The 226,318-nt window shown below is 68.1% G+C and carries 231 protein-coding genes, 3 tRNA genes and 1 other RNA gene (1 of these 235 running past the window's edge); 98 read left to right on the forward strand and 137 right to left on the reverse strand.

Going from position 1 to position 226,318, the window contains the following annotated elements; translation table 11 throughout:
- Positions 1-77: 77 nt before the first annotated feature.
- From rsmD to K883_RS01530, 4 genes are all read right to left on the reverse strand, one after another.
- On the reverse strand, positions 78-632 hold the full coding sequence (rsmD, locus tag K883_RS01515) for a 16S rRNA (guanine(966)-N(2))-methyltransferase RsmD (RefSeq protein ID WP_036453491.1): 555 nt from the start codon (positions 630-632) through the stop codon (positions 78-80).
- A gap of 10 nt (positions 633-642) precedes the next feature.
- Positions 643-1,275 (reverse strand): vitamin K epoxide reductase family protein, encoded by a 633-nt coding sequence (locus tag K883_RS01520; protein ID WP_036453492.1) that lies wholly within the window; start codon positions 1,273-1,275, stop codon positions 643-645.
- The gene (locus K883_RS01525; RefSeq protein WP_008258965.1) at positions 1,272-2,039 is read right to left on the reverse strand and encodes a DsbA family protein; all 768 of its coding nucleotides are present in this window, start codon (positions 2,037-2,039) and stop codon (positions 1,272-1,274) included. Before K883_RS01525 ends, K883_RS01520 begins: the two co-directional genes overlap by 4 nt.
- Before the next feature lie 95 nt (positions 2,040-2,134).
- A complete protein-coding gene (locus K883_RS01530) occupies positions 2,135-3,253 on the reverse strand; it encodes an alpha/beta hydrolase (RefSeq protein WP_036453495.1) in 1,119 nt (372 codons plus the stop codon).
- 356 nt (positions 3,254-3,609) lie between these two features.
- Between K883_RS01530 and K883_RS01535 the strand changes: the two genes are divergently transcribed.
- A complete protein-coding gene (locus K883_RS01535; RefSeq protein ID WP_161807802.1) occupies positions 3,610-4,455 on the forward strand; it encodes an aldo/keto reductase in 846 nt (281 codons plus the stop codon).
- A gap of 7 nt (positions 4,456-4,462) precedes the next feature.
- Here the strand turns inward: K883_RS01535 and K883_RS01540 are convergent, their stop codons facing one another.
- The 4 genes from K883_RS01540 to K883_RS01555 form a co-directional block, all read right to left on the reverse strand.
- A complete protein-coding gene (locus K883_RS01540) occupies positions 4,463-5,176 on the reverse strand; it encodes an HNH endonuclease family protein (protein ID WP_036453497.1) in 714 nt (237 codons plus the stop codon).
- Positions 5,173-7,392 carry an ATP-dependent DNA helicase RecG gene (gene recG / locus K883_RS01545; RefSeq protein ID WP_036453499.1) on the reverse strand — a complete coding sequence of 740 codons (2,220 nt, stop codon included), beginning with the start codon at positions 7,390-7,392 and terminating at the stop codon, positions 5,173-5,175. The genes K883_RS01540 and recG overlap by 4 nt, the downstream gene beginning before the upstream one ends.
- Positions 7,393-7,394: 2 nt before the next feature.
- The gene (locus tag K883_RS01550; protein WP_051701135.1) at positions 7,395-9,044 is read right to left on the reverse strand and encodes a DAK2 domain-containing protein; all 1,650 of its coding nucleotides are present in this window, start codon (positions 9,042-9,044) and stop codon (positions 7,395-7,397) included.
- 165 nt (positions 9,045-9,209) lie between these two features.
- Positions 9,210-9,893: a transglycosylase SLT domain-containing protein gene (locus tag K883_RS01555; protein ID WP_308192967.1), complete on the reverse strand. Its 684-nt coding sequence runs from the start codon at positions 9,891-9,893 to the stop codon at positions 9,210-9,212.
- Positions 9,894-10,352: 459 nt separating this feature from the next.
- Here K883_RS01555 and rpmB point away from each other — a divergent pair, with 459 nt between their 5' ends.
- The gene (rpmB, locus tag K883_RS01560; protein WP_008258973.1) at positions 10,353-10,544 is read left to right on the forward strand and encodes a 50S ribosomal protein L28; all 192 of its coding nucleotides are present in this window, start codon (positions 10,353-10,355) and stop codon (positions 10,542-10,544) included.
- A gap of 6 nt (positions 10,545-10,550) precedes the next feature.
- Here the strand turns inward: rpmB and K883_RS01565 are convergent, their stop codons facing one another.
- Positions 10,551-11,372 (reverse strand): mycofactocin-coupled SDR family oxidoreductase, encoded by an 822-nt coding sequence (locus K883_RS01565; protein ID WP_036453501.1) that lies wholly within the window; start codon positions 11,370-11,372, stop codon positions 10,551-10,553.
- 2 nt (positions 11,373-11,374) lie between these two features.
- Entirely contained in the window at positions 11,375-12,277 is a 903-nt protein-coding gene (locus K883_RS01570; protein ID WP_036453503.1) for an SDR family NAD(P)-dependent oxidoreductase, read from the reverse strand.
- A 67-nt stretch (positions 12,278-12,344) separates the two neighbouring features.
- On the opposite strand from K883_RS01570, the gene K883_RS01575 reads away from it, so the two are divergent.
- Genes K883_RS01575 through K883_RS01590 form a run of 4 tightly spaced genes read left to right on the forward strand, consistent with a single transcriptional unit; the run spans position 12,345 to position 16,054 of the window.
- On the forward strand, positions 12,345-12,788 hold the full coding sequence (locus K883_RS01575) for a nuclear transport factor 2 family protein (RefSeq protein ID WP_036453505.1): 444 nt from the start codon (positions 12,345-12,347) through the stop codon (positions 12,786-12,788).
- Between the two features lie 5 nt (positions 12,789-12,793).
- On the forward strand, positions 12,794-13,984 hold the full coding sequence (locus K883_RS01580) for a sulfotransferase family protein (RefSeq protein WP_036453506.1): 1,191 nt from the start codon (positions 12,794-12,796) through the stop codon (positions 13,982-13,984).
- On the forward strand, positions 13,977-15,221 hold the full coding sequence (locus tag K883_RS01585) for a hypothetical protein (RefSeq protein ID WP_036453508.1): 1,245 nt from the start codon (positions 13,977-13,979) through the stop codon (positions 15,219-15,221). Before K883_RS01580 ends, K883_RS01585 begins: the two co-directional genes overlap by 8 nt.
- A 2-nt stretch (positions 15,222-15,223) precedes the next feature.
- Positions 15,224-16,054, forward strand: a complete 831-nt coding sequence (locus tag K883_RS01590) for an oxidoreductase (protein WP_020823232.1) — start codon at positions 15,224-15,226, stop codon at positions 16,052-16,054.
- Between the two features lie 87 nt (positions 16,055-16,141).
- On the opposite strand, the gene K883_RS01595 is transcribed toward K883_RS01590, so the two are convergent.
- Genes K883_RS01595 through K883_RS01605 form a run of 3 tightly spaced genes read right to left on the reverse strand, consistent with a single transcriptional unit; the run spans position 16,142 to position 18,749 of the window.
- Entirely contained in the window at positions 16,142-17,071 is a 930-nt protein-coding gene (locus K883_RS01595; protein ID WP_036453510.1) for an NADP-dependent oxidoreductase, read from the reverse strand.
- Positions 17,072-17,076: 5 nt separating this feature from the next.
- A complete protein-coding gene (locus K883_RS01600; protein WP_008258983.1) occupies positions 17,077-17,760 on the reverse strand; it encodes a uracil-DNA glycosylase in 684 nt (227 codons plus the stop codon).
- 41 nt (positions 17,761-17,801) lie between these two features.
- Positions 17,802-18,749, reverse strand: a complete 948-nt coding sequence (locus K883_RS01605) for a thiamine-phosphate kinase (RefSeq protein WP_179945041.1) — start codon at positions 18,747-18,749, stop codon at positions 17,802-17,804.
- 45 nt (positions 18,750-18,794) lie between these two features.
- Between K883_RS01605 and K883_RS01610 the strand changes: the two genes are divergently transcribed.
- Positions 18,795-19,379 (forward strand): DUF3515 domain-containing protein, encoded by a 585-nt coding sequence (locus K883_RS01610; RefSeq protein WP_008258986.1) that lies wholly within the window; start codon positions 18,795-18,797, stop codon positions 19,377-19,379.
- On the opposite strand, the gene K883_RS01615 is transcribed toward K883_RS01610, so the two are convergent.
- Positions 19,380-20,525, reverse strand: a complete 1,146-nt coding sequence (locus tag K883_RS01615; protein ID WP_036453514.1) for a D-alanine--D-alanine ligase family protein — start codon at positions 20,523-20,525, stop codon at positions 19,380-19,382.
- Positions 20,526-20,556: 31 nt separating this feature from the next.
- Positions 20,557-21,600, reverse strand: coding sequence for an NAD(P)H-dependent glycerol-3-phosphate dehydrogenase (locus tag K883_RS01620; RefSeq protein WP_008258992.1), 1,044 nt, complete (start codon positions 21,598-21,600; stop codon positions 20,557-20,559).
- A gap of 155 nt (positions 21,601-21,755) precedes the next feature.
- Here K883_RS01620 and cofC point away from each other — a divergent pair, with 155 nt between their 5' ends.
- The 3 genes from cofC (at position 21,756) to K883_RS01635 (ending at position 25,809) form a co-directional block, all read left to right on the forward strand.
- Entirely contained in the window at positions 21,756-22,406 is a 651-nt protein-coding gene (gene cofC / locus K883_RS01625; protein WP_036453516.1) for a 2-phospho-L-lactate guanylyltransferase, read from the forward strand.
- A gap of 168 nt (positions 22,407-22,574) precedes the next feature.
- Positions 22,575-24,776 carry an RNA degradosome polyphosphate kinase gene (locus K883_RS01630; RefSeq protein WP_008259001.1) on the forward strand — a complete coding sequence of 734 codons (2,202 nt, stop codon included), beginning with the start codon at positions 22,575-22,577 and terminating at the stop codon, positions 24,774-24,776.
- A gap of 85 nt (positions 24,777-24,861) precedes the next feature.
- A complete protein-coding gene (locus K883_RS01635; protein ID WP_020823238.1) occupies positions 24,862-25,809 on the forward strand; it encodes an 8-oxo-(d)GTP phosphatase MutT1 in 948 nt (315 codons plus the stop codon).
- Between the two features lie 113 nt (positions 25,810-25,922).
- On the opposite strand, the gene K883_RS01640 is transcribed toward K883_RS01635, so the two are convergent.
- From K883_RS01640 to leuC, 3 genes are all read right to left on the reverse strand, one after another.
- Complete coding sequence (locus tag K883_RS01640; RefSeq protein WP_008259006.1) at positions 25,923-26,570, reverse strand: HU family DNA-binding protein; 648 nt, start codon at positions 26,568-26,570, stop codon at positions 25,923-25,925.
- Positions 26,571-26,781: 211 nt separating this feature from the next.
- Positions 26,782-27,378 (reverse strand): 3-isopropylmalate dehydratase small subunit, encoded by a 597-nt coding sequence (gene leuD / locus K883_RS01645; protein WP_008259008.1) that lies wholly within the window; start codon positions 27,376-27,378, stop codon positions 26,782-26,784.
- Between the two features lie 26 nt (positions 27,379-27,404).
- Positions 27,405-28,844 carry a 3-isopropylmalate dehydratase large subunit gene (gene leuC, locus K883_RS01650; RefSeq protein WP_036453517.1) on the reverse strand — a complete coding sequence of 480 codons (1,440 nt, stop codon included), beginning with the start codon at positions 28,842-28,844 and terminating at the stop codon, positions 27,405-27,407.
- A gap of 85 nt (positions 28,845-28,929) precedes the next feature.
- On the opposite strand from leuC, the gene K883_RS01655 reads away from it, so the two are divergent.
- Together K883_RS01655 and K883_RS01660 are read left to right on the forward strand one after the other, a co-directional pair.
- Positions 28,930-29,631 carry an IclR family transcriptional regulator gene (locus K883_RS01655; protein WP_020823240.1) on the forward strand — a complete coding sequence of 234 codons (702 nt, stop codon included), beginning with the start codon at positions 28,930-28,932 and terminating at the stop codon, positions 29,629-29,631.
- Between the two features lie 50 nt (positions 29,632-29,681).
- Positions 29,682-30,194 carry a pyridoxamine 5'-phosphate oxidase family protein gene (locus tag K883_RS01660; protein WP_014942664.1) on the forward strand — a complete coding sequence of 171 codons (513 nt, stop codon included), beginning with the start codon at positions 29,682-29,684 and terminating at the stop codon, positions 30,192-30,194.
- Between the two features lie 15 nt (positions 30,195-30,209).
- Here K883_RS01660 and K883_RS01665 read toward each other — a convergent pair.
- The 4 genes from K883_RS01665 to K883_RS01680 form a co-directional block, all read right to left on the reverse strand.
- Positions 30,210-30,282, reverse strand: a tRNA-Glu gene (locus K883_RS01665).
- A 73-nt stretch (positions 30,283-30,355) separates the two neighbouring features.
- Positions 30,356-30,427 (reverse strand) — tRNA-Gln (locus K883_RS01670).
- A 151-nt stretch (positions 30,428-30,578) separates the two neighbouring features.
- Positions 30,579-32,045: a glutamate--tRNA ligase gene (gene gltX / locus K883_RS01675; protein WP_081914340.1), complete on the reverse strand. Its 1,467-nt coding sequence runs from the start codon at positions 32,043-32,045 to the stop codon at positions 30,579-30,581.
- Positions 32,042-32,848 carry a fumarylacetoacetate hydrolase family protein gene (locus tag K883_RS01680; RefSeq protein ID WP_009952784.1) on the reverse strand — a complete coding sequence of 269 codons (807 nt, stop codon included), beginning with the start codon at positions 32,846-32,848 and terminating at the stop codon, positions 32,042-32,044. Before K883_RS01680 ends, gltX begins: the two co-directional genes overlap by 4 nt.
- Positions 32,849-33,022: 174 nt before the next feature.
- Between K883_RS01680 and K883_RS01685 the strand changes: the two genes are divergently transcribed.
- Positions 33,023-34,339 (forward strand): MFS transporter, encoded by a 1,317-nt coding sequence (locus tag K883_RS01685; protein ID WP_008259020.1) that lies wholly within the window; start codon positions 33,023-33,025, stop codon positions 34,337-34,339.
- A 3-nt stretch (positions 34,340-34,342) separates the two neighbouring features.
- Complete coding sequence (locus tag K883_RS01690) at positions 34,343-35,533, forward strand: MFS transporter (protein ID WP_193375009.1); 1,191 nt, start codon at positions 34,343-34,345, stop codon at positions 35,531-35,533.
- Here the strand turns inward: K883_RS01690 and K883_RS01695 are convergent.
- The gene (locus K883_RS01695; RefSeq protein WP_008259024.1) at positions 35,530-36,540 is read right to left on the reverse strand and encodes a 3-isopropylmalate dehydrogenase; all 1,011 of its coding nucleotides are present in this window, start codon (positions 36,538-36,540) and stop codon (positions 35,530-35,532) included. The two genes, K883_RS01690 and K883_RS01695, sit on opposite strands and share 4 nt — an antisense overlap.
- Before the next feature lie 61 nt (positions 36,541-36,601).
- Positions 36,602-38,188 (reverse strand): phosphoglycerate dehydrogenase, encoded by a 1,587-nt coding sequence (gene serA, locus K883_RS01700; RefSeq protein ID WP_008259026.1) that lies wholly within the window; start codon positions 38,186-38,188, stop codon positions 36,602-36,604.
- Positions 38,189-38,217: 29 nt separating this feature from the next.
- Here serA and K883_RS01705 point away from each other — a divergent pair, with 29 nt between their 5' ends.
- Both K883_RS01705 and wrbA read left to right on the forward strand, forming a co-directional pair.
- Positions 38,218-39,645 carry a phytoene desaturase family protein gene (locus K883_RS01705; RefSeq protein WP_008259028.1) on the forward strand — a complete coding sequence of 476 codons (1,428 nt, stop codon included), beginning with the start codon at positions 38,218-38,220 and terminating at the stop codon, positions 39,643-39,645.
- Positions 39,642-40,244 carry an NAD(P)H:quinone oxidoreductase gene (wrbA, locus tag K883_RS01710; RefSeq protein ID WP_008259031.1) on the forward strand — a complete coding sequence of 201 codons (603 nt, stop codon included), beginning with the start codon at positions 39,642-39,644 and terminating at the stop codon, positions 40,242-40,244. Before K883_RS01705 ends, wrbA begins: the two co-directional genes overlap by 4 nt.
- 68 nt (positions 40,245-40,312) lie before the next feature.
- Here wrbA and ilvC read toward each other — a convergent pair whose 3' ends face one another.
- From ilvC to K883_RS01725, 3 genes are read right to left on the reverse strand one after another with little or no spacing between them, the layout of a single operon-like run.
- Positions 40,313-41,314: a ketol-acid reductoisomerase gene (gene ilvC, locus K883_RS01715; protein WP_009952794.1), complete on the reverse strand. Its 1,002-nt coding sequence runs from the start codon at positions 41,312-41,314 to the stop codon at positions 40,313-40,315.
- Between the two features lie 33 nt (positions 41,315-41,347).
- Entirely contained in the window at positions 41,348-41,854 is a 507-nt protein-coding gene (gene ilvN / locus K883_RS01720) for an acetolactate synthase small subunit (protein ID WP_008259035.1), read from the reverse strand.
- Positions 41,854-43,656 (reverse strand): acetolactate synthase large subunit, encoded by a 1,803-nt coding sequence (locus K883_RS01725; RefSeq protein WP_225324875.1) that lies wholly within the window; start codon positions 43,654-43,656, stop codon positions 41,854-41,856. Before K883_RS01725 ends, ilvN begins: the two co-directional genes overlap by 1 nt.
- A gap of 405 nt (positions 43,657-44,061) precedes the next feature.
- Here K883_RS01725 and K883_RS01730 point away from each other — a divergent pair, with 405 nt between their 5' ends.
- Positions 44,062-44,418: a PH domain-containing protein gene (locus K883_RS01730; protein ID WP_008259037.1), complete on the forward strand. Its 357-nt coding sequence runs from the start codon at positions 44,062-44,064 to the stop codon at positions 44,416-44,418.
- A gap of 12 nt (positions 44,419-44,430) precedes the next feature.
- On the opposite strand, the gene K883_RS01735 is transcribed toward K883_RS01730, so the two are convergent.
- On the reverse strand, positions 44,431-45,291 hold the full coding sequence (locus K883_RS01735) for a DoxX family protein (RefSeq protein ID WP_036453522.1): 861 nt from the start codon (positions 45,289-45,291) through the stop codon (positions 44,431-44,433).
- A gap of 253 nt (positions 45,292-45,544) precedes the next feature.
- Between K883_RS01735 and K883_RS01740 the strand changes: the two genes are divergently transcribed.
- Positions 45,545-46,675, forward strand: a complete 1,131-nt coding sequence (locus K883_RS01740; protein WP_080552487.1) for a PQQ-dependent sugar dehydrogenase — start codon at positions 45,545-45,547, stop codon at positions 46,673-46,675.
- A 90-nt stretch (positions 46,676-46,765) separates the two neighbouring features.
- On the opposite strand, the gene gatB is transcribed toward K883_RS01740, so the two are convergent.
- The 5 genes from gatB to gatC are packed head-to-tail and all read right to left on the reverse strand — an operon-like array spanning position 46,766 to position 52,317.
- Entirely contained in the window at positions 46,766-48,277 is a 1,512-nt protein-coding gene (gene gatB, locus K883_RS01745) for an Asp-tRNA(Asn)/Glu-tRNA(Gln) amidotransferase subunit GatB (RefSeq protein WP_014383014.1), read from the reverse strand.
- A 10-nt stretch (positions 48,278-48,287) separates the two neighbouring features.
- The gene (locus K883_RS01750) at positions 48,288-49,394 is read right to left on the reverse strand and encodes a MinD/ParA family ATP-binding protein (RefSeq protein ID WP_231504795.1); all 1,107 of its coding nucleotides are present in this window, start codon (positions 49,392-49,394) and stop codon (positions 48,288-48,290) included.
- Between the two features lie 58 nt (positions 49,395-49,452).
- Positions 49,453-50,484, reverse strand: coding sequence for an ATP-dependent 6-phosphofructokinase (locus K883_RS01755; RefSeq protein WP_008259042.1), 1,032 nt, complete (start codon positions 50,482-50,484; stop codon positions 49,453-49,455).
- Between the two features lie 43 nt (positions 50,485-50,527).
- A complete protein-coding gene (gene gatA / locus K883_RS01760) occupies positions 50,528-52,021 on the reverse strand; it encodes an Asp-tRNA(Asn)/Glu-tRNA(Gln) amidotransferase subunit GatA (RefSeq protein ID WP_008259043.1) in 1,494 nt (497 codons plus the stop codon).
- Entirely contained in the window at positions 52,018-52,317 is a 300-nt protein-coding gene (gene gatC / locus K883_RS01765; protein ID WP_009952003.1) for an Asp-tRNA(Asn)/Glu-tRNA(Gln) amidotransferase subunit GatC, read from the reverse strand. The genes gatA and gatC overlap by 4 nt, the downstream gene beginning before the upstream one ends.
- 99 nt (positions 52,318-52,416) lie before the next feature.
- On the opposite strand from gatC, the gene K883_RS01770 reads away from it, so the two are divergent.
- The 3 genes from K883_RS01770 to K883_RS01780 all read left to right on the forward strand — a co-directional run bounded on the left by K883_RS01770 (position 52,417) and on the right by K883_RS01780 (position 53,737).
- Positions 52,417-53,073 (forward strand): ACT domain-containing protein, encoded by a 657-nt coding sequence (locus K883_RS01770; RefSeq protein WP_085977602.1) that lies wholly within the window; start codon positions 52,417-52,419, stop codon positions 53,071-53,073.
- Between the two features lie 137 nt (positions 53,074-53,210).
- Positions 53,211-53,438: a ribbon-helix-helix protein, CopG family gene (locus K883_RS01775; protein WP_008259047.1), complete on the forward strand. Its 228-nt coding sequence runs from the start codon at positions 53,211-53,213 to the stop codon at positions 53,436-53,438.
- Positions 53,435-53,737 carry a hypothetical protein gene (locus K883_RS01780; protein ID WP_008259048.1) on the forward strand — a complete coding sequence of 101 codons (303 nt, stop codon included), beginning with the start codon at positions 53,435-53,437 and terminating at the stop codon, positions 53,735-53,737. Before K883_RS01775 ends, K883_RS01780 begins: the two co-directional genes overlap by 4 nt.
- Positions 53,738-53,852: 115 nt before the next feature.
- On the opposite strand, the gene K883_RS01785 is transcribed toward K883_RS01780, so the two are convergent.
- The 3 genes from K883_RS01785 to K883_RS01795 are packed head-to-tail and all read right to left on the reverse strand — an operon-like array spanning position 53,853 to position 57,542.
- Complete coding sequence (locus K883_RS01785) at positions 53,853-54,161, reverse strand: hypothetical protein (protein WP_008259049.1); 309 nt, start codon at positions 54,159-54,161, stop codon at positions 53,853-53,855.
- Positions 54,162-54,219: 58 nt separating this feature from the next.
- Positions 54,220-57,141 (reverse strand): MMPL/RND family transporter, encoded by a 2,922-nt coding sequence (locus K883_RS01790; protein ID WP_036453523.1) that lies wholly within the window; start codon positions 57,139-57,141, stop codon positions 54,220-54,222.
- Complete coding sequence (locus K883_RS01795; RefSeq protein WP_009954349.1) at positions 57,138-57,542, reverse strand: MmpS family transport accessory protein; 405 nt, start codon at positions 57,540-57,542, stop codon at positions 57,138-57,140. The genes K883_RS01790 and K883_RS01795 overlap by 4 nt, the downstream gene beginning before the upstream one ends.
- A gap of 246 nt (positions 57,543-57,788) precedes the next feature.
- Between K883_RS01795 and K883_RS01800 the strand changes: the two genes are divergently transcribed.
- Positions 57,789-58,307: a pyridoxamine 5'-phosphate oxidase family protein gene (locus tag K883_RS01800; protein WP_020823253.1), complete on the forward strand. Its 519-nt coding sequence runs from the start codon at positions 57,789-57,791 to the stop codon at positions 58,305-58,307.
- On the opposite strand, the gene K883_RS01805 is transcribed toward K883_RS01800, so the two are convergent.
- The 6 genes from K883_RS01805 to K883_RS01830 all read right to left on the reverse strand — a co-directional run bounded on the left by K883_RS01805 (position 58,304) and on the right by K883_RS01830 (position 64,085).
- Positions 58,304-58,915 carry a TetR/AcrR family transcriptional regulator gene (locus tag K883_RS01805; protein WP_085976513.1) on the reverse strand — a complete coding sequence of 204 codons (612 nt, stop codon included), beginning with the start codon at positions 58,913-58,915 and terminating at the stop codon, positions 58,304-58,306. The genes K883_RS01800 and K883_RS01805 overlap by 4 nt on opposite strands.
- Positions 58,916-58,949: 34 nt before the next feature.
- Positions 58,950-60,056 carry a cystathionine gamma-lyase gene (locus K883_RS01810; RefSeq protein WP_014712103.1) on the reverse strand — a complete coding sequence of 369 codons (1,107 nt, stop codon included), beginning with the start codon at positions 60,054-60,056 and terminating at the stop codon, positions 58,950-58,952.
- Positions 60,057-60,059: 3 nt separating this feature from the next.
- A complete protein-coding gene (gene ligA / locus K883_RS01815) occupies positions 60,060-62,141 on the reverse strand; it encodes an NAD-dependent DNA ligase LigA (RefSeq protein ID WP_014712104.1) in 2,082 nt (693 codons plus the stop codon).
- Positions 62,142-62,189: 48 nt separating this feature from the next.
- On the reverse strand, positions 62,190-62,525 hold the full coding sequence (locus K883_RS01820) for an ArsR/SmtB family transcription factor (protein WP_008259061.1): 336 nt from the start codon (positions 62,523-62,525) through the stop codon (positions 62,190-62,192).
- Entirely contained in the window at positions 62,522-63,004 is a 483-nt protein-coding gene (locus K883_RS01825) for an SRPBCC family protein (RefSeq protein WP_014712105.1), read from the reverse strand. The genes K883_RS01820 and K883_RS01825 overlap by 4 nt, the downstream gene beginning before the upstream one ends.
- 64 nt (positions 63,005-63,068) lie before the next feature.
- Positions 63,069-64,085, reverse strand: coding sequence for a uroporphyrinogen decarboxylase/cobalamine-independent methonine synthase family protein (locus tag K883_RS01830; protein ID WP_014712106.1), 1,017 nt, complete (start codon positions 64,083-64,085; stop codon positions 63,069-63,071).
- Between the two features lie 152 nt (positions 64,086-64,237).
- On the opposite strand from K883_RS01830, the gene K883_RS01835 reads away from it, so the two are divergent.
- The gene (locus K883_RS01835) at positions 64,238-64,828 is read left to right on the forward strand and encodes a sensor domain-containing protein (RefSeq protein WP_176476860.1); all 591 of its coding nucleotides are present in this window, start codon (positions 64,238-64,240) and stop codon (positions 64,826-64,828) included.
- Between the two features lie 7 nt (positions 64,829-64,835).
- Here K883_RS01835 and mnmA read toward each other — a convergent pair whose 3' ends face one another.
- From mnmA to K883_RS01865, 6 genes are all read right to left on the reverse strand, one after another.
- Complete coding sequence (gene mnmA, locus K883_RS01840; RefSeq protein ID WP_014712108.1) at positions 64,836-65,912, reverse strand: tRNA 2-thiouridine(34) synthase MnmA; 1,077 nt, start codon at positions 65,910-65,912, stop codon at positions 64,836-64,838.
- On the reverse strand, positions 65,913-67,100 hold the full coding sequence (locus tag K883_RS01845) for a cysteine desulfurase family protein (RefSeq protein WP_014712109.1): 1,188 nt from the start codon (positions 67,098-67,100) through the stop codon (positions 65,913-65,915).
- Between the two features lie 33 nt (positions 67,101-67,133).
- Positions 67,134-67,970 carry a lysophospholipid acyltransferase family protein gene (locus K883_RS01850; RefSeq protein ID WP_036453525.1) on the reverse strand — a complete coding sequence of 279 codons (837 nt, stop codon included), beginning with the start codon at positions 67,968-67,970 and terminating at the stop codon, positions 67,134-67,136.
- Positions 67,967-68,809 carry a GNAT family N-acetyltransferase gene (locus K883_RS01855; protein WP_008259080.1) on the reverse strand — a complete coding sequence of 281 codons (843 nt, stop codon included), beginning with the start codon at positions 68,807-68,809 and terminating at the stop codon, positions 67,967-67,969. The genes K883_RS01850 and K883_RS01855 overlap by 4 nt, the downstream gene beginning before the upstream one ends.
- 270 nt (positions 68,810-69,079) lie before the next feature.
- Positions 69,080-70,036, reverse strand: coding sequence for an electron transfer flavoprotein subunit alpha/FixB family protein (locus K883_RS01860; RefSeq protein WP_008259086.1), 957 nt, complete (start codon positions 70,034-70,036; stop codon positions 69,080-69,082).
- A gap of 50 nt (positions 70,037-70,086) precedes the next feature.
- Positions 70,087-70,887, reverse strand: a complete 801-nt coding sequence (locus K883_RS01865) for an electron transfer flavoprotein subunit beta/FixA family protein (RefSeq protein ID WP_008259088.1) — start codon at positions 70,885-70,887, stop codon at positions 70,087-70,089.
- Positions 70,888-71,116: 229 nt separating this feature from the next.
- Here K883_RS01865 and K883_RS01870 point away from each other — a divergent pair, with 229 nt between their 5' ends.
- The 4 genes from K883_RS01870 to K883_RS01885 are packed head-to-tail and all read left to right on the forward strand — an operon-like array spanning position 71,117 to position 76,181.
- A complete protein-coding gene (locus K883_RS01870) occupies positions 71,117-71,941 on the forward strand; it encodes a class I SAM-dependent methyltransferase (RefSeq protein WP_036453527.1) in 825 nt (274 codons plus the stop codon).
- Positions 71,938-73,518 carry a 1,4-alpha-glucan branching protein domain-containing protein gene (locus tag K883_RS01875; RefSeq protein ID WP_036453530.1) on the forward strand — a complete coding sequence of 527 codons (1,581 nt, stop codon included), beginning with the start codon at positions 71,938-71,940 and terminating at the stop codon, positions 73,516-73,518. The genes K883_RS01870 and K883_RS01875 overlap by 4 nt, the downstream gene beginning before the upstream one ends.
- 13 nt (positions 73,519-73,531) lie before the next feature.
- Complete coding sequence (locus K883_RS01880) at positions 73,532-74,776, forward strand: glycosyltransferase family 4 protein (protein ID WP_008259093.1); 1,245 nt, start codon at positions 73,532-73,534, stop codon at positions 74,774-74,776.
- 22 nt (positions 74,777-74,798) lie between these two features.
- Positions 74,799-76,181 (forward strand): TIGR01777 family oxidoreductase, encoded by a 1,383-nt coding sequence (locus K883_RS01885; protein ID WP_036453536.1) that lies wholly within the window; start codon positions 74,799-74,801, stop codon positions 76,179-76,181.
- Here K883_RS01885 and K883_RS01890 read toward each other — a convergent pair.
- The 3 genes from K883_RS01890 to K883_RS01900 all read right to left on the reverse strand — a co-directional run bounded on the left by K883_RS01890 (position 76,159) and on the right by K883_RS01900 (position 78,745).
- Complete coding sequence (locus K883_RS01890; protein WP_036453546.1) at positions 76,159-77,238, reverse strand: NAD-dependent epimerase/dehydratase family protein; 1,080 nt, start codon at positions 77,236-77,238, stop codon at positions 76,159-76,161. The genes K883_RS01885 and K883_RS01890 overlap by 23 nt on opposite strands.
- 13 nt (positions 77,239-77,251) lie before the next feature.
- On the reverse strand, positions 77,252-77,935 hold the full coding sequence (locus K883_RS01895; protein ID WP_036455240.1) for a hypothetical protein: 684 nt from the start codon (positions 77,933-77,935) through the stop codon (positions 77,252-77,254).
- A 69-nt stretch (positions 77,936-78,004) separates the two neighbouring features.
- Positions 78,005-78,745 (reverse strand): Rv1815 family serine proteinase, encoded by a 741-nt coding sequence (locus tag K883_RS01900; RefSeq protein WP_036453547.1) that lies wholly within the window; start codon positions 78,743-78,745, stop codon positions 78,005-78,007.
- A 329-nt stretch (positions 78,746-79,074) separates the two neighbouring features.
- On the opposite strand from K883_RS01900, the gene K883_RS01905 reads away from it, so the two are divergent.
- The 9 genes from K883_RS01905 (at position 79,075) to K883_RS01945 (ending at position 87,268) form a co-directional block, all read left to right on the forward strand.
- Positions 79,075-79,506, forward strand: a complete 432-nt coding sequence (locus K883_RS01905; protein ID WP_008259101.1) for an STAS domain-containing protein — start codon at positions 79,075-79,077, stop codon at positions 79,504-79,506.
- A 268-nt stretch (positions 79,507-79,774) separates the two neighbouring features.
- On the forward strand, positions 79,775-80,896 hold the full coding sequence (locus tag K883_RS01910; protein ID WP_170320605.1) for a polyprenyl synthetase family protein: 1,122 nt from the start codon (positions 79,775-79,777) through the stop codon (positions 80,894-80,896).
- 28 nt (positions 80,897-80,924) lie between these two features.
- On the forward strand, positions 80,925-82,445 hold the full coding sequence (crtI, locus tag K883_RS01915; RefSeq protein ID WP_036453548.1) for a phytoene desaturase family protein: 1,521 nt from the start codon (positions 80,925-80,927) through the stop codon (positions 82,443-82,445).
- A complete protein-coding gene (locus K883_RS01920; protein WP_036453550.1) occupies positions 82,442-83,395 on the forward strand; it encodes a phytoene/squalene synthase family protein in 954 nt (317 codons plus the stop codon). The genes crtI and K883_RS01920 overlap by 4 nt, the downstream gene beginning before the upstream one ends.
- Positions 83,392-83,715, forward strand: a complete 324-nt coding sequence (locus K883_RS01925) for a lycopene cyclase domain-containing protein (RefSeq protein WP_008259109.1) — start codon at positions 83,392-83,394, stop codon at positions 83,713-83,715. Before K883_RS01920 ends, K883_RS01925 begins: the two co-directional genes overlap by 4 nt.
- Positions 83,712-84,023: a lycopene cyclase domain-containing protein gene (locus K883_RS01930; protein WP_008259111.1), complete on the forward strand. Its 312-nt coding sequence runs from the start codon at positions 83,712-83,714 to the stop codon at positions 84,021-84,023. Before K883_RS01925 ends, K883_RS01930 begins: the two co-directional genes overlap by 4 nt.
- Entirely contained in the window at positions 84,010-84,735 is a 726-nt protein-coding gene (locus K883_RS01935; RefSeq protein WP_008259112.1) for a class I SAM-dependent methyltransferase, read from the forward strand. The genes K883_RS01930 and K883_RS01935 overlap by 14 nt, the downstream gene beginning before the upstream one ends.
- On the forward strand, positions 84,732-86,267 hold the full coding sequence (locus tag K883_RS01940; protein WP_036453552.1) for an FAD-dependent oxidoreductase: 1,536 nt from the start codon (positions 84,732-84,734) through the stop codon (positions 86,265-86,267). The genes K883_RS01935 and K883_RS01940 overlap by 4 nt, the downstream gene beginning before the upstream one ends.
- The gene (locus K883_RS01945; RefSeq protein ID WP_036453553.1) at positions 86,264-87,268 is read left to right on the forward strand and encodes a DUF5914 domain-containing protein; all 1,005 of its coding nucleotides are present in this window, start codon (positions 86,264-86,266) and stop codon (positions 87,266-87,268) included. Before K883_RS01940 ends, K883_RS01945 begins: the two co-directional genes overlap by 4 nt.
- 52 nt (positions 87,269-87,320) lie before the next feature.
- Here K883_RS01945 and K883_RS01950 read toward each other — a convergent pair whose 3' ends face one another.
- Complete coding sequence (locus tag K883_RS01950; RefSeq protein WP_036453559.1) at positions 87,321-87,542, reverse strand: hypothetical protein; 222 nt, start codon at positions 87,540-87,542, stop codon at positions 87,321-87,323.
- A gap of 142 nt (positions 87,543-87,684) precedes the next feature.
- Here K883_RS01950 and K883_RS01955 point away from each other — a divergent pair, with 142 nt between their 5' ends.
- Both K883_RS01955 and K883_RS01960 read left to right on the forward strand, forming a co-directional pair.
- Entirely contained in the window at positions 87,685-88,116 is a 432-nt protein-coding gene (locus tag K883_RS01955) for a hypothetical protein (protein WP_020823265.1), read from the forward strand.
- 158 nt (positions 88,117-88,274) lie between these two features.
- Positions 88,275-88,838, forward strand: a complete 564-nt coding sequence (locus K883_RS01960) for a MarR family winged helix-turn-helix transcriptional regulator (RefSeq protein ID WP_020823266.1) — start codon at positions 88,275-88,277, stop codon at positions 88,836-88,838.
- Between the two features lie 16 nt (positions 88,839-88,854).
- On the opposite strand, the gene fni is transcribed toward K883_RS01960, so the two are convergent.
- The gene (gene fni / locus K883_RS01965) at positions 88,855-89,901 is read right to left on the reverse strand and encodes a type 2 isopentenyl-diphosphate Delta-isomerase (RefSeq protein WP_036453561.1); all 1,047 of its coding nucleotides are present in this window, start codon (positions 89,899-89,901) and stop codon (positions 88,855-88,857) included.
- Between the two features lie 144 nt (positions 89,902-90,045).
- Here fni and K883_RS01970 point away from each other — a divergent pair, with 144 nt between their 5' ends.
- The 4 genes from K883_RS01970 to K883_RS01985 all read left to right on the forward strand — a co-directional run bounded on the left by K883_RS01970 (position 90,046) and on the right by K883_RS01985 (position 94,605).
- A complete protein-coding gene (locus K883_RS01970; RefSeq protein ID WP_255358914.1) occupies positions 90,046-92,151 on the forward strand; it encodes an MMPL family transporter in 2,106 nt (701 codons plus the stop codon).
- Positions 92,148-92,627: a TspO/MBR family protein gene (locus K883_RS01975; protein WP_036453565.1), complete on the forward strand. Its 480-nt coding sequence runs from the start codon at positions 92,148-92,150 to the stop codon at positions 92,625-92,627. The genes K883_RS01970 and K883_RS01975 overlap by 4 nt, the downstream gene beginning before the upstream one ends.
- A gap of 11 nt (positions 92,628-92,638) precedes the next feature.
- Positions 92,639-93,967 (forward strand): cryptochrome/photolyase family protein, encoded by a 1,329-nt coding sequence (locus tag K883_RS01980; protein WP_036453567.1) that lies wholly within the window; start codon positions 92,639-92,641, stop codon positions 93,965-93,967.
- Positions 93,968-94,059: 92 nt separating this feature from the next.
- The gene (locus K883_RS01985) at positions 94,060-94,605 is read left to right on the forward strand and encodes an anti-apoptotic protein (protein WP_036455241.1); all 546 of its coding nucleotides are present in this window, start codon (positions 94,060-94,062) and stop codon (positions 94,603-94,605) included.
- Here K883_RS01985 and K883_RS01990 read toward each other — a convergent pair.
- A complete protein-coding gene (locus tag K883_RS01990) occupies positions 94,602-95,339 on the reverse strand; it encodes an acyltransferase (RefSeq protein WP_008259129.1) in 738 nt (245 codons plus the stop codon). The two genes, K883_RS01985 and K883_RS01990, sit on opposite strands and share 4 nt — an antisense overlap.
- A gap of 82 nt (positions 95,340-95,421) precedes the next feature.
- Between K883_RS01990 and K883_RS01995 the strand changes: the two genes are divergently transcribed.
- Both K883_RS01995 and K883_RS02000 read left to right on the forward strand, forming a co-directional pair.
- On the forward strand, positions 95,422-96,756 hold the full coding sequence (locus K883_RS01995) for an outer membrane protein assembly factor BamB family protein (protein ID WP_036455242.1): 1,335 nt from the start codon (positions 95,422-95,424) through the stop codon (positions 96,754-96,756).
- An 18-nt stretch (positions 96,757-96,774) separates the two neighbouring features.
- Positions 96,775-97,161, forward strand: a complete 387-nt coding sequence (locus tag K883_RS02000; RefSeq protein WP_014380767.1) for a DUF6264 family protein — start codon at positions 96,775-96,777, stop codon at positions 97,159-97,161.
- Positions 97,162-97,168: 7 nt separating this feature from the next.
- On the opposite strand, the gene K883_RS02005 is transcribed toward K883_RS02000, so the two are convergent.
- The 8 genes from K883_RS02005 to ctaD form a co-directional block, all read right to left on the reverse strand.
- Positions 97,169-97,852 (reverse strand): esterase, encoded by a 684-nt coding sequence (locus K883_RS02005; RefSeq protein WP_036453573.1) that lies wholly within the window; start codon positions 97,850-97,852, stop codon positions 97,169-97,171.
- Between the two features lie 73 nt (positions 97,853-97,925).
- Complete coding sequence (locus K883_RS02010; RefSeq protein WP_179945080.1) at positions 97,926-99,113, reverse strand: THUMP-like domain-containing protein; 1,188 nt, start codon at positions 99,111-99,113, stop codon at positions 97,926-97,928.
- A 16-nt stretch (positions 99,114-99,129) separates the two neighbouring features.
- A complete protein-coding gene (locus tag K883_RS02015; protein ID WP_036453576.1) occupies positions 99,130-100,101 on the reverse strand; it encodes a class I SAM-dependent methyltransferase in 972 nt (323 codons plus the stop codon).
- A 10-nt stretch (positions 100,102-100,111) separates the two neighbouring features.
- A complete protein-coding gene (locus K883_RS02020; RefSeq protein WP_051701169.1) occupies positions 100,112-100,876 on the reverse strand; it encodes an enoyl-CoA hydratase in 765 nt (254 codons plus the stop codon).
- A complete protein-coding gene (locus K883_RS02025) occupies positions 100,873-101,703 on the reverse strand; it encodes an NUDIX hydrolase (RefSeq protein WP_036453582.1) in 831 nt (276 codons plus the stop codon). The genes K883_RS02020 and K883_RS02025 overlap by 4 nt, the downstream gene beginning before the upstream one ends.
- Entirely contained in the window at positions 101,700-102,560 is an 861-nt protein-coding gene (locus tag K883_RS02030; RefSeq protein ID WP_086427207.1) for an ABC transporter ATP-binding protein, read from the reverse strand. The genes K883_RS02025 and K883_RS02030 overlap by 4 nt, the downstream gene beginning before the upstream one ends.
- Positions 102,561-102,584: 24 nt before the next feature.
- Complete coding sequence (gene serB, locus K883_RS02035) at positions 102,585-103,820, reverse strand: phosphoserine phosphatase SerB (RefSeq protein WP_036453585.1); 1,236 nt, start codon at positions 103,818-103,820, stop codon at positions 102,585-102,587.
- 24 nt (positions 103,821-103,844) lie between these two features.
- Complete coding sequence (gene ctaD, locus K883_RS02040) at positions 103,845-105,590, reverse strand: aa3-type cytochrome oxidase subunit I (protein WP_008259158.1); 1,746 nt, start codon at positions 105,588-105,590, stop codon at positions 103,845-103,847.
- A 229-nt stretch (positions 105,591-105,819) separates the two neighbouring features.
- Between ctaD and K883_RS02045 the strand changes: the two genes are divergently transcribed.
- A complete protein-coding gene (locus tag K883_RS02045; protein ID WP_036453586.1) occupies positions 105,820-106,938 on the forward strand; it encodes an iron-siderophore ABC transporter substrate-binding protein in 1,119 nt (372 codons plus the stop codon).
- A gap of 107 nt (positions 106,939-107,045) precedes the next feature.
- A complete protein-coding gene (locus tag K883_RS02050; RefSeq protein WP_014385512.1) occupies positions 107,046-108,086 on the forward strand; it encodes an NAD(P)-dependent alcohol dehydrogenase in 1,041 nt (346 codons plus the stop codon).
- Positions 108,087-108,090: 4 nt separating this feature from the next.
- Here K883_RS02050 and K883_RS02055 read toward each other — a convergent pair whose 3' ends face one another.
- Together K883_RS02055 and nrdF are read right to left on the reverse strand one after the other, a co-directional pair.
- A complete protein-coding gene (locus K883_RS02055) occupies positions 108,091-108,441 on the reverse strand; it encodes a DUF3349 domain-containing protein (protein ID WP_036453588.1) in 351 nt (116 codons plus the stop codon).
- Between the two features lie 143 nt (positions 108,442-108,584).
- The gene (gene nrdF / locus K883_RS02060; RefSeq protein WP_009954743.1) at positions 108,585-109,559 is read right to left on the reverse strand and encodes a class 1b ribonucleoside-diphosphate reductase subunit beta; all 975 of its coding nucleotides are present in this window, start codon (positions 109,557-109,559) and stop codon (positions 108,585-108,587) included.
- A 209-nt stretch (positions 109,560-109,768) separates the two neighbouring features.
- Between nrdF and K883_RS02065 the strand changes: the two genes are divergently transcribed.
- Both K883_RS02065 and K883_RS02070 read left to right on the forward strand, forming a co-directional pair.
- On the forward strand, positions 109,769-110,215 hold the full coding sequence (locus K883_RS02065; protein ID WP_009954742.1) for an SRPBCC family protein: 447 nt from the start codon (positions 109,769-109,771) through the stop codon (positions 110,213-110,215).
- A complete protein-coding gene (locus K883_RS02070; RefSeq protein ID WP_036453590.1) occupies positions 110,199-110,735 on the forward strand; it encodes a TetR/AcrR family transcriptional regulator in 537 nt (178 codons plus the stop codon). Before K883_RS02065 ends, K883_RS02070 begins: the two co-directional genes overlap by 17 nt.
- Positions 110,736-110,749: 14 nt before the next feature.
- Here the strand turns inward: K883_RS02070 and K883_RS02075 are convergent, their stop codons facing one another.
- The 7 genes from K883_RS02075 to K883_RS02105 all read right to left on the reverse strand — a co-directional run bounded on the left by K883_RS02075 (position 110,750) and on the right by K883_RS02105 (position 117,859).
- On the reverse strand, positions 110,750-111,208 hold the full coding sequence (locus K883_RS02075) for a universal stress protein (protein ID WP_036453592.1): 459 nt from the start codon (positions 111,206-111,208) through the stop codon (positions 110,750-110,752).
- A 51-nt stretch (positions 111,209-111,259) separates the two neighbouring features.
- Complete coding sequence (locus K883_RS02080) at positions 111,260-112,813, reverse strand: flavin-containing monooxygenase (protein ID WP_036453594.1); 1,554 nt, start codon at positions 112,811-112,813, stop codon at positions 111,260-111,262.
- 156 nt (positions 112,814-112,969) lie between these two features.
- Complete coding sequence (locus K883_RS02085; protein ID WP_026071260.1) at positions 112,970-113,698, reverse strand: TetR/AcrR family transcriptional regulator; 729 nt, start codon at positions 113,696-113,698, stop codon at positions 112,970-112,972.
- Between the two features lie 219 nt (positions 113,699-113,917).
- Positions 113,918-116,035, reverse strand: a complete 2,118-nt coding sequence (gene nrdE, locus K883_RS02090) for a class 1b ribonucleoside-diphosphate reductase subunit alpha (RefSeq protein ID WP_020823271.1) — start codon at positions 116,033-116,035, stop codon at positions 113,918-113,920.
- A 17-nt stretch (positions 116,036-116,052) separates the two neighbouring features.
- Positions 116,053-116,505 (reverse strand): class Ib ribonucleoside-diphosphate reductase assembly flavoprotein NrdI, encoded by a 453-nt coding sequence (gene nrdI, locus K883_RS02095; protein WP_008259183.1) that lies wholly within the window; start codon positions 116,503-116,505, stop codon positions 116,053-116,055.
- Between the two features lie 31 nt (positions 116,506-116,536).
- Positions 116,537-116,776: a redoxin NrdH gene (locus K883_RS02100; RefSeq protein WP_008259184.1), complete on the reverse strand. Its 240-nt coding sequence runs from the start codon at positions 116,774-116,776 to the stop codon at positions 116,537-116,539.
- Positions 116,777-117,304: 528 nt separating this feature from the next.
- Positions 117,305-117,859 (reverse strand): NAD(P)H-dependent oxidoreductase, encoded by a 555-nt coding sequence (locus K883_RS02105; RefSeq protein ID WP_036453598.1) that lies wholly within the window; start codon positions 117,857-117,859, stop codon positions 117,305-117,307.
- 91 nt (positions 117,860-117,950) lie between these two features.
- On the opposite strand from K883_RS02105, the gene K883_RS02110 reads away from it, so the two are divergent.
- Both K883_RS02110 and K883_RS02115 read left to right on the forward strand, forming a co-directional pair.
- Positions 117,951-118,565, forward strand: coding sequence for a TetR/AcrR family transcriptional regulator (locus tag K883_RS02110; protein WP_020823273.1), 615 nt, complete (start codon positions 117,951-117,953; stop codon positions 118,563-118,565).
- An 8-nt stretch (positions 118,566-118,573) separates the two neighbouring features.
- Positions 118,574-119,617, forward strand: a complete 1,044-nt coding sequence (locus tag K883_RS02115; RefSeq protein WP_036455243.1) for a DNA polymerase IV — start codon at positions 118,574-118,576, stop codon at positions 119,615-119,617.
- On the opposite strand, the gene K883_RS02120 is transcribed toward K883_RS02115, so the two are convergent.
- Positions 119,552-120,493 (reverse strand): SDR family oxidoreductase, encoded by a 942-nt coding sequence (locus K883_RS02120; protein ID WP_036453601.1) that lies wholly within the window; start codon positions 120,491-120,493, stop codon positions 119,552-119,554. The genes K883_RS02115 and K883_RS02120 overlap by 66 nt on opposite strands.
- 37 nt (positions 120,494-120,530) lie before the next feature.
- Positions 120,531-121,166 carry a TetR/AcrR family transcriptional regulator gene (locus K883_RS02125; RefSeq protein WP_008259189.1) on the reverse strand — a complete coding sequence of 212 codons (636 nt, stop codon included), beginning with the start codon at positions 121,164-121,166 and terminating at the stop codon, positions 120,531-120,533.
- Between the two features lie 113 nt (positions 121,167-121,279).
- Here K883_RS02125 and K883_RS02130 point away from each other — a divergent pair, with 113 nt between their 5' ends.
- Positions 121,280-122,758 carry a cytochrome P450 gene (locus K883_RS02130; RefSeq protein WP_020823275.1) on the forward strand — a complete coding sequence of 493 codons (1,479 nt, stop codon included), beginning with the start codon at positions 121,280-121,282 and terminating at the stop codon, positions 122,756-122,758.
- 112 nt (positions 122,759-122,870) lie between these two features.
- On the opposite strand, the gene K883_RS02135 is transcribed toward K883_RS02130, so the two are convergent.
- The gene (locus K883_RS02135) at positions 122,871-123,365 is read right to left on the reverse strand and encodes a 2-isopropylmalate synthase (RefSeq protein ID WP_020823276.1); all 495 of its coding nucleotides are present in this window, start codon (positions 123,363-123,365) and stop codon (positions 122,871-122,873) included.
- Between the two features lie 303 nt (positions 123,366-123,668).
- Between K883_RS02135 and K883_RS28120 the strand changes: the two genes are divergently transcribed.
- On the forward strand, positions 123,669-123,797 hold the full coding sequence (locus K883_RS28120) for a hypothetical protein (RefSeq protein ID WP_020823277.1): 129 nt from the start codon (positions 123,669-123,671) through the stop codon (positions 123,795-123,797).
- A gap of 594 nt (positions 123,798-124,391) precedes the next feature.
- Here K883_RS28120 and K883_RS02140 read toward each other — a convergent pair.
- The 3 genes from K883_RS02140 to K883_RS02150 form a co-directional block, all read right to left on the reverse strand.
- On the reverse strand, positions 124,392-125,384 hold the full coding sequence (locus K883_RS02140; protein ID WP_020823278.1) for a sensor histidine kinase: 993 nt from the start codon (positions 125,382-125,384) through the stop codon (positions 124,392-124,394).
- 130 nt (positions 125,385-125,514) lie between these two features.
- The gene (locus tag K883_RS02145) at positions 125,515-126,972 is read right to left on the reverse strand and encodes a FadR/GntR family transcriptional regulator (RefSeq protein ID WP_020823279.1); all 1,458 of its coding nucleotides are present in this window, start codon (positions 126,970-126,972) and stop codon (positions 125,515-125,517) included.
- Between the two features lie 18 nt (positions 126,973-126,990).
- Positions 126,991-128,184, reverse strand: a complete 1,194-nt coding sequence (locus tag K883_RS02150) for a thiolase family protein (RefSeq protein ID WP_036455244.1) — start codon at positions 128,182-128,184, stop codon at positions 126,991-126,993.
- 62 nt (positions 128,185-128,246) lie between these two features.
- Here K883_RS02150 and K883_RS02155 point away from each other — a divergent pair, with 62 nt between their 5' ends.
- Complete coding sequence (locus K883_RS02155; protein ID WP_020823281.1) at positions 128,247-128,582, forward strand: Zn-ribbon domain-containing OB-fold protein; 336 nt, start codon at positions 128,247-128,249, stop codon at positions 128,580-128,582.
- 9 nt (positions 128,583-128,591) lie between these two features.
- Here the strand turns inward: K883_RS02155 and K883_RS02160 are convergent, their stop codons facing one another.
- Together K883_RS02160 and K883_RS02165 are read right to left on the reverse strand one after the other, a co-directional pair.
- The gene (locus K883_RS02160) at positions 128,592-130,769 is read right to left on the reverse strand and encodes an acyl-CoA dehydrogenase (protein ID WP_036453602.1); all 2,178 of its coding nucleotides are present in this window, start codon (positions 130,767-130,769) and stop codon (positions 128,592-128,594) included.
- 128 nt (positions 130,770-130,897) lie between these two features.
- On the reverse strand, positions 130,898-131,665 hold the full coding sequence (locus K883_RS02165) for an SDR family NAD(P)-dependent oxidoreductase (protein WP_008259206.1): 768 nt from the start codon (positions 131,663-131,665) through the stop codon (positions 130,898-130,900).
- 112 nt (positions 131,666-131,777) lie between these two features.
- On the opposite strand from K883_RS02165, the gene K883_RS02170 reads away from it, so the two are divergent.
- From K883_RS02170 to K883_RS02180, 3 genes are all read left to right on the forward strand, one after another.
- Positions 131,778-133,307, forward strand: coding sequence for an ATP-dependent DNA ligase (locus K883_RS02170; RefSeq protein ID WP_036455245.1), 1,530 nt, complete (start codon positions 131,778-131,780; stop codon positions 133,305-133,307).
- Positions 133,308-133,389: 82 nt separating this feature from the next.
- Positions 133,390-134,916 (forward strand): Hsp70 family protein, encoded by a 1,527-nt coding sequence (locus tag K883_RS02175; protein WP_036453604.1) that lies wholly within the window; start codon positions 133,390-133,392, stop codon positions 134,914-134,916.
- A gap of 14 nt (positions 134,917-134,930) precedes the next feature.
- On the forward strand, positions 134,931-135,593 hold the full coding sequence (locus tag K883_RS02180) for a nitroreductase family protein (protein ID WP_179945081.1): 663 nt from the start codon (positions 134,931-134,933) through the stop codon (positions 135,591-135,593).
- Between the two features lie 3 nt (positions 135,594-135,596).
- Here K883_RS02180 and K883_RS02185 read toward each other — a convergent pair whose 3' ends face one another.
- Entirely contained in the window at positions 135,597-136,562 is a 966-nt protein-coding gene (locus K883_RS02185; RefSeq protein ID WP_036453606.1) for an LLM class F420-dependent oxidoreductase, read from the reverse strand.
- Positions 136,563-137,090: 528 nt separating this feature from the next.
- Here K883_RS02185 and K883_RS02190 point away from each other — a divergent pair.
- From K883_RS02190 to K883_RS02205, 4 genes are read left to right on the forward strand one after another with little or no spacing between them, the layout of a single operon-like run.
- Entirely contained in the window at positions 137,091-138,299 is a 1,209-nt protein-coding gene (locus K883_RS02190) for an acetyl-CoA C-acetyltransferase (RefSeq protein ID WP_231504901.1), read from the forward strand.
- The gene (locus K883_RS02195) at positions 138,296-139,078 is read left to right on the forward strand and encodes an enoyl-CoA hydratase/isomerase family protein (protein WP_036453608.1); all 783 of its coding nucleotides are present in this window, start codon (positions 138,296-138,298) and stop codon (positions 139,076-139,078) included. The genes K883_RS02190 and K883_RS02195 overlap by 4 nt, the downstream gene beginning before the upstream one ends.
- Entirely contained in the window at positions 139,075-140,220 is a 1,146-nt protein-coding gene (locus K883_RS02200) for a CaiB/BaiF CoA transferase family protein (RefSeq protein WP_020823289.1), read from the forward strand. The genes K883_RS02195 and K883_RS02200 overlap by 4 nt, the downstream gene beginning before the upstream one ends.
- Positions 140,221-141,516, forward strand: a complete 1,296-nt coding sequence (locus K883_RS02205) for an acyl-CoA dehydrogenase family protein (protein ID WP_020823290.1) — start codon at positions 140,221-140,223, stop codon at positions 141,514-141,516.
- Here K883_RS02205 and K883_RS02210 read toward each other — a convergent pair.
- Positions 141,513-142,184, reverse strand: a complete 672-nt coding sequence (locus K883_RS02210) for an MspA family porin (protein WP_036453610.1) — start codon at positions 142,182-142,184, stop codon at positions 141,513-141,515. The two genes, K883_RS02205 and K883_RS02210, sit on opposite strands and share 4 nt — an antisense overlap.
- A 107-nt stretch (positions 142,185-142,291) precedes the next feature.
- Between K883_RS02210 and K883_RS02215 the strand changes: the two genes are divergently transcribed.
- Entirely contained in the window at positions 142,292-142,621 is a 330-nt protein-coding gene (locus K883_RS02215; protein ID WP_225331023.1) for a hypothetical protein, read from the forward strand.
- Between the two features lie 6 nt (positions 142,622-142,627).
- On the opposite strand, the gene K883_RS02220 is transcribed toward K883_RS02215, so the two are convergent.
- From K883_RS02220 to K883_RS02235, 4 genes are all read right to left on the reverse strand, one after another.
- Positions 142,628-143,593, reverse strand: a complete 966-nt coding sequence (locus tag K883_RS02220) for a phosphotransferase family protein (protein WP_020823292.1) — start codon at positions 143,591-143,593, stop codon at positions 142,628-142,630.
- Entirely contained in the window at positions 143,590-144,396 is an 807-nt protein-coding gene (locus K883_RS02225) for an SDR family NAD(P)-dependent oxidoreductase (RefSeq protein ID WP_036453612.1), read from the reverse strand. Before K883_RS02225 ends, K883_RS02220 begins: the two co-directional genes overlap by 4 nt.
- A 61-nt stretch (positions 144,397-144,457) precedes the next feature.
- Entirely contained in the window at positions 144,458-144,898 is a 441-nt protein-coding gene (locus K883_RS02230; protein ID WP_014712133.1) for a DoxX family protein, read from the reverse strand.
- Complete coding sequence (locus K883_RS02235; RefSeq protein WP_008259238.1) at positions 144,895-145,905, reverse strand: alpha/beta fold hydrolase; 1,011 nt, start codon at positions 145,903-145,905, stop codon at positions 144,895-144,897. Before K883_RS02235 ends, K883_RS02230 begins: the two co-directional genes overlap by 4 nt.
- A gap of 1 nt (position 145,906) precedes the next feature.
- Between K883_RS02235 and K883_RS02240 the strand changes: the two genes are divergently transcribed.
- From K883_RS02240 to K883_RS02270, 7 genes are all read left to right on the forward strand, one after another.
- Entirely contained in the window at positions 145,907-146,230 is a 324-nt protein-coding gene (locus K883_RS02240) for a DMT family transporter (RefSeq protein ID WP_036455246.1), read from the forward strand.
- 44 nt (positions 146,231-146,274) lie between these two features.
- The gene (locus K883_RS02245) at positions 146,275-146,934 is read left to right on the forward strand and encodes a hypothetical protein (protein ID WP_036453614.1); all 660 of its coding nucleotides are present in this window, start codon (positions 146,275-146,277) and stop codon (positions 146,932-146,934) included.
- A gap of 10 nt (positions 146,935-146,944) precedes the next feature.
- The gene (locus K883_RS02250) at positions 146,945-147,130 is read left to right on the forward strand and encodes a hypothetical protein (protein ID WP_008259242.1); all 186 of its coding nucleotides are present in this window, start codon (positions 146,945-146,947) and stop codon (positions 147,128-147,130) included.
- A gap of 76 nt (positions 147,131-147,206) precedes the next feature.
- Positions 147,207-147,632 carry a hypothetical protein gene (locus K883_RS02255; RefSeq protein ID WP_036453616.1) on the forward strand — a complete coding sequence of 142 codons (426 nt, stop codon included), beginning with the start codon at positions 147,207-147,209 and terminating at the stop codon, positions 147,630-147,632.
- Between the two features lie 147 nt (positions 147,633-147,779).
- Positions 147,780-148,178 carry an MmpS family transport accessory protein gene (locus K883_RS02260; protein ID WP_014380803.1) on the forward strand — a complete coding sequence of 133 codons (399 nt, stop codon included), beginning with the start codon at positions 147,780-147,782 and terminating at the stop codon, positions 148,176-148,178.
- A complete protein-coding gene (locus tag K883_RS02265; RefSeq protein ID WP_036453617.1) occupies positions 148,175-151,003 on the forward strand; it encodes an MMPL/RND family transporter in 2,829 nt (942 codons plus the stop codon). Before K883_RS02260 ends, K883_RS02265 begins: the two co-directional genes overlap by 4 nt.
- 44 nt (positions 151,004-151,047) lie before the next feature.
- Positions 151,048-151,875, forward strand: coding sequence for a mycofactocin-coupled SDR family oxidoreductase (locus K883_RS02270; protein ID WP_020823293.1), 828 nt, complete (start codon positions 151,048-151,050; stop codon positions 151,873-151,875).
- Between the two features lie 2 nt (positions 151,876-151,877).
- Here K883_RS02270 and K883_RS02275 read toward each other — a convergent pair whose 3' ends face one another.
- Genes K883_RS02275 through K883_RS02320 form a run of 10 tightly spaced genes read right to left on the reverse strand, consistent with a single transcriptional unit; the run spans position 151,878 to position 160,139 of the window.
- The gene (locus tag K883_RS02275) at positions 151,878-152,432 is read right to left on the reverse strand and encodes a carboxymuconolactone decarboxylase family protein (protein ID WP_008259255.1); all 555 of its coding nucleotides are present in this window, start codon (positions 152,430-152,432) and stop codon (positions 151,878-151,880) included.
- Complete coding sequence (locus K883_RS02280; protein ID WP_036453619.1) at positions 152,429-153,271, reverse strand: TauD/TfdA dioxygenase family protein; 843 nt, start codon at positions 153,269-153,271, stop codon at positions 152,429-152,431. Before K883_RS02280 ends, K883_RS02275 begins: the two co-directional genes overlap by 4 nt.
- 27 nt (positions 153,272-153,298) lie before the next feature.
- Positions 153,299-153,637 (reverse strand): hypothetical protein, encoded by a 339-nt coding sequence (locus tag K883_RS02285; protein WP_009954699.1) that lies wholly within the window; start codon positions 153,635-153,637, stop codon positions 153,299-153,301.
- Positions 153,634-154,896 (reverse strand): aromatic ring-hydroxylating oxygenase subunit alpha, encoded by a 1,263-nt coding sequence (locus K883_RS02290; protein ID WP_009954698.1) that lies wholly within the window; start codon positions 154,894-154,896, stop codon positions 153,634-153,636. The genes K883_RS02285 and K883_RS02290 overlap by 4 nt, the downstream gene beginning before the upstream one ends.
- 13 nt (positions 154,897-154,909) lie before the next feature.
- On the reverse strand, positions 154,910-155,653 hold the full coding sequence (locus K883_RS02295; RefSeq protein ID WP_036453621.1) for an SDR family NAD(P)-dependent oxidoreductase: 744 nt from the start codon (positions 155,651-155,653) through the stop codon (positions 154,910-154,912).
- Between the two features lie 20 nt (positions 155,654-155,673).
- Positions 155,674-156,768 (reverse strand): ferredoxin--NADP reductase, encoded by a 1,095-nt coding sequence (locus tag K883_RS02300; protein ID WP_036453622.1) that lies wholly within the window; start codon positions 156,766-156,768, stop codon positions 155,674-155,676.
- Positions 156,769-156,824: 56 nt separating this feature from the next.
- On the reverse strand, positions 156,825-157,277 hold the full coding sequence (locus K883_RS02305) for a MarR family winged helix-turn-helix transcriptional regulator (RefSeq protein WP_008259268.1): 453 nt from the start codon (positions 157,275-157,277) through the stop codon (positions 156,825-156,827).
- Between the two features lie 11 nt (positions 157,278-157,288).
- Positions 157,289-158,542: a metal-dependent hydrolase family protein gene (locus K883_RS02310; protein WP_008259270.1), complete on the reverse strand. Its 1,254-nt coding sequence runs from the start codon at positions 158,540-158,542 to the stop codon at positions 157,289-157,291.
- Positions 158,539-158,874, reverse strand: a complete 336-nt coding sequence (locus K883_RS02315) for a hypothetical protein (RefSeq protein ID WP_008259272.1) — start codon at positions 158,872-158,874, stop codon at positions 158,539-158,541. The genes K883_RS02310 and K883_RS02315 overlap by 4 nt, the downstream gene beginning before the upstream one ends.
- Positions 158,871-160,139, reverse strand: a complete 1,269-nt coding sequence (locus K883_RS02320; protein ID WP_008259274.1) for an aromatic ring-hydroxylating oxygenase subunit alpha — start codon at positions 160,137-160,139, stop codon at positions 158,871-158,873. The genes K883_RS02315 and K883_RS02320 overlap by 4 nt, the downstream gene beginning before the upstream one ends.
- 164 nt (positions 160,140-160,303) lie before the next feature.
- Between K883_RS02320 and K883_RS02325 the strand changes: the two genes are divergently transcribed.
- Positions 160,304-161,749, forward strand: coding sequence for an aldehyde dehydrogenase (locus K883_RS02325; protein ID WP_051701136.1), 1,446 nt, complete (start codon positions 160,304-160,306; stop codon positions 161,747-161,749).
- A gap of 27 nt (positions 161,750-161,776) precedes the next feature.
- Here the strand turns inward: K883_RS02325 and K883_RS02330 are convergent, their stop codons facing one another.
- Entirely contained in the window at positions 161,777-162,007 is a 231-nt protein-coding gene (locus K883_RS02330) for a hypothetical protein (protein WP_036453624.1), read from the reverse strand.
- Between the two features lie 245 nt (positions 162,008-162,252).
- On the opposite strand from K883_RS02330, the gene K883_RS02335 reads away from it, so the two are divergent.
- A complete protein-coding gene (locus K883_RS02335) occupies positions 162,253-162,693 on the forward strand; it encodes a DUF5994 family protein (RefSeq protein WP_036453626.1) in 441 nt (146 codons plus the stop codon).
- On the opposite strand, the gene K883_RS02340 is transcribed toward K883_RS02335, so the two are convergent.
- From K883_RS02340 to K883_RS02350, 3 genes are all read right to left on the reverse strand, one after another.
- Positions 162,690-162,884, reverse strand: coding sequence for a hypothetical protein (locus K883_RS02340; protein ID WP_036453629.1), 195 nt, complete (start codon positions 162,882-162,884; stop codon positions 162,690-162,692). The two genes, K883_RS02335 and K883_RS02340, sit on opposite strands and share 4 nt — an antisense overlap.
- A gap of 204 nt (positions 162,885-163,088) precedes the next feature.
- Positions 163,089-163,466: a type II toxin-antitoxin system death-on-curing family toxin gene (locus K883_RS02345; RefSeq protein ID WP_036453630.1), complete on the reverse strand. Its 378-nt coding sequence runs from the start codon at positions 163,464-163,466 to the stop codon at positions 163,089-163,091.
- Complete coding sequence (locus K883_RS02350) at positions 163,463-163,669, reverse strand: hypothetical protein (RefSeq protein ID WP_026071253.1); 207 nt, start codon at positions 163,667-163,669, stop codon at positions 163,463-163,465. The genes K883_RS02345 and K883_RS02350 overlap by 4 nt, the downstream gene beginning before the upstream one ends.
- A 102-nt stretch (positions 163,670-163,771) precedes the next feature.
- Between K883_RS02350 and K883_RS02355 the strand changes: the two genes are divergently transcribed.
- Positions 163,772-163,987 carry a hypothetical protein gene (locus tag K883_RS02355; protein ID WP_009954684.1) on the forward strand — a complete coding sequence of 72 codons (216 nt, stop codon included), beginning with the start codon at positions 163,772-163,774 and terminating at the stop codon, positions 163,985-163,987.
- A gap of 41 nt (positions 163,988-164,028) precedes the next feature.
- On the opposite strand, the gene K883_RS02360 is transcribed toward K883_RS02355, so the two are convergent.
- The 3 genes from K883_RS02360 to pgm form a co-directional block, all read right to left on the reverse strand.
- A tRNA-Ala gene (locus K883_RS02360) sits at positions 164,029-164,101 on the reverse strand.
- Between the two features lie 40 nt (positions 164,102-164,141).
- A complete protein-coding gene (locus tag K883_RS02365; protein ID WP_255348951.1) occupies positions 164,142-165,344 on the reverse strand; it encodes an MFS transporter in 1,203 nt (400 codons plus the stop codon).
- Positions 165,345-165,415: 71 nt separating this feature from the next.
- Positions 165,416-167,059, reverse strand: coding sequence for a phosphoglucomutase (alpha-D-glucose-1,6-bisphosphate-dependent) (gene pgm, locus K883_RS02370; RefSeq protein WP_036453633.1), 1,644 nt, complete (start codon positions 167,057-167,059; stop codon positions 165,416-165,418).
- A 102-nt stretch (positions 167,060-167,161) separates the two neighbouring features.
- Between pgm and crcB (K883_RS02375) the strand changes: the two genes are divergently transcribed.
- The gene (gene crcB / locus K883_RS02375; RefSeq protein WP_008259297.1) at positions 167,162-167,560 is read left to right on the forward strand and encodes a fluoride efflux transporter CrcB; all 399 of its coding nucleotides are present in this window, start codon (positions 167,162-167,164) and stop codon (positions 167,558-167,560) included.
- Entirely contained in the window at positions 167,557-167,934 is a 378-nt protein-coding gene (gene crcB, locus K883_RS02380; protein WP_036453635.1) for a fluoride efflux transporter CrcB, read from the forward strand. Before crcB (K883_RS02375) ends, crcB (K883_RS02380) begins: the two co-directional genes overlap by 4 nt.
- 1 nt (position 167,935) lies before the next feature.
- Here crcB (K883_RS02380) and K883_RS02385 read toward each other — a convergent pair whose 3' ends face one another.
- Together K883_RS02385 and K883_RS02390 are read right to left on the reverse strand one after the other, a co-directional pair.
- Entirely contained in the window at positions 167,936-168,562 is a 627-nt protein-coding gene (locus K883_RS02385) for a GNAT family N-acetyltransferase (protein WP_036453637.1), read from the reverse strand.
- A gap of 1 nt (position 168,563) precedes the next feature.
- Positions 168,564-168,920 (reverse strand): DUF488 domain-containing protein, encoded by a 357-nt coding sequence (locus tag K883_RS02390; protein WP_036453639.1) that lies wholly within the window; start codon positions 168,918-168,920, stop codon positions 168,564-168,566.
- A 55-nt stretch (positions 168,921-168,975) separates the two neighbouring features.
- On the opposite strand from K883_RS02390, the gene K883_RS02395 reads away from it, so the two are divergent.
- A complete protein-coding gene (locus K883_RS02395) occupies positions 168,976-170,250 on the forward strand; it encodes an HNH endonuclease (RefSeq protein WP_036453641.1) in 1,275 nt (424 codons plus the stop codon).
- 3 nt (positions 170,251-170,253) lie between these two features.
- Here the strand turns inward: K883_RS02395 and K883_RS02400 are convergent, their stop codons facing one another.
- The gene (locus K883_RS02400; RefSeq protein WP_036453644.1) at positions 170,254-171,174 is read right to left on the reverse strand and encodes an HpcH/HpaI aldolase/citrate lyase family protein; all 921 of its coding nucleotides are present in this window, start codon (positions 171,172-171,174) and stop codon (positions 170,254-170,256) included.
- A gap of 339 nt (positions 171,175-171,513) precedes the next feature.
- Here K883_RS02400 and K883_RS02405 point away from each other — a divergent pair, with 339 nt between their 5' ends.
- Both K883_RS02405 and K883_RS02410 read left to right on the forward strand, forming a co-directional pair.
- Positions 171,514-172,080, forward strand: a complete 567-nt coding sequence (locus K883_RS02405) for a hemerythrin domain-containing protein (protein ID WP_036453646.1) — start codon at positions 171,514-171,516, stop codon at positions 172,078-172,080.
- 20 nt (positions 172,081-172,100) lie between these two features.
- Positions 172,101-173,564: a protein adenylyltransferase SelO gene (locus K883_RS02410; protein ID WP_036453649.1), complete on the forward strand. Its 1,464-nt coding sequence runs from the start codon at positions 172,101-172,103 to the stop codon at positions 173,562-173,564.
- A gap of 2 nt (positions 173,565-173,566) precedes the next feature.
- Here K883_RS02410 and K883_RS02415 read toward each other — a convergent pair whose 3' ends face one another.
- From K883_RS02415 to K883_RS02435, 5 genes are read right to left on the reverse strand one after another with little or no spacing between them, the layout of a single operon-like run.
- The gene (locus tag K883_RS02415; RefSeq protein WP_036453651.1) at positions 173,567-174,394 is read right to left on the reverse strand and encodes an LLM class F420-dependent oxidoreductase; all 828 of its coding nucleotides are present in this window, start codon (positions 174,392-174,394) and stop codon (positions 173,567-173,569) included.
- A 32-nt stretch (positions 174,395-174,426) separates the two neighbouring features.
- A complete protein-coding gene (locus tag K883_RS02420; protein WP_036453653.1) occupies positions 174,427-175,998 on the reverse strand; it encodes an adenylate/guanylate cyclase domain-containing protein in 1,572 nt (523 codons plus the stop codon).
- A gap of 56 nt (positions 175,999-176,054) precedes the next feature.
- Positions 176,055-176,453, reverse strand: a complete 399-nt coding sequence (locus K883_RS02425) for a DUF4267 domain-containing protein (RefSeq protein WP_036453656.1) — start codon at positions 176,451-176,453, stop codon at positions 176,055-176,057.
- 58 nt (positions 176,454-176,511) lie between these two features.
- Complete coding sequence (locus K883_RS02430) at positions 176,512-176,784, reverse strand: hypothetical protein (RefSeq protein WP_036453657.1); 273 nt, start codon at positions 176,782-176,784, stop codon at positions 176,512-176,514.
- A 14-nt stretch (positions 176,785-176,798) separates the two neighbouring features.
- Positions 176,799-177,395: a TetR/AcrR family transcriptional regulator gene (locus K883_RS02435; RefSeq protein ID WP_009955143.1), complete on the reverse strand. Its 597-nt coding sequence runs from the start codon at positions 177,393-177,395 to the stop codon at positions 176,799-176,801.
- 98 nt (positions 177,396-177,493) lie between these two features.
- On the opposite strand from K883_RS02435, the gene K883_RS02440 reads away from it, so the two are divergent.
- Positions 177,494-178,498, forward strand: coding sequence for an oxygenase MpaB family protein (locus tag K883_RS02440; RefSeq protein WP_036453658.1), 1,005 nt, complete (start codon positions 177,494-177,496; stop codon positions 178,496-178,498).
- On the opposite strand, the gene K883_RS02445 is transcribed toward K883_RS02440, so the two are convergent.
- Entirely contained in the window at positions 178,479-178,817 is a 339-nt protein-coding gene (locus tag K883_RS02445; protein WP_014942721.1) for a DUF732 domain-containing protein, read from the reverse strand. The two genes, K883_RS02440 and K883_RS02445, sit on opposite strands and share 20 nt — an antisense overlap.
- A gap of 126 nt (positions 178,818-178,943) precedes the next feature.
- Between K883_RS02445 and K883_RS02450 the strand changes: the two genes are divergently transcribed.
- The 4 genes from K883_RS02450 to K883_RS02465 all read left to right on the forward strand — a co-directional run bounded on the left by K883_RS02450 (position 178,944) and on the right by K883_RS02465 (position 182,309).
- The gene (locus tag K883_RS02450; RefSeq protein WP_036453659.1) at positions 178,944-180,398 is read left to right on the forward strand and encodes a phospholipase D-like domain-containing protein; all 1,455 of its coding nucleotides are present in this window, start codon (positions 178,944-178,946) and stop codon (positions 180,396-180,398) included.
- A gap of 81 nt (positions 180,399-180,479) precedes the next feature.
- The gene (locus K883_RS02455; RefSeq protein ID WP_008259328.1) at positions 180,480-181,343 is read left to right on the forward strand and encodes a phytanoyl-CoA dioxygenase family protein; all 864 of its coding nucleotides are present in this window, start codon (positions 180,480-180,482) and stop codon (positions 181,341-181,343) included.
- Between the two features lie 54 nt (positions 181,344-181,397).
- Positions 181,398-181,904 (forward strand): DUF2505 domain-containing protein, encoded by a 507-nt coding sequence (locus K883_RS02460; RefSeq protein ID WP_014385546.1) that lies wholly within the window; start codon positions 181,398-181,400, stop codon positions 181,902-181,904.
- A 45-nt stretch (positions 181,905-181,949) separates the two neighbouring features.
- Positions 181,950-182,309, forward strand: coding sequence for a DUF732 domain-containing protein (locus K883_RS02465; RefSeq protein ID WP_036453661.1), 360 nt, complete (start codon positions 181,950-181,952; stop codon positions 182,307-182,309).
- Positions 182,310-182,324: 15 nt separating this feature from the next.
- On the opposite strand, the gene K883_RS02470 is transcribed toward K883_RS02465, so the two are convergent.
- The 9 genes from K883_RS02470 to K883_RS02515 form a co-directional block, all read right to left on the reverse strand.
- Entirely contained in the window at positions 182,325-182,657 is a 333-nt protein-coding gene (locus K883_RS02470) for a hypothetical protein (RefSeq protein WP_036453662.1), read from the reverse strand.
- A 171-nt stretch (positions 182,658-182,828) separates the two neighbouring features.
- On the reverse strand, positions 182,829-183,119 hold the full coding sequence (locus tag K883_RS02475) for a hypothetical protein (protein ID WP_083212179.1): 291 nt from the start codon (positions 183,117-183,119) through the stop codon (positions 182,829-182,831).
- Positions 183,120-183,127: 8 nt separating this feature from the next.
- Positions 183,128-185,083, reverse strand: a complete 1,956-nt coding sequence (locus tag K883_RS27840; RefSeq protein ID WP_165606208.1) for a hypothetical protein — start codon at positions 185,081-185,083, stop codon at positions 183,128-183,130.
- 9 nt (positions 185,084-185,092) lie between these two features.
- Positions 185,093-185,395: a hypothetical protein gene (locus K883_RS02490; protein WP_020823299.1), complete on the reverse strand. Its 303-nt coding sequence runs from the start codon at positions 185,393-185,395 to the stop codon at positions 185,093-185,095.
- Positions 185,396-185,475: 80 nt separating this feature from the next.
- On the reverse strand, positions 185,476-186,999 hold the full coding sequence (locus K883_RS02495; protein ID WP_036453670.1) for an adenylate/guanylate cyclase domain-containing protein: 1,524 nt from the start codon (positions 186,997-186,999) through the stop codon (positions 185,476-185,478).
- Between the two features lie 54 nt (positions 187,000-187,053).
- Positions 187,054-187,911 carry a TIGR03619 family F420-dependent LLM class oxidoreductase gene (locus K883_RS02500; RefSeq protein ID WP_036453671.1) on the reverse strand — a complete coding sequence of 286 codons (858 nt, stop codon included), beginning with the start codon at positions 187,909-187,911 and terminating at the stop codon, positions 187,054-187,056.
- Positions 187,908-188,738, reverse strand: a complete 831-nt coding sequence (locus K883_RS02505) for a TauD/TfdA dioxygenase family protein (RefSeq protein ID WP_036453673.1) — start codon at positions 188,736-188,738, stop codon at positions 187,908-187,910. The genes K883_RS02500 and K883_RS02505 overlap by 4 nt, the downstream gene beginning before the upstream one ends.
- 3 nt (positions 188,739-188,741) lie before the next feature.
- Positions 188,742-189,065, reverse strand: coding sequence for a hypothetical protein (locus tag K883_RS02510; RefSeq protein ID WP_036453675.1), 324 nt, complete (start codon positions 189,063-189,065; stop codon positions 188,742-188,744).
- Entirely contained in the window at positions 189,062-190,345 is a 1,284-nt protein-coding gene (locus K883_RS02515) for an aromatic ring-hydroxylating oxygenase subunit alpha (RefSeq protein ID WP_036453677.1), read from the reverse strand. Before K883_RS02515 ends, K883_RS02510 begins: the two co-directional genes overlap by 4 nt.
- 95 nt (positions 190,346-190,440) lie before the next feature.
- On the opposite strand from K883_RS02515, the gene K883_RS02520 reads away from it, so the two are divergent.
- Positions 190,441-191,391, forward strand: coding sequence for a LysR family transcriptional regulator (locus K883_RS02520; protein ID WP_008259343.1), 951 nt, complete (start codon positions 190,441-190,443; stop codon positions 191,389-191,391).
- Between the two features lie 46 nt (positions 191,392-191,437).
- Entirely contained in the window at positions 191,438-193,975 is a 2,538-nt protein-coding gene (locus K883_RS02525) for an ATP-binding cassette domain-containing protein (RefSeq protein ID WP_036453680.1), read from the forward strand.
- A 7-nt stretch (positions 193,976-193,982) separates the two neighbouring features.
- Here the strand turns inward: K883_RS02525 and K883_RS02530 are convergent, their stop codons facing one another.
- Both K883_RS02530 and K883_RS02535 read right to left on the reverse strand, forming a co-directional pair.
- On the reverse strand, positions 193,983-197,108 hold the full coding sequence (locus K883_RS02530; protein WP_014712147.1) for a Kelch repeat-containing protein: 3,126 nt from the start codon (positions 197,106-197,108) through the stop codon (positions 193,983-193,985).
- 97 nt (positions 197,109-197,205) lie between these two features.
- On the reverse strand, positions 197,206-199,407 hold the full coding sequence (locus K883_RS02535; protein ID WP_008259350.1) for an acyltransferase family protein: 2,202 nt from the start codon (positions 199,405-199,407) through the stop codon (positions 197,206-197,208).
- 216 nt (positions 199,408-199,623) lie between these two features.
- Between K883_RS02535 and K883_RS02540 the strand changes: the two genes are divergently transcribed.
- The 3 genes from K883_RS02540 (at position 199,624) to K883_RS02550 (ending at position 201,200) form a co-directional block, all read left to right on the forward strand.
- Complete coding sequence (locus K883_RS02540) at positions 199,624-200,064, forward strand: nitroreductase family deazaflavin-dependent oxidoreductase (protein WP_008259352.1); 441 nt, start codon at positions 199,624-199,626, stop codon at positions 200,062-200,064.
- A gap of 122 nt (positions 200,065-200,186) precedes the next feature.
- On the forward strand, positions 200,187-200,648 hold the full coding sequence (locus tag K883_RS02545; protein WP_008259353.1) for a DUF1942 domain-containing protein: 462 nt from the start codon (positions 200,187-200,189) through the stop codon (positions 200,646-200,648).
- Positions 200,649-200,714: 66 nt separating this feature from the next.
- Positions 200,715-201,200, forward strand: coding sequence for a hypothetical protein (locus K883_RS02550; protein WP_036453682.1), 486 nt, complete (start codon positions 200,715-200,717; stop codon positions 201,198-201,200).
- Between the two features lie 111 nt (positions 201,201-201,311).
- On the opposite strand, the gene K883_RS26425 is transcribed toward K883_RS02550, so the two are convergent.
- Positions 201,312-201,914 (reverse strand): TetR/AcrR family transcriptional regulator, encoded by a 603-nt coding sequence (locus K883_RS26425; protein ID WP_065502867.1) that lies wholly within the window; start codon positions 201,912-201,914, stop codon positions 201,312-201,314.
- 124 nt (positions 201,915-202,038) lie between these two features.
- On the opposite strand from K883_RS26425, the gene K883_RS02560 reads away from it, so the two are divergent.
- The gene (locus K883_RS02560; protein ID WP_036453684.1) at positions 202,039-202,803 is read left to right on the forward strand and encodes a membrane protein; all 765 of its coding nucleotides are present in this window, start codon (positions 202,039-202,041) and stop codon (positions 202,801-202,803) included.
- A 134-nt stretch (positions 202,804-202,937) separates the two neighbouring features.
- Here K883_RS02560 and ssrA read toward each other — a convergent pair.
- From ssrA to prfB, 9 genes are all read right to left on the reverse strand, one after another.
- Positions 202,938-203,305, reverse strand: a transfer-messenger RNA (tmRNA) gene (gene ssrA, locus K883_RS26430).
- A gap of 166 nt (positions 203,306-203,471) precedes the next feature.
- On the reverse strand, positions 203,472-204,317 hold the full coding sequence (locus tag K883_RS02565; RefSeq protein WP_036453685.1) for a maleylpyruvate isomerase family mycothiol-dependent enzyme: 846 nt from the start codon (positions 204,315-204,317) through the stop codon (positions 203,472-203,474).
- Between the two features lie 19 nt (positions 204,318-204,336).
- On the reverse strand, positions 204,337-205,179 hold the full coding sequence (locus K883_RS02570; RefSeq protein ID WP_072501403.1) for a DMT family transporter: 843 nt from the start codon (positions 205,177-205,179) through the stop codon (positions 204,337-204,339).
- Positions 205,176-205,685 (reverse strand): SsrA-binding protein SmpB, encoded by a 510-nt coding sequence (gene smpB, locus K883_RS02575; RefSeq protein ID WP_009954261.1) that lies wholly within the window; start codon positions 205,683-205,685, stop codon positions 205,176-205,178. Before smpB ends, K883_RS02570 begins: the two co-directional genes overlap by 4 nt.
- A 2-nt stretch (positions 205,686-205,687) precedes the next feature.
- Complete coding sequence (ftsX, locus tag K883_RS02580) at positions 205,688-206,581, reverse strand: permease-like cell division protein FtsX (RefSeq protein ID WP_008259364.1); 894 nt, start codon at positions 206,579-206,581, stop codon at positions 205,688-205,690.
- Positions 206,582-207,271 carry a cell division ATP-binding protein FtsE gene (gene ftsE / locus K883_RS02585; protein ID WP_008259365.1) on the reverse strand — a complete coding sequence of 230 codons (690 nt, stop codon included), beginning with the start codon at positions 207,269-207,271 and terminating at the stop codon, positions 206,582-206,584.
- Between the two features lie 43 nt (positions 207,272-207,314).
- On the reverse strand, positions 207,315-207,809 hold the full coding sequence (locus K883_RS02590; RefSeq protein ID WP_008259367.1) for a hypothetical protein: 495 nt from the start codon (positions 207,807-207,809) through the stop codon (positions 207,315-207,317).
- Positions 207,806-208,783 carry a mechanosensitive ion channel family protein gene (locus K883_RS02595; protein WP_051070691.1) on the reverse strand — a complete coding sequence of 326 codons (978 nt, stop codon included), beginning with the start codon at positions 208,781-208,783 and terminating at the stop codon, positions 207,806-207,808. The genes K883_RS02590 and K883_RS02595 overlap by 4 nt, the downstream gene beginning before the upstream one ends.
- Positions 208,773-209,885, reverse strand: a complete 1,113-nt coding sequence (prfB, locus tag K883_RS02600) for a peptide chain release factor 2 (RefSeq protein ID WP_008259372.1) — start codon at positions 209,883-209,885, stop codon at positions 208,773-208,775. The genes K883_RS02595 and prfB overlap by 11 nt, the downstream gene beginning before the upstream one ends.
- A gap of 171 nt (positions 209,886-210,056) precedes the next feature.
- Between prfB and K883_RS02605 the strand changes: the two genes are divergently transcribed.
- Together K883_RS02605 and K883_RS02610 are read left to right on the forward strand one after the other, a co-directional pair.
- Entirely contained in the window at positions 210,057-211,433 is a 1,377-nt protein-coding gene (locus K883_RS02605; protein WP_008259373.1) for an FAD-dependent oxidoreductase, read from the forward strand.
- Positions 211,434-211,442: 9 nt separating this feature from the next.
- Positions 211,443-211,874, forward strand: a complete 432-nt coding sequence (locus K883_RS02610) for a pyridoxamine 5'-phosphate oxidase family protein (RefSeq protein WP_036429418.1) — start codon at positions 211,443-211,445, stop codon at positions 211,872-211,874.
- A gap of 5 nt (positions 211,875-211,879) precedes the next feature.
- Here the strand turns inward: K883_RS02610 and K883_RS02615 are convergent, their stop codons facing one another.
- Positions 211,880-212,281: a group III truncated hemoglobin gene (locus K883_RS02615; protein WP_008259375.1), complete on the reverse strand. Its 402-nt coding sequence runs from the start codon at positions 212,279-212,281 to the stop codon at positions 211,880-211,882.
- A gap of 147 nt (positions 212,282-212,428) precedes the next feature.
- On the opposite strand from K883_RS02615, the gene K883_RS02620 reads away from it, so the two are divergent.
- Complete coding sequence (locus K883_RS02620) at positions 212,429-213,421, forward strand: Acg family FMN-binding oxidoreductase (RefSeq protein ID WP_014712152.1); 993 nt, start codon at positions 212,429-212,431, stop codon at positions 213,419-213,421.
- On the opposite strand, the gene K883_RS02625 is transcribed toward K883_RS02620, so the two are convergent.
- From K883_RS02625 to K883_RS02635, 3 genes are read right to left on the reverse strand one after another with little or no spacing between them, the layout of a single operon-like run.
- Positions 213,401-215,074 carry a GAF domain-containing sensor histidine kinase gene (locus K883_RS02625; protein WP_081490168.1) on the reverse strand — a complete coding sequence of 558 codons (1,674 nt, stop codon included), beginning with the start codon at positions 215,072-215,074 and terminating at the stop codon, positions 213,401-213,403. The two genes, K883_RS02620 and K883_RS02625, sit on opposite strands and share 21 nt — an antisense overlap.
- 31 nt (positions 215,075-215,105) lie before the next feature.
- The gene (locus K883_RS02630; RefSeq protein WP_008259378.1) at positions 215,106-215,756 is read right to left on the reverse strand and encodes a hypoxia response regulator transcription factor DosR/DevR; all 651 of its coding nucleotides are present in this window, start codon (positions 215,754-215,756) and stop codon (positions 215,106-215,108) included.
- 24 nt (positions 215,757-215,780) lie between these two features.
- Complete coding sequence (locus tag K883_RS02635; protein ID WP_014712154.1) at positions 215,781-216,587, reverse strand: universal stress protein; 807 nt, start codon at positions 216,585-216,587, stop codon at positions 215,781-215,783.
- A 191-nt stretch (positions 216,588-216,778) separates the two neighbouring features.
- Between K883_RS02635 and K883_RS02640 the strand changes: the two genes are divergently transcribed.
- The 5 genes from K883_RS02640 to K883_RS02660 all read left to right on the forward strand — a co-directional run bounded on the left by K883_RS02640 (position 216,779) and on the right by K883_RS02660 (position 223,279).
- The gene (locus K883_RS02640) at positions 216,779-219,109 is read left to right on the forward strand and encodes a nitric-oxide reductase large subunit (protein WP_014712155.1); all 2,331 of its coding nucleotides are present in this window, start codon (positions 216,779-216,781) and stop codon (positions 219,107-219,109) included.
- Positions 219,110-219,111: 2 nt separating this feature from the next.
- Complete coding sequence (locus K883_RS02645; protein ID WP_014712156.1) at positions 219,112-219,738, forward strand: hypothetical protein; 627 nt, start codon at positions 219,112-219,114, stop codon at positions 219,736-219,738.
- Complete coding sequence (locus K883_RS02650) at positions 219,735-220,532, forward strand: slipin family protein (protein ID WP_008259382.1); 798 nt, start codon at positions 219,735-219,737, stop codon at positions 220,530-220,532. The genes K883_RS02645 and K883_RS02650 overlap by 4 nt, the downstream gene beginning before the upstream one ends.
- 446 nt (positions 220,533-220,978) lie before the next feature.
- A complete protein-coding gene (locus K883_RS02655) occupies positions 220,979-222,148 on the forward strand; it encodes a PPE family protein (protein ID WP_020823310.1) in 1,170 nt (389 codons plus the stop codon).
- Positions 222,149-222,196: 48 nt separating this feature from the next.
- A complete protein-coding gene (locus K883_RS02660) occupies positions 222,197-223,279 on the forward strand; it encodes a PPE family protein (RefSeq protein WP_020823311.1) in 1,083 nt (360 codons plus the stop codon).
- Between the two features lie 7 nt (positions 223,280-223,286).
- On the opposite strand, the gene K883_RS02665 is transcribed toward K883_RS02660, so the two are convergent.
- On the reverse strand, positions 223,287-223,631 hold the full coding sequence (locus K883_RS02665) for a hypothetical protein (protein ID WP_008259393.1): 345 nt from the start codon (positions 223,629-223,631) through the stop codon (positions 223,287-223,289).
- A 33-nt stretch (positions 223,632-223,664) separates the two neighbouring features.
- Between K883_RS02665 and hisN the strand changes: the two genes are divergently transcribed.
- From hisN to K883_RS02680, 3 genes are all read left to right on the forward strand, one after another.
- Positions 223,665-224,450 carry a histidinol-phosphatase gene (hisN, locus tag K883_RS02670; protein WP_008259395.1) on the forward strand — a complete coding sequence of 262 codons (786 nt, stop codon included), beginning with the start codon at positions 223,665-223,667 and terminating at the stop codon, positions 224,448-224,450.
- A gap of 80 nt (positions 224,451-224,530) precedes the next feature.
- On the forward strand, positions 224,531-225,928 hold the full coding sequence (locus K883_RS02675; protein ID WP_008259397.1) for an acyl-CoA dehydrogenase family protein: 1,398 nt from the start codon (positions 224,531-224,533) through the stop codon (positions 225,926-225,928).
- A gap of 43 nt (positions 225,929-225,971) precedes the next feature.
- On the forward strand, positions 225,972-226,318 hold the 5' portion of the coding sequence (locus K883_RS02680; RefSeq protein WP_008259399.1) for an acyl-CoA dehydrogenase family protein. Its footprint extends 859 nt past the window's final position; the window shows 347 of its 1,206 coding nt (coding positions 1-347); the start codon lies at positions 225,972-225,974; the stop codon falls past the right edge of the window.

Consider the following 226,318-nt stretch of genomic DNA (forward strand, 5'->3'; position numbering starts at 1 on the left):
CATGGCACGCGCCGGCGACGATGCAGAGCAAGCGATGAGGAGGAGCGGCGCCATGGCAATTGACGGTACACGCCCGCTCATACCCGCTCGGCGAGCTCCAAACGGGTGTCGCCGTAAGCGCGTTGCGGCCACAACGACCAGCCGGCGGGCCAGCTCAGCGGCGCGCCGCCGGCCGCGCGCTCGACGACCGCGACCGCGCCCTCGCGCACCCACCCGTGCGCGATCAGCGCCGCCAGCACGGCCTCGACCTCGGCGGCGGCGACGTCGTACGGCGGGTCGGCCAGGACGAGGTCGACGGGCGAGGCGGTCCCGGCCGACAGCACGGCCGCCACCGCGCCCCGGCGCAGCGTCGCGCCCGGCAGCCCCAGTGTGTCGATGTTGCGCGCGATGACCGACGCGGTGCGCGGGTCGGACTCCACGAAGAGCGCACTGGCGGCGCCGCGGGAGAGCGCCTCCAATCCCAGGGCACCCGAACCCGCGTAGAGGTCCAAAACCGCCAGGCCGCGCAGCTCGCGGCGCGCGGTCAGGATGTTGAACAGCGACTCGCGGACCCGGTCGGTGGTGGGCCGCGTGCCCCGCGGCGGGACCGCGATGCGCCGGCCCCCGGCCACGCCGCCGATGATCCGGGTCACGTCCCGATTCCTACAGCAGCGTCGACCAATAGTCCCAGAACCGCGCCATGCACAGCAGAAACACGGCGGTGAACCACAGCGCGGCGATCGACCATCGCCATTGGTACACCACCCACGCCGGGCCGGCTTGGCGCGCCTGCAGCGCAGGGCGATACGCGATCGAGGCGACCACCACCAGCAGCGACATGGTGACCGCCCACACCACCATGCAGTACGGGCACAACGCGCCGATGCGATACAGACTCTGGAAGATCAGCCAGTGCACGAACACCGCACCGGCCAGCACCCCGGCCGTCAGTCCCAGCCAATACCATTGGGGCAGAACAACTTTCGTCAACGCCAGCAGCCCGGTGACGATCACCACGGTGAAGGCCACCAGGCCGAGCAACGGATTGGGGAACCCCAGCAGCGACGCCTGCGGCGTCATCATCACCGAGCCGCACGACAGGATCGGGTTGATGTTGCAGGACGGCACGTACGACGGGTCGAGCAAGATGTCGATCTTCTCGACCGTCAGCGTCATCGACGCGACGAGGCCGATCGCCCCGGCGATCAGCAGCCACCACGCGCTGGGCGCCGGCACCCGGGCCGGGGTCGGATCCGCGCTGGGATCGGCCGATTCGGTCGACACCGCGCCGGTCACATGGCGGCCGGCGCGACCGCGCCGTCGATGCCCGGGATGTTGCCCACGATCTCTTTGATCTTGCTGACCAGCGCGTCGGGCGTCGACGGGTCGTAGTCCTCGCCGTTGATCTTGATCGTCGGCGTGGCCTTGATCTGTGCGGCCGCCGCCTCGCCGGTGACCTTGTCGAGGTACTTGCCGCTGTTGATGCAGTCGGGCACCTTGCCCACGACGCCGGCCTCACGGGCGAGTTCGATCAACCGCGCGTTGTCCGGGAAACTCTTGCCGGTTTCGCTGGGCTGAATGTCGGTGGTGAACAGCGCGGTATGGAAGCGGCGGAAGGCGTCGAGGGATTCGTCGGCGACGCAGCGGGCCGCGTTGGCCGCGCGCGACGAATAGTTGTGGTTCCGCGAGCTGTCCAGGATCGACACCATGGAGTAATCGGCCGCGATGGCCCCGACGTCGATGAGCCGCGACACCGTCGGCCCGAAGGTGCGTTCGAAGTTGCCGCAGGCCGGGCACAGGAAGTCCTCGTAGAACGTCACCACGGCCTTTGGGTTGTTGGTGCCGGGCTGGGTGACCAGCTTGCTCGACGTCACCCGCACCGTGTCGCCCGCGCCGGTGGCGGCGGGCTTCTTGTGGTTCGACGTCACGATGTAGAAGACGAGGACGACCGCGAAGATCACGACGAACGCGGTACCGCCGATCTGGACGAGCCGGCCGGACTTACCGCCGGAGGCCGACTTCATGTCGAATCGTGGGGGGCGTTTGGGTTTGTCGGCCACAGGTTCCCTGATCTTTCGGTAGGCGAGTTGTCGGTCTGCCGACAAAGCGATCGGACAAGGCGCCTCTAGATTACCGGCGCGGGCCGCCGAGCGACTCAGACCCGGCTGAGGTGTGCGCGCAGCGCCGAGATCAGCTCGCTGGTCGCGACCATGCTGTCGCCGCCCAGCTGGAACATGTTGACGAAGCCGTGGGTCAGCGAGCCCAGGTAACGCAGGTCGACCGCCGTCCCGGCGGCCCGCAGCGCCTCGGCGTAGGCCTCGCCCTCGTCGCGCAGCGGGTCGAAGCCCGCAACCGCGATCAGCGCCGGCGCCAGTCCGGCCAGCGATTCGGCCAGGGCCGGCGAGACGCGCGGGTCCGTGCGGTCCAGCTCCGAACGGCGCAGGTATTGGGACTCGAACCAGTCGATGTCGCGTTTGGTCAGCAGGAAGCCGCGCGAGAAAAGGCTCAGAGACCGGGTCTTCGCGGTGAAGTCGGTCCGCGGATAGATCAGCCACTGCAACACCGGCGCGGGGCCGCCCTCGTCGCGCGCCAGTTGGCTGACGACGGCGGCGAGGTTGCCCCCGGCACTGTCGCCGCCGACCGCGATACGGCCGGGGGCGGCACCCAGCTCGCCGGCGTGCTCGTATGCCCACGTGAATGCCGCGTACGCGTCCTCGATCGCGGCCGGCGCCGGGTGCTCGGGGGCCAGCCGGTAGTCGATCGACAACACGTGGACGCCGGCGTCACGGCAGGTCAGCCGGCACAGCGCGTCGTGGGTGTCCAGGTCACCGATCGACCAGCCGCCGCCGTGGTAGAAGACCAGCAACGGGGCCGCCGCACCGTCGGCCGGGCGGTAGTGCCGCGCGCCGATGTCCCCGGCCGGGCCGGGCAGCGACAACTCGGTGACCTCGACGTGGATCTGCGGACCGGGAAAGCCCACGGTCGAGTCGTGCATCTGCGCCCGGGACGCTGCCGGGTCGTCGCCGACGACCAGCCCGTCGATGCCGACGGCGCGCAGGCCCGACAACATCAGCTGCAAGGTGGGATCGAGGGTGTTGCCGTCGATGATGACCGATCGGCCGCGAACCAGCCCTCGTCGCACCGCGGTCGGGATCCACGGGATGACCTTGACCCCGGCGCTGGTGACGGCGCCCTGGATGCGACTGGCCAAGGGCACCGACGCGCGCTGCGCTGCGGTGTGCACGGCTGGCGCGGCAGACAGAGGCTTGGTCATGGGCAACCCCCTTTTTCAAACAACGTGGCACCGCTTGACGACGAAAGTGAATTCACCCCTGAGCGGCCGCCGATTCCGGTGTGCCGCGCGACCAACTGTACGTGGTGGCGCACCGGGTACCGGAGGCCGCGGATGGACACCTGCCCAGGTGTTGATTAGGTTGCATTTGCTCCCTCGGTAATATCGTGATCCCCAAGCCGATGAAGCCTTCACGGATTGCGAGCAACTTCGACGTGTTCGATTTCGAACGCAGCGCCTCGAACTCGGCGCCGAACGCCGTTGATCTTCTCGCGCGATGGCGGAACCCGGCTCGGTGCACAATCTCGGACCATTAATTTCACAGGCAGGTGAATGAATTGACTGGCGAGTCGGGCTCCGCCGCACCCTCAATTGCTCTCAACGACGAAAACACGATGCCGGCCCTGGGTCTGGGCGTCGCGGAATTGTCGGACGACGAGACCGAACGCGCGGTATCGGCGGCGCTGGAAATCGGTTGCCGGCTCATCGACACCGCCGCGGCCTACGGCAACGAGGCCGCCGTCGGGCGCGCCATCGCCGCCTCCGGGATTCCGCGCGCCGAGCTGTTCGTGACCACCAAGCTGGCCACCTCCGATCAGGGTTTCAAGGGGGCGATGGACGCCTGCACCGCCAGCCTGGAACGGCTGGGCCTCGATTACGTCGACCTGTACCTGATTCACTGGCCGGCCCCGTCGCTGGGCAACTACGTGAACTCCTTCGGCGGAATGATCCAGTCCCGCGGGGACGGGCAGGCCCGCTCGATCGGCGTCTCCAACTTCACCGAGGAACACCTGACGACGGTCATCGACCTCACGTTCGTCACCCCCGCGGTCAACCAGATCGAGCTGCACCCGCTGCTCAATCAGGAGGCGTTGCGCAAGACCAACGCCGAGCACAACGTCGTCACCCAGTCCTACACGCCGCTGGCGCTGGGCAAGCTGATCGACAACCCGACCGTGAGCTCGATCGCCGGCGAATACGGCAAGACCGCCTCGCAGGTGCTGCTGCGGTGGAACCTGCAGCTGGGCAACGCGGTCGTCTTCCGCTCGGCCAAGGAAGAGCACATCGCGACCAACATGGACGTGTTCGATTTCGAGTTGGCCGCCGAGCACATGGATGCGATCAACGGGCTCAACGACGGCACCCGGCTGCGCCCGGACCCCGACACCTACGAGGGTTCATAAGCGACGGCTACCCCGCGGGGCAGCTCGCGGCGGCCTGACGCAAAACACCGGTCGACGCCGCATCCACCGGCAGCGCATAGCCGCGCAGCACGGCGATGAATTGCATGGCGTACTGGCAGGCGAACGCCCCGTTGGGCGGCATCCATTGGCCCGGCGGCGAATCGCCCTTGTCCTGATTGGCCGGCCCGTCGACGGCCAGCAGGTTGGCCGGATCGTTGGCGAAGCGCAGCCGCTCGGGCGCCGGCCAGCCGTACGCGCCCATGTCCCAGGCGTACGCGAGCGGGACGATGTGGTCGATCTGCACCGATTCGCCGACCTTCGGGCCGCGCGCAAAGGCGATCGTCTTGTTGGTGTACGGGTCGTGCAGCGTGCCGGTGGCCACGGCGTCCGGGCACCGCTTGATCGACACGTACGTCTTGTCGACGAGATCGCGGTTGAGGATGTCGTCGCGGGTGTCGCACCCGTTGTGCCCCAACGGCGCGTCGTTGTCGTCATCCCAGGCGTCGCCGAACGCCGCCCGCAGGTAGTCGTAGCGGTGCAGCCGCACCGGCACGACCGGGATGCCCGCGAGCACGTCGACGCCGGGCAGCACCGTCGGAACGTCCGCGCGCGCAGCGTATTCCGCGGAGTGCCGGGAGGCCGAGGTCCCGACGGTCTGGTAGGCCACCACCACCGCGAGCGCGGCCGCCGCGGCCAGCCACAACAGCACCCTGCGGTTCAACTTTTGTCCAGGTATTCGATGCGGTCGGTGTCGGTGAATCGCGCTGCCAGCACGGCCAATCCGGGATCGGAGGGGTCCTCGGTATAGGTTCGGACGCAGAATTCCCGCGCCGCCTCGATGTACTCCAGGTGGTCGGCCAGGGACAGCAGCCGCAGCGTGATCGCCCGGCCGGACTGGTTGCGGCCCAAGACATCTCCTTCGCGGCGCTCCTTGAGGTCCAGGTCGGCCAGGGCGAAGCCGTCCAGCGTCCCGGCCACCGCGCGCAGCCGCCGGCCGGCCGGCGAGTCCGGTGCGGACCAGCTGGCGAACAGGCACAGGCTCGGGTGCCGGCCGCGGCCGATCCGGCCGCGCAGCTGATGCAACTGGCTGATCCCGAACCGGTCGGCGTCCATCACCAGCATGACGGTGGCGTTGGGGACGTCGACGCCGACCTCGATGACGGTGGTGCACACCAGCACGTCGATCTCGCCGGCGCGGAAGGCCGCCATCACCGCGTCCTTCTCGTCGCCGGACAGCCGCCCATGCATCAGCCCCAGCCGCAGGTGCGCCAGCTCGCCGGAACGCAGTCGGGCGTAGAGGCCTTCGGCGGTCTCGGGGGCCTTGGCGTTCTGCTCCTGCGTGCCCGGATCGTCGTCCTCGTCGATGCGGGGCGCCACCACGTAGGCCTGCCGGCCGGCGGCGACCTCTTCGCTGATGCGCTGCCAGGCGCGGCCGAGCCAGGTGGGCTTGTCCTTGACGAAGATGACGTTGCTGGTGATCGGCTGGCGTCCGCGCGGAAGTTCGCGCAGCGTCGACGTTTCCAGGTCCCCGTAGACGGTGAGCGCGACGGTGCGCGGGATCGGCGTCGCCGTCATCACCAGCAGGTGCGGGGTGACACCGGGACGGGCCTTGGCCCGCAACTGATCTCGCTGTTCGACCCCGAAGCGGTGCTGCTCGTCGACCACCACCATGCCCAGGTTGTCGAACTCCACCGCGTCCTGCAGCAGCGCGTGGGTGCCGACGACGATGCCCACCTCACCGCCGGCGATCTCGGCCCGGATCTGCTTCTTCTGCGCGGCGGTCATGGAACCGCTGAGCAGCGCCACCCGGGTGGCCCGATCGGCACCACCCAGCTGGCCCGCCATCGCCAGCGGGCCGAGCACGTCGCGGATGGATCGAAGGTGTTGCGCGGCAAGCACTTCCGTCGGGGCCAGCAGCGCGCACTGATAACCGGCGTCCACCATCTGCAGCATCGCCAGCACCGACACGATCGTCTTACCCGAGCCCACCTCCCCCTGCAGCAGGCGGTTCAGCGGGCGGTTGGACGCCAGCCCCTCGGACAGCATGCCGAGCACGTCACGCTGGCCCGCGGTCAGCTCGAAAGGCAACCGCCCCAACAGTTCCGCGGCCAAACCGTCCGAACGTGGCGGCGCCGGGGGCCCCGATTCCGAAAGCTCGCCGTGCCGGCGGGCCACCAGCGCCCACTGCAGCCCGACGGCCTCGTCGAAGGTCAGCCGCTCGCGTGCCCGCTGACGGCGGGCCTCGCTTTCGGCGAGGTGGATGTCGCGCAACGCCTGATCCTCGGAGACCAGGCCGAATTTCGCGCGCAGGTCCTCGGGCAGGGGATCGGGCACCGGGTCGAGGACGTCGAGCACTTGACGCACGGTGGCGAAGATGGTCCAGCTCTGCAGCTTGGCGCTGGCCGCATAGATCGGGAAGAAGTGGCGCTGATACGCGTCCGCGATGTCTTCGCCGGTGGTGGCGTGCGAGGCGTTGGCGATGCTCTTGAGGGACACGGTGCCGCGGTTCTTCCCGTCCGGCGTGTCGAGGAGGAGAAACGCGGGATGGGTGAGCTGCATGACGTTCCTGAAGAACCCGACCTCGCCGGAGAGCATCACCTTGGTGCCGGTGGTGAGGTCCTTTTTGATGTAGTTCGCGTTGAAGAAGGTGGCGGTCACCTTGTTGCGCCCGGAGCCGAGCGTGATGCGGTGGCAGACCTTCTTCGGCGTCTTCTTCATCGGGAACGTCTCGGTGTCGGTGATCGTGTCGACGATGGTGATGTGTTCACCGGCGGGCGGCCGTTCGTCGTCGGCGTCCCAGCGGCTGGCGCCCTCGGTGTAGCTGCGGGGGTAGTGGCGCAGCAGGTCGTTGACGGTCCGGATGCCGAACACCTCGTCGAGGAGCTCGACGACCTTCCCGCCGACGGCGTAGTCCAGCCGGTCGGACAGCGACACCATCGCTACTCGACCCCGATCAGCAGCGCGTCACCGTGGTGGCCGGTGCGGTAGGTGACCAGTTCGGTCCCCGGGTGGTGGTCGTGCATGTGCTCTTCCAGGATGTCGCCGACGGCGCCGACGTCCCCATCGGTCTCGATGCCGGCGCCCAGCAGCACGGTCACCAGGTCGCCGCCGGAGGCCAGCAGGAGGTCGAGCAGGCCGATCGCCGCCCCGACGGCGTCGGCGGCCACGATCAGCACCTCGTCGCCCGCGATGCCCAGGCCGTCGCCGGGATGGCAGCGGCCCGCCCAGGTCAACGCGCTCTCGGTGGCGATGCGCACCGATCCGTGCCGCGCGGCGCCGGCCGCGCGGGCCATGGTGTACCCGTCGTCGACGGCCTGCCTGCCGGTCTCGTGCACGGCCAGCGCGGCCAGCCCCTGCACCATCGACCCGGTCGGGATCGGCACCACGTCGATCCCCCAGCCGATGGCCGCCGTGCACCCGGCGACCAGCTCCTCGGCGGGCACGTAGCCGTTGGGCAGCACCATCACCTGCGCGGCGCCGGTGTCGACGACGGCGCGCATCAGCTGGTGCGCGCTGATGTTGGTCGTGGGATCGTGCGCCGCGGGGTCGCGTTGCAGCACGCAGGCGCCTTCCCCGGCGAACAGCTCGGCGGCGCCGTCGCCGTCGACGACGGCCAGCACCGCCCGTTCCCGCGTCCAGCCGCCCGCGGGCAACCCGGGGGCCCCGGAGCTCAGGGCCGAGATGACGATGCGGCTGAGTCGTCCGGCCGCCAGTCCCGCCTCGACGGCGGCGCCGGCGTCGTCGGTGTGCACGTGCACGGAATAGGTGCGTTGCTCCGACGACGGCGCCGACGCGATGCCCACCGAATCGCCCAGGTCCTCCAGCCGGTCCCGCAGCGCGTCCGCCGCCGCGGGCTCGCAGCCGTCCAGCCGGTACATCACCTCGAATTGGGGCGCCGGGCGCGGGGCGGGGGCTTCGGGGCGCTGCGCCCGCGGCGCGAGCTCGTAGACCGCCCGGGCGGGCGCCTGCCCCGTGATGGTGGTCCGCAACGCGTCCAGCAGGACCAGCAGGCCCCGCCCGCCGGCGTCCACGGCTCCGGCGTCGGCGAGCACATCGAGCTGCTCGGGCGTCTTTTCCAGGGCGACCACCGCCGCGTCCCCGGCGGCGATGACCGCCGGCGCGAGCCCGTCCCCGGCGCGCGCGCACTGCTGGACGGCGGTCGCGGCGGCCCGTAGCACCGAGACGATGGTCCCCGGGACTTCCTCGCCGCCCATCGAGGTGATGACCAGCTCCACGCCGCGCTGCAGCGCATCGCCCAGCACGGCGGCGTCGATGTGGGGCAGGTCGCCGCCGGCGTCGCTCGCGGCGGTGGCGGTGACGTCGGCGAGGCCGCGCAGGATCTGCGACAGGATCACCCCGGAATTGCCGCGGGCGCCGTTCAGCGCGCCGGCCGACAGCGCGGCCGCGGCCCGGGCGGCGCACCCCGAGCCGCCCTGCGCGTTCAGTTCCGCCAGGGCCGAGCGCATGGTGAACAGCATGTTCGCGCCGGTGTCGGAGTCGGCGACGGGAAAAACGTTGAGTCGATTGATCTCGTCGATGTGGGTGATCAGGTCGCTGACGGCGGTGTGCGCCCAGTCTCGCAGGGTCATCGCGTCCAGGAGACGTAGCTGCGACGTATCAGCAGTGCCCAGTTGACCCACCTCCTCCGCACCTGTCTCCCGGTGGGCGCCAGCGTAGCCCGGCGACGCAGCCGCCGCGCTCAGTTGCTCCGCGCCGTTGAGGAAGATCGAGCGGCCGGCCGGCAGCGGCAGAGCTTAATAGCCCTGCCGGATACCGGGATTGGCCTGCCCCACCAGCGCGCGCTGATTGCTGCCGTCGCGGCTGACGCCGTAGCGGCTCATCTGATAGTTCATCGACGCGCATGCGGCCGCCACCGGATCCCACGCCGAGTTCGACGTCCCGGGCTGGTGGAAGGCCGCGAAGGTATCCGGCATTACCTGCCACGGGCCGCGCGTGGCGTGCAGCGGGCCACCGTCGAGCTGAGAAGGCCCGTAGGCGTTGCTGTCTGACAGGTTGATCGCACCCGAATGGAATTGCGATTCGTGGTCGGCGATGGTCATCATGCCCTCGATCCAGTGACCACGGGCCGACGCCTCGGTGACGCCGATCCGGGTCAGTGCCTCCTCGAGATAGCCGCGGATCGCGTCGGGTCCGTCCGGCCACACTCCCCGACCGTCGAAAGCGACCTGGCGCAGCTGGATTCCGCCGCGCACCGCGGCCGCCTCTTGCACCGCGGGACGGGGCGGACGGGGCTGCCACCACCACGTCGCATCGGCTGGAGCGGGGCCCGATACTCTCGGGCCCGGTCCGCCCTTCCCGATGCCGTCCTGCCCGCCCACAGCGGTCGGGCAGTTGACCGACGTACTCCCTATGGCGACGCTGCCCAGCGCCGCCACCACCAGATAGGCCGCCGCCACCCGGCGCAACCTCAACACCAACCGTCGTACGCGCGCCGGTGAGCCCCGCCCGCTTTCGGCGTCGGCTGGACCGGCGGCGTTTTCGGCGCGCGCAACCACCCCGCGCACTCCCCTCACGCCTGCCGATATTCGCTTCCCAGCCTCATCCGCAGCTCCGCGCGGGCCGGCACCACCGGGAAGAAGACTTCAGCCAATCAGCGCGCCGTCCGCACCCGATACAGGCAGCGACCGCACCGACCATCGGCGGCGACGCCATCCTAGCGGCGCCGCGTCCGAGCAGCCCGGATTCGCGCCGGTACTGTGATCGACTCGGTGTTTACCGCCCAAGGGGTCGCGGCGCACACCTGACCCCGGCATGGCCCGGGGCGCCCGTCGACGTTTTGGTGGTTATCACGACAATCGGTATTCTGATTGGGCCCGGTGAGGCCGGGCTGTCCCGGCCGGATTGCCGGACCCCCGAGATTTTGAGGAGCTTGAACAATGGCCGCTGTGTGCGACATCTGCGGGAAAGGCCCCGGCTTCGGCAAGTCGGTGTCGCACTCCCACCGCCGCACCAGCCGCCGGTGGGACCCCAACGTCCAGACCGTGCACGTCGCCCGTCCGGGCGGCAACAAGCAGCGCCTCAATGTCTGCACGTCCTGCATCAAGGCCGGCAAGGTCGTCAGGGGCTAGTTCCCCCTACATGACGACGTGGCCGGCGTCGACCGGGATCGACACCCCGGTCACGTAGCGCGACCGCGGGCCGGCCAGCCACAGCACCGCCTCGGTGACGTCCCGCGCCTCGACCAACGGCACGCCGGGCAGCAGCATCTGCGAGACGGCCGGGTTCGGGTTCTCCGTCATCCGGTTCACCACGAAGTCGTTGAGAATCATCGGCGTCGCGACACCGCTGGGGTGCACCGAGTTGACCCGAATCTTGTGCGGCGCATACGCATTGGCCGCCGAGCGCATCAGACCCACGACACCGTGCTTGGACGCCGCGTAGGCGAACATCGCGGCGCTGCCGTCACCGCCACGTCCGGTCAGGCCCTGCGACGAACTGACCAGCACGACCGAGCCGCCGACGCCCTTGCGCACGATCGAGGGGACCGTCGCCAGCATGGTGTGCCACACACCCTTGAGGTTGGTGTCGACGATCGTGTTGAACACCGGTTCGGCGTCGGGCTCGGTGAGGCCGATCGCCACCACCCCGGCGTTGGCGATGACGACGTCGACCTCGCCGAGCTCGTCGATGCCCGTCTGCACGCCGGCCCGCAGACCCGCAAGGTCGCGCACGTCGGCGATCACCGGAACCGCTTTGCGGCCCGCCGACCCGACCAGCTGGACCGTTTCGGCCAGCTCTGCCTCGGTGCCCAACGCGTAGGGAATGGCCTCGAGGTCGGCGCAGATGTCGACGGCGATGATGTCGGCGCCCTGCTCAGCCAGCGCGACGGCGTGGCTGCGGCCCTGGCCGCGCGCGGCGCCGGTCACGACGGCGACGACGTTGTCGAATTCACCCATGCTCAGATCTCCAGTTTCGTGCCGGTCTCGCGCTCGGCGAAGGCCACCAGCCGCGCGGCCGTGTCGTAGTCGCACGCCAGCGGCGTGCGGCCGATGAGCACCGGCCCACCGCGCAGCCCGAACCTGCCGCTGACCCCGACGTAGCTGCCGGGCGGAATCGGCTCGCTGATGCAGTACAGCGTCGGCGCCGCGCCCTCGTCGATGTCGTTGGCCAACCGGTCGGCCACCGCCTTGACCCCCTTGTGGGCCAGCGACATCAGCCGTGAGTCGCCCAGGTTGGACAGGTTCGAGGCCACCCAACCGGGGTGGGTGAGCTGCGTGACGAGCGGCGATGCGGCCGCGCGCAGCCTGCGGTCCAGCTCGAGACCCCACAGCATGACCGCGAGCTTGGACTGCGCGTAGGCGCCCAACCTCGTCCACTTGTGGCGGCGCAGGTGCAGGTCGTCGAGGTGCAGCGTCGCCGACCGGTGGGCGTCAGAGCCGACGTTGATGATCTGCGAACGCACCTTTCCCAGCAGCAGGTTGGTCAGCGCGAAGGGCCCGAGCAGGTTGGTGCCCAGTGTCATCTCGAATCCGTCGACCGTCTCGGTGCGGCGGTCGGTGAGCGCGCCGGCGTTGTTGATGAGGATGTCCACCGGCTCCTCGATCAGGCCGGCGAAGGCCCGCACCGACGACAGGTCGGCGAGGTCGAGCTTGAGCACCGACGTCGCACCGCCGCCGTTCGCGGAGATTTCGGCAGCGCGTTGCTCGCCGAGTTCGGTGTTGCGCACGGCCAGGATCACGTGCGCGCCGGCGTGGGCGAGCGCGCGCGAGGTGCCCAGCCCCACCCCGTTGGTCGCTCCGGTCACGATCACGCGCTTGCCGGTCAGGGTGCCGAGCCTGCCCGGCGTCCACGGTAAGGTCACGGCGACTAAGAGTAATCGTCGGTTCTATGTAAGTTGGACCGGACGGACTTTCCCGAGGCGGTTCGACATGAGTGACAGCGCCACCGAGATCACCAATCTCATCTACACCTATGCGCAGCTGCTCGACGGCGGCGACCTGGACGGGGTGGCCCGCCTCTTCGAGCACGGCCGCATCTGCGGCGTCGAGGACGGCCCGCCGGAAACGGTGTTCGCCGGCTCGGCGCGGGTCCGCGAGATGTACGAAATGGCCACGCGCATCTACGAAGACGGCACCCCGAAGACCAAACACAACACCACCAACGTCCAGCTGTACATCGACGAGGCCCGGGGCACCGCGACGAGCACGTCCTACTACTGCGTCACCCAGGCCACCCCCGACCTGCCGCTGCAGGTCATCGTGACCGGGCATTACAAGGACACCTTTCACCGGGTGGACGGCGCCTGGTGTTTCGACAGCCGCACCATGTTCGTCGACCAGGTCGGCGACGTCAGCCACCACCTGAAGTTCTGAGCCTCGTGCCATCCCCCAGCGTCTTCGAGCCGGCCGCCGTCCTGGCCGACGCGCAACGCAAGGAAGGGCTCACCGACTGGGCCCCGGGCGAATTCGAAGAGCCGCTGACCGTCCTGCTGCGCGACTATGCGCGCGCCGACCTCAACGCGATCGGTGCCCACATCCTGCGCTCGGGCATCGTGCACAGCCTGCGGATGCGGCTGCGCACCCAGGAGTGGATCCGCCGCCATCCGGAGATTCTCGACGAGCGGGTGGCCGCGCCGATCGTCGTCGTCGGGATGATGCGCAGCGGGACCACGCTGTTGCAGCGCCTGCTGGCGGCCGATCCGCGCTTCGTCTGCGCGTACGGGTGGGAGGTCGTCGAGGTTGCGCCGCGGTTGGACCATCAGTTCACCGGGGTGGATCCGCGCATCGCCATCAGCCAAGCGCGCGAGGCGAAATCGCGCGAGCTGGCGCCCGAGTTGTTCTCCATCCACCCGATGTACGCCACCGAAGCCGAGGAGGAGATCGTCTTTTTGGCGGACGCCTTCTTGTCACACGTCCCCGAGTCGGGCGCCCACCTGCCCCACTACCGAACCTGGCTCGACGACCAGGACTTCTCGCCCGCCTATGGCTACCTGCACCGCATGCTGCAGTTCCTGCAATGGCAAAAACGCCAACGCGGGCTGGCCGGTCAGCGTTGGGTGCTCAAATCACCGGCGCACCTGGGGTATTTGGGCCTGCTGCGCGCGCACTTTCCCGACCTGCACGTCGTGCACATGCACCGCGATCCCCGCACCACGATCGCGTCGGGGGCCAGTCTGAACGCCACGCTGCACGCGATGCACGCCGACGTCGTCGACGCCCACCGGGTCGGCGCGCAATGGCTGGCACGGATGGGCTGGACCAACGACCGTGCGATGACGACCCGCGACGGCTGGTCCGACGACGGTGAGCGCGTCACCGACATCGGGTTCGACGATGCGGTGGCCGACCCGATCGGGCAGGTGGCCCGCGTCTACGACGCGATCGGGCTGCCGCTGACGGCCGAGGCCGAGGACGCGATGCGGCGCTGGCTGCGTGAGCGTCCGCGCGAGGCGGCGCGCCCGCCCTACGGCCTGGAGAACTACGGCCTGCTTCCCGAGCAGGTCGACGAGCGATTCACGTTGTACAACAAGCGATTTGCACAATATATCGGAGGAACAGCGCATGCCTGAAGACCCGGTCGCGACGGCATCCCAGCACGAACAGGAATTGGCGGCGCTCGAGCTGATCGAGCATCCCACCGTCAAGGCCGCGTACCGGACCGTTGCAGAAACCTGGCTGGGCCGCGCCAAAGCGTCCGACGCGATGCGCGAACGGTTCGACGACGCGTTTGCCGAGGTGATGTTCTCGGCGGCGATGTGGTCGTCCAACCAGGACAAGCTGCGACCCAAGGTCAGCTGCATCACCCGGCTGGCCCACCCCGTAAACGGCCGACGGATCCCCGGATCGCGGTGGGGCATCGACAATCCCGACAGCGTGTACCGGGTGATCCCCATCTCCGGTGACGAGCGCTACGAGATCCACGGCCGGGTCGGCGAACACCGGATGACCGAGAACTACTTCACCCTCTGGGATGCGAACATGGGCACCGTCGACGTGCTCAACGGCCGCACCATGCGGGTCGACTCCGACGGCAGCTTCACCATCACCGTCGACTCCGAACCCGCCGACGGTCGGCCCAATCACGTGCGGAGCACCCCGGCGGCACACGAGTTCTACATTCGCGACGTGCTGCTGGACTGGGGCCGCGACGACCCCAATCACCTTGAGGTGCAACGGCTTGGCGCCCCGGCGTCAACACCGGCACGCACCCTTGACGAGCAGGCCGAGGCCACCGCCGCGATGATGGATTACTTCGCGAACTTCACCGGCAAGCTCAGCCACGGCGTGTACAAGATGCCCGCCAACCATTTCAACCTGGCCTGGTCGGCCGACAAGATCGGCGCCATGCGCAACCAGGTGTACGTGATGGGCCGTTTCGATCTCGGCCCCGACGAGGCGTTCGTCGTCGACCTGAATGACGGTGGCGCCGAATACTTCACCGTCCCGCTCAGCAACGTCTGGGGCACCACGCTCGAGCTCGTCGACCGCACCGGCAGCCTCAACAAGGCGCAGTCGGTCCCCAACGAGGACGGCACCTACACCTACGTGATCTCCCCCGTCGATCCCGGCGTGGCCAACTGGATCGACTCCGACGGCCTGCGCGAGGCCATCCTGACCCTGCGCATGGCGGAGTTCGGGGAGGCCGGTCCGCGCGAAGACCTCGGTGCGCGGGGCCGCGTCGTCAAGCTGGACCGGCTCGACGCGGAAGTGCCGCACCTGGAGCGGGTGAGCCCGCAGCAGCGGGCCGCCCAGCTCGCCGAGCGCCGCAAGGGATATCTGCGCCGCCTACCGGAAGGGACGATTTAGCGATGGCTCGCTGGCTGATCACGGGATGCTCTACCGGCTTCGGACGCGAAATCGCCCGCGCCGCACTGGAAGCCGGCCACAGCGTGGTGGTGACGGCGCGGCGCACCGAGGCAGTACAGGACCTCGCCGACGAGTTCGGCGACCGGGCGCTGGCCGTCGCGCTCGACGTGACCGACACCGGCCAGGTCGCGGCCGCGGTGGCCGCGGCCGACGAGGCCTTCGGCGGAATCGATGTGCTGGTCAACAACGCCGGACACGGCTACCTGTCCGCGGTGGAAGAGGGTGAGGACGCCGAGGTCCGAAAGCTGTTCGACGTGAACTACTTCGGCGCCGTCGCCATGATCAAGGCGGTGCTGCCGGCCATGCGCGCCCGCGGATCGGGCCACATCATCAACATCTCCTCGATGACCGGCCTGGTGGCCAACCCGCCCAACGCCTACTATTCGTCGACCAAGTTCGCGCTGGAGGCGGTCACCGAGGCGCTCGCCACCGAGGTCCGCCCCCTGGGCATCAAGGTGACCGCCGTCGAACCCGGCGCGTTCCGCACCGATTGGGCGACAAGGTCGATGAAGGAATCCGGCGCCCCGATCACCGATTACGCCGACGTGGCGGCGCGCAAGGACCTGATCAAGCAGTTCGCCGATCACCTGCCCGGCGACCCGCGCAAGGTGGCCGAGGCGGTGCTGATGCTCGCCAAGCTCGACGACCCGCCGCTGCGGTTGCTGCTGGGCCGCGACGTGCTCAAGGCCATGCGGGACAAGATCGCCGCGTTGTCGGCGTCGATCGACGAATGGGAGGCCGTCACCAAGGACGTCAACTTCCCGGCCTCGTGACGCCCAGCACCGCGACACATCACGCACGCACACGACACGCCCCGGGGGATGTGCCAGGTTTATATCTCGAGGAGCCGCGCGCGGTCGTCAGTCCCGCACGACCAGGACCGTCTTGCCGGCGCGTCCGCCCCGCTCCCGGCTTTCGAACGCCTCCCGGCCCTCGTCGAGCGGGAACGTCTGGGCGATCGCGACGTGCAACCGGTCGCTGTCGACGAGCGCGGCGAGCTCGGCGAGCTGATCCCGATTCGGTGTGACGATGAAGAAGGTTGCGCTGACACCGAATTCGTCGGCCCGGCCGTCCGGCGGCGGTGCCGACAACGTCACCAGCCGGCCGCCGCGGCGCAGCACGCCGTAGGACCTTTCCAGCGTCTGCCCGCCGACGGTGTCGACGACGACGTCGTAGGCGGCGCCGGCCTCGTCGAATGCCTCGGTGCGCGTGTCGATCACCCGATGCGCGCCGCAGCCGCGAAGAAGATTCGCGGTGTCGCTGCGCACGGTCGCGGTGACCTGCGCACCCAGCAGGGCGGCCAACTGAACGGTCAACAGCCCCACCCCGCCGGCGCCTCCGTGCACCAGCACGCTCTCCTTTGGCCGCACCGCGGCGTGATCGACCAGTGCCTGCAGCGCGGTCAGGCCAGCCAGCGGGAGCGCGGCGGCGACGACGTGGGAGACCGTCGACGGTTTGGCGGCCAGATCGGCCGCGGGCACGGCGACGAAATCGGCGGCCGCGCCGTCGCGGTCGAACGCGATCAGTCCGTAGACCTCGTCGCCGGGCACGAAATCCGTGACGTCGTCGGCCACCGCGGACACCACACCGGAGACCTCGTGGGACGGGATGACGGGGGTTCGGCTGACGCCGTCGCGGGTCCACGTCTCCTCCCATGTCAGCTCGTCGAAGGTGATGGCGGCCGCGTGCACGGCCACCAAGGCTTCCCCGGCGGCCGCCACCGGCACGGGCGCCCGCTCGATCACCAGCTGCTCCGGTCCGCCGCGCCGGTTCGCCCGTAGCGCGGTCATCTCGTTCAGGGCAGCCGCCAATCGATCGCGTCCGCGCCCATTCCGGCCAGCAGTTCGTTGGCACGGCTGAACGGGCGGGAGCCGAAGAACCCCCGCGACGCCGACAGCGGCGAGGGATGCGGTGACTCGATGGCCACGCAATTGCCTTGGGCGAGAATCGGTTTGAGCGTCGAGGCGTCGCGGCCCCACAGGATCGCCACCAGCGGCAGCGAGCGCGCGGTCAGCGCCCGGATGGCGCATTCGGTCACCGCTTCCCAGCCCTTGCCCCGATGCGACGCCGGATTGCTGGGTCGCACGGTGAGCACCCTGTTCAACAGCAGCACACCGCGCTGCGCCCAGGGCGTCAGGTCACCGCACGAGGGCGGGGGGTGACCCAGGTCGGTCGTGTACTCCTGAAAGATGTTGGCCAGGCTGCGCGGCAGCGGCCGCACCTCGGGGGCCACCGAAAAGCTCAGCCCCACAGCGTGTCCGGGCGTCGGGTAGGGGTCCTGCCCGACGATCAGCACCCGGACCTGGTCGAACGGATAAGTGAAGGCGCGCAACACATTCGGGCCGGCGGGCAGATACCTGCGCCCGGCCGCGATCTCGTCCCGCAGGAACTGCCCCATCTGGGCGACCTGCCCGGCCACGGGTTGCAGCGCGTTCGCCCAGCCCGGCTCGACCAATTCGCTCAACGGGCGCGCCGTCATCGTCGGCCCTTCGCGATCGGGTAAACGGTCACCGCGTCACCCTAGTACGACTGCCAGCCGGCGTGGCCGCTCCACTCCTGATCGTCGACGAGCACCCGGGCCGGCCCGTCGAGCACCCGCCCGATGATGCGCCATCCGGCCGGCGCGGGTCCGGCGAAACATGCCACCAGGGCGTGGTCTTCGCCGCCCCCCAGCACCCACGGCCAGGGATCGGCGCCTGCGGCGGCGGCCGCCGCGGCGAGCGCGTCGCGGTCGGCGGTCAGCGCCGCCGTGGACAGGTCGATGCCCACCCCCGACGCGACGGCCACATGCCGCAGGTCGGCGATCAGGCCGTCGGAGACGTCGATCATCGCCTGCGCCCCCCCGGCGGCGGCGACCGCACCCTGACCGTACGGCGGCTCGGGCACCACATGCCGGCGCCGCAGCTCCTCGAAGCCGCCGATACCGGTGTGCCACAAGGCGAATCCCGCGGCCGAACGGCCCAGGTCGCCGGCGACGGCGACCAGCGAACCCGGCGTTGCGCCCGATCGCCGCACCGGCTCGCGGCCGCCGAGATCGCCGAGCACCGTCACCGAGATCACCCACCGCGGGCAGCTGACCAGGTCGCCGCCGGCGATGCCGGCCCCGACCCGTTGCGCCTCGTCCCACATCCCGTCGACGAGCGCGTCCACCGCGGCCGCCGGCGTCTCACCGGGCGCGCCGAAGGCGACGACGAACGCCGTGGGCCGCGCGCCCATCGCCTCGATGTCCGCGGCGTTCTGGGCGATCGCCTTGCGGCCGATGTCGTGCGGCGTCGACCAGTCCAGCCGGAAATGCCGGTCCTGCACCAGCATGTCGGTCGACACCACGACGCGGCCATCGCCGGCCGCCACCAGCGCCGCGTCGTCACCCGGCCCGAGCACCACAGCGGCGGGTTGGCGGCGACCGGCCACCAGGCGGTCGATCACGGCGAATTCGCCGAGTTGCCGCAGCGTCGATTCGTCCCGCACGCCACCCACGATAATTGGCCATCGGGATGAGCTGAGGCGATAGTGATGTGGGGACAGGAGGTGGCCGCGGTGGCAACCGAATCGGACGCCGACGGCGGGCCGCCGCGCGCGGTGATCATCGTCGCGGTAGCGCTGGCCGTCACGACCATCGGGGTGATCCTGGCGATCGCGGCCACCCGTGAGGCGCCCCCGCAGCCGGTCGCCGTCGCGGGCGTCCCGGCGCCGCAGGCCGACAGCCCCGCGTGCCGGGCGCTGATGGACGCGCTGCCGCAGCGCCTGGGTGACTACCAGCGGGCGGCGCTCGAGCAGCCGGCACCGGTGGGCGCGGCGGCATGGCGCTCCGGGCGGGGCGCCGACCCCGTCGTGCTGCGCTGCGGCCTGGACCGCCCGGGCGAGTTCGTCGTCGGCTCCCCGATCCAGGTGGTCGACCGGGTGCAGTGGTTCCAGGTGCGCTCCGACCAGCAATCCGCCGGTGACGCCGGCAGATCCACCTGGTACGCGGTGGATCGCGGTGTCTACGTGGCGCTCACGCTGCCCACCGGGTCGGGCCCGGCGCCGATCCAGCGCCTGTCGGAGGTGATCGCGCAGCGCATCCCGGCCGGGCCCATCAGCCCCGGGCCGGCGCGCTAGCTAGCGCAGGCCCACCCCGCGGGCCAGCGCCGTCTCGACCATCGTCGCCAGCAGCGTCGGGTAGTCCACGCCGCTGGCCGCCCACATGCGCGGGTACATCGAGATCGTGGTGAACCCCGGCATCGTGTTGATCTCATTGAGCACCGGCCCGTCCTCGGTGAGGAAGAAATCCACCCGCGCCAGCCCCTGACAGTCGATGGCCCTGAAGGCGCGGATCGCCAATTGGCGTACCGTGTCGGCGATTTCGTCGTCGACCTTTGCGGGCACGTCCAATTCGGCCGCGTCGTCAAGGTATTTGGTGGCGAAGTCGTAGAACGAATCCTCGCGGCCCCGCACGCCGGCCACCCGGATCTCGCCCAGCGCGCTGGCTTCGACTGTGCCGTCCGGCATTTCGAGCACACCGCACTCCAGCTCGCGGCCGACGATCGCGGCCTCGACGATGACTTTGGGATCGTGGCGGCGCGCCGCGGCAACAGCGGCGTCCAGCTGGTCCCAGCTCGCTACCCGGCTCACACCGATCGAGGAACCTCCCCGGGCGGGTTTGACGAACACCGGCAACCCCAGCCGTTGGCACTCCTCGGGCCGCAGCCGCGCGCGCGAGGGGCGCAGCACCGCGTAGTCGCCAACCGGCAATCCCTCGGCGGCGAACAGCTTCTTGGTGAACTCCTTGTCCATGCCGGCGGCGCTGGCCAGCACACCGGCCCCCACATACGGCACGCCGGCGAGTTCGAGCAGACCCTGGATGGTGCCGTCCTCGCCGTAGGGGCCGTGCAGCACGGGGAACACCACGTCAACCGACGCCAACACCTCACCGGCGCCGGGCGGCAGGGCGACCAATTGGCCGCCGCGCCGCGGATCGGCCGGCAGCGCCAGTTCGGTCCCCGACTCGGCGGTGACTTCGGGCAGCCGCCGGTCGGTGATCGCCAACGCGGCCGGGTCGCCGTCGGTGAGCACCCAGGAACCTTCCGGGGTGATGCCGATCGCGACCACCGCGAAACGCTCGGGGTCGAGGTTGCGCAGAATGCTGCCCGCCGAGACGCACGAGATGGCGTGCTCGTTGCTGCGCCCCCCGAAGACGACGGCCACGCGCGCCCGCTCGCCGCCCCCCGAGCCGGGGTGCGGCGTCGACCGATCGCTGGCATTCACAATCTCAAGAGGCTACCGGGTAGGTGGGTTCTCACTCGGGCTTGGTGCGACGGCCCAGCAGCAGCGCCATCGCCTCGTCGACCGACAGCCCCTTGTGGCAGACCCGGTGCACGGCGTCGGTGAGCGGCATTTCGACGTCGTAACTGGCCGCCAGCGCCAGCACCGACTCGCAGGACGTCACACCCTCGACGACGTGCCCGTCGCCGCCGTCGGGCGTGCCGGAAAGAATCGACTCGACGGTTGCTCCGCGGCCGAGCCGTTCACCGAACGACCGGTTGCGCGAATGCGGGGAGCTGCACGTGGCCACCAGGTCGCCCACGCCGGCGAGCCCGGCCAGCGTCGCGCCCTTGGCGCCCAGCGCGATCCCCAGCCGCATGATCTCGGCCAGGCCCCGGGTGATGATCGCCGCCGCGGTGTTTTCGCCGAGCCCCACGCCGGCCGCCATCCCGCAGGCGAGCGCGATCACGTTCTTGCACGCCCCGCCGATCTCGGTGCCCACCACATCACTGTTGGTGTAAGGGCGAAAGTATCCGCTGTTCAGCATGCGCTGCAGGGCGACGGCCCGGCCCGAGTCGCCGCAGGCGACCACGGTCGCGGCCGGCTGGCATCCGGCGATCTCGCTGGCCAGGTTCGGCCCCGAGATCACCGCGACGTGAGCGGGGTCGACGCCGGTCACCGCGACGATCACCTGGCTCATCCGCATCAGCGTGCCCAGCTCGATGCCCTTGGCCAGGCTGACCAGGGTCGCGCCGTCGCGCAGCAGCGGGGTCCAGCGCTCGAGGTTGCTCCGCATCGTCTGCGCCGGCACGCCGAGCAGCACCGTGGACGCGTTTTGGAGCGCCTCGGCGGCGTCGGCGGTGGCGCGGATGCCCGGCGGCAGCGACGTGCCGGGCAGATAGTCCGGGTTCGATCGGGTGGCGTTGATCCGCTCGGCGAGCTCGGGCCTGCGGGCCCACAACGTGACCTGTGTTTCCGGCCCGCCCGCCTCGACGAGCACCTTCGCCAGCGCCGTGCCCCACGCCCCGGCGCCCATGACCGTGACGGCGCCGGTCGAACCGGCATGCGTGCTGGTCATGTGTCACCCCCTGTCGTGGTCGGCGTTGCTCATGCGGCACGTGCAGCCGCTACACCCTAGATCAGCGCCGGACCGGGCGTCACGCGCGCCAGCGTGTCCCGCGCGCCGGGGCCATGACGCCGGCGCGCGGGGCCGCGCTGGCAGGATGACATCTCATGAGCGGCATACGAGCCGACGGCGCGGGCGATGTCGCGTTGATCATCGCCGTCAAGAGGCTGGCCGCGGCCAAGACCAGACTGGCGCCGGTTTTCTCGGCGCGCACCCGCGAGAGCGTGGTGCTGGCGATGTTGATGGACACCCTGACCGCCGCGGGACGCGTGGAATCGCTGGGCTCGATCACCGTCATCACCCCCGACGACGCGGCGGCCGCGGCGGCCGCCGAGCTGGGTGCCGACGTGCTTTTCGACCCGACGCCCGAGGGCCACCCCGATCCCCTGAACAACGCGATCGCCACCGCGGCGCGCGCGGTGGCAACTTCGTTCTCCAATGTCGTTGCGCTGCAAGGCGATTTGCCGGCGCTGCAGACCCAGGAGCTGGCCGAGGCCCTCGGCGCCGCGCGCCAGCACCGGCGCAGCTTCGTCGCCGACCGGTTGGCGACCGGAACCGCGGCGCTCTTCGCGTTCGGGGGTCCGCTCGATCCCCGGTTCGGTTCCGATTCCTCGGCGCGGCACCGCAGTTCGGGTGCGATCGAGCTGACCGGCGCGTGGCCCGGCCTGCGCTGTGACGTCGACACTCCGACCGACCTCGCTGCCGCCCGCCGCCTGGGGGTGGGCGCCGCGACTGCCCGCGCCATCGCCGCGCACTGATTTGCCTCACGAGCGGTCGATGTCCGGAAAGCGAACGTCGGCCCAACGGCGAATGGATTCCGGTGACCCGCCACGGCCGCGCTCGCGATCACCACTGGTGTCGATGAGTGGTGACCCGCTTCGCCCGGCCACGGCCGCGCTCGCGATCACCACTGGCAGCACCCGCGCGTGATGAGCGATGATCGCAGGGTGACTGAAATCGAAGCTGAGGCGCGACCCGACGAGAATTTGTGGCATTCAGGCGACTCGGCCGTGGCGGCGCCCCCGGCTGCGACGCCCACCGCGATGACCGATCTGCCCGACGAGCGTTACCTCAACCGGGAACTGAGCTGGCTGGACTTCAACGCCCGCGTGCTGGCGCTGGCCGACGACAATTCGTTGCCGCTGCTGGAACGGGCGAAATTCCTGGCGATCTTCGCCTCCAACCTCGACGAGTTCTACATGGTGCGGGTCGCCGGCCTCAAGCGCCGCGACGAGATGGGCCTGTCGGTGCGCTCCGCCGACGGTCTGACGCCGCGCAAGCAGCTGGCCCTCATCGGGGAGCAAACCCAGCGGATCGCCACCCGGCACGCGCGGGTGTTCCTCGATTCGGTGCGGCCGGCGCTGGCCGAGGAAGGCATCCACATCGTGACGTGGGCCGACCTCGATCAGGCCGAACGCGACGAACTCTCGGCCTATTTCACCGAACAAGTCTTTCCCGTCCTGACGCCGCTGGCCGTCGACCCCGCGCACCCGTTCCCGTTCGTCAGCGGGCTGAGCCTGAATCTGGCGGTCATGGTCCGCCAGCCCGAGGATGGTGGCCAGCACTTCGCGCGAGTCAAGGTGCCCAACAACGTCGATCGCTTCGTCGAACTCGCCGCCCCCGCCTCGGGCCGGGACAGCGCCGCGGGCGAAGCCCGCTCCATCGTGCGCTATCTGCCGCTGGAGGAACTGATCGCGGCCTTCCTTCCTCTTCTCTTCCCCGGCATGGAAATCGTGGAGCACCACGCCTTCCGCATCACACGCAACGCCGACATGGAGGTCGAAGAAGACCGCGACGAAGACCTGCTGCAGGCCCTCGAACGCGAACTGGCGCGCCGGCGGTTCGGCCCGCCGGTGCGACTCGAGATCGCCGACGACATGACCGAGGGCATGCTGGAATTGCTGCTGCGCGAACTCGATGTGCATCCCGGTGACGTCATCGAAGTCCCCGGCCTTTTGGATCTTTCGTCGCTGTGGCAGATCTACGACCTGGACCGCCCGGCGCTCAAGGACCCCGCGTTCGTCCCCGACACGCATCCGGCCTTCGCCGACCGCGAATCCCCCAAGAGCATCTTCGCGACGCTGCGCGAGGGCGACGTGCTGGTGCACCACCCGTATGACTCGTTCTCCACCAGCGTGCAGCGATTCATCCAGCAGGCCGCCGCCGACCCCAATGTGCTGGCGATCAAACAGACGTTGTACCGCACCTCCGGTGATTCGCCGATCGTTCGCGCGCTGATCGAAGCGGCCGAGGCCGGAAAGCAGGCGGTGGCACTGGTCGAGATCAAGGCGCGCTTCGACGAACAGGCCAACATTCGCTGGGCGCGCGCACTCGAACAGGCGGGCGTGCACGTGGTTTACGGACTCGTCGGGCTCAAGACGCACTGCAAGACCTGCTTGGTGGTGCGTCGCGAAGGCTCGGCGATCCGGCGGTATTGCCACATCGGAACGGGCAACTACAACAGCAAGACCGCCCGTCTCTATGAGGATGTCGGCCTGCTGACCGCGGCTCCCGACATCGGCGCCGACCTCACCGACTTGTTCAATTCGCTTACCGGGTATTCGCGTAAGGTCTCCTACCGCAATCTGCTGGTGGCGCCGCACGGAATTCGCACCGGGATCATCGAGCGCGTCGAGCGTGAGATCGCGGCGCACCGCGAACGCGGGGACGGGCGAATCCGTCTCAAGATGAATGCGCTGGTGGACGAACAGGTCATCGATGCGCTGTACCGGGCGTCGCAGGCCGGCGTGCGGGTCGAGGTGGTGGTGCGTGGCATCTGCGCGCTGCGCCCGGGTGCACAGGGCTACTCCGAAAACATTGTTGTGCGCTCCATTCTCGGGCGTTTCCTCGAGCACTCGCGGATCATCCATTTCCGCAACATCAACGAATTCTGGATCGGCAGCGCCGATATGATGCACCGCAACCTCGATCGCCGGGTGGAGGTGCTGGCTCAAGTCAAGGACCCCAAGCTCACCGCGCAGCTGGATGAATTGTTCGAGTCCGCACTGGATCCGTCCACGCGCTGCTGGGAACTCGGGTCCGACGGGCAGTGGACCGCGTCGCCGCAAGAGGGCCATACGGTGCGCGACCACCAAGTATCGTTGATGGAGCGGCATCGCAGTCCCTAGACCTGTGCGGTGATTTCGGAGTTGTTCCCGGGCCGCAGCGTGATTGAACGTGCGACTCTGACCGAATTGACCTGCAGGAGTTGAGGTGCCGCCTTCGAGCTCGTCTAGCGACCGGCGCTCTGGAAGCCGAATCGTCCAAGCCGCCGGCGCGGTCCTGTGGCGACCGGGCGATGCCGACACCGCCGACCACGATGTCGAGATCGCCGTCATCCACCGCCCCCGCTATGACGATTGGTCACTGCCCAAAGGCAAAGTGGACCCCGGCGAGACCGCGCCCGTGGCGGCGGTGCGGGAGGTGTACGAGGAGACCGGCCAACACGCCGTCCTGGGCAGGCGGCTCAACGCGGTCAGCTATCCGATCGACGCGGGCGTCAAAAAAGTCTCCTACTGGTCGGCGCGCGCCGTGGGCGGCGAGTTCGTTCCCGGCGACGAGGTCGACCGGTTGCTCTGGTTGCCGGTGGCCGAAGCCATGCGGAAACTCGATTACGCCCAGGACCGAAAAGTCTTGCGCCACTTCAACAAAAAGCCGGCGGACACCCACACCGTGTTGGTGGTCCGGCACGCGACCGCGGGACGCAAGTCGCGTTTCTCCGGCGATGACACCAAGCGGCCGCTGGACAAACGGGGGCGCGCGCAGGCCAAGGCGCTGGTTCCCCAGCTGATGGCCTTCGGTGCGTCGCGGGTGTATGCGGCCGACCGGGTCCGCTGCCATCAGACCGTGGAACCACTCGCCGAGGAGCTCGGCTCGACCGTGCACAACGAGCCCACCCTCACCGAAGAGGCCTACGCCAAGAACGCCAAACGCGGCCGCCACCGGATGCTGGACATCGCCGGCGAGCACGGCACACCGGTTGTCTGCACGCAGGGCAAGGTGATTCCGGACCTGATCGCGTGGTGGTGTGCCCGCGACGGGGTGCGGCCGGACAAATCGCGCAATCACAAGGGCAGCACCTGGGTGCTGTCGTTGTCGGGCGGCCGACTGGTCGCCGCCGATCACCTCGGCGGTGCGCTGGCCGCCAATGTGCGCGCCTAGCGACAGAGCGACGGCCGACCGCAGCTCGAAGGCGGCGGCCCGCCGCTAGCACACGAATACCCTCCGGGGCACCGCTGCCGCCGAAGGGTATTCGTGTCTAGAACGTGCTCTGCCTACCGGCGGCCGCGACGCGCGGTCGTCTTCTTGGCGGGAGCCTTGCGGGCGGTCGACTTGCTCGCGGCCTTCTTGGCCGGAGCCTTGGTCGCGGCCTTGCGGGCCGGCGCCTTCTTGGCCGCAGTCTTCTTGGCCGGAGCCTTGGTCGCGGCCTTGCGGGCCGGAGCCTTCTTCACTGCGGCTTTTTTGGCCGGAGCCTTCTTCACTGCGGCCTTCTTGGCGGGAGCCTTCTTGGCCGCGGCCTTCTTGGCGGGAGCCTTCTTGGCCGCAGCCTTCTTGGCGGGAGCCTTCTTGGCCGCGGTCTTCTTGGCCGCGCCCGTGCCACCTACCACACCGCGCTTGACGGCCGGGCCGTCCGACGGGAGACGCTGTGCGCCAGACACAACCGCTTTGAATTGGGCACCGGGACGGAACGCGGGGACGGAAGTCGGCTTCACCTTCACCGTCTCACCGGTACGCGGGTTGCGAGCCACGCGCGCTGCGCGGCGCCGCTGTTCGAACACACCGAACCCGGTAATGGTGACGCTGTCGCCCTTGTGTACCGCACGCACAATGGTGTCGACAACGTTCTCGACCGCTGCGGTCGCCTGCCGACGGTCCGTGTTCAATTTCTGTGTGAGCACATCAATGAGCTCTGCCTTATTCATCAATCCCTCCGACACTAGTGGTCCTCGATTTTGAACCGACTAGTGGACACGGTAAACCCTCACCCAGCAAATTTCCAAGAGCCACGCGCAATTTCACGGCAAGGCGTACGGCGTTTTCGCAATCCGGTTGCCGCCCTTGACCGGTGGGAGATCGTAAAATCGGCCCGGTTTAGTTAGCCGATCGAGCAGAAATTCGGCTCCGTCCGACCGTTCAGGAGGTGGACAGAGTGCGAGGTTTCCAGTCCGGGTAGGCCGCCTCGAAAGACTCGATTTCATCGAGTTTCCGCAGCGTAAGGGCTATATCGTCGAGACCTTCGAGTAGCCGCCACGCGGTGTGGTCGTCAATCTTGAACGGCAGCACCGTCGTTCCCGCGGTGATATTTCGATCTTGAAGATTGGCAGTGATTTCCAAGCCGGGGCTCTGCTCGATCAGCTTCCAGAGCAGCTCCACCCCGTCCTGAGAAACTTCGGCCGCCAGCAGCCCCGCCTTGCCGGCGTTGCCCCGGAAAATGTCACCGAATCGAGACGAGATGACCACTCGGAACCCGTAGTCCATCAGCGCCCACACCGCATGCTCGCGCGACGAGCCCGTCCCGAAATCGGGTCCTGCGACCAGGACCGACCCCCGATCAAACGGGCTGAGGTTGAGCACGAATGACGGATCCGACCTCCAGCTCGCGAACAAGCCGTCCTCGAAACCGGTTCTGGTTACACGCTTCAAATACACCGCCGGAATGATCTGATCGGTGTCGACGTTGGAGCGCCGCAGCGGCACACCGATACCGGTGTGGGTGTGAAAAGCTTCCATGCTCATCCCTTCAGACGTCGGATACGTCAGCTCAAATCGGCCGGAGCGGACAATGTGCCCCGAACTGCTGTCGCCGCGGCAACGGCCGGAGACACCAAATGCGTGCGGCCGCCTTTACCCTGGCGCCCTTCGAAGTTGCGGTTGGACGTCGCCGCGCACCGCTCGCCCGGCGCCAACTGGTCCGGATTCATCCCCAGGCACATCGAGCAGCCCGCCTGCCGCCATTCGGCACCCGCGGCGGTGAAAACCTCGCCCAGCCCTTCGTCTTCGGCCTGCGCACGCACCCGCATCGACCCCGGCACGACGAGCATCCGCACCCCCGGGGCGATTTTGCGCCCGCGCAAAATGTCGGCCACGGCGCGGAGATCTTCGATACGACCGTTGGTACAAGAGCCCACGAACACCGCGTCGACGGCGATGTCACGCATCGGGGTACCCGGTCGAAGGTCCATGTATGCCAACGCTTTCTCAGCGGCCTGGCGCTCGCCGTCGTCGGCCATCAGTTCGGGGTCGGGCACGGCGGCGGCCAGCGGCACGCCCTGGCCGGGGTTTGTGCCCCACGTCACGAACGGGCTCAGCGACTCCGCATCGAGGTAGACCTCGGTGTCGAATTCGGCGCCCGGGTCGGTGTGCAGCTGCTGCCAATAACGCATGGCCGCATCCCATTGCGCGCCTTTCGGGGCGTGCGGGCGGTCACGCAGGAACTCGTAGGTGGTGGCATCGGGAGCCACCATTCCCGCCCGGGCGCCGGCTTCGATGCTCATGTTGCAGACGGTCATCCGGCCTTCCATCGACAGGGATTCGATGGCGCTGCCGCGGTATTCGATGACATGCCCCTGCCCGCCGCCGGTGCCGATCTTGGCGATCAGCGCGAGGATGATGTCCTTGGCCGTCACGCCAGGGGGCAATTTCCCGTCGACATTGACTGCCATCGTCTTGAACGGCCGCAGCGGCAACGTCTGGGTCGCCAGCACGTGCTCGACCTCCGAGGTGCCAATTCCCATGGCCAGCGCGCCGAATGCGCCGTGGGTCGAGGTGTGACTGTCCCCACAGACGATCGTCATGCCCGGCTGGGTGAGGCCCAGTTGTGGCCCCACGACATGCACGATGCCCTGCTCGAGGTTGCCCATCGGATATAGCCGCACACCGAATTCGGCACAATTTCGCCGTAATGTCTCGACCTGCGTGCGGGACACCGGGTCGGCGATCGGCTTGTCGATGTCGATGGTCGGCACGTTGTGATCCTCGGTGGCCAGCGTCAAATCGGGGCGGCGCACCGGCCGGCCGGCCAGGCGCAGGCCGTCGAAAGCCTGCGGGCTGGTGACCTCGTGTACCAGGTGCAGATCGATGTAGATCAGGTCGGGGGCCCCCTGCCCCGAGGTGCCCCCGGAGACCACAACATGGTCGTCCCAGACCTTTTCGGCCAGCGTGCGCGGCTTGGCGGCCGCCCCTGCGTCGCTCCCCATATCGAACTCGCCTCAATTCGCGTCATCCGCGGCTCGCCGATCAGTCGGGCTGTGATCTCAGAATGCGAGACGCTAGTATCTTCCTGTGAGACAGCATAGCGGTATCGGCGTCCTGGACAAAGCCGTGGGTGTCCTGCACAGCGTCGCCCAATCCCCCTGCGGATTGGCCGAACTGTGTGAGCGGACCGGGCTGCCCCGGGCCACGGCCTATCGGTTGGCGGCGGCCCTGGAAGTCCATCGCCTGTTGGCGCGCGACGACGAAGGGCGCTGGCGGCTGGGCCCGGCCGTCACCGAACTCGCCGCGCACGTCAACGATCCGCTGCTGGCCGCCAGCAGCGCGGTGCTGCCCCTGTTGCGCGAGACCACCGGCGAAAGCGTGCAGCTGTACCGGCGTGAGGGCACCGACCGGGTCTGTGTGGCCGCCCTGGAACCCGCTGCGGGCCTTCGCGATACGGTTCCGGTCGGGGCGCGACTGCCCATGACGGCGGGGTCGGGCGCCAAAGTGCTGCTGGCACATAGCGACGCGGCCACCCAGAAGGCGGTGCTGACGACGGCCAAATTCACCGAACGAACGCTGGCCGAGGTGCGCCGCCGTGGCTGGGCACAGAGCGTGGCCGAGCGCGAGCCCGGTGTGGCGAGCGTGTCCGCCCCGGTGCGCGACGGCCGCGGCACCGTCGTCGCCGCCATCTCGGTGTCGGGCCCCATCGATCGGATCGGCCGGCGTCCGGGAGCGCGTTGGGCCGCCGATCTGCTGTCCGCCGCCGACGCGATGGCCCGCCGGCTCTAGTTCCCAGGTCCTTCCGCGAGCGCCGCGGCGGGCCTGACAGACTGGCCGGTATGGGAACCAATCAGCGCGCGAGCATCGTCATGTCGGAAGACGAGATCGCCGATTTCGTCGTCAAGAGCCGCACCGGAACGCTGGCCACCGTCGGCCCCGACGGCCAGCCTCACCTGACCGCCATGTGGTACGCCGTGGTCGACGGCGAGATCTGGCTGGAGACCAAGGCGAAGTCGCAGAAGGCCGTCAACCTCAAGCGGGACCCGCGGGTGAGCTTTTTGATCGAGGACGGCCACACCTACGACACGCTTCGCGGGGTGTCCTTCGAGGGCGTCGCGGAGATCGTGGACGACCCCGACGTCTCACACCGGGTGGGGGTCAGCGTCTGGGAGCGCTACACCGGCCCTTACACCGACGACATGAAGCCGTTCGTCGAGCAGATGATGAACAAGAGGGTCTGTGTTCGCATCGTGGCCCGCCGCGCTCGTTCGTGGGATCACCGCAAACTGGGCCTGGCGCCGATGCCGGTGGGTGGATCGACCGCTCCGGCCGTCCTGGGGAACGACCGGTAACTGCGGTTTAGTTTGTAGCCCCGATGGGATTCGAACCCACGCTACCGCCGTGAGAGGGCGGCGTCCTAGGCCGCTAGACGACGGGGCCAGAAACGATCCGAGCAGTCAGCATAGCTCACCGCGCTAAGCCCACCTAATCGCTTGAAACGGTGCGGATTTTGCTGGGGTACCAGGACTCGAACCTAGAATGGCTGAACCAGAATCAGCTGTGTTGCCAATTACACCATACCCCATTGGCTGCCTAAAACTGCTGGTCAGCGCCGATTGCGGGCCTTTACAAGCTCTTTGGGGACCGCCGCTGCCAGTCGTTGTCGGCTTTGGTAAACCGCAGTGCAGACTACCAAAGTCTCGCGGGGCAGTCCGCACGCGTGGTCTGGGTCTCCCCTAACCGATCGTCGCGCGCGCCGCGCGCAGCCGCCGCACGCTGCGGTCGCGGCCCAGCAGCTCGAGCGACTCGAACAGCGGCGGGCTGACCGTCGTCCCGGTGGCGCCCACCCGGATCGGGCCAAACGCCTTGCGCGGTTTGAGGCCCAGCTCGTCGATGAGCGCCGCCTTGAGCGCGGCCTCGATCTGGGGCGTCGTCCAGTCCGCGACGCCGTCCAGCGCGCCCAGCGCCGCATCGAGCACGGCGGCCGAGTCCGGCCCCAGCTCCTTGGCCGCGGCCTTGGGGTCGATCGCGTACTCGTCGTCGTTGAGGAACTTCAACAGGTCCCAGGCGTCACCGAGCACCACGATCCGGGTCTGCACCAGGTCGGCGGCCGTGGCGAAGCCGGCGTCGTCGAGGTCGAGGCGATGACCGTGCACGCCGAAGTAATCGCGCAGCCTGGCGGTGAAGTCCTCGACGGTGAGCATCCGGATGTGCTCGGCGTTGAGCGCGTCGGCCTTTTTCTGGTCGAAGCGGGCCGGATTGGAGTTGACGTCGACGACGTCGAACGCGGCCACCATCTCATCGATACTGAACACGTCGTGGTCGTCGGCGATGGCCCAGCCCAGCAACGCCAGGTAATTGAGCAGCCCTTCGGGGATGAAGCCGCGGTCGCGGTGCGCGAACAGGTTCGACTGCGGGTCGCGCTTGGAAAGTTTTTTGGTGCCCTCCCCCAATACCGTTGGCAGGTGCGCGAACTGCGGGGTGCGCTCGGCGACGCCGATGCGGATCAGCGCCTGATACAGCGCGAGCTGGCGCGGGGTCGACGGCAGCAGGTCCTCGCCGCGCAGCACGTGGGTGATCTTCATCAGCGCGTCGTCACACGGATTGACCAAGGTGTACAACGGATCTCCGTTGGCGCGGGTCAGCGCGAAGTCGGGCACCGACCCGGCCGCGAAGGTGGTGGTTCCCCGCACCAGGTCGTCCCAGGCGAGGTCGCCGTCGGGCATCCGCAGCCGCACCACCGGCTGACGGCCCTCGGCGAGGAATGCCGCGCGCTGCGAGTCGGTCAGCTGCCGGTCGAAATTGTCGTAGCCCAGCTTGGGATTACGGCCCGCGGCGAGGTGCCGCGCCTCGACCTCCTCCGGCGTCGAAAAGGCGTAGTAGGCCTCTCCCGCCTCGACCAGCTTGGCCACCACGTCGCGGTAGATCTCGCCGCGCAGCGATTGGCGGTACGGGCCGTAGGGGCCGCCCACTTCGGGCCCCTCGTCCCAGTCCAGGCCGAGCCAGCGCAGCGCGTCCAGCAGCGCCAGATAGCTTTCCTCACTGTCGCGTTGGGCGTCGGTGTCCTCGATGCGGAAGACGAAGGTGCCCCCGGTGTGTCGGGCGTAGGCCCAGTTGAACAGCGCCGTGCGGACCATGCCGACGTGCGGGGTGCCGGTGGGCGACGGGCAGAATCGGACGCGTACGTTCGCGGGTGCAGTCACGATTTTCCTTTGCGGAGCACGGGATTGGTCAGGGTGCCGATGCCCTCGATGGTGATGGAGACGGTGTCGCCGTCCTCGATGGGGCCGACGCCCGCCGGGGTTCCGGTGAGGATGATGTCGCCGGGCAGCAAGGTCATCACCGCCGAGATCCACTCGACGATGGAGCCGATGTCGTGGATCAGCAGCGACGTGCGGCTGTGTTGCTTGACCTCGCCGTTGACCTCGGTGCGCAATTCGAGATCGCCCGGGTCCAGCGGCTTGAGGTCGGTGACGATCCACGGCCCGACCGGGCAGAAGGTGTCGTGGCCTTTGGCCCTCGTCCACTGGCCGTCGGCTTTTTGTTGATCGCGCGCCGACACGTCGTTGCCGATGGTGTAGCCGAGGATGTTGTCCGCGGCCTGGGCGGCCGAGACGTCCTTGCAGGGCCGGCCGATGACGACGGCCAGCTCGCCCTCGAAGTGCACCGGTGATGCGTTGGCCGGCAGGCGAATCGGTACGTTGGGCCCGATGATGGCGGTGTTCGGCTTGAGGAATATCACCGGCTCGGCCGGCGCGGGGCCGGTCATGTCCTTCATCTCGGCGATGTGATCGGTGTAGTTCTTGCCGACACAGACCACCTTGCTGGCGAGTATCGGGGCGAGCAGCCGGACGTCGGCGAGCGGCCATGACCGGCCGGTGAAGTTCGGCGTGCCGAACGGATGCTCGGCGATCTCGCGGGCGATCATCTCGGCGGGGTCGTCGAGTTCGCCTTCGATGCTGACGAAGGCGACACCGTCGGGGCTGGCGATTCGACCAAGGCGCATTCGGTTGAGCCTAGTGAGGGTCGCGAGCGCGGCGTAGCCGGGCGTGGCGGGCCGTCACCATCAGACCGAGTGACGGTCGCGAGCGCGGCGTAGCCGGGCGTGGCCGGCCAGGCAATGACCAGCAACGGCACACGTCCTGCGGCGAAATTTCCCGGTGGTATGCAAGCATGGGGAATGCAGACCGACTCGACCGATACGCCCGAAATCGGCGCGGGCGCGCGCTGGTCGATCATGGTCGTTTCGCTGCTGGCGACGGCGAGTTCGTTCCTCTTCATCAACGGCGTCGCATTTTTGATCCCGTCGCTGCGAGTGCGCGGAGTCCGGCTGGACGAAGCCGCCCTGCTTGCCTCGATGCCGAGCTGGGGCATGGTGGTGACGCTGGTGTTGTGGGGCTATGTGCTCGACCGAGTGGGCGAACGGGTGGTGATGGCCACGGGCTCGGCGCTGACCGCGGCGGCGGCCTACGCCGCGGCGTCCGCACATTCGTTGGTGCTGATGTCGGTGTATCTGTTTCTCGGCGGCATGGCCGCCGCCAGTTGCAACACGGCGGGCGGGCGGCTGGTGTCCGCCTGGTTCCCGCCGCAGCAACGCGGCCTGGCCATGGGCATCCGCCAGACCGCGCAACCCCTGGGAATCGCCTTGGGCGCGATGGTAATTCCCGAGCTCGCCGAACACGGACCGCAGCACGGCCTCAGGTTCGCCGCCCTGGCATGCGCGGTCGGGGCGATAGCGAGCGTGATCGGAATCGTCGACCCGCCCCGGAAACCGCGCGCGAGCGCGAGCCATCAGGAACTCGCCAGTCCCTATCGAAAGTCGTTGACGCTGTGGCGGATTCACGCTGTGGCGGGCCTGATGATGATGCCGCAAACGGTGACGGTGACGTTCATGCTGGTGTGGCTGATCAGGAACCTGCACTGGTCGGTTACGGCCGCGGGCGGGTTGGTCACCCTCTCGCAGCTCTTGGGCGCGCTCGGCCGGGTTGCCGTGGGCCGCCTGTCCGATCGGGTCGGGTCGCGGATGCGTCCCGTGCGCTACATCGCGGCGGTCGCGGTGTTGGCGCTCCTCTTGCTGGCGTGGGCCGACTACATGAATTCGCGGTGGCAGGCGGGGCTCATGGTGGTCATCGCGGTGATCTCCGTGCTCGACAACGGGCTGGAGGCCACTGCCATCACCGAATTCGCCGGCCCGTATTGGAGCGGCCGCGCCCTGGGCATTCAAAACACCACCCAGCGCATGATGGCGGCGGCCGGACCCCCGCTGTTCGGTGCCTTGATCTCGGCCGCGAAATATCCACCGGCGTGGCTCTTGTGCGCCTTGTTCCCGTTGGCGGCGGTGCCGCTGGTGCCGACGCGGTTGCTGCCGCCCGGTTTGGAGACCAGGGCCCGGCGGCAAACCGTCCGTCGCGTTCGTTGGTGGCGGGCCATCCGTTCCCACGCAATGCCGAATAGACCGGAGCGACGTTTGCCGCAACGATCCGGTGAGAACTATTAATAGGTGCAGACGACACCGACGCGCCGATGGGTGATGCTGGGGACCGGACTGATCGCGACGTTGAGCGCGACGGTCTTCATCAACGGCATCGCCTTTCTGATCCCCGCCCTCAACGACGTACGCGGCATCAATCTGGCCGAGGCGGCGCTGCTCTCGGCGATGCCCAGCTTCGGCATGGTGGTCACGCTGATCGCCTGGGGCTACATACTCGACATCGTCGGCGAGCGGATCGTGCTCACGGCGGGCTTGGCGCTCACCGCGGCGGCGGCGCTCATCGCTGCGGCGGTGCCGGAATCCATGCTGACGGAAGGGATCGCCCTGTTCGGTGGCGGCATGGCCGCGGCGAGCGCCAACACCGCCAGCGGCCGCCTGGTTACGGGGTGGTTCCCGCCGCAGCAGCGGGGCCTGGCGATGGGGATTCGACAGACCGCGCAACCGTTGGGAATCGCGTTGGCCGCCTTGGTACTTCCCGAGCTCGGCGAACGCAACATCTCGGTCGCGCTGTTGTTCCCCGCGGCGGTGTGCGCGGTGTCCGCGGTGCTGTGCGCCGTGTGGGTGCGCGATCCCGCACGCCCCGAACGGTCGACGGCCGACAAGGCCGAATTGGCCAGCCCGTACCGCGGCACGACGGTGCTGTGGCGCATTCACTTCGCGTCGGCGCTGCTCATGGTGCCCCAAACCGTGGTCTTGACGTTCATGCTCGTCTGGTTGATGAAAAACCAGCATTGGTCGATCGCGACGGCCGGCGTCTTGGTGAGCTTCTCGCAGCTGTTGAGCGCGCTGGGTCGCATCGCCGTCGGCAGATGGTCCGACCGCCTGGGATCGCGAATGCGCCCGATCCGCATCATCGCGATGGCGGCCGCCGTGGTGATGGTCTTGCTGGCGATCGCCGATCATGCACACTCGGCGATGGCGGTGACGCTGATGGTCGCCGCGTCGGTGATCACCGTGCTCGACAACGGTTTGGCGTTCACCGCCATTCCGGAAGTGGCCGGCCGATTTTGGAGCGGGCGCGCCATGGGCGCGCAGAACACCACCCAGCGACTCACCGCGGCGGTCGGGCCGCCGGTTTTCGGCGAGATGATCGACGCGACCGGATATCCGCTGGCCTTCGCGGTGTGCGCGCTGTTTCCGTTGCTGGCCCTGCCGGTGGTGCCGTCGGAGGCGCGCTCGCGCGCGGCCGCCCGCGGCTAGAGCCCGGCGGCGATCCGTTCGCCGACTTCGCGGGTGGCGAAGCGTTCGCTCCCGCGCGTTGCCAGGTGGCGCTCGACGGCGCGGTCCACCCGGGCGGCGGCGTCGTCCTCGCCGAGATGGGCGAGCAGCAACGCCACCGACATGATCGCCGCCGTCGGATCGGCGATGCCCTGACCGGCGATATCCGGTGCGCTGCCGTGAACGGGCTCGAACATCGAGGGGTTGGTCCGCGTGGCGTCGATGTTTCCGCTGGCGGCCAAGCCAATTCCGCCACACACCGCCGCCGACAAGTCGGTGATGATGTCGCCGAACAGGTTGTCGGTGACGATCACGTCGAAGCGACCGGGATCGGTCACCATGAAGATGGTGGCCGCGTCGATGTGCTGATACGCCACCTCGACGTCGGGATAGTCCCGGCCGACCTCGGCCACGATGCGCGACCACAACCTTCCGGCGAAGGTCAGCACGTTGGTTTTGTGCACCAGGGTCAAGTGCTTTCGGCGTCGCTGAGCCCGCTCGAACGCGTCGGCCACCACGCGTCGCACGCCGAAAGCCGTGTTCTGGCTGACCTCGGTGGCGACCTCGTTGGGCGTTCCGACGCGGATGGCGCCGCCGGTGCCGGTGTAGGGACCTTCCGTCCCCTCGCGCACCACCACGAAGTCGATGTCGGGATTGCCGGCCAGCGGGCTGTTCACACCCGGGTACAGCCGCCCGGGCCGCAAGTTGATGTGATGGTCCAGCTCGAAACGCAAGCGCAGCAACAAACCTCGCTCCAGCACGCCGCTGGGCACCGACGGGTCACCGATGGCGCCGAGCAGGATGGCGTCATGCGCGCGCAGCTCGTCGACCGCCGAGTCCGGCAGTAGCTCACCCGTGGCGTGGTAACGCCGCGCCCCCAGGTCGTAGCTGGTCTTCTCCACGCCGGGCAGCACCGCGTCCAGGACCTTGACGGCCTCGGCCACAACTTCGGGCCCGATACCGTCGCCCTCGATCACCGCGAGCTTCATCGGCGCCGCTCCTCCTCATTGGCGCCGCCCATGCGGCGCGTGGTCGGGTCGCCAGCGCGCTTCATGAAAGATCAACCACCTCAAGCTTGTTCGCGCCGACGGCCGCACCGATCTCCGACCGCACGTCGCCCGGCACGTCCCGATCCAGGCGCAACAGGATCGTCGCTCCCGGACCCTCGGCGTCCTCGGACAGTTGCGCGGCCTGGATGTTCACCCCGGCCGAGCCCAGCAGGGTGCCGATCTTGCCCAGCGCGCCGGGCTGGTCGACGTAGTTGATCACCAGGTTGATGCCGCGGGCGCGCAGGTCGAAGTTGCGGCCGTTGATCTGCACGATCTTCTCCACCAGCTGCGGCCCGGACAGGGTGCCGGCGACGTTGACCGCGCTGCCGTCGTGCGCGACCGCGCGCACGTCGACCACGCTGCGGTGGTTCGGGCTCTCCGACGCCGTGCCGATTTCGGCGGTGATGCCGCGTTCCTCGGCCAGCGCCGGAGCGTTGACGAACGTCACCGGACCCTCGACGACGGCCGAGAACAACCCCCGCAGAGCCGAAAGTTTCAGCACCTCAACGTCTTCGGATGCGAGCTCGCCGCGCACCTGCACCGACAACGACACCGGCGGACCGTCGGAAAGGGTGGCCGCCAGCACGCCGAGTTTGCGCACCAGGTCCAACCACGGCGCCACCTCTTCGTTGACCACCCCGCCGCCGACGTTGACGGCGTCGGGAACGAATTCCCCGGCCAGCGCGAGCTTCACGCTCGCCGCGACGTCGGTGCCGGCCCGATCCTGGGCCTCCTCGGTCGAGGCCCCCAGATGGGGTGTGACCACCACCTGCGGCAGCTCGAACAGCGGGCTGTCGGTGCACGGCTCCTTGGAGAACACGTCGAGCCCGGCCGCGCGCACGTGGCCACTGCGGACCGCGTCGGCCAGCGCCGCCTCGTCGACCAGGCCGCCGCGGGCGGCGTTGACGATGACGACGCCCGGCTTGGTTTTCGCCAGCGCGTCCTTGCCGATCAGTCCGGCCGTTTCGGGCGTCTTGGGCAGGTGCACCGAGATGAAGTCGGCGCGGGCCAGCAGTTCGTCGAGCGTCAACAGCTCGATGCCCAGCTGCGCGGCGCGGGCCGGCGACACGTAGGGGTCATACGCGACCAGGTGGGTACCGAAGGCGCTGAGCCGCTGGGCGACCAGCTGCCCGATGCGACCCAACCCGACGACGCCCACCGTCTTGCCGAAAATCTCGGTGCCCGAGAACGACGACCGCTTCCAGGTGTGCTCGCGCAGCGAGGCGTCGGCCGCCGGGATCTGGCGGGCCGCGGAGAGCAGCAGCGCCAGCGCGTGCTCGGCGGCGCTGTGAATGTTCGACGTCGGCGCGTTGACCACCAGGACACCGCGCTCGGTGGCCGCGTCCACGTCGACGTTGTCCAGGCCGACCCCGGCGCGCGCGACGATCTTCAGCTTGGGGGCCGCCGCGAGCACCTCGGCGTCGACGGTGGTGGCCGAGCGCACCAGCAGCGCGTCGGCCTCCGGCACGGCCGCCAGCAGCTTCTCGCGATCGGGCCCGTCTACCCAGCGCACCTCGACCTGGTCGCCCAGGGCCGCGACGGTTGATTCAGCGAGCTTGTCGGCAATGAGTACAACAGGCAAATTCACCCGGCCAGCCTATCGGCTGTAATTGACGGGTGGACGTCACCATCGTCGGCAGCGGACCCAACGGGTTGACCGCCGCCGTAATCTGCGCCCGGGCCGGCCTGAAAGTGCAGGTCGTCGAAGCTCAACCGACCTTTGGCGGGGGTGCGCGCACCGCTGCCGACCCCGATTCCGCGGGCGTCTTGCACGACATCTGCTCGGCGGTGCACCCGTTGGCGCTGGCATCGCCGTTCTTCAAGGAGTTCGACCTGCCCGCGCGCGGCGTGCAATTGGCGGTCCCCGAGATTTCGTACGCCAACCCGTTGCCGGGCCGCCCGGCCGCCATCGCGTACCGCGACCTGGACCGCACCTGCGCCGAATTGGAGGGCGGCGCCTCATTCCGGCGCCTGCTGGGCCCGCTGGTCGAGCGCTCCGACGACGTGGTGGCCCTGCTGCTGGGCGACAAGCGGTCGGTGCCGAACTCCGTGCCGTCGGCGTGGCGGCTCGGGGTGCGGATGCTGGCCCAGGGCACCCCGGCGTGGGGTTCGCTGACCGGCGAGGACGCCCGCGCCCTGTTCACCGGTGTTGCCGCCCATATCATTTCGCGGATGCCGTCGTTGACGGCGGCCGGTGCCGGGATGATGCTGGCCACCCTCGCGCATTCGGTGGGCTGGCCGATTCCGGTGGGCGGCAGCCAGGCGATCACCGACGCGCTGATCGCCGACCTGCGCGCCCACGGCGGCGAGCTTACGGCGGGCACGGAGGTCACTTCGCCGCCTGGCGGGGTCGTCGCCTTCGACACGGCGCCGACCGCGCTGCTGCGGATCTACGGCGACTCCCTCCCGAGGCGCTACGCCAAAGCATTGCGGCGCTACACGTTTGGCCCGGGGGTGGCCAAGGTCGACTTCGTCCTGGCCGACGAGATCCCCTGGGCGGACCCGCGACTACGAAAGGCCCCCACCCTGCATCTCGGCGGCACCCGGGCGCAGATGGCCCGCGCCGAGGCCGAGATCGCCGCCGGCCGGCACGCGCAGTGGCCGATGGTGCTGGCCGCCTCTCCGCACGTCGCCGACCCGGGCCGCATCGACTCGAACGGACGCCGCCCGTTCTGGAGCTATGCCCACGTGCCGTCGGGGTCCACCGTCGATCCGACGGAGGCCGTGACCGCGGTGGTCGAGCGCTTCGCGCCCGGCTTCCGCGACGTCGTGGTGGCCGCACGCGCGGTGCCCGCCGCGCGGCTGTGCGACCACAACGCCAACTATGTGGGCGGCGACATCGGGATGGGCGGCAATTCGGCCTGGCGAGCGATCGCGGGCCCGACTCCGCGGCTAAACCCTTGGCGCACACCCATTCCCAAGGTGTACCTGTGTTCGGCGGCCACGCCACCGGGCGGCGGTGTCCACGGCATGGCCGGCTACTACGCCGCGCGCACGCTGTTGCGCCGCGAATTCGGGATCGGCATGCCTAAGCTGGCCCCGTGACCAAACTCGCGATCATCTATTACTCGGCCACCGGACACGGCACCACGATGGCGCAGCGCGTCGCCGCGGCGGCCGAGTCGGCGGGGGCCGAAGTCCGCCTGCGCCACGTCGCCGAAACCCAGGATCCCGCCTCGTTCGCCCACAACCCGGCCTGGACGGCGAATTACGAGGCCACCAAGGACCTTCCGGTGGCAACCGGCGACGACATCGTCTGGGCCGACGCGGTGATCTTCGGTTCACCGACGCGGTTCGGCTCTCCCGCAGCGCAATTGCGCGCGTTCCTCGACTCGCTGGGCGGGCTGTGGGCCCAGGGCAAGCTCGCCGACAAGGTGTATGCGGGCTTCACGTCGTCCAACACCGTGCACGGCGGTCAGGAAACCACCCTGCTCTCCCTGTACATCACGCTGATGCATTTCGGCGGCATCATCGTGCCGCCGGGCTACACGGATCCGTGCAAGTTCGTCGACGGCAACCCGTACGGGGTCAGCCTGGTCACCACCCACGACAACATCACCGAATTCGACGAGCCCACCGACAAGGCCCTCGAGCACCTGGCCCGCCGGGTGGTCGAGACGGCGGACCGGTTGGCCGCCTCCTAACCGAGCGCCCGGCCAGCCGGGCGGGCAAGGCCGAGCGCCCGGCTGGCCGGGCGCTCGGGCGAAGACAGCTAAGCCGTCTCGGTGATCGGCCGGTCGACCCAGCTCATCAGGTCGCGCAGCTTCTTGCCGGTGACCTCGATGGGGTGCTCGGCGTTCTCCTTGCGCAGCTGCTCGAGCTGCTTGTTGCCGCCCTCGACGTTGGCGACCAGCTTCTTGACGAAGTCGCCGTTCTGAATGTCGCGCAGGATCTCCCGCATCCGGTCCTTGGTGCCTGCGTCGATGACGCGGGGCCCCGACAGGTACCCGCCGAACTCCGCGGTGTCGGACACCGAGTAGTTCATCCGGGCGATGCCGCCCTCATACATCAGGTCGACGATCAGCTTGAGCTCGTGCAGCACCTCGAAGTACGCCATCTCCGGCGGGTAGCCGGCCTCGACCATCACGTCGAAACCGGTCTTCACCAATTCCTCTGTGCCACCGCACAAGACGGCCTGCTCACCGAAGAGGTCGGTCTCGGTCTCGTCCTTGAAGGTGGTCTTGATGACGCCGGCGCGGGTACCGCCGATGGCCTTGGCGTAGGACAAGGCGAGCGCCTCACCCTTGCCGGACGGGTCCTGGTCGACCGCGATCAGGCAGGGCACACCCTTGCCGTCGACGAACTGCCGGCGCACCAAATGACCGGGCCCCTTGGGCGCGACCATGGCGATGGTGACGTCGGCGGGCGGCTTGATCAGGTCGAAGTGGATGTTGAGGCCGTGACCGAAAAACAACGCGTCACCGGGCTTCAGGTTCGGCTCGATGTCGTTTTTGAAGATGTCGGCCTGCGCGGTGTCGGGCGCCAGCAGCATGATCACGTCGGCCCACTTGGCGACCTCGGCGGGGGTGTCGACGTCCAGGCCCTGCTCAGAAACCTTGGGCCGCGACTTCGAACCCTCCTTCAGGCCCACCTTCACCTGCACGCCGGAGTCGCGCAGGCTCAGCGAGTGCGCGTGCCCTTGGCTGCCGTATCCGATGACCCCGACCTTGCGGCCCTGGATGATGGTCAGGTCCGCATCGTCGTCGTAGAACATTTCTAGTGCCACTGTTGAATATCTCCTTGTGTGTTACTTGGCCGTGCCGATTCCGCGTGGACCGCGAGACAACGACACCACTCCCGATTGCACGATTTCACGGATGCCGAACGGTTCCAGGATCCGCAGCAGCGCCTCGATCTTGCCGCGGTCGCCCGTCGCCTCGATCGTCAGCGCCTCCGTGGAAACGTCAATCACCTTGGCGCGGAACAGGTTCACCGCTTCGATCACCTGACTGCGGGTGCCGGCGTCGGCGCGCACCTTGATCATCGCCAATTCCCGCGACACCGAGTTGTCGTCGTCGAGCTCGACAATCTTGATGACGTTGATCAGCTTGTTGAGCTGCTTGGTGATCTGTTCGAGCGGGGTCTCCTCGGCGGAGACCACGATCGTCATCCGGGACATGTCCTTCTGCTCGGTCGCGCCGACCGCCAGGGACTCGATGTTGAAGCCGCGCCGCGAGAACAGCGCGGCCACGCGGGCGAGGACACCGGGTTTGTCTTCGACCAGCACCGACAGAGTGTGGGTTTGCGGACTCATCAGGCGTGCCCTTCACTCTCGTCGTCGAACAGCGGGCGGATCCCGCGGGCCGCCTGGATCTCGTCATTGCTGGTGCCGGCGGCGACCATCGGCCACACCTGCGCGTCCGCGCCGACGATGAAGTCGATCACGACCGGTCGGTCGTTGATCGCCCGCGCCTGCTCGATCACGTCGGCGACGTCTTCCTCACGCTCGCAACGCAACCCGACGCAGCCCAGCGCCTCCGCCAGCTTCACGAAGTCCGGGATGCGGTGCGAATGCGTGGCCAGATCCGTTTGCGAGTAACGCTCTTCGTAGAACAGCGTCTGCCACTGGCGGACCATGCCCAGGTTGCCGTTGTTGATCAGCGCCACCTTGATCGGCACGCCTTCGATCGCGCAGGTGGCCAGCTCCTGGTTGGTCATCTGGAAACAGCCGTCGCCGTCGATCGCCCAGACCTCGGCGTCCGGGCGGGCCATCTTGGCGCCCATGGCGGCCGGAATGGCGAACCCCATGGTGCCCAGGCCGCCGGAGTTGAGCCAGGTGCGCGGCTTCTCATAGGAGATGAATTGGGCCGCCCACATCTGGTGCTGGCCGACGCCGGCGACGTAAATGGCGTCCGGGCCGGCGATCTGGCCGAGCTTCTCGATGACGTATTCCGGGCCCAGGCTGCCGTCGCTCTGCGGTCCGTAACTCAGCGGATACGTGGACCGAACCCCGTCGAGGTAGGCCCACCACTCGGTCATGTCGATCTTGCCGGGCACCCCGTCGTGGCGGAGCTGCTCGACCAGCTCGGCGATGACGGCCTTGACGTCACCGACGATCGGCACGTCGGCGTGGCGGTTCTTGCCGATCTCGGCCGGGTCGATGTCGGCGTGGATGACCTTGGCTTCGGGCGCGAAGGTGTCCAGCTTCCCGGTCACCCGGTCGTCGAAGCGGGTGCCCAGCGCGATCAGGAGGTCGCTGCGCTGCAGGGCCGCCACCGCGGCGACGGTGCCGTGCATGCCGGGCATGCCCATGTGCTGACGATGGCTGTCCGGGAACGCGCCGCGCGCCATCAGCGTGGTCACCACCGGGATGCCGGTCAGCTCGGCCAGCTCGGCCAGCTGCTCGGTCGCGTCCCCGCGGATGACACCCCCGCCCACGTACAGCACCGGTTTGCGGGCCGCGGCGATCAGCTTGGCGGCCTCGCGGATCTGCCGGTTGTGCGGCTTGACGGTCGGCTTGTATCCGGGCAGATCGATGCGCGGCGGCCAGCTGAACGTGCACTGGCCCTGCAGCACGTCCTTGGGGATGTCGACGAGCACCGCGCCGGGGCGGCCCGAGGAGGCGATGTGGAAGGCCTCGGCGAGCACCTGCGGGATCTCGTTACCGGAGCGGACCAGGAAGTTGTGCTTGGTGATCGGCATCGTGATGCCCGAGATGTCGGCTTCCTGGAAGGCGTCGGTGCCGATCAGCGTGCGCCCCACCTGGCCGGTGACCGCGACGACGGGGATCGAGTCCATCTGGGCGTCGGCCAGCGCGGTGACCAGGTTGGTGGCCCCGGGGCCGGAAGTCGCCATGCAGACACCGACCTTGCCGGTGGCGTGCGCGTAGCCGCTGGCGGCGTGACCCGCGCCCTGTTCGTGGCGGACCAGCACGTGGCGCAGCTTCTTTGAGTCGAACAGCGGGTCATAGACCGGCAGCACCGCGCCGCCGGGGATGCCGAAGATGACGTCGACGTCGAGTTCCTCCAGCGACCGGATCACCGACTGCGCGCCGGTAAGTTGCTCGGGCCCAATGCGTTTCGGCTTGCCGTTGGCAGACTTCGCGGCCGGCTTCACCGCGTCGGTGGCGATGTCGGCGGCGCCCGGTGTGTCGGGGGCGGGCCGCCTGGTGGGAGCGCTCACTGTCGTTCAGTCCTTATTCACTCTGGGAATCTCGCGGGGGCAACAAAAAACCCCCGACAGCTCATCTGCTGCACGAGGGTTGCGCGTTGGTGCTGGATTGCTTCAAATGCTCAAAGGCAAGTCAGGCACCAACGCGCCTAATTACTACGAGCATCCCGGGCTTTCCGGCGGTATCCATAGCGCTCGACGGTAGTCTTCGCACAGCTCAGCAGTCAAATCCGTCACCGTCACCAGCCGGGTTGGGCGCGCGCCGCCGCCTGGCCGCTCGCGGGATCCGCCGGGCGCCCCGGGTGAAATGATGGTCGGGTGGCTACCGGTTCGTCTTCCCGAACACCTCTCGTGATCAAGCTGTCCCCCATCGCGCACCTCGCGGTCGGATTCCTGGCCCTGGGCTTGCTGATCCCGGTGATGCTGTGGCCGCCGTCCGCGCCGCTGTTGATCATTCCGGTGGTGCTGTCGGCGATGATCGTCCGGTTACGCACCGTCGCCGACGACCGCGGTGTCACCGTCCGCACGCTGCTGGGCAGCCAGACGGTGCGCTGGGACGACATCGACGGGCTGCGTTTCCATCGCGGTTCCTGGGCACGGGCGCGCCTCAAGAGCGGCGCCGAGCTGCGATTGCCGGCGGTCAGCTTCTCGACGCTGCCGGAGCTCACCGCGGCCAGCGCGGGGCGGGTTCCCAACCCCTATCAGTGACGGCGGCCCAGCTCAGCCGATCGGGTTCACGCCGTTGAGCGCCACCCACACGCCGATGCCGGCGGCGATGCCGGCCAGCAGGGCGACGAACGACCCGATGAACGGCCGGTGGGCCCAGCCGCGGCGCGCGTCGAGGCCGTAGCGGCCGGGTCCGCACAGGATGACCGCGGCGGCCACGGCGATGAGGGTGATCTGGTATTCGTGCCCCTCGGGCAGGAAGTACGAGAAGGTGTGCGTGTGCGGCCGCGCCGAGACGGTGGCCAGCAGGCCGTTGATCAAAAACGCAAGAGCGCCGGCCGCGGCCAGCGGCGTGAACAGGCCCAGCACCAGCAGCACACCGGCCACGAGCTCGCCGCCGGCGCTCACGTAGGCGAGGATGTCGGCGTGCTGGTAGCCGACGTCGGACAGCGAGTTCCTGAACCCGGTCACTCCCGAACCGCCCCACCAGCCGAACAACTTCCGCAGCCCGTGGGCGCCGAGCACCACGCCAAGCCCGACCCGCAACACCAGCAAACCCAGATGCTGGGTTCCGCGCCGCCCGACGTCGTGCAACCGGTCGTCGTGCTCGTCGTCGTCGATGTCGGTGGACTCCGGCGCCGCGTGCCGGGCCGCCGAATGCGGCTGGACGTACGGCAGCGGCTCCTGGTGTTCGAGCAGGTTGTAACCCGAGGCCCCGGAGCCGGCCATCGCCGCGGCGGCGCCGTAGGGGATGACGGTGGTGGTTCCCGTGGACGGGTTGAAGTCACCGGGGTAGCCGACTGGGGTCAGATCGTCTTCGGGGTCGACCAGGCGCGCCGAGGCGGGGCGTCCCGGGGTCGACTCCGGGGATTCGCCCGGCCGCTGCCAATCTGCGTCATTCGGTTGACTGGTCACGGGTGTCAGGGTAAGGGCAGTTGGCCCCGAATTGGGGATTTGAGCGGCGCTTTCGCCAGGCAATCGACGGTTTGCCCGCCAAAAACGCCCGGATCGGTCCGAAATCGGCCTGCGAGCCCGTCTGGAGGGGCCGGAAGGCACGATTCGGGGCCCGTCGGCACCCGGTGGAAAGCGGGATCCGATCGCGGGTTGGGCGGCGGGCGAGCGGGACGCGTGTGGCGGCGGCGGCGGCGGTGTCCGTAGCCTGACGGTCATGCGACTAGGGCGATCGGGGCGGTCGGTGCGGCGCGGGTTCGCCGCGCTGTGTGCCCTCGTGCTGGTGACGAGCGGGTGCGCGCGCTTCAACGACGCGCAATCACAACCGTTCACGACCGCCCCGGAATTGAAGCCGCAGCCCAGCTCGACGCCGCCCCCGCCGCCGCCGCTGCCGCCCACCCCGTTCCCGAAGGCCTGCCCGGCGCCGGGGGTCATGCAGGGCTGCCTGGAGAGCACCAGCGGGCTGATTATGGGGCCCGACAGCAAAACCGCGCTGGTCGCCGAGCGCACCACCGGAGCGGTCAAGGAGATCTCGGTCAGCGCCGAGCCGAAGGTGAAGATGGTCATCCCGGTCGACCCGTCCGGGGATGGCGGGTTGATGGACATCGTGTTGTCGCCCACCTACACCCAAGACCGCCTGATGTACGCCTACGTCAGCACCCCGACCGACAACCGGGTCATTCGCATCGCCGACGGCGACATCCCCAAGGACATCCTGACCGGGATCCCCAAGGGCGCCACCGGCAACACCGGGGCGTTGATCTTCACCAGCCCCACCACGCTGGTCGTGCTGACCGGCGACGCCGGTAACCCGGCGATGGCCGCGGACCCCAATTCGCTGGCCGGCAAGGTGCTGCGCATCGAGCAGCCGACCACGGTCGGTCAGGCCCCGCCCACCACGGCGCTGTCCGGCGTGGGTTCGGGCGGGGGCTTGTGCACCGACCCGGTCGACGGCTCGCTGTATGTCGCCGACCGCACCCCGACCGCGGATCGGTTGCAGCGCATCACCAAAACGTCGGACGTCTCCACGGTGTGGACCTGGCCGGACAAACCCGGCGTGGCCGGTTGCGCGGCGATGGACGGCACCGTGCTGGTGAACCTGATCAACACCAAGCTGACGGTGGCGGTCCGGCTGGCTCCGACGACGGGCGCGGTCACCGGTGAACCCGACGTCGTGCGCAAGGACACGCACGCGCACGCGTGGGCGCTGCGCATGTCACCGGATGGAAACGTCTGGGGCGCAACCGTAAACAAGACGGCGGGCGACGCCGAGAAACTGGACGACGTGGTGTTCCCGCTCTTCCCGCAGGGCGGCGGCTTCCCGCGCAACAACGACGACAAGACGTAGCGCGCGCCGGGTTTGCGCGAAAGTGCAACTGGCGACGCATCTGCCGAGACGCGCCGTCGACAACTGCACTCTCGCGACTTTGGGGTGGGGCTAGCCCTGGCCGCAGGCCGCCAGGACCAGTTCGCGCACCCGGGCGGCGTCGGCCTGCCCGCGGGTGGCCTTCATCACCGCTCCGACGATCGCGCCCGCCGCGGCCACCTTGCCGCCCCGGATCTTTTCCGCCACATCGGGATTGGCGGCCAGCGCCTCGTCGACGGCCGCCTGGGTGACCGAGTCGTCGCGCACCAGCGCCAGGCCGCGGGCGGTCATGACCTCTTCGGGTTCGCCCTCCCCGGCCAGCACGCCCTCGACGACCTGGCGCGCCAGTTTGGTGGACAGCTTGCCCTCGTCGACCAGCGCCACCACCGCGGCGACCTGGGCCGGCGTGATGGCCAGTTCGTCGAGCGCGACGTTGGCTTCGTTGGCCTTCTGCATCAAGAAGTTCCCCCACCAGGCCCGCGCCTGTTCGCTGGACGCGCCGTGTTCGATGGTGGCGGTGACCAGTTCGATCGCGCCGGCGTTGACCAGGTCGCGCATCACCTCGTCGGAGATCCCCCACTCTTCCTGAATTCGCTTGCGGCTCAACCACGGTAGCTCGGGGATGGTCTGGCGCAGCCGCTCGACGAGCTCGCGGCTGGGCGCCACGGGCTCCAGGTCGGGCTCGGGGAAGTAGCGGTAGTCCTCGGCGGTCTCCTTGACGCGGCCCGGGCTGGTGTAGCCGGCCTCGTGAAAGTGCCGGGTTTCCTGGGTGATCTGGCCGCCGGAGGCCAGGACGGCGGCCTGGCGCTGCATTTCGTAACGCACGGCCACCTCGACGCTTTTCAGCGAGTTGACGTTCTTGGTTTCGGTGCGGGTGCCGAATTCGGCCTGGCCGGTCGGCTTCAGCGACACGTTGGCGTCACAGCGCATGGAGCCCTGATCCATCCGGACGTCGGATACATCCAAGGCGCGCAACAGGTCCCGCAGCGCCGTCACGTAGGCCCGGGCGATCTGCGGGGCCCGGTCCCCGGCCCCGACGATGGGCTTGGTGACGATCTCGATCAGTGGTACCCCGGCGCGGTTGTAGTCGATCAGCGACGTCGTCGCGCCGTGAATGCGGCCGGTCTCGCTGCCGATGTGGGTGAGCTTGCCGGTGTCTTCCTCCATGTGCGCGCGCTCGATCTCCACCCGCCAGGTGCTGCCGTCTTCCAGCGGGGCCTCGAGGTAGCCGTTGATGGCGATGGGCTCGTCGTACTGCGAAATCTGGTAGTTCTTCGGCATGTCCGGGTAGAAGTAGTTCTTCCTGGCGAAGCGGCACCAGGGCACGATCTCGCAGTTGAGCGCCAGCCCGATCCGGATGGCCGACTCCACGGCGGTCTGGTTGAGTACCGGCAGCGAGCCGGGCAGCCCGAGGCACACCGGGCACACCTGGGTGTTGGGCTCGGCGCCGAATGCGGTCGTGCAGCCGCAGAACATCTTGGTGACGGTGGACAGCTCGACGTGCACCTCGAGCCCGAGCACCGGATCGAAACGCGCGATGACGTCGTCGTACTCCATCAGGTCGGCGCTGGCGGCAACACTCATGCGCTCGATCCTAACTGCGGTCGCGCTCTCCTCCCCTGCCCGGGAACATCCCGGCCAGCACGGCGGCCATCTCGAGGTAGCTGCGCCGGCTCTCCTTGCTCATTCGGTCCAGCGCGATCTTCCTGCCCTCGTGCACGTGCCGGTCGAACGGCAGCACCACGGTGGCGGCGACGCGTGCGGACAGCCGGTCAAGTTCCGTCACGGCCACACCCTCCACCTTGGCCGGCTCGACGTGATTGACCGCGAGCACGGTCGACGCCATCAATCGTTGATACCCGTTGTGGCACAGCCACTCCAGGGTGGTGTGGGTCTTGCGTATCGCGTCGATCGAGGTGCTCGTGACCACCACGAGGGCCCGCGACTCCGGCAGAACAGCCTCCATCACACTGGAATTGAGCGCTTTGACGCAATCGACCAGCACCACCGAATACTGGTTTCTCAGCATCGAGAACGCCCGCAGAACGTCACGGCGCTCCAGGCGCCAGTCGGTGCTTGCGTAGTCCGGCAGCCCGAGCACCTCCAGCCCGAAGCCGTTCATATAGGTCAGCGCCCGGATGTCCTCGTAGCTCGTTGCCGGGCCGCCGCGGAGCAGGTCGGCCATGCTGTGCGGGTTGTGACGGCCGTGGCGCTCGGCCAGGTCCCCCGCGTCGATGTCGAGTGCGAGCACCCGGTCGTTGCGCACCGCGGCGAAAGTCGACCCGAGGGTCTCGACCACCGCGGTCTTGCCCACCCCGCCTTTGAGGTTGAGGACGGCGATCGGAAAAGCACTACCCACAGTCGCGCGGATGCGCTCCCGCAACTCCGTCTCGTAGGCGGCGTTTTTGCCCGGGCCGAGATCGATCCCGGTGACGCGGTGGATCAACCCTCGCCAGTTGAGCCTGGCGTCGGTCTCGGGGTGGTCGAAGCGATCCAGCGCCGTCTCGCCCAGCACCGGCCCGGGGCGCGGCGGGACCGGCGGACGGCGGCCGGGCCCGCGAGGCTGGGGCACCGTGGTCGCCGACGGGCGGGCGTCGGCGCGCCAGCTGGGCGGGCGCGGGTGGTGGGGTGCCGGGCCCGGTGGGCCCGCCGATCCGACGGAATGCTGAACGACTCCGCGACTCTCACCACGGTTGCTCATACCCCGGTATAGCCGTTATGCACGGGTCCGGAAACCACCGGTTATCTGCCCGGCGGGCCTAGCCGAAGAAGGCCGCGGCGTCGTCGTAGCGGCTGTCGGGCACCAGCTTGAGCTGGCGGACGGCATCGGCCAGCGGCACCCGGCCGATGTCCTGGCCGCGCAGCGACACCATCTGGCCGTATTCGCCGGCATGCGCCGCGTCGGCCGCATTCACGCCGAACCGGGTGGCCAGCACCCGGTCATATGCCGTCGGGGTGCCGCCGCGCTGGACGTGACCCAAGACGGTCACCCGGACGTCCTTGTTGATGCGCTTTTCCACCTCGGCGCCCAGCTGCGCGGCCACACCGGTGAATTTCTCGTGGCCGAACTCGTCAATCCCGCCTTCCCGCAACGCAATCGAGCCGGGTATGGGTTTGGCGCCCTCGGCGACCACGCAGATGAAGTGCGAATCTCCGCGCTGGAAGCGACGTTTGACGAGCCGGCAGACCTCTTCGACGTCGAATGGCTGCTCGGGGATCAGCGTCATGTGCGCGCCGGAAGCCAGGCCCGCGTTCAGCGCAATCCAACCCGCGTGCCGGCCCATCACCTCGACCAGCATCACGCGCTGGTGGGACTCGGCGGTGCTGTGCAACCGGTCGATCGCCTCGGTGGCGACGGTCAACGCGGTGTCGTGGCCGAAAGTCACGTCCGTGCAATCGATGTCGTTGTCGATGGTCTTCGGCACGCCGACCACGGGAACGTTTTCCTCGGAGAGCCAGTGCGCGGCCGTCAGCGTGCCTTCCCCCCCGATCGGGATGAGGACGTCGATCCCGTTGTCGTCGAGGGTCTGCTTGACCTGGTTCAGCCCGGCCCGAAGTTTGTCGGGATTCACGCGCGCGGTCCCCAGCATCGTTCCGCCCTTGGCCAGCAGGCGGTCGTTGCGGTCGTCGTTGTGCAGCTGGACGCGCCGGTTCTCCAGCAACCCGCGCCATCCGTCCTGAAATCCGACCACCGACGAGCCGTACCGGGAGTCGCACGTACGCACCACCGCCCGGATGACGGCGTTGAGCCCGGGGCAGTCGCCGCCTCCGGTGAGCACTCCGATCCGCATAGCCCTATCTTGCCGGGCGGCGGGCTACCGGCGCGAGCAGACGTCAGATCGCGGCCGGCAGCGGCCCGCGCGCCGCTTCGTAGGCGGCCCCGACGCGGTACAGGCGGTCGTCGGCCAGCGCGGGCGCCATGATCTGCAATCCGACGGGCAGGTCGTCGTCCGGCGACAGGCCCGACGGCACCGACATGCCGCAGTGACCGGCCAGGTTCAGTGGCAGCGTGCACAGGTCGAACAGGTACATCGCCAACGGATCGTCGACCTTCTCACCGAGCCCGAACGCGGTGGTCGGCGTCGCCGGTGACACCACGACATCGACCGACCGGTACGCCTCGTCCAGATCGCGGGCGATCAGGGTGCGCACCTTCTGAGCCTGGTTGTAGTAGGCATCGTAGTAGCCGGCCGAGAGCGCGTAGGTGCCGATCATGATGCGCCGCTTGACCTCCGGGCCGAAGCCCGCGGCGCGGGTCAGCGCCATCACCTCCTCGGCGCTGTGGCTGCCGTCGTCGCCGATCCGCAGCCCGTAGCGCATCGCGTCGAAGCGCGCCAGGTTGCTCGACACCTCCGAGGGCAGGATCAGGTAGTAGGCGGACAGCGCGTACTCGAAGTGCGGGCAGTCGACCTCGCTCACCTCGGCGCCCAGCGCGGTCAGCTGCTCGACGGCGGCCTCGAACGAGGTCAGCACCCCGGGCTGATACCCCTCGCCGCGCAGCTGCTTGACCACGCCGACGCGCACGCCCTTGAGGTCACCGGCCGCCCCGGCCCTCGCCGCGCCGACGACGTCGGGCACCGCCGCGTCGACGGATGTCGAGTCGCGGGTGTCGTGCCCCGCGATCACCTGATGCAGCAGCGCCGTGTCCAGCACGGTGCGCGCGCACGGGCCGCCCTGATCCAGCGACGACGCGCACGCCACCAGGCCGTAGCGCGACACCGTGCCGTAGGTCGGCTTGACGCCGACGGTCGCGGTCAGCGCGGCGGGCTGCCGGATGGAGCCGCCGGTATCGGTCCCGATGGCCAGCGGCGCCTGGAACGCGGCAAGCGCCGCCGCGCTGCCGCCACCGGAGCCGCCGGGCACCCGGTCGACGTTCCAGGGGTTGCGGGTGGGCCCGTACGCGGAGTTCTCGGTCGAGCTGCCCATCGCGAACTCGTCCATGTTGGTCTTGCCGAGGATCGGGATGCCGGCGGCGCGCAGCCGCGAGGTGACGGTGGCGTCGTAGGGGGCGCGCCAGCCCTCGAGGATCTTGGATCCGCAGGTGGTGGGCATGTCGACCGTGGTGAAGACGTCCTTGAGCGCCAGCGGCACCCCGGCCAGCGGCGACGGCAGCCGTTCCCCCGCGGCCACCGCCTCGTCGACCTGCTTGTCAACGGCGGCTGCCGCCGCAAGCGCCTCGTCGGCCGCCACGTGCAGGAAGGCGTGGTAGCGATCGTCGGTGGCTTCGATCTGGTCCAGACACGCCTGGGTGACCTCGACCGACGACAGCTCCTTGGCGGCGATCCGGGCTGCCAGCGTGGCGGCGTCGGACCGGATGATCTCGTTCACTCGCTGTCTCCCAGGATCTGCGGGACCGCGAAGCGGCCGTCGACGGCCGACGGCGCCTCGGCCAGCGCTTCGGCCTGGGTCAGGCAGGGCGCCGGCTCGTCCGGGCGGGTGACGTTGACGTCCTTGAGCGGGTTGTCCGTCGCTTCGACACCGGTGACGTCGACCGCCTGTACCTGGCTGACGTGCGTCAGGATGGCGTCGAGTTGGCCGGCGAAGCTGTCGAGCTCGCTGTCGGTCAACGCCAGCCGGGACAGCCGGGCCAGGTGCGCTACCTCGTCGCGGGAGATCTGGGACACGATCCGAAAGCCTAGCCGGGGGCCCGCTGCCGGCGGAGGGGGCCCGAGCCGGCTCGAGCCGAAATGCCGCCGACACATCGCTGTGCAACAGTGTTGGCCGTGCCCTCCTATCTGTTGCGCATCGAGCTCGTCGACCGTCCGGGAAGCCTGGGGTCGCTGGCGGTCGCGCTCGGTTCGGTGGGCGCCGACATCTTGTCGCTCGACGTCGTGGAGCGGAGCTCGGGGTACGCGATCGACGACCTGGTCATCGAGCTGCCGCCGGGGGCGATGCCGGACTCGCTGATCACCGCCGCCGAATCACTGTCCGGGGTCCGGGTGGACAGTGTGCGCCCGCACACCGGTCTGCTGGAGGCGCACCGCGAGCTCGAGCTGCTCGACCACATCGCCGCGGCCGGCGACACGGCGTCCAGGCTGCAGGTGCTGGCCAACGAGGCGCCCAGGGTGCTGCGCGTCAGCTGGTGCACGGTGTTGCGCAGTGCCGGCGGCGAGCTGCAGCGCCTCGCCGGCAGTCGCGGCGCCCCCGAAACCAAGGCGGACACGGCCCCGTGGCTGCCCCTCGAGCGGGCCGTGCCGCTGGACAGCAGCGCCGACTGGGTGCCCAAGGCATGGCGCGACATGGACATGACGATGGTCGCGGCCCCGCTGGGAGACCCGCACACCGCCGTGGTGCTCGGCCGGCCGGGCCCCGAATTCCGGCCGTCCGAGGTCGCCCGGTTGGGCTACCTCGCCGGGATCGTCGCCACCATGCTGCGCTGAGTTCTGAACAGCCGTCCTCCGCGCAGCTTCATGCGCTGATCCGCCCCCGAGTGCTGATAACCGCGCCGTCTGGGCCGCCCGGCGCGGCTCCTCGATCAAAAGGGCGCCATCGGTAGGATGATCGGTAGGATTTTCATATGGCCAAAGAGAAGATTTCTGTCACCGTCGACGCCGCCGTGCTCGCCGACGCCGACTCCGACGCCAAAGCGGCCGGACTGAATCGCTCCGAGATGATCGAGCGGGCGCTGCGCAATGAGCATCTACGTCGCGCGCTTCATACCTATACGACGCGGACCGCACCAGCGCTCAACATCGACTCCTACGCCGGGCAAGTGTATGAAGCCAACCGGGCCGCGGACCTATGATCGCGCCGGGCGACATCGCGCCGCGGCGAGACACCCGCCGCGACCTCTACGTCGCGGTGCTCTCCAACGCGATCCACCTCGCGGCCAACACTGGTCGCGTCATCGTCTGCCCGTTCATCCCTGGGAAAATCCCCGACGACACGATGGCCATGGTCGTTCCGCTCACGCAGCCCGAAGGCACTCTTCTCCCCGAACTGGTGCAGTGGCTGCCGACTTCGGCGCTCGGTGAACCGATCGGGGCCGTGTCGGCGGCCGCGCTTAGCGAGGCGATGTCGATCGTGACCGCGCTGATCACGTAACAGCTTGTCGCAAAAGCGCTTTCCCGGTGAGTCGATCGAGATCGGACCATCCAATTTTGACGCTGCGACGACAGGCGTGCCCACCGCCCATCCGGGCTGTCCACCGTCCCGCCGATCACTTCGGGCGTCGCGGCGAAACCCTTTCCCACCAGTTGATGGTTTCGCCATTAGTGGTCATCTGATCGATGATGTGAGCGATCATTTCGCTGTGCGTTCCCCCGCCACCGGACCAACAGAACTTCCATAGCTCACGAGCCGCCCGGTGATAGTGGTGGATCGTCTCGTCGACGGCATAGGCATCGATCTCGCCGGCACGGTGGCGGTCGATCGCGGCCGCGACGATCCCGATGAGTTCACCCAGCCGCGCCTCGTGATAGCCCGCCACAGCTTCCCGTGCGGCCCGGCGTTCGGCCTTCGTTCCCACAACTGGACGGTACCGACCATCGCCTGCGTCCGGCAAGGGGTCGGCTCGTCGGCGCGGGTCAAACGCGGGATTGACTTGCGGCTGATGGTGATTGGGGTGTCACCACCGGGTCGTCGTCCTCCCACAGCAGCAGCTGACGAACCGCCGGGCGCGGGCCATAGGGCCGCAGCATGGTGCTGGCGGGCCGGGGTCGCACCCGCTGCGGCCACCAGAACCAGCGCCCGAGAAGCCTTGCGACAGAAGGCGTCATGAACGACCGCACGATCAGCGTGTCGAACAGCAGGCCGAGTCCGATGGTCGTACCGATCTGGCCGAGGACCTGGAAACCGCTGAAGACGAACGCACACATGGTGACGGCGAACACGACGCCGGCCGAGGTGACCACCGAGCCCGAGCCGGCCATCGCCCGGATGATGCCGGTATTGATGCCCGCATGGATCTCTTCCTTGAATCGCGAGATCAACAGCAGGTTGTAGTCGGATCCGACGGCGAGCAGCAGGATCACGGCCAGCGCCAGCACCACCCAATAGAGCTGGACGCCGAAGATGTACTGCCACACCAGAACCGATAGCCCGAACGAGGCGCCCAGCGACAGGGCCACGGTACCCACGATGACGAGCGCGGCGATCAGGCTGCGCGTGATGATCATCATGATCAGCAGGATGAGGCTCAGCGCCGCGAAGGCCACGATCATCAGGTCGTACTTGGCACCGTCCTGGATGTCCTTGTACGTCGCGGCGGTGCCGCCGAGATAGATCTGCGCGCCGGCCATCGGCGTGCCCTTCAGGGCCTCGTGCGCGGCCTTGGCCATCGGATCGATGTGCGAAATGCCCTCCGGCGTAGCGGGATCGCCCTCATGCGTGACGATCATGCGGGCGGCCTTGCCGTCCGGTGACAGGAACAGCTTCAGCCCGCGTTTGAAGTCGGGATTGTTGAACACCTCGGGCGGCAGGTAAAAGGTGTCGTCGTTCTTGGCCGCGTCGAAGGCTCGCCCCAGCGCCGTCGCGTTGTCGATCGCCGCGGCGGTCTGCGCGTAAATGCCCGACAGCGTCGCGTAATTGGCCAACGTCAGATCGCGATTGGTCTGCTGGCTCTCGATCTGCGGCGGGATCAGCGCCGTCAGTTTCGGTTGCAACGCGTCAAGCTTGTCGAGGGAAGCCGTGAGGTTTTCGAACTTCTCGGTGAGCTGATCGATGCCGTCGATCGCATCGAAGAGAGAGCGGAACGCGAAGCAGGCGGGAATGTCGTAACAATGCTTTTCCCAATAGAAATAGCTGCGCACCGGCCGGAAGAAATCGTCGAAATTCGCGATCTTGTCGCGCAGGTCCCGAATCGTGCCGAGGGTGTCGCGGAAACTTTCGGTTTCCTCGTGGGTGGTGCCGGCGAGCTGCTGCTGCAATACGTACTGCTGCTTCAAGATGTTGATGGTCTTGGACAGCTCATTGGCCTGCTTGAGGGCGTCGTCGGCCCGATCGCGTTGGTAGGTCAGGTTTTGCTGTTGCGCCGCACTTTGATTGCTGACCACGAAGGCAAGCGAGCTGTGGACCAGCGGGGTTCCCAACGGCCTGGTGATGGACTGCACCTGGGCGATGCCGGGAACGTGGAACACCGCCTTGGCCACCTTGTCCAGGATGAGCATGCTCTCCGGATTACGCATGTCGTGATCCGTTTCGACCATCAGCAATTCGGGCTCGAGCCGGGCCCGCGAGAAGTGCTTCTCGGCGGCCGTGTAACCGATGTTGGCCGGTGCGCTCGCGGGCATGTACGGCCGGGTGTCGTAACTCGTCTTGTATCCGGGTAGGGCGAGCAGACCGATCAGGGCCAGCGCACACGCCGACGCCAAAACCGCGCCGGGCCAACGGACGATTGCGGTGCCGATGCGCCGCCAACCTCGCGTCCGGATCGCCCGCTTGGGGTCGAAGATCCCCACCTTGGCGCCCAAAGTGAGGATCGCCGGCCCCAGGGTGAGCGCGGCGAACAGCGCAACGAGGATGCCCAATGCGGCCGGCACACCCAGACTTTGGAAGTAGGGCAGCCGGGTGAAGCTCAGGCAGGCCACCGCACCCGCAACGGTGAGACCCGACCCCAGAACGATGTGCGTGGTGCCGTGATACATCGTGTAGAACGCGGTTTCGCGATCCTCACCGGATCCGCGCGCTTCTTGATAGCGGCCGACGAAAAATATCGCGTAGTCGGTTCCCGCGGCGATCACCAGAAGCGTCAGCAGATTCGTCGCATAGGTCGACAGCCCGATGACTCCCGCGTTGCCGAGGAACGCGACAAGGCCTCGGGCGGCTGACATTTCGATCAGGACCGTGGCAAGCACCAGCAACGTGGTGAGCACCGAACGGTAGACGAAGAACAACATCACCGCGATCACCCCCACCGTGATCCCGGTGACCTTGGCGGTCCCCTTGCTCCCGACGTCGAACTGATCGGAGATCAGCGGCGCCGCGCCGGTCACATAGGTCTTGACGCCGGGGGGCGGCTTCATGTGTTCGACGATGTCGCGGATGGCGCCGACGCCCTCGTTGGCCAGCGCCGAGCCCTGATTGCCGGCGAGGTTGACCTGAACGTAGGCGGCCTTGCCGTCGCTGCTCTGCGATCCCGCCGCGGTGAGCGTGTCGCCCCAGTAATCCTGGATGTGCTGGACGTGTTTCTTGTCCCGCTCGATCTTTCGGATCATCTCGTCGTAAAAGCGGTGGGCGTCCGCGCCGAGCGGCTTGTCACCTTCCAGCACGATCATGGCCGAGCTGTCGGTGTCGAACTCGTGGAATTTTTCACCGATGCGCTTGATCGCCTTGAGCGACGGGGCGTCGGGCGAGTTCAGCGCCACATTATGGGTTTTCCCAACGTCTTCCAGTTGCGGCACCGCGATGTTGGTGAGGGCGGCGAGGCCCACCCAGAACAGCAGGATCGGCAGCGCGAGCCGGCGAATGGTGCGCGGCACAAAGGACCGCGGCTGTTGTTCGTTGCTCATCCAGATTTGTCCAGACAGAAGGTGTAGGCGTCGACTTTGTGAACCGTGCGTTGGTCTTTCACTTCACCGTTGACGGTGATGCGGCAGCCGAGGGTGTCCCCGTTGCCCTGCGCGACGACGTTGCCGATGACCGCGGGCTCCGTGGTGGTGATGGTGAACGACCATGGCAGGGGCGCGTCCTTGACTTGCTGCGGCTGGGCGTTGACGTCCAGGTAGTTGATGGTGGCCACCGCGCCCGGGGCGCCGAAAACCTCGAGGACCACCTGCTTGGGGTTGAACGGGACGATCTCGGCCGCCAGGCCGCTGTTGGCCGTCGTGTTGTCGTGCGAGCCGAAGATGCCGTGCAGCCGATAGATCCCGAACCCCGCGAGCGCGACGACGAGCACGCTGACGATCACCATCCACCCCCGCCTCACCAGGGGTGCTAACGAAAAGCCTTTCACCCGTTAGCCTTTCGAAAATCGGGTGACAGGGACGCGCCCGATGCGAGCGCGGCTGCCAACGTCGTCAGCGTGATCGACAGCTATGACAGTACGGTACGGGACCGTACTCTACAAGGGGAAATTTTTCCCCTGGTCATGTCGGGCGATGAATTCCGGGGCCGTCACCGGTCAGTCTCCATACGAGCAATCCTGCGAGGAGTAACCATGCTGCCCGACCCGATTTCGGCAACCGACCTGAACATCTACGGCGACGCCGAGCTGCCGTGGGCCACGGCCCTTGACGCGATGAAGGCCCTGCCGTCCGCGGAGACGCCACAGTTTCTGGGGACGGTCCGGGCGGACGGCAGCCCGCACTCGGCGGGTATCGGCTCGATCGAACACGGCGGCCACATCTATTTCACCAGCGGCCCCGCGACGCTGAAATCCCGCAACCTGGCCGCCAATCCGGCCTGCACCCTGTCGTTCCGCCTTCCTGGAGTCGACCTGATCCTCGACGGCGTAGCCCACCGGACCACGGACGGGCGCGAACTCGACGAGGTCACGGCGCGCTATCGCGACTCCGGCTGGCCCTGCGAACGCGACGGCGACGCCGTCATCGCCCCGTACAGCGCCCAGAGCGCGGGGCCGCCGCCGTGGTATTTGTACCGATTCGTGGCCCGGGGCGCTGTCGGTGTCGCGACCGCCGAGCCCCACGGGGCGACGCGTTGGCGGTTCGCGCCCTAGGCGCGGGGCCCCGCGGTCAGGCCCGGGATGAGGAACCCGTCGACGAACGCCTGCACGGTGCGTCGGGTGGGCGGACGTCCGGGGATGATCGACCGGAAGATGAGGTAGCCGGGCAGCAGGTCCCAGAGTTCGTCGGTGATGACGTCCTCGGTGATCTCGCCGCGGTCGACGGCCTGGTGCAGCACGTGCTGAATCATCGCCTTGCGCTGGTCGAGGAATTGATGCTGCAGGGCTTCGTTGAGAGCGGGGTGCCGCGACACCTCGACCATCACCGCGCGGATGGTGCTGGCGTGCTGCCCGCATTCCACGGCGATGGTCTCCCCCAGGCTCAGCAGGTCGCCGCGCAACGTGCCCGTATTCGGCGGGACGGCCACCTGGCGGACGCCTTCGATGAAGGCGGCCAACACCAGTTCGGCCTTGGACGGCCAGCGCCGGTACACCGTGGCCTTGCTGGCGCGGGCGGCATTGGCCACCGCGTCCACCGCCAGCTGGTCATAGCCGTGTTCCTGCAGCAGCCGCAGGGTCACCGCCAGGATCTCGGCCTCGCGCGGCGACCACGGCGATGCCTGCGCGCACCCCTCGGCCGTCTGGGTCATAGAACCCACGATAGAGCCGCCCGGGCGGTGCGGCATGTATATGTCGTTATCGGGAGGTCATGAGCGCGCGTTCGATGTCGGCGACAAGGTCGTCGGTGTCCTCGATGCCCAGCGAGATGCGCGCGAACCCGTCGGCGACCGGGTCGCCCCAGCGGGCCCGCCGATCCACCGACGTGTGCAGGCCCCCGAAGCTGGTGGCGGCGATCAGCAGCTCGCTGGCCTCGACGAGGGCGTGCACCGCCGCGGCGTCGGCCAGTTCGACCGAGAGCAGGCCGCCGAATCGGCGCATCTGCGCCATGGCGACGGGATGCGCCGGATCCTGCGCCAACCCCGGGTAGCGCACGGCCCGCACCGCCGGGTGGCCGGCCAGCATCGTCGCCACCGCCCGGGCGTTCTGGCATTGGCGCTCGAATCGCAGTCCGGCAGTTTCCAGGCTGCGCAACAGAAGCCACGCCTCGAACCCGCCCAGGACCGCGCCGGCGAGCAGGCGTTGGCGCTCGGCGGCGGCGAGTAACTCGGGCTGACTGGTTGCGACATAGCCGGCCAGCAGGTCGCTGTGACCGGACAGGGCCTTGGTGGCGCTGGCCACCACCGCGTCGGCGCCCAGCGACAGCGGCTGCTGACCCAGCGGCGTGGCGGCGGTGTTGTCGACGACCAGGCGTGCGCCGCGGCCGTGGCAGATGGTGGCCAGCCGGTGCAGGTCGACCACGTCGAGCGCCGGATTGGTGGGGGTCTCGGCGAGCACCACGTCGGCTTGCGCGGCGGCGTCATAGATCTGCGAGCTCGACGCCGCGACGACCGTGACCCCGGCGAGCGCCAGGTCCTCGGTGGCGTGACGGCGCACCTGGTAGTAGCCGTCGGCCGGCACCACCACCGTCGACCCGGGCGGCGCCCAGGCCCGCAACACCGCGCTGACGGCCGCCATCCCCGAGCCGAACACCACCGCGCCCGCCGCCCCCTCCAGCTCGGCGAGCGCCGATTCCAGTTGCCGCCACGTCGGGTTGGAGCCGCGGCCGTAGCTGTCCAGGGTTTCGTCGGCCGAAAGGTGATACGTGGCGGCGAGCACCGGCTGCGGCGCGACGGGCTGGCCCGAAACCGCTTGGGAATTCACGGCTTTGAGGCTGCGGGTGGAATCGCCGTACCGGCCGCTCATCGGTTATTCCGCCGGTGTTTTTTGCGGACCGTCGGCCAGCAGCCGCCGGAAGCCGTCCTCGTCGAGGACGGGCACCCCCAGCTCGACGGCCTTGTCGTATTTCGACCCCGGCGAATCCCCGGCCACGACGTAGTCTGTCTTCTTCGACACCGACCCGGCGGCCTTGCCCCCGCGCGCCAGGATCGCCTCCTTGGCGTCGTCGCGCGAAAAGCCGGCGAGGGACCCGGTGACCACCACCGTCAGGCCCTCCAGGGTGCGCGGCACGCTGGTGTCGCGCTCGTCGGCCATCCGCACGCCGGCGGCGCGCCACTTGTCGACGATCGCGCGGTGCCAGTCGACGGTGAACCATTCGGTGAGCGCGGCGGCGATCGTCGGGCCCACGCCCTCGACCGCCGCGAGCCGCTCGGTCGAGGCCGACATGATGGCGTCCAGGTCGCCGAACTCGGTCGCCAGGGCGCGCGCCGCCGTCGGCCCGACGTGGCGGATGGACAACGCCACCAAAACCCGCCACAGCGCAACCTTTTTGGCCTTGTCCAGGTTGTCGAGCAGCCGTCTGCCGTTGGCGGACAAGGTGCCCGCCTTGGTCCGGAAGAGCTCGGTGCGCAACAGGTCGTCCTCGGTCAGCGTGAACAGGTCGCCCTCGTCGGCGATCACGTCGGCCTTGAGCAGCGCGATGGCGGCCTCGTAGCCGAGCCCCTCGATGTCGAACGCCCCGCGACCGGCGACGTGGAACACCCGCTCCCGCAGTTGCGCCGGGCAGGACCGGGCATTGGGGCAGCGGATGTCGGCGTCGCCCTCCTTGGCCGGTGCCAGCGGGGTGTCGCACTCGGGACACGTTGTGGGCATGACGAATTCGCGTTCGGAGCCGTCGCGCAGGTCGACGACGGGGCCCAGCACCTCCGGGATGACGTCGCCGGCTTTGCGGATCATCACGGTGTCGCCGATCAGCACGCCCTTGCGCTTGACCTCGGCGGCGTTGTGCAGGGTGGCCAGCCCGACGGTGGACCCGGCCACCTTCACCGGCGTCATGAAGGCAAAGGGCGTGACGCGCCCGGTGCGCCCGACGTTGACGCGGATGTCGAGCAGCTTGGTCTGCGCCTCCTGGGGCGGATACTTGTAGGCGACGGCCCAGCGCGGCGCGCGCGACGTGGTGCCGAGCCGGCGCTGCAACGCGACGTCGTCGACTTTGACCACCACGCCGTCGATCTCGTGCTCGAGGTCGTAGCGGTGCTCTCCCCAGTAGCCGATCCGCTCCTCGACCGCGGCGAGGCCGCGCACGCGTGCCGTCTGTTCGGCCACCGGCAGCCCCCAGGCCTTCAGCGCGGCGTAGGCCTCGTGCTGGGTCTTCGGGGCGAACCCTTCGGTGCGGCCGATGCCGTGGCAGATCATCCGCAGCTTGCGCCGGGCGGTGACGGCCGGGTTCTTCTGGCGCAGCGACCCGGCGGCGCTGTTGCGCGGGTTGGCGAACGGGGCCTTGCCGTCCTCGACCAGGCTGGCGTTGAGCGCCTCGAAATCGGCGAGCAGGAAGAACACCTCGCCGCGCACCTCCAGCAGGGACGGCGTCGGGAAGTCCTTGCCGGCGGACAGCCGCTCGGGAACGTCGTCGATGGTGCGCGCGTTGAGCGTCACGTCCTCACCGACGCGCCCGTCGCCGCGGGTCGCGGCGCGTTCCAGCCGGCCGTCGCGGTACACCAGTGACAGCGCCACCCCGTCGATCTTGAGTTCGCACAGGTAATGCGGTTCCTTGCCGACCTCGTTCTCGACGCGGTTGCTCCAGGCCACCAGCTCGTCGCGGTCGAAGACGTCGTCGAGGCTCAGCATGCGTTCCAGGTGCTGCGCCTCGGCGAAGTCGGTGGCGAAGCCCGCGCCGCCGACCAGCTGGGTCGGCGAATCGGCGACCCGCAGCTCCGGGTGGCGCTCCTCCAGCGCGAGGAGCTCGGTGAACATCGAGTCGAATTCGGCGTCCGAGATGATCGGCGCGTCCTTGATGTAGTAGCGGAACTGGTGTTCCCGGACCGCTTCGGCAAGGTCCTGCCACTGCCGCCGGACCTCGGGCGCTACCGAATCAGCTTCTGCTGAGCTCACCTTGGCAGGCTATCCGAGGACACCGACGCAAAACCCGGCGCGCTCGACTCAATCCTCCACTCCGTCTTCCACGAAGGACCGCAACCGATCCAGGGCCGCATCCCACCGGCGGGACAACTGGTCGAGGTAGTCGCTGGCCGACGCCAGCGGCCCGGTCTGCACCGTCCAGACGCGCTCGCGCCCCCGCCGGCTGCTGGTGACCAGCCCGACCGACTCCAACAGCTGCAGGTGCTTGCTCGCCGCCTGCCGGGTGACCGGGACGACGCTGGTGACCTGCGACGTCGAGCTCGGGCCCTGATCGCAGAGCCGCACGATGATGCGCAGCCGGTTCGGGTCACCGAGCGCACCGAAGATCGGGGCGCCGACGGCGACTCGTCCGCTCATACCCGGACGCCCTCGATGTACTTGCGCACCAGCGTGGTCTGGATCGCCCAGCCTTCGCCGTTCGCCTCGAACGACGCGCCGCGGCGGGCCTCCGGAATGGCCTCGAAACCGGATTCGGTGATCGTCAGCAGCACGCCGTCGGACCGCTCGGCGAGGGTGAACTCGACCAGCGTGGTCGGCTCGCCCTCATAGTCGACCTCCGGGTCGATGGCGAAGGGATGCCAGCGGTAGGCGAACCGCCGCCGCGGCTCGACGGCGACGATCTGCCAGGTGCTCGTCACGCCCGCGTGCGACTGTTGGCGCTTGGCGACCTCGCCGTCGACGGTGGTCGGGCTGATCGCCGCGGTCACCGATGTCCCGGCGACGAACGACCCGTCGAAGCGCACCCCGAACCAGCGGCCGAACTCCTCGGCGTCGCTGATGGCCCGCCACACCCGCTCCAGCGGCGCGCGCAGCACCACCTGCTTCTCAATCTTCATATGCAACCTCCTGGTTGCCTATTAGTTCAGCACGGCGCGGTATGAAACGCAACCCCTCGGTTGCCTATTTGATGGCGTCGGGATCCTCGGCGAACATCTGGGCGGCCTTGCGGGCGAGCTCGATCGCGGTGCGGGCCCACGCGGGGGTGGCGCCGGCCAGACCACAGGCCGGGGTGACGCCGATGCGTTCGCGCAACGCCGAGCGGGCGAAGCCGAGGCGATCGGTCACCGCGACCACACCACCGGCGACCTCCTCCGCCGACAGCCGCCGCGCCGGGGCGCTAGCGGGAACGACGCCCAGCACGACGGCGCGGTCGGACTCGACGAACGCGGCGATGCCGTCGAGATCCGACGCGCTCAAGGCGCCCGGATCGACCGAGACCGCGCTGAATGCGCTGCGCTGCAACAGGTCCCAGGGCACGCCGGGTGCACAGCAGTGCAGCGCCACCTCGCCGCCCACGGTCTCGGCGCAGGCGTCGAGCAGGCCGCCGGCCACCGCCTCGTCGAGCGGCGCGACCGGGTTGAGCGCCGTCACCCCGCTCAGCGCGCCCCCCAACGCTTTTGGCAGCGACGGCTCGTCGAACTGGACGACCACCGGCGTCTCGAGGCGCCGCGACAGCTGAGCACGATGCGCGGCGACGCCTTCGGCCAGCGACGACGTGAGGTCGCGCAGCGCGCCGGGGTCGGTGATCGCCCGGTGCCCGTTGGCCAGCTCGATTTCGGCGGCCAGCGTGATGGGGCCCGGCGCCTGCACCTTGACCACGCGGCCGTCATTGCGCAGGCCGGCGGCCTCCCAGGCCTCTTCCAGCGCGTCCATGTCCTCGTCGAGGAGGCTGATGGCGCGGCGAGTGACCGCGCCCGGACGGGCGACGAGGCGGTACCCGCGCGGCACCGTGTCGATGGCGACGTCGACCAGAAGCGCCCCGGCCCGGCCCAGCAGGTCGGCGCCCACCCCGCGGGCGGGCAGTTCGACGATGTGCGGCAGCGCCCCCGCCAATTCGCCGACGATCACGGCGGCGGCCTCCCGCGCCGCGATGCCCGGCCAGGAACCGACGCCACTGGGCCCCGCGAAAACACTCACCGGCCAACCGTATTCGACGTCGCCCGGGCCGCCGGTCGGCAGGGGCTGTGTGCCGAGGGTCCCCGCGGGTAGGTTCAACCGCAGAGGGGTGCAAAACGGTGTCGCAGAGGACGAAGTGGGCGAGGCTACCGCTGTGGTGCGGGGCGGTGCTGATGGCGGTGTCGTGCACCCGGGTGACCGACGGCGCGGCGCTCGCGGGTCCCGACACCAACCGCAGGATGGTGCGGGGCGTCAACGTCGACACGATCCTGCTGGACCAGTCGCGGATGCGTGCGATCACCGGCGCCGGTGAGCACCTGACCATCATTCCCTCGATGGACGGCACCAGCCCGGTGAACATCGATGCCCTGGCCCAGACCGCGCCGCGGGAGTGCCGGTTCATCTACGACGAGACCGCGACCTTCGGGACCGACCTCGAGGCGTTTCACAAGACGACCTTTCAGGACCCGCCCGACGGCGCGTTGATCTCGGAGGGCGCGGCGGCCTATCGCGACGCCGACGCTGCGCGGACCGCCTTCAACGCCCTGGTGGGCACCGTCGGGGACTGCGCGAACGGCTCGGGCGGCCAGCTCTACGTCGGCGACTGGAACGCCGACGGCACCTCGCTGCACCTGCGGCCCGGTGGCTGCGGCCGCGACTACCGGGTCCTGTCGGTGGCCATGCTGGAGGTCACGTTCTGCGGCTTCGCGCAATCGGTGTCCGACATCGTGATGACGAACATCGCCGCGAACGTGCCGCGCTAGTTCGCGATCAGCGCGACGTCGCGGCGATGACGGCGCTGCCGAGCACCTCGTCCCCGTCGGGGTCGGGCCGGTACAGCACCAGCGTCTGGCCCGGCGCGACACCGCGCAGCGGGACGCGCAACCGCACGACGAGTTCGCCACCGACGAGTTCGGCCACGGCGTCGGCCGTCTCACCGTGCGCGCGCACCTGAACCGCGCACTCGATCGGCCCCGACGGCGTCACACCCGAGGTGAATACCGGTGCCCGCCCGGTCAATTCGCGCACTTCCAGATCGGCCGCGTCCCCCACCCGCACCGTCGCGGTCTCGGCGTCGATCGCGGTCACATAGCGCGGGCGACCGTCGGGGCCGGGCCCGGCGATGCCGAGACCCTTGCGTTGCCCGATGGTGAAGCCGTGCACGCCGTCGTGCTCGGCGAGCACCGTCCCGTCCGCATTGACCACGGCGCCGCGGCGAACCCCGATGCGTGAGCCCAAAAAGGCTCGGGTGTCGCCCGACGGGATGAAGCAGATGTCGTGACTGTCCGGCTTTTCGGCGACGGCCAGGCCGCGGCGGGCGGCTTCGGCGCGGATCTGTGACTTGGGGGTGTCCCCGATCGGGAACGCGGCGTGGCGTAGCTGCTCGGCGCTCAGCACGGCCAGCACATAGGACTGGTCCTTGTCGTGGTCCACGGCGCGGCGCAGCCGCCCACCGGAAAGCCGGGCGTAGTGGCCGGTGGCCACCGTGTCGAACCCGAGCGCAACGGCTCGCGCCGACAGGGCCGAGAACTTGATCTTCTGATTGCACACCACGCACGGGTTGGGCGTCTCGCCGCGGGCATAGGACGACACGAATTCGTCGATGACGTCCGCCTGGAATTTTTCCGCGAAATCCCAGACGTAGAACGGTATTCCGAGCACGTCGGCGACCCGGCGCGCGTCCGAGGCGTCCTCTTTCGAGCAGCAGCCGCGCGAGCCGCTGCGCAGCGTGCCGGGCGAGGACGACAGCGCCAGGTGCACGCCCACCACGTCGTGCCCGGCGTCGACCATCCGGGCCGCGGCGACCGACGAGTCGACGCCACCGCTCATGGCTGCAAGCACCTTCACTTAGGACGCCCCCGCCGCGGCCAGGGCCGCCCGACGCGCCCGCTCCACCGCCCCGGGCAGCACCCGCAGCACCGCGTCGACGTCGGCGTCAACACTGGTGTGCCCCAATGAGAGTCGCAGCGACCCGCGGGCGCTGGTCGGGTCGGCGCCCATGGCCATCAGCACGTGCGAGGGCTGCGCGACACCGGCGGTGCACGCCGAACCGGTCGAGCACTCGATTCCGTTGGCGTCCAGGAGCATCAACAGCGCATCGCCCTCGCAACCGCGGAACGTGAAGTGCGCGTTGCCGGGAAGGCGCGCCGCGTCGCGGGCACCGTTGAGGCTGACGTCCTCGATGCCGCCGAGCACCCCGTCGACCAGCCGGTCCCGCAGCGCCCGCAGCCGGGCGCTGTTGACCTCGAGCCCGTCGATCGAGATCCGGGCCGCCGCGGCCATTCCGACCGCACCGGCCACATCGGCAGTCCCCGAACGGATGTCGCGCTCCTGGCCGCCGCCGTGTGCGAGCGGCACGCACGCGACGTCGCGGCGCAACAGCAGCGCGCCCACGGCCGCGGGGCCCCCGAACTTGTGCGCGGTCACGCTCATCGCCGACAGCCCGCTGGCGGCGAAGTTCACGGGCAACTGCCCCACCGCCTGAATGGCGTCGCTGTGCATCGGCACCCCGAATTCGGCTGCGACGGCGGCGAGTTCGGCGACGGGCAGCACGGTGCCGACCTCGTTGTTGGCCCACATGACCGACACGAGAGCGACGTCATCGACGTCGCTGTGGTGGGTGAGCACCTCGCGCAGCGCCGCCGCCGACACCGAGCCGTCGGGCGCGGTCGGCAGCCACGTCACCTCGGCTCCCTCGTGCTCGACGAGCCAATTGACCGAGTCCAGCACGGCGTGGTGTTCGACCTCGCTGGTGACGATGCGCCTGTGCCGCGGCTCGGCGTCGCGCCGGGCCCAGTAGATGCCCTTGACCGCCAGGTTGTCGCTCTCGGTGCCGCCGGCGGTGAAGATCACCTCCGAGGGACGCGCCCCCAGCTTGTCGGCGATCAGTTCACGGGATTCCTCGATGCGCCGCCGCGCCGCCCGGCCGCTGGTGTGCAGCGAGGAGGCGTTGCCCACCGTGCCCAGCACAGCCGTCATCGCCTCGACGGCGGCGGGGTGCATCGGGGTGGTGGCGGCGTGATCCAAATAGACCATGACGCGACCCACGATACCGGCCCACCGGTGGGCTCAGGCCACCAGCACGCGCCCGTGACCAGCGCCCCGGGCCGTTCCGGCGCCCACCGCCGACTGGCAGCGGCCGGCCAGGACGCGCCGATCGGTCCCCGGGAGCTGCAGCGACTCGACGTGCACCCGCGCCAGCGTGCGGCGCTGCGCGAGCAGCCGGCGGATCGAACCCAGCAGGGTCTCGTCGCCGACGAAGGCCGGCACCGTCGAGAGGCCGCCGTCGATGTGGTGGTAGGTCAGCCGCAGGGGCTGCACCGGCCGTCCGGCATCGATCGCGGCCTGGAACATGGCCGGATAGAACGCCCCACAGTCGCGACCACACCACGTGGTGCCCTCCGGAAACGCGACGACCGTCTGCCCGGCGCGCAGCCGGTGGGCGGCGGCGTCCACCACGCCGGGCAACCGCCGCAAACTGGACCGCTCGATCGGGATGACCTTGCAGATGCGGGCCACGATCCCGGTCGCCGGCCCGGTGAACATGTCGGCGCGGGCGACGAACGACCCGGGCAACACCGAGCCGATCGCGAAGACGTCAAGCCACGACATGTGCGGGCTGACCACCAGCACGCCGCGCAGATTGCGGATCGGGTTGCCCGACACCGCAATCCGGACACCGAAACAGCGCAGCACCAGCCGGCAATAGATGCGCTGCACGCGGGTGCGGCCCGGCAGCGGCAGGGCCAGCAGCGGCAGCCCCGGCGCGAGCAGCAGCGCCAGCAGCAGGCGAAGCGTGACCCGCAGCGCCACTAGCGGCGGCGGGCAGGCGACCGCGTCGCCGGCGCGCACGCAGCCGGCGCCGCACGAGGCGCGTGGTAGCCAGGAGTGCGCAATGCCGGTCATTTCCCCGCCATCTCCGCCGCGGCCGACACCGATCGGAGGCGTTTCAGGTATCGGGTGTCGGCGTGCTGTTTGCCCAGCAGCACGCAGAAGTCACCGACACCGAAATCCGGGTCGTGCGCGGGCTCCCCGCACACCCTCGCGCCCAGCCGCAGGTAGCCGCGCAGGAGCGCCGGAACCGAGGGCCGCGCGGGCGCCGGGATGTCATCGAGCGCGGTCCCGTCGACGACGACGGGGCGGTGTGGCCGCACCCGGTAGTCCGCCGGCGCGCCGTGACGGGCCAGGATGACGTCGCGGACGCCGCGCAGCCGGCTGCCCGGCGGTTGATCGTCGGCCCCGCCGCCGATGGGCACCGACACGCATCCGGTGACGTGGTCGTAGCCGTAGCGGTCCAGGTAGGCCAGGATGCCCGCCCACATCAGCAGCACCACGCCGCCGTTGCGGTGCCCGTCGCGCACCACGGCGCGCCCCATCTCGACCAGGGACGGCCGCAGCGGGTCGAACGCGCGGATGTCGAATTCCGTGGCGGTGTACAGCCCGCCGGCCGCGATGGCGCCCGCCGGTGCCAGCATGCGGTAGCAGCCCACCAGCTCGCCGGTGTTGTCGTCGCGGACCAGCAGGTGGTCGCAGAACTCGTCGAAGCGGTCCTCGTCGCGCCGGTCCGATCCGTGCCCGCCGTCCGGCGGCAGGGCGAAGCCCGGGGTGCTGGTGAAGACGTCATACCGGAGTCGCTGCGCCGCTTCGATCAGGCCGGGGTCGGTGGACAGCAACAGGGAGTAGCGCGGTGCGGTCGACGCGCCGCTGGGCTTGTCGGCGGGGATGAGGACAGAAGCGATGCTCATGAGACACAACGTGGCGTAGCCGGTGAGCGGGTCGGCATCGGCGCTGTGACGTGTCGGTGCACGTCAGATGACGAAATGAGACCGAGCCAACCGACGACGCGGGGGCGTCGTCGTCCCATCCGTCACTCGGATGACTGGAAGGCGGGAGGAGCTTTGTGCATATCCCCCTGGGCCGGGGACTGTGGGGCCGGTGTGACGCACCGGACTGGCGTGATCGCAGAAGAAAGCCCCCGGCGCCGCGGCGCCGGGGGCTCTTCGAGGCCGAGAAACTCAGCCCTTGCGTGCCTTGATCGCGTCGGTCAGCTGCGGGGCGACCTTGAACAGGTCGCCCACCACGCCGTAGTCGGCGATCTCGAAGATGGGTGCCTCTTCGTCCTTGTTGACCGCGACGATGGTCTTGGACGTCTGCATCCCGGCGCGGTGCTGGATCGCACCGGAGATGCCCAGCGCGATGTAGAGCTGCGGCGAGACCGTCTTACCCGTCTGGCCCACCTGGAACTGGCCCGGGTAGTAGCCGGAGTCGACGGCGGCACGAGACGCGCCGACGGCCGCACCGAGCGAGTCGGCCAGGGCCTCGACCACGCTGAAGTTCTCCGCGCTGCCCACGCCGCGACCGCCGGAGACCACGATGGTGGCCTCGGACAGCTCCGGGCGGTCACCGGCGACCGCGGGCTCGCGGGCGGTGATCTTGGTGGCGTTCTCGGCGGGGGCCGGGACCTCGACGGTGACCTGCTCGCCCGCTCCGGCGGACGGCTCGGCGTCGACGGCGCCGGCGCGCAGGGTGATCACCGGGGTGTCGCCGTTCGCCTGGGCCTCGACGGTGAACGCGCCACCGAAGATCGAGTGGACGGCCTTGGGGCCCTCCTTGACCTCGACCACGTCGACCAGCAGACCGGAACCGATCCGGGCCGCGAGCCGGCCGGCGATTTCCTTGCCGTCGGCGTTGGCGGCCAGCAGCACGGCCGCGGGCGCGTTCGACTCGGCCAGCGCGGCGAGCACGTCGACCACCGGGGTGATCAGGTACTTGTCCACGTCGTCGGACTCGGCGACGTAGATCTTGGCGGCGCCGGCCTCCTTCAGCCCATCGGCCAGCGGGGCGGCCGTCCCCGGCGCCCCGACCACGACGGCGGAGGGCTCGCCCAGCGCGCGGGCGGCGGTGATCAATTCGGAGGTGACCTTCTTCAGCGCACCTTCGGCGTGCTCCACGAGCACCAATACTTCAGCCATGGTTATATCGCTCTTCTCGTCTCAGGAATGGTCTTCGATGGGGTGCTCGACTAGATGATCTTCTGGGCGACCAGGTACTGAGCGACCTGGTTGCCGCCCTCGCCCTCGTCGGTGACCTTCTCACCCGCGGTCTTCGGCGGCTTCGGCGTCGACGACAGCACGGTGGATCCGGCGTTGGCCAGCCCGACCTCGTCGCTTTCGACCCCGATCTCGGCCAAGGTCAGCACCGTGACCTCTTTCTTCTTGGCGGCCATGATGCCCTTGAACGACGGGAAGCGCGGCTCGTTGATCTTCTCGGTGACGCTGACGACCGCGGGCAGCGTGGCCTCGAGGTTGAAGACGCCGTCGTCGGTCTCGCGCTCGCCGGTCACCTTGTCGCCCTCGAGGGAGAGCTTGCGCACGTGGGTGAGCTGAGGCAGGCCCAGGTACTCGGCGATGATGGCCGGGACCGCCCCGCCGGTGCCGTCGGTGGCCTCGTTACCGGCGATCACCAGCTCGGTGCCCTCGATGGTGCCCAGCGCGCGGGCCAGGGCCCACCCGGTCTGCACCACGTCGGAGCCGTGCAGACCGTCGTCCTTGAGGTGGACGGCCTTGTCGGCGCCCATCGACAGGGCCTTGCGGATCGCTTCGGTGGCGCGCTCGGGACCCGCGGTCAGCACGGTCACCGACCCCTCGACGCCGTCGGCGGCTTCCTTCTCCCGGATCTGCAGGGCCTCTTCTACCGCGCGCTCGTTGATCTCGTCCAGCACCGCGTCGGCGGCCTCGCGGTCCAGCGTGTAATCGCCGTCTGTCAGCTTGCGCTCTGACCAAGTGTCTGGGACCTGCTTAATCAGGACCACGATGTTCGTCATGAGTGTGGTTCGTCCTCCTCGAAGGGGTCCGCAGCGCTCGACTGCGAGACCTCGGTACGCGTTTTTCGCAACGCACAGCCGTGTTACTACCCGGTAACTTTGTGCGGTATGCCTTCACACCATAGCTGGTAGTGCTGCAGGTTCTTGCGGCCCGCCTCCCCCTGCGCGCGCGGGGTTACCCACTTCCGTGGTTCGCGAATCCGACACTTCGCGTTAGCCTGCCTATGCAATGAGCGCACCGGTACCTGACCTTCCCCCGCACTCCCCCGGCGTCACCGCGTCGGTGGGCGACGCGGTGATGATGCTGACGGGCGAGCGCACCATCCCGGGTTTGGACATCGAAAACTACTGGTTTCGGCGCCACGAGGTCGTCTACCAGCGGCTTGCCGAGCGCTGCGTGGGCCGCGAGGTGCTCGAGGCGGGCTGCGGCGAGGGATACGGCGCCGACCTGATCGCCGGCGTCGCCCGCCGCGTCATCGCCGTGGACTACGACGAGTCCGCCGTGGCCCACGTCCGCGCCCGCTACCCCCGGGTGGACGTCATGCAGGCGAACCTCGCGCGGCTCCCGCTGCCCGATTCGTCGGTGGACATTGTGGTCAACTTCCAGGTGATCGAGCATCTGTGGGACCAAACACAATTCGTCGCCGAGTGCGCGCGGGTGCTGCGACCGTCGGGGCTGCTGATGATGTCGACGCCCAACCGGATCACCTTCTCGCCCGGGCGCGACACCCCGATCAACCCGTTCCACACCCGCGAACTCAACGCCGACGAGATGGCTGAGCTGCTCGTCGCCGGCGGTTTTTCGGACGTTTCGATCAGCGGCCTGTTCCACGGTCCGCGGCTGCAGGAGATGGACGCCCGGCACGGCGGTTCGATCATCGACGCGCAGATCGCGCGCGCGGTAACCGACGCGCCGTGGCCACCCGACCTGGCGGCGGACGTCGCCGCGGTCACCACCGACGACTTCGAACTCGTAGAAAGCGGATCCGGCGCGGCCACCGGCCAGCACATCGATGACAGCCTCGATCTGATCGCGATCGCGGTAGCGCCGTGAACTCATCGCAAGACCCGGTTCCCGGCCTGTTCACCCTGGTTTTGCACACCCACCTCCCGTGGCTGGCCCACCACGGCCGCTGGCCGGTCGGTGAGGAATGGCTCTACCAATCCTGGGCGGCCGCTTACCTGCCGCTGATGCGCGTGCTCAACACGCTGGCCGGCGAAAACCGCCGGCGACTGATCACCCTGGGCGTCACGCCGGTGGTGAACGCGCAACTCGACGACCCGTATTGCCTTGAGGGCATGCATCATTGGCTGGCGAACTGGCGGCTACGCGCAGCCGAGGCGGCCAGCGTGCGGTCGATTCCCCGATCGAAGTCGGCCGGTTATCAGTCGTGCACACCGGAGGCGTTGCGCGCCTTGGGGATTCGCGAGGAGGCGGAGGCCGATAACGCCCTTGAGGACTTCGCCACCCTGTGGCGGCACGGCGGCAGCCCGCCGCTGCGCGGGCTGCTCGACGCCGGCACGGTGGAGCTGCTCGGTGGGCCGCTGGCCCACCCGTTCCAACCGCTGCTGGCCCCCCGGCTGCGCGAATTCGCCCTGCGCGAGGGGCTGGCCGACGCCGGGCAGCGGCTGGCGCACACCCCCACCGGCATCTGGGCGCCCGAATGCGCGTACGCGCCCGGGCTCGAACACGACTACGCCGCCGCCGGGGTCACGCACTTCATGGTCGACGGCCCGTCGCTGCACGGCGACACCGCGCTGGGCCGGCCCGTCGGCGACACCGACGTGGTGGCGTTCGGCCGCGACCTGCAGGTCAGCTACCGGGTGTGGTCGCCGAAGTCCGGCTACCCCGGGCACGCCGCCTATCGCGATTTCCACACCTATGACCACCTCACCGGCCTCAAGCCGGCCAGGGTCACCGGCCGCAACGTGCCCTCGGAAGGCAAGGCGCCCTACGACCCCGCGCGGGCCGACCACGCCGTCGACATTCACGTCGCCGACTTCGTCGAGACGGTCCGCAACCGCCTGACGAGCGAGTCCGCGCGCATCGGGCGGCCCGCGCATGTGATCGCCGCCTTCGACACCGAGCTGTTCGGCCACTGGTGGTACGAGGGCCCGACCTGGTTGGAGCGGGTGCTGCGCGCCCTGCCCGAGGCCGGCGTGCGGGTGGGCACCCTGACCGACGCGATCGCCGACGGCTTCGTCGGTAACCCGGTCGCCCTGCCGCCCAGCTCGTGGGGTTCGGGCAAGGACTGGCAGGTGTGGGCCGGCGACCAGGTCGCCGACCTGGTGCAGCTCAACAACGAAGTCGTCGACACCGCGCTGAGCACCGTCGACAAGGCGCTGTCGGAAACCGCGACGCTGGACGGGCCCATCCCCCGCGACCACGTCGCCGACCAGATCCTGCGCGAAACGCTGCTGACGGTCTCCAGCGACTGGCCGTTCATGGTGAGCAAGGATTCGGCCGCCGACTACGCCCGCTACCGCGCCCACCTGCACGCGCACGCCACCCGGGAGATCGCGGGGGCGCTGGCGTCCGGGCGGCGCGACACCGCGCAGCGCCTGGCGGAGGGGTGGAACCGCGCCGACGGACTCTTCGGCGCCCTCGACGCCCGCAGGTTGCCCCGATGAGGTGGACCACAACGTGAAGATCCTGATGGTGTCGTGGGAGTACCCGCCGGTGGTCGTCGGCGGGCTCGGCCGGCACGTCCATCACCTGTCCACCGCGCTGGCGGCCGCAGGTCACGACGTCGTGGTGCTGTCACGCCGACCCACCGGGACCGATCCCCGCAGCCATCCGTCGTCCGACCAGATCAGCGAGGGTGTTCGGGTGATCGCGGCCGCGCAGGATCCGCACGAGTTCACCTTCGGCACCGACATGATGGCCTGGACGCTTGCGATGGGGCATTCCATGGTCCGCGCCGGGCTGAGCCTGAAGAAACCGGGCAGCAGCCACGCGTGGCGGCCCGACGTCGTGCACGCCCACGACTGGCTGGTGGCCCATCCGGCGATCGCGCTGGCCCAATTCTATGACGTGCCAATGGTTTCCACGATCCATGCGACCGAGGCCGGTCGGCATTCCGGCTGGGTCAGCGGCGCGCTCAGCCGTCAGGTGCACGCGGTCGAGTCCTGGCTGGTGCGCGAATCCGATTCGCTGATCACGTGTTCGGGGTCGATGGCCGACGAGATCACCGAACTGTTCGGTCCGGGGCTGGCCGAGATCACCGTGATCTGCAACGGCATCGAGACGGCGCGGTGGCCGTTCGCGGCGCGGCGGCCGCGCACGGGTCCGGCCGAACTGCTTTACCTGGGGCGGCTGGAGTACGAGAAGGGGGTGCACGACGTCATCGCCGCGCTCCCGCGGGTCAGGCGCACCCACCCGGGCACCACACTGACCATCGCCGGCGAGGGCACCCAGCAGGGCTGGCTCATCGAGCAAGCCCGTAAACACCGGGTGCTCAAGGCGATTCGGTTCGTCGGGCACCTCGAGCACGCGGAGCTGTTGGCCGTACTGCATCGCGCCGACGCCGCGGTGTTGCCCAGCCACTACGAGCCGTTCGGCATCGTTGCGCTCGAGGCGGCCGCGGCCGGCACCCCCCTGGTGACGTCGAACATCGGCGGTCTGGGTGAGGCGGTGATCGACGGTCGGACCGGCGTATCGTGCCCGCCCCGCGACGTGACCCGGCTGGCCGCGGCGATTCGCACCGTCCTCGACGATCCGCGCGCCACGCAACAACGCGCCCGGGCCGCCCGCGAACGCCTCACGTCCGACTTCGATTGGCATACGGTGGCCGACAAGACCGCGCAGGTCTATCTGTCGGCCAAGCGCGGCGAGCGGCAGCCGCAGGCGCGGCTCCCCATCGTCGAACACGCCTTGCCGGACCGGTAGCGAGCTTTCTAACGTTTCAGGCATGGGCCTGGACTATTCGAGTGTGGTGCACGCGCCGATCACGGACGTGTTCGATTGGCATGCCAGGCCGGGTGCCTTCCACCGCCTCTCGCCGCCGTGGCAGCCGATGCGCCTCATCGCCGAGGCATCCTCGCTCGAGGACGGGCGGGCGACGCTGGCGCTGCCCGGCGGCCTGCGCTGGGTCGCCGTGCATCAGCCGGACGGCTACGATCCCCCGCGCCGGTTCGTCGACGCCCTAGGTGGTGACGGCCTGGCCACGCTTCCGGCGCGAATGGCGTTGCGCTGGCGCCACACCCACGAGTTCATAGACATCGGCGATGACCGCACCCGGGTGATCGACCGGGTCGAGACCGCGGTGCCGGGATCGCTGTTGCGGCCCATGTTCGACTACCGGCACCGCCAGCTGGCCGACGACTTGGCCGCCCACCGGTTGGCCGCCGAGAACGGCCTGAAGCGGTCGACGATCGCCGTCACCGGATCGTCGGGGCTGGTCGGTTCGGCGCTGACGGCGTTTCTGCGCACCGGCGGGCACCGGGTCATCCGGCTGGTCAGGCGCGACGCACGCGGCACCGACGAACGGCGTTGGGACCCCGAGGATCCCGACCCGCAGCTGTTGGCCGGCGTCGACGCGGTCATCCATCTGGCGGGCGCCTCCATCGCCGGACGGTTCACCGACAAGCACCGGGATGCCATCCGGGACAGCAGGATTGGGCCCACCCGGCGCCTCGCCGAACTTTTGGCCCGCACCGATCCCCGGCCCGCCGCGCTGATCTCGGCGTCAGCGATTGGCTATTACGGATACGACCGCGGCGACGACACGCTGGCCGAGGACAGCGACCGCGGGGAGGGATTCCTGGCCGACGTGGTGGCCGACTGGGAGGAGGCGACCGCAGCCGCGCAGGAGGCGGGGCTGCGGGTGGTGCGGGTGCGCACCGGCATCGTCCAGTCACCGCGCGGCGGCACGCTGAGGCTGATGCGTCCGCTGTTCGCCGCCGGGCTCGGGGGGCGACTGGGCGACGGCAGGCAATGGCTGTCCTGGATCGGAATCGACGACCTGGTCGATGTGTATCACCGCGCGCTGTGGGACACGGCGCTGTCGGGGCCCGTGAATGCCGTTGCGCCGCAACCCGTCCGCAACGCCGAGTACACGTCGACCCTGGCGGCGGTGCTGCATCGGCCGGCCGTGTTGCCGGTGCCGTCGCTGGGGCCCCGCCTCCTGCTCGGGAGGCAGGGCGCCCGCGAACTGGCCTGCGCGAGCCAGCGGGTGGCACCCCGCAAGCTCGTCGCGGCCGGGCACCGGTTCCGTCAACCCGACCTGACCCAGGCGCTGCGTCACCTGTTGGGACGCGAGCAGTCAACGGTTAGGGCACCCGGCGGACGGTGAGCGGGCCTTCGTGAAGGTCGCGGCTGATGGCCTCGGCGCACGAACGCGCGCGAAGGACCGGGCTCTGGGTTCCCCAGGTATGCAAGAACCCGTCGACCAGGTCGGCCAGCGCAGCCTCGGAACTCCACCGCGGCGACCATCCGAGAACATTACGCGCGCGGTCGGTGTCCAGCAGCGGCAACGAAAACGCCATGTCCAGCCAGCCACGATCGAGGGGTTGCAACCTGGCCCGCCACGACGCCGCCACCAGCAGCCCCAGTAGCGGCGAGGGCACGTGAATCGGGCGTGCCCGCAACGCCTTTGCGATGTCATCGCGGCCGACCGGCGGTTCGGCGGCCAGGTTGAAGGGCCCGAGTGCGCGGCGCTCGATCGCCTTGACGCACGCGTCGGCGACGTCGTCGGCGTGCACGATGGACACGCTCAGCGAGCGGTCCAGCGGTAGCAGCGGCAACCAGCGCACCCAACGCGGGCCCACGTAGGCGGGCAGGGTGTAGCGCCGCAGGCCCAACGCGGCGTCGCGCTGCAGGATGAAACCGGGCCTCATCCGGGTGATTCCGACCCCGTCGGGGTTGTGCCCCTCGTAGCCGTCGAGCATGCGCTCCACCGCGGATTTCGCCCTGCTGTACGCGGAGGATGGTATGCCCGCGGTCGAGAAGGTCTCGTCGACCTTCTGCCCGTATCGCCCGGCGGCGTAGGTCCCCACCGACGACATGTGCAGCAGGTGCGGCACTTTCGCGTTGTGTGCCGCGCTCAATACCGCCGCGCTGCCGTTGACCCCGACCGAGTCCAAATAACGCCTGTTGCGGGTGGGCTGGAAACCCCACGCCAGATGGACCACGCACGCGGCCCCGCGAAAGACCTTGAGCAGCTCGAGCTCCACGCCCGGGTCGGCCAGGTCCAGCTCGTGCCAGTGGGCGGACCGGTACAGGTCGTCCGAAGGCGGTCGCCTCCGGCTGATTCCGACGATCTCATAGTCCGAGTCGTCGGCGGTGAGCCGGCGCAGTAAGGCTGTGCCGACGTTGCCGCTCGCCCCGGTGATCACGATGCGCTTGGGCACCGGCTACCCCCGGCTACTCATCGGCATCCCTGCCGTCACGGCTCTGCCGATACGCGCGGGCGCGCAGGTCGGCGAGCCACCGCGGGTGCAGGCTCAGGCCCGGCGCGGTGTTGACGACGGGATCGAACGACACGTCGCGATGCTGTTCGTCGTCGACGACCGCGATCAGCGTCACGTGGCCCACCGGGGTGAAATGCCCTCTGCCGCAGGCTTGGTCGAGCGCGATCTCGATATTGCCGCGTTCGAGACGGTTGCGGACGTTGGCCAGCGACAAGCCGAGGCCGTCGATGTCGCTCGGGGTGCGGGCCCGCAGCCACCAATTGTGGTTCTGGTAGTGCAACGGCATCAGGGTGGTCAGTGTCTGTCCGTTCCACGACGCGGTCGGCCGCAGCGCCACCGCCCGGGACAGCACCCCCGACCCGGCGGACACGAGCAAGATGTCCCACGGCTTTCCCGCCGGCTCCGGGGGCGTCAACCGGAAAGCCAGGCCGACGAAGTCGGGCAGCGCGCCGGGTGTGCCGCTGGCCTTGGATACCCGGGCAACGACCTCCGACGAGCGGATCGGCAAGCCCTGACCCGCCGGGGCGATGCGTTCGATGAAGCCCCTCGCCAGCACCCCGCTGGGATGAAAGATCCGTTTGCCCCGGATCGCGGAGCCCCACTGGAAGGGCAGCGCCACAAGATCGAAAACGTTCACCGGCGGCGGATTCCCGTTCTGTGTCGGGGGAAACACGCCGCGCGGCGTCCCTGGGTGACGACGGGACGGCTACGGCGCCGCCACAGCGCGAGCGGCGGTGCGCCAGTTGATCATGCGCAGAGCGGGCAGCTGTTGTTGCCCGCTGTAGGAGTGGCTGTCGATGTAGACCTGCGCCATGACCGCCTGCCACGACTCGAACTGGGGTGAGGCCCTCCACATGCCCTCGTAGAGCCCCACGATGACGGCCTTGTTGTCGTCGGTCAGCGCGTAGACCGGGCCGCCGAAGTCGCGACCGTCCACGACCATGTCGGGGATGGCGAAACGGCCGTTGGTGACGGTGCCGACCGGCCCGCAGCGCTGCCCGGTCGAGCGGCGCAGCTGGCACACGGGCAGGCCCGGCTGCGCGCGCAGCCCGGGCGTCGACCGCAACTGCCGGCCCGTGGGCAACACGTCCGAGGCCGTGACATTGCCTGCAAGAGCGATGACTTCGTATTCGACCGGCAGCATCGACGTGTCCGCAGCCGAGTCCGTGTCGACCTGCCGACGGCCGAGGACCACATCGCCGATCGGCTTGCGGTCACGGTCGGTCACCATCGACTGCCCACCGTCGCATTGCCCGCTGGTCAGCGCGACCCGTAACCGCGGCTCGACCATTCCGAGCATGCATACCGTGTTGCCCTGACGAATCTCCATTCCCGGAAACACCGTGATCCCCGGGTCGGCGCCGGCCCATCCCGGTGCGCCGATCAGCATCATGATGGCAGCGGGCGCAAGCGCTAACCGGCACCAGCGGCGGCCGAGCTTTTCCATTGGGCCGCACCACCCCTCGCGTCCGTCCGTCAAGGGATTCGTCGCGTTTGTTACGTGGCCGGCGTATACCCCGCGGTTACGCCGCCAAACACGCATTCACCACCGGGTACATCGGCGCCGTTGCGCACCGTCCAGAAAACGAAACTTTGCTACCGCGCGACGGCGGCGACGCTAGGCTGCTGTCAGGTTGAGTTCACAGCTGCGTCTTTAGCGGGAGCGGTGTGCAAACACTGATCACTCCCTTCTCACCACAATCGATAGGCGCTTCAATGGCTGCTCTTCACTCCGCGGATTCGGCGGACCAACAACATCCCACACGCGGCCGCCACATGGCCCAATTCGCCAGGGCACACGTTTTCGTCTATGCGCGCTGCCTCGCCACGGTGGTGCGCGTCGACGGCGAGATCGATGCCGCGAATGCGAGAGACCTCACCGAAGCCATCCGCGGCTTCGCCCGGCTCAAGACTCCGGTGGTCCTCGATTTGAGCCGACTGCGCTTCCTCAGCGTCGAGGGCTTTCGGGCGCTGCTGTTCGTCAACGACGAGCTCCGCAAAGCCCGCGTGCACTGCAGCGTGGTCACCGGCACGGCGATCCGGCCACTGCTGCGGATCGTGCACGACAACGGGTTGGCGACCACCGACTCGGTACCGGAGGCATTTCAAACCATCGAAGACATCCTTGCGGCGCGGCGGCGTTTCGTGTCCGAGTTGGCCCGGCCGCGACAGCCGCGTAGCCGGGTCCCCCGCAGCGCCGCATCGTGACCCCGATGGGGGTTAAAACACCGCACGGGTTGGCGTTTCGGCTCCCTGCTCGGTTTCGGGCCCAGCGTGACTCGGCAAACACGGATCACCTTCATCAAGTGAATGTTTAAGTTATTGAACAACGTGGTATCTCCCACCGGGCGGCGCGGGGCGGGGCCTGGCGGCTCGCGCCGTGGTTTGCCCGCCTCGTCGGCGGGTATGACCGCGGGTGCCGGGCCAGCGCAGGCCCGGCCATTCCCAGCCGTCCGGGAGGGAGCGCTTGGGCACCATGGGAGCTTTGTCGTTTTCGCCCGCGGGCGCATCACCGCCCGTGACGGGCTCCTGGGGCGGTGACGACTTCGGCGAGTGGCGGTCGGAGGTCCGGCGGAGGGTTTTGGTCGAGGTCGCCGAGTTCGTCGCGCAGCGACGCGCCGCCGACCTGGACGGGGCGGGCATCGAAGCGGTCGGCGACATCCTGGCCGACTTCGTCTCCGGCGGTAAATGCCTGCGGTCGACGTTTGTGTACCTGGGCTGGCTGTGCGGCGCGCCGGCCGACCCCGCGGCGTTGCGGGCCGCGGCGAGCTTTGAGTTGGTGCACGCCTTCGCGCTGCTGCAAGACGACGTCATGGACGGCTCCGCCGTGCGGCGCGGCCGCCCGTCGGCGCACCGGCAATTCGGGCGGTGGTACCGGGAACGCGGACTGCCCGGCCCCTCATGGCGATTCGGCGAGTCCGCGGCCATCCTGCTCGGAGACCTGTGCCTGATCTGGGCCGAACAAATGCTGCGGGACAGCGGAATCGATTCCCGGCGGCTGCAATTGGCGTGGCCGCGCTACGACGCGATGCGCACCGAGCTCGCCGTGGGACAATTCGCCGACCTGATCAACGACGCGCGGCAGGCGCCCGGGCTGGAATTCGTTCTCGATGTGGCACGGCGCAAATCGGGCAACTACACCGTGCGCCGACCCCTGGAGATCGGGGCGGCCATGGCCGGCTGCGGCGCTCACACGCTGTGCCAACTGGGCCGCTACGGCCGCGCCGTCGGCGAGGCGTTTCAGCTCCGCGACGACGTGCTCGGCGTCTTCGGTTCACCCGCGGTAACGGGTAAGCCCGGCGCGATAGACCTGCTCGAGCGCAAGGCAACCAGCGTCGTGGTGGCCGCCCACCAGCTGGCCGATCCCTCGACCCGCCGTGAACTCACCGAGCTGGCGAATCGTGAAGCCCTCGGGCGCGACGCGATCGACAGGTGGAAGGCGCTGATCATCGGGACCGGGGCCGTGGGGCTGATCGAAGAGATGATCGGCGACCGCGTCGCGTCCGCGCGCGCCCACCTCGGGGACCTGCCGATCGAGGAGCCCGTTCGCATCGCGCTGGCCGAAATGGCGGCGGCCTGTACGGATCGCGCCGTATGACCGGTACCGAGTCGGGAGCGCGTTGACCATGCGGACCATCGAAGGACGCACCGATCACGTCGTGGTGGTCGGCGCCGGCCTGGCCGGCCTGTCCGCGGCGCTGCACCTGGCCGGGCGGGGGCGCGCGGTCACCCTGGTGGAACGTGAGCCATGGCCGGGCGGGCGGGCCGGGCGCCTCGACATCGACGGGTACCGGATCGACACCGGGCCAACGGTGCTCACGATGCCGGACATCATCGACGAGACCTTCGCGGCCGTCGGCGAGACAACGTCCGACCGGCTGGAGCTGTCGCCGGTTGATCCCGCCTACCGCGCCGTGTTCACCGACGGCAGCACACTCGATGTGCACAGTGACGCAGACCAGATGGCCGACGCGATCGCCGACTTCGCCGGTTCCGGGCAGGCGGCGGGCTACCGGCGGCTGCGCACCTGGCTGACCAGGTTGTACCGCACCGAATTCGACGGGTTCATCGGTGCCAATTTCGATTCCCCGCTCTCGCTGCTCACGCCGCGGCTGGCGCAGCTGACGGCGATCGGCGGCTTCCGCAGGTGGGATCGCATGGTCAAGCGGCACATCAGCGATGAGCGGCTGCAGCGGATCTTCACCTTCCAGTCGCTGTACGCCGGGGTGGCGCCGCGCGATGCCCTGGCGGTCTACGCGGTCATCGCCTACATGGACACCATCGCGGGCGTGGTGTTCCCGCGGGGCGGCGTGCGCGCGCTGCCCGACGCGCTGGCCGCGGCGGCCACCGACGCCGGCGTCCAATTCCGTTACGGCGCAACCGTTACCGCCCTCGAACAATCCGGCGGCCGGGTCAGGGCCGTACTCACCGAACAGGCCGGGCGCATCTCGTGCGACGCGGTCGTGCTGACCACCGAACTACCCCAGACCTACGCGCTGCTGGGCCGCACACCCCGCCGCGCCGTGCGGTTGCGGGCCTCCCCGTCGGCGGTGGTGGCGCACCTGGGTTGCCCCGCGGTCGCTCGCGACACGGCCCACCACACCATCCTGTTCGGCGAGGCATGGGATCAGACGTTCACCGACATCATCCGCGACGGCCGGCTGATGACCGATCCGTCGTTGCTGGTGACCCGCCCGACGGCCGGCGACCCGGCGCTGGCTCCCGAGGGCCGCGATCTGCTCTACGTCCTGGCCCCCGCGCCGAACCTGGAGCGCGGCACCATCGATTGGTCGCGGGCCGGCGCCGCCTACGCCGAGGGCCTCGTCGCACACGTCGCGGACCGGTTGCTCCCCGGATTGCGGGAGGACGCAACGGTTCTCGACGTCGTCACACCCGCCGACTGGGCCCGTCAGGGCATGGCGGCCGGCAGCCCCTTCGCGCTGGCCCACACGTTCGGTCAGACCGGGCCGTTCCGGCCGGCCAACATGGTGCGCGGCATCGACAACGCGGTGCTCGCCGGTTCCTCCACGGTGCCCGGCGTCGGCGTGCCGACCACCCTGATTTCCGGGCGGCTCGCCGCGGACCGCATCACCGGAGCCGGCACGAGGGCCATCGCCGTCCTCGACACGAAGGCCGGTTTGCCATGATGCGCAGCGAATTGGCCGCGGCCGGAATCGACGATCCGCGGCTGCGCGAGGGATACCGCCGGTGCCGGGAACTCAATGCCGCCCATGGCCGCACCTTCTTCCTGGCGACCCGGCTGCTCGCGCCCGACCAACGGCCGCCCGTGCACGCGCTGTACGGCTTCGCCCGCTACGCCGACGACATCCTCGACGATCTCGATCCGCGGCTGGACCCTTGCAGTCGTGGCAGGCGGCTGCAGCAACTGTCCGAGCGCTTCTTCTCCGACGGCGCCCACCTCGACGATCCGTTGGTGGCGGCGGTGACTCACACCGCACGGCGCTACCGGATCAGCGCCGGGCTCTTCGAGGACTTCCTGAACTCGATGCGGATGGATCTCACGGTCACCGACTATCCCGACCGCGAAGCGCTCAACCTCTACATGCGGGGCTCCGCGGAAGCCATTGGTCTGCAGGTACTCCCGATCCTGGGAACCGTGACGCCGATGGAGGAGGCCGCGCCGTATGCCGCGGCGCTGGGCCGAGCCTTCCAGCTCACCAACTTCCTGCGCGACGTCGACGAAGATCTGGTGCGCGGCCGGGTCTACCTGCCGACCGACGAACTCGCGGCCGACGGCGTGGATCGGGAGCTGTTGACGTGGTGTCATGCGCATCGCCGCACCGACCCCCGGGTGCGCCGCGCCCTGGCCGCGCAGCACGAAATCACGCGTCAGACTTACCGATTCGCCGCGGCGGGGATCGCCACGCTCGCGCGTCGCTCACGGCCGTGCGTGGCAACCGCGGCCGCCCTGTACGCCGAGATCCTGGACTGCATCGAAAGAAGCGAGTTCGCGGTGTTCGACCACCGGGCCACCGTGGGCCGGGCTCGACGGCTTCGGGTCGCCGGTGCGGGACTGATACGGTCGTGGCGGGCGCGAAATGGCGAGCGGGACGATCTCAACTCGGGGGCCGCATGAGCGATCGGTGGCAATACCTTGTGGTCCTGGCCGCATGCCTGCTGATCACGGCGCCGCTGGAGGCGTTGGGCCCCGGCGTCTACCGACAGTGGCGACGCTTCCTCAAGGCGGTGCTGCCGGTCGCCGCGGTGTTCCTGATCTGGGATGAGATCGCCGTCGCCGCGCGCGTGTGGACCTACGACGGCGCGTACCTCAGCGGCCTGAGCATCCCGTTTCGGGTGCCGATCGAAGAGGTGCTGTTCTTTCTCGTCATTCCGGCCTGCGCGCTGCTGACCTACAACGCCGTGGGCGCCATCCTGGCAAGGGTGCACCGGCGGTGAGCGGTCTCGGCTACACCCTGCCCGCCGTGCTGGCGGTATTGGCCGTCTGCGCACTGGAATTGGCGGTGCTGCGCACCGGGCTGTTTCGCCGGCCGGCCTACTGGCTGTCGATGGTGATCGTCCTGGGATTCCAGATCCCGGTCGACGGATGGCTGACGAAGCTCAGCTCGCCCATCGTCAGCTACGACGATCGGCAGCTGAGCGGGCTGCGCTTCCCGTTCGACATTCCGGTCGAAGACTTTCTGTTCGGCTTCGCGTTGGTCACCGCGGTGCTGCTGCTGTGGGAACGGCAACATGCGCGTCGGTGATGCGGGGCCCGCCCCCGCCGACCTGGCAGCCGCGTTCGACGCGGGTGCCGCGGCCTACGACCGGCTGGTCGGCGCCAGCCCGGGCTACCACGCGCAACTGCTGCTGTCGGCGCGCCGGATGCGGATTCCGGCCCGCGGCAAGGGCTTACGGCTGCTCGACGCCGGCTGCGGGACGGGCGCCTCGACGGCCGCCCTGCTCGCCGTCGCGCCCCACGCCGACATCGTCGCCGTGGACGCGTCGCGCGGAATGCTCGACGCGGCGCGCGCGAAGGACTGGCCCGCCACGGTGCGCTTCGTCCACACCCCCGTCGAACAATTGGCGGAGCACGGGATCACCGGGCCCTTCGACGCCATCCTGGCCGCGTACCTGATCCGCAACGTCGCCGACCGCGACGACCAACTGCGCAAGTTCCGCACGCTGTTGCGCCCCGGCGGCACCCTGGCCGTGCACGAGTATTCGGTCCGCGACTCCTGGGCCGCCACCCGCATCTGGCACGCGGTCTGCTGGGGCATCATCATCCCGTCCGGGTGGTGGCGCACCCGCGACACCGCGCTCTATCGCTACCTGTGGCGCAGCGTGCTCGCGTTCGACGGCGCCGCGCGGTTCCGGACCCGCCTCGCCGACGCCGGATTCACCGCCGTGCACAGCGAGACGATGCCCGGCTGGGAAGCCAACATCGTGCACACCTTCCTGGCGGACGCGCCGTCATGACCGCGCACGCCGCCGACCGTCGCCGCCGAACATTGCCCGCACCAACGGGATTGCCGGACGCCGGCGCGCTGCCGTCGCGGCCCCGGGTCGCCGTCGTCGGCGGCGGGATCGCCGGACTGGCCGCCGCCACCGGACTCGCCGAGCGCGGCGTCGCGGTCGAGGTCATCGAACGCGAACCCTACCTCGGCGGTCGGGTCGGCGGCTGGACCGAGCGCGACGGCGGCGTCGACCTCGCGATGAACCGCGGCTTCCACGCGTTCTTCCGGCAGTACTACAACCTGCGCGCCCTGCTGACCCGGATCGACCCGCGATTGCGGATGCTGACTCCCGTCGAGGATTACCCGCTCATCGACGGCGCGGGGCGGCGCGACAGCTTCCGCGGGCTGCCGCGCACCCCGCCGTGGAACGCCGTCGCCTTCGCCGCGCGCAGCCCGACCTTTCGCCTTCGCGACTTCACCCGCATCGATGCCCGCGCCGCCGCGCCGCTGGCCGCCGTGTCGGTGCCGGGCACCTACGAGCGCCTCGACCACATCGACGCCGCGGCGTTCCTCGAAAACATCCGATTCCCCGAGGCCGCACGGCATCTGGCGTTCGAGGTGTTCTCCCGCAGCTTCTTCGCCGACCCCGCCAAGCTGTCCGCGGCCGAGTTGGCGACCATGTTCCACATCTACTTCCTGGGATCGGCCGAGGGCCTGATCTTCGACGTCCCGTGCGCGAACTACGACGGCGCGCTGTGGCAGCCGTTGTGCGGCTACCTCGAGGGGCGCGGGGTGCGGTTTCGGCTCGGCACCGCCGCCCTGGGCATCGAGGGGGATCCGGCGGGGCGCTTTCGCGTGCACACCGATTCCGACGAGCCGCTCGACGTCGACGCGGTGGTGCTGGCCACCGACGTCGCGGGCCTGCAGCGGATCGTGGCGGGATCGAGCGGCCTTGGCACCGATGACTGGCGGGCCCGGATCTCGCGGCTGCGCACCGCGCCGCCGTTCGCCGTGCACCGGTTCTGGCTCGATCGCCCCGTCGCGGCGCGGCGCCCGGCGTTTCTGGGCACGGCCGGGCACAAGCCGCTGGACAACATCAGCGTGCTGGAACGCTACGAACGCGAAGCCCGCGCGTGGGCGTGCGCGCATCAGGGTTCGGTGGTCGAATTGCATTCCTACGCATTGGATTCGGCGCCGTCGCGCGCCGCCGCGCTGCGCCGGCTGCACGCGGTGTACCCGGAAACGGCGGCGGCACACATCGTTCACGAGAGGCTGCTGCACCGCAGCGACTGCCCGCTCTTCGCGCCGGGCACCTATACGGGCCGCCCCGCGGTGATCACCCCCACACCGGGCCTGGTGTTGGCCGGCGACGCCATCCGGATCGACCTGCCGGTGGCGCTGATGGAGCGCGCCGCCACCACCGGGTGGTGCGCCGCGAACCAACTGCTGAAACGCTGGGGACTGGCCGGACACCCGTTGTCCACGGTGCCCACCCGGGGCCGCTCAGCACTGCTGCGATGGCTTGCCACCCGCGAGGGAGCCGCCCGGCGATGAAGATCCGCGACCAGCTGCAAAGCCTGCGGACGTGGCCCAAAGATTGGCCCCTGCAGGTGATCCCGCGTTCGTCGTGGGCCGATCAGCGCCCGACCTATCGCGACGCACAACCCGCCATCATCGACGCCGCGCTGCGCCGCTCACAAAATCGCCCCACCGGCAACTGGTACGCGTTCGCCGCCAGCCGGCAGGTGGTCGGCGGGCGGCCGTTCGGCGCGCTCGTCGCCGGCGTCGAGGTCGTCGCCTGGCGCGACGAGCAGCACCGCCTGTGCGTGGGACCGCGCAGTTGCCCGCACCTGGGAGCCGACCTCGCCACCGGCACGGTGCACCGCGGCACGCTGGTGTGCCGGTGGCACGGGCTGACCCTGGACGGGCGCGCCCGCGAATTCGGTTGGAGCCCATTGCCCGGTCACGACGACGGCATCCTGGTCTGGGTGCGGCTCGATGCGGTGGGACGGGAGGCGCCACTGGAGCTGCCGGTGATTCCGGACCGGCCGACCGGCGACACCCTGGCCGCAGTCGCCCGCATGGAGGGCGTCTGCGAGCCGATCGACGTCATCGCCAACCGGCTCGATCCGTGGCATGGCGCCTGGTTTCACCCGTACTCGTTCACCCGCCTCGAGGTGCTCACCACACCGACCGAACACGCCGACCGCTTCTTGGTGGCCGTGACGTTCCGGATGGGACGCCTGGGGGTGCCCGTCGTCGCGGAGTTCAGCTGCCCGGAGGCCCGCACGATCGTGATGCGCATCGTGGACGGGGAGGGGGCGGGCAGCGTCGTCGAAACCCATGCCACCCCAATCGGTTTGGGCCCCGATGGCCGCCCCCGCACTGCCGTCCTGGAAGCCACCATCGCGCACTCGGGGCGGCCCGGGTTCAAGCGGGCATCCCGGGTGGCGCCGCTGATCACGCCGCTCATGCGCTTCGCGTCCAGCAGGCTCTGGCGCGACGACCTCGCCTACGCCGAGCGTCGTTACCAGGTACGCGCCGCACGGGGATGACTTCGGGTTTCTTCGCAGTGCGGCGGCGCCGGCGTTCGGCGCGGCCGCGGTGTCATGTTGCGTACTCGCGCGGCGGACGCCGCGGACCCGGACCCGCGCCGGCGGAACGGACGGCCGACCGCCGCCACAGCACCCACCCGGTGACCAGCACGAGCGCAGCGAAAACGATTGCGGCGGGCCACATGGCCAGTTGGGCAAGCCACACACGCCGTTGCAGGCGCAGCACTTTGCGCTGGGTGCGCCGCAGGCGTTGCGACGTCTCGATCACGGTCATCGCCCCCACATACCCGGGGCGCGCCCGTTCAAACCGCGGCCGGTGGACACAAAGAATTGACTATTAAATAAATGAATCGCATGGACGATTCGCGGTCCTCCTCAGCGGGAATGCCCTCGCGCAACACCCGGGAAGGAGAGCCATGAGCATCGACAGCACCGGCGACGGCGTCACGCAGGCCGTGGGGAAAGTCACCGAGGCGCTGGAGACCATCGAGCGCGCCCGGGGACACCTGTACTCCTTCCACCAACTCACCGGCCACGCCGACCTGCAACTCGATGCGGCGGTGTCGCGGTTGCTCGAACTGGGCCACGCCGATCTGGCCCGACACATCAGCCGCGAGTTGATCGGACGCAACGTCCTTCCGGGGCGCTGGAGCTTTCAGGTGATCGAAGACTACGACGACGGCTACTACCGCTGCTTCAAGGAGATCGAACAGCTGGTCCGAACCCAACTCGCGGGCGGCCAGCGCCACCGCTACGAGATGGCCCTGAAAGAGGACCGGCGCACCGCAGGCCACCCCGCCCACACCGCGTCCCCCCGCGACGAATCAGGCAAAGGCGAAAACCTATGAGCGACACGGTGCGCAGCGACGAGACGGCCGCGAAAACCAGCGGCTAAGGCACGGTGATCCGGTCGGAGTGCCGTAGGCTGATGGCCACCGACCGGACCTGGCCGCGCGCAGCGGTCCCGAAACGCTGGTCGGCGTATCTTGGCGAAGGATGCGGGTAAGTGACCAAGCGCGGCGCCGCTGACCGGCGAATCGATCGAGGCGAACTCGAGAAGTTGATGTCGGCGGACATGCGCGCGATCACCGCGCAGTCCGACCGCATCGGGCGGCACTTCGCGCGGCAAAACGAGGTCAGCGGCACCGACTTCCACGCGCTGCTGCACATCATGGTCGCCGAAACCGCCGGGACGCCCTTGACGCCGGCGCAATTGCGGAGGCGCATGGACGTATCGCCCGCCGCGATCACCTATCTCGTCGACCGCATGATCGACGCCGGGCACGTCCGGCGCGAACCGGACCCGCAGGACCGCCGAAAGACGCTGCTGCGCTACGAGAAGCCCGGAATGGCGCTGGCGCGCTCATTCTTCACGCCGCTGGGCGCCGAGCTGCATACCGCCCTCGCCGACCTGCCCGACCGCGACTTGGCGGCAGCCCATCGGGTGTTCACGGCGATGATCGAGGCGATGTCCACCTTCGAATCCGCGCTCACCGCACCGACTCCCAAAAAGCGCACCGCGGCGAAAGGCCGACGGAGTGCGGGAACGGCGAGCCGTACCCCGGGGTGACGGCCGGACCGCGAAGCTACGTAACGCGGACGAGGTCGACGTCGCGCAGCGCCGCAAGGTCTGCCGCACCGCAGCCGTGCAGGCATACCCGAAGCTCATCGATGAACGGCTGCAGCCGATCCAGCACCGCCGCAGTGGATTCGATCGCGGCCGGCAGCAGCGGCCGGGCCACGGCCACGACGTCGGCCCCCAGGGCGATCGCCTTGGCCGCGTCCATCCCGGTTCGGATGCCACCGGACGCCACCAGCGGGATCTCCGGCAGCGCCTCGCGCACCTCCACGACCGCACGCGCGGTGGGGATTCCCCAGTCGGCCAACTCCGGATGGCGCAGTTCGCCGTAACGCACGAACTGTTCGACCCGCGACCACGACGTGCCGCCGGCGCCCGCCACGTCGATTCCGGCAACCGGGAGCGTGCCGTCGGCCCCAAGGAGTTCGGCCACCGCGGCGCCGCCGATGCCGTGGCCGACCTCCTTGAGCAACACGGGGTAGCCGAGGGCGTCGGCCGCTTCGCGCAGCCGGTCCACCGAGCCGGAGAAGTCGGTGTCGCCGTTGTGTTGCATCGCTTCCTGCAACGGATTGGTATGAACGGCAAGCGCGTCGGCGCCCACCCGATCGAGGGCCTTGGCCAGGTCCGGCACGGCCGCCTTCGCCAGCTGGGATAGCCCAATGTTGCCGAACAGCAACGCATCTGGGGCGACGTCGCGAACCGTGAAGCTGTCCGCGGCGCGCTCCCCCAGCGCGCTGTCGAGCATGATGCGCTGCGAGCCGAGCATCATGCCGACGCCGAGCTGTTGGGCGGCGGCCGCCAGATTGCGGTTGATCGTCCCGGACAACTCTGCGCCCCCGGTCATCGCGCCGATGAGGATCGGAGAGCGCAAGTTGGCACCGAAAAACGTGGTGGACAGGTCGATGTCGCCCAGGCTGGTCTGCGTGAGCGCGTTGTAGGGCAGGTGATACCGGTCCAGGCCGGTGGTCACGCCGGCATAGCCGACCGGCTCGCTCAGGCACACGTCGATGTGCCGCCGCTTGCGATTCTTCATCGCGCCACGGTCAGCGGTCATCGCCGGCAGGCCTCGCGTCCATCAATGTCTCCGCATCGCGTCCATAATGTTCATAGTGCCCCCTTTCGCGCACCGGCATGCCGACTCCGTGGCGCTGCGTCGTTTCAGTTGATTAATGTTTAACTAACTGAAAGGGTTGTGTTCGTGGTGTGGGAGCCCTTGGCCACCGCTGTGACGGGTCGACGTTCGTGGCTGCTCGCGCTGGTCGCGGCCCTGCTGGGGGCCGGTTTCATGGTTCTCATCGGCGAGAACGCGGCGGCGGGCCAGTCACCGAAATCGCTGCCCGACGACTCCGCGTCGGCCGAGGTGGACGCGCTGTCGCGGCAGTTCCCCGGCGGGGACCGCGCCCCGGTGATTGTCGTGGTCAGCCGGACCGACGGCGCGGTGCTCAGCCCCTCGGACGTTTCGGCCGCACGCGCGGCACGCGATCGGGCCCAGGCCGCCGCGCCGCCCGGCGGGGATGGCGCGGCGCCCGCGCTGCCGTCGACCGACGGAAAGGCCGTCCTGGGCATCGTGCCGATCAGCGGCGGCCTGTCGGGGCTTGACCTCGACCGCACGGTCACGGCGCTGCGCACGGCCGCGGCGAGCGGCCTGCCCACGGATCTGCAGGTGCACGTCACGGGCGGGCCGGCGTTCGGCGCCGACATCGCCAGCGCCTTCACCAACGCCAACATCACCTTGCTCGCCGTGACGACGTCGGTGGTGGCGCTGCTGCTCATCGCCACGTACCGGTCCCCGGTGCTGTGGCTGGTCCCGTTGCTCGTCGTCGGATTCGCCGACCGGGTCGCGGCCGCGGTCGGTACGGCGGTGGCGTCGCTGACCGGGCTGAGCTTCGACGGCGCCACGTCGGGCATCACCAGCGTGCTGGTGTTCGGGGCGGGCACCAATTACGCGCTGTTGTTGATCTCCCGGTATCGCCAAGAGCTACGACGCCATTCCGGGCACCGCGTCGCCCTGCGGCACGCCGTGCGCCGGGCGGGGCCGGCCATCGTTGCCAGCAATGCCACCGTGGTGCTGGCGCTGCTCACGCTGCTGTTCGCGGCCACTCCGAGCACACGCAGTCTGGGCGCGCTGGCGGCGTGCGGCCTCGTGGTCGCCGCGGTGTCGGTGCTGGTCATCCTGCCGCCGATGCTGGCCGTGTGCGGCCGCCGATTGTTCTGGCCGTTCATCCCGCACACCGACGACGCCGAGGACCGGGATTCCGGTGCCTGGCGGCGCATCGCGGAATCGGTCGCCCGTCGTCCCGCGCTGGTTGCGGTGGTCGCGATCGCGGTGCTGGCCGCCCTGGGCACGGGCTTGTGGGGGACCCGGATCGGGCTGTCGCAGACCGAGCAGTTCCGCGTGCGCGCGGATTCGGTGTCCGGTTACACCGTTGTGGCCGAACACTTCCCGGCCGGCCTGGCCAACCCGACACTGGTTGTCGCGCCCACCGCCCACGCGTCGCCCGTGCGGCAGGCGATCGGGGCCACGCCCGGCGTCGTCTCGGTGACCGAGTCCGGCCGCTCGGAAACGGGGCTGACGAAGTGGTCGGTGGTGATCGACGCACCGCCGTCGTCCGACCGGGCGTTCGGCATCGTTGCCGCACTGCGGGATTCGACCCGGGCCGCCGACCCCGGCGCGCTGGTGGGCGGCGCCGACGCGCAGGCCCTCGACGTCCGGGACGCGGCCGCGCATGACCGCGTGCTGCTGATCCCGGCGATCCTGGCCGTCATCCTGGTCGTCCTGTATGCGTTGCTGCGATCCGCCCTCGCGCCGCCGACCCTGCTGGCCGCGACGATTCTGGGTGCCCTGGCCGCGTTGGGCATGGGCGGCTGGGCGAGCATCCATATCTTCGGTTTTCCGGCACTGGACAACACCACCCCGCTGTTCGCCTTCCTGTTCTTGGCCGCCCTCGGCGTGGACTACACCATCTTTCTGGTCACCCGCGCCCGCGAAGAGGCCGCACGGCACGGCGCGCGCGACGGGATGGTGCGCGCGGTGTCGGCGACCGGAGGCGTAATCACCAGCGCGGGAATCGTTTTGGCCGCCGTGTTCTGCGTGCTCGGGGTGCTGCCGTTGATCGTCCTGACGCAGTTGGGGATCATCGTCGGCCTGGGCATCCTGCTCGACACCTTCGTGGTGCGCACCCTGGTCATCCCGGCGTTGTTCGCCCTCATCGGCGACCGAATCTGGTGGCCCACCAGCCCCGCCAATGCCGAACCCGTTGAACAACAAGCGGATCGGGCCCAACGCGAACGGAGCACGCCGTGAACAAATCGATCTTAGGTGCGACGGCCCTGGGCGTCGCCGCGGCCGCCGGCGCCGGCAGCGTCGCCAGCGCCGACGCCGCCTCGCCGTGGTACGCGCGGCTTCGCAAGCCCGCGTACCAGCCGCCGCGCGCCGCCTTCCCCGTCGCGTGGACCACGCTCTACGCGGACATCGCGGTCACGTCGGCGGTGGCCATCGACCGGTTTCGGGCCACCGGGCGCCATGACCAGGCGCGCAGCTACGCCGCTGCCCTGGTGGTCAATCTGCTCCTCAACGCCGGGTGGAGTTGGCTCTTCTTTCGGTACCACAAGCTCGGTGCGGCCGCTGTCGGTGCCGCGGCGCTGACGGCCAGCAGCGCCGACCTGGTGAGGCGCACCGCGCAAGCCGGCCCGCGGGGCGGGCCGGTGCTACTGCCCTACCCGGTGTGGTGCGGCTTCGCGACCATCCTGTCCACCCACATCTGGCGGCTCAACCGTTAAGGGGCCGAATCATGCCCGCCCTGTTGTGGTTTCGCCGCGATCTGCGGCTGCGTGACCATCCGGCGCTGCTCGCCGCGGCCGAGGCCCACGAGGTGCTCGCCTGCTTTGTGCTCGATCCGCGGCTGGAAAGCTCGTCGGGACAGCGCCGGCTGCAGTTCCTCGGTGACTCGCTGCGGCGGCTGCGCGCGGACCTCGACGGGCGGCTGCTCGTCACCCGCGGGCGGCCCGACACCCAGATTCCCCGCATCGCCAAGGAGATCGGCGCGACGTCGGTGCACATCTCCGAGGACTTCGCGCCGTTCGGCACGCGCCGCGACGAACGGGTGCGCGCCGCGCTGGGCGCGGTCCCGCTGGTGGCGACCGGCTCGCCGTACCTCGTCTCGCCCGGACGCGTCACCAAGCCGGACGGCTCCCCGTACCAGGTGTTCACACCGTTTCTGCGGCAGTGGCACAAAGTCGGTTGGCCGGCCCCGGCCACATCGGGCGCCGCCTCCGCGCGCTGGCTCGATCCGGCGCGCCTGCGGGTCGAGCACTGCGAAATCCCCGACCCCGGTGTCCCGCTCGATGTCGCCGCCGGCGAGGCCGCGGCGCGCGCCCAGTGGAAGTCCTTCCTCGACAACGGATTGAAAAGCTACGCCGACGACCGCAACAGGCCCGACCTGCACGGCACCAGCCGAATGTCGGCGCACCTGAAATTCGGCACCATCCACACCCGCGCCCTGGCCGCCGACCTGGACCTGCGCGGCGGCGGGGCGCAGGCGTACCTGCGGGAGTTGGCTTTCCGCGATTTCTACGCCGACGTGCTGCACCACTGGCCCGCGAGCGCGTGGCGCAACTGGAACAAAGATTTCGACGGCATCCCGACCGACTCCGGCGCCGAGGCCGAGCGCCGCTTCGCGGCGTGGAAGGCCGGTGAGACCGGTTTTCCCTTCGTCGACGCCGGGATGCGGCAGCTGCGCGAAACCGGGTTCATGCACAACCGGGTGCGGATGAGCGTCGCGTCGTTTCTGGTCAAGGACCTTCATCTGCCGTGGCAGTGGGGCGCGGCATGGTTTCTGGACCAGCTCGTGGACGGGGACATGGCGAACAACCAGCACGGCTGGCAGTGGTGTGCGGGCTGCGGCACCGATGCCGCGCCCTACTTCCGGGTGTTCAACCCGACGACACAGGGCGAAAAGTTCGACCCCACAGGCGATTACATCCGCCGCTGGGTGCCCGAGCTGCGCTCGGCCGATGACGCGCACCTGCGCAAGGGCCGGCGCCCGGACAACTACCCGCAGCCCATCGTCGACCACGCCGCCGAACGGGCCGAAGCGCTGCGGCGCTATCAGAGCATCTGATCTCGGCGCTCGTTTGCCTTAATCGCGCACCCGTAGCCGATGGGCATGCCATGATCGGCCGATTCACGGGTCAAGCCATTCGGGAGGCGACAATGACCGTCATCCGCGCGCTGCCGGTTTCGTGCGCTGCCGCCGGCCTCATCACCGCCGTCGCGGGCTGTTCCTGCTCGATCGGTTCGTCGCACGCGGTGAGCAGGAGCGAGGTCGCCGGCCAGATCTCCGCGAAGATGACCGACGCCGCGGGCAACAAGCCCGAGTCGGTGAACTGCCCGAACGACCTGCCCGCAACCCTCGGCGCGCAGGTGACCTGCGAAATGAAGGTCAAGAACCGGCCGTTCGGCGTCAACGTCACGGTCACCAGCGTCGAGGGCGGCGACGTCAAGTTCGACATGGTGGAGATGGTCGGCAAGGAGCAGGTCGCCGCCGCGATCAGCACCCAGCTCGGCCAGCGGGTGGGCAGAAAGCCGGACTCGGTGACCTGCCCCGACAATCTGAAAGGCGTTGCGGGCGCGACACTTCGGTGTCAGATCACCGACCACGGCCAGAAATACGGTGTGCTGGTGACCGTCACGAACGTCGCCGCGGGCGACGTCAACTTCCATTTCAAGGTCGACGACCGGCCGCAACCGGACAGCTAGCGGGAGGCCTTTTTCCGTTCGATGTCGGCCAGGGCGGCGGCGAGTTCGGCACGCTGCGCGGCCGAGCTCTCCCAGGCGAGCTGGCGGTTCTTGACCACCTTGGCCGGCGCGCCCACCGCGATCGAGTAGTCCGGAATCACGCCGCGCACCACCGCATGCGATCCCAGCACACAACCGCGCCCGACCGACGTGCCCCGCAGCACCGACACCTTGACCCCCACCCAGGTGTCCGGGCCGATCCGCACCGGGGACTTGACGATGCCCTGGTCCTTGATGGGCATGTCGATGTTGTCCATGCGGTGGTCGAAATCGCACACGTAGCACCAGTCGGCCATCAGGACCGAATCGCCGAGCTCGATGTCGAGGTAGGCGTTGATGACGTTGTCGCGGCCCAGCACCACCTTGTCGCCGAACCGCAGCGAACCCTCGTGCGCGCGAATGGTGTTCTTGTCACCGATGTGGACCCAGCGGCCGATCTCGAGCTGCGCGAGCTCGGGCGTGGCATGGATTTCCACGCCCTTGCCGAGAAAGACCATGCCGCGGGTGATGATGTGCGGGTTGGCCAGCTTGAACTTCAGCAACCGCCAGTAGCGCACCAGGTACCACGGGGTGTACGCGCGGTTGCGCAGCACCCACTTCAGCGAGGCCAGCGTGAGGAACCTGGCCTGGCGCGGGTCGCGCAGGTTCGATCCACGCCAGCGGCGATGGACCGGGGCGCCCCACATGCTCGTCATGGCCGGAAAGCCTAGTCGAGAGCCCAAGCGATACCCTCACGTGTACTCGACCGCCGCACCTGCGCACGCCCTGGGGAAGGACTTGGAAACCGACGTGCTTGCCCGACACCTCGTCAGTGGGCTTCGGCGTTGCTCATCCGCGCTGCTGGCGGCGGCGCTCGTGGCCGGGGTCGGCGGCTGCGGCACCACCGACTCGTGGGTGGACGCATCGGCCGCACAAGGCTGGCCGGCGCAATACGCCGACGCCGCCAACAGCAGCTACACCCCCACCGGCGGGGCCACCAAGTTGTCGTTGCAGTGGACCCGGTCGGTCAAGGGGAGCCTGGCCGCCGGACCGGCGCTGAGCGCCCGGGGCTATCTGGCACTGAACGCCCAGACCTCGGCGGGTTGCTCGCTGATGGAGTGGGAGAACAACCACAACGGGCGCCAGCGCTGGTGTGTGCGGTTGTTCCAGGGCGGCGGCTTCGGCGGGCCGCTGCTCGACGGCTTCGACAATCTCTACGTCGGCCAGCCCGGCGCCTTCCTGTCGTTCCCGGTGACGCAGTGGACGCGGTGGCGCCAGCCGGTGATCGGCATGCCCACGACGCCGCGGTTCCTCGGTAGCGGCGAGTTACTCGTCGCCACGCACCTGGGGCAGGTGCTGGTTTTCGACTCACATCGCGGCCAGGTGGTGAGCAGCCCGCTCGATCTGGTGGACGGCATCGATCCCACCGATGCGACGCGCGGGCTCGCCGACTGCGCGCCGGCGCGCCAGGGCTGCCCGGTGGCGGCGGCCCCCGCCTTCTCGGCCGCCAACGGGATGGCGGTGCTCGGCGTCTGGCAGCCGGGGGCACCGGCCGCGGTGCTGGTGGGCCTGAAGTACCACCCCGGGCAGACGCCGCTGCTGACCAAGGAGTGGACCAGCGACGCCGTGGGCGCCGGCCCCATCGCCAGCCCGGTGCTCTCTGCCGACGGGTCGACCGTCTACGTCAACGGCCGCGACGAACGCCTGTGGGCGCTGCGCACCGCGGACGCGAAGGTGAAGTGGTCGGCGCCGCTGGGATTTCTGGCGCAGACTCCCCCGGCGATCACCCCGCAGGGGCTGATCGTCTCCGGTGGCGGGCCCGACACGCGGCTCGTCGCGTTCAAGGACGCCGGCGATCACGCCGACCAGGTGTGGCGCCGCGACGACGCCGTCCCCCTGTCGTCGTCGAGCCTCGCGGGCGCCGGCGTCGGCTACACGGTGGTCGGCGGACCGCCCGCCAACGGCGCCCCCGGGATGTCGGTGCTGGTCTTCGATCCCGGTGACGGCCACACGCTGAACAGCTATCCGCTGCCGGCGGCCACCGGGTATCCGCTCGGGGTTGCGGTCGGCACCGACCGGCGGGTGGTGGTCGCCACCAGCGACGGCCAGGTCTACGGTTTCGCGCCGGCCTGACCGGGACATACTCCTTACGTGCCGATCGACGACCCCACAGCGCAGGACGCCGCGACCACCACAGCGGAGGGCCGGCGCGCAAGCACCGCGGACATCGTGGCGACGCTCGTCCTGCTGGTCATCCATGGCGGCCTCTACGGGGCGACCTTTGTGGTCCTGGGCCTGCTGGTGATGAGCACCGACCCGTGCAGCTATCAGAAGTGCGGCGATCCCGCCTGGATCGACCGGGCCATGAACCTGGGCACCTGGGGCGGGGCCGCCCTCTTGGTCGCCGACGTCGTGGTCGCCGTGTACCTGCTGGTGCGCGGGAGGAGGGCCTTCTTCGTCCCGATCATCGGTTGCCTCGCCCAGGTGGCGCTGGCGGCGCTGGCCGTGGCGATGGAATTGCGGGCCGGGCCGGTCTGAGCCGTGGTCAGATGGCCAGCGGCGGGATCGCGTTGCGCGGCACCTGGGCCTGGGCGGGCCCCCCGAACGCCGGCAGCATCTCGCCCGGGGCGAAGTAGAAGATCAGCTGATCGTCGGTGATGGCGAAATTCTGATAGTGCGACGGATCATGGCCCGTCGACGGCAAAATCGCGGCGCCCAAAGGGGTTTGACGTTCCAGGTCGCGCTGCACGATCGGGAAGATGGCGTCCAGCGGCGTCGTCCCCGGCGGGAACAGGGTGTCGAAGGTGATGGGCTGCTTCGTCCCGAGGTTGTAGTTGAACGCCTTGTACCAGATCGACGACCGCGTTCCCCCGACGTCCTGGAAGAACTTGAGCACCACGCTGCGGGTGTTGTGCGGCGGCTGACCGGCGCTGTGCTGGTCGGTGGTGGCCTCCAGCTGGTACGGCTGGTCGCGCCCCCCGGAACTCTGCGCGACGTTGACGAAGCCGTCCCGGTTTTGGGTGATGTAGTCGGTCAGCGCCTGTTGATCCGGGTAGTCGGTGGGAAACGTCATGGTGAGCATGTAGTTGGGGCCGGTGGCGTGCACGCGGCACATCTGGCCGGCCTCGACGCTGCCGCCGAGGCTCGCGCACGACGGCGGCTCGGCGGCGGCCGGCCAGCCCAACAACACCGCCGGTGCGAGCAGCGCAGCGGCTATCAGATAACGCATCGTGGAATTGTCCTCGCAAACTAGCCAGGGCGGGGCGTGACCGAAAAAGTAACTGCCGCCAGCGTACCGGGCGCTACCGGGACGCCCGGCAAACGAACGCCGTCGCGCGCCCCGAGGTTCCCGACCCGATCCGGGTGATGACCGCCGACAGCGGCCGGCGGCCCCGCAGCCGCATCCGTTTGCGCAGCGCGTCGGGGTCGACCCGCACCCCACGGACCAATACCTCCAGCGACCCACAGTCCAGCGCCGAGAGCGCCTGCCGCAGCCGTCGTTCGTCGAAGACCAGCCGCTCGATCACCTCGAAGCCCCGCACCCCGGCCGGCAGCCGATCACCCGAGAGGTAGGCGATGTCGGGATCGAGCTGCCACAGCCCGTGCCGCGCGCCGTAGTGGCGCACCAGCCCGGCCCGGATGACGGCGCCGTCCGGGTCGACGATCCACCGCCCGACCGGCCGCACGCCGCAATCGTCGGGGTCGGCGTCGGTGACCTGTTCGCCGCGGTCGAGGACGCTCGCCCGCCGGGTGACGCCGGGCCGGGCCAATCCCGACGACCACAAGCAGGCTTCCCGGACCGAGCCGCGATAGGACGTCACCTCGATCTCGCCGTCGAAGCCCAGCCGTCGCACCTCGTCGAAATCGATTCCGGGAGCGCACTTTACGACAAAATCCCGGCTGCGATACGCCTCCAGCAACGCGGCCAGGCCGGGCTGATAGTCGTCGATGCGCAGGCGCCGCCGACCCTCGGCGCGGCGCGCCGGATCGACGACGAGCACGGCGTCGCGGGTCACCGGGTGCAGCGCGTCGGCGCGGCAGAGCCCCGCGACCCCCACGTTGTGGCGCGCCATGGCCAGCCGCACGGCGTCGACGTCGCTGCCCACCGCGGTGATCCCGCGGCCGCGCAGCGCGGCCAGCTCGGTGCCGATCGAACACGTCGCGTCGTGCACGGCGGCGTCCGGGGCGGCCTCGGCCAGCCGACCGGCCCGGTGCACCGCCACCGGCGCGGCGGTGGCTTGCTGCAGCGCCTCGTCGGTGAACAGCCAGTCCGACACGGCGCACCCCAGCCCGCTCAGTTTCTCCGCGGCGCGGCGGCGCAACAGGACGGTCTCCACCAGCACCGCCGCCCGCTCACCGAAGCGGGCGCGGGCCGCGGCGACGTCGGCGACCCGGGTGGCGTCCGTCAGCTCGAGTTCGGCGACGGCAGAAAGCGCCGCGGCGCCGGCTTGCGACCGCAGGTAGCCGACGTCGTCGGCGCTGAATTCGATGGCCCGGCTCCGGCGCTCAGGAGGGTTTGACCCCGGTCACCATCACGTTGTAGAACCAGCCCTTCGGCACCACGCGGCGCCACACATTGGCATCCGCCCAGCTCAGCGCCTTCCAGCCGTTGAACGCGAATTTCGCCCAGCCCCAGCCCAGCCGCCCGGCCGGCACCGACGCCTCGAAGGTGCGCACCGGCCAGCCGAACATCGCGGCGGTGAACTCCTCGCTGACGGTCCGCACCTCGGTGGCGCCGGCGTTGGCGGCCATCCGCTCGAGGTCACCGGGCGTGAAGGTGTGCAGGTCGACGATGGCCTCCAGCGCCGCGGCGCGGGAGGATTCGTCGAGCTCGGCCTGCGGGCGCCGCCAGCTGCCCAGGCCCGGCAGCTTGGTGACGTTGGTGGCGATCCGCCAGGTCAGCGTGGACAGCTCGCGGGCGTAGACGTCGCCGGCGCTGGTTGGTTCGCCGGCGAAGACGAACCGCCCGCCCGGGCGCAGCACCCGGATCACCTCGCGCAGCGAAAGCTCGACATCGGGAATGTGGTGCAGCACGGCGTGCCCGACGACCAAATCGAAGGTGTTTTCCTCATACGGGATGCCCTCGGCGTCGGCCACCCGGCCGTCGATGTCCAGCCCCAGGGACTGCCCGTTGCGGGTGGCGACCTTCACCATGCCCGGCGACAGGTCGGTCACCGACCCGCGGCGCGCGACCCCGGACTGGATCAGATTCAGCAGGAAAAACCCTGTGCCGCAGCCCAATTCGAGGGCCCGGTCGTAGGGCAACTCCCGCAGCACCGCGTCGGGCACGATGGCGTCGAAACGGCCCCGCGCGTAGTCGATGCAGCGCTGGTCATAGGAGATCGACCACTTCTCATCGTAGGTTTCGGCCTCCCAGTCGTGATAGAGCACCTGGGCCAGCTTGCTGTCGTGCCGGGCGGCCTCCACCTGCTCGGCGGTGGCGTGGGGCGTCGGAACGGCGTCGGTCGAACTCGTCATGCAGGGCAGCCTAACGGCCGCCGGGATCCGCCCGATCGCCACCGCCCTGACCAGCGGAAAACACGTCCGCGTAGCGGCGGCGTTCGGCGGCGAGGCGCTCGGCGCGCTCCAGGTCGAACACGTCGTTGATCCCGGCCTTGGCGGTGGCCAGCGCGTGCCGCGGTCCGTCGAGGAAACGGCGCGCCCATCGTGCGGCGGCGTCGTAGACGTCGTCGGGCGCCACCATCTCGTCGATGAGGCCCAGCGCCAGGGCTTCCTCGGCGTCGAAGAACCGCCCGCTGAACACCAGCTCCTTGGCCTTGCTCGCCCCCGCGGCCCGGGTCAGGCGGGCCATCGCGTCGCCGCCGGGCACCAGGCCGGCCAGGATTTCGGTCGCGCCGAACTTCACGTTGTCCCCGCTGATGCGCCAATCGGCGGCCAGCGCCAGCGTGAGCCCCGCGCCCAGCGCGTATCCGGTGATGGCGGCCACGGTCGGCTTGGGGATGGCCGCCACCGCGTCGATGGCCTCCTGCCGGACCCGGGCGGCGGTCTCGGCTTCGGCGCCCCGCAGCGTCCGCAGTTCGGGCATGTCGTCGCCGGCCGAGAAGATCTCGTGGCCGCCGAACAGGATCACGACGGCGACGTCGTCCCGGCGCCCCAATTCCTCGGCCGCGGCGATGACCTCCCGGTAGACCTGGCGGGTCATCGCGTTCGTCGGTGGCCGCGACAGCAGCAGCATGGCCAGGCCGGCGTCCTGCGAGCCGTCACTGACCACGACGCTGACGAACTCGCTCAATGCCGCCACCCCAGCCCGCCCGCTTCCCGCGCCTGGTGGTAGCGGTCGGAATCGAAGAACTCGAAAACCCAGTTGTCGCCCTGGATTTCGAGGTGCGGCTGCACCGGCACGATCTGGCGCTCCACGGCCAGCACCTCGGCGACGGTCCGCCCGGCCAGCGAGTCCAGCTGCGTCCAGGTCGGCGGCAGCAAAAAGCTGCGTCCGGCCGCGAAGTCCTCGATCGCCGCCTCCGGCGTCGTCCAGCCCGCACTGTCGGATTCGGTGTTCTCGCCGTCGGCGCGCTGCCCCCTCGGCAGGGCGCCCACGAAGAAATAGGTGTCGTAGCGCCGCGTGCGCTCGGCCTCCGGGGTGACCCAGTTGGCCCACGGCCGCAACAGGTCCGAGCGCAGCTCCAGGTTCTCCCGCCGCAGGAAGTCCGCGAACGACAACGTCCCGTCGGCCAGCGCCCGGCGAGCGTCGCCGTACACTGACGCGTCGCCAACGATACTGTCCGGCGCCGAACGGCCCCGGCCCGCCGGCCCCGCGAACAGCACCCCCGATTCCTCGAACGTCTCGCGGGCCGCGGCGCAGACCAGCGCCTCGGCCAGGTCGGGTTCGATGCCGAAGCGCTGCGCCCACCACTCCGGCGGCGGTCCGGCCCAGGCGATGTCGGCGTTGCGGTCGCGGTCGTCGACGCCGCCTCCGGGGAACACCATCGTCCCGGCCGCGAACTCCATCTTGGCGTGCCGCCGCATCAGGAAGACGCCCAGTCCCGGACCCGTGTCGCGGACCAGCATCACGGTCGCCGCCGGCCTGGGGACCAGCGGGGCTTCCTCGGGTGACGTCATAGTTGCCTCCGGTGGGCTGCGCGGGTGCGGACTCGCCGCGCGAAATAGCGCCCGTCGACGACGTCGAGGGCGATCGCTTGGCCGAACGCGGTGGACAGATTCTCCGCGGTCAGCACGTCGGTGAGCAATCCCGCGGCCACCACCCGACCTTCCGCGAGCAGCATGCAGTGACTGAACCCGGGCGGGATCTCCTCGACGTGGTGAGTGACCAGCACCAGGGCGGGGGCGTCGGGGTCGGCGGCCAGGTCGGCCAGCCGCGCCACCAGCTCCTCGCGGCCGCCCAGGTCCAGGCCGGCGGCGGGTTCGTCGAGCAGCAGCAGTTCGGGGTCGGTCATCAGCGCGCGGGCGATCAGCACCCGCTTGCGCTCGCCCTCCGACAGCGTGCCGTAGGTGCGGTCCGCCAGATGCTCCGCGCCCAGGCTCTCCAGCATGTCGATCGCCCGGCGGTAGTCGACGTCTTCGTAGCGCTCGCGCCAGCGGCCCAGCACCGCGTAGCCGGCTGAGACGACGAGATCGCGCACCATCTCGTCGCCGGGGACGCGCTGCGCCAACGCCGAGGAACTGAGCCCGATGCGGGAGCGCAATTCGGTCACGTCGACCCTGCCCAGCCGCTCACCGAGCACGAAAGCCACGCCGGACGAGGGATGTTCGGCGGCCGCGGCGATCCGCAGCAGCGAGGTTTTGCCCGCCCCGTTGGGCCCGACGATGACCCAGCGCTCGTCGAGTTCGACCGCCCAATCCAGCGGCCCGACCAGGACGTTGCCGCCGCGCTGCAGCGACACCTCGCGCAATTCGATCAGCAGATCGGGGTCGGCTGCCTCGCTTCCGTTTTCGGGCACCCGACCATGGTGCCGTATGCCCATCGGATCGACACAAGCAACCTACTCGGGCGGGATTTCCACCCGGCGGACCTCGCCGTCGATCGCGTCGGCGGCCTCGATCTCGCCGCGGGTGATGCCCAGCAGGAACAGCACCGTGTCCAGGTACGGGTGGCTCAGCGACGCGTCGGCGACCTCGCGCAGCGCGGGCTTGGCGTTGAACGCGATCCCCAGCCCGGCGGCGGCCAGCATGTCGATGTCGTTGGCGCCGTCGCCCACGGCGACGGTCTGCGCCATCGGAACACCGGCGTGCTGCGCGAATTCCCTTAGCGCCGTTGCCTTTCCGGCACGGTCGACGATGGGGCCGATCACGCGCCCGGTGAGGGTGCCGTCGACGATCTCGAGCTCGTTGGCCGCGACGTAGTCCAGCATCAGCTCCTCGGCCAGCGGCTCGATGATCCGGCGGAAGCCCCCGGAGACCACGCCGCACGCGTAACCCAGCCGCCGCAGGGTCCGCAGCGTGGTCCGCGCGCCCGGCATCAGCTCCAGCTGGTCGGCGACCTCGTCGATCACCGTGGCGGGCAGGCCCGCCAGCGTCGCCACGCGCTGCTCGAGCGACTGCGCAAAGTCCAGCTCGCCGCGCATCGCGGCGTCGGTGATCGCGGCGACCTTGCCCTCGGCGCCCGCCCTGGCCGCCAGCATCTCGATGACCTCGCCCTGCACCAGGGTGGAGTCCACGTCGAACACGATGAGCCGCTTGGCCCGCCGCTCCAGCGTGTAGTCCTCGACCGCGACGTCGACGTGCTCCTCGCTGGACACCCGGTTCAGGGCGGTCCGCAGCCGGCCGTCGGTCCCGGGCGGCACCGAGACCCGCAACTCCAGCCCGGTCACCGGATAGTCGGAGACCCCGCGAATCAGGTCGATGTTGACGCCCAGCGCGGCCACCTCGCGGGCCACCGCGCCGAACGCGCCGGCGGTGATGGGCCGGCCCAGCACGAAGATGGTGTGCGTCGAGGGTTCCCGGATGATCGGCACGTCGTCGCTGCGCTCGATGCTGACGTCCAGGCCCACCTTGCGGATGGCCGACTCGACGTCATGGCGAAGCTCGTCGCCGTCGGCGACGACCGCCGGGCAGCACACCAGCACGCCGAGCGTCAGCCGGTGCCGGATCACCACCTGTTCGACGTTGAGCAGCTCGACCCCGTGCCGCGACAACGCCTCGAAAAGGGTCGCGGTCACACCCGGTTGGTCCACGCCGGTGACGGTGATCAGCACCGACACCTTGGGTGGTGAGTTCACTCCCGACAGCCGCCCGTCAGGCCATCAGCTGCGAACCTGGACGTCGTCCAGCCTGGTGACGTCCTTGTCCGCCGGCCCGTGCGCCCGGCCCACATGCGCCTCGGCGCGCAGCCGTTCCACCATGTGCGGGTAGTGCAACTCGAATGCCGGCCGCTCCGAACGGATTCGGGGCAGCTCGGTGAAGTTGTGCCGCGGCGGCGGGCAACTCGTCGCCCACTCCAGGGAGTTGCCGTAGCCCCACGGGTCGTCGACCGTGACGACCTCGCCGTAGCGCCAGCTCTTGAAGACGTTCCAGACGAACGGGAACATCGACGCGCCCAGGATGAAGGCGCCCACGGTCGAGGCGATGTTGTAGGGCTGGAAGCCGTCGCTGGGCAGGTAGTCGGCGTAGCGCCGCGGCATGCCGAGGTCGCCCAGCCAGTGCTGCACCAGGAAGGTGGTGTGGAACCCGATGAACGTCAACCAGAAGTGCAGCTTGCCCAGCCGCTCGTCGAGCAGGCGGCCGGTCATCTTCGGGAACCAGAAGTAGATGCCCGCATACGTCGCGAACACGATGGTGCCGAACAGCACGTAGTGGAAGTGGGCGACGACGAAGTAGCTGTCGGTGACGTGGAAGTCCAGCGGCGGGCTGGCCAGCATCACGCCGGTCAGGCCACCGAGCAGGAAGGTGAGCAGGAAGCCGACCGAGAACAGCATCGGTGTCTCAAAGGTCAACTGCCCCTTCCACATTGTGCCGATCCAGTTGAAGAACTTGATCCCGGTGGGCACCGCGATCAGGTACGTCATGAACGAGAAGAACGGCAGCAGAACGGCTCCGGTGGCGAACATGTGGTGCGCCCACACCGCGACCGACAGGGCCGCGATCGACAGCGTCGCGTACACCAGCGTGGTGTAGCCGAAGACTGGCTTGCGCGAGAACACCGGGATGATCTCGGTGACGATGCCGAAGAACGGCAGCGCGATGATGTAGACCTCGGGATGGCCGAAGAACCAGAACAGGTGCTGCCACAACAGGACTCCGCCGTTGGACGCGTCGTAGATGTGGGCGCCCAGATGGCGGTCGGCGGCCAGTCCGAACAGCGCGGCGGTCAGGATCGGGAACGCGATCAGGATCAGGATCGAGGTCACCAGGATGTTCCAGGTGAAGATCGGCATCCGGAACATCGTCATGCCGGGCGCGCGCATGCACACCACGGTGGTGATCATGTTGACCGCCCCGAGGATGGTCCCCAGGCCGGCGAGGATCAGCCCGGTGATCCACAGGTCTCCCCCGGCGCCGGGCGAGTGGACGGCGTCAGACAGCGGTGTGTAGGCGGTCCAGCCGAAGTCGGCGGCCCCACCCGGGACGATGAAGCCGGACGCGGCGATCAGCCCACCGAACAGAAACAGCCAGTACGAGAAGGCGTTCAGCCGCGGGAACGCCACGTCGGGCGCCCCGATCTGCAGCGGCAGCACCAGGTTGGCGAAACCGAACACCACCGGGGTGGCGTAGAGCAGCAGCATGATCGTGCCGTGCATGGTGAACAGCTGGTTGAACTGCTCGTTGGACAGGAACTGCAGCCCGGGAGCGGCCAGCTCGGTGCGCATCAGCAACGCCATCAGCCCGCCTATGAAGAAGAAGGCGAAGCAGGTGACGGTGTACATCACGCCGATCAGCTTGTGATCGGTGGTCGTTATCAGTTTGTAGACGAGGTTCCCTTTGGGGCCCATGCGGTCCGGGTACGGACGAACGGCCTCGAGTTCTCCCAAGGGGGGCGCTTCGGCTGTCAACAGCTTCTCCAAACATCCGGATCGGACACTGGCCCAACATCACTATTGAGTCGAATCTTAGCCGTCGATGATGGCGACGTCAGGGCTGGTCCTACAAACTGTCGTAAATGGGTCTGCGGGGCGCCGCGTCCTTCGTCGCGGCGCCGGCAGGGGGCGTGATGGCGACCCGCTTCGCCCGGCTCCGCCGCGCTCCCGATCGCCACGGGTCGATGGTGTTAGCGTCTGACGCGTGTCGTTCGGCGTGATCAGACCCCCGCGGCTGGCCCCCGGGGTCGCCGTCGCCGGCGCCGTGGCGGCCGCGGTCGTGGTGGCATGCGGCGGCTGCGGATCCCACCGGCCCGCCGCCACGCCCCCGGCCCCTTCGCTGGTCACCCCCACCACTCAGATCGCGGGGGCCGGGGTGCTCGGAAACGACCGCCGGCCCGACGATTCGTGCGCCCGCGAGGCCGCCGAGGCCGACGCGGGGGCCGCGAAGCGGCGCGTCCACAACGCCGCCGGCGTCGAGCCGGACGTGGTGCAGGTGCCCGCCGACCCGCAGCGCATCGTGGTGCTCTCCGGCGATCAGCTCGACGCGTTGTGCGCCCTGGGCCTGCAATCGCGGGTGGTCGCCGCCGCGCTGCCGGACGGCTCGCCGACCCAGCCCGCCTATCTCGGCGGCGCGGTGCACGGTGTGCCCGGCGCCGGCACGCGCTCCCACCCGGACGTGAAGGCGATCGAGGCGGCCCACCCCGACCTCATCCTGGGCTCCCAGGGGTTGACGCCCACCCTGTATCCGCAGCTGGCGGCGATCGCCCCGACGGTGTTCACCGGCGCGCCGGGCGCGGCGTGGGAGGACAACCTGCGCGCCGTCGGCGCCGCCACCGCGCGCGGCACCGCGATGGACGGGTTGCTCGGCGGGTTCGCGAAACGGGCGACCGACGTAGGCGCGCGCCACGACGCCTCCCACTTTCAGGCGTCGATCGTGCGGCTGACCACCGAGGCGATCCGGGTCTACGGCGCCAACAACTTCCCGGCCAGCGTGCTCGGCTCGGTCGGCGTCGACCGGCCGGCGACGCAGCGGTTCACCGACAAGCCCTACGTCGAGATCGGCGCCACCGACGCCGACCTCGCGAAGGACCCCGACCTGTCCATCGCCGACGCCGACGTGGTGTACCTGTCGTGCGCCACCCCGGCCGCCGCCGACCGTGCCGCCACGGTGCTCGACAGCGGCCCATGGCGCAAGCTGTCGGCCAACCGCGACAACCGGGTCTATGTCGTCAACGACGAGATCTGGCAAACCGGCGAGGGGCTGATCGCGGCCCGCGGCATCGTCGACGACCTGCGCCTGGTGAACGCCCCCATCAACTGAGGCCGGGCCAGCATCGTCACAACGTGATGTTCGCCCCGATAGTTGGCGGAAGAACGTTACCCTAGCTAAAATTTTGGTCGAAGCCATCGGACCGAAGAGGAATATTCATGCGCACTGTTTCGGCATACGCCGCCACGTCGGCGACCGAACCGCTGACCAAGACCACCATCGAGCGGCGCGACCCGGGCCCGCGCGACGTGGCGATCGACATCAAATTCGCCGGCATCTGCCACTCCGACATCCACACCGCCAAGGGCGAATGGGGCACGCCGAATTACCCCGTGGTCGTGGGCCACGAGATCGCGGGCGTCGTGACCGAGGTCGGCGCCGAGGTCACCAAGTTCAAGGTGGGCGACCACGTCGGCGTGGGTTGCATGGTGAATTCCTGCGGCCGGTGCAGCAGCTGCGACGCCGGGCTCGAGCAGTACTGCAAGAACGGCGCAACCTTCACCTACAACTCGATCGACAAGGACGGCACGTCGACGCAGGGCGGGTACAGCCAGGCGGTCGTCGTCGACGAGAACTTCGTCTTGCGCATCCCCGACTCGCTGCCGCTGGACAAGGCGGCGCCGCTGCTGTGCGCGGGCATCACGCTGTTCTCGCCGCTGCGGCACTGGAAGGCCGGTCCGGGCACCCGGCTCGCGATCATCGGCCTGGGCGGCCTGGGGCACATGGGCGTCAAGCTGGGCGCGGCGATGGGCGCCGAGGTCACCGTGCTCTCGCAGTCGCTGAAGAAGATGGAAGACGGGCTGCGGCTGGGCGCCAAGCATTACTACGCCACCGCCGACCCCGAGACCTTCAAGAAGTTGCGCAGCAGCTTCGACCTGATGCTCAACACCGTCTCGGCGAACCTGAAGCTCAACGACTACCTGAGCCTGCTCGACGTCGACGGCACCCTCGTCGAATTGGGCATCCCCGAGCACCCCATGGAAGTCGGCGCGTTCCCGCTGGCGCTGGCACGCCGCAGCCTGTCCGGGTCGAACATCGGCGGGATCGCCGAGACCCAGGAGATGCTGGACTTCTGCGCCGAACACAACGTCACGCCCGAAATCGAGGTCATCGACCCCGACTACATCAACGAGGCGTACGAGCGCGTCCTGGCCAGCGACGTCCGCTACCGCTTCGTCATCGACATCTCGAAGCTGTAGCGGCTCAGGACGCCGTGTGGGGGGCCGCTTCGGCCTTGCCGTTGGCCGCGCCGGGATTTTCGGCCGCCTCGGGCGGGTGTGTGATGCCCGCCAGCGGCCAGCCCGCGGCGGCCAGCCGGGCGGCCACCCGCGCGATGTTCTCCGGGCCGGCGTCGTAGTGGGTCATGTCGGAGATGAAATCGGCGATCACGTCGCGGTTGATCTCCTCGCCCGGCTTGGTTTCCTCGTCTATCGCGTCGACGACTTCCTTGATCTGGTCCTCGGTCAGCGGGGTGCTGCGCAGCAGCTCCAACAGCGGTACACGGTCGGGTCCGGGAACGCCGTCGGGGTAGCCGCATTGCAGCCACTGGATCACTGAACGGAAGAAAGCGGCCGTAGAAGATGGGGTAATCGCCACGCCCACCAGTCTCCCGGCAACCTGGCCGGCGGCGCCACCGGGCCGCCGCGGGGTCGCCACAATTCACGCGGCGTTCACACACCGCTTGGCTGAATGCCCTGCTAGAAGTCCCAGTCCTCGTCCTCGGTGACGACGGCCTTGCCGATCACGTACGACGAGCCCGAGCCGGAGAAGAAGTCGTGGTTCTCGTCGGCGTTCGGTGAGAGCGCCGACAGGATCGCCGGGTTCACGTCCGTCTCGTCGCGCGGGAACAGCGCCTCGTAGCCGAGGTTCATCAGCGCCTTGTTGGCGTTGTAGCGCAGGAACTTCTTGACGTCCTCGGTGAGCCCGACCTCGTCGTAGAGGTCCTGGGTGTATTCCACCTCGTTGTCGTAGAGCTCGAAGAGCAACTCGTAGGTGTAGTCCTTGAGCTCCTGCTTGCGTGCGTCGTCGACCAGCGCCAGGCCGCGCTGGAATTTGTAGCCGATGTAGTAGCCGTGGACGGCCTCGTCGCGGATGATCAGCCGGATCATGTCGGCGGTGTTGGTCAGCTTGGCCCGGCTCGACCAGTACATCGGCAGGTAGAAGCCGGAGTAGAAGAGGAAGCTTTCCAGCAGCGTAGAGGCGACCTTGCGCTTGAGCGGCTCGTCGCCCTTGTAGTACTGCATGACGATCTCGGCCTTGCGCTGCAGGTTGGGGTTCTCCTCCGACCAGCGGAACGCGTCGTCGATCTCGGCCGTCGAGCACAGCGTGGAGAAGATGTTGCTGTAGCTGCGCGCGTGCACCGACTCCATGAAGGCGATGTTGGTGTAGACGGCCTCCTCGTGCGGGGTCAGCGCGTCGGGAATGAGGCTGACCGCCCCGACCGTGCCCTGGATGGTGTCCAGCAGCGTCAGGCCGGTGAACACCCGCATGGTCATCTGCTTTTCGTGGGCGGTCAGGGTGCCCCACGACGGCAGGTCGTTGGACACCGGCACCTTCTCGGGCAACCAGAAGTTGCCGGTGAGCCGGTCCCACACCTCCGCGTCTTTTTCGTCCTGCAGCCGGTTCCAGTTGATCGCCGAAACGCGGTCAATCAGCTTCATGTTTTCGGTCACCAGAACCCCGCTTCACACGCCGTTTTGCCTGAGGGACGTCAGGCTCCAGACACTACCCCTGGGGTACGACAACCGAGCGCAACACAAGAAGTTGTGTTTTGCGTGTCGCGGACGCCCGCGGGCCGCCGGATTTGCCTCTTCACTCCAGTATGCGCGCGCGGGCCGGCATTTCGTGGCCACAACCGGGGACGGGATGTACCATTTGGTACATGATTACCGAAGACAGCGTCGAGATCGACGCGCCGGCGCAAGTGGTGTGGAAGGTGTTCAGCGACGTCGAGCGCTGGCCCGAGTGGACGGCCTCGGTGACGTCGCTGGCCGCGGTGGACGGGCCCGGGCTCGCGGTCGGCAAGCGGTTCGCGATCAAGCAGCCACGCATGTCGAAGCTGGTCTGGAAGATCACCGAGCTCGAGCCGGGGACGTCTTGGACCTGGGAGCAACGCGCACCCGGCGCGCGGGCCAGCGCCCGCCATGACGTGATCGCCCAGCCGGGCGGCGGCACCCTGGTGCGCCAGCGCATCGACCAGAACGGCATGCTCGGCGCACTGGTCGGGCGGCTGATGCGATCGATGACCCGGCGATACCTCAAACTCGAGGCCCAGGGCCTCAAGGCCCGCTCCGAGCAGCTCAGCCGCGCCGATGGCGCGCACCCCTGACACCGAGCGGCGCCGCCAACTCCTCGATGCCCTCGTCACCGAGTTCGCCACCGGCGGGATCGGCGATCGGTCGCTGCGCGCGGTGGCCGAGGCGGTCGGCACCAGTCACCGAATGTTGTTGCACCACTTCGGGTCTCGGGAAGGAATGCTGGTAGCGATCGTCGAGGAGGTCGAGCGCCGCCAGATGGAGCTGCTGGCCGAGTTGCCCGCCGACCCCGTCCAGGGCTTCGCCGCCATGTGGGCCGATGTCCGCCGGCCCGAACTGCGACAGTTCGAGCGACTGTTCTTCGAGTGTTACGCCCGCGCCGCGCAGGGCGAAAAGCCTTTCGCGCGAATGGTTCCCGGCGCCGTCGACGGCTGGCTGGGCGAGGTCAAGGAGGCCGCCGACGGCCCGGTCGACCCCGCCCTGGCGAGGCTCGGGCTGGCCGTAATCCGTGGCCTGCTACTGGATCTCGTGGCCACCGACGATGACGCCGGCGTGGACGCGGCCGCGCGCGCCTTTGCGGAACTGCTCCGCTGATTCGTACCGGTGCTTCAGTTGGCGGTGTGCACGATCAGGACATCGGTCTTGACCCGGCGGGAGACCTCGGACGGCACCGATCCCAGCAGCCGCCCGGCGACGCTGTTGAGCCCGACGTTGCCCACGACCATCAGGTCGGCACGGACCTCCTCGGCGATCTGCACCAGCACGTTGATGGGCGCACCGACGATCGACCGTTCCTCCACGTTCTTGGCCCCCGCTTGGTGCGCCCGTTCCGTGGCGTCGCGAAGGATCCTGTAGTACGGGGCCTCCCCAACCGTCCGATAGTCCTGGCCGTGGTCGCTCCCCGGCGGGATGGCGTAGCGGCCGCGTTCCTGGGGGACGGGGAGATGCGCCGTCACCACGATCAATCTCGCGCCGTGGTCCGCGGCGATCGCCGCCGCGCGCTCCACCGCGAGCAGCGACGAGTCCGAGCCATCGGTGCCGACCACGACGGTCTGATAGGCGCTCATTTCCCTGTCACTGTAACGCCCGGCGGCGGCCAAATCTCCAAACGAATTGGCTCAACTTTGCACGGCGGCCGCGTGCCTGCCCGTGCTGACCCCGAAGAACTGATACTCCGCGGGCCTGACCGAGCGGGTGGCCCGCCAGTACTCCCAGGTGTAGCCGCCCCACAGCACGGTGTTCTTGCCGTGCTCGTCCAGGTACCAGCTGCTGCAGCCGCCGCTGTTCCACACCGACGGGCCCAGCCGGCGCTGCAGCTCGTCGTTGAACTCGTCCTGGGCGGCCCGGGTCGGGGCGAGCGCCTGCGCGCCCAGCTTGTCGCAGGTGGCGATCGCGTCGGCGACGTAACGGATTTGGGACTCGATCATGAACACCACCGAGTTGTGTCCCAGCCCGGTGTTGGGGCCCAGCAGGAAGAACAGGTTGGGCACGTCGGCCACGGTGATCCCGCGGTGGGCGCCGATGCCCTCACGGTTCCAGCGGTCCACCAGATCCTCGCCGTGCAGGCCCTTGATCTGGACGTACGTGTAGGAGTCGGTGACGTGAAAACCGGTGGCGTACACGATCACGTCGGCCTGGCGGTGCGTGCCGTCGACGGTGTCGATGCCGTCGGCGGTGATCCGGGCGATGTGGTCGGTGACCAGTTCGGTCTTCGGGTCGGCGACCGCGGGGTAATAGGTCGTGGAGTTCAGGATTCGCTTGCATCCGATGCGGTAGGTCGGGGTCAGCTTGCGACGCAGCTCCCGGTCCTTGACCGATCGGCGAATGTTGTACTTGCTGTACGCCTCGATGAACTTGAGCAGGTTGGGCCGCTTGGTCATACCGATGGCCAACGCCTCCTGGCCCCAGTAGATGACAAGTCGCACGAGCGCGCGCAGGCCGGGCACGTTCTCCATGGCCCGGCGCACCGCCAACGGGATCTCGGGGTTGGAGCGCGGCACCACCCACGGCGGGGTGCGTTGGTAGAGCTGAAGTTCGGCGACCTCGTCGATGATCTCCGGCACGATCTGGATCGCGCTAGCCCCGGTCCCGATCACGGCCACCCGCTTGCCGGTCAGGTCGACGCTGTGGTCCCACTCCGCGGAATGGAAGGCGGCACCGGCGAATTCGTCGCGGCCCTCGATGTCGGGCATGGACGGGATGTGCAGCGCGCCGGCGCCCGAGATCAGGAACTGCGCGACGTATTCGCGCCCATCGGCGGTGAACACGTGCCAGCGGTGCTCGTCATCGTCCCAGTGGGCCCGATCCACCAACGAGTTGAACTCGATGTAGCGGCGCAGCCCGTACTTCTCGGTGACGCCCTTGAGGTAGTCCCAGATCTCGGGCTGATAGGAGAACGGGTTCTTCCAGTCCGGCTTGGGTTCGAACGAAAACGAATACAGGTGCGACGGGATGTCGCAAGCGCATCCGGGGTAGCTGTTGTCGCGCCAGGTGCCGCCGATGTCGTCGGCCTTTTCCAGGATGACGAAGCCGACGCCCTGCTTCTGCAGCGCGATGGCCATCCCCAGGCCGGAGAACCCGGTCCCGATGATGACGGCGCGGGTGTGGACGGGTTTGGAGGCCTTGGCCGCCGGAACCGGGGCGGTCTCGGTGTGTGTCACGACGTCGGTCACGGTCGATCGGTCTTTCTAGTCGGGCCAGTCTCGGGTCGGCGCTCGCCGGGCATCCTCGGCCGTAGCCACCCGGCTGGCGCAGATACCCAGTACCCAGGGTATCGGTTGGGACGAGTGTTGACGATCGCCAGGGCGATGTCAACGTGCCGAAGGTTCTCAGCCCGCGGCGCGGTTGGCCGGGACCACGCTGTGGATCGGCTGGTCAGGGTCCATGCGGATGCCGAGCGCCTCGGCGGTGCCGACGATGACCCCCATCATGATGGTCGTGAGGTGGGCGACGAATTGCTCGCGCGGCATGCGAAGGGGGCTGTCGGGGTCGGGGCCCAGCCACCACTCGGTGGCCGAGGCGGCACAGCCGAACGCCGCGTTCCCGGCCAGCTCGACGGCCGCGTGGTCCAGCTCCATCTCGCGCAACTCGTTGTCGAACATGTCGGCCACCGCCAGGGTGATGCCGCGTCCCTCGTTGAGGATCTGAGGGCTCGCCGCCGAGCGGCCCTGAATGAAGACCCGCAGCACGTTGGGGTGCTTGTCGACCAGGTTGACGTACTCTTCGACGGCGCGCCGGATCACCTCGCGGGACGAGTCCGTTTTCAGGTCGATGGACGGGAAGATCGCCGCCCACAACATGTCGCGAAGCCGCTCCCCGATCGCCTGGAACAGGTCGGACTTGTCGTGAAAATGCCGGTAGATCTTCGGTTTGGCGGTGCCCGCCTCCTCGGCGATCTCCCGCACGGAGAGCTCGGGTCCCAGGCGGTCGATGGCGCGGAACGCCGCGTCGACGATCTCGCCGCGCACCTTCTTGCGGTGCTCGCGCCAGCGTTCGCTGCGCGCGTCGACCTTGGCCCCCGGCTTGGCGGCCGGGTGGGGTCTGGGAGGTCGAGGCATTCTCACCACCTCACGCACTTTACCCCGTCGTCGCTTCTGACCTGGGCAGACTGGCCCAGACGAAGACACCGCGGTTAACGGTGCCGCTGGGCGCACGCGGAGCTGGACTTCGGCCGCGGCCGAGAACCTGTAAAACTCGCGCCGAGAGTGAATCTCACGACGGGACACGCCGTGGAACCGTCGCCATATTCACGCTCGGCGGCGCTGCGGGCGTAAGTCCTACAGCATGCAGGACACGCAGCCCTCAACCTCGGTGCCCTCCAACGCCAGCTGGCGAAGACGGATGTAGTACAGCGTCTTGATTCCCTTGCGCCAGGCGTAGATCTGCGCCTTGTTCACGTCGCGGGTGGTGGCCGTGTCCTTGAAGAACAGCGTCAGCGACAGCCCCTGATCCACGTGCTGGGTGGCCGCGGCGTAGGTGTCGATAATCTTCTCGTAGCCGATCTCGTAGGCATCCTGGTAGTACTCCAGGTTGTCGTTGGTCAGATACGGCGCCGGGTAGTAGACGCGGCCGATCTTGCCTTCCTTGCGGATCTCGATCTTGCTCGCCACCGGGTGGATCGAGCTGGTCGAGTGGTTGATGTAGCTGATCGACCCCGTCGGCGGGACGGCCTGCAGGTTCTGATTGTAGATGCCGTGCTCGGCCACCGACTCCTTCAGCCGCCGCCAATCGTCTTGCGTCGGAATGCGAATGCCCGCCTCGGCGAAGATCTCCCGGACCCGCGGGGTGGCCGGCTCCCACACCTGCTCGGTGTACTTGTCGAAGAACTCACCCGAGGCGTATTTCGACCTCTCGAAGCCACCGAACTTGCTTCCCCGTTCGATCGCAATGCGATTCGACGCGCGCAGCGCGTGGTAGAGCACGGTGTAGAAGTAGATGTTGGTGAAGTCGACGCCCTCTTCGGAGCCGTAGTGGATGCGCTCGCGGGCCAGATAGCCGTGCAGGTTCATCTGCCCGAGCCCGATCGCGTGGGACTCGTTGTTGCCCTGCTCGATTGAGGGCACCGAGGTGATGTGCGTCTGATCGCTCACCGCCGTCAGCGCGCGGATCGCCACCTCGATGGTCTGGGCGAAGTCGGGCGAGTCCATCGTCTTGGCGATGTTCAGCGACCCCAGGTTGCACGAAATGTCCTTGCCCACTTTGGCATACGACAGGTCATCGTTGAACACCGACGGCGTGGAGACCTGCAGGATCTCCGAGCACAGGTTCGAGTGGGTGATCTTGCCGTCGATCGGGTTGGCCCGGTTCACCGTGTCCTCGAACATGATGTAGGGGTAGCCGGATTCGAACTGCAGCTCGGCCAGCGTCTGGAAGAACTCGCGCGCCTTGATCTTGGTCTTGCGAATGCGGGCGTCGTCGACCATCTCGTAGTACTTCTCGGTGACCGAGATGTCGGCGAACGGCAGGCCGTACACCCGCTCGACGTCATAGGGCGAGAACAGGTACATGTCCTCGTTCTTCTTGGCCAGCTCGAAGGTGATGTCGGGAATCACCACGCCCAGGCTCAGCGTCTTGATGCGGATCTTCTCGTCGGCGTTCTCGCGCTTGGTGTCCAGGAACCGGTAGATGTCGGGGTGGTGCGCGTGCAGGTACACCGCGCCCGCGCCCTGGCGCGCCCCGAGCTGGTTGGCGTAGGAGAACGAGTCCTCGAGCAGCTTCATGATCGGGATGACGCCCGAGGACTGGTTCTCGATGTTCTTGATCGGCGCGCCGTGCTCGCGAATGTTGCTCAGCAACAACGCAACTCCCCCGCCGCGCTTGGACAGCTGCAGCGCGGAGTTGATCGATCGCCCGATGGACTCCATGTTGTCTTCGATGCGCAGCAGAAAGCAGCTCACAGGCTCGCCGCGCTGCTTTTTGCCCGAGTTCAAAAACGTCGGGGTGGCCGGCTGGAACCGTCCGTCGATGATCTCGTCGACGAGCTTCTCGGCGAGGATGGTGTCACCGGAGGCCAGCGTCAGCGCCACCATGACGACGCGGTCCTCGAAGCGCTCCAGGTAGCGCTTCCCGTCGAACGTCTTCAGCGTGTAGGAGGTGTAGTACTTGAACGCGCCCAGGAACGTCGGGAACCGGAACTTCTTGGCGTAGGCCCGGTCCAGCAGCGTCTTGACGAAGTTGCGGCTGTACTGGTCGAGAACCTCGCGCTCGTAATAGTTCTCCTTGATCAGGTAGTCGAGCTTCTCGTCCTGATTGTGGAAGAACACCGTGTTCTGGTTGACGTGCTGCAGGAAGTACTGATGTGCGGCCTCGCGGTCCTTGTCGAACTGAATCTTGCCGTCCGCGTCGTACAGATTCAGCATCGCGTTGAGCGCGTGGTAATCCGTCTCCCCCGGCAACGCGTGGGCTCCGGTGGTTACAGGCTCTGCAGCGACGGTTGTTGACACGTCTGTTCCTTCCAGAAATCGGCTAAGCCCGCGCGGACGGCATCCACGTCGTCCTGCGTTCCCATGAGTTCGAAGCGGTAGAGGTACGGGACGCCGCACTTGCGTGAGATCACGTCGCCCGCGTAGGCGAATTCGGCGCCGAAGTTGTTGTTGCCCGCGGCGATGACGCCGCGGATCAACGAACGGTTGTGCTCATTGTTCAAAAAGGCGATGACCTGTTTGGGGACATAGCCGCCGGCGTTGAGGTCAGGAGTGGCCCGCCCGCCGCCGTAGGTGGGCAGCACCAGGACGTACGGCTGGTCCACCTCGATACGGCCGTGCAGCGGTATCCGCGTGGCGGGAATCCCCAGCTTCTCCACAAAGCGGTGGGTGTTCTCCGACACGGAGGAGAAATAGACCAGGTTGCGCCCCGTGGTGTCCATGGTGCGGCAACTCCTTACCTAACGTCTTGCCTTACGCGCTGAGTTCCACCGCGGCGAGCGCCTTGATGCGATCGGGCCGGAAACCCGACCAGTGGTCGTTGCCGGCCACCACGACGGGAGCCTGCAGATAGCCCAGCGCCATCACGTAATCACGCGCCTCGGAGTCCAACGTGATGTCGACCGTGTCGTAGACGATGCCCTGCTTGTCCAGCGCCTTGTAGGTGGCGCTGCACTGCACGCATGCCGGCTTGGTGTACACGGTGATGCTCATAGAATGCCGCTCCTTTGCGGAAGAGGGGGACCCAATGGACTGGCAACTACTTTTGGACTGCGTCTTTGCTAGGTTCAGCGATCCGGCAGGCGCCCAGATTCCCGTCCTGCGGCGACCAGTGCCGAAGACCTGTCTTCGACCGCTTCGCGCCGATTTCGGGGGGTTCACCGAGCCTGGCTGGCTTGGCGATCCTGGGATCCGCCGGTGCATCGAAACACTACACCTAGTGGCTGACAAGATGTCGAGATACAAGATGTTCTGAATAACATTTCTGAAATTCCCTGGTCGTAAGGCCTGTGTCGAACAAATTCGGGAACCCGCCCCGGCGTGTCGCAGATCACACGCCGAGGCCAAGGCGCCTCCAGATATCGGTATAGCAGCGGCCACCGACAACCCCGGTTTCGAACCGCTGGCCACGACGGGCCCAGCGACAGCTAGCAAAGCCGCCAGACGGTGCTGGCGGCTTTGGCTATTCGTCGGCGGCAACCCCGCTGGTCACCTCCCGGACGGCTTGTCGACTTCCGCCAATCAGCCGGCTTCGGCGGCGAGCTTGCCCACCACGTCGCGCACGTTCGCCGACAGCTCGGCGTGCTCGGCGGGCGCCCTGCCTTCCAGCGTCTTGAACGGCACGGACAGTTTGATCGAATCGACGACCCGCGCGCCGGCGATGCCGAAGGACTTGCGGGTCTCGTCGTGCGCCCACACGCCGCCGTACTGGCCGAAGGATCCGCCGATGACGGCCAGCGGCTTGCCCTTCAGCGCACCGTCGCCAAACGGGCGCGACAGCCAGTCGATCGCGTTCTTCACCACCGCCGGGATGCTGCCGTTGTACTCGGGTGTGACCACCAGGGCGGCGTCGGCGTCGGCGGCCGCGGCGCGCAGCGCGGCCACCGGGGCCAGGGGCGGCGCGTCGGCGTTCATCGCGTCGTCGATCTCCTCGTTGTAGAACGGCAGGTCGGCGAGCCCCTCGAAGAGCGTGACGCTGACGCCGTCGGAGGCGACCGCCGCTGCCAATTCGGCGATCTGGCGGTTGATCGACGCCGCGCGCAGGCTTCCCACTAACGCCAAGATTTTGATTGCCACTCTCGCAGTTCCCTTCGGTCGTTGGTATACATCCTCGCACGACCTAAACGGACTGTGGTCCGATTTATTCCGCCGGCGTTAAAGTGCAGGGGTGAGCGGCGTCGAACGGTCGGGCGAGTTGCCGATGTGCGTGCCGCAGCTGCCGGCGCAGGAGCGGGGCGACGCCCTGCGCAACCGCGCGCTGTTGCTGGATGCGGCGCGTCGCCTGGTCGCCGAGCGCGGGGCCGACGCCGTCACCATGGACGACGTCGCCGCCGCCGCCGGCGTCGGCAAAGGCACCCTGTTCCGCCGGTTCGGCAGCCGGGCCCGCCTGATGATGGTGCTGCTCGACGAGGACGAACGCGCCAGCCAAGAGGCGTTTCTGTTTGGTCCCCCGCCGCTGGGGCCCGACGCCCCGCCGTTGGATCGGCTGGTGGCCTTCGGCCGGGAACGGATGCGCTTCGCCCACACCCATCACGCGCTGCTGTCGGCGGCCAACCGCGACCCGCGGACCCGCTATGGGCCGCCGGCCGCCGTCCTGCGCAGGCACGTGCGCGTGCTGCTGGCCTCGGCGGAGACGTCCGGCGACCTCGTGGTCCAGGCCGACGCCCTGCTCGCCCTCCTCGACACCGATTACGTGGAGCATCAGCTGAACGACGGCGGTCACACCCTGCAGACGTTGGGCGACGCGTGGGAAAGCTTGGCGCGCAAGCTTTGTGGGAGGTGAACGTCGGCATGTCCGCGGCGGCACGCGATTGGGTCCTGCACGTGGACCTCGACCAATTCCTGGCGTCGGTCGAGTTGCGCCGTCGCCCCGAATTGGCCGGGCTGCCCGTCATCGTCGGCGGCAGCGGTGATCCGAACGAACCGCGCAAGGTCGTCACCTGCGCCTCCTACGAGGCCCGGGAATTCGGTGTGCGGGCGGGCATGCCACTGCGCGCGGCGGCCCGCCGCTGCCCGGATGCGACCTTCCTCCCCTCCGACCCGGCCGCCTACGACGCGGCGTCCGGTGAAGTGATGGGCCTGCTGCGGGATCTGGGCCATCCGGTGGAGGTGTGGGGATGGGACGAGGCCTACGTCGCCGTCCACGCCGAGGACCCCGGCGAGGTGGCACAACAGATCCGCAGCGTCATCTCCACCGAAACCGGACTGTCCTGCTCGGTCGGCATCAGCGACAACAAGCAGCGCGCCAAGGTTGCCACCGGATTCGCCAAGCCGGACGGCGTTTTCGTGCTCACCGATGCGAATTGGATGGCGCTGATGGCCGACCGTCCGGTCGACGCGCTGTGGGGCGTGGGGCCCAAGACCGCGAAAAAGCTTGCGGATCTTGAGATTACGACGGTGTGGAAACTGGCCCACAGCGACGCCGAGTTGTTGACGGCCACGTTCGGGGCGCGCACCGGGCTGTGGCTCCTGCTGTTGGCCAAGGGTGGGGGTGACAGCCACGTCAGCGCCGAGCCGTGGGTGCCGCGCTCGCGCAGCCACGTCGTCACCTTTCCCCGCGACCTCACCGATCGCGCCGAGATGAACGCGGCCGTAACGGGTTTGGCCGAACAAGCGCTGGACGACGTGCTGGCCGAAGCGCGGGTCGTGACGCGGGTGGCGGTCACCGTGCGAACCTCAACCTTCTACACCCGCACCAAGATTCGCAAACTCGACGCGCCCACCACCGATCGCGACACGATCGTCGCTGCCGCCTTGCGCGTCCTGGATTTATTCTCCCTCGACCGCCCGGTTCGCCTGCTCGGGGTGCGGCTGGAATTGCTCATGCCGGACTAGCGGCGCCGGGTTGGGCGGGCCGGGCCGCAGGGCGCGGGTGAAGATCACGTTCACCCGGCGCATGGCGACGCTATACGGCCACCACGCAAGCCTTTTGAACGCGTAGAGCGCCCGGATGTCGGCCGAGGTGTAGATCAGGTATCGGTTCTTGGCCACGCCGGCAAGGATCTTCTCGGCGGCCTTCTCCGGCGACACGGCGTGGCCGGCGAATCGCCGTATCCACCGGGCGACGTTGGGATCCTCGCGGTCCACACCGGCGATCTCCACGGTCCCCACCAGCGGGGTGTTCACCGCGCCGGGCACCACCAGCGACACCCCGATGCGGTGGCGGGCCAAATCGAAACGCAGCACCTCCGAGACGCCGCGCAATCCGTACTTGCTGGCGCTGTAGGCGGCGTGCCAGGGCAGGGCGACCAACCCGGCCGCCGAGGACACGTTGACCAGATGGCCGCCCCGCTTGGCCGCCACCATCGGCGGCACGAACGTCTCGATGACGTGGATCGGGCCCATCAGGTTGATGGCGACCATCTTGCTCCACTGCTCGTGGGTCAGCCGGTCGACGGTGCCCCAGGCGGATACGCCGGCGATGTTGAGCACTACGTCCATGGCCGGATGCGCGGCGTGGATGTCGGCGGCGAACGCGGCCACCTGGTCGTAGTCGGCGATATCGAGCGCCCGATGCTTTCGGACCTGCGCGCCCAGGGCGCGCGCGTCGGCCACCGTCAGTGCCAGACCGTCGGAGTCGCGGTCGGTCAGATAGAGCTCGGCCCCCTGGGCAGCGAGCCGCAATGCCGTCGCGCGGCCGATGCCGCTGGCCGCGCCGGTGACAAAGCACCGCTTTCCCGCGAAATACCGCCCGGACGCCTTGTTCGCCATGGCGGTGACGATACCGCCGGTATCACCCAGACCGGCGCTAGGGACGGCCGGACCACAGGGCGTGCAGCCACAACTGCTCGAGCACGCGCACCCGTCGGTCGCGGTCGCTGTCGGATCCGGTCAGAACCGGGTCGCCGGTCAACACCAGCGCGGTGGTACCCGTCAGGGTGCGGATCAGCGTCGGCAGATCGTCGCTGATCGGCCGGGCGGTCCCGGCCTTCATCTCGGCCTCGACGATGGCGACGATCTGCGCCAGCACCACCTCGAACTGCTGGTCAAGCAGATCGCGGATCTCCACGTCGGTGTGGCGGGCCTCGTTGCAGGCGGTCACCACCGGATCGTTGTGCTCGTAGACGGCGGCGGCGCTGCCGACCATCCGCTTGGCGAACTCCTCGGGTGACTCGCCCGCCTGGCGTGGCGCGAAGTATTGCGTGAGTTCTTCGAGCTCTTCGGTGGCCTCGGCCATCAGCTGTGCGAGCACCGCGTATTTGGAGTCGAAATAGAAGTAGAAGCCCGAACGGGCGACCCCGGCCCGCAGGCTGATGGTGCTGACCGACAACTCGGCGAACGGTTTTTCCTGCAGCAGTTCGCGCACGGCCTCCACGATCGCCTGGCGTTGCTTGTCGCCACGCCGACGCGCGCCCGGCTCCGGATTGGCGGGGTGGCTGCTCACTCCCTGACCTTGCACCACGGCGCGCAAAAAGCAAACTTGACAGCCGTCAAGTTTTTCAGCGAAGGTAATAATCAGTGACCGCTGTCACCCCGAAGGCACGCAAAGGAGCGTCTATGACCGCCACCATCAGCACTCCGCACTACCTGCTGGATCAGGCGCGGCGCCGATTCACCCCGACGCTGAACACCATCCCCGGCATGGGGGCGATCGAGAAGCGTCTGCTCGCCCACGAATGGGACACGAAAGTCCTGGCGGAACCGCCCGCCGGCAGCGACCTGAAGCCCGTGATGGGCGACGCCGGGCTCCCGATCCTCGGCCACATCATCGAACTGTTCCGCGGCGGCCCGGACTACGCGTTGTACCTCTACCGGAACAAGGGCCCGCTGATCTACCTCGATTCGCCGATCATGCCGGCGGTCACGGCGCTGGGGCCCGACGCCACCCAGGCCGTGTTCTCCAACCGCAACAAGGACTTCTCGCAGAAGGGCTGGCACCCGGTGATCGGGCCGTTCTTCAACCGCGGGCTGATGATGCTGGACTTCGACGAGCACATGTACCACCGGCGCATCATGCAGGAGGCGTTCACCCGCAGCCGCCTGACCGGTTACGTCGAGCACATCGACCGCGTGGCGACCGACATCGTCGCCGGCTGGCCGACCAACGACGCCCGGTTCCTGTTCCACCCGGCGATGAAGGAACTCACCCTCGACATCGCGTCCTTGGTGTTCATGGGGCACGAGCCAGGGTCCGACCACGACCTCGTCACCAAGGTCAACCAGGCGTTCACCACCACGACCCGCGCCGGCGGGGCGATCATCCGGCAGCCGGTTCCGCCGTTCAAGTGGTGGCGCGGCCTGCGCGCCCGCCAGCTGCTCGAGGACTACTTCAACGAGCGGGTCAAGGAGCGCCGCAACGCCACGGGCAACGACATGCTCACGGTGCTGTGCCACACCGAGGACGACGACGGCAACAGCTTCACCGACTCCGACATCGTCAACCACATGATCTTCTTGATGATGGCCGCCCACGACACTTCCACGTCGACGACCACCACGATGGTCTACAACATGGCCGCCAACCCGGAATGGCAGGAGCGGGCGCGCGAGGAGTCGGCCAGGCTCGGCGACGGGCCGCTGGACATCGAGTCGCTGGAGAAGCTGGAAACGCTCGAACTGATCATGAACGAATCGCTGCGGATGGTGACGCCGTTGCCGTTCAACATGCGGATGGCGGTGCGCGACACCGAGCTGCTGGGCCATTACATCCCGGCCGGCACCAACATCACCATCTGGCCCGGCATGAACCACCGACTGCCCGAATTGTGGACGGAGCCAGACAAATTCGACCCCGAGCGGTTCGCCGAACCACGCTCGGAGCACAAGAATCACCGCTACGCCTTCGCGCCCTTCGGCGGCGGCGCGCACAAGTGCATCGGCATGGTGTTCGGTCAGCTGGAGGTCAAGACCGTGGTGCACCGGCTGCTGCGCCGCTACCGCATCGAGCTGGCCCGGCCGGGCTACCAGCCGCGCTGGGATTACGGCGGCATGCCGATTCCGATGGACGGTATGCCGATCGTCCTGCGCCCGCTCTGAACTTCCGCGACGGCGTGTCACCGTCACCGCCGGCGCGGTAGAGACCGAGTTTCATTTGCGCTACCACCGGCGCTAGCGCAAATGAAACTCCTCTAGTTGGTTGCGCGCGGCATCAGTCGACCGCGAGCAACCGGTTGGCGCAGGCGATGACCGCGCGCAGCGCCGACTGCGTCGGATCGTCCGAGAGGCCCATCGCCCACTCGGCGCGGGCACCGTCGCTGCCGCGGATGAAAGTGGCTGTGCCGGTGGGCGACTGCATCTGATGGAAGTTCACGATTTCGACGGTGATCCCGCGCTGGTGCAGCATCGCGGTCAGGGCCGCGATCGGGCCGCTGGCGGCCACGGTCGCGGTGCCGATGCGGTCGCCCAGGGCGATCACGGCCTGGAAGTTGCGGGCCTGCGGGCCCGGTCGCACCGCGCCCGTGCACTCCCATTGGCCTAGCCGCAGCGGCCCGGTGCTGCGCGCGTACGTCGCGACGAAGGTCTCCCAGGACATGGCGTCGGCGTGCTCCCGCAGCCCGCGGGGCAACGAGACGCCGAAACGATCGCCGAACCATGCGGTGGCGGGGTCGAGATGTTGGAGCGGGTTGCGCTCGGGAAAAGTCATGGTGCCGGTCTTCTCTGGTCAGCTGGAGCGACCGACGGCAGTAGCTTCCGACCCACAGCGGGGGGTCGGTCAGGATCAGACCCCGCTGCGGGTGCCGGCTACTACGAAACGCGCGAGAAGACGCATGAGCGACGACATTAGCCCCCTTCGCTCCGCTCCTGCAACTTCCCATACGACCGTACAAAAAAATATAGAAAATAATACGAAAAGTTTGGTTTACACACGTCTAACAGGGGGTATGAAGCGCAACGACAGTCAATTAGACGGCTGTTGAACACTACCCCTCACCTGAAAGGCACGATCATGAAGTCGAACACCCTCAAAGCTGTTGCAGCGGCCGTCGGGCTGGCCGCGGCGCTGCTTGGACTGACGGGATGTGCGCCCACCACCAGCACGACCGGCTGTGGCGGAGTCATTGACTGCGTGCTCTGAGGGATCACGATAGGCACCCGAGGGGACCGCTGCCTGAAGCTGTTCCCTTCGGGTCGCCTGCAATATCCAGTCGTCGCGGATTAAGAAGTCGGATCAGACTGCATTTCTCGTAGTCGAATCATTGGCGAGTGCGACGTATTAATGACATTTAGTGATGCCGCGCTAAGTCGATACATTCATGCCTAAAGGCGTCGCAAGCGCGAAGCGCCGGCCGATATCGCTGTGTCAATGACGTTGTGGCACCGGATGATTGGTATGGATACGTGCCCCAAGGCAGCTCGTCAAGGATAATGCGATGGGACTTTACGTGTGTTTAATTATCGTTATAACATCCACTTTGTAGCGGTTTGCACGCGCGGCCGATGCCTCCGGATGAAAGGTATTGTTATGAATCCAATCAGGACAAAGAAGACCATTAAAGCTGCCGTAGCAGCCATCGGATTTGCGGTCGTGCTTTTCGCACCGACCGGATGCTTGGCGACGACGGCCACCACCGCGCCCGCCGACAGCGGCTGTGGTCTCCTGGGACTTGGCTGCATCCTGTAACCGAATACCCCAGCGACCCGCCGGATCCCCTTGCCGGCGGGTCGCTTGCTACCCCGCCGGACTGGCCGCCGACTCGAAGCGCAGATACGCCTGAATCGTCGTACCGGTCCTGGTGGTGTGCGTGCGCACCAAATCCGAAATGGCGTTGACCAAGTACAGCCCGCGGCTGGCGGGGCCGCACGGACCCGGGTCGAGGCGGCCCACCAGCGGATCGTCGAACTGTCCGGTGTCGCGGGCCTCGCACACCAGATATCCGTCGTCTTTCCAGAAGGCCAACCGGCAGGCGCCCCCGGTGTACATCAGGCTATTGCTGGCCAACTCGGTGGCGACCAGCTGCAGATCCTCGATGCACTCCTGGGAAAGCCCCATCCACCCCGCATAGTCGACGGCGAACGAGCGGGCGGGCCGAAGGTCCGCGGACTTCCTCACCATGTAGGTGACGGCGCCGGGATTCGCGGCCAACGGCTGGTTGCAACGCTGCAGCACTTCGTTCGGCGCATAGTCCGGGCTGCGGTGTAGCGCACCGCTTTTCCACAACAACGGGTGCGTCGCTCGCGCATCCTCCAGGACTTGGTCGCCGATCGCGCTCGCGTCGTAGAGGCACAGGCTTGTTGCCGGGTATGCGTCCATCGCCGTGTTGACCAGCGCTTCGTGCTCGATGCAGGCGACGAACTCCTCCTCGGTGCGGCCCGGCCACGCGAGCTGGCTGACGATCCGCACCCGCCGATCCGGGTGCTCGTCGATGAACGCGCCCTCCATCGCCATGAACCGGCTCGGATTCCGGGCAGCGTCGGTGACGTCGGTCATATACACGTCGGCGGGCAGCGCCTGGCCGGCGTACAACTCGCCCTGCAGCAGGGCCAGGGTCTCGGGAGGCACGGCGAGCAGCACCGCCTCGCCTGATGCCAAACCGTCGCCCACGAAGCGGCCCACCAGGTCCAAAAACTCCTGCTGAGAGTGATAAATCAACGCGGAGTGGACGAAACCGTATTGTCTGGTTTCGGTATCCGCCGTCACTTCAGCGCTCTCGCTTTCGATCACTTGCGCCAACCCCCTGCTGGATCGGCTGTCGCCCATCCCCCCTTCCAGTACCCAAGACGGGCCTTCGCTATGCCGCGCAACAGATCACATTTGCGCGCACACCCGCGGCGGGCGACATCGGGTGGCGCGATCACAGCCACCAGGAGGCGGCGGCATCGAGGTGACGGCGGAGGCGATAGCGGGCGACGCTCTCGTCGGCGGCCTCCACCGCCTCGACAATCCGCAAGTGAGCGTGGTGCACGGCAAGCACATCCGACCAGGTGGGCAGCGCCTGCCCGGTGCTCGACCAATGCCGGCGGAACAACTCGACGATGATCCGGAGGAACAGGTCGAGCAGCGCGTTGCCGGCCAGCTGGGCCAACCCGACGTGAAAATTGAACTCCTCCGCGATCGCCCGCCGGACGTCGTCGGGCGTCGGCTGCGCGGCGTCCGGCAGCCGTGATCGATGCGCGGCGAGGAATGCCGCCACCTCGGGCTCGTCGAGCCGCTTGACGACCTTGGCGATGTTGTCGATCTCGATGGCGTCTCGGACGCACCGTAGGTCTTCGCGGCTCGGGTCGCGGTACTGCAGGTACAACGCGATCGTGTCGATGCTGGCCTGGGCCGCGGGTTCGGCGATGACGAGTCCGCCGCCGGGTCCGCGCCGCATGTGGGCGATCGAGTGGTATTCGAGCAGGCGCACCGCCTCGCGGAACACCGCGCGGCTCACCCGGTAGCGCTCCAGCAGGGCCGCCTCGGTGCCGAAGACCGACCCGACGTGCCAGCCGCTGGCGGCGATGTCGTCGCCGATGGTGACGGCCAGCATCTCGGCCAGCTTGCCGCGGGGCACCTCGGAATCGAGACGCCGCCGCCGCGTGCGCCCGCGGGCCCTCTCGCCGGGATGGTGCCGTTGCAGCCAGCCCGTCACCGCCTCGACGTGTCGCTCGGACAGCGTCTTGGCGCGCGCGGAATCACCGGCCGTGACGGCGGCGACGATCTTCCAGTGGTGGGCGTGCAGGTGTTCGACCGCCTCGATGGCCTCGGTCGCCGAGTCCGTTCGCGACGCCAGCGCGTAGCGCGTGGTGAGCCGCATCAGGACGTCGATAAACAGTTGCAGCACGGGATTTTTCGATTGCTCGGCCAGCGCGATGTGGAACTCGTCGCGCGGCGCCGGCAAGCCCGGCTTCCACTTTTCCTCGGCGTCTAACACCGCCCGCAGCCGCGCGATGCCGGCTTCGTCGATGCGCTCGGCGGCGAGCGAGGCCGCCAACGGCTCGAGCACCAGACGCGCGTTGAGCAGATCGCCCAGCGTCGTGCCCAGATATTCGAGATAGATGACGACGGCGCGGGTGGCGGGCCCGGCGTCGGGCTCGCAGATGTACAGCCCGCCGTTGGGGCCGCGCCGCATCCGTGCGACCTGGTGGTGCTCGACCAGGCGAACGGCCTCGCGCAGCACCGATCGGCTCACGCCGAAGCGTTGTTGCAGGGCGAGTTCGGATCCCAGCGATTCGCCGACGGCCCAGCCGCGGCGGACGATGTCCGCCTCGATGTCGCGGGCGAGGATCGACGCCAGTTTGTCCGCGTGGCCGGCCTTCGGGTCCTCACTCATCTGAACTCAATCACACGCTCAACAGGTGAGCAGCATGCACCCCGCGACGGGCCCACCGCCGACGGAAACGACGCCGACCTCCGGGCGGCGGGCGACCTGCCGCTCCCCCGCGTCGCCGCGTAGTTGCAGGCACCCCTCGTGCAACGCCCAGTAGCCGTGCATACGCCCCGCCGAGAGTTGGCCGCCGTAGGTGTTCAGCGGCAGCATGCCGTCGCGGGCGATCCGCGCGCCGCCTTCGACGAAGGGCCCGGCCTCGCCGTCCCCACACACACCGAGGGCTTCCAGCCACGCCAGCGTGAGATAGGTGAATCCGTCGTACAACTGGGCGATGTCGAGATCGGCGGGCCGCAGCTGCGTCCGCGACCACATCTGCGCCGTGGCGTCCGACATCGCCATCTTCGGGTAGTCGTCGCGGTGAAACCAGCCACCGGCGCCGTCGGATCCGCCGATCGCCTCCACCCGCACCGCGCGGTGCGGACAGTCGGCGGCGTACTCCGCGTGGGACACCACCACCGCGATCGAGCCGTCGATCGGGACATCGCAGTCCAGCAGTCCCAGCGGGGTGGAGACCGGCCGCGCCCCCAGGTAGTCGGCCATCGTCATCGGATCCCGGTACACCGCACGGGGATTCAGCGCCGCGTTGCGCCTGCCGTTGAGCGCTATCCACCCCAGCTGCTCTTTGGTGGTCCCGTACAGCTCCATGTGACGACGGCAGTTCAGCGCCAGCCAGTTGGCGGCCGAATAAGCCTGCGCCGCAACCAGATCGTTGACGTCGTCCATCGCCCCGACGGCGGGCTTCGGCTCGCCCTCGGGTGTCTCGAACATCCGCGCCAAGGGAGGGGCGGGAGCGTTCTCTTCCTGCTTGACCGGGACGGTGCCGCCGAGCATCTGGATGGTCCGGTACACCACGACGTGCCGGGCTCGGCGTTCGGCGACCGCGCGGCAGGCCGACATCACCGGCGACAGCAGGCCGCCGGTGCCGAACCCGGACCCGCAGTCCGCGGCGTCGATGCGCAGTTGCGCGTTGACGTCTTCGGCGGGTGTGTCGCCGAGCGTGGCGATCCCGTCGATGTCGGTCGCGGCCAATCCGGCGTCCTCGATGGCCCCGCGCACCGCCTCCATCGTCAGCTCCAGGCCTGGAATGCCGGTGCGACGGCCGATCCGCGAGATCCCGATGCCGGACAAGATCGCGTCTTTTTCGAAATGCGTCATGTACACCGCCCGTCAGACCACACCGTCGCCGCGTCGAATCAATTGAGTGTACTGTATTCGTCGTGTCAGACGGGGCGCTGCTCATCGAGTACTGCGACGGCTGTGCGCGCTGGGTGCATCCGGCGAGCGGCGAATGCCGCGAGTGCGGGGGCTCGCTGGTGGCGCGCGAGGTGTCGGGGCGCGGCACGGTGTTCACCTACACGGTCAACCACCACCCGTACAACCCGGAGATCCCCACCCCCTACGTCATCGCCATCGTCGAACTCGCCGAGCAGAGTGGCCTACGGGTGGCGGCCAATATCGTTGACTGCGAACCCGATTCGGTGACCTGCGGGATGCCGGTCACACTCCGCCCGGAGCGGGGCGCCGCCGGCGCGCCGCAGTTCGCGCCGGCGTGAGCCGCGGAATCAGTTGATCAGCGGGTCACGCGGCATGCCGAGGATCCGCTCGGCGATCTGATTGCGGGTCACCTCGGAGGTGCCGCCGGCGATCGCCATGCCGCGCGCTCCCATCATCAGCCGGCCGGCCAGGGCGCCGGCGCCGTCGAGCAGCGCGACCTCGGGACCCAGCAGCGCCGCCATGATCGCGGCGCCTTCCACCATGTGCTCGGCCAGCTTCAGCTTGGTCACGTTGCCCTCGGGGCCCGGGCCCGCGCCCTCGACGCTGCGTGCGGCGCGCCGCAGGTTCAGCAGGCGCAGTGCGGTCTCCCCGGCCAGGTAGTTCCCGACCCGAACGTGCCCACCCGCCAACCGATCCGGTCGTTCCCGGGTCAGCTGCACCAGTTGCGAGGCCAGGCCCTCGTAGAACGACCCGCTGCCCCCGATGCTGACCCGCTCGTTGCCGAGCGTGGCGCGGGCGACCGTCCAGCCGGAGTTGGGCTCCCCGACGACGTCCTCGTCGGGCACGAACAGGTCGTTGAAGAAGACCTCGTTGAAGTCCGAGCCGCCGGTGATCTGCCGCAGGGGCCGCACCTCGACCTCGGGCGCTTTCATGTCGACGATCACCGTGGTGATGCCGGCGTGCTTGGGGGCGTCGGGGTCGGTGCGCACGGTGGCCAGCCCCCGCGCGCAGTAGTGCGCCCCGCTGGTCCACACCTTCTGGCCATTGATCTTCCAGCCACCGTCGACGCGGGTGGCCCGCGTCTTGATGGACGCGGCGTCCGAGCCGGCGTCGGGTTCGGAGAAAAGCTGGCACCAGATCTCGTCCTTGCGCAGCGCCTTCTCCACGAATCGTTCGATCTGCCAAGGCGTTCCGTGCTGGATGAGGGTGAGGATCACCCAGCCGGTGATCCCGTAGTCGGGCCGCTTGATACCGGCCGCGCGGAACTCCTCCTCGATCACCAGCTGCTCGACAGCGTCGGCCGCGCGTCCCCACGGCTTGGGCCAGTGGGGCATCACGTAGCCGGTCTCGATCAGCTTGTCGCGCTGGGCGTCCTTGTCCAGGGCGGCGATCTCGGCGACGTCGGCGCGGACGCCGGCGCGGAGTTCTTCGGCCTCGGGCGGCAGGTCGAGGCTGTTTTCGCGGACGGCGCCGGCGGCGGTGCGCTCGAAGACGTCGGCGGCCGGGGCGTCACCACCGAACAGCGCCGTGGTCACCACGGCACGCCGCAGGTGCAGGTGCGCGTCGTGTTCCCAGGTGAAACCGATGCCGCCGTGCACCTGGATGTTGAGTTCGGCGTTGCGGACGTAGGCCGGGAACGCCAGCGCCGCGGCCGTCGCGGCGATCAGGCGGAATTGCGCCTCGTCCTCCGAGGCGTCCTCGCCCGCCGCGCGGGCGGCGTCCCAGACGGCGGCGATCCCGGACTCCGCGCCCACCAGCATGTTCGCGCAGTGATGCTTGACCGCTTGGAAGGTGGCGATGGTGCGCCCGAATTGCTGGCGCACCTTGGCGTAGTCGACGGCCGCCTCGACGCAGTCCGACGCCCCGCCGACCGCCTCGGCGGCCAGCAGGGTGCGGGCCCGGGCCAGTGCCGACTGCCGCGCCCCCGCCAGGATGTCGTCGTCGGACACCCGCACGTCCTGCAGGCGAACCCGGCCGGATCGCCGTGTCGGATCGAAGTTTTCCGGCACCTCGACCGAAACGCCGGCGCGGTCGCGCTCGAGCACGAGCACGTCGTCGCCGGCGGCGATCAGCAGCAGCTCGGCAAGGCCGGCGCCCAACACGATTCCGGCCTCGCCGTTCGCGACGCCGTTGGCGACCTGCACCTGGCCGTCCAGTCCGACGCCCGCGGTGACCGTTCCGTCGATCAGGCCGGGCAGCAGCCGCGACTTCTGTTCGGCCGCACCGTCTTTGGCGATCACCGCCGACGCGATCACCGTCGGCACGAACGGCCCCGGCGCCACCGCGCGGCCGAGCTCTTCGATCACCACCACCAGTTCGGGCAGCCCGAAGCCGGAGCCGCCGTACTCTTCGTCGACGTGCAGGCCGAGCCAGCCCAACTCGACCAGGTTCTGCCAGAATCCGGGCCGGGGTTCGTCGGTGGCATCGAGCAGCGATCGCGCCGCCCAGCGCGCCTTTTGCGCGGTCAGGAACCCGCGAGCCACCTCGGCGAGTTCACGATGGTCGTCGGTTAATGCGATTCCCATGAGGGGCCCTCCTCGCGCGCCGCATGCCAGCCGGGTGTGATTGCTGGGTGCCTGCCCCGCTTCGAGGGGAAGCGGGGCGGCTGGCTAAAGAGTGTACTTAATGCGGGGAGGGCCCCAACGGGCGGCGCCTACTTGGGCGCGAACCGCTGCCCGGCGTCCAGGCGCAGGCATTGGCCGTTGAGCATCGGGTTGTCCACGATGGCGGCCACCAGCTTGGCGTACTCCTCGGGACGGCCCAGCCGCTTGGGGAAGGCCGCGTCTTTGGTCAGGGCCGCCGCGAATTCGTCGGGAATGCCCTGGGTCAGGCCCGTCGCGAAGAGGCTCGGCGCGATCCCCAGCACCCTGATGCCCACCGAGCCCAGGTCACGTGCCATGGTCAGGCACATACCGGCGATGCCCGCCTTGGCGGCGGTGTAGGCGACCTGCCCGATCTGGCCCTCGAAGGCCGCGATCGACGCGGTGTTGATGATGACGCCGCGCTCGCCGGTGTCGGGGTCTTCGGGCTCGTTCTTAGCCATGTGCGCGGCGGCCAGCCGGCTGATGTTGAAGGTGGCGATGAGGTTGAGGTCGATCACCGACTGGAAGGATTCGAGGTCGTGCGGCCCGGACTTGGTCAGGGTCCGCTTGGCGATCCCGCCACCCGCGGTGGTGATCACGACGTGCAGCCCGCCGAGCTTGTCGACCGCGGCCTGCAGCGTCTCCTCGGTGCCGGTGAAGTCGGTGACGTCGACGGGATAGAAGGTACCGCCGATGCCTTCGGCCACCGTCTTACCGTCGGAGCCTTCGCGGTCGAGCACCGCGACGTCCGCGCCGCGATCGTGCAGCAGCTCGGCGCTGGCCCGACCCATCCCCGACGCGCCGCCGATGACGACGACCTTCTTTCCTTTGATCTCCATCCGGACCTCCCATTTGTTGCTTGTCAGAATCGAAGCAATCTGTAACGTTACGTAGGCACGCTAGCGTGTCCGCTCCGGACGCTTGTCACCGAGCCATGCCAAGCTGGCAACCGTGCTCCTCCTCGACGTGGCAACGGCGTCCACCGACGTCGGAAGCACGTCGTCGCGGCTGAGAAAAGTCGCCCACATCGCCGACCTACTGGCGCGGGCCGCACCCGATCCCGCCCTCGTCATGATCGTCGTGTCCTGGCTGTCCGGCGAGTTGCGGCAGCGCCAGATCGGGGTCGGCTGGGCGGCGTTGCGCTCGCGCCCGCCGCCGGCCTCCCGCGCCACGCTGACCGTGAGCGCCGTCGACGCCACCTTCTCCGAGATCGGCGCCGTGTCCGGCAAAGGCGCACAGGCGCGCCGCGCCGCGCTCCTTGCCACCCTGTTCGCCGCCGCCACCCAAGCCGAGCAGACGTTCCTGCTGCGACTGCTCGGCGGCGAACTGCGCCAGGGCGCGCTGGCCGGAATCATGGCCGACGCGGTGGCCAAGGCCGCCGGGATCCCGGCGGCCGCGGTGCAGCGGGCCGCGATGCTGGGCGGGGACCTGCCCGCGGTCGCGGCGGCGGCCCTGTCCGGCGAACCCGCCGCCCTGCAGGCCTTCACCCTGCGGGTCGGCCGCCCGGTCGGCCCGATGCTGGCGCAGACGGCGCCCAGTGTGGCCGACGCGATCGAACGCCACGGCGGGCGGGCGATTTTCGAGGCCAAGCTGGACGGGGCGCGAGTGCAGATCCACCGCTCCGGCGACCAGGTCACCGTCTACACCCGAAGCCTCGACGATGTCACCGCGCGGGTGCCCGAGGTGGTGGAGTCGACGCTGGCGCTGCCGGTGAACGACCTGATCGCCGACGGCGAGGCGATCGCGCTGCGGCCCGACAACCGGCCGCAGCGCTTCCAGGTCACCGCCTCCCGGTTCGGCCGCTCGGTCGATGTCGCCGCGGCCCTTGCCGCGCAACCACTTTCGGTGTTCTTCTTCGACATCCTGCACCGCGACGGCGTCGACCTGCTCGACGCGCCGACCACCGACCGGCTGGCCGCCCTGGACGCGTTGGTGCCGCCCGCGCTGCGGGTCGATCGGCTGCTCACCTCCGACCCCGCGGAGGCCGGCGCCTTCCTGGACGCGACGCTGGCCGCCGGCCACGAGGGTGTGATGGCCAAGGCGCCGGACGCGCCGTATCAGGCCGGCCGCCGCGGGGCGGGCTGGCTGAAGGTCAAGCCGGTGCACACCCTGGACCTGGTGGTGCTGGCCGTGGAATGGGGGTCGGGGCGCCGCCGCGGCAAGCTTTCCAACATCCATCTGGGCGCCCGCGACCCGGACAGCGGCGAATTCGTCATGGTGGGAAAGACTTTCAAGGGCATGACCGACGCGATGCTGGACTGGCAGACCGCCCGGTTCACCGACCTGGCGATCGGCGGGACGGACGGCTACGTCGTGCACGTAAGACCCGAGCAGGTGGTCGAGGTGGCCCTGGACGGCGTGCAGAAATCGTCGCGCTACCCCGGCGGGCTGGCGCTGCGGTTCGCCCGCGTGGTGCGGTATCGCGACGACAAGGGCCCCGCCGAGGCCGACACCATCGACGCCGTGCGCGCGCTGTACTAGGCGAGGCCTTTCTTACAGGCGACCGGACGCGCCGAACGAAAAGGTTGTGCCCAAGCCCGAGGCGCGGTCCTAAACTTGCGCGATGAGAGTCGGCATCGACTTTGGCACCACCCACACCGTCGTCGCGGCCGTTGATCGAGGCAACTATCCCGTTGTCTCCTTCGACGGCGTCGACGCGTGGCCGTCGATTATCGCCGCCAATGCCGCCGGCGAGTTGCGCTTCGGCGCCGACGCCGCGGCCGTCCGGCACGATCCGGGGTGGTCGGTGCTGCGCTCGTTCAAGCGTCTGCTCAACGACGCCGGCCCGCAGACCCAGGTCAACCTGGCCGGGCGTGACTACCGCCTGGCCGATCTGCTCACCGGGTTCCTGGCGCAACTCAAAACCGACCTGCAGCGTCACTCCAACGCCGACCTGGCCTCCGACGAACCGATCGAAGCCGCGATCAGCGTGCCGGCCAACGCCTCGAGCGCCCAGCGCCTCCTCACGCTGGATGCCTACGTGGCCGCTGGATTCCGGGTCGTCGCCCTGCTCAACGAGCCGTCGGCGGCCAGCCTGGAATACGCCCACCGGTACCGCTCCACCATCACCGCCAAACGCGAACACGTCCTCATCTACGACCTGGGCGGCGGCACGTTCGACGCCTCGCTGCTGAAGATGACCGGGCACGCGAACGAGGTCGTCGTCAGCGAGGGCATCCAGCGGCTGGGCGGTGACGACTTCGACGAGGCGATCGTCGAGCTGGTGCTGGCCGGCGCCGGCGTGCCCGGCGTCGACGCCGCCACGCGCGACCTGCTCGCCGAGGAATGCGCCACCCGCAAGGAGGCGGTCGGGCCGCAGACGCGACGCTTCCTGGTGGACCTCTCCCCCGTCGATCGTCCCCCGTTCTCCTGCCCCATCGACGACGTCTACGCGGTGTGTGCGCCGCTGGTCGACCGCACGATGGAGCTGCTCGACCGGGTCCTGCGCGACCCGGCGCGCGGCCGCAAGGACGTGGACCTCTCGGAGGTGGCGGGCATCTACGTCGTCGGCGGCGCGGGCGGTTTCCCGCTGGTGTCCCGGATGCTGCGCAGCACCTTCGGCGACAAGCGGGTCAAGCGCTCGCCGCACCCCTTCGCCGCCACGGCCATCGGCCTTGCCGTCTTCCTCGACAAGGAATCGGGTTTCGCGCTGTCCGAACGCTTTTCGAGAAACTTCGGCGTCTTCCGGGAGGCGGAGGCCGGCGCCGGGGTCGTGTTCGACCCGATCGTGTGCAAGGACGTCTCGCTTCCCGACGACGGCCGATCCCCGCTGGTGGTGAAGCGCAGATATCGGGCGGCGCACAACATCGGGCACTTCCGGTTCGTGGAGTGCAGCCGCCTGGTCAACGGGCGGCCGGACGGCGACGTCACGCCGTACGACCCGGTGCTGTTTCCGTTCGACCCTGCCCTGCGCGACCGGGACGACCTCGGGCGTCAGCCGGTCGGCCGCTGGGCGGAGGGGCGGGACGGCCCCGATGTCGAGGAGCGCTACGTCATCGCTCCCAGCGGGGCGGTGGAAGTGACCCTGACGACGCACCCGGCCGGGTTTGAGCGCACCTTCCGCCTGGAGCGGTGCGCGTCGGCGAGTTGATGAGCCGCCCCGGCATGCAGCTCTACGACGTGATGCGAACGGCGTTCGCCGCAAGGGAATTCACCGACGATCCGCTGCCCGACGAGGCGCTGGGGCGCATCTTCGACAACGCCCGCTTCGCGCCCAGCGGCGGCAACCGGCAGGGCGCCCACGTCACCGTGGTGCGCGACGCGGCGGTGCGGCGCAGGCTGGCCGAACTCGGGATACCCGCCGCGCGCCGGTACTTCGCGCAGCTGCAGGCGGGTGAAAACCCCTGGAATTCAATCCATCCCAGCGCGGTGCCGCAGAAGGCCATCGAGGAGACGGAGATCCCCGACACGTTCGTCGCGCCGATCGCGAAAGCGCCTGTGGTTCTGGTGGTTTCGGTGGATCTGTCCGTCGTCGCCGCCCTCGATCAACATCTGGACCGCGTCGGCATCGCCGGCGGGGCGTCGGTCTATCCGCTGATTTGGAACATCCTGCTCGCCGCGCGCAGCGAGGGCTACGGCGGCACCATCACGACGATGGCCATCGCCGCCGAAGGTGACGTCCGCGGGCTGCTGGGCATCCCCGATCGGCACGCGGTCGCCGCGGTGGTGCCGCTCGGCAAACCGGTGCGGCAGCTGAGCAAACTGCGCCGTCGGCCGGTCGCGGAGTTCATTACCCGGGATCGGTTCGACGGCCCGCCGTTCGGCTGAGGTTCAGCGGGTTTCGCCGCGCAACTCGGGCAACACGGCTTGGCGCCACGCCGCGAAGAAACCGTCCATGTCGGGACCGATCTGCTGAACGTAGATCTCGTCGATGTCGGCGTCGATGTACTGGCGCACCTGCGCGATGTGCTTCTCGGGGTCCGAGCCGCAGGCGACGCTCTCGGCGACCGTCTCCGGTGGCACCAGCGACATGAGTGCGGCGAAATCCTTGGGCCGCGGCAGGATCTGGGAGGTCTGGCCGGGCAACTCCTCATTGGCCCACAACCGATGCGCCGTCTTGAGCGCGGCCTCGGCGTCTCGATCCCAGCAGACCTTGGTCCCCGCCTGTACCGGTTTGTCGCCGCCGCCGGCCTCGCGGAATTGCTTGACCAGATCGGCGTCGGGCATGGCGATGCTGTACCCGTCGCCGATGCGGGCGGCCAGCTCCACGGCCTGGGGACCGAACGCGGACACGTAGATCGGCACCGGCTGCTCCGGCCGCGTGTAGACCCGCGCTTCCTGCACCTCGTAGTGCTTTCCGTGGTGGCTCACCTCGCCACCCTGGTGCAGCTTGCGGATGACCTCGACCGCCTCCTCCAGCATTTCGAGGCGCACACCGACGGACGGCCATGGGTCGCCCAGAATGTGCTCGTTGAGGGCCTCGCCGCTGCCCACCCCCAGCACGAAGCGCCCGTCGAGTTGCACCGCCGCTGTCGCCGACGCCTGCGCGATGACCGCCGGATGGATCCGGATGGTCGGGCAGGTCACCGCGGTGCTGACGGGCAGCGACGTCGCCTCCGAGAGGGCACCGATCACTCCCCACACGAACGGGCTTTGGCCCTGCTCGTCGTTCCAGGGGTGGTAGTGGTCGGAGATCCACAGCGCGTCGAAGCCGGCGTCCTCGGCGCGCTTGGCCTGGTCGATGAGCTCCTTGGGGCCGAATTGCTCGCAGGTGAGAAAGTATCCGATCTTGGTCATGGCGCCCGGCTACCCGCTCAGCGCCTGGTTATGCGCGGCCGATGGGGGTGGCGTGAACGGGGCTGCGGCGCAGCGTGTTTGCGCCCAATCGCGCGGCACGCAACATCGGCCCCATTGGTCGCGTCCCGGAAGGGCAGTGGCGAATGCCCACCTCCCAGCGACAACGGCACCTCGCCGGGCTCCCGCACGACGGCACCGCGCCGGGGCCCCCGCACGACGGCACCGCGCCGGGGCCCCCGCACGACGGCACCGCGCCGGGCCCCCGCACGACGTTGTCGCTAGGAGGCGGGCAAACAGCTTGCGCCCCCGGCCGGGGGCCGGTGTGGCAGATGTGACTGGGGCCCCCTCAGCGGCCCACCGGCGCCACACGCGGCGCTGGCCCCCGCACGCACCGCCCGCACGGCCCCGCGTCCCGCGAGAATCGCTTCGCCAATTCGGAGAAGGTGGTTCTCCGCGGCCGAGAGACGATTTACGATCGCTGGTGACCTGAGCCCACCACGACGATCGGAGTCCGCCATCGACGCCTGGATTCTCGACGCGGTACGCACGCCGCGCGGGCGAGGCCGCCCCGACGGCGGACTGCACGCGGTGCACCCGCAGGGCCTGCTCGCGCGCTGCCTCACCGCGCTGGCCGAGCGGACCGACTTCGATCCGGTCGACGTCGATGACGTGATCGCCGGCAACGGCATCCTCAGCGGGGACCACGGCGACGACATCGCCCGAATGTCCGTTCTGTTGGCGGGCTGGCCGGAGACCGTGCCGGGGATGACGTTGAGCCGGTTCTGCGGCTCGGGCCAGCAGGCCGTCACCGTTGCGGCGGCGGGCATCGCCGCCGGCAGTGAGGATTTGGTGATCGCCGGCGGCGTCGAGTCGATGTCGCGGTGGGGGGTAACGGCCGGGGTCCCGACGATCGACGGCAACAACCCCGATCTTCGAACGGTGTACCCGACTGTGCCACAAGGCATTTCGGCCGATCTGATCGCGACCCTGGAGGGATTCGGCCGCGAGGTCGTCGACGCCTACGCCGCGCAGAGCCAGAGCCGCGCCGCCGTGGCCATCGAGGAGCGGCGCTTCGATCGTTCCCTGGTCGACGTGGCCACACCGGAGGGCCGCGTGGAATGCGACGAGCATCCGCGCCCGGGCACCACCGCCGAGACGCTGTCACGCCTCAAACCGGCGTTCGAGGCGATGGGGGCCGCCCGCGCCGACGGCGACCAACGCACGTTCGACGAGATTTGCCTCGAGCGCTATCCCGGCGTCGACCGCATCGATCACGTGCACCACGCGGGCAATTCGTCCGGCGTGGTCGACGGCGCCGCCGCCGTGCTACTCGCCTCCTCCAACTGGATGCACACCCACCGCGTGACCCCGCGGGCGCAGATCCGGGCGACCGCGGCCATCGGCAGCGAACCGATCATCATGCTCACCGCGCCCGGCCCCGCGGCGCAGCGGTGCCTGGAACGCGCCGGCATGACGGTGGCCGACATCGATCTGTGGGAGATCAACGAGGCCTTCGCCGCGGTCCCGCTCAAGACGATGCGCGATCTCGACATCGATCCCGACGTGGTCAACGTCAACGGCGGCGCGATCGCGCTCGGGCACCCGATCGGCGCCACCGGCGCCATGCTGATCGGCACCGTTCTCGACGAACTCGAACGTCGCGACCTGACAACGGGACTGGTGACCATGTGCACGGGCGGCGGGATGGGCACGGCGACGATCATCGAGCGGGTGTGAGGGTGCCGACCACGCTGGAGCTCGACCGGCCCGGTGAGGGTGTCGCCGTCCTGCGTCTGAATCGCCCGCAGCGGCTCAACGCCATCAACGAGGCGATGCAAACCGAATTGCGCGACCTGCTCGGCGATTTGGCCGTCGACGCCACGGTGCGCGCCGTGGTGCTGACCGGCGCCGGACGCGGGTTTTGCGCGGGCATCGACGTGCGCGACTTCGGGCCGTCGATGCTCGAGGCCAGCGCGCCGGCGCTGGAGCGGATGCGCTTCCAGGAGAGGATGGCCGCCCTCGCCGAAGCGGTGCGCGCCCTGCCGCAGCCCGTCATCGCCGCCGTCAACGGCCCCTGTGTCGGCGCGGGCCTCGCGCTGTGCCTGGCCGCGGACATCCGAATCTGCTCGGCCGCCGCCACTTTCGGCAACGCCGCCATCCTGCTGGGGCTCTCGGGCGCCGAGATGGGCATGAGCTATCACCTGCCGCGCATCGTCGGCACCAGCGTGGCCGCCGATTGGATGCTCACCGGCCGCACGGTGTCGGCGACCGAAGCCGATCGGCGCGGGCTGGTCAGCGAAGTCGTCGCGGCGGATGGGTTGGCCGGCCGCGCGGTGGAGTTGGCCACGTTGATCGCGGGGCATGCCCCGCTCGGAGCGCAACTGACCAAGCGCGCCCTGCAGGTCAACACCGACGCCGCGAGCTTCGAGTCGGCGCTGGAACTGGAGAACCGCAACCAGGTGATCACGCACGCGACGGACGAGGCGGCGCAGCGCCGCAAGAAGTGGTCTTCATGACCGGACCCCTGCGCGGCGTCCGCATCGTCATGATGGGCGGGCTGGGGCCCGCGCCGTTTTGCGGAATGTTGTTGGGCGACTTGGGCGCCGACATCGTCCGCATCGACGCCGTCGCGGGGGTCGACGGGCCGTTGCCGATCGACTACACGGTCCGGCGCGGCCAGCGGTCGCTGGCCGCCGACGTCAAGGATCCCCGTGGGCGGGACCTGGTGCACCGGCTGGCCGCCGGCGCCGACGCCTTCGTCGACGTGTACCGCCCGGGGGTGGCCGAGCGCCTGGGCATCGGGCCGGACGCGCTGACCGGACGCAACCCGCGCCTGGTCTACGCCCGCATGACCGGGTACGGGCAGGACGGGCCGTTGGCCGGTCACGCCGGTCACGACATCAACTACCTGGCCCTCGCGGGCGCGTTGCACGCCATCGGCACCGCCGAATCACCGGTGCCGCCGCTGAATCTGATCGGCGACTACGGCGGCGGCGGAATGCTTTTGGCGGTCGGCCTGCTCAGCGCGATCCTCGAGGCGCGCGAGTCCGGGGTGGGTCAAGTGCTCGACGTCGCGATGGTCGACGGCGTGGCGACGCTTTTGGCGCCCTACTTCGGGATGCTGCCGGCCGGCACCTGGCGCGACGAACGGGAAGCCAATCTGCTCGACGGCGGCGCGCACTTCTACGGCGTCTACGCCACGGCCGACGGTGGTCACATCGCCGTCGGTGCCATGGAGTCGAAGTTCTACGCCGAACTGTGCGATCGCCTCGGCGTCACCGTGCCCCAGGACGACGACGCGCCGGCCGCGTGGGCCGCGCACCGCGCCGCCCTGGCCGCCCGTTTCGCCGAGAAGCCCCGCGATGAATGGGAACGCATCCTCGACACGCCGGGATGCTGTGCCACACCGGTGCTTTCGCTGACTGAGGCGCCGCGCCATCCGCACCACGTCGCGCGGCAGACGTTCGTCGAACTCGACGGCATCACCCAGCCCGCCCCGGCGCCGCGCTTCTCCCGCACGCGACCGGCTACGCCGTCGGCCCCCGCGCTGCCGGGCGACCACACGCAAGCGCTGCTGCGCGAGGCGGGATTGGACGCGCAAACCATCGCCGAACTCGTCGACTCCGGCGTGGTGGCACAGAGCAAGAGGAGACGCTGAATGTCGTGGGACTTTTCCACCGACCCGGAATGGGCCGAGCAACTGGAATGGGTCGAAGGCTTCGTCCGCGAGGAATGTGAGCCGATCGACCTGATCGTCAAGGAGTCTCACGACCTGGGCGATCCGGTGCGCCAGGCGCTGATCCCGCCGCTGCAGGAGATCGTCAAGGAGCGCGGGCTGTGGGCCACGCACCTCGGCCCGCACCTGGGCGGCCCGGGCTACGGGCAGGTGAAGCTGGCGCTGCTCAACGAAATTCTCGGTCGCTCGGAGTGCGCTCCGATCGTCTTCGGCTCACAGGCGCCCGACTCCGGCAACAGCGAGATCCTGGCGCACTACGGCACACCCGAGCTCAAGGCGCGCTACCTCGAGCCGCTGCTGGACAACCGCATCATCTCCTGTTTCTCGATGACCGAGCCGCAGGGCGGCGCCGACCCGAAGGTGTTTCGCACCACCGCGGTGCAAGACGGCGATCACTGGGTCATCAACGGGGAGAAGTGGTTCTCGTCGTTCGCCTCCATGGCGTCCTTCATCATCGTGATGGCGATGACCGACCCCGAGGCGCCGCCGTACGAGCGCTACTCGATGTTCGTCGTTCCCGGTGACGCCCCCGGCATCAACGTGCTGCGCGACGTGGGACTGGGCTACCAGCCCACAGGCGGCGGGCGCGAGGGCTATGTCCGCTACGAAAACGTCCGCGTGCCGGCCGATCACATGCTGGGGCCGCGCGGCGGGGCGTTCGTCGTCGCGCAGACCCGGCTGGGCGGTGGGCGCATTCACCACGCGATGCGCACGGTGGGGCTGGTCCGCCGGATCTTCGACATGATCTGCGAGCGGGCGGCATCGCGCTACACCCAGGGCGAGGTCCTGGCCAACAAACAACTCGTGCAGCAGATGGTCGCCGACTCATGGATGGAGATCGAGGCCTTCCGGCTGCTGACCCTGCAAACCGCTTGGAAGATCGACCAATTCAACGACTACCACGCCGTGCGGGCCGACATCTCGGCGGTCAAGGCGATGATGCAAAAGGTACTGCACGACGTCTCCTCGCGGGCGCTTCAGCTGCACGGGTCGCTGGGCACCACCCACGAGATGCCCTTCGTGCAGTACCTGGTGGAGTCGTTCGTGCTCGGGCTGGCCGACGGCCCGACGGAGGTGCACAAGGTGACGCTGGCGCGGCTGTTGCTGAAAGACCGCGAGCCCGCACCCGACCTGTTTCCCTCCGAGCATTTGCTGCGGCTGCGCGCGGCGGCGGAGGCGAAGTTCGCCGACAAGCTGGCGGGCATCCCCCGCGGCTAAACCGCTTTCGTGACGCCCACGTAAGACAGCACCACGTCGGAGAGGTCGGTCTGGCGGGTCAGCACCGCATAGGAGCGGATGAACGACTGGCCCACGCAGCCGTCGATCTTGACGTGGAAGTTGCTGATCATCACCCAGGGATTCGCGCCCTTGAACTGCTTCTTGATCACCGGCACCACGATCACCAGGCCCGGCTTGAGTCCCACGCTCATCACGCCGTTGATGGGTGCCGACACGAACGGCAGCAGGGGCGGCAGCGTGCCGGTGGCGTCGAACGTCGGGCTGACACCGGGGATGATCCCGGCGCCGCCCTCCATGATCACACCGTTGGAGGTGCTCATGTCGATCCCACAGCCGATCTGGTAGCCGACTTCCAGGACGCCGTGGGCCTCTTCGGGTCCGCGGAGCGAGCCGACGAATACGCCGCTGGACATGTATTCGCGCGACGAGATCGCGGTGGTCAGCGGCGCTACCGGAACCTGCATCTCGTCCTTGGCGCCCAATCCCAGCGTCCAGCCGTCGGGGGTGTTCAGGATCGCGGGGGGATTCGAGGGCACCGCCGCGCCGGCCGGTGGCGCCGCATCGGGCGGGGCGGGACCGAGCTGGGGTTCGGAGTCGGCCGAGGGCGCCGCGATCACCGACATGGCGAGGCACGCGGCGATAGCCATGGCACGACGGACGACGATGGCTACCGGCCTCACGGGCGAAACCGTACGCAGGGTCGCATTTGGTGCGCGAAATTTGCTGGCCGGCAATCCACATTTGTTGTTCGTTCGTGACTGTTATGCAATGTAGAATCGGCAGTAGCGTTTCGACAATCTCCAGTATCCGGCGGATCACGGAGAGGGTGGCGATGATTTCTCGCAGGTGCGCTTGCCTACTGGTCGCGGGTTCGACGGTCCTCGCGGCGCTGACCGGTGGCACCGGGACGGCCCTTGCGAATCCGGACGCCGGCCAGCAGCCCGACATCCCGGCGATCGACGAATGGCCGATACAGTTCCCGACGACAATGACGAATCCGATCGACGATGATGAAAACGAACTGTCGACCACCGGCGGCGGTGTCGGAATGGTTTGTCAAAATCTCGGGGCCCACTGCGGCTGAGTACCGTCAGGCCAGCATCGACAGGGCGCGCCCCAGTAGCCGCGGCAGACTGGCTGCCATCGCTTCCAATTCGGCGCGCGGCGACCGCCTTCGGCGGTTGTGCTTGACGATCAGCGACCACGTCGCCACCGATTTGTAGCACGCCAACGCGGTGAACCAGCCCAAATCGGTTGCCTCGCAACCCAACTCGCACCGATAGAGCTCGGCGAGTTCGGTGGTCGGCGGTGCCATCCGGTCCGGGGCCCGAATTCTGCGGTAGGTGTCCGGGTCGCAGTTGATCAGGAACCAGCCCACATCGATGCGCGGATCGCCGATCGACCAGATCTCCCAATCGATCACCGCGTTGATCCGCGCCCCGGAGGCGAGCAGGTTGCCCAGCCGAAAGTCACCGTGCACCACGCCCGGCGCCATCGCGCTTGGCGCGCAGGCCAATAGGGCGTCGCGGACGTTCGGCCAGCCGGGCGCCAGCGCCGGATCGACGGTGTTCAGCGTGTCGGACCAGCGGTGGACTTCGGCGACCGGGTCGACGACGGGTTCATCGCCCAGCCCGAGCTCCGTCGGCGAAAGCCGGTGCAGCGCGGCCATGGCCCGGCACGCGTTCCGGTACCGGTCGGTCACGTCCGCAAAGGGCGCGCATCCGTCGAAGAGCGGTTCGACACAGTCGCCGTCGACCCGGGACATGACATACAGCGGCGGTGCGTCCGGGGGATGTCCCGGGTCCTCCCGCAGCACATCGGGAACCGGAACACTGGTCGCGGCAAGGGCTTTGAGGATACGCGCCTGGCGCAGCACGTCGCGATGAGCGACCGGTTCGACGCCCGGTGGGGCGACCTTGATCACCACACGCCGGCCACCCAGATCACCCCCGAAGGTCAGGCTGGAGGCGCCCCCGGACAGTGGAGCGACGTCCGTGACCCCCGCAGCGGCGAGGCGCGCGCGCAGTTCGCCCAGGTCGAGCTCGGCTCTGCTCATTCAGCCAGCGTGCCGGTTCTCGTCCAGCCGACCTCGGCGAGGAACGGCTGGGTGTGGGCGATGCGCCCGGTCAACGACTTGGGATCGCCCGTGCACAACCGGAACGCGGTTTCGGTGATCAGGGCGATGTCTTCGGTGTCGGTCTTGGCCAGGTCGAGGGTGCCGGCGCCGGGCGTGGCGACGGGGTTGGACGGTGCGGCGGCGTTCACGGCGATGCCGTCGTCGTACAGTTCTGCCGCAAGGCTTTTCGTCAACCGATTGAGCGCGGCCTTGACCGTCCCGTAGATGCCGAAGCCCGCGGTCCGGTCGAACTCGGAGAAGGGCGGGCCGGGTGGCAGGTCGCCGCCCACCGAGGTGAGGTTCAGGATCCAGCCGCGCCCGCGCTCGCGCATTGCGGGGATCGCCAGCTGGCACAGGTGCAGCGGGCCGAGGACGTGCATTTCCATCATCAGCCGGGCGCGCCGCTCGGGGAACCCGTCCAGGGGCCGCAGGAAGGTGACGGCGGCGTTGTTCACCAGGATGTCCGGTGCGCCGACGGCGCCGGTTACCTCGGCGAAGAGCCGTTCGCGGTCTTCGGCTTGGGACAGATCCGCTTGGACCGCAATGGCTTTCCCGCCGGCGGCGACGATCTCGTCGCGCGTCTGGCTCAGCGAGCCTTGGTATTTGGGGTCGGGCTCCATCGTGCGGGCGGTCAGCGCCACGGTGGCTCCGCTCTCGGCCAGGCGCGCGGCAATCGCCTTGCCCAGGCCGCGGCTGCTCCCGGTGACGAGAGCCACCATCCCGTCGCACCGCTGCACGCTCATTGGTCGTCCTCCTCCGGAACCGCCGTCATCGGAAATGGCTTCTCCGCATCAGAGAATGCCATTATCGCCGGTTGAGGGGAAGCCTCCTGCCGCGCGCCGCGTCGAGCGAGTAGGGGCCGCCGCCGATGAAGACCAGCAGGAAGAACGCGAAGCAGAAGAGGATGGACAGCGCGCCGCCGTTGCCCCCGGGCGGGTCGGCGACGGGCCAGAGGGCCATAGGCTGATGGATCCAGAAGTAGGCGACCGCCATCTCGCCCGACGCGATGAATGCGGCGGTGCGCGTGAACAACCCGGCGGCGACGAGCAGGCCGGCGACGATCTCGATCAGGCCGGCATACCAGCCGGGCCAGGATCCGAACTCGACGACAACCGGCGAGCGTACGGGCCAATCGAACAGGCTCCTCGACCCGTACGCGGCGAAGAGCAGGCCGTAGACGAGGCGAAACGCGGACAACACGGCCGGGGCATGGCGGGCCAGGCGGCGGTCGAGACCCTTCGTCACGATCCACACGTTACGGTCGCGGTCCAGTCCAGCAGTCGCCGCCACAGCCGGTGCCGGCTCGACGCCATGTTGTGGCAGTGCGCGCTGTCCGCCAACACCACCGTTGTGATGTCGGGGCAACTCCGGTATAGCGCCGCCTCGGCGCGGGGATCCGGTGAGACGTCGACGGCGCCGAAACCGACCAGCACCGGGACGTCGATGCGCGCCGCATGATCGGCCACGATGCCGGGGATCATCGCCGTGCCGAACACCCGCGGCACCACCGACTTGGCGGTGACGGAGTCGGCGGCGACGACGGCCGCGGGAACGTCGGCGAGGTGAAACCAGCTCTGCAGATGCTCGCGGGGGCCCTCGAAATACGGCTGCGGCAAGGCCGAAAGGATTTCCTGGGCGAGCTCGGCGCGCCCCTGCGGGGATCCGGCGCGAGCGATGAGCGCGGCATCGAGGTTCAGCGGCGCGACGTGCTGATTGGTGCACCCGAGGAGCGCCATGCCGCAGTAACTGGGGAACAGCGCTTGCTGGGTGAGGGCAAGGTACCCGCCCAGCGAATGCGCCACGGCCACCGGCGGCGCGTGGACGCCGATCGTGTCCGGCAGAGCCGCCACGGCGCAGGCCAGCGTGGCGGCGATGTCGGCGAAGTCGAAGTCGCGGGCCGGTTGCGAGCTTTCGCCGGTGCCCAACGGATCGATCGTCACGACCGCGTAGCCGTCGCCGGTGGCGAATTCGGCGAAGCTGTACCCGTCGTGGCCGGGAATCTCGAGATCCCAGTACTCGCGGCTGTAGGTGCCGCCCGGCAGGCAGACGAGGACGGCGGCCGCGGCGTTGCCCGCGCGCGCCGGGTAATAGGTCGCCGCCAGCGATGCCCGCTCGCCGATCGCGCCGCTGACGTCGAGGCTCAACACGTGAGCGGGAAACGCCATCGCACGCAACTCCTTTCCGAACGGACGCCGCGCCAGGGTGATCAGTGTGTCAGGTTCGCCATACCCGCGGCTAGCGTTGTCGGGCATGTTGACCTACCTGTACCTGCTCGGCGCGATCTTCGCGGAAGTGGTGGCGACCAGCCTGCTCAAGAGCACCGAAGGTTTCTCCCGACTCTGGCCGACCGTGGTTTGCCTGATCGGTTACGCCATCTCGTTCGCGCTGCTGGCGGTCTCGATTTCGCGCGGCATGCAGACCGACGTCGCCTACGCGTTGTGGTCGGCCATCGGCACGGCCCTCATCGTGTTGATCGCCGTGCTGTTCCTGGGCTCGTCGATATCGTTGACCAAGGTCGTCGGCGTCGGCCTGATCATCGGGGGTGTCGTCACGCTCAATTTGAGTGGCGCCCACTGAGGGCAACAGCCAGGATCGACGCAACGACTCGTGGCAGGAGAAAAGTGACCTTTCGATTCCGTGGCCTCGCCCTCGTTGCGTTGACCATGGCGCTGGCATTGCTGCTCGCTCCGCGCGCCTCGGCCGACGCCTACACCGACGAGCTGGTGGCCCACTTCAACGCCGAGACGCATGTGGTGACCGACCCCGGGGCCAGGCCGCCGCTGCGCAATGTCGGCGAACTGAATCGGCAGATCCTCGCCGGTCCGTGGACGTGGAGCGCCCAGCCACCGGTCTGGGTGGCGGCGGTGGCGCCCGGCAACAGCGGTGTGACCACGGCGGATGCCATCCACGGCGCGATGTCGGCGCGGGAGCCGAAGTTCAGCGGCGTCATCGTCGTCATCGACTCGCACGGCTACCACGTCCGTGCCTACAAGGTGCCCAAAGTCATTGCGGACCGCGTCGATGAATTGATGAATCAGTCGGCCACCGAGCACGGACCCGACCCGTACGCGACCACCAGTGCGTTCGTCAGCAGGCTGGCCGGCGTCAACGTCCCCGCCAACGCGCCGGTGGCCACCTCTTCGGTCGCCCACGAGAAGCACGACGAATGGGCCTGGCTGAAGGTGACGCTGGTCATTTCCGGCATCGCCCTGGCGATGGGCGCACTGCTCTGGATCGTCGTGCGCCGAAATCGCAAGCACCGCAAGCCAATCGACAAGTGAGGTCTTCCCGATGAGTACGGACAAAATCAATCGCGGCATCCTGCTCGCCATGGTGCTGATCGGAGCGATCGCCTACGGCTTGCTGTACAGCCACGCGTCGACCGTGTTCAAGCTGCTCGTTCCGCTCGCCCTGCTGTTCCTGCTGGGGCTGGTCATCCGCGACGTGCTCAAGGACCGGGACTCCGGAAAGCCCTGACGTCGCGCCGCGACGATTGGGGTAGCGTTCCCGGGAAAGTTTCGCCTCGTGCGTCGGCGGAGAGCAGGGACTGAGAATGAGTGCGAGTCTGTATGGCCTTCTGACCGCGATCAGCCTCGCGCTGGCAGTGCTATTGGCGGCCGTCGCCGGCTTCTACGTCAATCGCCTGGAGCGCCGGCCGACCGTACCGATCAGCGAGGAAATCGGCAGCGCTAAAGCGGTTTTGCACAAGGTGCGCAAACGCGAACCGATGTCGCAGGACGAGGTGGACTACGCCAGGCAGGTCGTCGCCGATCGTCGGTCGGTGATGGCCCTGTGCATCCCCGGCGCCCTGTTCATGTTGAGCTGTTTTTTCGTCTTCGGCAGCCTGTACCACCTGCATGGAGCGACGCCTTCCGAGCGGACGTTCCTCGGCGTGATCCCCATGCTGACCTCGACGAACCTGGCCATTCAGCTGCGCCGCAGCGCGAGTCTGAAGCGCCGGCTGCAGAAACTGCCTTGACTCTGTCCGTTGAGTACATGACCGTCTACTATCCGTATGGGCTCCGAGGCCGGGGCCGCGGCAGGACACGATGTGCAAAACGGATTCTTCAGAGGTGATCGAGTGGGCCCTCGTTCAGTCGGGCGGACTGTCCTGGCGCGAATCTGGATGCCGTTGGTCGCCGTCGTCGCGGTCGGTGTGGGCCTGCTGTGCATGTACAAGGTGCACCAGTTCTCCGAGCCGGAGCCGGTCATCACCGTCAACGGTCCGCAGGCCCCCGAGCAGTTCAACCCCAAACGGATCACCTATGAGGTGTTCGGCTCCCCCGGGCAGGGCGGCAAGCTCGTCTACATCGACATCGAGGGCCACCCGCATCAGGTTGATTTCACGACCCTGCCGTGGACCCACACGGAGACCACCACACTCACGGTGGCGTCCGGCAGCATTTCGGTGCACGTTCATGGCGGCCAGGTCGGCTGCCGGATGCTGGTCAATGGCGTAGTCCGCGACGAACAGTCGGATGACCATCAGGACGCCGACGTCCAGTGCAGGGTGAAATCGGCATGAGCGAGCATCGCCCCGATGAGCCCAGGGTCAAGCGTCCGTTCATCCCCAGGATGGTCCGCGCTTTCGCGATACCGATCATCTTCTTCTGGGGCCTGCTCGCGGTCACGACGAATACCTTTATGCCCCAAGTGGAACGGGTCGCAGAGGAACTCGCCGGGCCCATGGTCCCGCACTACGCCCCCTCCCAGCGGGCGCTGCTGCACATCGGCGAAAAGTTTCAGGAATCGAACTCGACCAACCTGACCATGGTGGTCTTCGAGGCGAACCGGCAACTGGGAGACCAGGATCACCGGTACTACGACGACCTGATGCGCCGCCTCCAAAACGACACCAAACACGTGCAATACGTGATGGATTTGTGGGGCAAGCCGTTTACGGCGGCGGGGGCGCAAAGCGTCGACGGCAAGTGCACCTACGTGCTGCTGCGTCTCGCCGGCGACATCGGCCAGATTCAGGCGAACCAGTCCGTGGACGCCGTCCGCGACATCATCAAGAAGGACACCCCGCCACCCGGGCTCAAGGTCTATGTCAGCGGCGCGGCCCCGCTGGCCTCCGACACCCTCGCCATCGCCAACGCCAGCCTGAACAACGTCACCATCGTGACGATCATCCTCATCGTCGTGATGCTGCTGCTCGTGTACCGCACGCCCTCAACCCTGTTGGTGCCCTTGCTCGGTGTCCTCATCGAGATGCTCGTCGCCAAGGGCGTCGTCTCGACCCTCGGGCATTACGGGTACATCGAACTCTCGTCGTTCGCGGTGAACATCGTCATCGCGCTGACCCTGGGAGCGGGCACGGATTACGGCATATTCCTGATGGGCCGATATCACGAGGCGCGGCAGGCCGGCGAAAGCCGGGAGGACAGTTTCTACATCGCCTACAAGGGCGTGGCGCCCATCATCATCGGGTCCGGCCTGACGATCGCCGGCGCGTGCTACTGCTTGACGTTTGCGCGCCTGAACTACTTCCACACGATGGGGCCGGCCGTCGCGATCACCATGCTGTTCACCATCGCCGCGGCGATGACGCTGGGCCCGGCGGTCTTGACCGTGGGCAGCCTCTTCGGGATGTTCGACCCGAGGACCAGCACCAAGGGACTGTTGTACCGGCGCATCGGGGCGAGCGTGGTGCGCTGGCCGGTGCCCATCCTGGCGGCCAGCTCCGCCGTCGTCATGATCGGGGCGATCTTCGTCCCCACCTACCGGCAGAACTACGACGACCGGCAGTACCAGCCGGCCGGCGCGCCCGCCAACCTGGGTTTCCAGGCGGCGGATCGGCACTTCCCCAAGAGCAAGCTGTTCTCCGAGATGCTGATGGTCGAAACCGACCACGACATGCGCAATTCGGCCGACTTCATCTCGCTGGACCGGGTCGCCAAGGCCCTGATCCGGCTGCACGGCGTGGCGATGGTGCAGGGTATGACCAGGCCCCTGGGCCGGGCGCTCGAGCACGCCAGCATCCCGTACCTGTTCACCACGCAGGGCAGCGGCAACGGCCAACAACTCCCGTTCAACAGGGAGCAGAACTCAAACACCGACGCGCAGGCCGAGATCCAGGCGCACTCCGTCGCGGTGCTGCGAAAGGAGATCGGCTTTTTCCAAAAGGTGTCCGACGAATTGCACCAGACGGTGCTCACCGTGGAGGACCTGCAACGGGTCAGCGAAGAGATGAACGAGGAAGTCTCAAATCTCGACGACTTCTTCCGCCCGATCAAGAGCTACTTCTATTGGGAGAAGCACTGTTTCGACATCCCCATCTGCTGGGCGTTCCGATCCCTGTGGGACACCATCGACCACATCGACCACCTGGCCGAGGACATCAACCACGCCAGAATCTCGCTCACGGAGGTGGACAAGGCGTTCCCGCAGATCATCGCCCAACTGAAAGCCACCGCCGACGACACCGAGGCGCTGCAGTTGAAGTTGGTCAACAGTTACGGGTCGGCGGATCTGCAGTCCATCCAGACCGACCAGACGTTCGACGACCTGATCAACGTGGGCAACGACTTCGACCGGTCCCGCAGCGACGACTACTTCTATATCCCGCACGAGGGTTTCGACAACGAGGACGTCAAGACGGGCATGAAGTTGATGATGTCGCCCGACGGCAAGGCGGCCCGCTTCATCGTCACCCACGAGGGCGACGCGATGGGACCCGAAGGGGTGGAGCACGTCGAACAGTTCCCCGACGCGATCAAGACGATCCTCAAGGAGACCTCGCTTGCCGGCGCCCGGGTCTACATCGGCGGCTCGGGGTCCAACGACAAGGACATCAAGCAATACGCGATGTCGGACCTGCTGATCGCGGCGATCGCGGCGTTTGTGCTGATTTTCTTGATCATGATGTTCATCACGCGAAGTCTGGTGGCGGCGTTGGTGATTCCCGGAACGGTGGCCTTCTCCTACGCCGGCGCGTTCGGCCTGTCCATACTTTTCTGGCAGCACCTCGTGGGCCTGCATTTGCACTGGCTGGTCCTGCCGCTGACGTTCATCATCCTGGTGGCCGTCGGGTCGGACTACAACCTGCTGCTGATCAACAGGGTCAAAGAGGAGTTGCACGGCGGCATCCACACCGGTCTCATCCGCGCGCTCGGCAGCACCGGGGGCGTGGTCACATCCGCGGGCCTGGTGTTCGCGTTCACCATGCTGGCCATGCTCACCAGCGATCTGCGGACCATCGGTCAGGTGGGCTCCACCGTGTGCATCGGCCTGCTGCTCGACACCCTGATCGTGCGCTCGTTCGTCGTGCCGTGCATCCTGCGCATCCTCGGGCCGTGGTTCTGGTGGCCGACGCTGGTGCGTTCCCGCCCGCTGCCGCAGCGCTGATCGTCCAATCCCACTGCCACCCCGACACGGAAGGCCCGAATCGCATGAGCGCCAACGACACTCCCCTGGCCGGCCGAGTCGCCTTCGTCACCGGCGCCGCGCGTGGGCAGGGCCGCTCCCATTGCGTCCGGTTGGCGCGGGCCGGCGCCGACATCGTCGCCATCGACGCGTGCGCCCCGGTGGCGGCGCACAACGGCTATCCCGCCTCGACGCCCGAAGACCTGGCCGAGACGACGCGCCTGGTGGAAAGCGAAGGCCGCAAGATGCTGGCCGAGCAGGTCGATGTCCGGGACGCCGCGGGGCAACAGCGGGTGGTCGACGAGGCGATCACCCAATTCGGCCGCCTCGACATCGTCGTCGCGAACGCGGGGGTGTTGAACTGGGGGCGACTCTGGGAGATCTCGGCGCAACAATGGCAGGACGTCCTCGACGTGAACCTGACCGGTGTGTGGAACACCATCAAAGCCACTGTGCCCGCGATGATTCAGGCCGGCAATGGGGGCTCGATCATCACCATCAGCTCGGCCGCGGGCGTGAAGGCCGTACCGGGGTGCGGTCATTACTGCGCTAGCAAGTTCGGTGTGGTCGGCATGACCAACTCCCTGGCGGTCGAGCTCGGCGGGTACGGCATCCGGGTGAACTCGGTGCACCCGTATGGCACCGACACCCCGATGGGCAACGACCCCTCGATGTGGCAACTCTTCGCCGACCACCAGACCTACATTCACAGCTTCTCCCCCGGCGCGCTGCCCACCGATTCACTCGCCGACCCGGACCTGGTCTCCGACATCGTGCTGTGGCTCGCCAGCGACGCGTCCTCGCTCGTCACCGCCGCGCAGATCCCCGCCGACAAGGGTTACCTGAAAATCTGATCTCAGTGGTGCGCCTCGTCTTGGACGCCGAAAGTGTTGACGGCCAAGGCCAGCAGCAGGTAGCCACCGATGGTGAAGATCAGATCCAGGCATTGCTGCTCGGTGAACAAGCGGCACAGGTCATCCCAGGTCGTCTCGGCGACCGTGCTGTCGGCCGTGAGATCGTCGACGGCGGCGATCACGGCCCGGTCGGTCTCATCGGCGCAGCGGCCGGTCCGAATGTCGTCGATCTCGGATTCGGACAGCCCCGCTCGCGCGGCGATGGGGAGGTGGTGCGACCACAGATAGCCGCACTTGCTCTGATGCACCACGCGAAGCAGCGCGACTTCTCGCACCCGCGGCGACAGCGTCGATCGGGTCAGCAGGTACGCGTTGAACGGCAGGTAGGCCGCGGTCAGATCGGGATGGCGGACGAGGGTGGACAAAACATTGCCCGCACCAACGGGATTCGCCCGCTCGGTGGGGATCAGGGATGCCAGCGATTCCCGGGCGCGCTCGTCCCATTCCCCGGCGGGCAGCGGTGTCAGGCGCAGCGGGTGATGACCGTCCGTGGTCATTCGATCGGCTCGTCGCCGAGCACGGTGGTGCGCAGCATTTCGCGTTGGGAGTCCGGGTCGTACGGGGCCGCACGGTGCAGCACCCCGCGGTTGTCCCAGATGACGGTGTCCCCGACCGACCAGCTGTGGCTGTAGACCTTCTCGGGCGTCGTCGCGCGCGCCAGGAGCTCGTCCAAAAGGGCGCGGCCCTCGTCGAGCTCCATGCCGACGACGTAGTCCGCGGAGGCGCCCAGCACGAGTGATTTGCGGCCGCTGCGGTGCGTCCACACCAGGGGATGCTCATGCGTGCGCCGAGATCGCCAGCGCTGCACCTGTTCCGGGGAGGGATCGGGATACACGCGGCGCTGGGAGGCTTCCAGCGAGTGCACCACGCGCAACGTGCCGAACCGCTGCTTCTCCTCATCGGTCAGGTCGTCGTAGGCGGCGTAGCTGTTGGCGAACTCGGTTTCCCCGCCCCATTCGGCCACCCGCACCGCCGAGAGCACCGTGGCCTTCTGGGGGCATTCGTCGCCCAGCGGCGTGCAGCCGTCGATGTGCCAGTCGAAGGTGGCCTTCAGGTAGGCGGCCGAGGCGTTCTTGGACTTGTCCAGCGTGATCGGGTAGATGCCGGGCACCGGGTGATGGCCGTCGGAGGAGTGATCGACCTCGCCGAGGAGGCGGCAGAAGCCGACCTGGGCCGCAGGATCGAGGTGCAGGCCGCGGAAGACCAGAACTCCGTTGTCTTCCAACGCATCCAACACCGCCGCGCCGACCGAGTCGTCGGCCAGCTCGGTGGGCCCCAGGCCCGCGACCTCGGCGCCGACGGACTCGGTGAGTTTGGTGATGGTGAGCAGACCCATGGTCGCTCCTTTCCGGAGAGGGATGAATCAGGGCACCGGCCAGCCGGTCCGGGTCATGACCGCGTCGGCGGCGTCGACCGGAGCCGGTTGATGCATGATCTCCACCGCCATGGCGACCATGACCAGCGAATAGATCATGTGCAACAGGTTGAGCGCATCGTCGGGCAGGTTGTCGAGCGGAAACTTGTCGCAGTAGTCGATGGCCTCTTCGAGGCGGGGGAAAAACGCGTTGTAGAAGTCGAGTAGCTGCGGCATCGACGCGCCGACCCGGGCGTTCCAGCGCTCGGTTTCGGTTGCCAGGCACCAGGTTTGGGCGTAGTCCTCCAGCTCGGCGAATGCGCTGGGCAACATGGGATGCATGGTCACACCCCCACCGGATCCTGTTCGCGGCGATACGCTTCGACCCAATCGACGACGACCTTGTGCAGGTGGCGTACCAAGATCTCTTGGTCGTTGAGGGGAAAGTCGTCGACGATGCCGTATTCCAGCGCCGCCTGGGTCCCGCCGAGCATTCCGGCGTCTTGTAGCGCAAACTCTTTGAGCACCACCGCGGCGACCTCGTGCTCGATGCGCTCGCGCACGGTGCTCGCCGGGTGGAAGTAGGTGTACGCCTCGAACCGGTGCGTGTTGTGCGAGGTGGGCCAGTACCGGTACAGCAGATACCATCCGCCGTAGATCAAAATCTCGATGTTCGGGAAGATCTGGAAATTGCTGATCCCCCAGGGCTCGATCCCACCCGGGTTGAGCCCGGCCGGCAGCTCGCCGATGTCCGGGGTCTGCCACGGCCCCACCAGCCCGCTGCGGGTGGCGCGCTCGATCGGGTACATGTATTCCGGCGGCAACAGCCAGCGGCGCCGCCCAGCGGTGGAGACCAGCCGGTGCGGGCCGTCGAGTTGGAAGTGCCCGCAGGTGAATCCGGCGTTGGGGTCGCGCACCTCCGCCGGCACCTGCTGCGAGTGCAGCGACGGCACGTGGTAGTACTCCTGGAAGGCGTCGGCGAAGATCTTCCAGTTGCTGTTGTTGTGGGCCACCCAGTCGTAGCGTTCGGTCAGCTTCCCGAACGGATAGTCGTCCAGCCCGGTGATCATCGGGCCGAGGAACTCGCGCAGGCTCTGGCGCGGCTCGGTGTCGAAGTTGATGAAGACGAAGCCGTTCCACACGTCGCAGTGCACCGGACGCAGCCCATACTTCGCGGGATCGAGGTCGAAGAACTCCGATTCCTGCTGCACGAACTTCAGCGCGCCCTGCAGGTCGTAGCGCCAGCCGTGGTACTTGCAGGTGAACTGCCGGCAGGTGCCGCGGGTCTCCTCGCCGGGATAGTCGTTCCACACCAACTTGTTTCCGCGATGCCGGCACACGTTGTAGAAGGCGCGGATTCGCTCGTCTTTGCCCTTGACCACGATCACCGACGCGCCGACGACTTCGATCTCTTTGGTCAGGTAGCTGCCGACGCGGGGCAATTCCTCCACCCGGGCGACGTTGAGCCACGCCCGCTTGAAGATCGCCTCCCGCTCGAGTTCGTAGAACTCGCGGGACGTCGAATCCCTGAAAGAGACGGGGCCCGTGCCCAATTCGGGGTAGTGCTCGGTCCAGGAGCCTTCCGGCGGCCGGCCTGATCTCGTCATCGCATCCTCACTATCACATCACCGATCCGCCATTGACGCCCAAGACCTGACCGGTGATGTACCTCGCTTCTTCCGAACACAAAAAGCCCACCGCGGCCGCGATGTCGGCCCCGGTGCCCAAGTAGCCCACCGGGATATTGCTGGCGATCTGCTCGTTGGAGGGCAGGTACCCGGCGGCCTGGCCCTGGTGCTGCATCGGGGTCTCGATGCCCGAGGGCGGAATGTTGTTGACGGTGATCCCGTTCGCGGCGTATTCGCGGGCCAGCGACTTGGTCAACGTGATCACCGCGCCTTTGGAGGCCGCGTAGTGGGCTGCGAACGGGGATCCGCGCTGGGCGCTCGACGACGAGATCATCACGATTCTCCCCCAGTTCGCCTCCACCATGTCCGGGAGCGCGACCTGGCAGCAATGAAACGTGCCGGTCAGGTTGACATCGATGATCCGCGACCAGGATTCGGCGGTGATGTCCAAGAAGGGCGAAAACCCGAACATCCCGGCGCTGGTCACCAGGACCGTCACCGGTCCCAGTTCGCTGCGCACCTTCGCGAACGCCTGCTCGACGGCGGACCGATCGGTGACGTCGGCGCCCACCGCGAGCGCGGTCGCGCCTTCGGCGCGCAGGCCGTCGGTGACGCGTTGCGCCGCATGCTCGTTGACATCGAGGACGGCCACCTTGAGGCCGCGCCGGCTCAATTCGTGACATGTCGCCTCGCCCATGCCTGAGGCGCCGCCGGTCACCACCGCCACCTTGGTCATCGCATCCGCCGCCCTATCGCTCATTCGTAGACCACCCGCACCGTGGGACTGGTCGGCACGGCCTGACACGTCAGCACCCAGCCGTCGTCGACCTCATCCTGGTCGAGCGCATCGTTGTTGATCATCCGGGCGCTACCCTGCGTCAGGCGCCCCATACACGTTCCACACGAACCGATTTCACACGAGGACGGCGCCCGCAGCCCCGCCATGCGGGCTGTCTGCAACAGCGTGTTGCCCGCGTAGTACGGCGCGGTGGTCGTCGATCCGTCCAGCACGATGGTGACCTCGTCGGTGACCGGCTCGGTCTCGGGCGGCGCCGCCGCGGCCACGTCGGCCACGTCGAAATGCTCGATGTGCAGGCGGCTGGTGGGCACGCCCGCCGCGCCCAGGGCGGTTCGCACCGTGTCCATGAACTCGTTCGGCCCGCAGACGTAGAAGTCGGCGCCGTCGGTGTTCTCGACGAACGCGGCGATGTCCGCCTGGGTGGCGAAGCCGCGTTGGTCGTCGAGATGGTGGTGCAGGACGAAGCGGTCCGCGTGGCGCTTTTCCAGCGTTTTGAGGGCCTCGTCGAAGATCACCGCGTCCCGGTTTCGGTTGGCGTAGAACAACCGCGCGCCGCGCGTGCCGCACACCAGCGCGGTGCGCAACAGCGAAAACACCGGCGTGATGCCGCTTCCGCCGGCGAACGCGACCAGGTTCCGGCCGGTGTCGTTCAAGACGAAGCGTCCCTGCGGTGGCAGGGCGTAGAGCAGGTCGCCGGGTGCGGCGGTGTCGTTGAGCCAGTTGGACACCGCGCCGCCGCGGTCGCGTTTGACCGTGATGCGCAGGTCCTCGCCGACCGCGGGAGATGACGACATCGAGTAGCAGCGCCGGTACTCGCGCCCGTCGACGCGGACCAGCAGCGTCAGGAATTGCCCGGCTTGGTAGCCGAACCGTGCCGCGCTGCCCCGGGGAACATCGAGAACGATCGACACGGCGTCGCGGGTTTCGGGTATCACCTGCTTGACCCGAAGCGGCACAAAGCCTTCCGGGGCCTCGGCCATGTCGACAGCGCCCGCTGCGCCGCCGGTCACGGTCGCCGGACCGGCGTTCGCTGTGCTGTGGTGATCGCCCATCTCCGTCAGAGTATCAACTACTTGCGATTAGTCTCAAGTACTAGATATTGGTCACGTCATCCGTCGACGTGATCGTCGAACAGCTCATGGCCGGTGCCCTTTTCGACCACGCGGCCCAGCAATTCGCGCAGGGTGCGCTGCTCTTCCTCGGTCAGCACGCCGAACACCTCCTGGTGTGCGGCGATCGCGTCACTGACCACCGTTTCGGCGACTTTGCGGCCCTCGCCGGTCAGGTAGGCCCGCAGGATGCGCGCGTGCTGGGGGTCCTGCTTCCTTTCCACCAGGGCGCGGCGTTCCAACGCGGTGAGCGCGAGCTGGACGCCTTGCGGGCTGATCAGCAGCCGCCGCGCCAATTCGGCGCCGGACAACCCGGGTTCGTTGGCCAATTGGCGCAGCACACCGATCTGAGCGGTGCTCACGCCGTGTTCGCGCATCGCCTCGTTGATCGTGGTCAGGGAGTAATAGAAGGCCTGCTTGAGCAGCCACAGGATGTTGTCGGTGAGTTCCATACCTGCCTCCGTCAGGCCGCGGGGCTTTTGTAGATCTGTCCGTTCTTCATGACAAAGCGGACGTCGAGCGTCTTGGCGATGTCGTCGAACGGGTCTCCCGGCACAGCGATGATGTCCGCGAGATAGCCGGGCGCCAGCCTGCCCAACTCGTCGTCGGCGTCGATCAGCTCGGCGGCCACCACCGTGGCCGCCCGGATTGCCTGCGCGGGAGTCATGCCCCGCTGCACCAGCGCGCCCAGTTCTTTGGCGTTTTGGCCGTGCGGGATGGCCGGCGCGTCGGTGCCGCACGCAATCCGGACGCCCGCGTCGATCGCCTTGGGCAGCATGGCCTTTGCGCGCGGAAACACCTCCAGCGCCTTCTTGCGCAGCTCCGGCGCGATGCGGTCGATGGCCATGGCCTCCGTCAGGTAGGTGGTCGAGACCAGGAAGGTGCCGTGGTCGACCATCATCTGGATCGTTTCGTCACTGGCCAAAAAGCCGTGTTCGATGCAGTCGATGCCGGCGCGGATGCAGGCCTGGACCGCGGTGTCCCCGACGGCGTGCGCGGCCACGCGGACTCCGGCCCGGTGGGCTTCGTCGGCGATCGCGGCGAACTCGGCGTCGGAGTACTGCTGCGCGCCGGGCGCGGTGCTGTGCGACATCACCCCGCCCGAGGCCGACACCTTGATCAGCTTGGCGCCGTGCCGGATTTGGTAACGCACGCAGGCGATCACGTCGGGTACGCCGTTGGCGATGCCCTCGGCCACCGAGAGCGGCATGACCCCGGGCGCCAACCGCTGAAAGACCGTCGGGTCCAGGTGCCCGCCGTACGGGGTGACGGCATGGCCGGCGGGATAGATGCGCGGCCCGACGTGCCAGCCCTGGTCGATGGCGCGCTGCAGCGCCACGTCGAGCAGATACCCGCCGGTCTTGACCATCAGCCCGAGATTGCGCACCGTGGTGAACCCGGCCTCCAGGGTGGTGCGCGCGTTGACCGCACCGCGCAACGTGCGATAGGCGGGGTCGTCCTGCACGCCATGCATGGGCGACGGCAGGCCCTCCGGCCCGCCGGGCCCCCCGATGAGCAGGTTGAGCTCCATGTCCATCAGGCCCGGCAGCAGCGTCACGTCGCCGAGATCGACGATGGTGGCCGAATCCGGCAGCGGCCCTTCGGGATTGATCGCCGAGATGCGTTCGCCGTCGACCACGATCACCGCCGGAGCGTGGATCCGGCCCGTCACGACATCGGCCCACCGCGCCGCCCGCAGGACGGTCGACTCGGTCATGGAACCGGCTCGGACACGCAGTCCAGGGTCGAAGCACCCGAGTCGGGGACGCGGGGTTGCTTCCAGCACTCCACCGGGAACGACACCATGATCATGGAGTAGAGCAGGTGCATCAGATTCAGAACGTCGTCCGGCAGGTCGTCGAGAGAGAACTTGTCGCAGAACGACAATGCCTCCTCGGCCCGCGGGGTGATCGCGTCGTAGAAGGCCTTCATTTCGACCATCGAACTGGCCAGCCTCTTGGCGTAGCGCTCGGGTTCGCTCGCCAGGCACCAGTCGGCGAACGGTTCGAGATCGGCGAACTCGGCGGGCAGCATCGGCATCTCGTTCACACCCCCGCGCTCGTCGTCCGGCGATAGTCATCGATCCAGGCGGCGGTCTCCTTGTGGAGGTGACGGATCAGGACCTCCTGGTCGCACAGCAGGAACTCGTCGATCACCTGGGATTCGAGCATCGTCTGGGTCGCCTCCAGCGTGTTGGCGTCCTGCAGCCCATATTCCTTGAACGACACCGCCGCCAGTTCCTGAGCGACGCGCTCACGCGGGGTGCGCGGCGCCGGGAAGTACAGCGTGCCCTCGAAGAGGTGACTGTTATACGACGTCGGCCAGTAGTGGTAGGTCAGATACCAGCCCTGGCCCCAGAACAGGATGACGAAGTTGGGGAACAGCTGGAACGAATCCAGCCCCCACGGATCACATTTCGCCGGGTTGAGCCCCTCGGGCATCGGGCCCAGATCGGGCTTGTCCCATGGCCCGAACAGCCCGCTCTGGCAGATGTCCTCCATCGGCTTGCGCATCTCGTCGGCCATTTCCCAGGCGCGCACCCCCGAGGTGCTGACCAGCCGGTGCGGCCCGTCCAGCCGGTAGTGCGGGGCCTCAAAACCCGCCTCGGCGGCGGCCTTCGAGTACGCGGTCGGTGACTGGTTCGCGTGCAACACGGGCGCGTGATAGAACTCCTGGAACGCGTCCATGTAGAGCTTCCAGTTCGCCTTGACCTCGGAGCGATAGCACCAGCGCGAGACCATCTTGTCGAAGGGATAACCTTCCAGCCCGGTGATCATGGGTCCGAGGAACTCTCGCAGCGACTGCTCTGGCTTCTTGGCGAAGTTGACGAAGATGAACCCTTCCCACACGTCGCAGTGCACCGGCACCAGCCCGTAGCGGCCCTTGTCGAGGTCGAAGAACTCCTCCTCCTGCTGCACGAAGGTCAGGTTGCCGTCCAGGTCGTAGCGCCAGCCGTGGTACTTGCAGGTGAACTGCCGGCACACCCCGGCCGTTTCTTCCTGCGGCATGTCGTTCCACACCAGCTTGTTGCCGCGATGCCGGCACACGTTGTGATAAGCCTTGATGTCGCCAGACGTGGTGCGCACCAAGATGATTGAGGTGTTGACAACCTTCAGCTCGCGGGTGAGGTAACTGCCTTTGCGCGGAAGCTGTTCAACGCGACCGACATTGAGCCAGGCACGCTTGAAGATGGCGTCACGTTCCAACTCATAGATCTCGGGGCTGATCGAGTCCCGGTAGGACACCGGCTCGGTGCCCAATTCCGGGTAATGCTGGGTCCAGCTCCCCTCCGGCGGTTTAGGAAATCGAGCCATGATCGCTCCTTAGCAGTCCAATCTCAGCGAAACTGCAGCAATGCCTGCGCGAAAACAACCACCCGCGCACCGGTTTCACCGATCCCTGAGGGCTCCGTCACGGCCGACGGTATATCCTCGTGTCACCAATAGCAAGTAGTTGATACTGGCCCCGGGAGGCGCGGATGGACCATCACCCCGCAGTGCAGATCGCCGGAAGCGATGGGGCGCGGCCGCGGGCCGGCGTCTTGCACGTCATCTCTCCGCACACCGAGGAACCGATCGCCGAGGTCAATGCGGCGGGATCCGACGACGTCGACGCGGCGGTGGCGGCGGCGCGCGCGGCCTTCGGGCCCTGGGGCCGCAGCGAGCCGGCGCAACGGGTCGCCGCGATCCGGCGCCTGGCCGACATCTACGACGGACGCCGCGCGGAGATGGCCACCACGATCACGGCGGAGATCGGCGCCCCGATCAGCTTCGCCCAGCGGGCCCAGGTCGGCCTGCCGGCATTCATGATGCGCGCGTTCTGCGACCTGGCCGAACGGCACCCGTGGCAGGAGACCAGGCCCGGGTTCTTCGGAAGCGACGTGCACGTCCGCAAGGAACCCGTCGGCGTCGTCGCGGCGATCGTGCCCTGGAACATGCCCCAGTTCCTCATCGTCACCAAACTGGTGCCCGCGCTGTTGGCCGGTTGCGCCGTCGTGCTCAAACCCGCCCCCGAAAGCCCGTTGGACGCGCTGCTTTTAGGCGAGATGATCGCCGAAGCCGGCCTTCCGCCGGGCGTGGTCAGCATCCTGCCGGGCGACGGTGCGCTGGGCGCCTACCTCGTCGCCCACCCGGGCGTCGACAAAGTGTCGTTCACCGGCTCCACCGCGGCGGGGCGGGCGGTGGCCGCATCCTGTGCGGTCAACCTCACCAAAGTCAGCCTGGAACTCGGCGGCAAGTCCGCCGCCCTGGTTCTCGACGACGCATCGCCGGACAAGGTGGCCGCCGGGGTGCGATCCGCGAGCCTGTCCAACAGCGGCCAGATCTGCAACGCGCTCACCCGGGTGCTGGTGCCCCAGGGGCGCCACGACGAGTACGTCGACGCGCTCGCGGCCGAGATGGCCGGCCTTCGCGTCGGCGATCCCAACGATCCCGACACCCAGCTCGGCCCGTTGGTGTCCCGGCGCCAGCAGCGACGCGTTCGCGACTACATCGAGATCGGCCAGAACGAGGGGGCGCGCGTCGTCGTCGGCGGCGCCGCCATGCCCGACGGACTCGACCGCGGCTGGTATGTCCGGCCCACCCTGTTCGCGGCGGCCGACAATTCGATGCGCATCGCCCGGGAGGAGATCTTTGGGCCCGTCATCACCGTCATCCCCTACCGCGATGACGAGGAGGCGCTGGCGATCGCCAACGATTCCGATTACGGCCTGGCCGGCTCGGTGTGGAGCAACGACAGCGACCGTGCGCTGGCGATGGCGACCCGCATCCACACCGGGACCGTCGGCGTCAACCAGGGCTACACGATGGATCCGTTCGCGCCCTTCGGGGGCGTCAAGGCCAGCGGCTACGGCCGCGAACTCGGGCCCGAAGGCCTCGACGGTTACCTGGACACGAAGTCGATCGCGATCGCCGCTAGGCCCTAGATCCGTTGGCGCCCTTAGGCGTTGCCGTCACGCCTTGGCGTATCGGCGAACCACGTCATCCTCGCCGAACGTGCTGGTGCGCTGTTGGCCGTTGTCGTCGCGGCTGAAAAATGTCCACTGCCGCGGATCGCTCTGCGGGCCACTGATCATCTTGACGGTGAGGCGCAATTCGGTGGGGCGTCGCGTGCCGATGACGTCGCCGACCCGGATCTGCGACGGGTGAATCTCGGGTGCATCGCACCAATTCTGTGTGGCCATAACGCCCATACTCCTCTTGTTCGCCCCGAATGCCATTTTCTGGGCCCGCCGGGCACGCCGCGTCGGGGTTCCGCTGTCCCCTCGCATGGCCGGCGAACCCCGGTGGTGGGGTAGCGTCGGGCGTGAGCCGTTTCGTTGTCAGCGGTTTTCCACCGCAATGGGCGCAGAGGACACCCAAGGGCAATGCGATTCCTCCGCTCGCCACGCGACCGCGGACGAGCGATGCCGAAACGTAGGGAACAACTGTGTATCGCACGGCGAGCCGACGGGCGGCCGTCCCCGTCCGCGTCTCGGTAGCCCGCCAGTTGGGCGGCGACATCGACGGAGCGTGGTGGCCACGCGCGGACCGCATCACCAACGAATTGCCCGGCCTTGTCGCGGCGCTGACCCCCCTGCTCGGCGACATCTGCTCCGTCAACGTCAACTGGCCGGCCCTACAACGTCCGCCCGACTTCAACTGGCACGGATGGGAGCACAAGCGCCAGCACGTGATGACGTTCATCGGCGGCGAGGAGCGGGTGAACCTATTGATCGTTCCTTACGCGACGTACAGCGGGCTTGCGCTGATGGTGCTGCGCCGCGCGGCCGGACTGCCCGTCGACGCCAAGGATCGCGACAAACCCGCGTTTCTCACCGCCGGCTCGATCCTGCAGGCGGCCCGACAACAATGCGCCGCCGACCGTTAAGCTATTTCGCTCACGACATAGACGGCGACATAGCCGATCGGGATGCCGGTCCAGGTTGAAATGCATTCGCGCGCGGCCAGTTCCACTGCGGCCCGACTTGTCGTGCGCGTGGACCTGCCGATCTCGGGGACGTTGATCGCCCATCCGTCGGCGTCGCCGGTGACTTCGATGTCGAAGCACTGACCGACCATCGGACACTTCACACGGGGGACGACCCGCTGTCGACGAACGCCGCGCGACGCTTGTCGGCGCAGCAACGTGGGCTGAACAGGCATGGCTGCTTTCCTGAGTCGCAATCGAACCGCGGGCTAGATTAATGCGCCCCGAGGCGAAAACCTAATTGGCGGATCGCCGCCGCATGACGGCGTGCCCGAAGCCGGCGTGGTTCGTAGCGGTCACGGGTGGCTCCAGCCGCGCAGTTGTGCCGCAATGTCGTCGAGATCGGCCACCGCACCGGTGGCCACCCGGATCACCAAGTCGAAGCGATCGTCCTCGGGCGCACTGATCCACTGGGCGTTGATTGCCAGGAACGTCCGGCAGGCCGCCCACCCGAGTCGCTTGTTCCCGTCCACGAGCGCATGATTCCGTGTCAGCGAGTGCAGCAGTGCGGCGGCTTTGACGTGCAGATCCGGGTAGGCGTCCTGGCCGAAGATGGAGGCTCGAGGACGCGCCAGAGCGGATTCAAGCAAGCCGTAATCCCGGACGATGACGTCCACTCCGACGGCTTTTCGGGCAATTTCCAGAAGATCCTCGAGGTCCAGATGGTCCGTCATGCGTCCTTGAGGCGCTCCAGAACACCTGCCTCCTCGCGGAGCACGCGCTGCAGCGCATCGGCGACCTTGGCCTTGTGCGCCCGCCGGGCGATGTACTCGTCGATGGCCGACAGCGCGACGGCCTGCATCGATCGGCCTTCCGCACTGGCCTGCCTGCGCAGCGCTTCCGCCTGCTGTTCACTGGGCCGAAGAGTCATTCCCATAGCCGAATGATACCGGACTGATACCACGGCGCGCCTAGTGATGTGTGATGCAGGCCACATCTGCGCGTGATATGTTGCGGGCGTCACAACCAAGGAGATTTCATGGTGGGCGTGAACCGTACGAACAAGGCCATGGTCACGCCTCGTTCCGGCGCGGCGGTCAATTCGCACCGGCTGTTCATGGCGTTTCTGGCCGTCACGATATTCATCAGCGCGGTCGCCGGCGTCGTCGCCGCGGCGTCGACGGGACACGAGACCGCCGCGCTCGTCATCGCGCTCGTGGCCGGCGGGAGTTTCATGACGGCCGCATTCTGCTAGACCCGCGACGTCGATTGGCGCGATGCGCCCAGTTATTTCGGTGGAGCTAAGGGGACTCGAACCCCTGACCCCCACACTGCCAGTGTGGTGCGCTACCAGCTGCGCCATAGCCCCAAGTCGTGCTCATCGAAGCTACACCACCGGTAACCGTCCTTCAAAGTTGCTGCTCAGGAAGATTCAACGTGTGCGGAGACGGCAAGGGGTCGGGCTCCGGAACGGGCACCGTCCGGGTCTCCGGCGCCACCACCCAGCCCACCGCGGCGATCAGCAAAACGATGCCGCTGATGATGAATCCCCAGCCGTAGCTCAGCCGCTCGGCGACCCAACCGAGCGTCATGGATCCGACGATCGCGCCCAGGTCGGACATCATCTGCACGGCCGCCACCGGACTGCCCGCGCGCGCCTCGCTGCCCAGGATGTCGGCGACGGCGGCCTGCATCGGCGACATGTAGATGCCCGTCACCGCCCCGACCACCACCGCGGCGACCAGAAACCTCGGCAATGACGACGCCGCGCCCAAGAAGATGGTCGCCGCGCCGGACAACGCCAGGCCCACGATCATCAACGTGCGCCGTCCCATCCGGTCGGACAGGTAGCCACTGGGGATCATGGCCAGCGCGTTGCCCCCGGCGAATGCCGCTAGCGCAATGCCGATGACGCCGACGCCGCGGCCCATGACGTCGGTGATGAACAAGGGGACCAGGGCGACGCGAAGGCCGAACGCCGACCAACCGGTCGCGAAATTGGCCCCGAGCGAGGACCAATAGGCGCGCACGCGCAACGCCTCTCGCATCGTCACCGTCGACCGCGTCGGCGGCCCCGGGGCCGCCAGGGCCGAATTCCGCAATCCGAAAAACAGCACCACCGCCACACCGAGCAAAGCGACGCCGTACACGATGAACGGCGCGGTGAGCCCCCAACCGGCCGCCAGGGCGCCGACGGCCGGGCCGCCCACTGCCCCGACCATGAACGACGTGGTGAAAAGGCCCGCGACCCGTCCGCGGGCGTCGGGCGGGCTGATATGGATCATCAGTCCCAGCGCCGAAACATAAAACATTGTCGATCCGATTCCGCTGATGACGCGGAAAGCCATCAATTGCCAGTAAGCCTGGGAAAACGCACACGCGCCGGTGGAGACCGCGACGATCACCATCCCGCCGATGTAGATCCGCCGTTCCCCCAGCCGCTGGACCAGCTGCCCGCTGACCGGCGCAAAACACAGGCGGGCCAACGAAAAGACGGTGACCAAGAAGGTCACCGCCTTGATGCTGACGCCGAAACTGCGGGCGAAAGACGGCAGCGCCGGTGAAATGACTCCGTAACCAAGCGCGACCATGATATTTGCCCAGCTAAGGATCCAAACTTCGCGCGGCAGACGGGTCGAACGCGACGCGCGTCCCCCCGGACGGGTAAGGCGGAGGGAAAGGGTCACCCAATGACTTTATTAACTACCTCGCGCGCAGTTTCTTGCACCTCGGCTAAATGCTCTTCTCCGTTGAAAGATTCCGCATAAATCTTGTACACGTCTTCGGTTCCCGACGGTCGCGCGGCAAACCACGCGTTGGCCGTCGCCACCTTCAATCCGCCCAATGCGGCCCCATTCCCGGGTGCCGCGGTCAGCTTGGCGGTGATGGGCTCCCCCGCCAGTTCCGTCGCGGTCACCTCGTCGGCGGACAGCTTGGCGAGCCGGGCCTTTTGGTCGCGGTCGGCGGGCGCGTCGACCCGCGCGTAGAACGGCGTGCCGTACTCGCCGGTCAACTGTTGATAGCGCTGGGAGGGACTCGTCCCCGTGACGGCCAGCATCTCCGAGGCCAGCAGGGCCAGGATGATGCCGTCCTTGTCGGTGGTCCACACGGACCCGTCGCGCCGCAGGAACGACGCCCCGGCCGATTCCTCGCCGCCGAAGCCGATGCCGCCCTCGATCAGGCCGTCGACGAACCACTTGAAGCCGACCGGCACCTCGATGAGCTTGCGGCCGATGCCGGCGACCACCCGGTCGATCATCGACGAACTGACCGCGGTCTTGCCGACCGCGATGCCGCCCGGCCACGATGGCCGCTGCGTGTACAGGTATTCGATGGCCACCGCCAGGTAGTGGTTCGGGTTGAGCAGCCCCGCGTCGGGGGTGACGATGCCGTGGCGGTCCGAGTCGGCGTCGTTGCCCGTGGCGATCTGGTAGCGGCCGGGGTTGTCGGACATCGCGCGGATGAGTCCCGCCATCGCGTCCGGTGAGCTGCAGTCCATCCGGATCTTGCCGTCGTGGTCGAGCGTCATGAACCGCCATGTGGCGTCGACCAGCGGATTGACCACGGTCAGATCCAGGCGGTGCCGGGTGGCGATCTCGCCCCAGTAGTCCACGCTCGCCCCGCCTAGCGGGTCGGCGCCGATCCGCACCCCGGCCGCGCGGATGGCATCGATGTCGACCACGTTGGGCAGGTCGTCGATGTAGTTACCGAGGTAGTCGTGGCGCTGCGCGGTCTGCAGCGCGCGGGCCAGCGGGATGCGCTTGACGCCCGAGCCGTCGCCCAGAATCTCGTTGGCGCGCTTGGCGATTGCGTTGGTGGCGTCGGTGTCGGCTGGGCCGCCGTTGGGCGGGTTGTATTTGAAGCCCCCGTCCGAGGGCGGGTTGTGCGACGGCGTCACGACGATCCCGTCGGCCGGCGCGTCGGTGCGACCGCGGTTGTAGGTGAGGATGGCGTGGCTGACCGCCGGCGTCGGCGTATACCGGTCGCGGCTGTCCACCACCGCTACTACGTCGTTGGCGGCCAGCACCTCCAGAGCGGAGACCCAGGCCGGCTCGGAGAGGCCGTGCGTGTCCCGGCCGATGAACAACGGGCCGGTAATGCCGTGGGCGGCGCGGTACTCGACGATGGCCTGGGTGATCGCCAGGATGTGCGCCTCGTTGAACGCCCCATTGAGCGCCGACCCGCGGTGGCCCGACGTGCCGAATGCCACCTGCTGGGCGACGTCGCCGGGATCGGGCTGAATCGAGTAATAGGCCGTCACCAGGTGGGGCAGATCGACAAGGTCTTCGGGTTGGGCCGGCTGACCGGCGCGAGGGTTGGCCACCATGGTTACCAATTCTGCCCGTCTCCCGGCGCCCCCGGCCTGCGCCGGTCTGGACTCCCGCCATACGCTGCGTAGCGCACCGGCAAACGAAGGGAATCGACGCCAGTGGCGCAACGGGACTATCGCGAATTGGCCGCGGTGTTTGCCGGTGGGGCGCTGGGTTCCCTGGCCCGGGCCGCCCTGAGCGACCTCGCCGGCGGCCACCCAGAGAGCTGGCCGTGGCCGACGTTCACGGTCAACATCGTCGGGGCGTTTCTGGTGGGCTACTTCACCACCCGGCTGCTGGAGCGGTTGCCGACGTCAAGCTATCGGCGCCCGCTTCTGGGCACCGGATTGTGCGGCGGTTTAACGACTTTCTCCACGATGCAGGTCGAGACGGTGAGGATGATCGAGCACGGTCATTGGGGGCTGGCCGTCGGCTACACCGTCGCCAGCATCGTGCTCGGGCTGCTGGCGGTGCACCTGGCCACCAAGTTGGTGCGCCGGGTGCGGGTGCGCCGATGACCACCGCGACGACTGCCCTGGTGTGGCTGGGCGTCGCGTTCATCGGCGGCGTCGGATCGGTGCTGCGCTTTGTGATCGACCGTGCGGTCGCGCGCCGGGTGTCCCGGCCGTTCCCGTTCGGCACGCTCGTCGTAAATATCAGTGGCGCAGCGCTTCTCGGATTTCTCGGGGGTTTGGCGCTCAACAAGGAGGCCGCCCTGCTGGCCGGCACGGCGTTCGTCGGCGCCTACACCACGTTTTCGACCTGGATGCTGGAAACGCAGCGACTCGGCGAGGAGCGCCAGCTGCGCTCCTCGCTCGCCAATATCGTCGTCAGCGTGGTGTTGGGCGTAGCGGCGGCGTTAATCGGGCAGCGCCTCGCCGAGCTGTTCTGAGTCAGGCGTCGGGCCGACGGGGAATGTCCTTGGGGGTGCGGGGCAGCACGTACAGGGCCATGCGCCGATTCGCCATGTCGTGTTCGCCGAGGAATGCGCAGCCGCCACGCTCACAGAACTTGCGCGCCAACCCATTGCGGTGGTCGGGGTCGAACATGATTCTGCGACACCGGGGATCGAGCGTGAAGATGCTGCCCACCAAGTGCGGCAGCAGGTAACCGACGTGACCACGCTGGATGTAATCCAAATCGGCGACCGCGACGTGCAAGCCAAGATCGTAGGGATCGTGGTCGTAGCGGGTGGCGATGGAATCCTTTGCCGCCCGGTATAACTCGATATAGGCGCGGTCCACCCCGTCGTGCCGCGCCAGGAACGGACGAGAAAAGCCCCCGTCGAGCTGCGCCCGCAGGTATCGATGCCACCGCGCCACCGGCCAGTGGGACTCCCAGGCTTCGACCAGGTGCGGGCGGCCCATCCACTCGGCGATCATCTCGGCGTCGGCGTCCGGCTCGGCAAGACGCAAACCGTACGGCTCGGGCAGGTCCGGGATCGGCGGCGGCGGGACGCTGCGGATCTCCTCGGGAAGATCAGTCAATTCCCGGGGGAGGACGCGTTCCGCGTCGCCCATGTCAGTGGGCTCCGAGGAGCTTCGCCAGGACGACCGCCTGGCTGATGTCCACCGCGCGGGTGGCCGTGACCAACGTGACCGGACCCCGCTCGGCAAGCTTGCGCAACTCCGCCAGCGCGGCGCTGTCGCGCAGTTCCGCCTCGTAACGCGAGGTGAACTCGTCGAATCGTTCCGCCCGGTGTCGGTACCACTCACGGAGGTCCTTCGAGGGTGCGACCTCCTTGCACCAGATGCCCACCCGCGGGTCGTCTTTGCGCATGCCGCGCGGCCAGACCCGATCGACCAGCACGCGCTGACCCTCGTCAGCGCCGACGTCGTCGTAGACCCGCGCGACTCGGATCCGCCCTCTGGGGCTCACATGCCCAGAGTAGCCACGGGCCCGCTTGTCAGTGGGCACAATTACTATCGAAAGTATGTTCGAGGAATTGATCGCCGTCGATCCGGCAGCCGATGAATCGTCGCTGGTAGAGCGTATCGCCGAGCTGGAAATGCTCAAGTCGGCGGCGGCCGCCGGCCAGGCCCGGGCGGCGGCCGCCCTGGACGCGGCGCGTCGAGCCACCGAAGCGGCCACCGGGGTGCCCGCGGCGCGCCGCGGACGCGGCGTGGCAAGCGAGGTCGCCCTGGCGCGACAGGACTCCCCCGCGCGGGGCGGCCGGCATCTCGGTTTCGCCAAAGCCCTGGTGCACGAGATGCCGCATACGCTGGCCGCCCTGGAATGCGGGGCCCTGTCGGAGTGGCGGGCGACGCTGATCGTGCGCGAGAGCGCATGCCTCGACGTCGAGGACCGTCGCGCCTTGGACGCGGAGATGTGTGCCGACCCGTCGAGCCTGAGCGGCATGGGCGACGCGCGAGTGGCCGCGGCCGCGAAGGCGATCGCCTACCGGCTCGATCCGCACGCCATCGTCGAGCGGGCGGCCAAGGCCGAGGAAGACCGCACCGTCACCATTCGCCCGGCGCCCGACACCATGAGCTATGTCACCGCGTTATTGCCGGTGGCTCAGGGGGTTTCGGTGTATGCCACGCTGCGCCGCGAGGCAGACACCTGCGGCGACGGGCGAACGCGCGGGCAGGTGATGGCCGACACGCTGGTGGAAAGGGTCACCGGCCGCAGCGCAACGGTCCCCACCCCGGTCGCGGTCAACCTCGCGCTGACCGACGAGACGCTGCTCGGCGGTGACGATGCGCCGGCCGACGTCGCCGGCTACGGCCCCATCCCCGCGTCGGTCGCGCGCAGCATGGTCGCCGAGGCCGCCGCCGATCGACGTTCGCGAGCGACCCTGCGCAGGCTCTACACGCATCCCCAATCCGGGGCGCTGGTGGCCATGGAGTCACGAGCGCGACTCTTCCCGCAGGGCCTGGCCGCGTTCATCGGGCTCCGCGATCAACACTGCCGCACTCCCTACTGCGACGCGCCGATCAGGCACCGCGACCACGCGCAGCCGTGGGCCGACGGCGGCCCGACCACCGCGGACAACGGCCTCGGATTGTGCGAACACTGCAACTACGTCAAGGAAAATGCGGGGTGGCGGGTGAGCACGAGCGTCGACGAAACCCACACCCATACGGCGCTTTTCACGACGCCCACAGGCACAACCTACCGTTCGACGGCGCCGCCGCGCGGCCCCACCATCACGATGAGCAAGCTCGAAGTCCGCGTCGGCGTCGCGCTCGCGCGACATGCGGCCTGACACTCAGTAGTGATAGGTGTCCGACGGCGCGGGTGAGTGATCGCGCTCTTCCTCGTCGATGTCCAACGCCTCGATACCGTACGCGCGAGCCAACTCGAGGATCTTGGTCGCCCGCGCGATGCGGGGCAGATCGGAGCCGTTGCGGATCTCTCCCCCGTCACGTTCGAACTCGGCGAAAAACTCTTTCGCCCAAGAAATTTCGTCCTGCGACGGCGACAGACCCTCATTGACGACGGCGCACTGGTCGGGTGTCAGGCAGATCTTGCCGGTCATCCCGAACTGGGTGGAGACCGCCGTGGCCTCGATCAGTTTCAGCGGATTGGAGCCGATGGTCGGGCCGTCGATCGCGCTGGGCAGGTCGGCGGCCTTGGAGGCGATGGTGAAGCGAGATCGCGTGTAGGCCAGCGTCGCCGGGTCGTCCCCGAAGCCGGTGTCGCGGCGGAAGTCCCCGATACCGAACGCCAGCCGGAAGGTTCCCTTGGTCGCGGCGATCTCGGTGATGCGCTCGAGGCCTCGGGCCGTTTCGACCAGGGCGACGATCGGCACATCGGGCAGCCGCTTCGCGGTCTCGGTGACGTGGTCGACCGATTCGACCATCGCCAGCATCACCCCGCCCACCGGCGTGGTGGCCAGGGCGGCCAGGTCGTCCGCCCACCATGGGGTGCCGAAGCCGTTGATGCGGACCCAGTCGACGTTGCCGGTGGCCAGCCAACTCACCACGTTCTCTCGCGCGGCGTGCTTGTCTTTGGGCGCGACGGCGTCCTCGATGTCGAAAACGACGACGTCGGCGCGCGAGTCCACCGCGGACTGGAACCGGTCGGCATGCGTGCCGTTGACCAGTAGCCAGCTTCGGGCCAATACCGGGTCGATGCGAGAGCCGATGTCCTCGGATTCGGGGGCGCTGCTGTTGACCTGTTCGTACATCGGCTGATCTGCGTCTCTGTGAGTTGTGTGTGGACTTCTCGTCCCTAACCGTAACGATTATCCAGAACCGGCGGTCCCGGGATGCCCCGTGGCAGCAGAGCCGTTCGAGACCGACCGAGATGTGAGGACGCGCCGACGGCAGCCCAACCACCCGGAAAAGCGACGAAAGCGGCTGCGCCACAGCACCATCCGCCCGAAACGTCCGACCGGATCCGTCCGTCGTCGCGGGCGAAAGCCCAGGACGACGCCGTTTAGCAGCCTGCGCATCGGGTATGTCTGCCCCAAGCCGCACACAGCCCAAATGTGCGAATTCAATTCTTCACCCAGGAGGTATCGGCGATGGCCGAGATGATCATCCAAACCCCCGACGAAGTCGTCGCGTTCCTGAAAGCGCAGCACAACCTCATCGAGGACATGTTCGACCAAGTGCTGCACGCGACGGATCCCAAAGCGCGGGAAAAGCCGTTCGCGGCGCTGCGCCAACTGCTGGCCGTTCACGAGACCGCCGAGGAAATGCTGGTGCACCCGCGAGCGCGCCACGAGGCCGACGCCGGCGATGCCATCGTCGACGCCCGCCTAAAGGAAGAGCACAGCGCCAAGGAGCTGCTGTCGCAGATCGAGAAGCTCGATGTCACCTCTGACGAGTTCATCACCGAGGTCACGAAGCTGCGCGACGCCGTGCTCGAACACGCCGAGCATGAGGAAAACGAGGAATTCCCGGTCCTTCAGCGCCAGCTCGACGACAACGATCTCAAGCGGATGGGAACGGCCGTGCGCGCCGCCGAGGCCATCGCGCCGACCCACCCCCACCCCGGCGTGGAATCGGCGAAGTTGAATTTCGCCCTCGGTCCGTTCGCCTCCATGCTCGACCGCGCCCGCGACCTCATCGGACAAGCCGTCGGCTGAGTTTCCGTAGGCTCGATCAGATGAGCGTTGCCCCGGACACCACCGTCGCCCTGCAAGACCGGTTCTTTCGCGAATTGCCGGAAATGGCGGTCCGGTGGCAAGCCGAGACGTTCCCCGAGTTGCGGCTGCTCGTGCTCAACGACCGGCTCGCCGAACAGCTCGGGCTCGACGCCGCCTGGCTGCGCAGCGACGAAGGACTGGGCTTCCTGTCCGGCAACCTCGTGCCCGACGGGGCCGCCCCGGTCGCCCAGGCCTATGCCGGCCACCAGTTCGGCGGTTTCGTCCCCCGCCTGGGTGACGGGCGTGCGCTGCTGCTCGGCGAGCTCGTCGACACCGACGGCCGGCTGCGCGACATCCACCTGAAAGGTTCTGGCGCCACGCCCTTCGCCCGGGGCGGGGATGGCCTGGCCGCAGTGGGGCCGATGTTGCGCGAATACATCGTCAGCGAGGCGATGCATGCTCTGGGCGTGCCCACGACGCGATCGCTGGCCGTGGTCGGCACCGGGCTCCCGGTCTATCGCGAAACCACACTGCCGGGGGCCGTGCTCACCCGCGTGGCCAGCAGCCACCTGCGGGTGGGCAGCTTTCAGTACGCGGCGGCCACCGGCAACAAGGACCTGCTGCGCCGACTCGCCGACCATGCGATCGCCCGCCACCATCCCGGCGCCGCCGAGGCCGAACGCCCGTACCTCGCGTTGTTCGAAGCGGTCGTCGCGGTCCAGGCGCAGCTCGTCGCCCAGTGGATGCTGATCGGATTCGTTCATGGGGTGATGAACACCGACAACACGACCATCTCGGGCGAAACGATCGACTACGGGCCCTGCGCCTTCATGGAGGCCTACGACCCCGACACGGTCTACAGCTCGATCGATTTCTGGGGCCGCTACGCCTACGGCAACCAGCCGGTCATCGCCGGTTGGAACCTCGCGCGCTTCGCCGAGACACTCCTTCCGTTGCTGTCGCACAGCACCGAGGAGGCCATCGCGATGGCGGAGCAGTCGTTCGGGGTGTTCCAAGCCCGCTACGACGCGGTGTGGGCGTTTGGGATGCGTGCCAAAGTGGGCCTATCCGCCGACGTCGATGCCGAATTCGCCGCGGCCTTGATCGAGGAACTTCTCCTTTTGCTCAAGCAGAACCACGTCGACTACACGTCGTTCTTCCGCCGGCTCGGCCAGGCGGCGCGCGGTGATGCCGAGCCCGCGCGCGAACTGTTCATGGACCTCGCCGGTTTTGACGATTGGCTGGCGCGCTGGCAGGCCCTGGGCCCCGACGCCGACGCGATGGATCGCGCCAACCCGCTCTACATCCCGCGTAACCATCTGGTCGAGGACGCCCTGACCGCGGCGACGGACGGCGACCTCGGGCCCCTCGAGGGGCTCCTGGCGGCGGTGACCGAGCCGTATGCGCAGCGGCCCGGTTTGGAGCGCTACGCCAGCCCCGCGCCCGAAGACTTCGGCAAGTACCAAACCTTCTGCGGCACTTAGCCTTACGCTAGCTCAGCGAACTCGGCCTGCAACGCGTCGAGGCGGCGCAGCGTCTGGTCGCGAGGTTCGGTGGGCAGGTCCACCAGCAGGTGTTGCAATCCCAACTCTCGGTAGCCCTCGAGCTCTGCTGCCGTCGCTTCGCCGCCGTGGAAGTGAATCACCGGCACGTCCTGGCCGACCAGCTCGCGCAGTTGGTTCAGCTGAGGCGACAACTGCGCTGCCGAACCGGTCATCGACAGCCACCCCGCGTGGAGCCGGGCGATACGATTGAAGCCGGCGGGCCCACACCCCAGGTACAGCGGCGGATACGGCTGTTGCACGGACTTGGGCCAGCTGTAGATCGGATCGAAGTCGACGAATTCCCCATGGAATTCGGCCTTTTCGTTCGTCCAGATCCCGATCATCGCGTCCAGGCGCTCGTCGACCACGCGTCCCCGAACCGCGGGATCGACGCCGTGGTCCGCGATCTCTTCACGCAGCCATCCCACGCCCACTCCGAATCGAAACCGCCCCTGTGACACCAGATCCAGTGACGCCACCTCCTTGGCGGCGTGGATCGGATCGCGCTGGGGCACCAGGGCGATGCCGGTGCCGACCACGAGCCTCTCAGTGACGGCCGCGGCCGCCGTCAGCGCCACGAACGGATCCAGCGTGCGGTAGTACTTGCGCGGGATCGGGCCGCCACTCGGGTACGGAGTTTTCGCGTCGACCGGGATATGGGAGTGCTCGGCGAGAAAGAGCGATTCAAAACCGCGCTGCTCGAGCGCTTTCCCCAGGTCCGCCGGACCAATGCCCTCGTCGGTAACAAACGTCAGCACACCGAAGCCCATGACGCTAAGTCAACCGCATCCGCGCTTGGCTGTCAGCGCGAACTTGTTCCCGCCACGGCCTGGCCGGCGTCGGTGACCGGGACCAAACGCGCCATCCCGCGCAGGATCCACGGTGTGCGCTTGGCCAATACCGCCATGGCGCGGTCCGAGGGACGCATTGTCGCGCGGGGGCCGGGTGTCGGCACCGCCGTGAGTTCCGCTTCGCGCGACCCGGTGCGCGCGCCCCGCCGGTCGACGGCGACCAGTTCCCATTCGCCGGGAACACCGCGCAACGCGACGACGCCTCGTTCTTGGAAGCCGATGCCGGAACCGACCACGAGGTCGCGGACGGTGCGTGACACCAGTATTTCGCCGGCCCCGGCCTCACCGAGGATCCGCGCCGCAATGTGGACCGCGATTCCCCCGATGTCCGCGTCGATGAGTTCGCACTCACCGGTGTGGATTCCGATGCGGATCTCGATGCCGAGTTTCTCGGCATCGTCGCGCAGGTTCTCGGCGCATCGGATGCCTTGGGTCGGTCCGTCGAACGTGATGAGGTAACCGTCGCCGGTGCTCTTCACGACCGTGCCGCCGTATCGTTCCGTAGCCTCCGCGGTCACTTCCCCGAAGCGCTGCAGGACTGCACGCCAACGTTCGTCGCCCGTCGCCGCCACCCGTTCGGTCGACGCGACGATGTCGGTGAACAGCACCGTGCGCAGGGCCCGGTTCGACGGCGGCGGAGACGCGTGGCTCCCGGTGAGGAGCTCTTCGATCTCGGTCGCGATCCTGTCGGGGTCGGTGAACCAGGGCGCGTGGTCCGTGCCGTCGAGTTCGATCATGCGCGCACCGCGAATGTGGTCGGTGAGATATCGGCCCGCCTGCACCGGCACACCGGGGTCCCGGCTGGCATGCACGACGAGGGTGGGCATGGCGAGCGTCGGCAGGATCGGCCGGACATCGATCCGGAATGCGGCTTCCAGTGTGGCCCTGGCCATTCCGGGGCTCGCGCACATGCGCTCCAGCATTCCCAGCTGGCGCGAGGACCGGACCGAGGGCAACAGACACTTGAGCGCCTCCCCACTTCCCCACGCCGACATGACAGCTCGACCGAATTTCTGGAAGCCGATGATCTGTTCCTCGGCCGGCGTGTACTGCTCGCCAATCTCCCGGATGGCACGCGCCCGCAGCTCGGCCGGATCGCGATCGAGGTCATCCCAACCTTCGGTCGGCAGGTACGCCGCGGTGCCGGCGAGGATCAACGCCCGCGTCCTGTCGGGTCGCGACGCGGCGAACAAGATGGCGGCCGGGCCGCCCTCGCTCACGCCGAGTAGGGCGGCTCTTTCGAAGCCCGCGGCGTCCATGACGGCCTCGATCTCGGCGGCTCGATCGTCGAGGGTGCGCACCTGCGGGACCGGGTCGGACAGTCCCACCCCGGCCTTGTCGAAGAGGATGACGCGGCAAAACGTCGCGAGCCGCTCCATGAACGCTTTGAATTCGGGCATTGCCCAGTACAGCTCGACATGGCTCGCAAACGAGCCAGCGAAGACCAGGTCGATGGGCCCGTCTCCGAACACCTGGTACGCAAGGCTGAGATCGCCGCAGTTTGCATACGCTGTTTCCGGCACGAAATGAGCGTACCGACTGCCACGAGGTCTAGACCAGCAAATTCTTGCCGGTTCGCTCAGGCGGGCGCCGACGCTTCGGCGGTCCGCTTGGCCGGACGTACCGCACCCCACAGCCCAGTGACGATCCCGACGACGGCGCCGCCCAGGCCGATCAGTTGCTGCGAGGGCTTCAACTCGCTGTGCACGCTCAACCCGCCGACCAGGTCGGCGACGTCGGCTCCGGCGGAGGCCAGGAACCAGCCGCGGGTGTTCTTGCCGCGCAGCGCCGCGCCCGCCAGCAGTGCACCGATCAGCGCGTCGCGATAACCCATCGATCGCAACAACAGTTGCGCCGTCGGCGTCGGCTCCTCGGGGTCGCCCCACAATTTGTTTGCACGCAGGGGATCAACGAGAAACGAAACGCCAGAGGCGAGCCGAATGGTGCCCGCGGAGAGGCCGAACCGGTCGATTGACATGGTCCCTGAGCCTAGGAGCAAACGCCCGTCTCGCGCACGCATTCGCTCCGAACGCCGGTCATGGCGCCGGGCACGCGTCGGCGATCTGCAGCGCTGCCGGCCACAGCACCGTGGCCACACCGAAGGCGAAGGCGTCGGCGGCGGCGGGTGACACCACCTCTATCCTTGCCTGGATTCGCTGGGTCTGCTCGGGGTGAAAAACGGTCCACGCGAAACCGATACAGAGGTAGGGAATCGCGAGCCACACGGCCAGCTCGATCAGCCCGCCGATGCTGACCTTGCGCCCGAGGACGCGCCTTACGGGGTCCATCGCATGTTCGATTTGGCCCATCACCGCACTCCCCGCTACCGCAACACCAGCTTCAAAGCGTAATCGACGACCGCGTCGAGATCATTGCCCAAATGACCGGCGAGCCACTGCTGGGCAAGCTCGGCCATCGCGCCGGTGTACATCGCCGCGGCGACCTCGGCGGCCACCGGATCGGAACCCGGGTTGAGACGCCAGCCCTCGGTCAGCACCCCCTGGCGCAACATGTCCTGCGTGGCGCGGCGGCGGGCGGCCAGCACCGGGTTGGTGCGCGCATCGGTGAACAACACGCGGCCGCGCCGCGGATCGGCCGAGGAGAAGCCCAGCACGGCCGCGATGCCGGCGCGGGTGCGGGCGCCGAGCGAATCGCCCGCCTCCTCGATAGCGGCCGCGATCACCTCGGCGAGCTGCTCACTCACCCGGTCGTAAACCGCGCCGAGCAGATCGTCGGTGTCGCCGAAGCTCTCGTAGAAATACCGGGTGTTCAACCCGCACTCCCGGCAGACCGAGCGCACCGAGACGGCGGCCTCGCCGCCGCTGCCGAACAGGCGATACGCGGCCTCGACGAGCAGCGCACGACGCTCGGCGCGGCGGTCCTTGAGCGGTACACCGGCCCACCGGGTGGGACTCGACATCCCTACAGCGTAGGTCGACACGGCGCGGGTCTTGTCACACCTGTAACCAAAACATATTCTGGTTACAGTCGTGACCAGAAGTCCCGAGGGAGTGATTCGTGTTCCTGCCACACCAGATAGTCGGGCAGATGATCAACAAGCGGTTGGACGACACCATGCGGCGGCGCTTCTTCCGCGGCATGGAATTCGCCGCGCCCGTCGGCGATCCGGGCTGGTTCGGTCCCGACAGCGCCGTGTGGCGCGTGCATTCGCACCTGCCCGCGTTGATCTTCGGCCTGTATTGCGCCGCCTTCATGGAATCCCTGGACCCGTCGATCTACTGGATGGGCATGCACCATTCGCGCCTGATCAAGCGCGACAGCAACGGAAACCCGATATCGCGCGTGCCGCAGATCGACCCCGAGGGCGCCGCGACGCGGCTGGGCCACTCGGTCGCCTTCTTCATCGGCACGGCGTACGGGTCGACGGAAACCGCCGAGCGCCTGGCGACGTCCGTGCGCGCGATGCATCACACCATCAAGGGCACCCGTCCCGACGGAGCCCGCTACGACGCCGACGATCCCGAGTGGCTGCGTTGGAACTACGCGACGGTCGTCTGGGGGTTGGCCACCGCGCACGAGCTTTATCACCCATTGCCGTTGCGCGGCAAGAACCTCGACCGCTATTACGGCGAGTTCGTGCGGGTCGGACACGCCCTGGGCGGCACCGATCTGCCGACCACCAAGGCCGAGACGCTCGAGTGCCTGGAGTCGTACTTGCCGAAATTGGCTGTGACTCATGGGAAAGCGATGGGCACCGGCCCCAACGTCCCCATGCCGCAGGCGGCCGTCGACTGGGCCATTCGCGACACGATGCCGAAATGGGCCAAGCAGCTGCTGCAGCACCGTGACCCCAACATCATCGAACGCACCGCCCGTCGTACCGCGGTGTGGTCGATCATCAACGGGATCAACGCCGCGGCGGGCCCGACGCCGGAGTTTCGGCAGGCCCAGGCCCGGGCCAAAGGAGGCACCACCGTCCCCCACACCGTGCCGACCTACGTGCCCGGCACCGATCAGGTCCGCACCCGCTCCGAGGTGGAGCTCAGCTTCCAGTCGGTGTAACCGGCTGCCCTAGGTGCTGGGGGCAGTAAGCGCTCGCGGCGATCATGGTGAACTGTGCGGCGCCGTCCACCGTGAACCCCGGATTGCTCGACGACACGTTGTGGATGACGTCGACCTGGGGATGGCCCTGGTCCATCAGCTCGCACGCCCTTTTGCCGACCCCGACCGCGGTGGCGGGGCTCTCATAGGTGATGCCGGCCTTGTTGAGCGCGGTCAGGAAGCTCACATCCGCGGCTGAATTGCCGGCCGGATCGGCGTGCGCCGGCGTGGCCACACCGATGAAGACGACGAAGCCCGCAAGCACTACAGGGATGCGCATGGCTTCATCTTGGTACAGAGCCGCGGTCCTGGCGCCGGCAGCCCGGGCCACCTGGGCGAAGGGCCTGGGTGTGGTACACAGTGGCTATGTCCGCGCTGATCCATCAACCCTGTTGAGAGCCCCAGCGTGCACGACGATCGACTGCTGAGTCCCGGCCAGACGTGCTGGCGTACGGCGCGTGCCGACAAGTTCGCCCCCATCGTCGATGCGGCGGACTACTTCAAACACGTCAAGGCGGCGATGCTGCGCGCCCGCCACCGAATCATGCTGATCGGCTGGGATTTCGACTCCCGAGTGACGTTCGAGCGCGGCCGCAAGACGCTGCCCGGCCCGAACCAGCTCGGCACCTTCCTTTATTGGATGCTGTGGAAGCGCCCGGGTCTGGACATCTACCTGCTGAAGTCCAATTTGCGTCTGCTCCCGGCTTTCGATGGCCTCTGGTACGGGCTTGCCCCGGTATCGCTGGTGAACCAGATCAGCAGTAAGCGAATGCATTTCGCCATCGACGGCGCCCATCCGCTCGGTTCGGTGCATCATCAGAAGATCGTCGTCGTCGACGACGCGGTGGCCTTCTGCGGCGGCATCGACCTCACCCTTGACCGCTGGGACACCCGCGCCCATGAGCATGTCAACCGCCACCGCCGCACGGCACGCCGCAGCTACGGGCCACGGCACGACGTCGGGGCCGCGGTCGACGGTGCGGCGGCGCGGGCTCTTGGCGAGCAAGCGTTGGCGCGGTGGCAGACGGCGACGCAACAAGCGTTGGCGCCCGTGGAGGCACGGCACAGCGCGTGGCCCGGCAAGCTGGAACCGACGCTGCGCAACGTGGACATCGGGATCGCGCTCACCCTGCCCGAACTGGAGGATCGCCCCGAGGTCCGCGAGGTCGAGGCGCTCAACCTTGCCGCCATAGCGGCGGCCCGCGACACCATCTACGTGGAGAACCAATACCTGGCGTCGCGCACCATCGCCGACGCCCTGGCGGCGCGGCTGCGGGAAGCCGACGGCCCGGAGATCGTCATCGTGCTTGCGCGCAAAGGCAATAACCCGCTCGAACGGGGAACGATGGACAGCGCACGCCACCTCCTGCTTCACCAGCTGTGGGAGGCCGACGAGCATGACCGGTTGGGTATCTACTGGCCGGTGACCGACCGCGGCGCGCCGATCTACATCCACTCCAAGGTGCTGGCGGTCGACGATCGGCTGCTGCGGATCGGGTCGTCGAATTTCAACAACCGGTCATTGGGATTCGACAGCGAATGCGATGTGGCCATCGAGGCGCCGCCGGCGAGTTCCGACGATGACGTGCGCCGTGAAATCGCCTCCGTGCGAAACGGTTTGGTGGCCGAACACTTAGGAGTGTCGACCGGCGAGCTCGACAGAGCGATCGCCGAACACCGGTCGGTGCACAAGGCCGTCGAGGCGCTTCGGGGCGACGGCAAGACGTTGCAGCCCTTCACCGAGCGCACCGTGGCCGATGAGGCGGGTCCGCTGGCCGAGAACGAGCTGATGGACCCCGACCATGTGCCACGGTCGCTGAGCCGAAGCGTGCAACGCTTCATCACCGGCCTCCGGGGTTAACGCGCCGGCGATTGGGGTGTGAGTCGAACCGGACTCGGCCTAGTCTGGGCAGAAGTGCCAGTGGACTAAGGACGAGCACCCATGAGCATCGACGACGAATCCGTCACCACGTTGGAGGACCTTCGGGGCGACCTGGCGCAGCGGTACAAGAGGACGCCGACGGGCGGAAGTTCGATCGACAGCGCGATCGCCGAAGCCGACATGGCGGCCCTGGACCGCGACGGCTACGTCATCTGGGAGAACCTGCTGAGCGCCGAAGAATGCGCGCACATTCGCCAGACCGTGCGGCCGTGGCTCGGGCATACCGGACGCAACTCGTTCGAGGGCCGGCGTACGCAGCGGATCTACAGCGTGCTGAGCAGGACACGGGCGTGCGATCGGCTTGTCGACCATCCCCGGGTGCTCGCCGCTCTCGACCGGTTGCTGATGCCCAACTATCTGCTTTCGGCGTTGCAGGCCATCAACATTCAGCCCGGCGAGGCCGCACAGCTGGCACACCATGACGACGGCTTTTACCCGATTCCACGCCCTCGCGCGCCGCTGGCGGCCGCCACGATCTGGGCGATCGACGACTTCACCGCCGACAACGGCGCCACGGTCCTGTACCCGGGGAGCCACCGGTGGGGCAAGCGCCGGCCGGACTCCGACGACGAGGCGTTGCCGGTGGTCATGCCCGCCGGCTCCTGCGTCTTCTTCGTCGGCACCCTCTGGCATGGCGGGGGTGCCAACAACACCGCCCACGAGCGGCTGGCCATCACCGCTCAATACTGTGAGCCGTGGCTGCGGCCGATGGAGGCCTATACGTTGTCGGTGTCGCGCGACATCGCGCGCACGGTCTCCGACGACATCCGCCGCATGCTCGGCTACAGCATCCACCCGCCGTTCGTCGGCAACGTCGATGGCTTGCATCCGTTGCGGCTGTTGGGATCTGGTCCCGACGCATAGATGCGGGGCGGCTTCACCGCCTCGGACGATCCGCCTCTGCAAGAATGGTCCGATATGTCGCGATCATTCGACGTCCTGACCGAGTCGCCCGCCAGCGTTGAGCAGATTCACGCCGCGTTCGGCCGAGAGGACTATTGGCTGGCCCGCATCGCGGCCGGCGCCGCCGACACCACCTTGGATTCACTGGTGGCCGACGCCGACGGCACGGTGACGGTGCGCACGACTCAACGCCTCGGTCGTCAGCTCCTGCCCGGGCTGGTCGCCAAATTCGTTACCGGCGAGGTGAAGATCGTGCAGACCGAGACGTGGCGTCCGGACAGCGATCGCCAGGTGCGTGGGCGGGTCACCGTGTCCGCTTCGGGCGGATTGGGATCAGGCCATGCGGATACGTGGCTGGCGCCGACGGATGACAGCGGTTCGCAACTGCGCGCCGCCCTTCAGGTGAACGTCAAAATCCCTTTGGTGGGCGGCAAACTCGAAAAGTCCATCGGGGCAGGTTTGGCGGAGGGAATCCCCGAGATGCTGCGCTTCACCACTACGTGGATCGCCGAAAACACATAAAACTGCGCTTCGCAGCATTTACGCTCCCTGTCCATGGACCCGAGAGTGTCGGCCGGCATCGGCCACGGCAAGGCCTTGTCTCCGTCGGCACTGATTGCCGCATCGCTGACCGGGCTGGTGTGGCTCGCGCCCACAGCCCACGCCGACCCCGATCCCATCTCCGTCGGCGCTTATCTGCACACACTGAACGTGTTGCATGTGCCGTACGACAATCCGGGCAGGATTGTCGACATCGGGAACAACGTCTGCCAGCAAGCGCGCGGCGGCACCGACTTCGACACCATCTACCCGACGGTGGCGAGCAACGGCTACGCGTCCGCGCAAGCGGGCCAGATCATGGGCGCTGCCGTCGGGACATTCTGTCCTGACGTGGAGGCTGCTTTCGATCGCTGGACCAACAGCTAGGCGGGGCTGCTGGTGTCATAACGGTTCGCCGATGTCAGGGAGTAAGGCGATGTCCTCTGGCTGGCCGTTACGGAACATCGCCGCGAGGTCGCGGACGCGTCTCTTTGCCCAGTCAACATTGAATTGACTCAAAATCTGATACTCGTATTTGAAACGTTGCGCTCGGTCGCCGACTTGTTTAGCGGCATGGCTCGTAACCACGCCTTGCATGTACCAGTAGAGAAGGTCATCGAGGCTGCCCGCCCGGTCGAAGCCGAGTTTTCCGCGCTCGTAGAAGGTGTAGTGGTAGGAACCGTCCTCGGCAACGAAAATGTTCAAACCATCGGTCGTCCGGAAGCCAACCGGCATGGGACGCACGCCGAGCCTTTCCGACAAACGATCGATTTCACTTTGAAGTGCCGCAGATTTATCGTCCAAGGCGCGGTCCGTGATCATTATGGAAGCAGTACCCAATAGCGCCTCGTTTGCGCCATCTTCGCATGCGGTCGCTGCCCACTACTTTTGACTCCGGGTTCAAACTCAACGCATCTGAAAGGTGTAAAAATTGCCGATAGCCGTGAGTGACTGTTTCGTGAGAGTCGGATGCCTTTCGTGCATCACAGCTTCGACATAGTCCCCAGCCTCATTGAGGCTCATGCGATTCCAGTCAGGCTCCACCCTCATCGCTTCGTTAAGAATCGCATGCACCCTCTCATTTGCAACCGTAGCCCTTGATCCGAAATGCTCCTCGAACTCAACTCCATTGCTACCGGGGTAACGGCGCAGATATAAAACAATCGCTTCATTGATGTCGATACCGTCATTCTCCAAGGTCCACCTCACCCATGCCTCTCAAAAATCGTTACTGCTTCTCCTGTGTCTGGATCGATCTGCACAATGCGGCTTATGTTAAGGTTTTCCATCAGACGAGGTATCTCAATATTTTGCCAGACGTTGCCTGGGCGCAAGTTGGAACCAATGATTGCGGTAACTTCTCCTTGCGCGTTTTCCGCGTATGCCGTCGAAGCATCGTCCCAGAACTGTACCGATACCGGATCATGGCGATTCCAGACTGGGAGCGGATCAATCCCGTTGTCCGCAAGCGTCATTTCTAACGTCCTGCCCCCAGTTCCATGAGCGATCAGTTCCGCTACCCCTGAGCCATCGGGACCAACTCCGATCCCGTCGGCAGTTCTGCCCGACCAGTAATATGCGGTATTTGGCTGTGTGGTCGTGATTTCTAGAAGCTGTTCGTACGACGGCAGACTTCCGGGCAGATAGTGACCCGCACTGTCCATTGGGTAAGGGCCATCACCATGGTTACCGTCCAGGATGGAATGGTCGGCCACAAAGGGATCGTGGTGCTCACCAATTGCGGCGGGAAGGTGATCGCCAGCACCTATCGGCGGATGGCTGCCGACGAAGTCGTGTGGGACAGTGGCGGCGGCGTCGAGGTCAGCCAATTCCCCCGCACGTACGACGGCCGCTCCTTCGCCACCGAAGAGCATCGTGGGCAGCGTGGTGGCGGCGTCGGAGGTCTTGCCGCCCAAATAGTAAGCGAGGCTTGGGGAGTCTATTGCGCTCTTGATTTCCGCGAGTCCGGTGCCCACGGGGTTCAGGGCCGTTTCGGCGGTGCCTTTGAGCATCTGCTCCCATGACTTGAGCACACTTGGAGCTCCGGGGCCTCCCTGCCCGAAAAGGTTTTTGATCCCCTGCTCGGTAGCGAACCAACGGTCACTAAAGCCTTCGGAGAATCCCGGTGGCGGCGGGGCCTTCGGCTCGGGTGGAACGTAGTTGGGCATCCCGTTGTCGATCCACTGCTGTGTCTGGCTCACAACGTCATTCAGCCGCGCCTCGATCTGATTCGGCGGCACACCGTCGCGAATCATGGTCTGGCGCGCCATCGCCTTGAAGCTCTCGACATCTCCTGGGTTCAGCCGCGGCGGCGGGACACTGCCGCGCCCGGGTCCCGCAGGTCCAGCCGGCAACAGCATGTCTTGCAGCGACAGGGGCTTGCCAACGGCGCCCGCGGGAACAGGCGGGCCCTTCGGCGAGGCGCCGTCCGTGCCCGCGGTTGCAGGTCCGGCCGGCAACAACATGTCTTGCAACGACCGCGGCGGACCCACGGTGCCGGCGGGAACCGGCGGGCCCTTCGGCGAGGCGCCGTCCGGCCCAGCGTCTGCCGGGCCATCGGGCAACAACATGTCTTGCCACGTCCGTGGCTTGCGCCCTGCTGCCGGATTGGGCGGACCTTGCGGCGGTGCGCCACCACTTGGTGCATGACCGCCGGTATCCAGCGGGACTTCGCCCACGGCAAAGCGGACGGCGGTGGCAAGCTCGTGGTCGGCGCTGTGGGCATGCACGTTCAACGCAATGAGCTGATCCTGCAGCAGCTGTTGCTGGGCGGCAAATTCTATGGGATCGCGCCCAATCCACGTGTCGCCCACGTCAATTCGCCAGTCCGGCGTGATGGTCCAGCCATTGGCCTCAGCGGCCCGCTCGATGTCCTCGAGTTCGCGCTTGCATGCGCGCACATCGCCCTCGGCGCGTGCCACCGCCGCGGCTACCTGCCGGGACTCCTGACCGTCGGCCTCGATGTCACGTCGAGCCTTACCGAGGTCAGCGCGAAACGCCTCTCCGGCTTCCCCCTGCCAGCCGCTGAGAACGTTATGCACCTGCTGGAGGTTCTCCCCCAACTGCTGCAAGGTGTTGGCGCGTCCGTTCGCGGTCTCGAACACCTTCTGGATCGCGCCGAGATCCCAACGCTTGACGTCATTGGGGGTCAGCTGCCCCACTCGTGACCCCTACTCCCGCACCGACCGAAAAGCTCGCGCCGACTCGTCCTCGTTGGTGAGGTAGCCGAGCATCGCCTCGGCGACGTGCGACCCCAGGCCGTCCACCTGCAGCTGGTGGTGGTCGTGGCGGGCCTGCCAGCGCGCCGCGAGCTCACCCAGCGCCAGCTCCGAGGATCCGATCCAGCCGGGCGCGGCCGCCGCAAGGCCGTCCTCATGACTGAAGAAATCCAACGCGGCCTCGCCGATCGCGTTGAACATGTCGTTGCTGCCGACGTGCAGTGCGGCGGGATCGACCTTCAATCCATTTGCCACGAATGTCTCCTACGGCTCGCCGGGATTGCGCTCCGAATCTTAATTTGCTGCGTAGGACCGCGCACTTCACCTCTTGCGGGTCAAGGCGCTGACCAGCTGCTTTCTTCCAGCGTGAAGACCTGCACCGCTGCGGATTTGCCCTTGAGGGCATGGGGCCCCCGATCGACGAGGCCGACAGGTCGAGAAGCCAGCGCATCGACGCACGACTCGGTGAGCAGGATCGCGTCGCCCGTCGTCTTGGTTAGCTGCTCGACGCGCGCGGCTACGTTGACGGTGTCACCGATCAGCGTGAATTCGAGCTTGCCTCCCCCGCCGATGGTGCCGGCAATTACCACCCCGGTGTTGATCCCGATGCCGATCCGCAGTGCTCCGTCGAAGCGCTCCGAAACGAGCCGCTGGATCCCGACAGCGACATGCACCGCGGCATTGGCATGTGCCGCAAGGTCGTTCGGTGCGCCGAAGACGGCGAGGGCTCCGTCGCCAAGGAACTTGTTGACGTGCCCACCGGCGTGAACGACGGCGGGCACGACGATCTCGAACAGCGAGTTGAGCCGGGCGACGGTGTCCTCGGCGGTATTGGCTTCGGCGAACGGGGTGAAATCGCGAATGTCGATGAACATCACGGTCACCTCGCGGCGCTCACCGGTAAACACGTCGTCGCCCTGTTCGAGCAGCCGCGCCGCCAGCGCCGGGTCGACGTAGGTGCCGAAAGCGCCCTGAAGTCGTTGCCGCTCAGCCAAACCCGCCTGCATGCGGTTGAACGACGCGGCCAGGGCGCCGAGGTCGTCGTCCTGGACGACGGGTAGGCGCTGGCTATAGTCGCCTGCCGCAACGCGTTCGGCGCCCTCGGCGAGGTCGCGGATGGGTTGCAAAGACCTCGAGAATCCAAGGCCGACCGAGACCGGTATAGCGAATACAAGGGCTAACGCGCCGCCGATCACGAGGGAAACGATGGGAGCATCACTGATTCGATTCGACGCTGCGGCAAGCAACGCGCCGCCGACAGCATAGGCAAACGCGACAGCGACCATGGACACGTTCGATCGCGCGGCGAAAGTCGGGCGAGAGCGCGGCAGTGAGTCACCGACCCCAGTGTCATTGGCGAGGGCGACCCTGGCGGGCCGCCATGCCGCCTCGACGCTGTTGTGTAGCGCGACCAACTGGACCGCTAATGCAATGGTCGCAGCCACGCTCCCGTATTGGAGTAGCCGCAACCAACTCGCTCCGGAGATCAGACCGACGACGACCGACAACGCGGCAGCCCAGACAGCGGCGGCCCACATCGTGCGGGAAGTCGCCCTGCGGGAAAAGATATAGGTGCCCTCCAGGGCGGCCGCTCGATCGACCTCGCGACCCGCTGCCCACTGCTCCGCGAGCCGTGCCCATCGGTGATCCGGTAGAACCATGATGCATGCGAGCACAAGTGCGGCCACCACGGTGGCTGCCGTCGCTGCAACGTAGCGATCGGACCTTTCGAACACGACGATCGGATACGAGACAAGGGTGAGGTAGATCGGCACCGAGATGACGAATGCGATCACGCCGCCCGCCCAGGTGTACCTCGCCCCGTACCGATCCCACGCCCACTGCCAGATGCGGTCCATAACAGGAGATTAAGCGCCCGCCACCTGTGGTGCGGCACTTCGCGTGGACCAGCGTCAGAACGTTTTGCCGTGCAACTCTGCCAGCGCGTGAATCTGTTCGAGGTAGTGCTCGAGCGAATGGTGGATGAACCTGGCCGACAACGTGGTGGTCCCGGCGGCGGCGATGGTGTGCAGCGCGTCTTCGGTTTTCGCCGGCTCACCCACCGGGTCCAGTGGCTGGTCGGCGGGCAAGACGACCTCGAAGCCGTCCGGCAGCTCTCGCGCCCGCAGCCACTCGGCGGCGGTGGCAATGGACACGTAGTACGGACACCAGCCGTCGGCGAGCGTGAGCGCACGGCGCAACGACCGCTTGGTGCGCCCGCCGACCCAGATCCGCATATGTGGCTGCAGCGCACAGGGATCGATGGTGAGCCCACCGAACGAGTAGTACTCGCCGTCATACACCGGCTCGTTGGTGGGCAAGGCCGCCCGCAGCGCCTTCAGGGCGTCGTCGGCACGAGCACCGCGGTCGTCGAACGGCGCGCCCAGCAGGTCGAATTCCTCCCTGAGGCTCCCGACGCCGACGCCCAGGATCACCCGGCCGCCGCTGACATGATCCAATGTGCCATAACGCTTTACGATCGCGAGCGGGTGGTGATAGCCAAGCACCAGGGTCATCGTGACGAGCCGAATCCGGCTGGTGCGCGCCGACACGTAGCCGAGCGTGGCCAGCGGGTCCCAGTACCGGGAGCCGCGGCGGGCGGCCTCGGTCGACGGTATGCCGATGTGCTCGCTGCAGGTGAGGTGGTGATAGCCAAGGCCGTCCGCCGTCTCGGCGACGCGACCGATGTCTTCGATGTTGGCCGTCTTCTCCCACGTCAACGCCGCGCCGGCGACGTTCGTGACGACGGGTGTCGCGATGCCGAGTTTCAATCCAGCGGCTCTTCGCCGGCAAGGACCGTGCGGTGCATGAGCCGGCCGCTGTCAGCGGCGTACGGCAGCGCCCGGTGCATGGTCCCGGTGTTGTCCCATATGAGCAGGTCGCCCAGCTGCCACTCGTGGCGGTAGACGTAGCGCGGTTGAGTCGCCCAGTCACGAAGGCGCGCAAGCAATGCGCGGCTTTCTTCCACCGGCAGGTCGACCACGTAATCCGCCGTCGCACCGAGCAACAACGACTTGCGCCCCGATCGGTGAGTCCACACCATGGGACACGATTTCGTGGGCGATTTCTGCCAGAACGCGATCTCCTCGTAGCTCATCTCGGGTCGCACGTAGTACTGCGAGCGCTCCGCGCTATGCACCACCCGAAGGCCGGCGATCGCCTCCTTGTCGGCCTCCGGCAGCTCCTCGTAGGCCGCGTAGGTGTTGCAGAACTCGGTCTGACCGCCGGAGTCGGACAATTTCATGGCTCGCAACAGCGTGGCCAGATTCGGATAGGGCTGCAGGGAGCCGTCGAAATGCCAGAACAGCGAGCCTTTCAGGTACTCGGCCCGCTGATTGACGTTCGTGTCGAGCGAGATCTTGTAGATCCCGCCCTCACCCTCGTTCTGCACAATGCTGCCAAGGGTTTTCGCGATGGTGACCTGCTGTTCGTCGCTGATCTGCAGTCCGCGAAAGAAGACCACCCCGCGCTGCTCGAGGATCGCGCGGATCGCCTCGGCTTCGCGACCACTGAGCAGCGTGTCGAGATCGGTCTTGATCTCGCTGCCGATCAACGGCGTGCAGTCGATGACGTCGAGTCGTGTGGTGGACAGTCCCATGCGTCAGCTCAATCTCGTGAGAATGGTCTTCGCCGAATGCTTTACCCGCGGCTGCCTCCACAGCTCCACCGCCAACGAGACCGTGATCAACGAGTACAGCAGATTGCGCAGGTTCGCGACGTCCTCGGGCAGCGGCTCGGCATAGTCGAACTTGTCGATGTAGGCGACCGCCTCCTCGGCGTGCGGAAAAACCTCCTCGTAGAACGCCTGTATCTCGGCCATGGAGCTGTTCACTCGCTTCAGGTAGCGCTCGTGCCCATCCTCGATGGCCCACTCGGGCACCAGGTGCTCGAGTTGCGAGAACTCGTGCGGCAAAAGGGCATTCATCGGCCGGCCTTCGCCTTCTCGCCGGCCGCCACATAATCGCCCACCACCTTGTGCAGGTGACGCAGCAGGATCTCCTCGTCATTCATCGTGAAATGCGTGAGCGCACCGCTGTTCAGCATCGCCTGCAACCCTTCCGACGGGCTCGCGTCTTCCAGGATGATGTCGTTGAGGAAGGTAATGGTGAGCTCTTGGCCCAGCCGTTCTTTGTGCGTCTTGGGCGGCTGGTAGAACATCTCGACTTCGAAGATGTGCGAATGCGGGCCCGTCGGCCAGTGCGTGTGCGTACTGAAACCGGACGAACCGAAGATCAGCACGAAGTTGGGGAAGAACTGGAACGAATCGAAGCCGTACTTCTCCGAACGAGTCGGATTGAGCCCGGGCGGCATCGGGCCGCGATCGGTCCGCTTGTTCCACGGACCGGCCGCGCTCGCCTCCATCACGCATTCAATGGGCTTGGAGTACGGCGTCTTCTGCGACGGCTCGCCGGCGAAGGAAAACATCCGGTGCGGACCCTTGAGCCGGTAGGCCAGCGCGTCGGTGAACGGGTTCGGCTGGTCGAAGGCGTCTCTGGCCTCCGCGGTGAGGGCGCCGAACGAGGACGCGTGCAGATACGGCCCGTGGTAACTTTCGGCGAATCCGTCGACGAAAATCTTCCAGTTGCACTGCAATTCGACCTTGAACCGATACACCTGGTGTGGCCCCGCAAACGGATACCCTTCGATGCCGTGGGCCAGCTCGCCGAGGTAGGACCGCAGCGGCTCGGTGTTGTGCGGGTCGAGGTTGACGAAGATGAACCCCTCCCACACCTCGCATTGGATCACCGGCACCCGACAGCTCTCGGCGTCGAAGTCGAGCAGCAGATCCTTGCGGGTGGGCGCGTGCAGCGAACCGTCCAACTTGTAGCGCCAGCCGTGGAATCGGCAGTACAGCACCGGGGCGCGACCTTGCACCTCTTCGAACGGGTCGTCTTCCCACAGCATCTTGTTGCCGCGGTGCGGACAGATGTTGTGGAAGGCGCGGATCACGTCGTCCTTGCCGCGAACGATGATGATCGACGTGTTGAGGAATCTCAGCTCGCGGGTGAAGTAGCTTCCCGACTTCGGCACCCGCTCAACCCGTCCGACGTAGAGCCAGGTTTTTTTGAAGACGTGCTCGCGTTCCTTCTCGTAGAACTCTTCTGAGACGCAGTCCTCGAGTGACACTGGGCCACGGCCCAATTCGGGATAGGCGTCCGTCCAGTGCCCGCTCGACGGCTTCGTCACCAAGACGTCCTGACTCATCGGGCCCTCCTCGCCTCTCGGCCGAAGGTAGCACTTGACCAAATGCGCAAATAGGCCTTCAATTGCAACACCCTGTTGCAATTTTGGAACACCACGTGGAGCAGAACCTGCCGTTCGACCTCGATGCCTTGCTCGTATTCGGCAAGGTGGTCGAGTGCCGCAGCCTCTCGAAGGCGGCCGCGCTGCTGGGCATGCCCAAGTCCACCGTCAGCCGCAAGCTCAGCAAGCTCGAGGCGGACCTCGGGATCAAGCTGCTGCGCAAGAACACGCACCAGCTCACCGTCACCGACCTTGGCGAGAAGATCTACAGCCACGGCGTGAACATCTTGGCCGAGGCCAACGGGGTGCGGGCGCTGGTGGAAGGCAGCAAGCTCGAGCCGCAGGGTGAGTTGCGCGTTGCCATCCCGGTCTTTGTCGGCATCGACTACGCATCGCGAGTCGGCGCCAAATTCCTGAAGCAATATCCCCAGTCGCGGCTGGATATCCGCTTGGTGGACAACGTCGTTCATCCCGTCCACGACGGGTTCGACGTGGTTTTCGGCACGGGGCCGCTACAGGACTCGACGCTGATCGCGCGCAAGGTCTTCAGCCTCGAACTGTTCCTTTGTGCATCACCGGAGTTCATACGGGAGCTACCCGAACCCATCACCGCTCCCACCCAATTGGATACCGTGCCGTTCATCGACTGCGGAGTCAGCGAGGGACCGCGCAGGCTCACCGTCGCCAAGAACAAGCGGCGCCATGAGCTCTCGCCGATGGTTCGGGCGCGAGCCAACAATTTTCAGGTGTGCAAGCAGTACATCCTGAACGGGCTCGGTGTCGGTGCGATGCCGAGCCAGATCATCGTCACCTCCGAGTTGCGGGACGGCAGCATCGTGCCGGTGCTGCCCGAATGGCGCCTCGAGCAGCTTGACGTCTACATGATCCATCCCTTCCAGCTCTCGTTCTCCACGTTGATCAGCGCGTTTTACGAGACGGCGTGCGACATCATCACCGAGAACACCGCGCGAAGCGCGGGCGGCAAAACCGGCCGTCTGCACCTATAAAGCGAAAAAGTGAGCGTTTGCTGGCGGCGAGTCCAATACTTAGGTGATGAGTAGGCCTGCACCGCCCGTGCTGACGGTTCAATCGGAGTGGTCACAGCGCAGTTTCGCGCCGGGCCACGACATCGTGGTCGGGAGTGACCTCCGCGCCGACATGCGCGTCGCCCATCCGCTGATCGCTCGAGCCCACCTCCTGCTGCGCTTCGACGGGGCCAAATGGATCGCGATCGACAACGGTTCGCCCTCCGGCGTTTTCGTCAATGGTCACCGGGTACGGGCCGTCGACATCCACGATCGCCAGAGCCTCAACCTCGCCCGGCCCGACGGGCCGCGTCTGAGCTTTCGGATCGGCCGGCACGACGGGGCGGTGGGCCAACTACCGCCCACCCTGGAGGCGGTGCCGGTGATCGCGCCGCCGGGCGCCCCGAAGACCGCCCGTCCGGAACCGCCACGGCGGCCCGGCGTCCCGCCGCCCCGCATCGCGCGACCGCAACCGGCCCCGCCGCGCTACCCGCCCGCCGGCCAGCCCCCGCGCGCTCCCCACCCCGCACCGCAGCCGGCGGGGCTCCAGCCGCTCACCGAGATCGGGGCACAGACCCTCGAAGCCTCGGGCTTCGACAGCGCCAACCTGCGGCGCGCCGTGCAGCGGTCACGATCGAAGCTCGGCGCGCCCCCCGCGGGGGCGGCGGTCATCGGCCGCGCAGAAGACAGCGACATCGTCATCTCGGACGTCTTGGCGTCGCGCCATCATGCCTACTTGGTGCCGGGCCCCACCGGCATGGAGATCCACGACGCGCAAAGCATCAACGGGACTTTCGTCAACGGCACCCGCATCTTGTCGGCACCGCTCACCGACGGTGACGTGGTCACGATCGGCAACGTCGACCTGGTTTTCAACGGTGAAATCCTGCTGCGCCGCGCCGAAGCCGCCACCCGCACCGGCGGGCTGGAAGTGCGGGAGGTCGACTTTCACGTCGACAACAAGCGCCTGATCCAAAAGGTGTCCCTGACGGCGCGGCCCGGGACGCTGACCGCGCTCATCGGTGGGTCGGGAGCGGGCAAGAGCACGTTGTCCCGGCTGATCGCCGGCGCCACCTGTCCGACCTCGGGCTCGATCACCTTCGAGGGCCACGACATCCACGCCCAGTTCGCGTCGTTGCGCAGCCGGATCGGGATGGTGCCCCAGGACGACGTCGTGCACCGCCAGCTCACGGTGACCCAGGCGCTGAACTACGCGGCCGAGTTGCGGCTGCCGACCGACACCAGCAAGTCCGACCGCGCGCAGGTCGTCGCGCAGGTCATCGAGGAACTCGGCTTGACCAAGCACGCCGACACGCGAGTCGACAAGCTGTCCGGCGGGCAGCGCAAGCGCGCCTCGGTGGCCCTGGAACTGCTCACCGGGCCGTCGCTGCTGATCCTCGACGAGCCCACGTCGGGCCTGGACCCCGCATTGGACCTGCAGGTCATGACGATGCTTCGGCAGCTGGCCGACGCCGGCCGCGTCGTGCTGGTGGTGACGCACTCGCTGAGCTACCTCGATCTGTGCGACCAGGTGTTGCTGATGGCGCCGGGCGGCAAGACCGCCTACTGCGGCCCACCCGGCGACATCGAAGCGACCATGGGAACCACCAACTGGGCCAAGATCTTTGGAATGGTGGGCGCGGACCCCGACGAAGCCAACCGTCGATTCCTGGCCCAAGCCAAACCGCCGCCTCCTGTATCCGACGCGGACAAGCCGGCCGATCTCGGCGCTCCGGCGCGCTCCAGCACCTGGCGTCAATTCTCGACGATCGCCCGCCGCCAGGTCCGGCTGATCGTCGCCGATCGCGCCTACTTCATCTTCCTGGCGCTGTTGCCGTTCGTGATGGGCGCGCTGGCGCTGACCGTTCCCGGCTCGACGGGATTCCGCGTGGCCGATCCGAACGGCGACGGGTCCGACGAGCCCGGATCGGTGTTGATGTTGCTGACTATGGCCGCCGTCTTCATGGGCACCGCGCTGACGATCCGCGATCTCATCGGCGAGCGCCCGATCTTTCGCCGCGAACAGGCGGTCGGCCTGTCGACCAAGGCCTATCTGCTCGCGAAGATGGCGGTCTTCTTCGTGTTCGCCATCGTCCAGTCGACGATCGCGACCACCATCACCATTCTGGGGAAAGGCGCGCCGACCCGGCCGGCCCTGCTCCTTGGCAGCGCCACACTCGAGCTGTACGTCGCCACCGCCGCCATGTGCGTGGCCGCGGCGATGATCGGCCTGGTCCTGTCCTCGCTGGCGCGCTCGAACGAGCAGATCATGCCGCTCCTGGTGGTGTCGCTCATGTTGCAGCTGGTGCTCTGCGGTGGGATGGTCCCGGTCACCGACCGGATCGGGCTGGATCAGATGTCCTGGGCGGTCCCCTCCCGTTGGGGGTATGCGGCGCAGGCTTCGACGGTCGACTTGTGGACGATCGAGCCCGGGCCGCTCGCCCCGAAAGACCGCCACTTCAAACACACGGCGGGGACATGGCTGTTCGACGTCGGCATGCTGGTGTTGCTGACGGTCGTGTACGCGGGAATCGTGGGGTGGCGCAGCCGGCTCAAGCGCCATTGATCCGTCGCTAGACGAAGTCCAAAGCCTCGACCGTCGCGACGGGGCCCTCATGGGTGGGCCGGTTTGCACCGCCAATGCAGTACACGGTGTTGCCCAGCGCCGCGACCGCCTCAGCGTGACGCGGCGTCGGCAGCGGGGGCAGCGTGGACCACTTCGCATTGGCGATGTCGTACATTTCCGCCACTCCCAACACCTGGGTTGGTTCCTCACCACCGACCGCCACGATTCGGCCATCGATGAACGCGGCGCCGTAACTTCCACGCGGAGTTGGCATGTCGACCAACTTGGTCCAGGTCCCTGCTTGGGGATCGAACCGTTCGAACGCCGCGGAGTTCTTGTCGGCGGACAAGAACCTCCCGCCGACCGCGTACATGTAGGTGCCGTCGGACGCCGCGGCCAAGTGCTCGCGCGGGGTGGGCATGTTGGCCGCGTCGCGCCACGAGCTGCCGTCGAAGACCTCGGTCTGGCCGACGAGCTGCTTGGCGTTCTGTCCGCCGGCGACGACGAGCTTGTCACCGACCACCGCGGCCGCCGGTGCCGCCCGCGCGTGGCTGAGGCCGGCCAGCTCCACCCAATTGCCGCCGCGCAACGCGAACACCTTGGTGGACGCCTGCGTGAGGTCGCCGCTGGCGCCGCCGAGGACCACCACCTCGTTGCGATACGTGGCCGCGGCGGCGTGGTGGAGCGGGACGGGCAGCGGGGGTTGGGCTTGCCAGGCGCCGGTGCGCGGGTCGTAACTCTCGACCGTCTGGAGTGCGACTCCGTCGCGCAGTCCGCCCATGATCCAGATCTTGTCGCCCAGCACGGTCCACGCCGTCATCAGCCGGGGTGTCGGCGCGTCCGGTAGCGAACGCCACTGCGCTTCCGGCTGGGCCAGGCGTGGCGGCAGTTGCAACGCCTCGGCCGTCGCGGTCACCTGGTCGTCACCGACGGCCGTCGACCCCCCGACGGCGTAGATGGACTTCCCCACCGCATCGACCGCCATGCCGTGGCGCGCAGTCCCCATGTCCGGCAAGCCATCCCACGTCTTCGTCGACAGATCGAACACCGCCACGCTCTTGAGGACTTGCCCCGCCGACTGACCCCCGGCGGCGACCAGGCGCCGGTCCGCGATCGCCACGCCAAGGTCACTGCGAGGGTGGGGAAGGTCGGGCAATTTCATCCAGGTTTTCGCGGCCGGGTCGTACGCCTCGACCGCTACCAGGTCGGCGTTCCCGTTGGTCCCGCCGACCGTGTACACCAGTTTCCCGTCCGAGGCCGCAGCCAGCATCTGTCGCGGGGTCGGGATGGGGGTGCCGAGGGTCCAGGCGTTGCCGTCGAAGATCTCGGTGGAGTTCAGCAGCGCTCCGTTGGCGTCGACGCCGCCGGTGACGATGATGCGGTCGCCCACCACGGCCGCCGCCGCTGCCGCGCGGGGCTGCAACAGGTGGGGCAGCTCCACCCAGTGGCTGTTGACCACGCGCCAAACCTGGTCGCTGGCAACCTTTTGCGCGCCCGCGGCGCGCCAGCCGCCGAGCACGATCGGGTTTCCCTGCCACGTCACGGCCATGGCCTGTTGAACCGGGACCGGGAGATCGTCGCCGCTCTTCCAGCTGTCGATGACGGGGTCATACCCCTCGTGGTTTGCGACGACGGCGTGGTTGCTGCCGATTCCGCCGAATATCCAGATCGTGCCATCGGCCTGGGTGGTTGCCGCCGCGTCGCGTGCGATGCGCGCGTTCGTGATCGGCTGCCACTTCACCGACGCCTGGCTCGGCTGGCTCGCGGCGGCCTGGGGGTGCCGCTTGCCGTGCGTCAGCAGCACGTAGACGCCGCTGCCCAGCACCAACACGGCCACCACGATCGCGACGGCGATCAGCGCCGCGGTGGCGCGGCTTCGCTTCGCTTTCGACGGTTTCGGCCACGCCACCGCGCCGGTCGCCAATCCGCGCGGCGTATCCGGAACACGGTCGGCAGAACTCGTCGGCGCGATCGCGTCGGTGACACTTGTCTGTTCGGGGATCACCTGGGTGGGCTCGGACGTGTTTGAGCCGCGCGAGATGGCGGCTGCGCGGCCCGGCTGTTGGCGACCGGGCGGCCGTGACGGCGGATGCGGTGGCGTCGAGGCGGGGCGATCTCCCAGCGCATTCATCAGCGAGGTGGCGCTTTCCGGGCCGGCGATCCGTGGGCCCGGTTTGGCGATCCTCGGCGGTCTCGGCACCGGCCGCGCGATGCGCCCCGAACCCGCACCCGCGGCGGTAATCGCCATGGAATCGGGCTTTAATCCGTTGCGGCGCAGGCTCTCCTGCAATTCGCGGCCGAACTCCGCCGCTGACGCCGGCCGTTCGGCGGGATCGAACCGCATCGCTTTTTCGATCGCCGAACAGACCGCGTCGGGGATCCCATTGGGGCGCAGGTCCGGGACCCGCGTGCTTTTGATCCGGGTGTACTGCGCGAGGAGGTCTTCGCCGCTGCGGCGCTCGTATGCGGCGTTGCCGGCGATGAGCGCATAGAGTGTGGCACCGAGCGAATAAACATCCGTCTCGACCGTCGCCGGATCGCCGGTCATGACCTCGGGCGCGAGGAAATCGACTGTGCCGGAAAACAACCCGGACGCCGTTTCATAGCCTCCAGCGACGTGCGCCGTCCCGAAATCGGTGAGCTGCGGTTCGCCGTAATCGTTGACGAGAACGTTCGCGGGCTTGATATCGCGGTGCAAAGTTCCTGTCAGGTGAGCGGTTTCGAGCGCCCCGCACAATTTCACACCGATCCGCATCGCTTCGGGCCAGGCGATCGGCCCCTCTCGCTGCACCCGCAGGCCCAGGGAACCGGCGGCGCAGTACGACATCACGATGTAAGGCCGGCCGCCCGCGGTGACGCCGACGCGCAGAATGTTGACGATGTTCGGATGGCCCGACAGGCCGCCCATGGCGTAGCCCTCGCGGAGAAATCGTTCGCGACTCTCGTCGTCGCCGAAGGTCGGCAACACCTTGATGGCGACGTTGCGACCCAGCGCAGTCTCGCGACAGCGATACACCACTCCGGCGGCGCCTCGAGCGATCTGGCGCGCGTTGTCGAATCCGGCGGCAGCCAACTCCGCGACGATGTCGCTCGGTCCCGGCGCCCGGGGGCGAGCCTTGGGTCTTTCAGCCATTTCGTGGCCTCAACTTCCCAGGCAACTGATGATCGAGTTAAGGGTAGCGAACATGAGCGCACCGGCTGAACGGTTCCGGTGAGGATCGTCGCAAAGCTCAGCCGGGGAGCAGCGCGCGATCGGCCAGCGCGCCCATCACCGGCGCCAGTTCCCGGGCGTATTCGAACGTCAGATGATTGGCGTCGTGGAACACCACGGTGTTGCCGACGATGACCGGGCATCGGTCCAAGGTGCAGAACAGCTCGGTGAGGTCGGCGTACTGTCCGCCGCCCGCTTTGGTGGCCGCCGCCTCGGCGGCGATGCCCGGATCGTTCACCGCCGTCGATCTCGGCGGCGCGCAGGCCGTCGCGTCATCGAGGTGACCGGACAGGCAGGTCGGCACCAATGCGTGCGGATCCGGGGCCGGCCCGAGCACCAGCACCTTGGCACCGGTACCGCGCAGCTGCTGGACGAGTCGGGTCAGGCTGCCGAGCCAGGCCGAGTCGTATGACGTGACACCGGCCGGAAAGTCGTAACGGTCACCGTATTTGCGCCACAGGCTCAACACGACCAACTGTGGATGCTGGTTGCGCAGGCGGGCGACGACCAGATCGCGCCACTTGTCGCACTCGGTGAATTCCCGGCGCAGGAACGGGTTGATGATGGGCAGGTCCAGCATCGGGCAGCCGCCCTTGGTCAGGGCTTCCAGCCGCCAGTGCCGCCGCCCGGTGACCTGCTGGAATGCAGGGATCCACATCGCTGCGGTCGAGTCACCGACCAGGGCGACGCCGGTCTTCGACGCCCTGTCGCCGCTGATGCACTCGGGCTGATCGGCCTCCAAAAAATTGCGCAAGCAACCCTTGAAGTAGGCGATCGGGTTTTCGGCTGAAGCAGCGCCGATCGATGGGTCGAGATTCGACGGAACCGCCTTGAGGTCGGCGGACACCGCGACCATCGTCTGCACTTGCGCAAACGCGTACTGCACCGCCGCGTCGTACGCGTCGAGGCTGTCACCCGCCGGTGGTATCGGCCCGGTGACTTTCAGCGCCGCCGCCGGGGCACCGTGACCGACGGGGGCGGGGATCGCCACCAGCAACGCCGCGCCCACGCATACCGCCACCGCGGTCGCACCACCACCGAGCAACAGGCTGCGGAACGCGGACCGGCGCACGAAAGGGGCGAAGCGGAGCGGGTTTTCGATGAAGCGCAGGGTGAGCACGGCCAGGCCGCCGGATATCGCGACCGTCGCCAGCCTGCCCACCAGTCCCAGCGGATGGCCCAGCAACGGCGGCGCGAGCAACAACACGGGCCAGTGCCAGAGATACCACGAATACGAAATTCGGCCGATGGCTCCGATCGGCGACCACGCCAAAAGGTGCCCACACCCTCGAGTGGGGTGGAGGCAGCCAGCGCCGATCACGAGTGCGGTGCCGAGCACGGGCAGCAGGGCGGCCGTGCCCGGGTAGGGCGTGGTCACGCTCAAGACCGTGCAACCCAGCAGGATCAGTGCCAGGCCTGCCCATCCGGCGATCGCCGCAGGCAGCGCCGCGAGCCGGCGCCACTGGGTGGTCGTCAGGGCCACCAGGCCGCCCACGGCCAACTCCCACGCCCGGGTGGGCAGTGAAAAGAACGCGACGGAAGGCACGATCGGAGTGGCCAGCAGCGACGCGGCAAACGACAGGACCGCGACCAGCGCAAGGGCCAGGACATAAGGACGCTCGGACGACACGCCCGTGGCGCGCCGACGCCGCCGCCGGATGGCCCAGGCCGTACCGATGATGACGGCCGGCCACACCAGGTAGAACTGCTCCTCTACGCCCAGTGACCAGTAGTGCTGGAACGGCGACGGCGGCGTGTAGGCAAGTTGGTAGTCGATCCCGTGGAAGACGAACCAGTAGTTGCCGATGTACAGCGCGCTGGCGATGCCGTCACCGATGACGCCCTCGGCTTGCAACGGGGGTAACAGGATCGCCGAGGCGATCGCGGTGACAACGCCCACCGCAGCCGATGCCGGCAGCAGCCGGCGGGCTCGCGCCCCGTAGAAGCGGCCCAGCCGGACGGTGCCCGCAGTGCTTACCTCGCGGTAAAGCATTCCGGTGATGAGGAATCCCGAGATGACGAAGAACACGTCCACGCCGGTGAACCCACCGCCCACACCGGGCACGCCGGCATGAAAGAGCACGACGGCCAACACCGCGACGGCACGCAGGCCTTCGAGGTCTTGGCGAAATGCCGGCTTCGGCGGACGTAGGCCCCGCGCTTGCGTGACGGGGCTGACGCTCTCAACGTCTGCCATCGTCACCAACTGGGTGAAGGGCAACTCTCGAGAATGGTAGATACATGCGAAATCGCGACGGGGGCAGCTATGTCAATATTTGCGCCAATTACCGTCTGACCCCCCTTGACCCCAACCGCCCCTTCAGTCCGAGGTGACTATAGCTATCTCCGAGGCCATGTGCGGATATACGTCCGAATTGCCTCCCGCTTCGAGGAACCCCCTGGTAAATACCGGCGCCGCCGAGCGAGACTGACAGCTATGAGTTTCGTGGAGGAAAAGGTGCTTCCGCAGCTGCTGCGAGTGCACGACGCGGTGTATCAAAAGACGAACGGCTGGATCGGTCACCGCGCGCTGTGGATACCGAGCCTGCTACTGCATACCGTCGGCGCGAAGACCGGTAAACGACGCACGACGTCGCTGACCTATGCCCGCGACGGTGACAAATATCTGGTCGTCGCCTCCAAGGGCGGCGCGCCCGAAGCCCCCGGCTGGTACCACAACCTGAAAGCCAACCCCGACGTCGAGATCAACGTCGGCCCAAGGCGTTTCGCTGTCACCGCGCGACCGGTGCTGCCCGAGGACCCCGACTACCCGCGGCTATGGCAGATCGTCAACAAGAACAACCAAAACCGCTACGTGGAGTATCAGAAGCGAACGTCACGACCCATCCCGGTGGTCGTCCTGAGTCCGAAAGGCTAGAACGATTCACCCTCTGACCTCGCCCGAGCAGGTTTGAAACCGGCGAGTCTGGATACCTCCCGGGATGTCGAGCAAGCGGCTAGCGCTTCTTGACCGCAGGGACCTAGGGAAGGGGTTTTGCCATGATGCTCTCCAAGGTTGCCATGAAGACGACGGCGGCCGCCGCCGGCATCGCGACGGCGGGGATTCTGATGGCGTCGCCGGCGCTGGCGGATCCGCAAGTCGTAGCGTTTGGCCAATCCGCAGAGATTCCGAGTGCAAACGGCGCAGAAGCCATCAATTACACCGTGAACAACTTGCAGCCCAGCGGCCACAACGACGGCATCTGGTACTCCGACGTCACGGCCACAGGTGTGCGCGGTAACGCGACTCCGGTCATTGCCGACTTCAACGCACGTGCCGTCAACAGCTCGACCTACGCGGTCATGAAAGGGCATGAAGTAGACGGCCTCCCGAACCAGCCGATCGCGCCGGGCGCCCAGGCGACCGGGCGTCTCTACTTCGACGTTCGAGGCGGCACGGCGCCGGACAGCGTCGTCTACCGGGACGCCGCCGGCGTCGACAAGGTCGTCTGGAAGAGCTAACGGCGCAGACGGGCTGTTGACCGCTCGTCAGCCATTCGGCTGCGGCGCCGAGGCACGGTGTCCCTGATGGTCGCCGTCTACCGCGCGCCGATGCGATCCCGCAACGATGCCGTCGAGCACCAGGCCACGATCGATCGGGCTCGACGGCTCGCGCTGTGCGGCTTCGGGCAATACGTGGATCGCTCGGGCGAACAGGAGCGGCTTGTCCGTCGGGTCGGCCGATTCGCCGAGGTTGACGAGGGCTCGTTTGTGTGGACCCGCGACACCGACGGGTGGTTCTGGTTGGGCCGTATCTCGGGTTCTTACTTCTACGACGCCGACGAAACCGCTGCAGCGGTCGACCTAGTGCACACAAGACCCTGCGAGTGGGCGCCCATGCCAGTGCTGGAGCAGGATGTCCCGACCGCGGTCGTCGCCACATTCCGTCGGGGTGGACGGAACTTCCAGGAAATCCACCATCGGTCGATAAGTGAAGAGACACAGAGGATTTGGGATGCGTGGACAACTCAGTCCGATGACCGTGATCGAAAAAGAACTGGACAGACATTGTGAGTTCTGGCCAGTCCGCTTTCAGCGCAGCCTAAATCGGGTTTTGGCGGAGTCGCCAGAATCCCAGAAGCCATATAGCTACCTTTAAGGCGCTGGCGTAACCACAGCATTTAGTCAGCGGTGCGCGTCAATGAGCGCGGCAACCGCCTTCTGTGCGTCCTTGGTGGACAGCGGCCGCGCTGCGAACATCTCGGCGATCATCATCGCTACCGGTGTGGTCCACAGCAACATGCCCAACGCGGCGGCATGTTCGCCATCGGTCGCAGCGTCTAACCGCGCCATCATCTTGGCCAACGCGGTGCCGAGACGTTGCATGGGCTGCCCCTCAAGCGCGCCACGCAACTGCTTGGTCGAGATAAGAATCTCCAATCCTGCCATTGCTTTTGGATTGGCGAACGCTTCCCACGTCGCCCGCACCAATTCGTCGGTGTCCGTGACTTGCGCCGGATCGGATAACAGATCAAGTGCTGCGCTGAGGCGGTCAACTGCGTCTTCGATCACCGCAGTCAACAGACCATCGCGGTCGCCGAAGTGATGTTGGATGACACCCCAACTCAGGCCGGCTCGTTCAATGATGTGCCGCGCGCTGGCCGCAGAGAAGCCTTCCTCGCGAATGCACCGCACCGTCTCGTCGATCAGTAATTCGCGGGTCCGATCCCCGCGCTCCTGTCGCCCGGTACTTGGACGACGCGGTGCAGTTCGTGCCCGTTCAGTCATCTCCGCAATCCGCCCCGCTCAGCGCGTCGCCTCATGCACAGCACCTTAGGTCAGGGCTCTTGTCAGCAAAACATTGCATGTGCCATGCTTTGGGCATGCTACCCGCCGGGCGAATGGTAGGGCCATGACAGAGACGATCAACGCCGACGAACAGCAGCAGCCGCAGCAGCACAGGCGCGGCCTCTCGTCACTGCAAAAGTCGTTGTTCGGAGTTCTGGCTTTCTTCTTTGCAATCCATATCGTGTTCTGGTTTCTCGAATTTCACGGCGGGGTTTCCCATGTTGTCGCTTCCACCGGATTGGTGGTTGTCGTCGTTGGGTGCTTCTTGACGGCGATTGCGCTGCCGTGGCTACCGGTGGCGGGCCGTCGCGACTGGACGAAGTCGGAGCGACTGAGCGCGATGGTGATCGTATGGGTCTTCATCGCTCTAATCCCACGCTTCATCTGGGAGCTGCCTTGGCTATTGCTGTTCGACCAAATCAGGGCCGGCGTGCAGAAAGGCGCTCTGTGGACGTACATGTGGGCGCCCATCCTCCTCGGAGGCGACGCACGCTACTTAAACGGTGACCCGCTCATCGTCGTCCTTGAATGGATTGCCTTCTTCGTCGGCCTCTTCGAGGCTTACGCGATGGTGCAGTTCTTCCGGAATGGAAAGCGGTTCACCAGCACTCAACTCTCATTCATCATGGGCGGGATGATCGTGGAGGTCACGCTGCCAGCGGTCTACTTCGGGGTCGAGATTGCGAACAATCTGCAAAGCATGAGCAGTTCCGTTGAGATGTGGATCAAGTTCGTCGTGCTGAACCTTTTGTGGTGCACCATGCCGTTTGTCACTTACTTCTGGGGCGTTCGACGTCTAGCCCGCCAAGACCTTGCAGTGAAGTTTTAGCGCCCCCGGCGCCCAGAGCACCCGCGCATGCCCGGGGCGGGGTGACCCCTTTGGCGGCCTCTGCCGCCTCGTAAAAGCCGGCGTGCTCACGTGGCGCTAACTTGGCCCATATTCGCTCTATTTTGCCTGCTAAACGGTGGAGCTGCCGGGAATCGAACCCGGGTCCTACGGCATTCCCTCAAGACTTCTCCGTGCGCAGTTCGCTATGCCTCTACTCGGATCTCCCGGTCACGCGAACAAGCCGAGATGACGATCCCAGTCGCTGTTGGTGTCCCGACAAGTCCCGCGACCGGACTCGTCGGTGGATCCCTCTAGCTGACGCCAGGCTCCGGGTCGAGGGCGTTCCCGGTCTGACGGACTAGCTGTCGCTTAGGCAGCGAGAGCGTAGTCGCGCTGATGTGAATCGGCGCTTATCTGTTTGCAACGACGCTTACGGTGGTCGGTTGCCTGCACCGGCACGCTTCCCTTGATTCGATGCGCGAAGTCGAAACCTTTCAGCCCCTCGCACCCCGCCGACTTTCGGCAGGAATATCAATGGTACCTGGCTATCAACCAGCAGCAACGGGATTATCTTCCCCGGCCGGGCCGCGAGCGTCGACTCGTTGCGCGAAAAACCCCCAGATCAACGCATCAACCCGACGTTCGTCGCGAAAGGCGACGAAAAGCGATCAGATCACGAAGTTGAGGTGCTCGACGATCTGGCCGGCCACGTCTTTGTCGCCACCGAGTTCGACGTCCTGGGCGCGCGCGGGGCACATCGGCCGGCCGCCGGCGAGCCTGGTGAACTGCAGCCCGTCCAGCCGGATCGTCGCCGTCGGCTCTTGTCCCGCGAAGCTGTCGACGACGGCGGCCCGACCGTCGACCCTGACCCGGATGGTGCGGGCCAGCGGGCCGGTGAGCTCGAATTGGGCGCGCGAACCCTCGGGGGCCTTGGCCAGCCTGCCCACGACGTAGCCCATCGTGGCGGCGATCTCGTCGACGGCAAGCGAGGCCGCCGGGCCGGCGAGCTCGTCGTCGGAGGGCGGCCGCTCCAATGCGACGCGGATGTCTTGCTCGTGCATCCAGCAATCGAACACCCGGATCCGCATGAACCGACCGTAGGTGTCCGGGCCCGTGGGGGTCGCCGTCACCGCGTTCCACTCCTCGTCGGACAGGGCCGTCAGGGCCGCGCGCCGGTCGTCGGTGATCGCCCGGAAGCTTTCCAGCACATCGGCATCCGCGTGGGCGCCCAGATGGCGAACCCAGCACTCGTTCATCGCTCCGATGTCGTTTCGCACGTGCTCCAGCGCGGAGACGTCGATGTCGGGCTGGGGCGCGGCGATGCCGGCGAGGAAGGACTCGGTGCCGATCATGTGCGACACCAAGGCCTTGACGTCCCAGCCCGGCAGCGGACTCGCGGCCCGCCATTGCGCCTCGGACAGGCCCGCCAACAGCGCGTCGAGGTCGTCCCAAACGGCGAAGAGGCCGGTGAGGACGGTGGACTTGTCGAGTTTGGTGACGGGGCGATCGGCCATGGTCAGGATCGTAGGCCGGTCAGGCCGACGCGATCATCGCCACGGACCCCATGGCGAGCACCATCCCGATCCCCTGCCAGCGGGTCACCCGCTCCCGCAGCACGACCATCGCCAGAACGACCGTCGCCGCCGGATACAGGGAGATCAGGATGCTGGCCAGCGACAGCAGCCAGGTGTGCAGGGCCGCCAGCATGGTGATGTTGGCGAAGATGTCCAGGACGGCAACGGCGACCGCCAACCGCAACGGCTTGCCGCGCGGCATCTTCAGGTTCTGGCTGGTTGCGGCCATCGCGAAGATCACCAGGCTGGCCGCCACCCGGGCGAAGACCAGCGGCCAGAGCTTGCAGACGTGGGGCGCCTGGTGCAGAAACACCAGGTTCAGTCCCATCGCCGAGCCCGCAACGACCGTGAGCCAGGCCACTTTTGGGGTGAACCGATACGGGGTCCCCTCGACGGGGGCCTCGCGGCTGACCAGCATCACCGCCCCCAGGGCCAGCACGACACCCACCAGGGCCGCCTGCCCCGGCCGCTCCCCCAGAGCCATACCCACCGCGACGGGTACCGCGGCGTTCAGCACGGCCGCCAGCGGTGAGACGACGGAGATCGGTCCCGAACCGAGCGCCGCGAAGAACGCCCACATGCCGAAGGCCATGCCGATTCCGTAGAGGGTCCCCCACAGAACGGCCCCGACATGAATAGGGCCACCGACGAAGATGGCCATCACACCGAGGAGAACTGTCTCGATCGGATAGGCGACCAGCATGACGCGCAGCGCGGCCACCCGCCGAGCTGCGACACCGCCCACAAAATCGCTGACACCGTACGTAACGGCTGACAGCTGGGCGTACGCGGCCCCGATCAGGTCATGCCCTTTGCTCGGCGCCCCAGTTCACGGACCACTTCGCGCTGTGCGTCGCGCTGGGCCATGTCCTGGCGTTTGTCGTAAGCCCTTTTGCCGCGCGCAAGAGCCAGTTCGACCTTGACCTTGCCCTCGGAGAAATACAGAGACAGCGGCATCAAGGCGAGGTTACCATCTCGAATCTTGCCGACCAGCCTGTCGATTTGTTGCCGATGTAACAACAACTTTCGGTTGCGCCGGGGGTCATGATTGGTCCAGCTACCGTGCTGGTACTCCGCAATGTACAAGTTGCGCAACCACACTTCGCCGTCGTCGATCGTTGCGAAGGCGTCAGCTAACGAAGCTTGGCCCTCGCGCAGGCTTTTGACCTCGGTGCCTTGCAGCGCGACCCCGGCCTCGAACGATTCGATGATCGAATAGTTATGCCGCGCTTTGCGATTGGTGGCCACAACTTGTTTGCTGCCACCTTTGCCGCCCGCCGCCTTGGCCCGGCCGGATCCCTTGGCCACAGCTACCGCCGGATATAGAGGCGCAAGGTCGCGTACGCCGTCAGGGCCGCCATCGACACGCCGAGCAGAAACAGCCACGGCGAGATATAGAGGATGTCGGCGTAGTCGACCTTGGCGATCAGGTGAGCTTGGTAGAACTGGCTCAGCGCGTTGTCCAGGAACAAGGCCCGCACCAACATCAGGCCGATGACCGCGATCGCGACACCGATGGACGCGGCCAGCATCGCCTCCACCAGGAAGGGCAGCTGGGTGTACCACCGGCTGGCGCCCACCAGCCGCATGATCCCGATCTCCGTGCGTCGGGTGTAGGCCGCGACCTGCACCATGTTGGCAATCAACAGGATCGCCCCGACCGCCTGCACCAGCGCGACGGCGAACGCGGCATCCCGCAACCCGTCCAGCACCGCGAACAGCCGGTCGATCAGATCCTTCTCGTTGAGGATGCTGCGCACCCCCAGCTGCCCCTGCATTGCTGCGTCGAATTCCGCGTGCTGTTCGGGATTGTTGAGTTTGACGATGAACGACGCGGGGAACGAGTCCTTGCCCGCGACGTCCTTGAACTCCGGGAACTTCTTGATGGCGTCGTTGTAGGCGTCCTGCCGGTTGACGAACCGCACCGACTTGACGTCCTGTCGCGCATCGACCTTCTCGCGCAGCGCCTTACACGGAGCTGAGGCGCACGTCGCGTCGTTGGCGGAGATGTCGTCGGTCAGGAAGACCTGCGTCTCGACGCGGTCGAGATAGATCTCCCGGGAGTTGTCGGCCAGCCGTACCACCAGCAGGCCGCCGCCGAACAGCCCGATCGAGATGGCGGTCGTCAGGATCATCGCGGCCGTCATCGTGACGTTGCGGCGAAGGCCGGTCAGGACCTCGTTGAGCAGGAAGCCGAAGCGCACTTAGCGGTCCATCCCGTAGATGCCACGCTGCTCGTCGCGCACCAGCCTGCCCAACGACAGCTCGACGACGCGCTGGCGCATCGAGTCGACGATGTGATGGTCGTGCGTCGCCATCAACACCGTCGTCCCGGTGCGGTTGATCCGCTCCAACAAATCCATGATGTCCTTACTGGTATCTGGGTCGAGGTTGCCCGTCGGCTCGTCCGCCAGCAGCACCAGCGGCCGGTTGACGTAGGCCCGCGCGATCGCCACGCGTTGCTGCTCGCCGCCGGACAGCTCGTGGGGCAGCCGGTTTGCCTTCCCCGACAGGCCGACGGTTTCCAGCACGTCGGGCACCACGCGGTTGATCGCGTCGCTGCGTTTGCCGATCACTTCCAGCGCGAAGGCGACGTTCTCGTACACGGTCTTCTGCTGCAGCAGGCGAAAGTCCTGAAAGACCGTTCCGATCACCTGACGCAGCTTCGGTACGTGACGACCGCGCAGCTTGTTGACGTGGAACTTCGACACCCGGATGTCGCCGGAGGTCGGGTTCTCCTCGCCGAGCAGCAGCCGCATGAACGTCGACTTGCCCGACCCCGACGGGCCGATCAGGAAGACGAATTCACCCTTGTCGATCTTGACGTTGACGTCCTCCAATGCGGGACGGGCCGCGCTTTTGTACTTCTTGCTGACGTGGTCCAGGGTGATCATCACGGCACGCCAGTGTAGCGGTGATTTTCGCTGGCAGGCGAAGTCAACGGGCCGGGGGCGACGTCGTGGGGGTCGGACCGGGGCCCGGCTGCGGTTGCTCGGGCGTCGGCGTGGGCGGGCTCGTGCTCGGAGGGCAGAACGGCGCCGGGAGTATGCACGGCAGCTGCGGCATCTGGAACGGCGGCGTGGTGGTGGTGGTGGTGGTCGTGGTCACCGGGGGTGGCGGCGGTGGAGGCGGCGGCGTGGTCGTCGGGGTCGGCGTATAGGTGACGGTGGCCGGCGGCTGCTGCACGCGGCTGCGCGGCACCCACGTGTAGTTGGGATCGGGCACGAACCCCGGCGGCACAACTTGTTGGGCCGGGGGCTTGGGCGCCGGTGCCGGGCGGTAGGTGTCGTAGGTCCACCACACCAGGAAAAAGGCGATGATCAGCACGAGGGTCGACGTGCGCATCCGCCCGCCGAAGACGTAATTGGGCCAGCGATGTTCGGCATCCGTGTCGTCGCCGCGCTTCTCGAGGATGTTCAGGGTGAATTTCACCGCTTCTGCCCCGCACCTTGGACGTCATCGTCGGTTTGCCGTTCGGCGGCCGGGACGGACGCGTCGTCGACCAGCTCCACCCGCGCGTCCGCCGCCGTCACGATCCCGACGCGGGCCAGCGCGCGGATGACCAGGACACGCAGCTGCCGGCCGACCTCGAACTGCTTGCCGGGCAGGGTGCGGGCCACCATACGCAAGGTGACGGTGTCCACTTCGATGCTCTCCACGCCCATCACGGTGGGCGCGTCCAGCAGCAATGCCCCCAGCACGGGGTTGTCCATCGCGCGGTCGCATTCCTGGTGCAGGACCTCGTTGACCCGGTTCAGGTCGGCGCTGGTCGACACGGGGATGTCCACCACCGCGCGCGCCCAATCCTTGGACAGGTTGACCACCTTGACGATCTGCCCGTTCGGGATGGTCAGCACCTCGCCGTCCGGCGAGCGCAGCCGGGTCACCCGCAACGTCACGTTCTCGACGGTGCCGCTGGCTTCCGTGGCGGCAACGACGGTGAGGGTGACCAGATCCCCGAAGCCGTACTGCCGCTCCACCAGGATGAAAAAGCCGGACAGCAGGTCTCTCACCAACTGCTGGGCGCCGAAACCCAGGGCGGCGCCGACCACGGTGGCCGGGGCGACCAGACCCCCCACCGAGAACTGCAGCACGTCGGCGATCTGCAGCATGACCCAGATGCCGATGATGACGACCGATACCCAGGAGATCACCGAGGCCACGGCCTGGCGGTGCTTGGAGGCTTCCGAGCGCACCAGCGCGTCGCTTTCGGCGAAGCCGAGGTTGAGCTGCCGGGTCACCTGCTGTGCCACCCAGTTGACGAACCTCGCCGCCAGCACCGCCGCGATCAGCACCATGGCGATCCGCAGACCCCTGGTGATGATCCACTCACCGATCTCGCCCCGCCAGAAGTCGTGCCAATGGTGCGTCATCGAGGCCGCAAGAATGCTTGTGTTATTCGTCATCTTTTCGGTTGCGCCAACGGATTCCCGCTTCCAGGAATCCGTCGATGTCTCCATCCAGGACGGCCGCCGGATTGCCGACCTCGTATTCGGTCCGCAGGTCCTTGACCATCTGATAGGGGTGCAGCACGTAGGAGCGCATCTGGTTACCCCACGAACTGCCGCCTTCGCCTTTTAACGCGTCCAGCTCCGCGCGTTCTTCGGATCGCTTGCGCTCCAACAACTTTGCCTGAAGCACTCGCATCGCCGAGATCTTGTTCTGCAATTGCGATTTTTCGTTCTGGCAAGTGACGACGATACCCGTTGGGACGTGGGTTAAACGTACCGCGGAGTCGGTGGTGTTCACGGATTGGCCGCCCGGGCCGCTCGAGCGGTAAACGTCAACGCGCACATCGCCTTCCGGGATGTCGATGTGATCGGTGGTCTCCACCACAGGCAGCACCTCGACTTCGGCGAACGAGGTCTGACGCCGGCTCTGGTTGTCGAACGGGCTGATTCGCACCAGCCGATGGGTGCCCTGCTCCACCGACAGCGTGCCGTAGGCGAACGGGGCGTGCACGGCGAACGTCGCGCTCTTGATGCCGGCCTCTTCGGCGTAGGAGGTGTCGAACAGCTCGACGGGATACTTGTGCTGCTCGGCCCACCGGATATACATCCGCATCAGCATCTCGGCCCAGTCGGCGGCGTCCACCCCACCGGCGCCGGAACGGATCGTGACCAGCGCCTCGCGCTCGTCGTACTCGCCCGAGAGCAGGGTGCGCACCTCCGTGGCCTCGATCTCGGCCTGCAGCGCCTTCAGCTCGGCGTCCGCCTCGGCCAGCGCCTCTGCCGCGCCCTCGCCCTCCTCGGCCGCCAGCTCGTACAGCACCGGAAGGTCGTCCAGACGCCCCCGCAGCTCCTCGATCCGGCGCAACTCGCCCTGGGCGTGGGACAACTCGCTGGTCACCCGCTGGGCGCGGGTCTGGTCGTCCCATAACTGAGGATCGGACGCCTCGTGTTCGAGCTTCTCGATGCGGGCGCGCAGACCGTCCACATCGAGCACCCGCTCCACCGTGGTCAGGGTGGAGTCGAGGGCGGCGATGTCGGCTTGACGGTCGGGTTCCACAGCCGACAACGTTACCGGGGGCCGCCAGCCTGCTCGGCCACCGGCGAGTGCTGAGGTCACGACCAGCGGTCATGCGTTTAGAGTCGAGGCACGATCATGTGCGCCCCGCGTTGCGCGCCGGCCTATTTTGGAAGCCCCCGGCGCTGACGTGGCCCGAATAGAAGGTCGAGAATGCGCCCGTACCACGTTGCAATCGTCGGCTCCGGACCGTCGGGGTTCTTCGCCGCGTCCTCCTTGCTGAAGGCGGCCGACGCGTCGCAGGACATCGATGTCGCCGTTGACATGCTGGAGATGCTCCCCACCCCGTGGGGGCTGGTGCGCTCCGGCGTCGCGCCCGATCATCCGAAGATCAAGTCGATCAGCAAGCAATTCGAGAAGACGGCCCAAGATCCGCGGTTCCGTTTCTTCGGCAACGTCTCGGTCGGCGAGCACGTGCAAGCCAGTGAGCTCGCCGAGCGTTACGACGCCGTCATCTATGCCGTCGGGGCCCAGTCCGACCGCGCGCTGAACATCCCCGGCGAGGAGTTGCCGGGCAGCATCGCCGCCGTCGATTTCGTGGGCTGGTACAACGCGCACCCCAACTTCGAGGAGGCCACGCCCGACCTGTCGGGCGCGCGCGCCGTGGTCGTCGGCAACGGCAACGTCGCCCTCGACGTCGCGCGCATCCTGGTCACCGATCCCGACGTGCTGGGCCAGACCGACATCGCCGACCACGCGCTGGAGTCGTTGCGGCCGTGCGGGGTCGACGAAGTGGTGGTCATCGGCCGGCGCGGGCCACTGCAGACCGCGTTCACCACGCTCGAACTTCGCGAGCTGGGCGATCTGGAGAACGTCGACGTGATCGTCGACCCTGCGCAGCTCGAGGGCGTGAGCGACGAGGACGCCGCCGCGGCCGGCAAGACGGCCAAGCAGAACATCAACGTGCTGCGTGATTACGCGAAGCGCTCCCCGCGCCCGGGGCATCGCCGGATCGTGTTGCGCTTCATGACCTCGCCGATCGAGATCAAGGGCGAGGGCCGGGTTGAGCGGATTGTGCTCGGCCGCAACGAGCTCGTCACCGACGCCAACGGGCGGGTCTCCGCGAACGACACCGGCGAGCGCGAGGAGCTGCCGGTGCAGCTGGTGGTGCGCTCGGTCGGTTACCGCGGCGTGCCCACGCCGGGGCTGCCGTTCGACGAGAAGACCGCGACGATCCCCAATAGCGGGGGCCGGGTCGACGGGAGCCGCAACGAATACGTGGTCGGGTGGATCAAGCGCGGGCCGACCGGCGTCATCGGCACCAACAAGAAGGACTCCCAGGACACGGTGGACACGCTGCTCGCCGACCTGGCCAGCGTCGCCCCCCCCGATGGCGGCGGCCTGGCGGATTTCCCGCACGACCACGCCGACCAGCTGGCCGAATGGCTGGCCTCGCGCCAGCCCAAACTGGTCACCTCGGCGCATTGGGAGCTCATCGACGCCCACGAGCGGGCGGCCGGCGAGCCGCACGGGCGCCCCCGCGTCAAGCTGCCGAGCTTGGCCAAGTTGCTTCGGGTCAGCCACGGCTAGATTGGGATCGTGCGGAGCGACGAACCGGTGAGCGTGCTTACTGAAGACGAGAGCTGGAATCGGTTGGGCAGCGTCACGCTGGGCCGGCTGGTCACCAATTTCGCCGGTGAGCCCGAGATCTTTCCGGTCAACTTCGTGGCCCAAGACCGCACCGTGCTGTTCCGGACCGCCGAGGGCACCAAACTGTTCTCGGCCGTGGCGAACCACGCGGTGGTTTTCGAGGTGGACGATCACACCCTCGTCGAGGGCTGGAGCGTCATCGTCCGCGGTCGCGCTCGGCTGCTGAAAACCAACGCGGACATTGCCAGGGCCGACCGCGCGCAATTACTGCCGTGGACGGCCATGCCCAAGCCGCACTATGTGCGGATCACCCCGACCGAAGTCACCGGTCGTCATTTCCGGTTCGGGCCGGAGCCGGACCCGCACGCGAGCTTCGCCTGAACGGTTCAGCGGGCCACGAGGGCGTCGGGCTCGCGCGCGTCCACGCCCACCAGCCGGCGGTGTATCGCCCACGCGATCCTGGCGGCCTGCACCTTCGCCCGCTCGGCCGCCGGGCCGCGATACATCTCGTCCACCGTGTGACACCAAAGGTCGAGCCAGCGCCGGAAGTGGTCGGCCGACAGCAGTGTGCGGTCGTGGATGTCGCGGTGGACGTTCAGCGCGCTGCCCCGGCACCGGCCTGCGCGAAACAGCACCGTCTCCCAGAAGTCGCACATCGTGGGGATGTGCCCGTCCAGCCCGGCCGCGCGCAGCTGCGCGAACGGCTCGGATAGGACATCGTCGACGAGCGCGCGTTCGTAGAAGCGTCGCAGCAGCACCTCGATGTCGGTCCGGTCGGCCAGGTCCATGCGTCCACTATCCGCCGCGGGCGCCGGTGGGCGGCAGGGCCGAAAGTCCCTTGTGTACGGGGCTTTCGCCTCTCCCGCCTGCGGTGTCGACGCACGAAGCTGGAGGTCATGATCGCGGGTGCTCACCGTGAGGCCGGAGAGGCAATCATGTATCCCTATTTCCCCGACGCCGTGACCATCCGGACGGCGCTGACGCTGGCCGGGCGGGCGCCCTCGATCCACAACACGCAGCCATGGCGGTGGCGGGTGGGCGGCGCCGACCTCGAGTTCTACTGCGAGCCCAACCGGCAGCTGGAGAACACCGACCCGGACGGCCGCGACCTGATGATCAGCTGCGGCGCCGCGTTGCATCACTGCGTCGTGGCCCTGGCCGCGCTGGGCTGGAAGGCCAAGGTGCATCGCCTCCCCGACCCCGACGACGCCGGCTACCTGGCCGCCGTCGAGGTGATGCCGCACTCCCCCGACCAGGTCGACATCGCGCTGGCCGCGGCCATCCCGCGGCGACGCACCGACCGGCGGGCCTACAGCTGGTGGCCGGTGGCGCCGGGCGACATCGCCCTGATGGCGGCCCGGGCCGCCCGCAGCGGGGTCATGCTACGCCAGGTCGATGCGGTGGACCGGATGAAAGACATTGTGGCGCAGTCAGTCTGGGCCCACATCACCAATCACGACTACCTGGTGGAGCTCACCAGGTGGAGCGGGCGCTACGGTTCGGTGGCAGGGGTGCCGGCCAGGAATACCCCGCCGTCGGACCGCAGCGCCCCGATCCCGGGCCGGCTGTTCGCCGAACCGATGCTGGCCCCCTCCGGCGCGTCGCCCGCCGAGGACGGCGCCGCGATCCTGGCGCTGGGCACCGAAGGCGACGACCGGTTGTCGCGGCTGCGCGCCGGGGAGGCGACGAGCATGGTCGCCCTGACCGCGACGGCGCTGGGGCTGGCGTGCTGCCCGATCACCGAGCCGCTGGAAGTCCGCGAGACGCGCGAGGCCGTGCGCGCCGACGTGTTCGACGGCGGCGGCTACCCGCAGATGCTGCTACGGGTGGGCTGGCCCCCGATCAACGCCGATCCGCTGCCGTCGACGCCGCGCCGGGACGTGTCCGAAATCGTCGAGTGGGCAGGGCTATTGGAGCAGCGGGGCTGACCAGCGCAGCACCGTCCCCCCCGTGTCCGGCGCGCCGTCGATGTCGAACCGGCCGCCGGCCTGTTCGGCCCGTCGCCGCAGATTCGTCAGGCCGCTGCCGGTGTACTGATCCGGCATCCCGCGCCCGTTGTCGGCCACCTCGATCGTCAGGTCGTCGTCGACCGCGACCCGGACCGTCACGGTGGTGGCCTGCGCGTGACGGATGGCGTTGCTGACGGCTTCGCGGACCACCGCCTCCGCATGGTCGGCCAGCGCGGCGCCTACCACCGACAGCGGCCCGACGAACTGTACGGTGGTGCGCAGTCCGGAGCCGGCGAACTGGCCCACCGCCTCGTCGATGCGCTGGCGCAGCCGGGTGATGCCTTGCGACGCGCCGTGCAGATCGAAGATGGTGGTGCGGATTTCACCGATGACGCCCTGCAGGTCGTCGATAGATTCGGAAAGCCGTTGCCGCACTTCGGGTTCGGCCGCCCTGGCCACGGTGCCCTGCAACGCCAGGCCGACGGCGAACAGGCGCTGGATCACGTGGTCGTGCAGGTCGCGGGCGATGCGGTCGCGGTCGGTGAGCACGTCGAGTTCGCGCATGCGGCGCTGCGAGGTGGCCAGCTGCCACGCCAGGGCGGCTTGATCGGCGAAGGCGGCCATCATCTCGAGCTGCTCGTCGCCGAAGGAGCCCGGGCTGCCGTGGCGGAGCACGACCACGACGCCGGCGACGGTGTCGGCGGCCCGCAGCGGCAGCAGCAGCGCGGGTCCCGCGTCGTCCACGCCGTCGAGTTCGAGGCGCTCGACGCGCCGCGGGACGCTCGTGGTGTACACCTCACCGAGCGGCGTGCCGGCCACCGGTATCGCGCTGCCGCCGACGGAAGCGACTGCGCTGCCGATGGTTTCGATGACCAGCAGCTCGGCCGCGGGCTCCTTCTCACCCGCCGGGATGGCCACCAGGGCCGCGTCAGCCGCGGTCAGCTTGAGCGCCTCCTCGGCGACCAGGCGGAACACCGTCGCGGGCTCGCTGCCCGACAGCAGCTCGGTGGCGATGTCACGCGTGGCCTCGATCCACGACTGGCGCTCCTTGGCCTGCTCGTAGAGCCGGGCGTTGGCGATCGCGATCCCCGCGGCCGCGGCCAGCGCCTGAACCAGCACCTCGTCGTCGACGCTGAACGGTTGGCCGTTGGTCTTCTCGGTCAGGTACAGCGTGCCAAAAGCGTTGTCGCGCACCCGAACCGGAACACCGAGAAACGTCCGCATGGGCGGATGGTTTTCGGGAAACCCGACCGAGGCCGGGTGCTGCGCGACGTCTTCCAGCCGCAGCGGCTTCGGCTCGTCGATGAGCAGTCCGATGACCCCCCGGCCTTCGGGCAGATGACCGATGCGCCGCACCGTTTCCTCGTCGACACCCTCGTAGACGAAGTGCACCACCCGGTTGTCGGCGCCGTGGACCTCCAGGGCGCCATAGCGGGCGTCGACGAGGCTGGTCGCCGACCGCACGATCGAGCGCAGGGTGGCGTTGAGCTCCAGCCCCGAGGTCACCACCAGCATCGCCTCGAGCAGGCCGTCGAGCCGGTCCCTGCCCTCGACGATCTGGGTCACCCGGTCCTGCACCTCGACCAGCAGTTCGCTCAGGCGCAGCTGGGACAGCGTGCGGCGCAACCGCATTCCCGCGTCGTCCTGATCGGCCGTGGTCACCTCACCGGTCCCCGTCCGGGCGCGTGCGCTTCAATTCCGTTGCGAACACCGCTGCCTGGGTGCGGCGCTCCATGCCAAGCTTGCTCAGCAGCCTCGACACGTAGTTCTTCACCGTCTTCTCGGCCAGGAACATCCGGTCCGCGATCTGCTTGTTGGTCAGGCCCTCGCTGAGCAGCGCCAGCAGCTTGCGCTCCTGATCGGTGAGGCCCGACAGCGGGTCCTCGCGCTCGGCGCCGCCGCGCAGCTTCGCCATGAGCGCAGCCGCGGCCCGGTTGTCGAGCAGCGAGCGCCCCGCGCCCACCTCCTTGACGGCACGGGCCAACTCCATCCCCTTGATGTCCTTGACGACGTATCCACTGGCGCCGGCCAGTATCGCGTCCAGCATCGCCTCGTCGGAGGTGTACGACGTCAGGATCAGGCAGCGCAAATCGGGCATGCGCGACAACAGGTCTCGACACAGCTCGATACCGTTGCCGTCGGGCAACCGGACGTCGAGCACGGCGACGTCCGGATTGGCCGCCCCGATCCGGGCCAGCGCCTCGGCGACTGAGCCCGCCTCACCGACCACGTCGAGGTCGGGGTCCGCGCCCAGCAGGTCGATCAGGCCGCGCCGCACCACCTCGTGGTCGTCGACCAAGAAGACTCTGACCAAGGTGTCGCTCCCGGGATCGGTTCCTTATAGGTTGCCGCATCGTACGGTGAGAATCGAGCTCTTCGCGCTGTACGAGCCGCACAAGTTGTCGGCGAGGCACGCGTCGACGACGAACACGTGGCCGGGCTCGGCGTCGGTGGCCAGGTAACGCTCGACGCCCCCGCGGACGACGGCCGATTCGACGGGCACGTCCGGATACAGGCGCGTCCACCGGGCCAGTCGGCGGCTCAATTGCGCTCGTGCCGAACGGTTTTGGTACACGACGTCGTCCGGCGTCTCGGGAGTGCGCAAGCAGATTGCCCGCAGGGCGACCCCGCGCATCCTGGCCTGCTCGAACGCGTGACGCAGCACCGAACCATTGTCCACTTGGGCGACGACGGCGGTGACGGCGGGGCTTGCCGGCGCGCCGGGCGGCTGGTGGACGACCGCCACAGGGCACAGCGCCGATCCGGCGAGGCGCGCGGCCACCACCCCCTGCCCGCGCAGCGCGTGGTTGCGGCCGAGCGATCCGACGCAGACCATCGCCGCCCATCGCGATTCGTCCAGCAGCTTGGTCAGTGGCCGCCCCCAAAGGATTTCGGTTTCCACCTTGACCGGCCGGCCGGTCGCCTCGACGGCCGCGCGCGCGTCGAACAGTGCGGCGCGCGCCGCGGCGTAGGCCACATCGGAATCGTGGGCGTTGCGCGCGTCGCGCGAATCGATGGCGTACACCAGGCGCAGCGGAATGTCCCGCTCGATCGCTTCGTCGATGGCCCACACCGCCGCGTGAGTCGCGGCCCTCGAGCCGTCTACGCCGACGACGATCGTCGGGGCTGCCTTCATGTCGCTCATCGCGGCCTCCCTCATCGAGCCGGGGGGACGAATCCCCTGATGAACCCACGTTATTGGCGCGCGAGGGCGCCTCCCAGAGGCATTGGTCCCCGATTGGGTGCCAGAAGTCCCTTTCAATCGGGTGGGGCCGAAACTAGGGTTTGACGTGCGTGACCCGGACCAGCCCCGCCGTCCACCAGGGAGTTCACCGAATGGCCACTGAACAGTCCGCTGCCCAGACGTCGTCCGCACAGCCGCTGGTCGGCAAAGGCTGGGTCCAGGGTGTCGCCCTCGTCATGATCTTCGGCTTCCTGGTGATGGGAATTCTGGCCTACCGCACCTATTCGGCGTCGATGCCGATGCCGGACAAGGTCGTCAGCGAATCCGGTCAGCTGCTGTTCACCGGCGAGGACATCACCCGCGGACAGGAGCTCTACCAGGCGCGCGGACTGATGGAATACGGCTCGGTGCTCGGCCACGGCGCCTACCTGGGACCCGACTACACCGCCGAATACCTGCGCGCGGCAACGCAGGACGTCGCCGATCAACTGCGGGCGCAGGGTGTCACCGAGCCGCGCGATCGGGTGGTCACCGAATTCCGCACCAACCGCTACAACCCGGCGACCAAGACGTTGGTGTTCACCGATCGGCAGGCCGCGGCGTTCGACCACATCCAGAACCGGTACGCGGCCTACTTCGGGGAGAATTCGACGAAATACGGTCTGCTGCCCCACATGATCACCGACCGGGCGCAAATCCGTGAACTGACCGGGTTCTTCGCCTGGACGGCATGGGCGGCGGCGGCCGAACGCCCCGGGCACCGGTACACCTACACCAACAACTGGCCCGCCGAGCCGCGAGTCGACAACGGCCCCACCGCTCCGGTGATCGTCTGGTCGGCGCTGTCGCTGATCGCCCTGCTGGGCGGCATCGGCATCATGTTCGCGGTCTACGGCCGCTGGAGCCAGAAGGTCGGCTGGCACAGCGCCGAGTCGTCCACCCTGTCCTTCCGCCAACCCGGCGAGGTGAGCCTGACGCCCGCGCAACGAGCCTGCATCTGGTTCTTCGCCATCGTCTCGGTGCTGTTCCTGGCGCAGACGCTGCTGGGCGCGGCCGCTGAGCACTACCGGGCCGACCTGTCGAACTTCTTCGGCTTGGACCTGGCCCGCGTGCTGCCGTACAACCTCGCCCGCACCTGGCACCTGCAGCTCTCGCTGTTCTGGACGGCGGCGGCGTTTTTGGCCGGTGGCATCTTCTTGGTGCCGTTCATCGCGCGTCGCGAACCCAGGCGTCAGGCGTTGCTCGCCTACGTGTTGCTCGGGGCGGTCGCCGTGGTGGTGTTCGGCTCGCTGATCTGTGAAGCGCTGTCCATCTATGGCGTGATCCCCGCGGGCGGGCTGTTCTCCCAGCAGTGGGAGTACCTCGACCTGCCGCGGCTGTGGCAGGTCCTGCTGATCGTCGGCATGTTCTTGTGGATCGCCATCATCTGGCGCGGCATCCGCGGCAGGCTCAAGACCGAGTCGAAGATGAACATGCCCTGGCTGTTCTTCTTCTCCGGGCTGGCCATCCCGGCCTTCTACGCCGTCGGCCTGTTGGCCGGCAGCGACGCCCACTACACCGTCGCGGACTTCTGGAGGTTCTGGGTCGTGCACCTGTGGGTGGAGGACTTCCTGGAGTTGTTCACCACCGTGATGGTGGCCTACATGTTCGTTCTGCTCGGTGTGGTGCGCGAGCGGATCGCACTCGGCGTGATCTTCCTCGACGTCATCCTGTACTCGGCCGGCGGCGTCATCGGCACCATGCATCACCTGTACTTCTCCGGCACGCCGGTGGAGCACATGGCGCTGGGGGCGTTCTTCTCCGCCGCCGAAGTCATACCGCTGACCTTCCTGACCGTCGAGGCGTGGGCGTTCCTGCAACTCGGCGCGCGCCAGCAATCCGGCGACGCCAATCCCTTCCCGCATCGCTGGGCGGTGATGTTCCTGGTCGCGGTCGGATTCTGGAACTTCTTGGGGGCGGGCATCTTCGGGTTCCTGATCAACCTGCCCATCGTGTCCTACTACCAGATCGGCACCGCCCTGACGGCCAACCACGGGCACGCGGCGATGATGGGTGTTTACGGCATGCTCGCCGTCGGCCTGGCCATGTTCGCCTTCCGGTACGTGATCCCGGCCGACAAGTGGCCGGAGAAGCTGGCGCGGATCTCGTTCTGGTGCATGAACATCGGGCTGGCGTGGATGGTGTTCGCCACCCTGCTGCCGCTGGGCGTGCTGCAGCTCTACCATTCGGTCAACGACGGCTATTTCGAGGCGCGGTCGCTGGGCTACATCACCAAGCCGGGCAACGCGGTACTCGAATGGCTGCGGCTACCCGGAGACGTCATCCTGATCGTCGGCGGCGTGCTGCCGTTCGTCTGGATCGCCTGGATCGCGCTGCGCAATTTCCGGTCGGGCACGACGGCGCAGGAGCTGCCCGAAAGTCCGCTGTACACCCAGGCCGCGGTCGAGCCGGAGGCCGGCGCCGCGGTGCCGGCGAAGGATTGACGGTGACCGCGCCGGCGACCTCGGTGTGGTTGATCGCGGGGTACTCCCTGGCCCTGCTGGCCGTCGGGTGGAGTTTCGACGTCATGGCCCGACGGGCGTCGGCGCACGCGGCGCGCTGGCGCACAGGCCAATTCACCTACCGGCCCGACCATGACGCCTGGATATGTCCGCAGGACCACTGGCTGTGGCCGACGTCGTTCGATCCCAAGCACCGGGTCATGCGGTACCGCGCGCTGCCGGTGGTCTGCAACAGCTGCCCCGTCAAATCCGACTGCACCACATCGGAGCACGGTCGCGAGATCAGCCGCGAGATCGACCCGTGGCCGCATTCGGACGCCGGCCGGTTTCACCGCGGAATCGCCTGCTGCGTGGCGGCATTGGGCATCGTGTTGCCGCTGGCCACCTTGATCGCCAACCACTCGGCCGCGGACGCGCTGGTCCTGATGGCGACCGTGCTGCTGGTCGCACTGCTCGGAGCGCCGCTCGTCCGCCACCTGTGGAACACTCCGTCGAACGCGCCTGAACACCTGCCGCACCGCACCGCGATCGAGGATCAGGTGGCGGCGGCGATCGACCGCTACTCCACGCGCTGGGGCGGCTGGAAGCCCAAGGAGGACAACACGACATGACCACACTGGTGATCGGTCTCATCGCCGCCGGATTCGTTGTGCTTGTGGTACTGGCGACGTGGTCGCTGGTGGTGCTGCGCGAGTACGAACGCGGGGTGGTGTTCCGGATGGGACATGTACGTCCGCTGTACGCCCCGGGGCTGCGCCTCCTCATTCCGCTTCTGGACAAGATGATTCGCGTCGACCAGCGCCTGGTCACGCTGACCATTCCGCCGCAGGAGGTGATCACCCGCGACAACGTGCCGGCCCGCGTCAACGCCGTCGTGATGTTCCAGGTGACCGATCCGCTGAAAGCGATTCTGGCGGTGGAGAATTACGCGGTCGCGACCTCGCAGATCGCCCAGACCACCCTGCGTTCGCTGCTGGGCCGGGCGGACCTGGACACGCTGCTCGCCCACCGCGAGGACCTCAACAGCGACCTGCGCACGATCATCGAGAAGCAGACCGAACCCTGGGGCATCCAGGTCCGTGTCGTGGAGATCAAAGACGTCGAGATCCCCGAGTCGATGCAGCGAGCGATGGCGCGTGAGGCCGAGGCCGAACGCGAGCGCCGCGCCAAGGTCATCAACGCCCGCGGCGAGTTGCAGGCCTCGGAGGAGCTGCGCGAGGCCGCCGAGACCCTGTCGAAGAGCCCGGCCTCACTGCAGTTGCGTTACCTGCAGACGCTGCTGGAGCTGGGGGCCGATCAGAACTCGACCGTCGTCTTCCCGTTGCCGGTCGACATCATCACGCCGTTCCTCCGAAATCCCGAGATGCTGCGGGGTGTGGTCGACAGCTTCAACCACCGCGGTTGACGGCGGGCCGACGCCGGGGTTAGCCCAAATATCAAGCGCGTCAATTACTTTCAATATTCGACACGCGTAGATCTAGAGGCCGATTCGGTGAACAGAAGATGAACGATGGGCAAACGTAGTCTTAATTCTGCCTGGTCGGCGCCGTGAAATACACAAAACCCCGCACACGTCGGCCGCACCTGCGACCTTTGAAGGGCCCAAAAACCGAAGGTCTCCCGCGATGCCCTGTGCGCACGGTCCGCCAACTCGATAAGTACCGCGCTGCCCGCTAGGCAGGCGCGGAGCGATCGCGCCCGGCCGTCCCGTCCCCCGACGCGGGGATGAGCTTTGCCGGCTTGTCACGCCGGCCTGGGAACGGCCCCACCAACTTTGATCAACGCCGTTGCGGCAAGCGCCGGCGCCAGTGGCGTCTGTCCACAGACCGCACTTTGAGGGGATGTATCCACATGGATTGGGCTTTTCTTCCACCAGAAATCAACTCCGCCCGGATGTATACGGGCCCCGGCATGGGCTCGCTGTTGGCCGCGGCGGGAAGCTGGGACGCGCTGTCGGCCGAGCTGAGTTCGGCCGCCGAGGGCTACGAATCGGCGCTCTCGGGCCTGGACCTGCAATGGCGCGGTCCCGCAGCGCAGGCGATGGCGTTCGCCGCCATCCGCTACGCCGAGTGGCTGCAGGTGACCGCCGAGCAGACCAGGCAGACGGCCATGCAGGCCCGGACGGCCGCGGCGGCCTATGAGCAGGCGTATGCGATGACGGTGCCCCCGCCCGTGATCACCGCCAACCGCACGCTGCTGGCGGCGCTGGTGGCGTCGAACATCGTCGGCCAGAACACCGCGGCCATCGCGGACACCGAGGCGCAGTACGCCGATTATTGGGCCCAGGACGCCGCCGCCATGTCCGGCTACTCGGTGTCCTCGGCGGCCGCGACCCAGTTGCCGCGGTTTGCGCCCGCGACCAACTCCACCAACGAGTCCGGGGTGAGCGCCCAGAAGGCCGCCGTGACCGCGGCCAACAGCAACGCCGCCGCCAACAAGGCCGTCACGCAGACGTTTTCGGCGCTGGACGACACCACCGGAACGACGGTGAACAACTACTACTACTTGGACGCATCGACCACCAACGCGGCCAACGCCAATGCCAACGCCTTCCGGGTCCTGGATGCCATTCAAGGAACGGGCCTCGGCTTCAGCGCCCCGTACAACATGGAGCAGTTCGTGTCCGGAATCATTGGGGCCGAGAACAATCTGGGCATCCTCGCCAAGCCCGTGGCCGCCGCCCCCGCGCTTGCAGCGCCCGCACTCCGCGGTGCCACAGCGGGACTCGGTGGGGGCCTCGGCGGGGGGCTGGGCAACGTCACGGCAACGCTCTCGCGGGCCGGCTCGATCGGGCCGATGTCGGTGCCCGCGAGTTGGGCCGCACCGACGAGCACCCACATCTCGCCGTTGACACCGGCGGGCTTCACCACGCTGCCGGGGACCGAGGAGCCGATGGCGTCCGGTTACCCCGGTTACCCCGGCATGCCGGGCGGGGGCGCCTCGCGAACCGCCGGCGCGGGCGTCCCGCCCCGCTACGGCGTGCGGCTCACGGTGATGCCACGCCCGCCTGCCGCCGGGTGACGCACCGCCGGCAGGGCCGCTGTACGCAGCTGATAGCGCTGTAAGACAATGGATTTCGGGTTTCTACCTCCAGAGGTGAACTCTGGCCGGATGTACGCGGGTCCCGGGTCGGGCTCGTTGTTGGCCGCTGCGGGAAGCTGGGACTCGGTGTCCGCCGAGTTGAGCATCACGGCCGCCGTGTACGAATCGGTGCTGTCCGGCCTGACCAACCTGTACTGGCACGGGCCGGCATCCCAGGCGATGGCGGCCAGCGCCGCCCCCTATGTTGGATGGCTGTACGCGACGGCCGAGCGGGCACAGCAGACGGCCATGCAGGCCCGGACGGCGGCGGCGGCCTACGAGCTGGCGCGCGCCATGACCGTGCCCCCACCCGTGGTCGCGGCCAACCGCACGCAGTTGGCGACGCTGGTGGCAACGAACTTCTTCGGGCAGAACACCGCCGCGATCGCGGCAAACGAGGCCCAGTACGCCGATTTCTGGGCCCAGGACGCTTCCGCGATGTACAGCTATTCCGCCAGTTCTACTGCGGCGGTGCAGTTTTCGCCCTTCTCCGCCCCGCGCCAAGCCACCGATCCGGATGGGGTGAGCGCCCAAAGCGCCGCCGTCGCCCAAGCCGACGCCAGCACCACCGGTTCAAACGCGGGCGCGCAGGCCGCGCCCGGGGCCTCGGAAATCCCGCTCGACTTTCGCGTCCTTGACACCATCCTGGGCACCCAGGTCGCCTTCCGATCACTGTTCACGGCGGAGGGATTCAACGCCGGAATCATCCAGGCCGACAAGAACTTGGGCATTTTGCCGAATCTCGCCGCGGTTCCGGCCGCGCTCCCCAAGGTTCCCGCGCTCAGCGGCGCCGCGTCCGGTCTGGGGAACGTCAATGCGGCGCTGGCCCGCGCCGGCCGGATCGGCCCGATGTCGGTGCCCGCGGGTTGGGCCGCCGCGGCGGGTGACCCCGTCCCGGCGTTGCAAGGCGGCGGGTGGTCCGGGCTGCCGGCGACCGAGGAGCTCGCCCGCACCGGGCCCGCCGCGGGCGTCCCTGGCATACCCGGAGGGACGGTTCGGCGGGCACCGCTTGTGGTGCCCCGCTACGGCGTTCGCATCACGGTCATGACGCGCCCGCCCGCCGCCGGCTGACGCACCGCTAGGCCTGCGGCTCCTGCGGTGCGGGGGGAGTCGGCGGGGCGATTCTCCAGTTGTCCGGATTCTTGGGCGAATACAGCACCGGGAAGAGTTGACCGATGGTCGGCCACTGATCCACGTCGACGGCCATGCGCTGATACACCGCGTGTTCGTTGACGGAGGGGCCGTTGATCACTCCGGCGATGGTGACGAATTGCTCGCCGGTGGCATCGGGACGCGGGCTGACTCCGGTCACCAGCAGCGTGCCACTCAGCAGCTCACCGCGGGGACCGCGCGGGACGAACCGCTGGACCAGGAATACCGCCAGCACCGCGATCAGGAGGATCAGCAGTCCGAATTCCCACACCCCGCCATCGTAGGGCCGTGATAAGACTGCGTCATGAGTGGCACCGAGGATCTGGCGCTGGCACTGACGCTTGCCGACCGCGCAGACTCGTTGACGTCCTCCCGATTCGGTGCGCTGGACCTGCGCGTTGACACCAAACCGGATCTGACGCCGGTGACCGATGCCGACCGCGCGGTCGAAACCGAGCTGCGGGAGGCGCTCGCGCGCGAACGGCCGAAGGACAGCATCGTCGGCGAAGAATTCGGCGGAGACACCGCCTTCACCGGGCGGCAGTGGATCATCGACCCGATCGACGGGACCAAGAACTTCGTCCGCGGGGTGCCGGTCTGGGCCAGCTTGATCGCGTTGCTGCACGACGGCGTCCCCGTCGTCGGCGTGGTGAGCGCCCCGGCGTTGCAGCGCCGGTGGTGGGCCGCGGACGGCCACGGCGCGTTCGTCGCCCTCAACGGCACACCACCCCGCCGGATATCGGTTTCCTCAGTGGCGCAACTGAATTCGGCCAGTCTGTCGTTCTCCAGTCTTTCCGGGTGGGCGCAGCTGGGCGTGCGGGACCGCTTCATCGCGCTGACCGATGCCGTGTGGCGGGTGCGCGCGTTCGGCGACTTCCTGTCCTATTGCCTGGTGGCCGAGGGGGCCGTCGACATCGCCGCCGAGCCGGAAGTGTCGGTATGGGATCTGGCCGCGCTGGACATCCTGGTGCGCGAAGCGGGCGGGACGCTGACGGCGCTCGACGGCACCGCGGGACCGCATCATGGCAGCGCCGTGGCCACCAACGGCCTGCTGCAGGGGCAGGTGCTCGGCAGCCTCACTGTGAATTAGTTAACAAGTGTTCTCTGTGATCTTACTCCGGAGTAAGATCGGCTGTATCCGCTTGCCCATCAACCTGAGGCCGCTGACCCATGACCGATACCGGTTCACCAAAAACAACCGCCCGCTCGCGCGTCAAACGGCGCGACCATAAGTCCGCGGTCGGGCTGCAACCGCACAAACGCACCGGCGTCGACATCGCCATCGCGCTCATCACCCCGCTCGTCGGCCAGGAGTTCCTGGACAAATACCAGCTGCGCGACCCGCTCAACCGCGCCCTGCGCTACGGCACCAAGACGATTTTCTCTACGGCCGCCACGACTTCTCGGCAGTTCAAGCGGGTCCAGAATCTGCGCACCGGGCCGACCCGGCTCAAGTCCAGCGGCAAGGACTATTTCGACCTGACGCCCGACGACGAGCAGAAGATGATCGTCGAGACCCTCGACGAATTCGCCGAAGAAGTGCTGCGCCCCGCGGCGCACGACGCCGACGAGGCGGCCACCTACCCGCAAGACCTGATCGCCAAGGCCGCCGAGCTGGGCATCACGGCGATCAACATTCCCGAGGATTTCGACGGCATCGCCGCGCACCGCTCCAGCGTGACCAACGTGCTGGTCGCCGAGGCGCTCGCCTACGGCGACATGGGCTTGGCGTTGCCGCTGCTCGCGCCGGGCGGCGTCGCCTCCGCGCTGACCCATTGGGGGAGCGCCGATCAGCAGGCGACCTACCTACCGGAATTCGCCGGCGAGAACGTGCCGCAGGCCTGCGTGGCCATCGCCGAGCCGCAACCGCTCTTCGACCCCACCCGGCTCAAGACGACCGCGGTGCGCACCCCGAGTGGCTACCGCCTCGACGGCGTGAAGTCATTGGTACCGGCCGCGGCCGACGCCGAGCTTTTCATCGTCGGCGCCCAGCTCGACGGCAAGCCGGCCTTGTTCATCGTCGAGTCGTCGGCGAAAGGGCTCACCGTGAAAGCCGATCCCAGCATGGGGCTGCGCGCGGCGGCCCTGGGCCACGTCGAGCTCTCCGGGGTGTCGGTGCCGCTGGGCGCGCGCCTCGGCGAGGACGACGCCTCGGATCAGGATTACTCCGAGGCCATCGCGCTGTCCCGGCTGGGCTGGGCGGCGCTGACGGTCGGCACGTCGCACGCGGTGCTCGACTACGTCGTCCCTTACGTGAAGGAACGCGAGGCCTTCGGTGAGCCGATCGCCCACCGCCAGGCAGTCGCCTTCATGTGCGCCAACATCGCCATCGAATTGGACGGGCTGCGGCTGATCACCTGGCGCGGCGCGGCGCGTGCCGAGCAGGGCCTGCCCTTCATCCGCGAAGCGGCGCTGGCCAAGCGGCTCGGCGCCGACAAGGGCATGCAGATCGGACTGGACGGCGTTCAGCTGCTCGGCGGCCACGGCTACACCAAGGAGCACCCGGTCGAGCGGTGGTACCGCGACCTGCGGGCCATCGGCGTCGCCGAGGGTGTCGTCGTCATCTAGCAGTCATCTAAGTCGTTAACTCATTCGAGCTGAAAGTTCAATCATGGCAATCAATCTGGAACTGCCCCGCAAGATGCAAGCGGTCACGACCAAGACGCATCAGGGCGCCGCTGAGTTAATGCGGCCGATCGCCCGCAAGTACGACCTCAAGGAGCACGCGTACCCGGTCGAGCTCGACACCCTGTTCAGCCTCTTCGAAGGGGCCTCGGAGTCATTCGAATTCGCCGGAGCGAACGCGCTCGGCGGCGAGGACGAAGAGCGCGACAAGAACCACAACGGCGCCAACATGGCCGCGCTACTCCAGACGCTGGAAGCCAGCTGGGGCGACCTCGCGATGATGCTGTCGGTCCCCTACCAGGGGCTGGGCAACGCCGCCATCTCCGCCGTCGC

The sequence above is a fragment of the Mycobacterium sp. TKK-01-0059 genome, assembly GCF_000709305.1.
Lineage (GTDB): Bacteria > Actinomycetota > Actinomycetes > Mycobacteriales > Mycobacteriaceae > Mycobacterium > Mycobacterium intracellulare.

Bases quoted from the DNA above. Each gene is read 5' to 3' on its own strand.
- K883_RS02415 (WP_036453651.1), bottom strand. From the start codon at position 174,394: ATGGGCTTCGGTGTGCTGACGTTTGTTACCGACGAGGGCATTGGTCCG.
- K883_RS02545 (WP_008259353.1), top strand. From the start codon at position 200,187: ATGATGCTCTCCAAGGTTGCCATGAAGACGACGGCGGCCGCCGCCGGC.
- K883_RS01695 (WP_008259024.1), bottom strand. From the start codon at position 36,540: ATGAAGCTCGCGGTGATCGAGGGCGACGGTATCGGGCCCGAAGTTGTG.
- K883_RS02120 (WP_036453601.1), bottom strand. From the start codon at position 120,493: ATGGCGAACAAGGCGTCCGGGCGGTATTTCGCGGGAAAGCGGTGCTTT.
- K883_RS01985 (WP_036455241.1), top strand. From the start codon at position 94,060: ATGACCGTCATCCGCGCGCTGCCGGTTTCGTGCGCTGCCGCCGGCCTC.
- K883_RS02005 (WP_036453573.1), bottom strand. From the start codon at position 97,852: ATGCGTTATCTGATAGCCGCTGCGCTGCTCGCACCGGCGGTGTTGTTG.
- K883_RS02165 (WP_008259206.1), bottom strand. From the start codon at position 131,665: ATGGAGATCAAAGGAAAGAAGGTCGTCGTCATCGGCGGCGCGTCGGGG.
- K883_RS02180 (WP_179945081.1), top strand. From the start codon at position 134,931: ATGCAGCTCTACGACGTGATGCGAACGGCGTTCGCCGCAAGGGAATTC.
- K883_RS01585 (WP_036453508.1), top strand. From the start codon at position 13,977: ATGCCTGAAGACCCGGTCGCGACGGCATCCCAGCACGAACAGGAATTG.
- rpmB (WP_008258973.1), top strand. From the start codon at position 10,353: ATGGCCGCTGTGTGCGACATCTGCGGGAAAGGCCCCGGCTTCGGCAAG.
- K883_RS02530 (WP_014712147.1), bottom strand. From the start codon at position 197,108: ATGGCTGAAAGACCCAAGGCTCGCCCCCGGGCGCCGGGACCGAGCGAC.
- K883_RS02565 (WP_036453685.1), bottom strand. From the start codon at position 204,317: ATGGCCGATCGCCCCGTCACCAAACTCGACAAGTCCACCGTCCTCACC.
- K883_RS01920 (WP_036453550.1), top strand. From the start codon at position 82,442: ATGATGCGCAGCGAATTGGCCGCGGCCGGAATCGACGATCCGCGGCTG.
- K883_RS01905 (WP_008259101.1), top strand. From the start codon at position 79,075: ATGGCCCAATTCGCCAGGGCACACGTTTTCGTCTATGCGCGCTGCCTC.
- K883_RS02300 (WP_036453622.1), bottom strand. From the start codon at position 156,768: ATGGGCGATCACCACAGCACAGCGAACGCCGGTCCGGCGACCGTGACC.
- K883_RS01870 (WP_036453527.1), top strand. From the start codon at position 71,117: ATGAGCGCACCGGTACCTGACCTTCCCCCGCACTCCCCCGGCGTCACC.
- K883_RS02655 (WP_020823310.1), top strand. From the start codon at position 220,979: ATGGATTGGGCTTTTCTTCCACCAGAAATCAACTCCGCCCGGATGTAT.
- fni (WP_036453561.1), bottom strand. From the start codon at position 89,901: ATGACCGCTGACCGTGGCGCGATGAAGAATCGCAAGCGGCGGCACATC.
- K883_RS01940 (WP_036453552.1), top strand. From the start codon at position 84,732: ATGACCGCGCACGCCGCCGACCGTCGCCGCCGAACATTGCCCGCACCA.
- K883_RS02635 (WP_014712154.1), bottom strand. From the start codon at position 216,587: ATGAGCGACATGAAGGCAGCCCCGACGATCGTCGTCGGCGTAGACGGC.
- K883_RS02330 (WP_036453624.1), bottom strand. From the start codon at position 162,007: ATGGCCACACAGAATTGGTGCGATGCACCCGAGATTCACCCGTCGCAG.
- K883_RS02495 (WP_036453670.1), bottom strand. From the start codon at position 186,999: ATGGACCGCATCTGGCAGTGGGCGTGGGATCGGTACGGGGCGAGGTAC.
- K883_RS02255 (WP_036453616.1), top strand. From the start codon at position 147,207: ATGAGTGCGAGTCTGTATGGCCTTCTGACCGCGATCAGCCTCGCGCTG.
- K883_RS02275 (WP_008259255.1), bottom strand. From the start codon at position 152,432: ATGACCACGGACGGTCATCACCCGCTGCGCCTGACACCGCTGCCCGCC.
- K883_RS01855 (WP_008259080.1), bottom strand. From the start codon at position 68,809: ATGAGCATCGCTTCTGTCCTCATCCCCGCCGACAAGCCCAGCGGCGCG.
- ilvC (WP_009952794.1), bottom strand. From the start codon at position 41,314: ATGTTCTACGACGACGATGCGGACCTGACCATCATCCAGGGCCGCAAG.
- K883_RS02525 (WP_036453680.1), top strand. From the start codon at position 191,438: ATGAGTAGGCCTGCACCGCCCGTGCTGACGGTTCAATCGGAGTGGTCA.
- K883_RS01780 (WP_008259048.1), top strand. From the start codon at position 53,435: ATGATCGCGCCGGGCGACATCGCGCCGCGGCGAGACACCCGCCGCGAC.
- leuD (WP_008259008.1), bottom strand. From the start codon at position 27,378: ATGGAAGCTTTTCACACCCACACCGGTATCGGTGTGCCGCTGCGGCGC.
- K883_RS02210 (WP_036453610.1), bottom strand. From the start codon at position 142,184: ATGGCTATCGCCGCGTGCCTCGCCATGTCGGTGATCGCGGCGCCCTCG.
- K883_RS02355 (WP_009954684.1), top strand. From the start codon at position 163,772: ATGGTGGGCGTGAACCGTACGAACAAGGCCATGGTCACGCCTCGTTCC.
- K883_RS01795 (WP_009954349.1), bottom strand. From the start codon at position 57,542: ATGGTGATCGTCAGCGTGCTCGTCGTCGCGCTCGCGGGGTTCGGGATC.
- K883_RS02290 (WP_009954698.1), bottom strand. From the start codon at position 154,896: ATGACGAGATCAGGCCGGCCGCCGGAAGGCTCCTGGACCGAGCACTAC.
- K883_RS01865 (WP_008259088.1), bottom strand. From the start codon at position 70,887: ATGACGAACATCGTGGTCCTGATTAAGCAGGTCCCAGACACTTGGTCA.
- K883_RS02445 (WP_014942721.1), bottom strand. From the start codon at position 178,817: ATGCGCATCCCTGTAGTGCTTGCGGGCTTCGTCGTCTTCATCGGTGTG.
- leuC (WP_036453517.1), bottom strand. From the start codon at position 28,844: ATGGGGAGCGACGCAGGGGCGGCCGCCAAGCCGCGCACGCTGGCCGAA.
- K883_RS02270 (WP_020823293.1), top strand. From the start codon at position 151,048: ATGAGCGCCAACGACACTCCCCTGGCCGGCCGAGTCGCCTTCGTCACC.
- K883_RS01755 (WP_008259042.1), bottom strand. From the start codon at position 50,484: ATGCGGATCGGAGTGCTCACCGGAGGCGGCGACTGCCCCGGGCTCAAC.
- K883_RS02675 (WP_008259397.1), top strand. From the start codon at position 224,531: ATGACCGATACCGGTTCACCAAAAACAACCGCCCGCTCGCGCGTCAAA.
- recG (WP_036453499.1), bottom strand. From the start codon at position 7,392: ATGGTGTCGCTGTCCGACCGGCTGGACTACGCCGTCGGCGGGAAGGTC.
- K883_RS01800 (WP_020823253.1), top strand. From the start codon at position 57,789: ATGCTGCCCGACCCGATTTCGGCAACCGACCTGAACATCTACGGCGAC.
- K883_RS01550 (WP_051701135.1), bottom strand. From the start codon at position 9,044: ATGACCCTGCGAGACTGGGCGCACACCGCCGTCAGCGACCTGATCACC.
- ftsE (WP_008259365.1), bottom strand. From the start codon at position 207,271: ATGATCACCCTGGACCACGTCAGCAAGAAGTACAAAAGCGCGGCCCGT.
- K883_RS01860 (WP_008259086.1), bottom strand. From the start codon at position 70,036: ATGGCTGAAGTATTGGTGCTCGTGGAGCACGCCGAAGGTGCGCTGAAG.
- K883_RS02075 (WP_036453592.1), bottom strand. From the start codon at position 111,208: ATGAGCGCCTATCAGACCGTCGTGGTCGGCACCGATGGCTCGGACTCG.
- K883_RS02505 (WP_036453673.1), bottom strand. From the start codon at position 188,738: ATGGGACTGTCCACCACACGACTCGACGTCATCGACTGCACGCCGTTG.
- K883_RS02640 (WP_014712155.1), top strand. From the start codon at position 216,779: ATGGCCACTGAACAGTCCGCTGCCCAGACGTCGTCCGCACAGCCGCTG.
- crcB (WP_036453635.1), top strand. From the start codon at position 167,557: ATGACCACCGCGACGACTGCCCTGGTGTGGCTGGGCGTCGCGTTCATC.
- K883_RS02015 (WP_036453576.1), bottom strand. From the start codon at position 100,101: ATGACGAGTTCGACCGACGCCGTTCCGACGCCCCACGCCACCGCCGAG.
- K883_RS02620 (WP_014712152.1), top strand. From the start codon at position 212,429: ATGTATCCCTATTTCCCCGACGCCGTGACCATCCGGACGGCGCTGACG.
- K883_RS02455 (WP_008259328.1), top strand. From the start codon at position 180,480: ATGAGCATCGACGACGAATCCGTCACCACGTTGGAGGACCTTCGGGGC.
- K883_RS02425 (WP_036453656.1), bottom strand. From the start codon at position 176,453: ATGTCAATCGACCGGTTCGGCCTCTCCGCGGGCACCATTCGGCTCGCC.
- K883_RS01775 (WP_008259047.1), top strand. From the start codon at position 53,211: ATGGCCAAAGAGAAGATTTCTGTCACCGTCGACGCCGCCGTGCTCGCC.
- K883_RS02280 (WP_036453619.1), bottom strand. From the start codon at position 153,271: ATGGGTCTGCTCACCATCACCAAACTCACCGAGTCCGTCGGCGCCGAG.
- K883_RS02385 (WP_036453637.1), bottom strand. From the start codon at position 168,562: ATGGGCGACGCGGAACGCGTCCTCCCCCGGGAATTGACTGATCTTCCC.
- K883_RS02605 (WP_008259373.1), top strand. From the start codon at position 210,057: ATGCGCCCGTACCACGTTGCAATCGTCGGCTCCGGACCGTCGGGGTTC.
- K883_RS01820 (WP_008259061.1), bottom strand. From the start codon at position 62,525: ATGAGCGGACGAGTCGCCGTCGGCGCCCCGATCTTCGGTGCGCTCGGT.
- K883_RS02405 (WP_036453646.1), top strand. From the start codon at position 171,514: ATGGCCGAGATGATCATCCAAACCCCCGACGAAGTCGTCGCGTTCCTG.
- K883_RS02430 (WP_036453657.1), bottom strand. From the start codon at position 176,784: ATGGGCCAAATCGAACATGCGATGGACCCCGTAAGGCGCGTCCTCGGG.
- K883_RS02085 (WP_026071260.1), bottom strand. From the start codon at position 113,698: ATGCCTCGACCTCCCAGACCCCACCCGGCCGCCAAGCCGGGGGCCAAG.
- hisN (WP_008259395.1), top strand. From the start codon at position 223,665: ATGAGTGGCACCGAGGATCTGGCGCTGGCACTGACGCTTGCCGACCGC.
- cofC (WP_036453516.1), top strand. From the start codon at position 21,756: ATGAGCGGCATACGAGCCGACGGCGCGGGCGATGTCGCGTTGATCATC.
- K883_RS01575 (WP_036453505.1), top strand. From the start codon at position 12,345: ATGAGTGACAGCGCCACCGAGATCACCAATCTCATCTACACCTATGCG.
- K883_RS02065 (WP_009954742.1), top strand. From the start codon at position 109,769: ATGATTACCGAAGACAGCGTCGAGATCGACGCGCCGGCGCAAGTGGTG.
- K883_RS02265 (WP_036453617.1), top strand. From the start codon at position 148,175: ATGAGCGAGCATCGCCCCGATGAGCCCAGGGTCAAGCGTCCGTTCATC.
- K883_RS01685 (WP_008259020.1), top strand. From the start codon at position 33,023: ATGCAGACCGACTCGACCGATACGCCCGAAATCGGCGCGGGCGCGCGC.
- K883_RS02185 (WP_036453606.1), bottom strand. From the start codon at position 136,562: ATGACCAAGATCGGATACTTTCTCACCTGCGAGCAATTCGGCCCCAAG.
- K883_RS01850 (WP_036453525.1), bottom strand. From the start codon at position 67,970: ATGACCGGCATTGCGCACTCCTGGCTACCACGCGCCTCGTGCGGCGCC.
- K883_RS02130 (WP_020823275.1), top strand. From the start codon at position 121,280: ATGACCGCCACCATCAGCACTCCGCACTACCTGCTGGATCAGGCGCGG.
- K883_RS01530 (WP_036453495.1), bottom strand. From the start codon at position 3,253: ATGACCAAGCCTCTGTCTGCCGCGCCAGCCGTGCACACCGCAGCGCAG.
- K883_RS28120 (WP_020823277.1), top strand. From the start codon at position 123,669: ATGAAGTCGAACACCCTCAAAGCTGTTGCAGCGGCCGTCGGGCTGGCC.
- K883_RS01825 (WP_014712105.1), bottom strand. From the start codon at position 63,004: ATGAAGATTGAGAAGCAGGTGGTGCTGCGCGCGCCGCTGGAGCGGGTG.
- K883_RS02320 (WP_008259274.1), bottom strand. From the start codon at position 160,139: ATGGCTCGATTTCCTAAACCGCCGGAGGGGAGCTGGACCCAGCATTAC.
- K883_RS01750 (WP_231504795.1), bottom strand. From the start codon at position 49,394: ATGAGCAACCGTGGTGAGAGTCGCGGAGTCGTTCAGCATTCCGTCGGA.
- K883_RS02615 (WP_008259375.1), bottom strand. From the start codon at position 212,281: ATGGACCTGGCCGACCGGACCGACATCGAGGTGCTGCTGCGACGCTTC.
- K883_RS02510 (WP_036453675.1), bottom strand. From the start codon at position 189,065: ATGAATGCCCTTTTGCCGCACGAGTTCTCGCAACTCGAGCACCTGGTG.
- K883_RS02115 (WP_036455243.1), top strand. From the start codon at position 118,574: ATGTCCGCGGCGGCACGCGATTGGGTCCTGCACGTGGACCTCGACCAA.
- K883_RS02220 (WP_020823292.1), bottom strand. From the start codon at position 143,593: ATGAGCAGAGCCGAGCTCGACCTGGGCGAACTGCGCGCGCGCCTCGCC.
- K883_RS02460 (WP_014385546.1), top strand. From the start codon at position 181,398: ATGTCGCGATCATTCGACGTCCTGACCGAGTCGCCCGCCAGCGTTGAG.
- K883_RS01945 (WP_036453553.1), top strand. From the start codon at position 86,264: ATGAAGATCCGCGACCAGCTGCAAAGCCTGCGGACGTGGCCCAAAGAT.
- K883_RS01590 (WP_020823232.1), top strand. From the start codon at position 15,224: ATGGCTCGCTGGCTGATCACGGGATGCTCTACCGGCTTCGGACGCGAA.
- K883_RS01810 (WP_014712103.1), bottom strand. From the start codon at position 60,056: ATGAGCGGCCGGTACGGCGATTCCACCCGCAGCCTCAAAGCCGTGAAT.
- K883_RS01740 (WP_080552487.1), top strand. From the start codon at position 45,545: ATGCGACTAGGGCGATCGGGGCGGTCGGTGCGGCGCGGGTTCGCCGCG.
- K883_RS02345 (WP_036453630.1), bottom strand. From the start codon at position 163,466: ATGACGGACCATCTGGACCTCGAGGATCTTCTGGAAATTGCCCGAAAA.
- K883_RS02070 (WP_036453590.1), top strand. From the start codon at position 110,199: ATGGCGCGCACCCCTGACACCGAGCGGCGCCGCCAACTCCTCGATGCC.
- K883_RS01600 (WP_008258983.1), bottom strand. From the start codon at position 17,760: ATGACGGCGCGCCCGTTGAGCGAATTGGTCGAGCCGGGCTGGGCGAAC.
- K883_RS02310 (WP_008259270.1), bottom strand. From the start codon at position 158,542: ATGACCGAGTCGACCGTCCTGCGGGCGGCGCGGTGGGCCGATGTCGTG.
- K883_RS01595 (WP_036453510.1), bottom strand. From the start codon at position 17,071: ATGACCGCGCTACGGGCGAACCGGCGCGGCGGACCGGAGCAGCTGGTG.
- K883_RS02135 (WP_020823276.1), bottom strand. From the start codon at position 123,365: ATGACTTTTCCCGAGCGCAACCCGCTCCAACATCTCGACCCCGCCACC.
- K883_RS01565 (WP_036453501.1), bottom strand. From the start codon at position 11,372: ATGGGTGAATTCGACAACGTCGTCGCCGTCGTGACCGGCGCCGCGCGC.
- K883_RS02205 (WP_020823290.1), top strand. From the start codon at position 140,221: ATGTCGTGGGACTTTTCCACCGACCCGGAATGGGCCGAGCAACTGGAA.
- K883_RS02175 (WP_036453604.1), top strand. From the start codon at position 133,390: ATGAGAGTCGGCATCGACTTTGGCACCACCCACACCGTCGTCGCGGCC.
- K883_RS01980 (WP_036453567.1), top strand. From the start codon at position 92,639: ATGCCCGCCCTGTTGTGGTTTCGCCGCGATCTGCGGCTGCGTGACCAT.
- K883_RS02260 (WP_014380803.1), top strand. From the start codon at position 147,780: ATGCCGTTGGTCGCCGTCGTCGCGGTCGGTGTGGGCCTGCTGTGCATG.
- K883_RS02395 (WP_036453641.1), top strand. From the start codon at position 168,976: ATGTTCGAGGAATTGATCGCCGTCGATCCGGCAGCCGATGAATCGTCG.
- K883_RS01790 (WP_036453523.1), bottom strand. From the start codon at position 57,141: ATGAGCAACGAACAACAGCCGCGGTCCTTTGTGCCGCGCACCATTCGC.
- nrdI (WP_008259183.1), bottom strand. From the start codon at position 116,505: ATGGACACCACGGGGCGCAACCTGGTCTATTTCTCCTCCGTGTCGGAG.
- K883_RS26425 (WP_065502867.1), bottom strand. From the start codon at position 201,914: ATGACTGAACGGGCACGAACTGCACCGCGTCGTCCAAGTACCGGGCGA.
- K883_RS02350 (WP_026071253.1), bottom strand. From the start codon at position 163,669: ATGGGAATGACTCTTCGGCCCAGTGAACAGCAGGCGGAAGCGCTGCGC.
- K883_RS01950 (WP_036453559.1), bottom strand. From the start codon at position 87,542: ATGACCGTGATCGAGACGTCGCAACGCCTGCGGCGCACCCAGCGCAAA.
- K883_RS01620 (WP_008258992.1), bottom strand. From the start codon at position 21,600: ATGACCAGCACGCATGCCGGTTCGACCGGCGCCGTCACGGTCATGGGC.
- K883_RS02550 (WP_036453682.1), top strand. From the start codon at position 200,715: ATGGTCGCCGTCTACCGCGCGCCGATGCGATCCCGCAACGATGCCGTC.
- K883_RS02295 (WP_036453621.1), bottom strand. From the start codon at position 155,653: ATGACCAAGGTGGCGGTGGTGACCGGCGGCGCCTCAGGCATGGGCGAG.
- crtI (WP_036453548.1), top strand. From the start codon at position 80,925: ATGCGGACCATCGAAGGACGCACCGATCACGTCGTGGTGGTCGGCGCC.
- K883_RS01845 (WP_014712109.1), bottom strand. From the start codon at position 67,100: ATGGTCTATTTGGATCACGCCGCCACCACCCCGATGCACCCCGCCGCC.
- K883_RS02400 (WP_036453644.1), bottom strand. From the start codon at position 171,174: ATGTACGAACAGGTCAACAGCAGCGCCCCCGAATCCGAGGACATCGGC.
- gatB (WP_014383014.1), bottom strand. From the start codon at position 48,277: ATGAGTGTTGCCGCCAGCGCCGACCTGATGGAGTACGACGACGTCATC.
- K883_RS01955 (WP_020823265.1), top strand. From the start codon at position 87,685: ATGAGCATCGACAGCACCGGCGACGGCGTCACGCAGGCCGTGGGGAAA.
- pgm (WP_036453633.1), bottom strand. From the start codon at position 167,059: ATGGTGGCCAACCCTCGCGCCGGTCAGCCGGCCCAACCCGAAGACCTT.
- K883_RS01680 (WP_009952784.1), bottom strand. From the start codon at position 32,848: ATGCGCCTTGGTCGAATCGCCAGCCCCGACGGTGTCGCCTTCGTCAGC.
- K883_RS02235 (WP_008259238.1), bottom strand. From the start codon at position 145,905: ATGCCCGACAACGCTAGCCGCGGGTATGGCGAACCTGACACACTGATC.
- ilvN (WP_008259035.1), bottom strand. From the start codon at position 41,854: ATGAGTCCGCAAACCCACACTCTGTCGGTGCTGGTCGAAGACAAACCC.
- K883_RS01660 (WP_014942664.1), top strand. From the start codon at position 29,682: ATGGGAACCAATCAGCGCGCGAGCATCGTCATGTCGGAAGACGAGATC.
- K883_RS02305 (WP_008259268.1), bottom strand. From the start codon at position 157,277: ATGGAACTCACCGACAACATCCTGTGGCTGCTCAAGCAGGCCTTCTAT.
- K883_RS01835 (WP_176476860.1), top strand. From the start codon at position 64,238: ATGGCGGTGTCGTGCACCCGGGTGACCGACGGCGCGGCGCTCGCGGGT.
- K883_RS02200 (WP_020823289.1), top strand. From the start codon at position 139,075: ATGACCGGACCCCTGCGCGGCGTCCGCATCGTCATGATGGGCGGGCTG.
- K883_RS02340 (WP_036453629.1), bottom strand. From the start codon at position 162,884: ATGGTCGGTCAGTGCTTCGACATCGAAGTCACCGGCGACGCCGACGGA.
- K883_RS02515 (WP_036453677.1), bottom strand. From the start codon at position 190,345: ATGAGTCAGGACGTCTTGGTGACGAAGCCGTCGAGCGGGCACTGGACG.
- K883_RS02660 (WP_020823311.1), top strand. From the start codon at position 222,197: ATGGATTTCGGGTTTCTACCTCCAGAGGTGAACTCTGGCCGGATGTAC.
- K883_RS02150 (WP_036455244.1), bottom strand. From the start codon at position 128,184: ATGACGCATTTCGAAAAAGACGCGATCTTGTCCGGCATCGGGATCTCG.
- K883_RS02560 (WP_036453684.1), top strand. From the start codon at position 202,039: ATGACAGAGACGATCAACGCCGACGAACAGCAGCAGCCGCAGCAGCAC.
- K883_RS01910 (WP_170320605.1), top strand. From the start codon at position 79,775: ATGGGAGCTTTGTCGTTTTCGCCCGCGGGCGCATCACCGCCCGTGACG.
- K883_RS02050 (WP_014385512.1), top strand. From the start codon at position 107,046: ATGCGCACTGTTTCGGCATACGCCGCCACGTCGGCGACCGAACCGCTG.
- K883_RS02325 (WP_051701136.1), top strand. From the start codon at position 160,304: ATGGACCATCACCCCGCAGTGCAGATCGCCGGAAGCGATGGGGCGCGG.
- K883_RS01925 (WP_008259109.1), top strand. From the start codon at position 83,392: ATGAGCGATCGGTGGCAATACCTTGTGGTCCTGGCCGCATGCCTGCTG.
- K883_RS02540 (WP_008259352.1), top strand. From the start codon at position 199,624: ATGAGTTTCGTGGAGGAAAAGGTGCTTCCGCAGCTGCTGCGAGTGCAC.
- K883_RS02470 (WP_036453662.1), bottom strand. From the start codon at position 182,657: ATGCCGGTTGGCTTCCGGACGACCGATGGTTTGAACATTTTCGTTGCC.
- K883_RS02145 (WP_020823279.1), bottom strand. From the start codon at position 126,972: ATGAGTGAGGACCCGAAGGCCGGCCACGCGGACAAACTGGCGTCGATC.
- K883_RS02435 (WP_009955143.1), bottom strand. From the start codon at position 177,395: ATGTCGAGTCCCACCCGGTGGGCCGGTGTACCGCTCAAGGACCGCCGC.
- K883_RS02410 (WP_036453649.1), top strand. From the start codon at position 172,101: ATGAGCGTTGCCCCGGACACCACCGTCGCCCTGCAAGACCGGTTCTTT.
- K883_RS01885 (WP_036453536.1), top strand. From the start codon at position 74,799: ATGGGCCTGGACTATTCGAGTGTGGTGCACGCGCCGATCACGGACGTG.
- K883_RS01935 (WP_008259112.1), top strand. From the start codon at position 84,010: ATGCGCGTCGGTGATGCGGGGCCCGCCCCCGCCGACCTGGCAGCCGCG.
- K883_RS02025 (WP_036453582.1), bottom strand. From the start codon at position 101,703: ATGACGTCACCCGAGGAAGCCCCGCTGGTCCCCAGGCCGGCGGCGACC.
- K883_RS01640 (WP_008259006.1), bottom strand. From the start codon at position 26,570: ATGAATAAGGCAGAGCTCATTGATGTGCTCACACAGAAATTGAACACG.
- K883_RS02225 (WP_036453612.1), bottom strand. From the start codon at position 144,396: ATGAGCGTGCAGCGGTGCGACGGGATGGTGGCTCTCGTCACCGGGAGC.
- K883_RS02100 (WP_008259184.1), bottom strand. From the start codon at position 116,776: ATGAGCATCACCGTGTACACCAAGCCGGCATGCGTGCAGTGCAGCGCC.
- K883_RS02250 (WP_008259242.1), top strand. From the start codon at position 146,945: ATGAGTACGGACAAAATCAATCGCGGCATCCTGCTCGCCATGGTGCTG.
- K883_RS01610 (WP_008258986.1), top strand. From the start codon at position 18,795: ATGTGGGGACAGGAGGTGGCCGCGGTGGCAACCGAATCGGACGCCGAC.
- K883_RS01900 (WP_036453547.1), bottom strand. From the start codon at position 78,745: ATGGAAAAGCTCGGCCGCCGCTGGTGCCGGTTAGCGCTTGCGCCCGCT.
- K883_RS02650 (WP_008259382.1), top strand. From the start codon at position 219,735: ATGACCACACTGGTGATCGGTCTCATCGCCGCCGGATTCGTTGTGCTT.
- K883_RS02595 (WP_051070691.1), bottom strand. From the start codon at position 208,783: ATGACGAATAACACAAGCATTCTTGCGGCCTCGATGACGCACCATTGG.
- K883_RS02160 (WP_036453602.1), bottom strand. From the start codon at position 130,769: ATGGGAATCGCATTAACCGACGACCATCGTGAACTCGCCGAGGTGGCT.
- K883_RS02625 (WP_081490168.1), bottom strand. From the start codon at position 215,074: ATGCGGTTGCGCCGCACGCTGTCCCAGCTGCGCCTGAGCGAACTGCTG.
- K883_RS01990 (WP_008259129.1), bottom strand. From the start codon at position 95,339: ATGACGAGCATGTGGGGCGCCCCGGTCCATCGCCGCTGGCGTGGATCG.